Raw genomic sequence first — 230,686 nt, forward strand, 5'->3', positions numbered from 1 at the left:
AACAATACATCAAATGGATTGTATACCTTTTCCCCTAGAAAATTGTACCCATTGTACCACTTTTTCATCTCTTCTTTGTCTACCCCTTCTAATAACTCTTTAAATCCTTCTTCTAATTCTTTTTGCGTTATACCACATATGCTCGCATACCTTGGATCAAGTGTTATATCGTTGGATCAAGTGTTATATCGTTTAAATTGTTCAACCCAGAAAATATCGATGCTTTCGAAAATTTGGTTACCCCTGTTATAAATACAAATTTTATATATTCATCTGCATCTTTTATCACTGAATAAAAGTTCTTAAGGCTTTCTCTCATCTCTTTTGCTATCTCTTTCTCTTCTATGTTGTCTAATATCGGCTTGTCATATTCATCTACTAATATCACTACTTTTTCTTTCTCTTTTTTGTATACCTTTTCTATTAATTCTATAAATCTATTCTTTATACTTTTCTCCTCTAGTTTTATATCGTATCCTTCTGCGTGTTTCCTTAATATCATATCCTGTGTTTCTCTTAGTTCTTCCTCTGTTTTATGTACCCCTGCTCCAAAGGATATATAGATAACAGGATATTTTTTACTCCAATCCCAATTCTTCTCAAGGTATAACCCTTTAAATAGTTCCTTTTTTCCCAAAAATGCTTGCCTTAATGTGTCTAAAAATAAGCTCTTTCCAAACCTTCTTGGCCGTGAGAGAAAAAAATATCCCGATGTCTCTTCACTTAACATCTTTATAAATCTCGTCTTATCTACATAATAAAAACCTTTATCCTCTCTCAGTTTTGCAAAACTTTGTATCCCTATCGGTAATCTCTTCATATCTTCCACCACCTATGAGGAATTAACCTTTATAAATATATTTTTGTACAATACTTTATCCTTTCCTCAACAGAAGGGTGGTTATAATACCAAACTTTGTACAAAGGCCAAGGATTTAAATTTATCAAATTTTCCTTCATAAGTCTTTTTAACGCAGATGTTAAATATTTTGATGTTTTTAACTTTTCAACGGAATACTCATCTGCCTCAAATTCGAATTTTCTTTGTATTTTATTTATAAATGGCATTACAAAAAACATTAAATGAGAAACAAATATAAAAGCATAGATAAAAGCTGTATACGGTTTATCAACGTAATTTAGCACATAAGTATAAACTACATTTGTTATATAAAAAATAAAAGTGTAAAATACAGAAGAAATGACCAGAAGTTTTGGAATGTGTCTTTTTTCGTAATGTCCAAGTTCATGTGCAACTATCGCAAGAATTTCCTCTTTTGGATATTCGAGAAGTGTATCGAAAAGTACTAATCTTTTCGATTTTCCAATACCCGTTAAAAATGCATTTTGCTTTTTTGTTCTTTTTGATGCATCCATTACATATACATCTTTTATCTTAGTTGAAAGTTTTCTAATCTTATCTTTCAATTCTTTATCTTCTAAAGGAGTTAACTTGTTAAAAAGGGGAATAATTACAAGAGGGTATAAAAACAAAACAAAGGATTGAAATGCAATAAAAATCAAAGAAACTTTCCACCACCAATTGTTATCTACACTTATTACGTAAATAATTAAAGATATAAGAGGAACAAAAAAGATAACACTTATCAATGCGTTTTTTAGCACATCCAAAAAAAATGTTCTATAGGTCATGGTATTAAATCCGTATTTTTTCTCTACAACAAAATTCAAATAAAAATTAATGGGTATACCCACAATTAAGGTTATTAGCCAATATATTCCAAAAAACAACATCCCTTGTAATATAAGAAAATTAGACACACTAGAAACTAATTTTTCTAAATATGGAAAACCATATAAAATAAATACCAACAAAACAAACAAATTAACAATATCTGAAGCAATCTTCACCTTTGCCTTATCCACTAAATAACTCAAAGATTGCCTTATATGCTCCTGGGAAATTTTATCCTTTAAAACATCTGGTATATCTGTGTGTTTTTTGGAATACAAAACATTGGAAATTTCAAGTATTATCTCCCACAACACTTGTAAAATTACAACAAGCAAAATAAATTTCATTCAATACCACCTCCGTACAAATTATATCACACAAATTATTGACAAATTTATACTAATGATATATAATCAATAATGAAAGAAGAACAACATTTGGAGGTGAAAGTATGAGAGGGTTTGGCAGAGGGTTTGGAAGAGGCTATGGTAGAGGATTTGGATATGGAAGAGGGTATGGTAGAGGTTTTGGATACGGCAGAGGGTATGGTTTTGGAAGAGGCTGGGAAGATGAAGAAATGTACATACGTGATGAAAGAGAAATGCTTTTAGATTACAGAGACTATTTAAAAAGTGAATTAGAATACGTTGAAAAAAGATTGCAAGAACTAGATTCAGGGAGGTGAAAGCATGCCTGGTTTTGATGGAACGGGCCCATTTGGAACAGGACCAATTGGTTGGAGAAGGGGAAATTGCACCTTAAGAGCTACAGCGAATGGATATATGTATGGTTATGGAAGAGGTTTTGGATATGGAAGAGGATATGGCTTTGGACGAGGAAGAGGGTATGGTTTTAGCAGAAGAAGCTTTGGATGGAAAAATAATTTCGGATATAGAAGAGGTTTTAACAGAATTTGGTAAATCCCCACACTTAAGTGTGGGGATATGTTATAATAAAACTGAGAAAAAACATTAAAGGAGGAAAAGTATGCTAATTGCCATACCAGTAATTGAAAATAAAGGAGAAGACTCCATAATTTCAGAACACTTTGGGCATGCACCTTATTTTGCCTTTATCAAAGTAAATGAAAACAAGATAGAAGAAATAAAGATCGAGAAAAATCCATATGAAGAACATGGTCCAGGCATGATCCCTGAATACATTCACAAAAACGGTGCAAAAGTTTTAATAGTTCGCGGTATAGGAGCACGTGCTATTAGTTTTTTTGAGCAATACGGTATCAAGGTTATTAGAGGTGCATCTGGTAGCATCAAAGAAATTGTCACTTCATTCATATCAGGTCATATTAAAGATATGGAATATAAGGTAAAAGAAAAATTCCACGAGCACTAGTGCACCTTATTTAGGTGCACTTTTTAAAATACACTCTATTTTTTCCCAGTCTCTTTGCCATGTAAAGATTTTCATCTGCCTCTGATATTATATTCTGATACTTTGTATTTTTTGGTAATTCTGAAACCGCTCCAATACTTACTGTAATTAACAGCGTATTTTCCTCATATAATATATGCGTATTTTCTAAATCCATCCTAAATTTTTCAAGCAAACTCAAAAAGTCTGTTTTTTCTTTTGAAATGTAGTAAACTACAAATTCCTCTCCACCATATCTAAAAAGTTTATCAGACTTACGATGAAAATGTTTTCTTAATACACTTGAAAACACTCTTAAACATTCATCACCCGCCTGATGACCATATGTATCGTTTATCTTCTTAAAATCATCCAAATCCATTATGGCAAAATTTAAATACATATTTTCCCTTAGTGCAAAATTATAATCTTCTGGAAAAACTTCATTAAAAAACCTTCTATTGTACAATCCTGTAAGTTCATCTCTTATGGAGAGTTCTCTGAGTTTACTATTCTTTTTCTTTATTTCCTTTGTTTTTTCTTCTATTATCCTTTCAGTGTTTTCTACATATCTTTCCAAATCTTCTGTAATCTGGTTGTATTTTTTTATAAACACCTTTATCTCATCTTCAAAATCATCATTAATGTCTATCTTTTTAAATTCTTTTCTTCTAAAATTCTCTAGATTTTCACTCACTTTTCTAATAGAATACGTTATTTTATCTGCCAAATACCTAGAAACAAAAGAGGAAATCAAAATAAAGATAAGTAAAAATCCAAACATCAAAACTATAGTTTTCCGTAATGGTTCATACAATTTTGATTTTGGTTTTACAACGTAAAAGACAAAATCGAATACTTTTTCTTCACTGGATTTTGCAAAGTCTTTCAAATCTTTTACCTTTTTAATATTACCATTGCTATACAAATAATATGTTCCATTGTAAAAAATGGCAAAACTTTGTCCTTCATATCTTTCTTTTTTTACAAAGCTTGAAAAAATACCCGTAAAATCCAAAAGTGAATAAAGATTTACACCCACACTTGAACTTTTATAGACTAAATATAACCTTCCATCATTTATAGAAATCCTTTCGTTAATATTAAAATGCCCTTTAAAATAAACAATTTCTCCTTCTTTCTCAATAGCTAGTGCTTTTACAAAGGGAAACTTTACCAATACACTATCAATGTACTCTCCCAATTTTGCGTAAACAAAACCTTGGAGCAACCTATTTTTTACAAAAATAAGATGCACATCATTTCCATCTAAAATAGGGGAAATTACAGTTTGATAATTTTTAATTGCCCCCATAAACCCACAATTTGCAAATCTTCTTGCAAAAAGATCTAAATTTTCCTTTTCAACGGACAATCCCCTCAGAAAAAAAGTAATAAAAAAGAAAGTAAATAAAGAAAATAAAAGTAAAATGTTAAAAATTAAAAAAGTTCTAAAAAACTTTGTCTTTAACTTCAATTTAATCACCTATCATCTCTAGATAATCTTCATAGTGGATTCCAAAATACTTAAAAAACAACGCGTTAAAGTCTGTACTTTCAAGGTATTTTTTAAATTCCCTTGCTAAAAGTTTATCCTTAAAACCAAAAGCAAGAAAACCTCTAGACGCTGAAAAAAGTGGCTTTACTTCATTTCTCAGAAACTGTGCCTTAAAATACTTTTGAACAAAAGATAAAGAGTCAAAAATGGATATATCCGCGTTATTCTCTAAAAGTTGAATAATTACAAAATACGGAGAATATCTATATCCCTTTGGAACAAGCAATATTTCAACTTTATCTTTATCCACGGGATTGTGCGTAATAAATTTAAGTTTATTATTTTCATATATTACCTTATTGATAACGTAATCTATATTATTTTCTTCAAGCAAATTCAAAAGAGTCTTGTAATATGCAAAATCCTCATATGTTATTACCCTTTTTCCTTTAAAATCCTTTAAAGAAGTTGCTTTTATATCCTCTCTTGAGATAAATATTTCGTTATTTTTAACGAAAGGGATCATAATCATTAGCTTTTTTCTTTCAGGAGTCACAGTTAATATATCTGCTATCATATCCACTTTTTCAAAAAAATCTGGAGAAAAATATTCACTAAATTTTTCCACAACATAAATTTTTGGAGAAATCCCCAGATATTTTGCAAACCCACTTGCAAGTTCATAGCAAAATCCAGGATACTTTTCATTTCCCGGAAAATATATAGTTTCACTTGGAATATTCCTCGTTGCAATTAAAATTTCCCTTGAATCTAAAATTTCCATAAAAGTTCTTGAAAATAACATAACGGAGAATAACAAAAAAACAAAGATAATCCTCTTCATTTTTTCACCTCTCAATATAGCTTATTATATTTGCTATATCTGCAGGTGTAACACCGGGAATTCTCATTGCCTGACCTATTGAACGTGGCAAAACTTTTTTCAACTTCTCACGTGCCTCTGTGGAAAGATTTGGAACCTTATCAAAATTTATATTTGATATATCAAAGGATTCATATTCTTCAAAAACCTTTACCTCTTCCAACATCTTTTCTATGTATCCTTCATACTTTATATAAATTTCTATCTGCTCCAAAAGTTCTTTGTTTTCTATTTTTTCATCGTCTAATTCCTTTATATCTACGTATCTAATTTCTGGTCTTTTTAATAGATTATAAAGCTTTGTCCCCTCTTTAAGTGGTGTTGTACCCAAATTTTTCAAAAGATCGTTCACCCTATCTGATTTTGGTACTTTTACATTTCTCAACCTTTCAATTTGTGCATTTAAACTTTTTTCCAGACTCAAAACTTTTTCGTAAAACCATTTTGGTATAAGTCCCACCCTATACCCATACTTTGCAAGTCTTAAATGCGCATTATCATGTCTTAAAAGAAGCCTATACTCTGCTCGTGAAGTAAGAAGTCTATACGGTTCATCTACCCCTTTGGTAGTTAAATCATCTATTAAAATCCCTATATAACTTTCAAAGCGTTTTAAAATAAGTGGTCTTTCACCTAAAATCTTCATTGCGGCATTTATTCCTGCAATTAATCCTTGACCAGCTGCCTCTTCGTATCCACTTGTACCGTTTATCTGCCCTGCAAAGTACAATCCTTCAACCAATTTTGACTCAAGTGTTTGATACAACTGCAATGGATCAATATAGTCATATTCTATTGCATACGCAGGTCTTACTATCACCACATTTTCAAGACCAGGTATTGTCCTTAGCATTTTTATCTGTGCAGCATACGGCAAGCTTGTAGATAAACCGTTTAAATAATACTCTTGGGCATCTTTTCCCTCTGGTTCGACAAACACCTGATGTGAATCTCTGTTAAACTTTACTACTTTATCCTCGATAGAAGGACAATACCTTGGCCCCACACTTTGTATAAGTTTTACATCCCCATACAATGGAGAGTACACAAGATAATCCCTTATTATCTTATGCGTTTTCTCGTTTGTATGTGTTAACCAGCAAGGATGTGTTTTGGAAAGTATTTTGGGCTCACTAAAGTACGAAAAAGCGCGCGGCTCATCGTCTGTATCTTGTCTTACCATCTTTGAAAAATCTATACTACTTTTTAAGACTCTCGCAGGGGTACCCGTTTTAAATCTTGAAAGGTTAAACCCCAAAGATTTTAAACTTTTACTAAGACCCTTTGCGGGTAAATCTCCCATTCTACCAGCTTCCATAGTGTCTCTTCCTATAAATATCTTTCCACGGAGGAAAGTACCTGTGGTAATAATCACAGCCTTTGCATAATAATCTATTCCAAATGAATCTACAACACCTTTTACCTTCCCATTTTCCACCAATATTTCTTCTACAACTCCAAATCTTAAAACCAAATTTTCTTGAGTTTGCAACTTATTTTTCATAGTTTGAGAGTAGGAATATTTATCTATTTGGGCTCGCAATGCCCTTACCGCGGGGCCTTTTCCCGTATTTAGCATCCTTACATTTATCATGGTCTCATCTGTGGTCTTTGCCATTTCTCCACCCAAAACATCTATTTCCCTTACCACAATTCCCTTAGCAGGCCCACCAATTGCGGGATTACAAGGAGCCCATCCCACACTATCAAGATTAGTTGTTAAAATAAGCGTTCTAAGACCAAGTCTTGCAGGTGCAAGCGCTGCCTCAATACCTGCGTGTCCTGCACCAACCACTATAACCTCAAATTCCCTATCATCTTTTGGCCTTTCAAAAAACATATCAAGCCTCCTTAATTTTTAATAAATTATACCACAAAAAAATTCTGGGGATATTCCCCAGAATTATATGTGAATCGACCATTTTCCTTCAAATGCACCTAGTAGTGTTTCTGTCAACGTGGGATGGGGATGTATGGCCTCTGCCACTTGATGTGCGGTCATTTTGTATCTTACCGCTAAAACTCCTTCCATTATCATATCCGTTGCACTAGGTGAAACAATTGTTACTCCCAATACCTTTCCCGTCTTTTTATCTTCGATAACCTTTGCAAATCCCACTTTTTCTTCCATAGTTCTTGCCCTTCCATTTGCAGAAACGGGAAATTTCCAAACATTTATACTTTCCTTATTCACATCCCCTTCCTTTATACCAACTGACGCAATCTCAGGATTTGAAAAGATAATAGAGGGTACTGCAGAGTAATCCATTTCCTTTTTCTCTCCCGCAATATTGTGTGCCGCAACTATTCCTTCGTACATGGCAACGTGAGCAAGCATTATCTGCCCCCTTATATCTCCAATTGCATAAATATTTTCAATATTAGTTTTCATATGGTTATCTGTAACTATTCCTTTATCTACATTTATTCCTAAATTGATCACATCTTCTGTAATATTTGGTCTTCTACCAACTGCAAGTAATACCTTTTCCACTTCAAATTCTTTATCTTTCAACTTCACCACATAGCCCTTTTCTCCCTTTATTACCTCTTCAACTTTTTCTCCTTCTATCACCTTAACTTTTTTCTTTTTCAACTCCTTCTTTATCTCCTCTGCTACATCAATATCTTCAAATGGTAAAATATGCTCTGCAAGTTCTACAATTGTCACATCTACATCAAATGTGGAAAAAAACGTTGCAAATTCAATTCCAATAACTCCTCCACCTATTATCAATATACTCTCTGGAAGTTTATCCATTTTAAATACATCATCACTAGTCCAAATTCCAGGTACACCATCAAATGGTGGAAAGATCACAGGAACAGAACCTTGAGCAAGGATTAAATGTCTTCCCTTAATTTCCTCCCCACTCTTTTTTAAAAGCACCGTCTCATTATCTTTTAACACACCTTCATCTTTAAATACATCTATTTTATTCTTTTTCATCAAAAACTCTATACCTTTCCTTGACATAGTTACAGACTTTTGCATATGTTTCATTATAGAAGAAAGTTCAAAACTTACACCTTCCACCTTTATACCAAACTTTTTGGCTTTTTCCCTTATGTCTCTATACAAATGCGCACTTGTAAGCATGGCCTTTGTGGGAATACATCCTTTGTTTGTACAAGTACCTCCCAATTCTTCCTTTTCTACAACCGCTACTTTCTTTCCAAGCTGTGAAAGCCTGATTGCCGCTACATATCCCCCTGGTCCCCCTCCTAAAATTACCACATCATACATACTCTCCCCTCCCTTAAAAGGTCTTCAACTAAATTATATATTTTTAAAAAAAAGAGTCAATCAAACTTTAAAGGAATTTCTTTTTTAAATATCACCCATCCATCCTTAAAGGAAAACAATAACGGAACTATTTCAACACCTGCTCTATGAGCCTCTTTTAACCTCTTTGAAAATACAGGATCAACTTTGTAGTTTGGTGAAAAATATTTTGCATCTGAAAAAACTAAAAAGTATATTTCCGCACAATATCCCATTTTCTTTAACATAATTAATTCTTCTATATGACGAATACCCCTTTTAGTAGGGGCATCTGGAAACATTGCCACGCCATCTTTTGACAGCGTACAACCTTTTACCTCTATAAATTTATTACCATCAACAAAAAAATCTATTCTGCTATTACCCACTTTTACCTCTGGCTTTACTATTTTATACTTTTTTCTTAAAATCTTCTCTGCTATATATCGATGATACTTGGAGTTTAAAAGTACAAATTCCTTCCCGCTCCACGCAGCAATTAAATCGTACTTTGTTTTCCTCCCCTTTTTATCTTCCCTCTTAATTAACACTTTATTTTTTTCGTATAATAATTCTTTCAATCTACCTGGATCATGGATATGTACATATTCTTCTTTCTGTAAGTGCACCACACCTACAAATTTATTTACCCTTTTCAAAAAAATCGCAGGTTCTGTTCCATTAATTTTATAAATTCTCACTTAATCCCCCTTTAAAAATTTTCTTACCTCATCTACTGTGGGCACTTTTCCAGAAACAACAATCTTTCCATCTACTGCAACAGCAGGCGTTGCAAAAATTCCTCTTGATACAATTTCATTTATATCTTGCACCTTTTCAACAACTGCGTCAAGCCCTTTTTCATTAACAACCATTTTTACAACCTTCTCCGTTTGTTTACATTTTGGACATCCACTTCCAAAAATTTCTATTTTCATATTATCCCTCCTTTAAATATGTCCGTAAATCATCCCAAACATAGTTGAAAAAACAATAACAAGCATAAAATACGTAAATGCCTTTTTCCTTCCAAATAGCTTTGTAATAACTATCATACTGGGTAAACTCAAGGAATTGCCCGCCATTAGCAATGCAAGTGTTGGACCTTTTGCCATACCTAGTTTTAATAAAGCCTGCACAATAGGTACTTCGGTAAGTGTTGCAAAGTACATAAACATACCTATAACCGATGCCAAAAGGTTTGAAAAAATGCCGTTACTTCCAAGAAGTTTTGTAACTACCTCTTGTGGAAGAAGTTTTGTCAATATCCCCGCAAGAAAGACACCAAAAAATAAATAAGGTAAAATTTTCTTTGCAAAATCCCATGTTTCCAGTAACCAAGCTTTTATTTCTTCTCTCTCAAACAAAAAGAGTACCATAAAAGTTATGGAAAGGAAAATTCCAAATAATACATAATACTTAAATCTTATCTTCAAACCACTAACAATTAGAAAAGAAAGTAAAAGTAGAAAAAAAGCTAGTTGCTTTCCCCCAAAATTTTTCCCTTCATCAACTACCAAACCTCCTTCTCCCTTTTCTTGATAAATAAATTCCATAATAAGTCCTATGAAAATTGCCGCGGTGATAGTAGAAACAAGCCTTGCAAATCCCAAATCCCAACCTAAAACCTTTGCAGTTAAAAATATAGCCGCAATATTTATCGCAGGTCCGCTAAATAAAAACGTTGTAGCAGGACCTATTCCCGCTCCTTTCTTGTAAATACCACCAAAAAGTGGAAGTATGGTACAAGAGCACACGGCTAAAATACCTCCAGATATAGCCGCAACAGGATATGAAACTATCTTTTTTGCCTTTGGTCCTAAAAGTTTTAATATTGCACCTTTGTTAAGCATAACAGAAATTGCACCTGCAATAAAAAACGCAGGAACAAGACATAAAAGTACATGCTCCCTTGCATATTCATGGAGCATAAAAAAACCATTCAACAAACTATCTTTCACTACATCCAAATTAAAAGGTACAAAATAGAAAATTAAAAATATTCCCAATATCACCAAAAATTCTTTCACAAAACCCACCTCCTTTGATGATAATTTCATAAATTAGTATATAAGAAAATTCTAATATAGTCAACAAAAAAATTAATCTACAAGCTGTATAACTTTTTTTACAAACTCATCTTTAAGGGAATAATAAACTGTATTTCCTTTTCTTTCGTCCTTTACAATCCCTAAATTTCTAAGGAGTGCTAAGTGTTGTGAAAGGTTGGGTTGATTAACTCCAAGTTTTGGAAGCAGCTCACATACACACATTTCTTTTTTGCTGAGTAAATATAATATTTTCAACCTTGTGGGATGTCCCATTGCCTTTAGGATATTTGCCTTTTTAACCAACTCTTCCATTTTTTCACCTCTTGTCTATTATAACCAACTCTTATTATTTTTGTCAATTTAATGTTAAAATTTTCTGCTAAAATGTTAGTAATCCTAACAAACAAAAGGAGGGAATATATGCACATATACAGAAAGCTCTTCAAAATTGCTATCCCCATTGCACTACAACAATTTTTATTCAGTAGTGTGAACTTTTTAGACACGTTGATGATAGGAAAACTTGGCGAAAACTCCATCGCTGCTGTTGGACTTGCAAATCAATTTTTCTTCTTTTACAATTTAGTGATTTTTGGACTTGTATCAGGTGGTGCCATATTTTTTGCGCAGTTCTGGGGAAAAGGGGATCTAGAAGGGCTATCTAAATCAACGGCACTTACCACCATATCTTCTCTTTTTATTTCCATTCCATTCTTTCTACTTACACTATTTTCCCCAAAATTTGTTATGACATTTTTTTCACCTGATCCACTGGTAATCGATTTAGGGATAAAATACTTAAAAATATTATCCATTTCATTTCCAATATTTGCCGTTTCAATGGTATTTTCTTTTATGCTTCGCAGCATACACAAAGCACATATTCCTATGTATACAACAATTGTAGAATTATCTACAAACGTACTTTTTAATTACATACTTATATTCGGTAATTTTGGTTTTCCAAGGCTTGGTGTAATAGGTGCATCTATCGCAACTGTTATATCAAGATTAGTAGGTTTGATAGTTCTAATTGCAATAATAAAAATAAAGAATCTTCCAGGTATGTTTTCTATAACTCACATAAAACTCTTGAACAAAAGCTTTATAAAAAAATTTTTTCACTACACACTTCCCACAGTTGCAAACGAATTTGCATGGTCTTTGGGATTCACCATGTATTCTGTTATATACGCACATATGAGCACTAAAGTAATTGCCGCACGAAATATAGTAGGTACAATTGAAGGATTTGCCTGGGCTTTTTCATTTTCCCTTGCAAATGCCGCTTCCGTTATTGTTGGAAATTACCTAGGTGCGAAAAAATACAATGACGCATACAAAATATCAAAAAAAATAATAACGCTCACGGAAATAGTAGCTATTATTTCGGCACTTGTTACGTACATATTAACCATATATGCGGTAAACTTATTCAACGTCTCTCAAGAAGTTAAAAGATTGGTAATAATAGCCATGGCTATATCTATGGGATTTGTCCCTGTGAAAATTTTCAATGGATTAAACGTCGTAGGATTCTTACGCGCAGGTGGAGATACCAGGTTTTCCTTTGCAGTAGAGGCCTCCACCCTTTGGTTTTTAGGTGTTCCCCTTGCTGCATTTGGAGGACTTGTATTAAAACTAAGTTTTCCAATTGTATTACTCCTTACAATGACAGATGAACTTGCAAAATTTCTAATACTTTTATTACGATACAAAAGTAAAAGGTGGATTAGAAATGTTGTTGAAAATATTTAATTTCTTCCTCGAGTGTTTCTATTTTTTCCAAAATTTTCATTATTTCATTTTCTAAACTCTCCTTCTTCTCCGTTAATTCCATAGCCTTTACATAGTCTGCACCTACCCCAGAAAGCTCTATTTCCACAAGTTCAAGCTTTTTTAAAAGCTTTTCCTCCATGCCTCTTAGTTTTTTTATTTCTTCTTTTGCCTTTTTTAATTGATTTTTTATCTTTTTCTTCTGTTCATATTCAAAGTTGGGTGATTTTTTCTCCACTTTTTTTTCTACACTAATTTCAAAATCAGATGAAACCTCAACAAGTCTTCTATTTTTTATCATATAATATCTACTACAAACATTTTTAATCAATTCCTCATCGTGAGACACAAGAATAAGACTTCCTTTATACTCCTTCAACGCCTTTTCAAGTGCCTCAACTGTTTCTAAATCCATATGATTTGTAGGTTCATCTAACACTAAAAGATTTGGTCTTTTTAATAGTACTTTTGCAAGTGCAAGAATTTGTCTTTCTCCTCCACTTAATTCAAATACATTCTTAAACACATCTTCACCTTTAAAACCAAATCTTCCCGCATAAGCCCTGATTATATAATCAGGTTGAAATGACATTTCATCGGAAAGCTCTTCAAAAACTGTGTTTTCCTCATCTAAGTTTTCCACAAACTGGTCTAAAAACTCCACCTTTACGTTATGACCAAATTCCACCACTCCTTCACCTTTTAACCTTCCAGCCAACAATTTTAAAATAGTGCTCTTTCCCGAGCCATTTGGCCCAAGAATTGCCACCTTTTCCCCCGTATATACTTTAAATGACACATCTTCTAAAATATCCAAAAATTTTAAATTATCTACACTTAAAACAACATATCCAGATGGTTCGGGGATTGGTATGGAAACTTCTTTTTCCACATCTTCTTCAAATGTTACCTCAGATTGTAATTCCCCTAACATCCTTTGAAGCATTTTTTCTTTACTTTTTGCCTGCTTTATAAACTTTTCCCTTCCCCATTTCCTGTACCTTTCAATTATCTTTTTTAACCTTTCTATTTCACGTTGTTTGTTTTTCATTGAGCGTTTTTGATTTAAAATTAAAGTTTCCCTTTCTCTCAAATAGTTGTCAAAATTCATCCTAAAGTCCCAAATTTTTGAATTGTTTATCTCCAAAAATCTTTCACAGGTATCTCTCAAAAAACTTCTATCATGGGATATAATTATGTATCCTCCACGAAAATTCTTTAAAAGATTTTTTAAAAAGTGTATACCTGGTATATCCAAAAAATTCGTAGGTTCATCCAAGAGGATAAAATCTGCATCTTCTAGAAAAATTCTTCCAATGTGAAGACGTGTTTTTTCCCCTCCACTAAATGTGTTAATATCCCTGTGCCAATCTTCTTCTGCAAACCCCAAACCTTTTAGAATACTCCTAACAAGTCGTTGCTTTTCGGGGGTATCTGCAACCTCCAGATAATACTCATATGGTGTCCTACTGTTAAATGTTCGGTATTGATCAAGGTATACCGCTTTACCTGTGGTATTTATCTGTCCTGCATAGTCTTTAAATTCACCAATTATTGCTTTTAAAAGGGTTGTTTTTCCACTTCCGTTTTTCCCAATTAACGCAACCCTTTCACCATCTGCAATATTTAACGTTACATTGTTTAAAAGCTCTTTTCCAGGAAAGTGTATTGAGACGTTATTTAACGCTATCAACCTTTTTACCTCCCATAACTACTTTAAAAGACTCAATTGAAACAAGTATGGAGAATATGTGCCACAATACAATACAAATCGATATTACAAATACATGAACACCTGTAAAACTTGTACTCCCTTGTGAAAGACCCGTGAACTTTGAATAAAGTTGTGCAAAAAGTATAGTTAGAAGTTCTATGCCTATAAATATTATTATCATCTTTCTTTGATGATTAAAGGCAAAAAACATAGTACCAATCCCACCAATCAAAGTAAATATCACTAATTCAACGGGCATTAAATAATCGTAAAGAAAATGTCCTACACTAAAAAACGCTACAAATGAAAATATTATAGGCGCAACAAAGGGGATTAGGGTGAGAAAAGAAAAAAAATACAAAAAAAATTTTTTCATATAAATCACCTCCCAAGTATCATTATACCATCAAACTCAACGATAAATTCAAGAATTATTCACATTTGAATAGTTCTACTGTGATATAATTAAAGTGGATAAATTTTGGAGGTGATATAATGCCAAATCCACAGTTTAATTTAAACAATGGCGATACAAAGATAAAAGAAAAAATGTCAAAGGTAAAACACAAAATAGCGGTCTTAAGTGGTAAAGGTGGAGTAGGAAAGACAACCGTTGCAGTGAATATTTCCACTGCACTAGCGGAAAGTGGTTACAAAGTAGGGCTTTTGGACCTTGATATACACGGTCCAAATATTGCAAGAATGCTTGGTAAAAAAAATCCATCTGTAGATGGAGAGGAAATTGTTCCCGCAGAGATTTTACCAAATTTAAAGGCACTTTCAATAGGAATGCTTGTTGAAAGTGGCAAAGCAGTTATTTGGAGAGGTCCACTTAAACATTCTGCAATTAAGCAATTTTTGGGTGACACAAAATGGGGAGAGTTGGACTTTTTAATCTTTGACCTTCCACCTGGTACTGGAGACGAAGCATTAAGTTTGTTTCAAACACTCCCGGATTTAGATGGTGTAGTAATGGTAACTACTCCACAAAAAGTGGCATTAGATGATGTACGTCGTGCAATTGATTTCGTACATTCTATGAACAAAAAACTCATAGGTATAGTTGAAAATATGTCTTATGTAAAATGTCCAAAATGCGGTGAAAAAATAGAAATATTTGGTAGTGGCGGTGGGAACATAATTGCAAAAGAATACAACGTTGAACTCTTGGGACAAATACCACTTGATCCAAAAGCCGCTCAACTTGCAGACGAAGGAAAACCTATAACCCTGTATATGAGGGAAACAGAAGTCGAAGAAGCGTTTAGAAAAATAGTGGAAAAAATTGCACAGATAGTAGAATAACCCCCAAATCTGGGGGTTTTTCTTTCCATAATTCAATGTTTTATGATATAATCATACGAAGAACCTTTTTCTTAACTGGAAAGTCGAAAATTAGAGGTGAGTAACTTTGAGGATAGAACCTACAGGCGACCCGAAAATAAAAAATGAAAAAATAAAAAAGAAAAAAGGTTCAAAAGGTAAAAAAGTGAATTTCACAAACGAAACTCCCGGCTTTTTCGATGTATTAATGGATGTAGAAGAAGAAAAGATAAACGTAGAACTTGAAAAGATTGTAAATGAAATATTGGATGCGGGAAATGATTTTATTAGATCCCCTACACCTGATACTTTGAAAAAGTACAAGGAAAAAATTAAAAAATTTCTAAAACTCATTGAAAAGAAAATGTACAAATTATCCGGTAAGATGGATTATTCAACTAATTCACCGAGATTACACGTAATTGTAGAGGATATAGATGAAAAACTAAAAAACCTTGCTGAAAAGCTTATAACTTCAGAAGGTGGAACCATCAACTTTGCCGCCAAAGTTGATGAAATAAACGGTTTAATATTAGACTTGTATAAATGAGGAGGAAAAACATGAACATCTTGGTAACAAATGACGATGGGGTAACGGCAAATGGCATATTGTGTCTTGCAAGACATTTAAGCAAAAAACACAAAGTAACCGTAGTTGCGCCTGAAACGGAACAAAGCGCTGTAGGACATGCAATAACGTTGAGGCTTCCTTTGTGGCTTAGAAAAATAGATATAAACGAAGATTTTGAAATTTACGCAGTTTCTGGTACTCCTGCAGATTGTGTAAAGATAGGTATAGATGTCGTATTAAAGGAAAAACCAGATTTACTAATCAGTGGAATAAACAGGGGAAACAACTTGGGAACGGATGTGGTGTATTCTGGAACGGTAAGTGGCGCGCTAGAAGGTGCTATAGCGGGAATTCCAGCCATAGCCGTATCAAGTTTTAGTTTTGAAAATCCCATATATGAAACAGCGGCAAAGTTTATACTAGATTTTCTAGAAGAATTTGATATTAATTCCATACCGCAATTTACCGCATTAAACATAAACGTACCTTCCATCCCTTACGAAAAACTTAAAGGTTGGAAACTAACAAAACAAAGCAAGAGAATGTATGAAGACTACTTTGAAGAACGAAAAGACCCATCCGGTGGAAATTATTACTGGATGATGGGAAACATAATAGAAAATGACCCAGATCCAAAAGCAGATTACAAAGTACTAACCCAAAATTTCGTATCGGTAACTCCAATTAGTGTATTTTTGACAAACGAAGAATATCTAAAGCGATTGGAGGAAAGGTATGAAGATAAGGCTATACGGTGATCCAATTCTTAGGAAAAAGGCAAAAAAAGTTGAAGATTTTGAATACTTACAAAGTATAAAAGATGATATGTTAAAAACTATGTACATAGAAGATGGTGTGGGACTTGCCGCGCCGCAAGTGGGTATTTCTTTAAGATTTTTTGTTATGGATGATGGAAATGGACCACTTTTTGTTGTAAACCCCGAAATACTGGAACATTCAACTGAAAAAGAAATTGGAGAAGAGGGATGTCTAAGTCTTCCGGGTATTTTTGCCGATGTTGAAAGGTATAAATGGGTTAAATTGAAATTTCAAGACGAATATGGAAAAGTTCAGACGAAGTTGTTTGAAGGATACAGTGCAAGAATAGTACAACACGAAAGAGATCACCTTGATGGTATATTATTTATCGATCACCTTCCAACCACTGTAAAAAGACGACTTTCTCCTGAGCTTTCCAAAATAATGAGGATGAGATTGGAGGAAACAAAGTGAACTTTGAAGATTTTAACTTAAGTGAAAAGACGCTTCGCGCAATTTACGAGAAAGGATTTGAAACACCAACACCTGTGCAAGAAAAGGTAATACCTATACTGCTAAAAAAGGAAAAGAATTTAATTGTACAGGCAAAGACAGGCACGGGAAAGACTGCGGCATTTGGAATACCACTCATAGAACTTTTGGAAAACAAGGGGTATGTCCAAGCGATTATACTCACCCCTACACGTGAACTGGCACTGCAAGTTTCAGAGGAGATAAACTCTTTAAAAAGGAAGAGGCTCAAGATACTTCCCATATACGGAGGACAGTCTATAAAGAGGCAAATAGACCATCTAAAAAGAGGTGTTGATATAGTAGTTGGTACACCGGGAAGGATCCTTGACCATCTAGAAAGAAAGACGATAGACCTTTCAAAAGTAGAGTACTTTATCTTAGATGAAGCAGATGAAATGCTTGATATGGGCTTTATAGACGACGTGGAAAAAATACTGAAAAATACAAATGGTGAAAAATTCTTTTTGATGTTTTCTGCAACGATCCCAAAGAGAATCATAGACCTTGCAAAAAAATACATCAAAAACTACGAAGTTATAAAGATACTTGATAAACAACTCACCACAAACCTTACAGAACAAATATACATAGAATTAAACGAAAGCGATAAATTTGAAGCACTTTGTAGAATAATAGATGTGGAAGATGATTTCTACGGTATGGTATTCTGTAGAACAAAAGTAGAAGTAGATACTGTATCTTCAAAACTCATTGAAAGGGGATACGACGCAGAAGCACTACATGGAGATTTTTCACAATACCAACGTGAGAGGGTATTGAAAAAATTTAAAGAAAAGAAGATAAATATACTTGTCGCAACTGATGTTGCAGCACGTGGAATAGATATTACCGGTTTATCTCACGTAATAAATTACTCCATTCCACTTAACCCTGAACACTACGTGCACAGAATAGGTAGAACGGGAAGGGCTGGAAAAGAAGGTATCGCCATAACGTTTGTTACCCCAAAAGAATACAGACAACTCTTTAGAATAAAGAAATTTTCAAAGGCAAAGATCAAAGAAGGTAAAATCCCTTCAGTGGAACAAATAATAAAGGCAAGATCGGAAAAAATAAAAAAAGATATTTTAAATCATAATAAAAATATACAGAAAGTATACTACAACCTTGCTGATGAACTCCTTGAACACGCAGAACCAAGAGAAGTTGTAGCAAAGCTTTTAAGTACTGCTTTTAAATCTTTAAATCCGGAAAATTACAAAAAAGTATCACCTACTTCAAAAGCAAAAGAAGTTGTAAGGTTGTTTATAGCGAAAGGAAAACAAGCTGGTCTTACCAAAAAAGATCTAGTTAAATTTATCGTTGAAAAAACCAACATAAATCCAAAAGTAATAAGTGATGTACTTGTTTTGGACAAATTTTCATTTATAACCGTTCCATACAAAGAAGCGGAAATAATACTATCAATCTTTAAAAAACGAGGAAGAAGATCCTTAATATCCAAAGCAAAAGAAAGAAACTAGGAGGGAAAAGTATGAAAAAAGTGGGTTTTCTAGTCGTATCTATAGCTATTTTACTCTCATTTGTACTACTCTTTGCAGGGGGAGACACAAACCAAAGTCCAAAAATTGCATACATTGATTCAAACAAAGTACTACAATCGTACGATAAATTTATAACACTCCAATCCAAGTATCAAGAAGATGCACAATTTTATCAGAAAAAACTCAACGAACTTGCAGCAGAAATAAATCAAATGAAAAAAGATGGTGCAAGCGAACAAGAGTTAAATAAAAAGTTAGCAGAATACACACAAAAACAACAACAATATTCACAACTTTTAAATAACGAATATCAACCAAAATTTTCACAGCTTGAACAGGAGATACTCCAAAAAATAGCAGAATACGCAGAAATAATGGGATATGATTTTGTGTTTAACAGCAAATCAATGGCGTATGGCTCTCCAAAATACGATATAACGGATAAATTTATTGAATACTTGAAATCCGCGCAATGAAAATAGTATGTAAAGATATAAAAAAAAGATTTGGAAAAAAACAAGTTTTAAACGGTGTAGATTTAATCGTAAACACAAACGAAATAGTGGGCTTGCTGGGGCCAAACGGTTCCGGCAAGACTACTTTATTTAATATTATATTGGGTGTAGTAATTCCAAGCAGCGGTAAAGTTTTTTTAAATGAAAAAGATATTACAAAGGTACCAATACACAAAAGGGCAAGGTTGGGAATAACATATCTTCAACAGGAAACATCTGTCTTTAGACAACTTACTGTGGAAAAAAATTTAAAACTCGTTATAGAACATTACGACAAAGATTTTGGTAAGATAGACACGCTTCTCAAAAATTTTGGATTACTTGATTTGAAAAACCAAATGGCATTTAGTCTATCTGGTGGGGAGAAAAGAAGGCTTGAACTTGCACGTATGATGACACTCTCTCCAAAATTCTTACTCCTTGATGAACCATTTGTGGGTATAGATCCAAAGACGGTAAAGGAAATTCAAAAGATGGTGCTAGAATTGAAAAAAATGGGATTGGGGATAATTATAACAGACCACAGTGTAGATGCACTAAAAGATATTGTGGATAGGTTATACGTAATACACAAAGGTGGTATAATTGCAAGTGGGGAACCAAGCGTTGTCTTAAACGATGAAATTGTCAAAAAAGTGTATTTGGGGGGATAGCATGAAGGTTATCTTAACTTTTTTATTTTCAATTTGGGGGCTTTTCGCTCCAGAAAGTATTGTTGTAAAAAACGGTGATTACTTTATTTCTCAAATGGGAAAGCTATACGTTGAAGATGGTAGTGTACTTTATATGTCAAAGGAAAAAAACGAAATGCTTTTAAAAATGGTAGATCCACGGGGAATGTTCAAAGAAGGTAAATACCTCTGGATTGTAGATTTTGATAGGCTGGTAAGGCTTGATCTTTCAACGGGAAAGTACAAAAACTTTTTTGCATCTTCTCCTAAGTATTTAAACGATATAGTAAAATACAAAGAAAAATATTACGTTACAGATACATATGGAAACACAGTATACAAATTAAACGATGAAAAATTAGAAGTTACATACAATTTAAAAAGGCCAAATGGTATTACAACAGATGGAGAATATTTATACATTATATCCTTTACTTCTCCAGCTGTCGTCTACAAATGTGACGAAAACAAAGTCATTGAAACATATACCTTAAACGAGGTAAAAGGTGGAGATGGTATAGTGTATGCAGATAATATGTTTTTCATATCGGGTTATACTTCAAAAAACGTGGTAATTTACAATTCTTCTTGGAAAAAGATTGGTGAAAAGAATGGATTTTCATCTCCCGCTGATATATACTACTCAAATGGAAATCTTTACGTACCAGATATGAAAGAGGGAAAAATTTACGTATTTAAGGTGGAAAATGAATAAATATCTGATTAAATTTAAAAAACTTGGAATGTACAGATTCATTTCGGGGCTTGATACCATATCCATGATAGAGAGAACATTTAGAAGAACAAATCTTAAAATGCAATTTACAGAAGGGTTTCATCCAAAACCCAAGTTTACTTATGTTGATCCAGTTGCAACTGGGGTAATAGATTGGGCTTTTTATCTTACAATTGAACTTTTGGAAGATTATAACACATCCTTCGTAAAAGAAGAAATAAAAAATGTACAACCTCCGCATTTTGTAGTAGACAAAGTTTTAAAAAAAGATGTCAGTCTTTCAAAAATACGTGCATATGAATTTCAAATTATAGCAAGAAAAAACTTTAATCTTCCGGAAAAAATAGTAAAAAAGACAAAAAGGGGTTTTAGGGAAATCCCCATATCTTCTTTGGAAAATCTCAAAATTATTGAAAAAAAGGACTATATTGTGATAAACTATATAATTGAAAAGGAAAATACATTTAATCCGTATATCATTTCAGATGCCGTGTTCTTAGCTATAAGAAAGGAATGTTATCCTTCTTTTCTTTTTGAAGGGAGTGTATTAGATGAAAAAAATCCTCGTAGTGGATGATTCTGAAGTTTTGCGAAAAATCACGTCTTTTAACTTAAAAAAAGCGGGATACGAAGTGTACGAGGCCTTTGATGGGGTAGATGGCCTCGAAAAGATGAAAGACATAAAACCTGATCTCATAATATTAGATATAATGATGCCAAGACTCGACGGGTTTGGTGTTTTAAAAGAAAAGAAAAACATAGAGGAAATAAAAAACATCCCCGTAATTATACTCACCGCAAAGGGTGGAGCAGAAGACGAAAAAGTAGCCAAAAGCTTAGGAGCACAAATAGTCATGACCAAACCATTTAGCCCATCAAAATTAATCGAAGAGGTAAAGAGGCTGATTTCCGATGATTGAAAAATTGGAAAAACTATACCTAAAATTACTTGAAATTTCAAAAAACCCACAGAAACCATACTCATCTGAAGAGGAACTTTGGGCATTGGTAGAAGAAGAAATTAATATAATTACAAGTGAATTTCTATCTTACAAGCAGGAATTGGAATCATCTACAATACTTATTGAAAGTCAACTTGAAGAAATTTCAAGACTGTATGAAGAAATTTCAACACTTTTTGAAATAAGTAAAATTGTAGCATCCAACATAGAAACAAAGCAGATTCTAATGCCCGTGTTAATTACTTTGAAAAAGGCAATTAATTTTTCATGTGGAATAATTAGTATAAACTTTGATGGGAAATTTTCCGAAACTATTGGAGAATGTCCCAATAACATTGAAGAGGTATTAAAAGATAATTTAGACGAAAATGCAGACATTGTATTCAAAGAAACCTGTAAGAAATTAAATAATAGAAGTATAATATACAAATCTATATCCACCGCGTCAAATAAAAGAATGGGGTATATCCTTGTTGTTGGAAAGGAATCCGGCACTATATTTACAGCAGGTGATAAAAAGATTATAGAATCTGCAGCACAGCAGATTGCAAGTAGTATAGAACGCGAAATAGCTTTAAGAGAAGAAATAGAAAGGGAAAAGTTAAACCAACAAATTGAAATTGCAAGAAGTATTCAATTTAACTTTTTCCCGAAGGCATTCCCTCAAGATGAAAATTTTGATTCATTTGGCGAAAGCATCCCCGCTATACACGTTGGTGGAGATTACTTTGATGTGTTCTTGAAAAATAATAGTCTCTACGGTATAGTAGCCGATGTATCTGGAAAGGGGCTTCCCGCATCTTTGATTATGTCTTCTCTTAGAAGTGCTTTTAAATCGCTAATAGAAAGTACAAATGGCGATCTATTAAAAACAGTGACAAGTTTAAACAACATGCTCTCATACGACGTTGGAGATGACAAATTCGTAACCGCTGTATTTGTGAAATTAAATAGGGATGGAGCACTGGAAGTGATAAACGCGGGACATGATCCACTCTATATAGTAAAAGATAAAATTACAAAGATAAACTCCACAAGCATTCCTATAGGTATGTTTGAATTCATGGAATTTGAAATGCAACGTACACAACTTTCCGAAAATACACTTATTTTTGCATACACAGATGGTATCCCAGAGGCAAGAAATATAAACAACGAAGAATATGATTTTGAAAGATTGGAAAGATTACTAAGTAAGATTCACATTTTACCTGCAAAAGATATAGTCGATAGTGTTGAAAAAGATGTCTTTAGATTTTCACAAGGTGCACTACAGCACGATGATATGACAATTTTGGCGATAAAATACTTAGGATAGGAGGTAGTTAAATGATAGATGTAGGTGCATTAAGTAAAGGTATGTACATAAAGTACGACGGAGATATTTACAGAGTGGTAGACGTTAACAAGCACTTTAGAGCAAGGGGTTCTGGGTTAATTAGAACAAAACTAAAAAATCTTTCAACGGGATTAATGAGAGACGTTAATTTTAACAGTGGTGAAAAGGTGGAAGAAGCAGAGGTTAATTTTAGAAAGGCATCTTACATATACAACGACGGTGAAATGTATTACTTCATGGACAATGAAACATTTGAACAATACGGTATTCCAGAATCCGATATTGAAGATGAAAAAAATTACTTAGTGGAAAACACCGAAGTGGATTTAATAATGCATGATGGAAAACCACTAGGTATACAACTTCCAACAAGTGTTGTACTTGAAGTAGTGGAAACTGAACCAGGTTTTAAAGGTGATACGGTTTCAGGGGGAGGTAAACCAGCAATCCTGGAAACTGGTTTAAAAATTACAGTTCCTTTCTTTGTGGAGAAAGGTCAGAAAGTTAAAGTAGACACAAGGACAGGCGAATACATAGAAAGAGCCTAAAGGAGGGATAAATATGGATTTTGAGCAAGGAAGTATAAACATAAGCGATGATGTTTTAAAAGAAATAGCCTTTAGAAGTTTTATCGAAGTACTTGCACCAGATGAAAAAGATGTAAAAAAACTAAAGAAAAGTATCGAAATCGAAAGAACACCGGACGACAACGTAATAGTATATGTAAGGACTGTTGCACCATATGGACAAAGCCTTGTAGAATTCGGTAAAAAAATTATGAAAAACATATCGGAAAATATACAAAGAATGACAGAACTTCAAGTTTCCGCTGTTAATGTTACAATAACTGATGTTGTTGAAAAGATTGAAACAACGGAGGAGGAAGAGTAATTGATAAAGAGTCGGCACAAAATGAGAGAAGCTATTTTTAAAGCTCTCTTCCAGTGGGATTTCAACAAAGATGAAAATCTAGAAGACATATCCAAAGAACACATTAGCGTATTAGATGATTCTTTGCAAGAACTTGCGAAAAAATACGTGAGGGGGATAAGGGAAAATATATTAAAGATAGACGAAATTATATCCAAGTATCTAAAAAACTGGACGCTAGATAGGCTATCTGTTACCGATAGAAATATACTTAGGCTTGGAACTTTTGAGTTATTATACATAGATGATATACCCATAGAAGTTACACTAGATGAAATGATAGAACTGGGAAAAGCCTACGGTACGGAAAACAGTGGAAAGTTTGTAAATGGTGTATTGGATAAAATAGCAAAAGAGGAGGCACCAAAAGAAAAGTTTGAAATCTAAGGTGGGGGGAAAATTTCTTTTTCCGAGGTCATCATTTCTCTGCTTATTTCAATATACGTAATCTACGCGTGTTATCTTATTCTTGATTCAACCATTGAATGGTATATATTTTTGAAAACGGACTATATTAAATCTCTCGAAACGTTTTACGTGGTAAATTACATACGTCACGATTTTTACACGCGTGGTATATCTGGTGTAAATTTTGAAAATGAAAAATGCATATCCTTTACAGAAAAATTGAAAAATGGCGATGTAAAATTGGTAAAATACAAGGTTTTGGATACAAAAGACGGTATGTTTTTAAAAAGGGAAGTACAAGGTCTGGGAAACTACCTTGGTCCATTTAAAACGACTCTTTCATTTAAAAACGCCGCAACTATAGTATACATCCAAACTTACAGGGGAAGGTTTGTACTTCCCAAAGAGCCTCTTGAGTTTAAAATAAAAAAAATCTTAGTCTCCTTTTAAGCTGTACACATATGCTAGTACTTCTGCAACTGCTCTGTAGAATTTCTCTGGAATTTCGTCTCCCACTTCTACGTTAAAATACAACTCCCTTGCAAGTTTTGGATTTCTAAAGACAGGTATGTTATTTTCCCGTGCAATTTTTTTTATCTTTTCTGCTATATTATCCACACCTTTTGCAACAACAATTGGTATCTCCATTTCATCTACTTCATATTTTATAGCAACAGCATAGTGTGTAGGATTGGTGACCACCACAGTAGCCTCGGGAACTTCTTGCATCATTCTATGCATAGAATATTGCATCATAATCTCCCTTTGCTTTCTTTTTACTTCTGGATTTCCTTCAACTTCTTTGAATTCCTCTTTAACCTCTTGTTTTGTCATTCTTATATTCTTTTCATATTCGTACCTTGAATAAAAATAATCGGCTACTGATACAATAAAGAGTGCTATACCACACTTTATCAAAAGCTCAAACGTTATATTCCAAATAAGTAGCGCGCCCTCTAAAACACTCGTATCTGTTGCAAGCAACAACTTATTCCAATTGACTTTCACTACCAAAAATCCTACATATCCCACTATAACCAACTTTAAAATGGACTTTAAAAGTTCAAATAACGAACGCAATGAAAACATCCTCTTCAAACCACTGATGGGATTTATCTTTGAAAAATCAAGTTTTAAAGATTTGAACGTAAATAAAAACCTTGTTTGTAAACTTCCAACAAAAATTCCCGTTACCATTACTATTGCAACAAAGATTATCAAATCAACAATTAACCCTTTAAACGCATCAAATGTGTATATTCCCAAATCGTTGATAGTCAACGTATCATAGGAGGGTAATTGTGCAAAAAAGGATATAGCAGATTCTAATCCCAGTATAATTCCCCTGCCTAAAAATGCAAAACCAATCACCGCCGCCAAGAATGTAAAACCAGAGGTAAGTTCCCTTGAAACTGGAACTTGGCCTTCTTCTCTTGCCTTTTGTCGCCTTCTTGGAGTTGCCTTTTCCGTCTTATCTGGATCGGCAAATAGCTGTATATCTATCCTGAAAGAAAATGCTGCAGGGTTTTTTCTAAAAGAACTGCCAACTTTGCAGAAGTCTCCGCCCATAACGGCACCATCCCCAAAAATATTAAAAAAACCAATATGCTTTTTAGTGGTATTCCAACCATAAATACATTCATTTGCGGTACCAACCTTGAAAGAATCCCCAAAAGCACGTTTACTATAAACATATAGCCTATAACTGGGAGTCCTATCTTTAATGCCACAAAAAATAATTCTATAAATTTTGACGTTATAAACTTAACAAAACCAAAATCCAAAAAATCCAAGTTAAGTGGAAACACTTTAATAGAGTCCACAACCGCTTCGTATATTAACAAATGCCCATTTAAAGAGATAAACACAAAAATTGCAAGAAGAAATATAAGTTGCCCTATTATGGGACTTTCTTCCATAGTTGGATCCATAGAAGTAGCAAGCCCAAAACCAGACTCTATACCCAACAATTCCCCTGCAACGGCAAATGCTCCAAAAATCATATATGCCAGTAATCCAATCGCAAAACCCACAATGAAGTTATTTAAAAGGGAAAGTACTATATGAAGAACAGGAGTATCTAGTGCTATAACACTTTCCTGTGGAAGCAGTGAATATGAAAATGCAAGCACAAGAAAAGCCTTTACTGTGGAAGGAATAAACCTTCCTGACAGTAAAGGCGAAATTACAAAAATCCCAGTTATTCTACTTATTAGCATTCCCCAATTTAAAAATTGAGTCTCTACAAATTGATATAAATCCATTATCCTCCTATTTTAAACCAATTTGCTATACTTTTCAATTGTTCAGAGACCAAATCAATAGCTTTAACTGTTTCGTGTAATCTTTGGGAAAATTCCTCTAATTTTGACATATTCTCGTTAACCATCGCTAATTTATTCACCGCTTCTGAAACCGTATTTGTAGATCTTTCTGAGATATATACCATCTCGTTAAATACTTCTTTTGCTTGCTCTAAAACTTCCGATACCGTCTTTGTGGTTCCCGCAAGTTTTTGGATACGCTCAATTACAATTTGGAAACCTTGAGAAAATTCTTCTTTTGTCTTTGAAAGGGCTGAAAAATTATTCTTCGAATCTTCATATACCTTGTTTAAACCACTGAGATTTTGTGTGTATTCTTCCATATCCTTTACAAGTTTTTTTGAAATATCGTTTATCTCTATAGATAACTTCATAATCTCATCTGCAACTACCGCAAAACCCTTTCCCGCTTCTCCGGCCCTTGCCGCTTCTATTGCGGCATTAAGTGCAAGTAAATTTGTCTGATTTGCAACATTTTGTATCTTTGATATTTCACCAGTAACCCTGTTAAATTGCCCTATAGTTTGGTTAATATAACTGTTAAATTTTTCCATGGCATCTAGCGACCTTGTTATACTGTTATCCATTTCCTTTACAAGTTTTGTATTATCATCTAGCCTTTCCTCCGTATCTATTATATCATTAACCAACTCTTCTAATGTATTTTCTACATTTTCTATAGATTGTTTTGCACCTTCTGTTGTACTTTTTAGGTTATCAAACTCATCTAAAATATCAGTGGTATTTTTAGAGAAAACCTCTATAGTACTTGAAAACTCCCTGGAGGTCTTTTCTAATATATTGCTCAATTCTTCTAAGCCATCTACACGAGAAACAAGCCTATTTGAATTTGAAAGAAGATTTTGTGCAAAATCTTTAAACCTTTCAGAAAGATTTTTTAAAGAGTCCATCATAACTTTAAATTCTCCAGAAACCTTCACACCGTCAAAGCTTTCAAATCTTCCCTCGGATAATCTTTCAATAACCGTCTTTGAATGTTCAAGTGCTTTTGAAAGCTGATCTGTTATAACAAATATCAAAATCACACTTATAACAAGAACAAAAACAACCAATAAAATTGTCTTTTTCACAATAATAGAATTGTCAATCTTTAAATTAATCGAAACATTTGGTTTTTCAAGTTTTGGAACAACAAATGGTTTGGGTTTTGGCAATTCAACACTTGTATCAATAGCCTTAAATGGAATAGCAACTTCTATTTCACCTATCTTCTTTCCAAGGTATTTAAATTCACCTACTTTTGCAAAATAGGTATCTTTCAAAATTTCAATTATATTACCTTTTAACTTTCTTAAAGGCTCTCCTACAAGTCTTTTACCATCTTCCCCTACCTTTGTGGTTATAAGCGCTTTACCATTTACATACAACGTGATCTCTGCATTTGAAACGGATTTTATTTCATCTAAAAATTTATTGTCCATCTTATCAACAAATACAACAAAACCATTTACCGTGTTACCAAGTATGGGGTGCATTACGGGAACAATGACAATTGAATACAAAAAATTATCATACGGAAAAATCAAAGAACGATAAAAAACAGACTTTGCAGAAATTATACTTGAAAAATTTTCTTCAAGTTCCCTAATGTATGGCGGTTTTTTGTAAAAACTTACATTTGCACCTGATGAAACGGATTTTGCATATTCTACTATGTATTTTCCATTGTATTTTGTATACAATCTACTTTTAATCTTTGGCTTTTTTTCATCTATTGTCCAAAGTGCAGCATATTCAACAGAAAATTTTTCTATAAAGGGAAATAAAAGGGATTTTCTTTCAGTTAACGACAAATCTTTGTCATTTGCGGCATTTACAGTCTCCTTTAAAGATGCCGCAATTTGTGCACCTGTTAAAAGTTGTTCTGTCCTTTCCTTTATTAAATTTACAACCGTATCAAATGTGAAATTCACTTGATTTTCAAGCGCCTTTTCGTAAACTTCATTAAAAGATTTTTGTATCTTTTTTTCTTGTTCTCTCACCGTTTCACTTAATCTTTTCGTATATTCCTCTGATTGTTTCAAAAGTTCACCTTTGAAACTATCAATGTACGATTCATATTTTGAAATAACGTTTTTTTCAACGTATAAAGATATGTCTTTTTGCAAATTTTCGATCTGAGAATTTACCCCTCTGATATTGAAATACGTAACCAAGAATACTGGAACCGTTACCAAAATTATTGCAAACAAAACTACTTTTACCCTAAAAGACATATTTTCACTCCTTAAATTTCTTTAACAAGTTCAGAAATTATTCTTACAATCATTCCTCCTGTTTTATTTGCAACTTCTAATACTTCTTCTGCTGTAAGTGGTTTTAAATCATCATGTACCGCTTTATCTGTAATAGCGGATACACCAAGAACCTTTAAACCGCCGTGATTTGCAACAATAACTTCTGGAACAGTTGACATACCTACGGCATCTGCACCCATCCATCTTAACATCTTTAATTCAGCGGGAGTCTCAAAATTTGGTCCCGATACTGCAACATATACACCTTCATAGAATGGTATATTAAGTTTTTGTGCAATTTCAATAGCCCTTTTTCTCAAATCTTTATCGTATGCATTTGACATATCTGGAAATCTTGGCCCCCATTCTTCTACGTTAGGACCAATCAACGGATTATCTCCCATCATGTTTATGTGATCGGTAATAAACATAGGTCTTCCAATCTCAAATTCTGGATTCATTCCACCCGCCGCATTTGTTACTATCAATACTTCTACACCCAAAAGTTGCATAACCCTTATTGGGAAAGTTACGGTCTTCATATCGTATCCTTCATAATAATGGAATCTTCCATTCATTAACATAACATCTTTACCATTGAGTTTTCCAAATATAAGTTCACCCTTGTGTCCTGGCGCAGTTGATACTGGAAAACCTGGAATATCCTTGTACGAAAATTTCTTTGGATTTTCAATACTATCCGCTATCCCATGTAAACCAGAACCAAGGATTATGGCAATCTGTGGTATAGAATCAATGTGTTCCTTCAAAAAAGCTACCGCTTGATTTACTCTTTCAATGTATTCTTTCATCTTTTTGACCCTCCTTTTTATTTTATACATTGATAATTATATCATAAAAAAAGCGGCTATAAAGCCGCTTATTCCTCTATTATATAGACTAAATCTCCTGTTTTTAAAAGTGCCGCATTTGCTTCATCTGTATCCACGTGAAATTCCAAAGCGTATTTCTCACTAACCCTTATAAGCACATCATCAAAAATTAATCTTCTTCCTTCTTTTTCGACTAACACTTTTACAATATCTTTATCTTTTACACCGTATTTTTCAGCATCACTTGTGTGCATGTGTATGTGTCTTTTTGCAATTATTACCCCTTTTTCTTTTATAACACTACCTTTTGGTCCCACTATAACTATTCCTGGAGTTCCTTCTAAATCTCCCGAATCTCTTACAGGTGGTCTAACTCCTATTTTAAACGCATCTGTAAGGGAAATTTCAACTTGTGTTTCTTTTCTTTCGGGGCCAAGTACTCTTACCTTCTCAATTGCACCTTTTGGTCCTACAATAATTACCGTTTCTTGACATGCAAATTGGCCGGGTTGACCTAGGTCTTTAATAGGTGTAAGTTTGTAATCTTTACCAAAGAGTACTTCCACATCTTCCCTTGAAAGGTGCACATGTCTGTTACTAACACCTGCTACAATTCCAGGTTGTTTTAAATTCATTTTATCCCTCCTCTTTTCGGCTTAAGCAATCTATCCCTAACAACTACCTTAATTTTTTCTGGAATTGTAACTTTTATTGTAAATGGTCCTCTTTTAATGTTTAAAAAGCCCAAACCAGCTATTACTACCTCTTTCTCCTCATCTACTTCAAATATGTGTGTTACAAAATTTTCATCTATATCTTGCTTTTTACACGGCGGAATTAGAAGATCCCCTGCCCTCTTTTTCATTAACTCATCTGCCTTTTCTTTCTTTGTTTCATGAAAAGTTACCTTCTCAGGTGCGAAAATCTGGAAAATAGGCTTTTTTTCCGTTTTAAATTCCACCTCTATTTTACAAAATGCACTTACCAACACTGCTCTACTTTCGTCTATTTTAAAGGTTTTTCTTGTAAAAGACTTTGTATTTAAAATTTTTGCCTGACATTCTACAGAAAGTAAATCTGTTACTCTATCGTTTGTTAATATTCCAGGTGTGTCAAATAAATTTACATCAAAGACTTTTCTTTTTATTATCCCCAAAGTCGTACCCGGAAATGGGGAAATAGTTGGTTTTGCTTCTGTAAAATGCGAAAGTAACGATGACTTTCCAACATTTGTAACACCCAAAATTAAGATATCTTCCCTTAGACTTCTTAAAAATTTTTCAAACTTTCTCAACCCAAATTTATTTTTACTACTTAACAAAAATATACGCTCAGAAGAGCAACCAAACTTGTTTTTTAACCATTCTTGAGCTTCAATAGATGAAAGTGATTTTGGCAAAAGGTCAAACTTTGTAACGGCAAAATATACTTCTTTTCTGTTTAATTTTTTCATTATTTCCTTTCGAAAAGTACCTTCAAAATCCGTTATATCAACAACGTATATTACCTTTTTAAAATCCTTTAAAATTTCATCTAATTTATCCAAAAATATCTCCTCTTCAACCGGTACACTCAACTTTCCATAATGGATCATTTTATAACAGCGCTGGCAGAGCGGTTCTTTTTCTTCCAACAGCACATGTTCTGGTATATATCCAGGTTTTTTTGGATCTTTAAATTGCAATTCAACTCCACAACCTCTACACTTCATCGTTAACCTCCTATATAAAGCTTTACCATAACAAATGCAAATCCAACTAAACTAGTCAAAAGATAAGGTTTAAACGCCCACTTTATATATTCACCAAATGAAAATTCTCTACCTATTTGTTTTGAAAGTAAATTAACCCCCACAATATTCTGAACGGCACCAAGTGGCGTAAGGTTAGTGGCAAGATTTGCGCTTACCGCATATATCCACCAAAAAGAAGGTGAAAAACCAGCATTCACCAAAATCTTTATAACAGGTGCGATAATCAAAGTTCCTGGAACAGCACTAAGCCAAGGAATTGCAATTGAAGTAAAGGCAAATATTGCAAGAAGCGAGTAAAATAGATGTCCAGAAAGTGGTAAAAACATATTTGCAAGTAGGCGTGTAATACCTACTTCTTCAAGTGCATATGACAAAATGTAAAGCCCTGCATAGAAAAATAAAGTATCCCAATCTATCTCATTACTTATATCATTAAAATTCTTCTTGTGAAACAGTATCACAGCTACCGCTCCAAGTAATGCAACAAATGAAAGATCAACCTCTACTACTTGATGAAGACCAAAAAGGGAAAGTACTATAAGAAAAACTAATAGTGTAAATCTCAAAGACTTTTTATCCGTAATAGCCATTGTTTCATCAATATCTGAAAGCTTTTCAAGTTTTTCTTCAACATCTTTATCAACTACTGTATATTTTTTAAACAAAAGCATAGTAATAGCAAATGAGATTATGGTAATCAATCCCATGTTTTTAATAAAATCATTAAAACCTAAACCGCTTACTGAACCAAGCACAAGGTTTAAAGGGCTACCAATCAATGTAGACATTCCACCAATATTGTCTATAAAGATGGTTAGCATTAAAAACGGAATGGGATTTAAGCCAAGTGAATCTGTAATAAGAAAGATCATAGGGGCTATAAGGATTATCGTAACAAGGTTATCCAAAAAAGCAGAAGATACGGCTACTAAAATCATCAACCCAGTTATGGTCAAAAAAAACCTCTTGCCACCTATTTTTACCACACGTATAGCCAAAAACTGAAAAAGACCCGTTTTTTTCAAAAACTCCACTATAACAGTCATTCCCGCAAGAAGACCTAATGTGTTAAAATCTACTACTCTACTAATATTCTCCGGTTCTAATCCCTCAATAAGCTTAAGTGCGGAAACTAAAATTGCCAACCCAAAAACTATAGGCGCCTTATACTTTTTACCGAAAATAATATACCCATATGCAATTATTACAATAGATAATGCAAATACCTTTTCCACAAGTCCACCTCCCTATCACATTTTTTATTATAACTCTAATTTTCACATTTTCTTGTTAAAAATTATATAAATTTATATTTTAACTTCTTTTCTTTTTTTCCTTTTCTATTAACATTTGTGAAAAAAATCAATATATTAAATATTCCAAATCTTATCACCTAAAATGGAAAATATTACGGTTTGCAAAATCATTACTTATATTAGAAAATAAAAATGAAGAAACTAAAAAGGGGTGATAAAATGGCAAAAGTTTCTAATATGGTCTTGTTGAACAAACCCGGTGAAAAGATACTCCTTTTAGGTAACCATGCAATAGCAAGAGGAGCACTTGAAGCAGGCATAGCGCTCTTTGCTGCATACCCTGGAACTCCTAGTTCCGAACTAACGGATACAATGGCAGCGGTAGCAAAAGATGCAGGCGTTTATATGGAATACTCTACAAACGAAAAAGTGGCATTCGAAACGGCTTTATCTGCTGCATGGAGTGGTCTTCGCGCGATGACTGCTATGAAACATGTGGGGTTAAACGTTGCTGCAGATTCATTTATGAGTGCCGTAGGAATGGGAGTAGAAGGTGGATTTGTTATAATGGTCGCAGATGATCCAAGCATGTGGTCCTCACAAAATGAGCAAGATACAAGGGTTTTTGGGAAATTTGCAAATGTTCCCGTATTAGAACCATGTAGTGTTCAAGAAGCAAAAGACCTTACAAAATACGGTTTTGAAATTAGCGAAAAGTACAAACACATGGTAATTCTCAGAACAACAACTAGGTCTTCACACATGAGGGGAGATGTGGTATTAGATAAACTACCAGATGAAATAGTAAACAAAATAAGAAGAGTTGGAAAATTTGAGAAAGATCCAAAAAGGTTTGTCGATATACCCGCACATTCTAGAACTTTTCATCCAAAAATTCTTGAAAACATAGAAAAAATTAGAGAAGAATTTAACAACTGTCCATTCAACAGAATAGAAGGTGATGGAAAGGTAGGAATCATTACCTCAGGTCTTTCATATGCATATGTAAAAGAAGCTATCTCCTGGCTGGGAATAAACAACGTAAAAGTCCTTAAACTTTCAACTCCATATCCCGTTCCATTTGGACTTGTCGAAAAGTTCTTAGAAGGACTTGAAAAAGTATTAATAGTTGAAGAGCTTGAACCAGTTGTTGAAGAACAGATAAAATTGTGGGCATATGATAAGGGTTACACCATTCCTATATATGGCAAAAACATTGTACCAAGAACATACGAAATGGATACAAAACGTGCAGTAAAAGCTATTTCGAAATTTTTAAACATCGACACGCCCATTGATTTTAACGCACTAGAAGAAAAATACAAAGAAATAAGCTCAATGCTTCCACCAAGACCACCTTCATTGTGTCCCGCATGTCCACACAGAAATTCGTTTTTTGCAATTAACAAAGCTACAAGAAAAAATGCAATTTTTCCAAGTGATATAGGATGTTATACCTTAGGTGTATTGCCACCTCTTAGTGCCGTTGACACAACAGTTGCAATGGGTGGATCAATTGGGATAGCACATGGACTTAGCGTATCACTAAATGGTGCAACAAATGAAGAAATATACAATAAAAAAGAAGTAATTGTTGCAACAATAGGAGATTCTACCTTTTATCATACGGGACTTCCCGCAATAGCAAATGCCATATACAATAGATCAAACATACTGGTGGTAATTGTAGACAACGAAATTACAGCTATGACTGGTGATCAACCAAATCCAGGTACTGGAGATACCCCACATGGACCTGGAAAAAGAATCCCCATTGAAGATGTGGTAAAGGCTATGGGGGCAGATTTCGTCGAAGTAGTAAATCCGTACAACATAAAGAAAACAACCGAAGTAATCAAAAAAGCATTGGATGTAGACGGTGTTAGTGTTGTTGTATCAAGACAAGTGTGTGCTTTACATAGGGTAAGTCAAGCAAGAAAGAAAAAACAAAAATTACCCACATTTAGGGTTAATCCAGATAAATGTACAGGTTGTAAAGTATGTGTCACCACATTTGGATGCCCTGCAATATTCTGGGATAGTGAAAATAACAAGGCAAAAATTGATCCTACCATGTGTTGGGGTTGTGGAAGCTGTGCACAAATATGTCCATTTGGAGCCTTTGAACTTGTAAAGGAGGCGAAATAATGGTTAAAGAATACAATATAGTTATTACAGGTGTAGGAGGACAGGGAATACTAACAGCTGCAAACCTACTTGGATGGGCCGCACTAAAAGAAGGCTACAAAGTTAGAGTAGGAGAAGTACACGGAATGAGCCAAAGATTCGGTAGCGTTATATCTTATGTAAGGTTTGGCGAAAATGTCTACGGTGCGATGGTACCAGAAGGAAAGGCAGATGTGATAATATCATTTGAACCAGTAGAAGCATTAAGATATATCAATTACTTAAAAGAAGGTGGTCTTGTATTTACAAATTCCAGACCCATTCAACCTGTACAAGTATCAATGGGACTTGCAAAATACCCTTCACATGAAGAAATTAAAGATATCGTAGAAAAAAATTTTAACGCAAAATATTTAAGTTTTGATGCAGAAAGCCTTGCAAAAGAGGCGGGAAATATAATTACAACAAATGTGGTATTAATTGGCGCTTTAACATCAACACCAGACTTTCCACTCTCTTCCCAAACAATAAAGGAAGTAATTAAAGTTAGTGTTCCACCAAAAGCTGTAGATTTAAATATAAAGGCATTTGAATTGGGGTTAAGCAAAGCAAAAGAAATGTTATAAAATAACAAAAAATGAGTGTAAAACCCCTTGCAAATTTTGCAAGGGGTTGTTTTTTTTTGCTTTCTAAGTTAAAATATAAAGCAAAATGTAAAATGAAAGGAGAGAATAAATGTATTTACTTTCTTCTATAATCTTTGGTATACTACTGGGTTCAAATGATTCTGCAAATATCTTTGGCCCTTCTGTAGAAATGGGAATATTAAAATACAGAAAAGTCACAATAATTGCGGCTATTTTTACCTTTTTAGGTGCAATAATCGGTGGAGAAAATGGAATAAGAACTATAAGCACCTTTTCAAATATTGATATTTACAGTGCAACAATTTCCGTTATTTCAGCCGCAATTACCATGTTTATACTCTCAAAAATTGGCATTCCTTCGTCTTCTTCACAATCTATTGTTGGAGCAATAATTGGTATAAACTTATTAACCAATAATCTAAATACAAAACTTCTTTTAAAACTCTTTCTTGCCTGGATTTTTACACCCATTGGTGGGATAATCTTTACATACTTATTATATAAAACTTTATCTCCACTGTTTAATAAGATAAAATCGATACAAACAAGGGAGAAAATTATAATACTTTCAACATTAATCATAGGTTCATACGGTGCATATTCCCTTGGAGCAAATAACGTTGCAAACATTACCGGAGTTTTTGCAAACAATATTGGAATTAAAAATGCAACATTTATAGGCGGCATAAGTATGGCAATTGGGGCGCTACTTTCAAATAAAAAGGTTATGTACACTATAAGTAAAAAAATAATGGAATTAGATTATTTTTCCTCTGCTGTATCTTCACTTGGTCAAGCTATAACTGTGTGGATATACTCACTTGTCGGAATACCCGTATCCGTCTCCCAGGCCATTGTTGGCGCAGTCATAGGTGCAGGATACGCAAAGGGATCAAAGATAACAAACAAAAAAGTAATTATCCAAATATTCCTCACTTGGATTCTTACACCCACTTTTTCGGCGTTTATCTCAATTATTCTAAATTACCTTCTTAAAATTTCCATTTTTTAAATTTTCATCAAAAAATAAAATATGTTACTATATAGTAATTGTTAAAATAAATAAGAAATTGGGAGGTGGTGTAAATATTTATATACCTACTTCCAGCTGTTTTTTTTGGCTGGTCTCTTGGAGCAAATGATGCGGCGAATATATTTGGAACCGCAGTGTCAAATAGAATTATTAAATATCGAACTGCAACAGTAATTTCTGCAATATTTATAATAATCGGTGCAATTATTGGTGGAGAAAAAGGTATTTTAACTATTAGCAGTATTTCCGCAAGCGACTTAAAACTTGCTGCAATATCCGTACTTTCGTCTGCTATTACAATGACCACCATGACTTATATAGGTGCTCCTGTTTCTTCTTCCCAGGCAATAGTAGGTTCAATAATTGCAACTTCTTTAATAGAAGGTACAGTAAAATGGGGCATACTCTCAAAACTTTTTCTTGCGTGGTTTTTTACACCAATTGGTGGTATCTTTTTTAGTTATATATCGTATAAAATCTTTGCAAGGCCATTTAATAAAATAAAATCTATTTATGTAAAGGAAAAAGTTATATTTTTTGCAACATTAATAATAGGGGCATATGGTGCATACTCACTTGGTGCAAATAACGTTGCAAATATCACAGGGGTATTTGCAAATGCCATTGGAATTAAAAATGCCGCATTGTTAGGTGGAATAAGTATAGCATTGGGTGTTTTAACGTATAGTTACAAGGTAATGTACACAGTGGGTACACAAATAATAGAGCTTGATTATTATTCCTCTGCAATTGCGGTATTAGGCGAATCTATTACCGTATGGATCTACGCGCTGCTTGGTATACCCGTCTCAACATCGCAAGCAATAGTAGGGGCAGTTATAGGTGCAGGATATGCAAAGGGCTCGAGAATTTCAAGTAAAAAAATTATTTTCAAAATAGTTAGTGCTTGGATTAATACCCCTGTAATTGCAGGGGCTATAACTTTTCTGATATACTATTTAATGAGACTGGTATAAAAGGAGGAAAATAATATGAGTCTATTTTTTGGTAAAAAAGAGCAACTAGTAATTGAGTTATTTGAAAGTCATTTGGATTCCGTAGAAGATACCATAAAAAAATTGGTAGAACTTGTAAAGGAAAATGATATAGAAAAAAGAAAGGAGCTTGCCGAGGAAGTTAGAAAAATAGAATCACAGACAGATCAAATTAGAAGAAAATCAGAACTTGAAATGTACTCCGGTGCATTTCTTCCAAACTTTAGGGGAGACCTTTTGGGTACCATTGAAGCACTAGATAGAATTGCAAACAAAGCAGAATCAGTAGCCGATGAGATAGATCTACAAAATCTAGTAATCCCACAAGAAATTAGAGAAAATATTATAGATCTCGTTGAAACATCTCTTGAAACCTATAAAGCCTTAAAAAAAGCCGCAAAAAAGATGTTTAAAGATTTTGATAAAGCAAGTGAGATGATAATAGAAACGGAAAAGTTCGAACATAAAACAGATGATATAGAAAGGGAAACAATAAGAAAGATATTTAATCTTGATATATCACTTGCGGAAAAAATACAATTAAAAAAGCTAGTACACAGAATAGCTGACATATCCGATACTTCAGAAGATGTCTCAGATAGAATCCAAATAATACTTTACAAAAGAAAAGTATGAGACATTTGAGGAGTAAAATTGATTAGTAAAAAAAACATTACAAAAGAAATTTTATCTTTAAAAGAAAATATCAAAGAACATTGTAAAATTTTCCATATAGAAAAAAATGAAGTATTACACTCACCACATGAAAAATTGGAACAAATAAGTGTTGTTTTAAAGGGAAGACTAAAAGTTGTAAAATTTACATCAGAAGGAAATGAACAAGTTGTAAAATATATAAGTGAAATGGAAAGCTTTGGTGAAGGGCTAATATTTGCTGGTGAATTTTATCCATCCTTTATAATCTCCGAAAAGAAATCAGAAATAATGGAAATCTCTAAGGAAGGAATTTTATTTTTGTTAAAAAATAACGAAGAATTCCTTATTACTTATTTGAATGAAATATCAAGAAAAATGGTAAATTTATCAAATGTAATAGATATACTCATTATTAAATCTGTAAAAGAACGGATAATAAAGTACTTCTCACTACTACATAAAACTCAAAACAGTGATGTAATATTTTTTAAGTCAAAACAAAAAATAGCAAATGATATCGGTAGCGTAAGAGAAGTTGTTTCAAAAAAGATTAAAGAACTAGAAAAAGAGGGGATAATAAAGATAATAGATAAAAATCACATTAAAATCATAAATAAAAGGCTTTTTGAATAAAACCGTGATTGAAATCACGGTTTTATTTTTTTGTGTAAAATATAATGAAATTAGAAAAATTTATAAAAGGAGTGATTTAATGAACACTATAATTTTAATCGTCATAGCAATACTATTTTTAACTTGGTCAATATTTAAAAGTAAAGAAAAAACAAAAGAAAGCCTTATCTTATCAAAAAATCTCCTTATAAAGACATTTATCGAAATAATAGGAGTTATGGCATTAGTTGGTCTAGTTTTGGCAATATTACCACCAGAACTCATAAAGCAACTACTTGGAAATTCAAATGAATTTTTAAGCACGCTTTATGGAGCAATTATAGGGGCCTTAACTATAATACCCGCTTTTATAGCCTTTCCACTATCCAAATCACTTTATCAAAGTGGTGCTAACTTAACTGCAATTGCTGCATTCATAACCACACTAACAATGGTAGGTTTTGCAACTATGCCAATAGAAACAAAGTATTTTGGAAAAAAATTTACACTACATAGGTTATGGTTAAGTTTTGTTGCTGCAATATTAATAGCCTCAGGTATGGCGGTGATATTGTGATTAAATTAATAAAAAACAATAAATTAATATTTATTAGTATATTTCTCTATACTATAGCATTTTTTGTAAAACCATCGATATTTTACAAAGGTTTGGAAATGACAAAAGGATTTCTTATAGAAATGCTAGAAGTTATGCCACCCATTCTTATAATATCTTCACTAATAACAGTATGGGTACCTTCAGAAATTATAATGAAACACTTTGGAAAAAAATCTGGGATAAAGGGTAAACTCTTATCAATATTTACAGGTGCAATATCGGCAGGTCCAATATACGCGGCTTTTCCCATTGCACAAGCTCTATTTTTCAAAGGGGCAAGTATTGCAAATTTAGTGATAATTATTAGTTCATGGGCAGTAGTTAAAATCGTAATGTTTATGGTCGAATCAAGCTTTCTTGGACTATCTTTTGCATTAACAAGATATATACTAACAATACCGGCTATTTTACTGATGGGATACATTATGGAAAAATTAGTTAAAAGAGAAGACATTTTAAATGAAATCTCAAACAACAATTACACGTACAAAAATATAAAGGAAGTATTACACGATTTACCAAACATGGATTGCGGTGCCTGCGGATATGCAAATTGCAAAGCTTTTGCAAAAGGAGTTTTAAATAAAGAAGTTACAATTGATGATTGTGTTATCAGAAAAAACGCAAAAAAAATAGCATAAGTCCAGTTCCAAGTGGAACTGGACTTTTAATAATTATTCACCTACTGTAAATTTAACAAATCTTGAAACTTTGATATTTTCTCCTATCTTTGCAATTGCTTCTTTTATCATATCCTCAACTGTCTTTTCTTCATCAAATGCAAATTTTTGTTCGTAAAGACAATTTTCCTCAAAGAATTTGTTTAATTTTCCTTCAATTATTCTTTCAATAACATTTTCTGGTTTTCCAGAATCTTTGAGTTGTTCTCTGTAGATATCCTTTTCTTTTTCGATAACCTCTTGTGGTACTTCTTCTCTTTTTACCCATCTTGGTGACATTGCAGCAATGTGCATTGCTATTTTGTTTCCAAGTTCTTGGAATTCTTCTGTTCTTGCAACAAAGTCTGTTTCACAATTTAATTCCACCAAAACTCCTATTCTTTTGTTAAAATGTACATAAGATGCAATTATACCTTCTCCTGTTTCCCTTGATGCCTTTTTTGCAGCCTTTGCAATACCCCTTTTTCTTAAGACCTCTATGGCCTTTTCTATATCTCCGTTTGCCTCTTCTAGTGCCTTTTTACATTCCATCATTCCAGCACCCGTTCTATCTCTAAGCTCCTTAACAAGTTTTGCACTAATCATACTTTCTCCTCCTTTATATATTTTTAGAAGATATTTTCCACCCATTCTCATATACCATCAAATACTTTATACCTACCTCTTCTAAAATTTCATACACCTTTTCTATTCCCCTTCCAACATGTTCTACTTTATGGGCATCGGAACCTATTGTAACATATTTTCCACCAAGTTTCTTAAAGAGTTTTAAAATATCAATTGAAGGATTTGGCTCACCATATCTAAAAATACCAGCAGTATTAACTTCGATTGTTTTTCCCTTTTCAAGTACAAGTCTTAACACATCTTCAATAATTGGATAAAGCTTTTTAGAAAAAGGTTCAAAACCATCAGAAAACCTCCTTGGAAAATCAAGATGCCCTAGTACGTGAAAATCATCTATTTTCTTTACAAATGTGTATAAATCCAAAAGATACTTCTCATATACCTTTTGTCTATCTTTTTCATCATATCTCTTATGATTTGAAAGAATAACAAAATCAAATTCCTTTAAATCTATATCAATCTTTCCTTTTCCGTCCCATCCAAATTCCACACCTATTGGTAGATTCCTTTTTCTCATCTCTCTTTTATACACTTCCACATCAAATTTAAAACTTTCCTCACCATCCACTGCTTCATAGTGATCCGTTATTATTATACTCAAATTTCCAGCCATACTTAGTATATCATCTATAGAAGATGTGGAATCTGCGGAAAAGTTACTGTGTAAATGGTAATCTATCATTTCTTTCCACCTGCAATATTTACTAACCACTTAAAAATTGGATGAGGTGTTCCAACCTTTGATTTGTATTCTGGATGGTACTGTACTCCCAAGAAAAATGGATGATCTTCCAATTCCACAGCCTCAACAAAATCTGATTTTGCAGAAATCGTTAATTTATAACCCTCATTACCAGGTAATTTAAATATATCTGAAAATGATTCGGCATCAACTTCGTATCTGTGTCTATGTCTTTCGTATATTACTAATTGGTTGCCGTATATTTTGCTCAAAAGTGTGTTTTCTAAAACATTTGTCTTTTGAGCTCCAAGCCTCATAGTACCACCTAGTTTTAAAATTTCTTTTTGAGATTCCATCATATTAACCACGGGATACGGTGTATTTGGATCAAATTCTGTGGAATTTGCCCATTCGTATCCTCCGACGTTTCTTGCAAATTCAATTGCCATAAGTTGCATACCAAGGCATATTCCAAGAATGGGTTTTTTATTCTCACGCGCATACTTTATCGCCTTTATTTTACCTTCTATTCCCCTTCTTCCAAACCCTCCTGGTATAATTAACGCATCAAAACCATCAAGGTAATCTTTTACCTGTTCATCTGTCATATCTTCAAGTTCTTGTGCATCTACAATCACGGGTTTTTGAGCACCAGAAAGGTATACAGATTCAATTATACTTTTGTATGCATCATCTGTACCAAGGTATTTTCCTACAATTCCTATTTTTAAAAGCTCAAATGATTTTGGATAATTCCAAGAAAAATTATCTTTAATATCCAAGTCCAATTTTTCAGAAATAAGATTATGTAAATTTAACGAGTGAAGTACCACTGGTACCTCGTATACATTTGATACATCTGGGAGATTTATCACCCTATTTTTTGGTACACCACTAAATAACGCTACCTTAAACAAACTATTAGCATCGATAGGCATTTCCGTTCTAACTATTATAGTGTCAGGGTGAATACCTATTTTCCTTAAAAGCTGAACAGATTGCTGAGTGGGTTTGGTCTTAAACTCATTTGTGGTTCTAAGATACGGAACATATGTTACATGCACAAAGTGGAAATTTTCCCTTCCCACTTCAAAGGCAAGTTCTCTTACCGCTTCTAAAAACACTTCACCCTCTATATCTCCAACTGTTCCCCCTATTTCTATTACCAAGAGTTCTCCATCCATTGACTTAATTCTATCTTTAATTTCAGATGTGACATGAGGTACTATTTGAACGGTGGAACCCAAATACCTTCCATCCCTTTCACGTTGGATAACGGAAAAGTATATCTGCCCCGCCGTAATATTATTTTTTCTTGAAACGTTTATTCCCAAAAATCTTTCATAATGTCCCAAATCAAGGTCTGCCTCATAACCATCGTCTGTAACAAATACTTCACCGTGCTGATTTGGATTCATAGTCCCCGCATCTACATTTAAGTAAGGATCTATCTTTAATATATTAACATCTATACCACTATCTTTTAAAATCCTGGCAAGAGATGCGGAAAAAATTCCCTTTCCTATTCCACTTAATACACCACCAGTAACCACAATAAATTTTTGAGGCATATTATCCCTCCTTTTAGTAAAATTTTACTATTTTTTGTTATATTTCGTGTTTCTTTAAAGTTACAGCTTTTCTTTTTTTGTGGTATCATATATTTGGAAACGTTCCAAACACGAAAAGAGGTGAATTCATATGAAAAAATCCATAATTTTGGCAATAGGAAATGAACTAGTCGAGGGAATAATACTAGATACAAACTCAAAATATATATCAAGAAAGTTATTAGATTTTGGATACAAAACTATAGCTATAAAAACACTTCCAGATGACATGAAAATATTGGTAGAAGAAATTAAAAGTTCCTTAAAAAAAGCAGATTTATTAATAACAACTGGAGGTTTAGGTCCTACAGAAGATGATCTAACAAGAGAGTCGGTTTCCAAAGCCATTGGAAAAAAACTCGTATTTTCAGATAAAATATACAAAAGCATATTAGAAAAGATAAAAAAATTTCACAGAGAAGTGCCAGAAAATGTAAAAAAACAAGCATGGGTAATAGAAAGTGCAAAGGTAATAGAAAATCCCGTTGGAACAGCACCTGGACAGATAATTGATAATATAATTATTCTTCCAGGTCCTCCTGTTGAAATGAAACCTATTTTTGATAAAGCGTTAAACTACATAGAAAAAGGTGAAAAAATATATCAAAGAAGGGTTAAATTTTTGGGTATTCCAGAGGCCGTATTGGTAGAAAAATACAAAGATATAATATACAAACACGATATCAACGTTGCAACAATGGCAAGTCATATCACAGGTGTGGAATTAAGGTTTACCGGTGAAAGAAAAAAAGTAGATGAAATAGTAAATTTACTTAAGGAAAAATTATCCGATTATATTTACGCATTTGACGACAAAACAATAGAAGAAGTGGTCTTTGAAAAATTGGGAGATAAAACTGTCTCCTTTGCAGAATCTTGTACAGGTGGATTGATTTCCTCAAAATTTGTTAGTCTCCCTGGTGTTTCAAAAGTATTTAAAGGCGCAATTGTAGCATATTCAAATGAAGTAAAGGAAAATGTTTTAAATGTAAGTAAAAATACCATTAAAACTTTTGGAGCTGTAAGTAAAGAATGCGTAACTGAAATGGCAAAAGGGGTATGTAAGATTCTAAATAGCGATTATTCCGTCTCGGTATCTGGTATAGCAGGACCCACAGGTGGTACCAAGGAAAAACCCGTAGGGACTGTTTGGATTTGTGCCTACGATAGACAAAAAGATGTTTATCTTGCAAAAAATTTTCTCTTTAGGGGAAATAGACAAATAATAAGGGAAAAATCTTCACTCTATGCATTAAATCTACTAAGGAGGATTATAGAATGAAAAAGAAAAATATTACCATAAAAGATGTGGCAAAAAAAGCAGGTGTTGGTGTGGGAACTGTTTCGCGGGTTATAAATAACAGTCCGCACGTTAACCCAAGAACTAAAGAACATGTATTAAAAATTATACAGGAAATGGGTTACATGCCAAATCCTCATGCAAGAAGGCTTTCAAGTGGACACACAAAGATAATAACCACTATCTTTCCACAGATGGTTGGTGAATTTCACCAACTTTTGCTTTCTGGAATAGATGAAGTATTTGAAAAAGAAGGATATACTTCCTTTGTATATCCACTTTACAGTGAAAATAGATATAAATTTGTAAGGGAAAGCTCTGATTTTGTGCTTGGTACCGACGGAGTAATAATTGATGCGCTAAATGTTGACAAGCTCTTAAAACAGTATATCCCAAAAAATGTACCCGTTGTTTCGGTGGAATTTGATTCGCAAAAGTACGATTCTGTAATATTGGATAATTTCTACGGTGGAATGATAGCAGGAGACTATCTATCTAATTTTGAAGGTGATTTATTTATAGTAACACACGATAGAAAAACAAAATTAGAAAGTACCGTCTTTGAAGAAAGGGTAAGTGGATTTATCGAATCAATAGAAAGAAAAGGAAGAAAAGTAGCAAAAATATTTAAAATAGATCTCGATTGGCTTGAAGCAATTAAAGTTGCAAAAGCTGTTTTTTCCATTTCAAAAAAACCCCTTATATTTGCAACAACAGATTACTTTGCATTCCCGGTAATAGAATTTGCAAGGATAAAAGGACTTGAACCTAAAGAAGACTTTTTTCTCTGTGGATTTGATAATCTTACTTTATCCAGCATATTAAATATTACCACCATAAAACAACCTATAAAGAAAATGGGAAAAACTGCAGGTGAAATGTTATTAAGAAAAATAAAGGGATATAGCAGAAAAAGACAAACAGTTGCCTTTAAACCTGAATTAATAGAAAGAAATACATAAGGAGGAATATTATGAAAAAAGGTGATTTTATTTGGATATTTACATTTCTTCTAATAATTTTTCTTTTAATCTTTCTCCATGACTATTATATAGCTTTAAATAGATCCCATCCATACTTTATGGGATTTTTAAAGGTATCCATACTTGCAACTATGGGAGAAGTACTATCTTTGAGATTACAAAGAAAAAGATATACAAAACCATACGGATTAATATACAGATTTATTATATGGGGATTTCTAGGTATGTGTTTTGTACTTGTATTTGAATTATTTTCAAGTGGCACGTATATTGTTATGGAAAAAGGACTTCTTCCAGGAAAAAATAAATTCCTTCACGCATTTTTTACCAGCACACTGATGAACCTTATATTTGCTCCAACTTTTATGGCATTTCATAGAATAACCGATACCTACATAGACTTGGGAAAAGGAAGAATAAAAGAAATATTTTCCGTAAAATTTAGTGATGTTATAAATACAATTGACTGGAATAAATTTTTTGGTTTTGTTGTTCTAAAAACTATACCGTTTTTTTGGATTCCAGCCCATACTATTACATTCTTACTACCAGCAGAATACAGGGTATTAACAGCTGCAATGCTCTCTATTGCACTGGGAGTGTTGTTATCCATACGAAAGGGGTAATACTGTGCTTAAATTGAAACCCATGCATTTTACAGATTTTATAGATGCACCTGTTGAAAAGGTATACAAAACGTTTGTAAATGAAAACGGATGGGATCCATGGTTTACAGATGGCATGAAAATGGAATTAAAAGACGGTGGAAAGATATTCTTTAGATGGGAAAGATTAACAGGTGAAGAGGTTATTGATAGGGGATACACTATTGAAATAATTCCAAACAAGTTATGGGAATTCTGGTGGTATGAATACGAAGACGGATTTAGATCAAAAGTTACTATAAAGTTTCAAAAGAACTTAGACGGTGGAACTTGGATAAGTATAACGGATAATACCATTGTTAAAAGCATGGAAGAAATAGACATTAGATACGGTTGTGCATTTGGATGGGGACAGATGCTCATACTCGCAAAGGCATATATAGAACAAAATATAATACTACTTCGGTAAGTATTTTGGAAAGTTTATATACTACATATAGTTCTTTGGAAAGATTTATACACTATATATTGATTTCTAACCACATGGTAAGAAATTTACTTTCCAATTTGTAGAATTTCTTACCACTAAAAAATCACGAACAATCGTCTTTTATCGTATATAATAAGAAAAACAAAAACTTACCACCAAAAACCTTATTTTATAAGTATTTATCTTCTTCTTACCAAAGACTGGTAACTTACCATTTAGAAAATTGGAAAGTTACAAATTAAGAAATAGCAACAATTTACAAGCCTTTTTTCAAAATAACTTTCCAATTTTCACCCTCTATATTATTATTATTAATAAGAAAATATAAAGAAAGGATGAAAAAATGTTTGAAAAAGAACTTGATGAAGAACAATATGAAGCGGTAACAAAATCACAAGGGAAAACATTAGTAATAGCAGGACCTGGCAGTGGTAAAACAAGGGTAATTACATACAAAATAGCATACCTTATAAACTCCGGTGTAAAACCACAGGAGATAATGCTTGTTACATTTACAAAAGCAGCTGCAAAAGAAATGCTACAAAGGGCTAAAATAGTTTCAAAATCAAATCTAGAAGGTATTACGGCAGGTACGTTCCATCATGTATGTAACCTATTTCTTAGAAGATATGGAAGTACAATTGGACTAAAACCAAACTTTACCATCCTAGATAGTGAGGATGCAAAAGATTTAATGGAAAGCATTAGAAGTCAATTAATACCAAAGTCTGAAAGAAAAACAGTACCAACTGCAAAGCAACTGCTCTCAATATATTCATATATGAACAATACACTTTCATCGCTAAAAGAAGCAATAACAAGATACAATCCAAGATTTCTAGAACAAGAACATACAATAGAACAAATATTAATAAAATACCAACAAGAAAAACAAGCTCAAAATTCTGTAGATTATGATGACCTTTTAATCCATACACTCCACATACTTTCAACAAGCAAAAGCATCAGATTAAGAGAATCGGAAAGATACAAGTGGATACTCGTTGATGAATTTCAAGACACCAATATAGTACAATTTAAAATAGTAGAACTACTATCAACTGTACATAAGAACCTAATAGTTGTTGGAGACGATGCACAAAGCATTTATTCATTTAGAGGTGCAAGGTTTGAAAATGTACTCGATTTTCAAAAAGAAGCAGAAACATTCAAAATCCAAACAAATTACAGAAGTTCACAAGAAATAGTCAATTTTATAAACGAAATGCTCCCAAAAAAATCTATAAAGAAAACATTATGCGCAAAAAGAAGTACAGGTATAAAACCATTTTTAGTACAAGTATTTGACCATTACGATGAAGCAGATTTTGTAGCAAATGAAATTGTAAACTTTCAACATAACGGAATATCCTTAAATGACATTGCAGTGCTATACAGAGCACACGCACATTCCCTTGAACTTCAACTTGAACTTTCAAAACATAACATTCCTTTTAAGTTATACTCTGGTTTACGATTTACCGAAACAGCACATGTAAAAGATTGCATGGCATTTCTAAAGACCACGGTAAATCCTGAAGAAAAGATTTCATGGATACGGCTCCTAAAACTTGTAAATGGCATAGGAAATATAAAGGCAAACAACTATGCAGAAGAAATTTCAAAAATAGGATATAGCGCATTAGACAAAATAAAGGAAAAAAGTTCCGATTTTAAAAAACTAAGGGAAACTATTAAAAATACACTAACTGTGGAAAATCCAGGTGAAAGAATAAAGATATTTTACATAGACTTTTATCACAAAAAAATGGAGGAAAAATTTGAAGATTACAAAGATAGAAGAGAGGATATAGAGCGCCTTATAGAAATGGCATCATTTTACAAAAACACCGAAAACTTTATCGGTGATATATTAATAAGTGAAAGCTATGAAATGAGAAATGAAGACAACGAAAAAGAAAAGGTAACACTTACTACTATCCACCAGGCAAAAGGGCTTGAATGGAAAGTAGTTTTTATTTTAAGTGTTAACCCCGGTGATTTTCCACATATAATGAGTCTACGCGAAAATAACATAGATGAAGAAGAAAGGTTATTTTATGTTGCAATAACACGTGCAAAAGATTATCTATACATAATCCACAGTATAGGTGGTTCATCTAGAATATTCTACGGAAATGATTATCTAATAAGACGTGGAAAGAGCTTTATAGACGAGATACCCTTTCACCTTGTTGAACACCTTGAATATGGAGTTGAAAAATGATATACATAGGAACAAGTGGTTTTCAATTTGATGATTGGATAGGTACAGTATATCCAAAAGACATTAAAAAGGCACAGATGTTAAATTATTACGTTGGAAAGTACACATTTAATACAGTTGAATTAAACTACACGTATTATAGAATGCCAAAATACAAAGGTATTGTATCTCTTTTAAGAAAAACTCCAAGAAATTTTGTATTTTCAATAAAACTACACGGTGGAATAACACACGAAAAAAGTTTAGAACTTGTGGATAAATTCTTGCAAGAAACATGTGAAATGGAAAACGAAAATAGATTGATAGGTTATCTTGCACAATTTCCGTTTTCATTTAAAAAAACTCCAGAAAGTGAAAGATATTTGTATAAACTTTCAAAAAAGATAAAAAATTTGTTTGTTGAGTTTAGACATATATCTTGGTTAGATTTTAAAACAAAAGACTTTGAAATAATAACAATTGATCAACCACAGTTAAAGGATTTCTATCCATTTAAGATAAATGCAAATGAGAAATTATACGTTAGACTCCATGGAAGAAATAAAAAGTGGTTTGAAGGAGATGTTAAAACAAGGTATAATTACAATTACAAAAGAAAAGAACTTTTGGAAATTTATGAAAAAATAAAGGATTTTGAAGGGGAAAAGTATATTTACTTTAATAACTGCTATCGTGGATACGCACTTTTAAATGCAGTGGAATTTAGGGAAATAATTGGTGGTGGAAAACTTGAAATTTTTTGAACACAAAGAAAAAGACAATAGTCAAATTAGTTGGGAAGGTGAAAAAAAGTTTATAGATGCCCTAAAAAGGGGAGAAGAATGGGCATATAGAAGGTTGTACAGAGAATATGCGCCAAAGATCGGTTCATTTGCCAAAACGTATTTTGGAACAGATGATGTAGATGACATAGTACAGGAAGTTATGTTAAGGATATTTAAAGGAATAAAGAAATTTAAGGGAAACTCTTCACTTTCTACTTGGATATATAAAATAACGTTAAATGTGTGCAACACGTATTACGAAAAATTCAAAAAGAAAAGTGAGAAAGTTTTTAGTGTGGAAAACGATGAAGAAGATATAGAAACAGATATTCCGGATAAAGAAAAAGATGTGCAAAAAGAAGTGGAATCGGAATTATTATACGAAAAAATCAATAAAGTGCTAGAAAAGCTCCCGGAAAATGAGAGAATATTAATAAAACTTAGGGATATAGATGAAATGTCTTACCTTGAAATAGCGGATATCCTAAGCATACCTGAAGGCACTGTAAAGAGCAGACTTCACAATGCCAGGAAAAAATTTAAAAATCTTCTTAAGGAGGAAGGTATAGTATGACCGAGGAAAGATACGGAAAAGTTATAGAACTATTAAAACAAACCACTTGCTATAGACCGGGAGATATTTTGGAAGAAAAGGTAATTAATAATATCAAAAAAAAGAAGAGATTTTCTACGTTGTACAAATCGATAATTTTGATAGCGGGAATTAGTATAATCTCGTTAATTTACGTGGGAATTGACAAACCCAAAAATGAGGTTTTTACGCAAAAAAACACCGCACCTGTTATGGAGGAATTTGAACCAATTTATGATATAACATTGGTAAGCGATGGATTTTGAGAGGTGAAATAGTGAAAAGATTTTTTCTTTTTTTCTCGATATTTATTTCTGTATACATTTTCCCACAATCTTATCATGCATTTAGATTGATATTTGAATACTACAAAGATCAACTTCAAATGGTAAGGTATGAGGAAGTTTTCTGCAAAGATGGTAACAAAATAGTTTTTGTAAAAGTTCCAAAAAAGATAACGTGGGTAAAGTTAAATGGAAAATTTTACATTGGAACTGAAAAGTTAAAACTTTCACCACCTATAAATGACTTGGAGGATGTGTTTTATAAGTATCTTGATACACATAAACTTTCAAGGGATTTTAATGGAGAAATTACAATTGCAGAAAAATTGTTTACAATAAAAGCAGTAAAAACAAATGGAATGCTTACGAAAATTGTTAGAAAATTTAGTAATATTTTAACTGAGATGCACTTTATTTATCTTCCAACTACAAAGACATTTGAGGATATTTTATCTTCTTTAAAATTATCTGATGAAAGTGATTTACCTTATAAAATATACAGTATTTTAAATAAATTTTTGTGGTTTACACCAAAGATTTCAAAAGATAACCTTGAGATTTACGCAATAGATAAAAATGGTGAAGAAGTTATCCTTGAAATCTCGAAGAAATACGGGGAATTTAAGATAGATTCATTTTATTTAACTATAAAAAAATCAAGTAAAGAGACAAGAGAGGAAATAAAAAATGAAATCAGCCGTGTTAATTGATGGATATGTGGATGAACCTGCTGTTTTAGGAGTTCCACCATATATAAGCACATACGCCCGCTATATAGCGGGCACTTTGTTGCTAAAAGGCTTTGAAGTAACATATACTACTATAGACCAAATAAGAGAAAAAGATAATTGGCAAATTTTCAACGATTACGATGTTATGGTTATTTTATCCTCCGTTACAGTTCCTGGAAAGTACATCGGTGGAACACCAATAACGATAGATGAAATCGAAAAGCTATTTGAGCTAAACAAAAAGCCTTTTAGAATTTTAACAGGTGCAATTGTGAAATTTTTAAAAAGTACAAAAGCAGATGATGTAGCTGAAGATTTTTTAAAGTATGCATTTGAAAATGTAAGCTACGAAATAATTAGGAAAGTTTCTATAGAAGGTGCACAGATTGTAAAACAACATCCGAGATATCCAGACGTTATCTGTGAAATTGAAGTTTCATTGGGATGTGAAAGAAAAACGTATTGTACTTTTTGCAGTGAGCCAATTTTACACCCAATTTTTTCATCAAGACCTGTAAAAGATATAGTAGATGAAGTCGAAGCCCTTTATAAGTGCGGAGTAAGGGCTTTTAGACTAGGAAGAAGTGCAAATATACTTGCATACGGATTTGACAAAAATTCATCAAAAATTAATATTTCATTAATAAATGAGTTGTACAATGGAATTAGAGATGTAGCGCCTGAGTTGGAAGTATTGCATACAGACAATGCAAACCCGGGATTTATAGCAAAATATTATCCAGAAAGTGCCAGGGCAATAGAAATAATCGTAAATTACAACACACCAGGTGATATTTTTTCGTTTGGAATTGAAAGTTTTGACGAAAATGTAAGAAAGAAGAATAATATCCAAGGAAGTGTAGATGATATAGATTTTGCAATAAGACTTGTAAACGAGGTTGGTGGAAAAAGGGTGGAAGGCGTACCAAAGCTTTTGCCAGGATTAAATTTTATATTTGGTTTATACGGTGAAACAAAAAAGTCCTATGAGATATTGTACAAAAAATTAAAAGAATACTTAAATGATAATGTATTGATAAGAAGGATAAATTTAAGGCAGCTTTATTTGGTACCAAATACGCCTATGTGGTATTTGAGCAAGAGAAAACATCTTAAGGTAAATAAAAAGTTATTTAACCACTATAAATATCTAATTAGAAGAGAAATAGATGCCCCTATGCTAAGAAAAGTATTTCCAAAAGGAACTATCATTCGAAATGTAATTTCTGAATTTAGAGAGGGAAATATAACGTTTGCAAGACCTCTTGGCACTTACCCTATTCTAATAGGTGTTATAGGAATTTTCGAAGGAAAATCAGATGTTTATGTGGTGGATCATGGAAGAAGGTCCATTACGGCAATTGAAATGGAAAGAAAAGTAGGCGATTACTCAATTAATGAGCTTACAAAAATTCCGGGTATAGGAAAATCAACTGCACAAATGTTAAAAGAAAAATTTTTCAACCAGCCTTTATGGAAAGTATTGGAGGGACAAGTTGATTAAATCGTATTTTGACCTTTTGACATCTAAAATTTTACTGGAAACAACTGTGGAAGTTTTAAAAGATGAAAGTGTAGATAAGTTTTTCCATAAGTTAGCGGATAAATCATTACCCATTTTAAAATTTGACGCATGGTCTGTTTTGGAAGTGGAGGATAAAGAAAGGGTAAAGTTTGTTGCTGTATCTGATTTTTACCAAAGGTTTGATGTTGAAAAAATTGAAAAAAAACTTTCTTTTCAAGATTTTGCATTGTATAATGTAGTTTTAAATACCAAGAGGTGGAAATATATAAAAGACGTTTCAAAGACAAGGGCTTGGGTACCAAATAATAGAATTTCTTCTTGGATAGGGATTCCATTGCTTTTTGATTCTAAAGTATATGGTGTTTTAAGTTTAGATTATTTTAAGATAAAAAGACTTGGACTAAAAGAAAAGCTATTTTTGGATAATTTTCAAAGAAATTTTTCCCAAATTGCATCTGATTTTAGACAGCTTAAGGAACTATTCTATCAAAAGTATATTGATCAACTTACAAGTTTAAAAAACAGGCATTTTATAGAAGAATTTTTCGAAAGTAATAAAGAAAGGGTTGGATTAATTTTTTGTGATTTAAATAAATTTAAATCTATAAACGATACATATGGACATAGATTTGGCGATGAAGTTATAAAGGTCGTGGCAAAGAGATTAAAAAATGTATTAAAATCCACTGATCAAGTGGTAAGATACGGAGGAGATGAATTTATAATCATAACAAAAAATGTGGATAAAATACATGTAATAATAAATAGGATTAAGAATATAATTAAAAAATATGATATAATTATCGATGGGAAGAAAGTGAATTTGGGAATTTCTTGTGGATATGCAATCTTTCCAGATGATGGAACGGATCTTTGGGAAATACTACATATTGCTGATCTTAGAATGTATGAAGAAAAAAAAAAGGAGTAAAAGATGAAGATTCTTTTTAATACGATAAATCTAGTTCCAAATTTTGGTGTACATTCTCTTCAAGTAGCCTTTCTATCATCTGAGATTTCAAAATTGCTTTCCCTTGATTATAAAAAGGCATTTATAACAGGATATATACATGATATTGGAGTTTTAATTCCCCATGAAGGTTTTGTTTTGGATGATATCAACTCATCATATCTTTTACTCCATGATGTATCAAGTCTTAATGAGCTTACAAGAATGCATACTATAATAGGAAGTTTTATAATAAGCCAGATAAATTCACTAAAAGAATATTCGGATATCATCCTAAAGCACCATGCTGTTCCAAAGTTTTTGGATGAAAAATTTAAAGATGATATCTATGCGAATGTTATTTCAATATCTGAAGAAATATCAAAGTACCATTTTATTAACGATGATGTGGATTACGACGATCTCTTTTTTCCAATTTTATCCATAAAAAATAGATTTTTTAAAGAAGTTTTTGATGCAGCTTTAGAATGCATAAAAAAAGAGTACGTGATGTGGATATTGGATGATATAAAACGTAATATATTAAAGGAAAAGCTAATCCAAGAATTTATAGATATAAGAAAAGACCAAGATTTCTTAGTTGAGTTGGGGATTTTAATTTCATTTATAGTAGATGTAAAGAGCAAATTTACAAAAGATCACTCATGGAGAGTTGCAACGGTAGCACGTGAAATGGCAAGTGTAGCTTCATTGGATAAAGACTCCATGTTTTTAGCGGGATTGTACCATGATATTGGAAAGATAACAACGCCTATAAGTATTTTAGAAAAAAAAGGAAAGTTAACGGAAAGCGAGATAAAGATAATGAAAAAACACGTGTATTATTCTATGATTATCCTACACGATTATTTGAATGAAAGTTGGTATTTACCCGCTGTAAGACATCAGGAGAGGTGTGATGGAACGGGATATCCGCTTAGATTAATTTCTGATAATATGGAATTTGAAGATAAAATACTTCAGGTAGCAGATTATTTTTCTGCATTGCTTGAAGATAGGCCATATAGGGAAGGTTTTAGTGCTGAAAAGGCTTTTGAAATAACCTATGAGACGGCAAAAAAAGGTACATTGTCTGTTGAAGCTGTGGATGTTTTAAACGAAGTGTTGAAAAAAGATATGGATTTTAAAAATATTCCATATATTTCAGATGTGCAAAAAAACATTGATCAGTTTATAAATGGTATAACCATTTAAGGGGGGAGTGTGTGAAGTTTTTGGTAATTTCCGATTTACATATTCCCACTAGAAATAGGGAAATACACCCAAAGATTGTTGAGCTTTCTAGAAGCTGTGATGGTATTTTTGCATTGGGTGATTTTGTTGATTTAAATACAGTTTTGTATTTGCAATCTTTAAATAGAAATTTTTACGCAGTGTTTGGCAACATGGATGATTATGACGTAAAAGATTATCTTCCCGCACAAAGAGTGGTAAAGATAGGAAGATATGTTATTGGGCTTACACATGGAAGCGGTTCACATATAAGGATTCCAGAAAGAATAGTAAATTGGTTTGATGACGATGTGGATGTAATATTATTTGGACACAGCCATGTACCTGAAGATAGAATTTTTCGTGGAAAGCGTTTCATAAATCCCGGGACAGCAATGGAAACATACGGTATAATGGAGATTAATGAGAAGTTAAAATTTGAAGTATTTAAGGAGGATTAAGGATGATTGGTTATGAAATTTATATCCGCTCTTTTTACGATTACAACAGCGATGGTATTGGAGATTTCAAAGGACTTTCACAAAAGATATCTTATTTAAAGGATTTAGGTGTAGACCTTGTTTGGATAATGCCGCATTTTAGAGCACCAAGTTATCATGGATATGATATAATTAATTTTTTTGATACAAATATTTCGTATGGAACACTAGAAGAATTCAAAAAAATGGTAGATGTTTTACATGAAAATGGTATAAGAGTTGTCATTGATTTACCTTTAAATCACGTTTCTTCAAGGCATCCTTGGTTTAAAGCAGCACTTGAAGATGATCCAAAATACAAAAATTATTTTCTTTGGGCAGATGAAGATGTAGATTTAAACGAAAAAAGGCCTTGGGATAATGAGGTGATTTGGCATCCATATAAAGGAAAGTGGTATTATGGAGTATTTGGGGGAGCATCACCCGATTTAAACTATGAAAATGAAGAAGTTGTAGAAGAGGCGCTAAAAATTGTGGAGTTTTGGTTGAAAGTGGGGGTAGATGGTTTTAGATTTGATGCGGCAAAGCATATTTACGATTATGATACTGTAAACAAGAGATTTCACTACAATCATGAAAAAAATATTGCTTTTTGGAAGAAAATAATGGATAAAGCAAGGGGAATAAAAAGTGATGTATTTGCCGTAACTGAAGTATGGGATTCTCCGGAAATAGTTATGGAATATGCAAAGACAATAGGATGTTCATTTAATTTTTACTTTACAGAGGCCCTAAAGGAATCTATGACAAATGGAAATACACATAAAATATGGGATTGTTTTTCAAGGACTTTAATGGATAATAGAGGGTTGTATATCCCTTCAAATTTTTCCGGAAATCACGATATGACACGACTTGCATCTGTTGTAAAATCAGAAGAACAAAGAAAGGTTTTCTTTGCAATGCTTTTAACGACACCTGGTATACCATTTATTTACTATGGTGATGAATTGGGAATGAAAGGCGTTTTTGATCCATACTTTACCGAAAACGTAATAGAACCTATGCCTTGGTATGCTTCACTTTCAGGTGAAGGACAAACTTTATGGAAATCTATAGGTTTTAATTATGCATTTACAGGTGTTTCCGTTGAGGAGCAATCAAAGAGAGAAGATAGTTTACTTAACACCGTAAAACAATGGATAAGGTTTAGAAAAGAAAACACTTGGATGGTAAATTCGTGGATAGTGGATTTAAAAACAAGTGAGTTTGTTGTAGCGTATACCATTACAAATGGAGAAAAGTCCTTTAGAATATATCACAATATAGCAGGGCACGAAGAGCATTTTGAGGGAATTCACCTAAAACCATTTGAATCGAAGGTGCTTTAATGGCAAAGATAAAGAAACTTGACAAAAATGTAATTTCAAAAATAGCAGCGGGAGAAGTTGTGGCAGGACCCTTTTCAGTTGTAAAAGAACTCGTGGAAAATGCATTAGATGCCGATGCAAAAAAAATAGAAGTAGAACTCCAAAACGGTGGAAAAAGTTATATAAAAGTAAAAGACAATGGAGAAGGTATGTCAAAAGATGACCTTCTCCTTTCTGTTGAAGAACACACAACTAGCAAAATAAAAGATTTTGAAGATATATACACTTTGTATTCATTTGGATTCAGAGGTGAGGCGCTATCTTCTATATCAAAGGTAAGTAGAGTTGTAATTACTTCAAATAATGGAAAGGAATCTCATAGACTTGAAGTTATAGGAGGGAAAATAAAGAAGATAGAGGAATTTCCCACTATTGAGCGAGGAACAACTGTTGAGGTTCTTGATTTGTTTTTTAATGTACCTGCAAGGAGAAAATTTTTAAAATCCGCAGCTGTTGAAAAAAGGCGTGTTATAGAATTTGTGGAAAAGTTTTTGCTGAGCAATCCTGAAGTTTCCTTTACTCTAAAGTCCGATGGTGATGTTTTGTACAATGCAGAATCTTCCAGTTTGGAAGAAAGATTTAAGTTGATATTTCCAGAGGTAAGAGAATTTACAAATATTAACGGGAAATTTGTAAATGGTATTATCTCATCTCCCAACTATTACAGAAAAAATCGTACAGGACAAATCTTTTTTGTACAAAAAAGATATGTAGTAGATAAAATGCTTTATTATGTATTTGAAAATGGATATGGAGAATCCTTGGTAAATCACCCATATGGTGTGTTGTTTATAGATTTACCACCAAAGTATGTAGATGTAAACGTACACCCACAAAAACTTGAGGTAAAGTTTTCAGATCCCAACGCGATTTATTCGGATATAATAAGAACTGTTAGGAATGCACTGAAAAAATTTATATCAAAGAAAATATTTGTAAGTGATAAAAAATTTGAAGTTAAAGAAAGGCATCTTAACTACATTAATAGGCAAAAGGTAGAAAATGAAATTCCAAAAAATCAAATTTTTCAGACTTTGTTTGATATAGAGAGAAGGAATTTGGAAGTAAAAAGAGATGTTATTATTTTAAGGAAAAGATATGTCTTGTTTGAATCTGAAGATGGTATCTATATAATGGATTTTCACGCAGCGCATGAGAGAATATTGTATGAAGATATATTAAAAAAGTTAAATGAAAAAGTAGATGTGTTGGATTTAATGATACCTATTGAAGTAAAATTTGGAAAGAGTTTTTTAAGTATTGCAAGCGAGAGGAAAAATGATTTTGAAAAGTTTGGATTTGATATAAAAATAGAAGATGATAGTATAAAGATCCTTTCTGTTCCGTCGTTTATTAAACCTTCAAATGTTGAAGAAGTATTAAGGGAAATATTGGATGAATTTAGATTACCTGGGGATAGTCCCAAAAATATGAAACACATTATTGCAGACAAAGCGTGTAAGAGTGCGGTAAAAACAGGATATGATATTACTGAAAGTGAGGCAAAAAAACTAGTTGAGGAAGTTTTAAAAAGGGGACTGACTACTTGTCCCCATGGAAGACCTCTTTTTTTAAAATTAACTTTTCACGAACTTGATAGTTATTTTGAGAGGATTTAGCTTCTCCCATATCAAAAGTTTTACCAAGTGCAAGTACTACTCCTAATTCAATGGGAAGTCCTTTTTTGACTATTTTTTCAACCACTGTTTTTATGTTGTACTCTACAAACTTAAATTTGTAACTTACCACTCCATTTTCTATTTCCAAAATTAAGTACGTAGCACCTGGTTTTCCATCCTTTGTTCTTCCCACACTTCCCGGGTTTAAAATAATTTTTCCACAAAGATATTTTGCCATTGTAATATGTGTATGACCTGTGATTATTATATCCTCATTTGTAGATTGTGTAATTAGCTTTAGCCTTTCTTGGGAAATATCTGGTTTTACGTATTCTAAAAGATAATTTAGCGGACTTCCGTGTACTAGCAAAATTTTTACATTTTCTACTTCTAAAGAAAGCTTCTGTGGAAGGTTTTTCAAAAATTCTTTATTTTTGTCACTGGTATTCCTTATTGTCCATGAAAGAGATATATCACCTATTTCTGTCTCTCTGCCAGGATTATATGAACAACCACAACTGTTTTTTTCATTTCCCACTGCATCGTCGTAATTTCCCATAACAGAGATAATACCTTTTTCCTTAATTAGTTCAACTACCTCGTTTGGATTTGGACCGTATCCTACTAAATCTCCTAAACAATATATTTGATCAACTTTTTCATTTTCGATATCAAATAGTACACTTTTAAGTGCTTCAAGATTTGAATGGATATCTGATATGAATGCAATTTTTTTCAAAAACTCACTCCTTTTTTTGGGATATTAATTATATTGTATCATTTGTTTTTATTCTTTTATCCATTTTTCCACTTTTTCCGTATCTATGGTTGCAAGTGCTATGTAATTATCTGCTCCTCCGTAATAAATGTAATATTTATCTTTGTATCTTACCATTGCATCTGAAAAGACAACGTTTGGAACTCCTCCAAAAATCTCCCATTCTTCTTTGGGTTCTAAAATAGGTTCTTGTGATCTTTTAATTATTTTAGTTGGATCATTTAAGTCAAGAAGCATAAATCCCAATCTGTATATATTTCGTGGAGCTTTTTGTACGCCGTGGTACAAAAGAAGCCAGCCATATTCGGTCTTAATTGGAGGTGCACCTGCACCAATCTTAAGGTTATCCCAGTAATTTTTTCTTGGAGATGCTATTTTCACGTAATTTTCCCAATGAATTAAGTCATCTGAAAATGCAAGATAAATATCGGGTTCGATCCTGTGAATAAGTACATATTTTCCGTTTATTTTTTCTGGAAAAAGGGTGGCATCTTTGTTGGGACTTTCAGGGAGTATTGTTCCAAATCTTTCATACGTTATGAAATTTTTTGTTCTTGCCATTGCAACTTTAATACCCGTTGGAGAATATGCAGTGTAATTTATATAGTAGTATCCTTCTAAGAAAGTAATCCTTGGATCTTCAACTCCGTATAATTCTTCTTGTGTTGATGGACCAAATACGTATTTTTCAAGTCTATTCCAGTGTATACCGTCTGTGCTAACGGCATAACCTAATCTTGATACCATATCTTCTCCTTGTGCTCTATAGAGCATATGGAATAATTCTCCATCGAACACTACTGCGGGATTAAAAACAAATCTACTTTCCCATATATGATTTGGATTGGGACCAAATAAAGGATTTTTTGGATGTCTTTCAAGTTTTAATTTCACATATTTCGCCCCTTTCTATATAGAACTTTTTCTCTTGATAAATTTAGTAAATAAAGATATCATAACAGGATGAGTATCATGACCAATAAGAAGTTCATACATTCTCTTTGCGGTTAAAGATCCCATCTCATCTTTGAAAACCTTTAAAGTAGTTAAAGGTGGTTCAAACTCTTTTGCACTGAGTATATCGTCAAAACCTATTATTGATACATCTTCTGGTATTTTAAAATTCCTTTTTTTTAATTCTCTAATCACTCTCATTGCGGTGATATCATTTGAAGCAAAAATAGCTTCTGGAATACCGTCTTTTTTTATCATAAATTCTATTACATCTTCCATGTTATCTTTCACATCATCGTATTCATAATACTTTGGAAGTAGATTTGCTTGATGCATAGCCGTGGTATATCCTTCGAATCTTCCCTTAAAACCGTATGAATTCAATGGGCCGTGTATGTGAAATATTCTTCTAAATCCTTTCTTTATTAAATAATTAGTTGCATAATATGCCCCATCGTATCCATTTGTGACAATACAGTTAACCTTTTCTCCTGGAATGTAATGGTCCAGAAGCAAAAAAGGCTTTTTGATATCTTTGTAGTATTTTACCGTTTCTTTCGTAGTATCACCACCTACAAGTATATATCCATCACACTCTATAGGAGTAAGTAATTTTGTTTTGCAAAATTCAATGCCATATTCTTCCCCTATTTTTTCTAAAAATGTTAAAATAACAGAATAAAATTCTGGAGATATATTTTCCTTTTCCATTTTTATCAATCTGTCACTTTCACAAATTCCCACTTTAAACTTTTTTTTATGCCTTGCAAGTGCAGAAGCAAGAATCTTTGGTTTGTAATTTAATTCTTCAATTGCTTTCCAAACTTTCATTTTGGTTTTTTCTGAGACATTTTCTAAATTATTTAACACACGTGATACGGTTGCAATAGAAACCCCAGCTTTTCTTGCAACATCGTCTATTGTTATCACGAAAAATCCTCCTTTTTTGTAAGCGGTTTTCTATAGTGTATTAAATAGCTTAACACTTTAAGAGATATTTTCAAAATTTAAATATGCATTTTATTTGAAAATTATGCGTAAAAATATAAATTTTTTTTCAAATTATCTAGTTTTTTCTTTAAGTATCTATATGTAACCGTTTACATTACAAAAAAATAAAAAAGGCCACCTGGAGGTGGCCTTTTTACACGTATGCTGCTAAATCAAATAATCCGTGACCTGAAAGTGTAAATACAATTGTTTTTTCTATTTTTTCTTCTTTTGCTTTCAGTGCTTCTTTTATAGCTCCTGCTATTGCGTGAGCAGATTCAGGTGCTGGTATTATTCCTTCAACTTTAGCAAAAAATTTTGCAGCTTGAAAGGTTTCGTTTTGATCAAACGCTTCTGCCTCGATTAATTTATTTTTCAAAAGAGCTGAAACGATAGGAGCAGCTCCATGGTATCTTAATCCACCTGCGTGTATTTTAGGTGGAACAAAGTCTTTTCCAAGTGTGAACATCTTTAAAAGTGGAGTAAATCCGACACTGTCTCCAAAATCGTATTTATATTCTCCTTTTGTTAAAGTTGGACAACTTTTTGGCTCGCAAGCCAAAAATTTTATGTTTTTTCCGGAGAGTTTTTCCGGGATAAACGGTAATATTGTACCTCCAAAATTTGAACCTCCACCATGACAACCTATTAAAACATTGGGAATTAAACCTAATTTTTCAAGTTGTTTTTTTATTTCAAGTCCAATTATCGTTTGATGCAAAAGCACATGATTTAATACACTGCCCAGCGCATACTTTGAGTTTTTTTGTTCCAAAACTTTTTCCATTGCCTCACTAATTGCAATTCCAAGTGTTCCAGGATGATCTTCTCCGTATTTTTTTCCAGATGCCGTTAGATTACTTGGGGATGGAACAACTTCTCCATTAAAGAGATTCATTAGTTGTTTTCTGGCAGGTTTTTGCATATAGCTTACTCTTACCATGAATACTTTTACTTTCAATCCAAATTTTAATCCCGCATATGAAAGTGCACTTCCCCATTGACCGGCACCTGTTTCTGTATAAAGGGTTTTAGTGCCAGAAATCTTGTTGTAATATGCTTGTGCAAGTGCGGTATTTGTCTTGTGACTACCTGTAGGACTTACTCCTTCGTATTTGTAGTAAATCTTTGCAGGAGTCTCTAAATATCTTTCGAGAAAAGTTGCTCTGATTAATGGAGTTGGTCTAAAAACATAGTATTCATTTAATACTTCTTCTGGGATTTCAATAAATCTCTTATCTGAAACTTCTTGTTCCAATAACGGTTGTGGGAATGTTTTTAATAGTTTTTCTGGAGTCATTGGTTTGTTTGTCTCTGGATCAAGAGGTGGATCAAGCTTAAACGGTAAATCTGCAAGTACGTTGTACCAACTTTTTGGAACTTCCTGAAGATGTACATATTTTCTCATTTCTATCCCTCCTTAATATAATAAAAAATGCCGGGCAGATAATGCCCGGCAATTGTCCTCTCAAGTATATTTTTACCACAACAAAGGTGGTGGACAATCGCCACTGTTCCACCACCAAACAAAGTTTTCACTTTTAAAATAGGTAAAATATTCTTTTGTCGATAATTTTTTCATAATATCACCAACTGTTAATTTTTTCTTTCTATTATTTTAATATAAAGAAGCGATATTGTCAATTAATTTCAGATTCTGTTCAAAAAACAAAGAGATATAAAACAAATAGGCATATAGAGCTATGAACTAAATATATTCGAATAACAAAGTATCTTGCACAAAATTAAATAAAAAATTATTTGGAATAACTCTATCAAGTTGTACAATATAATTCTTACATATACACGCAGTTTTGGTGTTTTAAATAAAAAAGTTCTATCTCCGAATATGTTTTTCACTATTCCTATTATCTGTTCTATTCTGTACTTGATTTTTTAATAATTTTCTTTGATTTTTGTACACACACACACAATGAAGTTTCCATTCCTCATAGGTATGTTCTAAACGAAAAATGGCTTGCAGAAGAAAATGTCAAAGCTATAAATATTGCGTTTCCATTCCTCATAGGTATGTTCTAAACAAAAAAAATCTCGCTCCCAGATGGGAGCGAAGAAATTTTAAGTTTCCATTCCTCATAGGTATGTTCTAAACCACAAAAAAACAGATAATGAAATTATAGAAATGTTAGCTGGGTTTCCATTCCTCATAGGTATGTTCTAAACAAAATACAATAGACGATGAAATATATCGAACAATAAAAGTTTCCATTCCTCATAGGTATGTTCTAAACGAAATAGAAGAATTACTATATATTCTTCTGTTTCCAGTTTCCATTCCTCATAGGTATGTTCTAAACCCAATTAAAAATCTCATAAATTATTATAAACCACATTATTTTCGTTTTGATTAACTGGAAGTTACTCGAAAGTAAACACGTTATTTTAAGCCATATACAAGCTTTTTTGTTAACGGAAAAGGTCATCGAATATTCCTTATATTTTTCGTCTTAACCCAAACGTTACAATTAGTTACAATTGATATTTTATTAAACAAGGTATTTTTGATGAGTTTGTGTAAATGGAAAACCTATTAGTTAATTTATTTTTATTTGTTTATAATTAACAAATTATATTAAATATTATTTTATTTTATATTACATAATTTTATGTTTTATTCATAACGAATGATATTTTCTATTTAATAAAAGAAAATACAGTGTTTAATATAAAATAATATAATTATAATATTATAATAATTTAACTATATATTCTTCACGTAAATAAAATACATGATTAATCATAGAAAATTAAACTTAATATAATTAAAAATAATGAAAAAATTATTGTTGAAAGACAAAAATGAAAGGTAGGAAATTTATAACATACAAATACGATGTTATATGGTTAGATAAATACACATGATCAAAAGGAATGAAGGAAGTGATAAAGAGGAAAAAATGATAAAAAAAGATCCAAGTTAGATAGAGTTTATTTTTGTTTTGAGATGGATTTTTTCGCGTTTTATCTATTTATTTTGTTTTATCATAAATTTGAGATTTTTGAAATGGACTGATTAAATTTTGGAGGATCAAAAAGCGAAAATAATTTGTTTTACTAACTAATTTGATGTTATAATATGTTTAAAAAGGTGAAATGGTAATATATTCTTTGACTGTACCTTACATGGAAAAGCTTGCTGTTGTTTTTGTTAAGTAACTTTGTAAAAAAGTATTGATATGTATGTAGTTGGATAATCTGTGAAAATACATGATATAGAAGTATTGGAATTTGTGGGATTTAATTCTTTTCTTGTAGTAGTAGATGAAAATGCTAAAACTACAATGTAAAAAATGGTATATCTAATACACTTGCAATTGTTGGTGAAAATCGAGAAATTCCAATTAATAATAATTTGTATGTGAGAGTTAGGAGGGAAAGGTTGTGAAAGTACTAATCACAGGATTTGAACCATTCAACAAAGAAAAGATAAATCCTTCATATGAGGCGTTAAAGAAATTACCCGGAGAAATAGAAGGTATAAAGGTTGTAAAGGCACAAGTTCCAACGGTTTTTAGAAAGAGTATAGAAGAAATTGAGCGATTAATTATTAGAGAAAAGCCAGATATTGTAATTTGTGTTGGGCAGGCGGGTGGAAGAAGCAAAATTACAATAGAACGTGTTGCGATCAACATTGATGATGCAAATATTCCAGACAATATGGGAAATAAACCAGAAGATGAAAAAATTTTTGAAGATGGAGAAAACGCCTATTTTTCAAATTTACCTATTAAGCACATGATAGAGAGTATAAAAAAATGTAATATTCCCGCAGATATAAGTAATTCCGCTGGAACTTATGTATGCAACCACATTTTATATGGATTATTGTACCTTATAAATAAAAAATATCCACATATAAAAGGTGGATTTATACATGTACCATATGCACACGAACAAGTAATAGAAAAGAAAAACGTGCCAAGTATGTCCATTGATGATATTGCAAAGGCCTTGTACTGTGCTATTAAAAGTCTAAAAGTTGTCCTTTAAAGATTATCTTGGCTGTTCCACCAACTTTAATTTTTCCATCGAAAGTTACAAATATTTCTGATTTTCTGTTTAAAGATTCACCTTGGATTATTTTATACACCTTATCTTTCTTAACTATATTGTGTTTATAAAGGTAATAAAAAAGGGCGCCATTTGCAGTGCCTGTGGCGGCCTCTTCATTTATTCCATAAAGTGGAGCAAAATTCCTCGTATTGCAAAGTCCATTACTTTCATCTAATGTAAAGACGTGAAAGCTTGCAACATCATTAAATCGTTTCATATATTCCAAATCTGGGTTAATATTTAACAAAATTTTCTTTGATTTTACAGGTACTATAAGATCCCAAAGACCTGTAAATGCTTTTTGTACTGGAAGCGTATCAAAATCATCAACAGATATGTTTAAAACTTTGGAAATCTTTTCTTTTTCAATAGTTTCTCCTAATTTTGGCTGAGCTTGTTCCATGAATATTTTTTCCTCAGAAATGTAGATATTTAATTTTCCTGCCTTTGTATGCAGTAAAACTTTCTTTGATTCTAAAAGTTTTAAGTGATGTAAAACGTAAAAAGTTGCAATTGTGGCATGTCCACAGAGATCAATTTCACTTACAGGTGTAAAATATTCAATAAAAAATTCTTTTCTTTTTTTCAAAACAAACGAAGTTTCAGAAAAACCTATTTCTTTTGCTATATTTTGTTTGAGTTTTTTTGGAATTTCTTTATCTAGTAGAACCACACCTGCGGGATTACCCTTAAAAGGTTCATTTGTAAATGCATCAACTATGAAAAAATTCAAAGTATCACCTCGTCAATATCTTTTCGATTTCCTCGTATGGAGGTTCTTTTCCGGGATCATCAGAAACCCAATCGTAAATAATTTTACCACTTTCGTCGATGATATATACAGCTCTTTTAGAAACTGTGTAATTTTCGATATCTATAAAGTTTTTGTGTACGCCTCCATATTTTTCAGATACTTTTCCACCAAAATCTGAAAGAAGTGTGAAGTTTAACCTATTTTTTTCCGCAAATGCCTTGTTTGAAAATGGGGTATCTACACTTATTCCAAATACTTTTGCATTTAAATTATTAAACTTTGCTATTATGTCTCTAAATGAGCAAAGCTCTTTTTCACACACACTTGTGAAAGCACCTGGATAAAATACAAGCACTATTTTTTCTCCTATTTCATTTGAAAGCTTTACCTTGTTTAAATTTGTATCTACAAGTTCAAAGTCAACGTATGTATCACCTTTTTTTAACATAAAAATCACCCCTTGAATTAGTTTAGACTTAGTACATAATCATTATACTACAAATTTAATTAAAAAGCAAAAGTGGTATAATATATCCAGGAGGGGTAGATATGGTAGATTTAAACAAGGTGAAAAAAATAGCTCTAGTTGGTGCGACTACAAATAAAGAAAAATTTGGTTATATTATTTTGAAAGATCTAATAAATAAAGGATTTGAAGTTATACCTGTAACACCAAAATATGAAGAAATAGAAGGAATAAAAGTTGCAAAAACAATTAAAGAATTGGAAGAAGATGTGGATTTAATAGTTTTTGTTGTGCCCCCTAAGGTAGGAGCTGTTGTCACTAAAGAGGTTTTAGAACGTGGGTTTAAAAATCTTTGGTACCAACCGGGAGCGTATTCTAGTGAAATTGAAGAAATTTTAAAGCAAAGTGGTGTAGAGGTAGTACGTGGAAGATGTATAATGGTTGAGACTAGGAGGTGAGATTGTGCATTACATGGAAGAATACAAAAGGTGGCTTGAAAGTCCGTATATTGATGAGGAAACAAAAAAAGAACTTTATGAGATAAAAGACAACGAGGAGGAGATAAAAGAGAGGTTTTTCAAGGATTTAGAATTTGGAACAGCAGGTTTAAGGGGAAAAATAGGATCAGGAACTAATAGAATGAATAAATACGTTATTGCAAGAGCCACACAAGGTCTTGCAGACTTTATAAACTCTAAAGGCGAAGATAGGGCAAAAAGGGGAGTTGTCATTGCCTACGATGTAAGACATTATTCGAAAGAATTTGCAAGGGAAGCAGCAAGTGTACTTGCTGGAAACGGAATTAAAGTGTACATTTTTGATGATATAAGACCTACACCAGAACTTTCTTTTGCAGTTAGATATTTAAATGCAACTGCGGGTATAGTTATCACCGCAAGTCACAATCCTCCAGAATATAATGGTTACAAAGTGTATTGGGATAAAGGTTCACAAATTTTAGATGATGTTGCAATACCAGTTCAAAACAATATAAAGGCATTAAAAAATTTTGGAATGATAAAGAGAATACCTTTTGAAGAAGGATTAAACAAATTGATCCATATAATCGGAAAAGAAGTGGATGAAGAATACTACAAAAAAGTGTTATCACTTGCTCTAAACGAAGATATAGATAAAGATATAAAAATAGTTTACACACCACTAAACGGTACAGGTAATATACCGGTGCGTCATGTATTAAAAGAAAGAGGTTTCAAAAATGTTTTTGTGGTGAAAGAACAAGAATTGCCTGATCCAGATTTTACGACAGTTGGGTATCCAAATCCAGAAGATATAAAGGCGTTTGAGTTGGCACTTAAGCTTGCAAGGGAAAAGGATGCAGATTTAATAATTGCAACTGATCCAGATTGTGATAGACTTGCCGTTATGGTAAAGTACAATGATCAATACGTGGCATTAAATGGAAACCAAACGGGTGCTATTTTGATTCAATATCTTTTATCTCAAAGAAAAGAAAAGCAACTTCTTTCGGATAAAAGCGTTATAATAAAATCCATTGTTACCGGTAATTTGGGAAAGTTAATTGCAAAAGAGTACAACGTAGAAACATTTGAAACACTTACAGGATTTAAAAATATATGTGGACTTGAAAATGAATTGGAAAAAGAGGGGTATCAATTTGAATTTGGGTATGAAGAAAGTATAGGTTTTGTCACGGGAAATTTTGTAAGGGATAAAGATGGTGTAATATCTGCAATGATGCTTTCAGAAGCAGCGGGATATTACAAAAAATTTGGAAGAACATTGGTAGATGTCTTAAACGAGTTATACGAAAAGTACGGTTATTACCTGGAGAATAATTTTTCGCTTATATACGAAGGTATAGAAGGTATGGAAAAAATTTCAAAAATTATGGAATTTTACAGAAAGAGTTTTCCAAAAGAAATTGGAAATTTAAAAGTCAAAAGTTATATAGATTATTTAGATGGGAATATTTACGATATAGATGGAAATGTAATTGGAAAGGTAGAGAGAATACCATCTTCAAATGTGTTGAGATTTTTCTTTGATGATGGTAGTTGGTATGCAATTAGGCCTTCTGGTACGGAGCCCAAACTTAAAGTGTATATTTACTCATTTGCAAGGACACGTGATGAATCTGAAAAAAAGTTAGAATTGATTGAATCTGAATTTAGGAAAATAATTGAAAAAATATGAAGCCTGGGGTATTCCCAGGCTTTTATTTTCGAGGTGATAGGTATGCATCCGCTAATTGAAACGTTTTCAAAGATAGAAGTGTTTAAAAAATTAAAAATATCACAGATAGAAAGATTAGTAAAAAATAGGGAGATCATTTTTAGAAGATATGAAAGAGGTGAATTAATAAAGGGAAGAGGAGAAAAAATAAATGAAGTAATGGTTTTAATGAGTGGTAAGGTACGTGGTGAGATGAACGATTTTAACGGGAAAAATCTCGTGGTTGAAGAAATAAAAGCCCCCAATTTTTTGGCTGTTAATATTTCTTTTTCCAGAGAAGCAATATTACCTGTGGATATAGTTTCCGAGGAAAGGTGTGAAGTTGCGTATTTGAAAAAGGAAAAAATATTTGAGCTTGCAAGTGAAAATATAGATTTTTTAAAAGCTTTGGTGGAATTTTTGGGATCAAAGTTTTATTTTATATCTCAAAAACTTTGGTTTATAACTTTAAATAGTCTAAAGGAAAAAATATTGATATATCTTGCATCAAAGTACAGTGGTGGTGAGGTTGTGGTTTTGGATAAGTCAATAGAACAGCTTTCACAGCTTTTTGGTTCAACAAGACCTGCACTTTCTAGGGCATTTTCGTTGCTTGAAAGTGAAGGAATAATTAGAAAAGAGGGAAATAAAATATACATATTGGATAAAGATGTAATAGATTTTTACGTGTAACATATGTTACAGACAAAATGGTATAGGATTTGTATAATCAAGTTGAGAGGAGTTGAAAATATGAGTGAGTTATTCAATAAAAAGGAGTATTTAAAAAATTTAATTTTGAGAGTATCTCAAAGAGATGATGAAAAATTAAAAAGAGAACTAAAAGAAACTATAAAGGAATTATCCGCAGAAGAGATTGCAAAAGTTGAACAAGAATTAATGGAAGAAGAAAGATTGTCAATTGAGAAGATTCAATCAGTCTGCGATGTACACCTGGAACTTTTTAAAGAGTACATTGATTCTGAAAAGATAGATGTGGAAGAGTGGCATCCCATTTATATATTAATGAAAGAACATGAATATATAATCAAAAGTCTAGAAGGGCTAAAGGAATTATCTGATAAATTACTTAAAAAGAGTGATGTTCCATCTGCTTTGCCAATACTTTTAAATCTTCAAAGGTATATAGATGATTTAAACGAAGCGGAAAAATATTTTCAAAAGGAAGAAAACGTTTTATTCCCGTATATAGAAAAACATGGTATTACAAAACCCCCTGCGGTGATGTGGAAAGAGCATGATCAAGTAAGACTTTTAAGAAAAGAACTTATAGGTATTAAAGAAAAAAGGGATTTGGAGTTAGCAAAGAATAAATTGTATGAAATTTCAATGGGATTACTTGAATTATTTTTAAACCATGTGCACAAAGAACATTCTGTTTTGTTTCCAACTGCATTGAAGTTGATAAGTGATGAGGAGTGGTTAGATATAAGGGAACAATTTGATGAAATAGGATATATAGGGATAACACCTGTGAGTGTGGAAAAAAGGGTAAAGATTGAGGAAAGAGTTTACGATGAAAATATAAAACTTCCAAGTGGAGAGTTTACATTAGAGGAATTAAAATATGTTTTAAATACATTACCGGTAGATATAACATTTGTTGATAAAAATGATGAAGTTAAATATTTTAGCGAGACGAAAGATAGGGTATTTGTAAGAAGTAGGGCAATTATTGGAAGAAAAGTACAAAACTGTCATCCGGAAAAGAGTATAGATATTGTTAATAAAATATTGGAAGATTTTAAGTCTGGAAAAAGAGATCATGCAGATTTTTGGCTAAAGCTTGGAGAAAGGTATGTATACATTAGATATTTTGCTGTGCGCAATGAAAAAGGAGAATATTTAGGAACCCTTGAGGTTACACAGGATATAAAGCCTATTCAGGAGATTTCGGGAGAAAAGAGAATTTACGATGATAAATGAGGAGGTGTTGGAATGTTTTGTTATCAATGTTCAGAGGCATCAAAAGGTGTAGGTTGTACAACCGTTGGGGTGTGTGGTAAAACGCCAGAAGTAGCACATCTTCAAGATTTAATTATTTGGCTTGTAAAGGGAATATCTTATTGGTCTTTAAAAGCAAAAGAGTACGGTGTAAAGGATGAAGAAGTTAATTTGTTTGTTGCGGAAATGTTGTTTGCAACTATTACAAATGTGAATTTTTCGGTTGAAAGAATGGTTGAATTTATTGAGAGGGCATTTGAATTAAGGGATAGAATAAAGCATAAATTTTTAGACGTATATGCACAAAAAGAGGGAAAACCATTTGACGAAAAGGTTCCAGAAGCTGCAGAATGGTATAAAAAAGGCGGGGCTGATCTATACGAATTAAAGGGAATGGAAGTAGGAGTGCTTTCGGATAAAGATGAGGATATTAGATCTCTAAAACAACTGTTGATTTACGGGTTAAAGGGTATAGCTGCATATACAGATCATGCGTATATTTTGAAGCACACAAATGATGATATTTTATACTTTATTCAAAGAGGACTTGTTGAAACATTGAGAGATGATATAACAGCAGATGAATTAGTATCCTTGGTACTAGAAGCTGGAAAATTTGCGGTAGATGCAATGGCATTACTTGATAAGGCAAATACCACAGAATTTGGAAATCCAGAGATTACAGAAGTGTATACGGGGACTTACAATACACCTGCGATATTGGTTAGTGGTCACGACTTGTTGGATCTTGAAGAATTGTTAAAACAGACAGAAGGAACGGGAATAATGGTTTATACGCACGGAGAAATGCTTCCGGCACATGCCTATCCAAAGTTAAAAAAATACAAACACCTTGCGGGAAACTTTGGAAGTGCATGGTGGAAACAAACACAGGAATTTGAAGAATTTGGTGGAGCAATATTGATGACTACAAATTGTTTAGTCCCACCAAAAGGTTCTTACAAAGACAGGGTCTTTACAACTGGACTTGTAGGATTTGATAAGCTAACACATATTCCAAATAGAACAGATGGAAAACCAAAGGATTTTTCACCTGTGATTAAGAAGGCTCTCGAGTTAGGACCAATTCCTGAGAGAAAAGGTAAAAAGCTTGTGATTGGTTTTGCACATAACCAGGTCTTAAAACTTGCAGATAAAGTAATTGACGCGGTAAAATCAGGAGCAATTAAAAAGTTTGTAGTTATGGGTGGTTGTGACGGAAGACATCCTGGAAGGGAATATTACACGGAGTTTGCAAAAAAACTTCCAAAAGATACGGTTATTTTAACTGCAGGTTGTGCAAAGTATAGGTATAACCACCTTGATTTGGGTGATATAGACGGTATTCCAAGAATTTTGGATGCAGGTCAATGTAACGATTCTTATTCGCTTGCCGTGATTGCTTTAAAATTAAAAGAAGCCCTAGGGTTAAACGATATAAACGAATTACCAATTGCGTATAATATAGCGTGGTACGAACAAAAAGCAGTTGCAGTGTTATTGGCGCTATTGTACTTGGGAATAAAAGGAATAAGATTGGGGCCAGTTTTACCGGCATTTGTTTCTGAAAATGTGTTAAAAGTGTTAGTTGAGAAATTCAATATTGCCCCTATCACAACAGTTGAAGAAGATTTAAAAACATTACTCGCATAAATAAAATCCCCATCCAATCGGATGGGGATTTTTTCCTTTCTTAAAAATTCTTCATATTTACTTAAAAATGTAAATATAAAATAAAAAGTGTAAAAAATGGCTATATACATGTATTTGATGTATATATATTTGAATATTTTGCATTTTTTTTATATTTCGCCCTTTTTTATCTTAATTATTTTTTTTTATAATAAATTAAACCAAAAAACAGGAGGTGGAGAGCTATGAAAAAAGTGTTAATTTTTGCTCTTGTTATTTTAAGTGTTTTAAGTTTTTCAAAGGTTACTATAGAATTTTGGCATGCTATGAGTGGATGGAGAATAGAACTATTAGAAAACATGGCAAAGGAATTTATGGCGACTCATCCAAACATAGAAATTAGGGTTCAGTATACGGGATCATATAGAGATACATTTAACAAAACGATAGCGGCTGTAAAGGCTGGAAATCCTCCACATGTTGTTCAGATTTACGATATAGGTACAAGGGCTATGATAGATGGAAATATTGCCGTTCCAATAGGAAATTTAATTGAAGAGGATCCTACAATTGATTTGGGAGCATTTTTGCCACAAGTTTTAAATTACTATACAGTGGATGGAAAGTTATATTCTATGCCATTTAACTCTTCAAATGCCATTTTATTTTACAATAAAACTGCATTTAAAGAAGCAGGTCTTGACCCAAAAAGACCACCAAGGACATTTGATGAATTAATAGAATACAGTAGAAAATTAGTAAAGAAAGATGAAAAGGGAAATATAATAAGGTATGGACTTACTTGGCCTACACACTCTTGGTTCTTTGAACAATTAATGGCTGTTCAAGATGCACCACTTGTTAATAACGACAATGGTAGGGGGAGTAAAAGACCAGATGAAGCAGTTTTTAACAGCGAAGCTGGAAAGAGAATTTTTGAACTTCTTGCACAAATGACAAAAGAAGGATTGTTAATAAATACAAAGAGAGAAGATTGGAGTGGAGCAAGGCAAATCTTTTTATCTGGAAAAGCTGCAATGTTACTGTATTCTACGTCTGATGTAAAGTTTATAACGGAAACTGCAAAGAAAAATGGTTGGGAAGTAGGAACAGCATTCCTTCCAAAGCCATCTCTTTCTATACAAGGTGGAGTTGTAATTGGTGGAGGCTCTCTCTGGATCTTGAAGAATCATCCAAAGAAAGAGATAGATGCAGCATGGGAATTTGTAAAATGGATGACAGAACCAAAACAACAGATAAGATGGCACAATGAAACAGGTTATTTCCCAGTAAGAAAAGATGCCGTAGAACAACTGTTAATGGAAGGATTCTATGCAGAAAAACCGAATTATTTGACCGCTATTTTCCAATTGTTGTTGTCAAAACAAACACCAAATACAAATGGTGCAATAATAGGTGTATTCCCGGAAACAAGGGAAATTATTGAAACAGCATATGAAAAAGTGATAAATGGTCAAATGACTGTAGAACAAGCACTTAATTGGGCTGCTGGAGAAGTAACAAAGGCACTGAAAAAATATAACAGGTTGTACAAGTAAAATTGTGCCCCGTTTGGGGCACTTTCTTGGGAGGTGTAATATTGAGAAAATTAACGCCTTATTTTCTTTTAATTCCCACTTTTGTTATTATAATACTATTTATATATACGCCTGCTTTTAACTCATTTAAAATGAGTTTTTTTCAAGAAACTTATTTTGGAGATAAAAAAGTATTTGTGGGGTTTGACAACTACATAGATTTGTTTAGTGACAATGAGTATTATAACGTTTTGAAAAATACTTTTATTTATTCATTTGTAAGTGTAGGACTTACTATATTTTTATCTTTTTTGATTTCACAGCTACTAATATTGGATTTACCAGGTACAAAAGTTGTTAGAACTTTGATTTTTTCACCATATGCAGTTTCGCCTGCTATTTCTGCAACTTTGTGGGCTATGTTGTTTACACCAACTGCAGGGTTGTTTAGTTATTTATTTCAGATTACATTCAACTTAGATGTTAAGTGGTTAACAACCAAGCCATATTCAATGATTGCAATTATAGCTGCAACGGTTTGGAAGATGTTGCCGTTTGATTTAATTTTCTACATAGCAGCTCTTCAAAATATACCAGATTCCATTTTGGAATCTTCTTTAATGGATGGAGCAAATGGGTGGATTAGAATGTGGAGGATAAAATTCCCACTAGTTACACCTATAACGTTTTATTTGTTTATTATGAATTTTACAACTACGATGTTTTCATCATTTGGAATTATCGATATTATGACTCGCGGAGGACCTTTAAATAGTACAACTAACATGATATACAGACTTTATTTAGATGGTTTTGCGTTTCAGGATAACGGGCTTGCATCAGCTCAATCGGTGGTCATGTTTGGTATAATGTCGATAATTACTTATCTTTACTTTAAATTTGTCGAAGGAAAAGTTCACTATCAGTGAGGTGAAAATATGAAGATAAAGAATAGATGGACCTTTATTATCTTTGAAATCCTTTTAATATTTGTGGGATTGGTAATGTTTGCACCTATTTTGCTTGCCTTTTTCATGAGTTTTATGAAACCTTCAGAAGTTTTTAGGTTTCCACCGAAGGTTATTCCAAGTAGTTTTTATTGGCAAAATTATAAAGAGGCATTAAAATTGGTTCCTTTGGGAAGAATGTTGGTTAATTCTTTAATTGTTTCGGTATTTATAACTGTCGGAAAGTTGATAACGGGTGTTTTAGCGGGGTATGCATTTTCCAATTTTAATTTCAAAGGTAAAAAAATAGCCTTTTCTACGTTATTTGTAACGTTATTTTTACCAGCTGAAACTGTAATGATAGTTCCAATGTTTTTGCTAATGAAATCTCTTGGTTGGGTAAATACATACTATGCGCTGATAATTCCGTTTACCGCAAGTGCAACAAATACATTCCTTATGAGGCAACATTTTAGAACTATACCTTTGGAATTAAGTGATGCTGCAAGAATAGATGGAGCAACTCCCATGCAATATCTTTTGAAGGTATTATTACCGCTGTCAAAGTCTATGATTGGAGGTGCAGCACTTATAAACTTTGTATATGCCTGGAATATGTATCTTTGGCCACTTGTTATAACAATGGATGATAAAATGAAAACAGTACAAATAGGTGTTAAAATGCTTATTGATGCGGAAGCGGCAAACAATTGGGGAACTATTATGGCAGGTACTATGATAGCACTTGCTCCTACATTGTTGATTTTCTTTTTAATACAAAACTTATTTGTTAAGAGTTTGGTAAGTAGTGGACTAAAGGGATGAATTTTGTATATAATATAGTTGAATAACAACATGGGAGCTGTTTATATGGAGTTGTTGATAGAAAAAGAAGAAATAAAAAACGGAGAAATAATTACGGGAAAAGTTAAAGGAAAATTGGGAAAAGTTAAGATATATGAAGCTAGACTTCAAGGGGATATTGTTTTAAAGGGATGGGATGATAACAAAAAAATTGATTATTTTTTTGCAACGGAAAAAAGTTTTTTTGGTTATTTATCTTCGAAAATTGGGCATCCATTTTTCGTGGTAAAAGATGATATAGTGGAATGCTATATAGATTATTACGACACGGAATTTGACGATTATGTAGAAATAGAACCATTGGTTATTTTGCATGGAAACGTGGATATGTTGGTGAACGTATATTCTGATATGGTTAAAAAAAATTTAGAAACTTCATTTTCCAATTGGAATCCAGTGGGGTGGTCATGTAAATGGAATTGTCTTACTAATTTCAAAGAGAGCTTAGACTATGCAAAAAAATATCCATTTGAAGTTTTTCAAATAGATTTTTGGTATAAAAATATAGGAGATTGGGAACCTAAGTTTTCATCGTTTGAAGAAATAGCAGAAGAAATCAAAAGTTATGGGATGAAACCTGGGATCTGGATAGCCCCTTTTGTAGTTTTGGAAGGATCAGATATTTTTAAAGAAAAAAAGAATTGGTTTGTAAAAGATGAAAAAGGGAATCCAAAGAAGATATACAATATAAATGGAAAAGGATTATACGCGCTCGATTTAACAAATAATGAAGTGGAAGAGCATATAAGGAATATTTTTTTAAGAATTAAAAATGCGGGATTTGAATACTTTAAGTTAGATTTTCTTTTTGCTGGTATTGTCAAAGGAAAGAGAAAGGAAAGTGTAACACCAATACAATCATACAGAAAAGGGTTAAAATTAATTAGAGACTTACTTGGTGAATTTATAGTTGGAGTAAGGGCTCCTCTTTTACCTTCTATAGGCTATGTGGATGGAATGAAGATAACGAATATGTCAGAAAAAGGTCTATATGGTGCACTAAGGGATGTTATAACAAGATATTTTATGAACGGTAGATGGTGGTGGAATGCGCCAGATTTTTCCCTTGGAAATAATATAAGTACCACCCAAAAAAAGTTGTTTTTCATGACTGTAGGAATTTTAAATAATATGTTATTTTTGTCAGATAGTCTAAAAGGAAATTTGGAGAATTACCTTTTTAAAGCAGCGTTGAAATTACGTGGAGGCAAGGTTTTTGTAAAGAATATAGGAGCAAAAGGATATGAAATAAAAGCAATTGGTACAAATATAGGGGATGTACGCTTTAGATTATGTATAGAAACGGAAAAATCGGAATTTTATATAGAGTAACGATAACTGTTTATAGTAAAGTTAATTTATCAATTTTGAAAACTCGCTTAAAGATTGTGGTTTGCCAAAATAATATCCTTGAAAAAGTTTAAACCCTATCATAGAAAGAATTTCAAGTTGTCGAGCGTTTTCCACACCTTCAGGAATTGCTATTAGATTAAAAGTTTCGCAAATACTGTAGATTGCTTTTAGAAGGTTGATGTTTTTTTCATCATCAATGTTTTTAACAAATTCTCTGTCAATTTTTAGTATGTCGAAAGGTAAATTTCTAAGGTAACTTAGAGAGGAATACCCTGTTCCAAAATCATCAAGACACAGTTTTATACCTTCTGCTTTTAATCTAGAAATATTTTCTTTTACTGTGTTATCGTAGCTTAAGAATAAGTTTTCTGTTATTTCAAAGACGATTTTTTGGGATGGAATATTGTATTTTTCCATTATCTTTAAGTAATTAATTGGAAAGTCTGGTTCTTTAATTTGAACGGGACTTATATTTATATCTATAAACTTGAGTTTTGGATTTTTTTTCAAAAAATCCATAACTTTTTCAAAAATCTGTAGAGAAACATCTGTTATCTTTCTGGATTTTTCCAGAAAATTAAGAAATTCACTAGGTGGAATGATTTTTCCATCTTTTTTCCATCTTATTAATACTTCGGCACCAATTATCTTTCTATCTTCGGTGGATATAGGTTGCAGGAAAGGAATAAATTCTTGGTTTCTAATTGCTATTTTTATGAGATTTTCCTTTTTTATTTCTTTTTGGATTTGGTCTTCAATTTCTTTAGAATATATGACTTCTTTATTACTTTCTTTTGCTTTTGAAAGTGAAAGGGTTGCTTTTCTGATTATTTCTTCTAGATCTTCGGAATTTTTAAATACGTAAGATCCTATAAAGAAATTTTGTTCTAGTGTTGAAAGGTCTTTTTTTAGCTTTGCGATAATTTCTTTGGTTTTCTCAAGCGCATTTATGGGATCTATATCCAAATCCTTTATTAAAAACCAAAATTCGTCATTTTGTGCTCTTGAGATTATCACATCAAGACCTTCTTTTTTTGTGAATTCTTTTAACGTGTTTGAAACTTCTCTTAGAAGTTGATCACCAAACTTATGTCCTTTTATGGAATTTATCCATTTAAAGCCCTTTATATCTATTAATATTAGCGAATGATAGAGAAGAGAGGATAAATTTCCCATTTGTTTTACAATGTATGTTTTGTTAAATGTGTCCGTTAAAGGGTCTTTTTCCAGTAGATTTGAAAGTTTTGATGAAAGCATCTTTTCTTTGGAAATATCAGTATATATCGTATAAAGAAATACTTTATCGTCAATTTCAAATTTTACCGCACGAATTTTTACGAAAACGCTTTTTCCATCTTTTGCCTTTCTTATAGTTTCATATGTTGCATATCCATTTTTTAAGACTTCAAGTATAATGAGTTTTGATTCTGATTTTAAATATGATGGTACGATACTTTCTATATTTTCAAGTCTTTTAAGTTTGAAAAGGTTGGTAAATTGTCTGTTGCATTCTATTATCTTTCCTTTTGGAGTGATTATTGCAACAGCATCAGGTATGTTTTTAAAGAGCGTAGAAAAAAGTTTGTCCGCTATAGTGTGTTTCTTTGAGTATTCCATTTCTTTGGTAATATTTCTAAATAGGTATACAATTCCATTTTTAAAAGATAGTTTTTTAACGATATAGTATGTGTTGTTTTTGAATATTACTTCATCGTTGTTAAAACTTTCTTCTAGTTTTTTATTTATTATATTGTTGAAATTAAGATTTAAAATCTTGCTTGCTGTTTTATTTAAGTCTAAGACGTATCCTTGGTTGTCTAGTACTATTATTCCATCGGAAAAGGACATTAAGAGTTCGTCTTTTAATTCATCTAAGATATTAAGCCAAGATCTTCTTATCAATATAAACATAGTAATGAAAAAAGATAAAGAGACAGAAAACAAGATTCTTAGCGTATTTTTAGAAAAAAACAATATTTCAAGGGAGATATAAAATAACAGTGTTGAAGATATGAGAATAATACTATGTTTTATACTTTTCTTTATATTTGCTTTTAAAATATTTGAAAAAGAGAGAAAAAGAATAATTGCGCCGTAGATTACTAATAACATAGAAAATATTCTATTTTCAAGTAAAATATCTGATTTACCGAATAAAAATAAATTTGGAATGTTTAGCAAGAAGATTGGAATAGAGATAAGGATTCTTTCTTTTATATTTGTTTTTTCTCCGTTTATATCTTTTGAAAAGACATAAAAAGCGGGAATTAGCGTGAGACCTATGATATTTTCTAAATATTGTATGTAAAGGTTATTTGTTTTGAATTTCAAAGCTTCTAAAAATGTTAGAATGAATAATATAGAAACTACGTGAATAAAAACTTTGGATAGTCTGTATAGTCTCCTTTCAAGTAGATATATAACAAAAACAATGTTTATTGTTAACACAGCTAAGATCATTTAATCCCTCCACAAAGTTTCGTTGTATTAAAATTATACATCTAATTAAGGAAAATAAAAGCCCCTTAAGGGGCTTTGTAACTTAAAATTTAAATTTATTAACTTCGTTGTCCAAATTTATGGAAAGTGATGACAGAGTCTCACTTTCATTTTTTATGATTTTAATTAATTCAAATTGCTCTTTTGTTATTTTACTTGTGTTATCCAATGTATTTGAAACATCGGTTATTTCCTGTGTTGCTGCCTCAATTGCACTGCTAATTTCCTGTGTCGATGCACTTTGCTCTTGTGCACTTGATGCAAGAGATTCTATCATTTGTGATATGTTTTCAATTTGACCTAGTATATCTATTATTGCATCTTTTGCATATAATGCCTTTTCTTTGGTGTTTAATATTTCATTGACAGTTTCTTTTGTAGCATTTGAAGCGTCTTCTGAAGCATTTTTAATGGATACAAGTATTTCGTTGATTTTTTGTGTTGCATTTTTACTTTCTTCTGCAAGTTTTCTTATCTCATCTGCAACTACTGCAAAACCTTTACCTGCTTCACCTGCACGTGCAGCCTCGATCGCAGCATTTAGTGCAAGTAGATTCGTTTGTTCTGCAATAGAATTTATTGTTTTAACTATTTCCCCTATATTTTGTGCGTTTTGTGATAGAGTTTCGACTATTTCATTGGTAGAAGTTGCCTTTTCTTTTGTTTTTTCGATAACATCTACAATTGTATTAATGGAAATTTCCCCTTCTTTTGCATTGTTGTTAACCTTTTGTGCGCTTTCTGAAAGATTTTGTGCGGCATTTGATACATTTTGTGCAGCTGATGCTATTTCTTCTATACTGCTTGTAATTTCTTCCATGGTGGCGGAAATGTTTTGTGCAGAAGAATTAAGGTGTGATATACTTTCAAATACATTATTTCCTATCTTCTCTAAATCAATAGATTTGTTGAAAAATGTTTTTGAAGAGTTAGCAAGTGTATCTGCAGTATTTTTGATTTTAAATAAAACATCTTTTAGGTTTTGTGCCATTTTATTTAGTGTATTTCCAATTTGCGCTATTTCATCGTTCCCTTTTACTTCGAAACTTACTTTCAAATTTCCTCCTCCAAAATCTAAGGCTTTTTCCGATAGTTTTTGGACACTTTTTGAAATGTATTTGGATACTATAATGATTGGAATGATTGATATTAAAATTATGATGAAAAACGAAATAAGTATGGTATTGGAAATGAAGAACACACCTGAGAGAATTTCTTTTTTTGGTACTATAACTGCAAGTGACCACCCAGGAGTTCCTTTAAATGGTGAGTAAAAGATATATTTTTCTTCATTATTTGGATCAATAATTTTTGAAAATCCTGTTTCACCTTTTATCATTTTTTCACCAGCTTCTTTTAGACCTTTAAATCCTTCTGCTTTGAGAATGTTGAGTTTCAAAATATAATCTTTATTTGGATGTGCAATGGTAAGTCCTGAAGAATTTATTAAGGTTGCATATCCTGTTTTCCCAATTTTTATAGTCTTTATTTTCTTAGTAAGGATATCAACGTATATTGCAGCTCCCAAAAGTCCTATTGTTTTTCCATCTTTTTTTATAGCACTTGCTATTACAAAAACAGGTTTTCCAGAAGCTTTGGAAAAAACCACATCGCTGATTGATATATCTTTTCCTTTTATTATTTCGTTAAAATATGTTCTATCTTTTATATTACCCTTGGCACCACTTGTTGCGTGAAAATTTCCTTTTATATCCGCAACGAAAAAATCATCAACTTCTGGAAAATCTTTTATTTGCTTTTTTAAAAAAATTATAGCATTTTCATCTAAGGACTTGATTTTATCCATTTTTGATGTGTATTTTACAAAATCTACAAATCTGTTGAAATATTCAACAAAAGCGTTATTTGTTTCTTTGAGAATGCTTTGTGAAAAATCAAATGAAATTTTAGTGATTTCGTTAGTAGAAATTTTTAATATTATTATTCCTGCTATGAGAAGCAATATAGCTATGGGCAAGGATATAAATACAACCATTTTTGTTTTTATGCTCTTCATACTTTACACCTCCTATGTTAAAAATATGGTTATTTTATTTTAGGCCATAAGTAATTATATAATATTTATGTTAATTAATGATAATGTTATTGTTAACTTTTATAATCCGACTTCAAATTATATTTTTATGCAAATTGTACTCTTATATATATGTAGTTTGCATTTTAAGTTATAATTATTTGAGTTAATTATATTAATAATATAAATGTCTGTTTTGTAGAGTTAATCAAAATTATAATCAAAATTATGAGCTGAAAATATATTATTTTTATATACATATTTTATTGATGGTGTTTGTTTTTTTGATTTTTTGAAAATGAAAACTTTGATGATATAATATGAAATATGAAAATAGAACGTGAAAAAAAGTATCTTTTGGATGAATATTTGTTTAAAAAACTTATTCGAAAGGCAAAATATAAAGTGGGTGTTATCCAGTGGTATCTGGAAAGGTGTGTTTTTGTAAAGACACAAAGATGTAGATTGAGGTATACAGTTGATAGTGATTTTAGCGAAAAATGGGTTGTTGCGTTTAAGTCAAAGGTTTTTGGAGACTTTCAAAGGTTGGAAGATGAGTACGATGTAGATTTAAAGAGTATAGATTTTTTAAAGAAATACCCAGTAATTGCAAAAATTAGGTATTTTCTGATGTTTTCTCCTGCAGAAGTTTCGATTGATGAATTTATTTTCCTTGATTTTCCACTAAAAATAAAGTATCTTGCAGAAATAGAAACAAATGAGGATTTTGAAAAATACGAAGAAATGTTTGGTTTAAAACACTCTGTAGAAGATTTTGAAGAATATACGAATTTTAATATGGCAAAGGTGAGTAAAATTGCCCCAGAAAGGATAATAGAAAAAGTAAAAGCTATGATATAATCTGATTTGAGGAGGGATAAAATGAAAGCGATTATACTTTGTGCTGGAAAGGGTACAAGACTAAGACCTTTAACTTTTACAATAGCCAAACATCTTATTCCCATTGCAAATAAACCGGTTATTTACTATAGCTTGGAAAAAATAAAGAGTATTGGGATTGATCAAGTTGGTCTTATTGTAAACAATGAAAACATAAACGATTTTAAAAATTTTTTGGGAGATGGAGAAAAATTTGGGTTAAGTATAGAATACATATTGCAAAATGAACCAAAAGGTCTAGCGCATGCCGTCTCTATTGCAAGGGATTTTATTGGAAATGACGATTTTTTAATGTATTTGGGTGATAACCTTATATTAGATGATATCTCAAAATTTGTAAATGAATTTAGAAAAGAAGAGGAACTGAAAGCTTCTATATTACTTTCTCCTGTAAAAGATCCTTCAAGGTTTGGTGTTGCAGTTGTAAAAGGAGAAAAGATAGTAAAGGTCGTGGAAAAACCAAAAGACCCTATTTCAAATCTTGCAATTATTGGAATGTATTTGTTTAGGAGTACAATATTTGAAGGAATAGATAACATAAAACCTTCATGGAGAGGAGAACTTGAAATTACAGATGCAATAGGATATTTGATAGAGAAGGGATACAATGTAAAAGGACATGTTGTCTATGGTTGGTGGAAAGATACGGGAAAACCCGAAGATTTGATAGAAGCAAATAGAAAGATATTGGATGATAACCATTTCAAGTTGGAAAACAAAGGAATTATGGATACTTTATCGGATATACAAGGTAGGGTGTATATTGGGGAAAATAGTGAAATAATTAATTCTACTATAAGGGGACCTGTTGTTATAGGGGCAAATTGTGTTATTAAGGATTCCTATATTGGTCCTTATACCTCTATTGGGGATAACGTTTTAGTTGAAAATTGTGAACTTGAAAATAGTATTTTAATGGATCATGTAAAATTGCTCAACTTGCCATATCCCATAGATTCTTCTTTAATAGGTAAAAACGTACAAATTGTTAACAATGAAAGAAAACCAAAGGCAATGAAGTTTGTAATTGGAGACATGGGAAAAGTGGAAATAGTGAGGTGATATTTTTGATTAAGCTTATCTTAACGGATTTAGATGGAACACTTTTAAATGATGAAAAACACGTACCAGAGCGGAATATAATTGCGTTAAAAAGGGCTATGGAGAAGGGAATTCACATTAGTATTGCAACTGGAAGAAATTATTATTCTGCAAAAAGATATGTGGAAGAGTTGGGATTGGATGTGCCAGTTGTATTTCAAAATGGGGCGTTCATTTATATGCCATTTGAAAATAAAGTATTGTATGAATATCCCTTGCCATCTAAAATTGCAAAAGAATTAATAGATTATGCCAGAAAAGAGAAAGTAGATTACATTCTCTTTTCAGATTTTCTAGATGAAAAAGATATGTATATGGACAAAGAACATAAAGGTGGATATGTAAAATATTTAGAACAAAATAGTTGGCGGATTAAAAAAGTTGATGATGTAATTAAATTTATAACAAAAGACAAAGTTGCAGAAGTAGTACTTATGGGAAATGAAGCAAAAATTAGAAGGATAATAGAATTTGTTGGTAAAAAATATACAGGTCAATTTAGTGCTATAAAGAATAACGTGGTGGATGGTTGGGCGTTTTTTGAATTTTTCGGCAAAGGGGCATCTAAAGAGAATGCGTTAAGATTTTTGCTTAATTATTTTAAAGTCTCGGAAAATGAAACAATGTTCTTAGGTGATAATTATAACGATATTGGTATTATGAAATTAGTGGGTTTTCCAGTTGCAATGGAAAATGCAGTTGAAGAAGTTAAGAAGGTAGCAAAGTTTATTACGCTTTCTAATAACGATGGAGGAGTAGGTTTTGCGGTGGAAAAGTTTGTTCTTTAGTGTTTTTTTTCTTGTGAATGTTTTTTCGTATACTATATATGATTTACAGCTTGCAGTTGGAAAGCGAGAACAACAAGAGGTTTTAAAGATTTTAAATTCAATAGATTATGATGCTCTCCAAATTGATTTTAAGTGTGAGGTAATACTAGCATACACCGACTTGTATTTTTGGGGACATGGAGATGTAAAAAGATACCAAGATTTAGCAAAAAAATACGTAGATGCACTTTTAGAGACAAACTACTGGAAAGTATACTATGCAGCGGCTTTAGTATATGGACACTACGTTCAAAAAAATTATTTTTTAGCGTTGATTTACTATAAAAAAGTGTTTGATTTTGCAAAAAAAGCCGTGGAATACGGGCAAGATCAATATCTTGCCCATCTTTTATATGGAATACTTCACCTTGAAACACCATTTGGTGATTTAAATGTTGCAAAGGATCACCTCTTAAAAGCGCTGCAACTGAATAAAAATCATATATATACGTATGTTGAATTGGGAAAATATTACGAAAAGGTACATGATTGTAAACGCGCAAAAGAGATGTATGAGAAAGCATTGAAGTTAAATGGGCTTGAAATTTGGAGTTATATAAATGAAGAGGCAAAAAGAGAGGCAAGTGAAAGGTTGTTGGAGGTGGAAAGAAAGTGTACAAGCGGGTAAAAGGAACAGATGATATTTATGGAGAGGATATGAAATATTGGTACTTTGTAGAAGACGTTGCAAGGGAAACGGCAAGGTTGTATGGATATTCCGAAATTAGAACACCTATATTTGAGAGGACGGAACTTTTTGTAAGGGGTGTAGGGGAAGATACAGATATTGTACAAAAGGAGATGTACACATTTGAAGATAAGGGAAATAGGAGTATTACCCTTAGACCGGAAGGAACAGCACCTACTATAAGGGCATTTGTTGAAAATTCGATGTTGGCAACAGGTCTTCCAAAAAGGTTATTCTACATTGGTCCTATGTTTAGATACGAAAGGCCACAATCTGGAAGACAGAGGCAATTTCATCAATTTGGGGTAGAACTTATAGGTTCTCCTTCATCCCTTGCAGATGCAGAAGCTATTGTGCTTGCAGACCGATTTCTAAAAAATTTGGGATTAGTAGATTATACTATAAAGATAAATTCAATTGGTTGTGAGAAATGTAGGGGTGAATATAAAAAAGCGCTTAAGAAATATTATGAGAATAAGTTGGATAAAGTTTGTGATGATTGCAAAAGACGGTATGAAACAAATGTATTAAGGCTTCTTGATTGTAAAGTAGACGTTGAATATGTAAAAGGGGCACCAAAGATAACGGATTATTTATGTGATGATTGTAAAAGTCACTATCTTGAAACTAAAGAGATTTTAGATGATTTGGAAATAAAATATGAAGAAGATCCATTACTTGTAAGAGGTCTTGATTACTACAATAGAGTGGTATTTGAAATACATCACGGAAAACTTGGAGCTCAAAGTGCAGTAGGTGGTGGGGGTAGATACGATAATCTGATAAAGGAATTAGGTGGTCCAAAAACCCCATCTTTGGGATTTGCAATGGGGATTGAAAGATTAATAATAGCGATAAAGGAAGAAAATATACCAGTAGATGATGTAAAAAATAACGAAGTGTATGTAGCTCACCTTGGGGAAAGAGCAAGAGTTGAAGCAATAAAGATATCTGAGGAACTAAGAGATAGTGATATTTCGGTTGTATTTAACACCATGGAAAGGGGATTGAGCGCGCAATTAAAACATGCTGCAAGATTAAAGTGTAAACTTTGTATAATTGTTGGTGAGAATGAATTGGAGAGAAATATTGTTATTTTAAGGAATATGGAAACAGGTGAGCAAATAGAGATAGAAAGAGACTACATAGTTGGAACCACAAAAGAGTGGATTGAAAAGTAGTGAGTTATATCGAAGCAGTTATAGCTATAGTTGTTACACTTATAGCTGTAACTGCTATTTTTTTTACCATAGAAAGCCAAAGGGCGATGTACAATAAAATCTTACAAATAGAACTTTCCAAACTTCATGCCGAGGATTTATTTCTAATTTCCCTACCTAATCTACATCCTCAATTATCTTATGTTTATGTATCAGAAAATGGAGTGAAAATTGAAAATGAAATCAAATTTGTCGAATTTGATATGGAAAATAACATAAAAGTGAAGGTATTTTATTTTGAAAATCTTGACTTTTAATTTCATATGATTTATAATTTCAATAGAAATGAAAAAAGGTGAGAAAATGAATGAACTTTTAAAAATTTTGTCTTCACCACAGCTTTTTGAAGTTTTAAATTTTTTGAAAGATCATTCCAACAAAAACCCAAGTTCTATTGCAAAGGAATTGGGATTCCATACGTTTACGGTTCAAAGATATTTAGAGATATTGGAAAAATTTGGAATCGTATCCTCAAAAGTTGAAAGAAAAATAGGAAGACCTTCAAAAAAATATAGATATTGTGGCGGTAAGGTAACAATAGATTTTGACGAGATTTTAAAAGTCTTTGAATTAAAATCAAAAAAGATACGTGAAAGAGAAAGTAAGGCAAGGTATAACTATGACTTAAAGAAAGAGACTATAAACGGTGTTGTTAAAAATGGGAAAATTATAAAGCTTTCTGATGTAGAAGGAAGGGTGTTATTTTTAGTACCTCCAATAGATAGTACGGGAATTTTAATTTCTAAAATTGTTGAAAAGTTAAACTTTCCAGAATTTGATATTTTATTTGCAATTAATAACCTTGTTTTAATGGATATTGTAGAGGTGGTAAAGTGAATATAATATTGTTTTTTGTGATTTTTTATTTTATTTTAAGGTATGTGCTGTTCAAATATTTTGATGGAGAGAAAAGCAAATTATTAAGATATGATTATTGGAATTTTTTTATTTTAATTTTAATCCTTTTTTTAAGTGTTAATTTTCCTTCTTATGTTTTTTACTTTGTAATTGTATTTGGATTAGTATTTAACATATTTTACTTTTTTACGTATAGAATAACATTTGTTAGTTTTATTCTAAATTTGGCAATTATTATCTGTTTTCTGTTTCCTAAATACATTTGGGTTTCATCCTTTTTTGTTTTAATTCAATTTATTCGTATGAAGTTAATACCAATGTACAATTGGATTTACGTTTCAAGTGAGGCTGAAAATATAGCAAATAGATGTAAAAAAGGTGGTTATTCTAGAAAGCCCGTGGTGATTTTTGGTGATTTTGGGAAAAGAGTAATAATAAATGGAAGGGGAATAATAGTTAATGTTTTGAATGATAAAATGGTGTTTAGAATAACGAGAAATACTCATAGAGCGTTAGGTGAGCCAAATCTATACGAATTTTGTGAAAAAATGTCGAAAGTCATTAGGGGGTGGTTGGATGATAAAAGCGGAAAAGTTAACTAGAAAATTTGGGAATTTTGTTGCGGTAAATGGTATTGATTTGTATATTGAAAAGGGAAAAATTTTTGGATTTTTGGGTCCAAATGGTGCGGGAAAAACAACAACAATTCGCATGTTAACTGGGTCTTTAAGACCTACAAGTGGTAAAGTGGAAATTTTGGGGCTTGATATGAAAACACATGAATTAGAGATAAAAAGAAGAATAGGAGTTGTACCAGATGAACCTAGAATTTACGATCATTTGAGGGGATATGAATATCTAGAGTTTATAATGGACATTTACAGGCAAAATACTAAGGAAGTTAAAAAGAGGATAGAAGAACTATCCGAGGCATTTGGGGTTGATTATCTTGACAAGCAAATTTCCGATATGTCGCATGGTATGAAACAAAAATTAATGGTGATAAGTGTTTTAATGAGAAAACCAGAGGTTATATTTTTAGATGAACCAACTGTGGGATTAGATGCAAAGAGTGCAAAGATTTTAAAAGAGCTTTTGAGAAAATATGCAAATCAAGGAGTTACAATTTTTCTAACAACTCATATATTAGAGATAGCAGAGAAGATGTGTGATGAAATAGCTATTATAAATAAAGGAGAGATAATAGCACAGGGGGATATTGAAACTTTAAAACAAGGAGAAAACAAATCGCTTGAAGACCTCTTTTTGGAGTTAACTGCACAAGAAGAAGATATAAAAAATATTGTGGATTCACTTTAAGGGGGTGGTTATGTGAGAGAATTTGTTATATTACTCAAATATCTGAGTAATCCCCATTTATACGGGAAGAAAAAATCATCGGTTAAAGGTAATTTTCTCAGGCAATTGTTGGCATATATGATGGGTGCTATTCCATTAGGAGTAATGGTATTTTTCTTTTCAAAAAAAATCTTTGTGGAATTGTACAAAGTAGATCAAATGGCTGCAAAGTATATGTTTTTAATGTGGAATTCCATACTTTCTTTGTTTTTTGTGGTGGGATTTATCGGGCTTGCCATGTATTCACTTTCAAGAAACGATGAAATGGAATTATTACTAACTATGCCTATTTCAAGGACTGTGTTAACTGCTTTTCAAATATTTTCTGCAACATTGTCGCAGTTATATACTCTTTCATTTTTTGTGTTTGTTTCCCTATCTTACATTATATCCGTAAAGCAGAATATATTATTGGGAATTTTGCAGATAATTTTACATATTTTCTTTTTGATTGTTTTTTCTTCTGTAGTTGCTGTATTGATAGGTGGAAAAACTTCAAAATCTTTCACAAGAAGGTTTTACATGATAGTGTTACTTTTATCTATGTTTTTCTACTTTTTTGTAATTGCAATGATGGATGTAGATGTTTCAAAACTTCAAAATATGGCAAAATTGTTTATTTTTTCCTCAAAAGAATACAATTTCCTTGCGTGGAGTTTTATTTCTGAAAAAACATTTTTTTATTCACTTGTTTCTACCGTTTTGCTTACATTTTCATTTGTTGGTATATCTAGGAAAGTTGGGTTTGAACCTGTTCAGTCAAAGAGAAAGAGGGGGTATAAAATATCTAGTGCAGGTTCTCCAATAAAAGCGGTTTTCAAAAAAGATATGAAGGCTGCTTTAAGATATGAACAGTTTTTGTATTTTATACTTTATCCATTGGGTTTTGGGATATTTATGATGTTTATAAACAGAAGCGATTTTTTACATTCAATATTTTATACTATTCCAATTTTTACATTTTATATTGCGCTTGAAACAGGCATATTAACGTTTTCTGAGGTATCAAAAATAGAGGTTAGTTCAATGTATCCCATACGTTTTTCAACACTTATGATGCCAAAAATTGTACTTCCTTTAGGATTAAATTTTCTCATACTTTTATTGGTGTTTTTTATTTCTTTATTTTTTGCACCTTTTAGTGTTTTTATCTTTTTAATACTTATATTTTCTTTAATTTTATTCTTTATGAGCGGAGTTTTGGGAGCATATTATGCTATAAAATCACCTAACGTTAAGTCAAATAATATGAATAGGATATTTACAGTTTCCGCAACTTTTATAATAGAAACAATAACTATGGGTCTGGCTTTTGGAATTATTATGCCATATTTTGTTATAATTAGAAGTGAAAATGCACCGTGGTGGTTATATTTGATATTTATATCTTCAATTGTGTTTAGTGTATTACTTTCATTTGTGTATATTAAAAGATTAAAAAAGCTTATCTATCAAAAATTGTGAGGTGATAGATATGAAGTATTTTAAATTTGACATAGGTGACATCTTAGATGTAGAGTTTACAAATCTTGAAGGTAAGAAAGTAAAACTTCCAAAGGGAAAATGGGTTGTTTTGTATTTTTATCCAAAGGATAATACCAAAGGTTGCACAACAGAAGCATTGGAATTTTCAGAGCTTATAGACGAATTCAAAAAATTAAATGCAGAAGTAATAGGTGTAAGTCCAGATAAAGTTGAAAGTCACAAAAAATTCATAGCAAAACATAACTTAAAAGTAAAGCTTTTAAGTGATGAAAATAAAGCTGTACTGGAAAAGTTGGGAGTTTGGCAGTTGAAAAAGATGTACGGAAGAGAGTATTACGGGGTTGTAAGAACTACTGTATTAGTTGATCCAGATGGAAAAATAGCATATGTGTGGGAGAAAGTAAAGGCAAAAGGACATGCAAAAGAGGTACTTGAAAAGTTAAGAGAATTAATTGAAAGATAAAAAAAGTGCGCATTTGCGCACTTTTTTAATTGTCAATGGTTGAGTATGAAGATGTAAACTTGTCTTGGATTAATTGTATATTCAACGTCTGCGTCAATGTATGTCTTTTGTGTATCCCATGTAAAATTATTTAAATCGGCGTATAGTATGCGGGTATATCCCTTTGGAATTGTAAATTTGTTTTGATAAATGGGATCGGGGTTGATAAGTACTAAGGCTTCTTGGTTGAAATACGACTTTTTCAGTACAATAAGGTTTTTCCAATTTTTTTCGATATTTACATTTCCATGCGAAAGTGCATAGTAGTCTTTTTTTAGATTGAATATAGTTTTGAAATAATTTAGTAAGGATTTTTCATTTTCTTCTTCTTCCACCGAAACGCCATCGTATGGATCATCGTATATAGCTCCATCTAAATTTGCATTTCCAAATGTTATGTTTTTTAATTGATATATTTTTTTAGTCCAATTTGTTTGTCCTTCGCCAGATTGTGAAGCATACCACTGCATGGGTTCTCTAACAGGTTCATCATACACAGGTCCATTCCATTTAAAACCTTTAAGTCCTATTTCATTACCGTAATATATAGTTGGAAGACCTTCTAAAAATACCAATAAAGTATTTAAAACTGCATATTGTGAAGTTCCATATGAATTATTATGATATTTTTCATCGCATAGAACTGAGATAAATCTATTAAGGTCATGGTTATCTAAAAACGGAAAATAATTTGGAAAGATCCCTTCGTAGTCTACGTCTTTGTACCAGGTGGAAATTAAGTTGTCTTTGCCTTCGTAATTTTCCCTTGTGTTAAACATAAAATTAAAATCAAAGACGGGCATAGGTGCAAATTTTTTTAAGATATCTATATTTCCATCGTATGCTTCACCTACAACAATTATATCTTCTTTTATCGATTTTACATACCTTGCAAGTTCTTTGGAGTACTCGGTGGATTTTTCTATCCCATCATCCCAATCATTTCCATAGAAATGTTTTACGGCGTCAAATCTAAACCCATCTACACCTTGTAAAATCCAGTAATTTAAAATATCCCTGTGTAATTCTTTGACTTCTGGATTATCAAGGTTAAAATCTGGCATGGACGGCCCAAAGATTCCAAAGTAATAAATTTTTTTACCCTTTGAATTTACTTTGTAATGCCAGTGGGGAAGATTCTTTTCTTCAAGACTCATAATATAATAGTTCCAATACTTTGAGTTTGTCGTATTTTCTATGGCATCTAAAAACCATGGGTTTTTGTCTGAAGAGTGATTTAGTGGAATATCAAGTATTATTTTTATATTATTTTCATGTGCTTTCTTTAAAAGTTCGATAAAATCATTAATATTACCATATTCTGGGTTTATTTTGTAGTAATCTACCACATCATATCCGTGGTATGATGTAGATTTAAATATAGGCATAAGCCATATGGTGCTTATTCCAAGTTTTTTTAGGTAATCTATTTTTCGTGTTATTCCCTGTAGGTCACCTATTCCATCGTTATTTCCATCAAAGAATGATCTTACAAACAAAAGGTACATAATATTTGAAGAGAATATTTCATTAAGTAATTCTTTTGCGTCTATTTTTGTTAGACCACTTTCCTTTCCATCATAGATGGCATTTATGTAATAGATGTATTTTTCTTTTGTTGGATTTGTATCGACAAATTCTGTGTTTGTTGTTTTCCCAAGAAAGTCTATGTCAAGTTCATTTGAACCTTTGTATATGTAAAAGGTTGCTGGAATGGTGTATTTCCAAGAAAGTTTAATGCCGTTATTTGTTATTTCTGCTGTTGCATCTTTTATTTCTTCAAGGTATGGAAGAATAGGTTCTAGAACTATATTTTCTTCTTTTATTTCAAAATTTAATGTGGTTTTTGATGCGGGAAATACTTGAGCTATGGTGTTAATTTTTACGTTTTTTTCTTGAGTTGTAGTTGCATTAATACTTATTTCCCAGACCCCCGGATAAACCTCTTTTTCAAAAGATATGTTGTTTTCTATAAAGTTATGTACAGGCGATGCAGTTAATGTACCTTTAATTGTCGATTCTTTGATTTCTGTACCTTTTGCCTTTAAAGTAATAACCAAAGTGCCGTTTGTGAAAATGGTTTGTATAGTTATTTTGTTTTCACCGTATGAAAGGGTGGTTTCTTTTTCACCGTAAGCTACAAGGGTTTTGTTGTATCCCTCTATCCTTATTTTGTATTTACCCGGGGTAAGTCCTTCTAGGTTTGTAAAAAGAGAGTCCTTTAGATCCCTTTTTAACACTAATTTTGAGCCTTGGAATATCTTTAGTGTGTATTTTTCTATTTTTACGTCTTTTTCAAAACTTTGCGCGGAGATCTTCGGAGCACTTTCTATTGCCCCTTTTAATGATATACTCAAAGACATTTTTAAGGGAGTGGTACACGAAAAAAGAAGAAGTAGTACTATCAAAACAGAAAAGATAACTTTTTTCATATAAACCCTCCTTTGTGGTATCGGTTCCAAATAATTATAACAAAACTCCCCTTCGAATTGAAGGGGAGTTTGGAATTTGTTACTGTAGCTTTAATATTGCATCTATTTTCAAAGCGTTATTTAACCCTTTGATTGTTATTTGTATATTTTCGCCGTCGAAAGTTGTAAATGTTGTATTATTTAATAGTGAATTTAGTAATATATATAAAGATTCTTCTGTTCCCCAGTAGTTCCATATTTTTTGTTCCAAAAGACTGTCAAAGAAGCTTTTTTTGATTCCAAGGTTGTTATCCCTTAAATCAATTGGATCAGGTAGATTTTTGAAATCTATTGTAAGTGTTGCAGAAAATGTGGTTTGACTTGCTTCTATTACAAGTTTTGAATCTAGCGAATGATTTAGTTCTTTTAATATGTCAATATATGCCTTATTATTAATCTGTGTTCCATTTATTTTTATGTCTGTGTTTTCCGTATCTATTTTTTCATCTAGTTCTTTTCCAATGCGTATATCAGAGTCTTCCGTTGCGCCAAATTTTAATGCAAAAAGTTCAAAAAAACTGTACCAATTGGTCCAACCCTTTTCGTTGGTCTTTGCTTTTTCAAAATTGTATAGCTCAATAGCACTGTCTAATATAGTTTTAACAATTTTTATTTCCTCTTTTATCCCTGGAACTTTAAACGGTGTTTCTGTAAATAAATCTTTCATATCAAGGATGTCTTTATCTTCTGATATTTCGGAAAGTTGATATCCCAAATCTTTTAGCGTTGTCCAAAATTCCTGTGTGTTTGGTTCTGCAAATGAAGTATTTAAGATAAGGTTACTTGCTTGGGATGTCAAAAATGTATCAATTTTTCCCGTTTTTGCATTTTTAACACTTTTTACATAATTTCTTATCCTTTCTCTTTTTTCATATGTTTTTACAATGTATGTTGTAAAGGTGTGTAGTATAACGACATCTCTGTAATCCATAGCTATTTCTTTGTCTGTTTCAATGTTAAATGCATTCAAAATCTTTTCCCTTGCCTCTTTTTTAAACACGACTTTGAAATCTAATCTGTCCTCTTTTTCTCTAATTTTATTTGTTGTTTCTAATATCTTCTTAAATTTTTCGATCAAATTCGGATGTTCTTCAATAAGTTCTAATATGTTCTCTATTATGTCTTCCATTTGCTCTTCTTCAGTTGAAAAGGTATGCATTTCTGTTGTTGATTTTGGGGCAATGATTTCTGAAAGCTCTGCAATAAAGTTTTGGGTTTCATCGTCAATGACCACGGAAGCAATGTAGGATGTTTCATCACTCGATAAATTTGAAATTTCTGAATTTGTTGGAATTTCGTTGAAGTTAACACATCCAAATAATATGAATAATAAAGATATTATAACTAGAAATTTTTTCATATGTACCACCTCCTTTGACTTTAGACACCTTCTAAATTATAACATTTTTATATTAAACTTTCATCTTTTTGATTTAAATTTTGATTTTGTATAAATTGTTTAAAAGGATATTAACGTAAATATGAGTTGAAATGATATAAATTAGATGTTTATAATAATTTACAGAATTTGTTTGAATGTCTTAAAATTTAAAGGAGGGATTTTTATTAGAAGTATATCATCCAAGATGTTTTTCATTGTGGGCGTTGTTTTTGCTGGTATGGTTATATTTGGATTTATATTTTGGTTTAACGTGGATAAGATTTACATGAGAGAAAAAGTTACCTTTACTGTTAATAGTCAAATAGTTGAGCTTGGAATTTACGAAAATGATTTTCTTGTAGCGGTGCAAACTAAAGATTTTAACTTATTAAAAGATACTATAGAACATTTTGAAAGAAAATTAGAAGAAATGGAAAAAGTGAGAGAAAATTTTAATAATAGGCAAAGAGAGCTTTTTGAAAGTAGTATTATATCATTAAAAAAATTGATAGAAAGTGTTAAAAATATAGATATCCAAAATATTGATCAAGAAACTTTTCAAAACTTTGTGCACATTCAGTTTCAAGTTCGAAAATTACTACTTGAGCTAGTGGATTTACTAAAAGAGAATACATCAAATGCGATGAAGAATTTAATTCTAAGTACAATTTTTGTTTTAGTGGTTGTAGGTAGTATAGTTATAATAATTGTTTTGTTAATAACAAGGGGTTTGATAACTCCTTTAAAAAAAGCATCTGTGCTTGTTGAAAATTTAAGTAATGGTGTTTTAAATGTTGAAATAGAAAAAATAAAGAGTAAAGATGAAATAGGACGTATGGCTCAATCTGTTGAAAAGCTAAGGGAAAAGTTATTTGATGTTATAGAGGGAATAAATAATTCATCTAGTGAGTTGAGTGCAAATAGTGAAGAGTTATCAGCTGTGTCAGAAGAAATATCTACGAACTTAAATAGTGTTTCTGAGGGTATTGATAAGTTAAGTAAGGAAGCTCAAGATAATTCTGCAGCTCTTCAGGAAATAACTGCAAGTATTGAGGAATTTGCAGCATCTGCAGATGTCAACGCAAAAGCAGCACAGGATATGCTTGAAAAAACAAATGAATTGCATAATTTATCAGATAAAAGTACAAAAAAAGTAAGCGAAATTGTAGATAAAATAAAAAATACAAAGGAGCTTAGCGATATAACAAAAAGAAGTTTAGAAAAACTACTACAAATGGCGGGCAATATAAATACTATAGTAAACACAATAAATGCTATATCAGAGCAGACAAATTTACTTGCATTAAATGCTGCAATAGAGGCTGCACGTGCCGGTGAAGCGGGTAAAGGCTTTGCAATAGTTGCAGATGAGATAAGAAAACTTGCGGAAGAGAGCAAAAATGCAACACAACAGATTGTTCAGATATTAGAGAGTATAAGTACGGGAATAGTAAATTCTTCTGATTTTGTTGAAAAAACAACACATTCTATAAATGATGTTGCCGTATCTTCAGAAAAAATAATGCATATATTTGAAAGTATAAAAGAGATGTTGAAAGAAGTACGTGAAAAAGTTGAAATTGTTGCATCTAATACACAAGAACAAAGTACAGGTATAGAAGAGATGTCAGCTGCAGTTACTAGATTAAATACACTGTTAAGTACTACCGCAGAAGTAACTGAAGATGCAAATGCCGCGTTGCAAGAATCAAATGGTGCAGTAGAAGAAATGAGTGCGTCGATACAGTCATTAGCATCGATTGCGCAACATCTTCAAAGAAAAATTGAATACTTCAAATTGTAATACAGGGAAGGTTTTACCTTCCCTGTTTTTTGGGTGGTAGAATAGTTTTAAATAAGGGGGATGGTAGCCATTTTGAATAGAAATAGTTTTTTAGAACTTTTGAATCAAAGAGTTTTATTTCTTGATGGAGCATATGGCACGGAATTTTTTAAAAAGGGCTTTAAAGGGCCTGTGGAAATTTTGAATATAGTTTCTCAAGAAAAGATATATGACCTTCAAAAGTCATATGTAGAAGCAGGTGTTGATTTTCTTCTTACAAATACATTTAGTGCAAATAGGTTTAAATTAAAATCTTTAGGTGTCAGATATGATTTAAGAGATATAAATCACAGTGCAGTGAAAATAGCAAAAAAAGCTGCGGGAGACAATGTATATGTCTTAGGTGATATTTCATCTACTGGGGTGTTAATAGAGCCTTTTGGAAAAACAACCTTTGATGAAGTCTACAGTGTTTTTAAAGAGCAGGGAGAAATACTTTTAAACTCCGGTGTAGATGGATTTATAATTGAAACTATGACCGATTTAAAGGAATTGAAAGCAGCTGTGTTTGCCCTAAGAGACCTTTCTAATGATGTGCCAATAATTGCACAGATGAGTTTTGAGGAAAATGGTGTTTCAATTACGGGGACGAGTGTTGAGATATTTGCAACACTTTTAAACGATTTAGATGTAGATGTGATTGGAGTAAATTGTACATTAGATCCGGTAAAATTGCTTTTTGTTTTTAAAAAACTTGCAAGTTTTTCGCAGAAACCTTTAAGTGTTGAGCCAAATGCAGGAAAGCCAAGATTAAAAAATAAAGAGTTGATTTACCAAGTGACCCCTGAAGAATTTGCACGTTATATGGTGGAATTTGTTGAGTTTGGTGCAAATATTGTAGGTGGGTGTTGTGGAACATCGCCTGAGCATATAAGGTACATGATAAATTTTGTTGGAAGGAAAAGTCCAAAGAAAAGAAAAATGGTGTTGTCACAGTATGTTTCAAATAGAACAAGGTTGAGGAAAGTATCCCCCTTTTTAGTTATAGGTGAAAAAATTAATGCTTTTGGAAGGAAAAAATTTCAAGAAAATATAAAAGTGAAAAATTTTGAAAGGGTTGTAAAACTTGCTAGACTTCAAGAGCAAGATGGTGCACATGTTTTAGATGTTAACTTTGGAATTGAAAAACTCTTAAGTAGAGACCACTTTAAAAAGGTGGTACTTATTCTTGATAAAATAGGGGCTCTACCGTTGTCTTTGGATATACAAGAATTTGAGTTTATGAAAGTTGCACTAAAAGAATATGTGGGAAGACCTATTGTAAATTCGGCTAAAGCAGATTTAAAAAGTTTAGATAAGGCAATATATCTTTTAAAAAGATATGGTGGGATGTTAATTCTTCTTGCAATGAAAGATAAAATTCCGCAAAGTGCAGAAGAAAGGTTTAATATTTCTTTGGAAGCTATATCTTATTTGGAAAAAAATGGTATTCCAAAAGAAAGAATTTTTGTAGATCCGTTAGTGTTGCCACTAAGTACAGGAAACAACCCAAATATTACATTAAAGACAATAAAACTTTTATCTAAAAAGGGAATAATGACAAGTATAGGACTTTCTAATTTAAGTTTTGGTATTTTTAAGAGAGAAGCGGTTAATTCTGCTTTTCTTTCACTTGCAATGGAAAGAGGCTTAAATGCGGCAATATTAAACACATCTGAATCATGTACTATGAACGTGGTATATGGCAATCTTTTTTTAAGAGGAATAAAACTTGAAAAATTAGAAATAAAAGAGGATCCCATAGTAGAGATGATTTTAAAAAATGATGAAGAAGGTTTAAGGAAAGAAATAGATAAACTTCTTAAAACATATACACCTTTTCAAATAATGCAAGATATATTATCAAAAGCAATAACGCGTATAGGTGATTTATATTCAAATGGAAAAATTTTTTTACCGCAATTTATGATATCTATGGAAACGATTGTTCCTATTTTTGATTATTTAAATAGTTTGATTCCAAATGAGGAGAAAGGAAAGACGGTATTACTTGCAACTGTTGAGGGAGATGTACATGATATGGGAAAAAAGATAGTTAAAGTTGTTTTAAAGAGTGTGGGGTTTCATGTAATAGATTTAGGCGAAAATGTACCGTCAGATGTTATTTTGAAAAAGGTTAAAGAATACACACCTGATATATTGGGGCTTTCCACTATGATGACTACTACAATTGAAAAGATAAAAGAAGTAAAAGAATTACTTGAAAAAGAGAAAATTAATATCCCAATAATTGCAGGAGGAGCTTCTATGAACGAGGAGATAGCAAAAGAGTTTGGAGTTATTTATGGAAAAAATGCAATAGATGCCTTAAATAAAATAAAGGATATAATAAATGAAAAACTTTAAAAAGCATTGTACCAACAAGTTGTTTTTGTCAATTGTACTTGACAAAATGTAAAATATATTTTACAATAATTATTGGAGGTAAAGTGTAATGAAAAATAAGATAAAGTTTTTTAGGGCTTTAAATAATATAACCCAAGAAGAACTTGCAAAAAAAGTAGGAGTTTCAAGGCAAACTATAAATTATATAGAAAGAGGAAAATATGTGCCATCGGTATTACTTGCGTTGAAAATAGCTAGAGTGTTTAATTGTCAAGTTGAAGAGGTATTTATTTTAGAAGAAGGTGATTAAAATTAGAAAAATTTTGTCTTTTTTTGAAATAGTATTGCTCTTTATAATCACATTTATGATTTCAATTAACAGATGGTTTTCTATTTTTTATCTTTTACCTATATTTTTTGAGTTATATAAAGATATGTTTTCTAAAGAGGTTGATGAATTTGAAAGGTTGGTAAGGTATAAAACGTCTAATATTGTGTTATATATTGTTATTTGTATGTCTGTGACATTTTTGTTGTTGGGATTATTTCCAACAAGGGATATTTATTATTTTTACATATTGTTTCCTTTACTTTTGAGAAGCCTATTGTATATAGGATATTTTTATAGAAGAAAAAGAGTGATAAAAGTTACCGGATATACACTGTTTATAATGTTATCAATTTTTATACTGTTATCTCATGGTTTTACAAAAGAGAGTTTGTTTGAGTGTGTTGTGCCTTTGTTAATATTAATTTCTACATGGGTTTCAATATACTACAGATTGGTTGGCGGTGTAATGTTCTTTGGATATTTTTTAGTATTTAGTTTTTATATCTTTAGAGGTACTTTAAATGTAGGGAAAGTACTTGTATATTCTTTACTTGGAACTGTTTTGTTATTTTTGAGTGTTCAGTCTGTGAGAAAGGAGGAGAAAATATGAAAAGATATATATTATTGCTGTTGTTTTTTAGTGGAGTGATTTTGGCAAATGGATTTAGTTATATACTCGGAGTTGTGATTACTGGTACTGTTTTTCCTTATTTTGAAGTAAAGTATAATTTGGAAGAAATATCTATTGGTTGTTCGATAGGAATGACGTTTGTAGAAGATAAAAAGAATGAATTTTACGATTTTTTATTATCACCGAAAGTTAGTATATCATACTTTCCTTTTAAACAATTTTTTATAAAAGCTAATTTTCGAACGATAGTTGTGTTTCCGTATCAACAAAAGCAGTTATATCTCTTTGGTGCTGGGATAGGCTATGGGATACCTTTTAATAATGGAAAAATTAATTTTTTGTTATCTGAAAATATTTCATTGCCAATAAGTGCGGCAAATAAGGTTAGTAGGCCTATACCTATATTAGAATGCGAATATGAGTTTTGAAAAAAATAAAAATGAGGGGGAATTCCCCTCATTTTTGATTTTAAACTTTAAAACCTTCCACACTTTTTTTAAGTTTTTGTACAATTTCTGAAATATCATTGGCTTTATCTTTTGCAGAAATAATTTCTTCACCTTGTTCGTTGATTGTTTGATTAATTTCTATCATATTTTGTGTTATTTCATCTATTAGTTTTGATATCTCTTTAATATTACTTGCCATTTCTTCAGCAGATGCACTTTGTTCTTGAGATACCGCGGCGAGATCTTCGGACTTTCTTGAAGTATTTTCTACGTTTTTTCTTATAACGATAAATTTTTCGTTCATCTTTTTCATCTTTTCAATTATTTCATTTATAGATGCTACCATTTTGCGGCTTGAATCAGCTGTTTCTTTTGATTCTTCCTTAATATTTCCAAGTTTTATGGAAATTTCCTGTGTGGATTTTTTAGCTTCTTCGGCAAGATTTCTAATTTCATCGGCAACTACTGCAAATCCCTTTCCAGCTTCACCTGCTCTTGCCGCTTCAATTGCCGCATTAAGTGCTAAAAGGTTTGTTTGTTCTGCTATTCCGCTTATAACTCCCAATATATCACTTACCGCATTTGCAGATTTTTCGAGAATTTCAGATTTTTCTAGCATTTCATTTGATTCAAAGCTAACTACTTCTATATCTTTGTTTATTTCGTCAATGATTTCCATTCCATTTTTTGCTTCATCTAGGATTTCGTTCATGTTGTAGGATAATTCTGTTGCAGTTTCAGCAACAGATACAGCGGAATTTGCAACTTCCTGAACATCAGAGTCTATTTGACCTACACTTTCTTCAATTTCTTGAAGGTTGTTTGTGAATATATCTGTTACTTTCATGATATTTTCTGATTTAACTCCTACATTATTGAGAAATTCTTTTAGATTATTTACGGAAGAGGATACTTCTTTTGTATTTTTAATAATTGATGTTGCTATGTTCTTAACAATTTCAATAAAAGCATTGAAGCTTTTGGCAATTTTTCCCAATTCATCATTTGTAACAACTGGTATCTGTTTTGTAAGATCAGCTTCTCCTGATTCAAGTTGTTTAAGTGTTTTAAGGAGATGTTTTAGAGGTTTGTAAATGGTGTTTAAATAGATGAAAATGAAGAGTGCAACAATGGAAAAGCCTAATATAGTTAACCAAATTTGTATCTGTTTCATCCAAGAAACTTTTCGTTCGGCAAATTTTTGAAACAGAGAAACTGCGGTGTTCATTTCAGAAAGAAGTTTTTCGTTGTTGTCTATTATGTATTTAATTGCATCTTTATCTTTTCCGTTACTGTTTATAACTTTTTGAATTGCGTTTTTGAATGGTAAGAAAAGTTTTTCTACAACAATTAATTGGTTTTTGATTTCGTTGGTTCCTGCAGGTGGGATTTCTACGGGATTTTTCATGGCAAGATCTGTATATGTTTTTCCTCCATCTTTTAATGCGTATAAAGTTGTTTCGAAAAGTTTCATAGTCTTTGAGAGTTTTTCTTTGTAACTCATGTCACCGTGCGAGATTATTAAAGATTCTTTGGATATTTTTTGTGTTAACATTCTTTGCCTTCCTGCCAAATTAACAATTAAAGAGTCAAATTTTTGAGAATTTGTTATTACATGAGTACTTATAAAGATTGTAAGGATTAGAAATGCCAAAATAATCATTGGAACTATTAGCTTTAGTATTATATGTTGCCTCATATAATCCCTCCTTTTAATTATTCTGAATATATTTTAACATATTTTTTGCGTGAATTTAACGTATGATTCAAACAAATTTGACGTGAATTTATACACGTAAACATGTTTTATTATTTTTTATTTAAAAATCACTTTTAAAGGTTTTCCAAAAATAGGATTTTTATTCCATATATTGGAAAGAACTCTATGAGAAACTTTATTTATGTTAATTCCGTCAACAATGTCTGTAGCATCCCAAATCCATACTTTTCCGTTTTTGTCAATTTTATCAAGTATTGCAACGTGATCCATGATGCTATCACCATTTACATCGAAAAAGATTAAATCTCCCTGTTTGGCGCTGCTTGCATCTTCTAATATGACGTTGTATTTAAACAAGGCATCTGCGCTAACGTCATATACAAGTTTTCCCTGATAGACAAAGTGTTTGACACCAAGTTGATTATAAAGATAAACAATTAATCCAGAACAATCAAATCCATTTTTAGGATTTTGCCCACCCCAATGATATGGTATTCCTTCTAATGAAGGTAAAGTTTTAAACCATTTTTCTTTGTCGGCATTTGTAATTGGAACTTGATGGAAATTTTGTGGTATGTGATTTGCTAGAAATATTCCAAAAATTAAGCCTAACACTAATCCAAGCACAAAGTAATTTTCCATTATTTTTCACTATCTCCTTATTGTTATTTGATTTTTTCTTCTATTGGAAGGCTACCATTTTTATTTTACCATTTACACATATGTGGTGGAGAAACTAAAATTGAAAAAACTAAACATCAAAAAAATCGAATTCCTATAGATAGGATACAAACATAACGTTGTAAGTGCTTTTTTGATAAGAAAATACACTTTTAATTAAGTAAACGTTTATTTCATTATCGGAAGTTTTCTAAAGAAATATAAATTTGCTATTTTTTGCTCTTTAATTTATAGATTTTCATCTAAAATAGTTAAAGTGTTTGAATTTTAAGGGAATTAGAAGTATAACATGTATATAACATATAACGAATAACAAAAAACCTGGGCGTATGTTATATTACCCAGGTTATTTCTTACGTTATGCACTTAAAATTTACTTAATGAAAACTTTATGGGTGTAGGATTTGCTAAGTTGTCTGAAACAGGGCATCTTTGCTCGACTTTTTTTAACCATTCATTTAATGTTTCTTCTGAAGCGTTTGTTTCAAGGGAAAGAGAAACATTAATTTGGGTAAATCCCGTTCTATCTTCTGAAGGTTTTCCTAAAAATTTATTTGGATTTAAATCTCCTTCGATATCTATTTTTATTTTTTTTAATTCAAAGCCCATTTCTTTTGCAACCAAATGACCTACAACATTTAAACAGCCTGCAAAAGCTGCTAGAAGATACTCAACGGGATTTGGACCTTCATCTTTTCCCCCAAGGTTTTCAGGTTCATCAATTGTCATTTTAAAATTCCTTGCAGTTACTAGTGTTTTGGTAAAATTTTCACTTTCTGCTGAAACTCCAAATTTTACAAATGCCATATTATCACCTCCTGTATTGATTATAATACTTATCTATAGTGAAGAAATGAATGAATAGTAATTTTTTTGTTGCAGTTAATAAATATATATATTGAATTGTTGTTAAAAAAATCACAAGCAGTAGTAACAATATAATTTTTATCCAGATTAATCGAAAAACTTTTTAGTTATACTAAAAATATTTTTTAAATTATCCCCAAAAATATCTTCCAAGACATCTATGTAAGAAATTTTTTGCAAACTTTCATCGGATTCAGCAAGGTTTTTAAGGTTATAGAAGATTTTGTTATCAAGTTTACCATTATCAACTTCCTTTTTTAAAATCAAAAGTGCTTTTTTGTATGGTAAAGCCTCTCTATATGGTCTAGGTTCAACCAATGCAGAATAATAATCTGCTATAGCTATTATCCGGTTGTAGACATTTAAATATTCATCGGTTAATCCAAAAGGATAGCCTGAGCCGTCCAATCTTTCATGGTGAGCCCCACATAATATGGCTAAATTTTCAAAATTGGAATTATTTAGCATATCAATGGTATCAATGATGTGTTTTTTCATGATTAGTTGTTCTATTTCTGACAAAGGACCAGGCTTGTGCAAGATTTTAAGGGGGGTTTTTAATTTACCAAGATCATGTAAATAACCACCCATTTTTAAAATCATACCGTCTGCTTTTCCCAAAATGTATTCACCTAATTTTTGAGAAACTTTTGAAACAAAGAAGACATGATCTTTTGTTGTTGGACTTCTTATTTCTTGGAGTAATGCTATTATTTTGGTAAAATTTATGCTTTCTCTTAACGATAGATTTACTGAAAAATCTTTAAATGTTTCAAAATGCAGTTTATTATCTACTAATTTGTCAATTATCTTGTAATTTTTAAGTATATTTAGGGAAACTTTCTTGATGTTTTCAGGCATTTTTATCTTTTCAATTTTTTGCCATAGACTAGGAATAACTTCAGCGTAATCTTCAAAGTTTTTAATTTTGAAAAAGTACCAAGAAATAATATCAGATAATTTAATAATACTACCTATAAATCTTTCTTTAGTTTTATCAGAAAATTCGCTGTGATGATATTTTACTGCTTCAACTGCGTCTTTTTCAAGAAATGTAATGTTTTTAATTAGGTAATATGAAATTTTTGGATGTGTATCTATGTTTTCTAAATGTTCTATTTTTGTGAGATCTCCATAATTTAACGAGTTTATTAATTTTAATAATTCGTTTAGTGTGATAAATCCTATGTCATGAAAAAGACCAACGATGAAAACATCATCATAATTTGGTATTCCAAGTTCCTTTGCAAGAAGATAAGAAAACTTTGCAACATGTATTGAGTGTAATACAAAATCTCTATATTCGTTATAACCTATTTCTTTAAAAAGAAGAATAAAGTTTTTTAACGTAAATCTCATTTGCCATCCTCCTAAACAATATTATAACATGTAATGAGAATCGTTTCTAATGTAATTAAAAGACTTTCCCATTGTATTTTTTTAATGTATAATTGACAAAAGGGGGGGATTACATGAAGAGGATAATTTTTGGTGTGGTTGCATTAATCTTTGGGTATTTTGTTTTTGTTTTTTTGGTAAGTGGATATGCTAAATGGTTTTTTAGTGGAATGTATAAAATAGAATTTGCAAATATAGAGCAAAAAATGGATAAAGATGGGGTATTTCACGTACATGAAATAATAACCTTTGAGATGAAAGAACCATTTAGGGGAGTGTATAGAGAAGTACCTCAGAGTAGGGCGGTAAATATAGAAAATGTAAAGCTTTGGATTGAAAATTTTGAAGGTGAATGGGTAGAATTTTTAGAAAAAAATTCAAAGGGATTTAAAGCAAGGGTTTGGATTTCAAAAGCACCTATTTCACCTGAGAAAATGAAACGTGTAGTTTTGCATGTCAAATACGATGCAAAATATGTGTACGAAAAAGGAAAAGATGTTTCTCAAGTATTTAGGAAATTTTGGGGAGAAGATTGGAATTCACCTGTAGAAAATTTAGTAGCACGATTTATCTTTCCGAAAAATGTAAGACTCTTAAAAGTTTATTCACATCCCAAATTAAATGTACAAAAAAAAGGAAATGAATATATATTTAGTGCCAAAAATATCCCTCCTAATACGTTTTTAGAAGCCCGATTTTTGATGGAGAAAATTCCCGTTAAATACCAGTATGAAAATCCTATGTTAACTTTAAAGTCGGCGGAAGAAATTGAAAATGATTTTACAAAAAAATATGTATTTTCGATATTTTTACCGCCTATAACTTTTGCAGTGGTGGTTGTTTTGTTATTTTTGGTATTTAATTTTTTTGGAAAAGAAAAGAAAGTGTCGTATCAAGGTGTATATGAAAGGGAAATACCGTATCCAGATACACCCGATATAGTAAATGCAATAGTTATCAATCAACTAGGAAAAATAGATGAAAATGGAATTAACGCAGTTATCATGGATTTATACAGAAAAGGATTTTTAAATCTTGATAAGAAAGGATATATTGAAGTTTTGGAAAAAGAAGGTAATTTAAACTCAACAGAGGGGTATTTTTATCAATTTTTGAAAAAATATTCCAGAGATGGAATATTTTCATTTTCTGATTTAAAAAAAGCTCTATCAAGAGACAAAAAACTTGCAAAAGAATTTTTGGACGATTTTAAGGTATATAAAACACTTGTTTTGGATGAAGCAAGGTCGAGAAATTACCTTTCGGTGAAGGGAACATATATTTCATACGTAATAGGGATCACTTCCGTTATAGCTTCTTTTCTTTACTTTCTTGTGTTTTTTAAGCAAAACTTTCTCTATCAATTTATTTTTTCAGGGTTGTTGTTTTTAGCAGGTGGTATTACCTTTATATTGCCTAGAGATGTTTTTGGAAGTTGGTCTAAAGAAGGTAGGGAATATTATCTAAAGTGGATCAATTTTATGAAATTTTTGGAAGATTATTCAGCACTTTCCATGTATCCGCCAGAATCAGTTATTTTGTGGGAAGATTATTTAGTTTATGCAACAGCACTTGGTATAGCAGACAAAGTAGAAAAACATTTGAAAAAAGTGGCACCAAAGGAATTTGAAGAAAGTCGGTTATACTATTATCCGTATATGGGCTTTGGTAGACAATTTGTGGTTATGTCTACAGTTGCAACGAGTGCCGTTTCAGCATCTTCGTCTAATACGTTTAGTGGTGGAGCAGGAGGTGTAGGTGGTGGCTCCGGTGGCGGAGGCGGCGGAGCATTTTAAAAAATGGAGGTGGAGATTTTGATTTGGGTAATTTTGATTGTTGCATTTATTGTTGTGTTATACAACGATTTAGTTAAATTGAAAAAGTTAGTGGAAAATGCCTGGAGTCAAATCGATGTACAATTAAAAAGGAGACACGATTTGATACCAAATCTTGTCAATTCTGTAAAGGGGTATATGAAATTTGAACAGGAGACGTTGGAAAAAGTTATGAAAGCTAGAGCCGCTGCTATTTCTAGCGAAGATATGAATGAAAAGATAAAAAGTGAGAATGAAATTACAGGTCTTCTATCAAGACTTTTTGCACTTGTGGAAAATTATCCCGAGTTAAAGGCAAATGAAAATGTAAAGCAATTAATGGAGGAACTAAAAAAAACAGAGGATAAAATAGCATATGCAAGGCAATTTTACAACGATATAGTTATGAAATACAACACAAGAATCTCAGTCTTTCCAACAAATATAGTTGCAAAGATGTTTAATTTTAAAGAAGCATCATTTTTTAAAATTGAAGAAGTGGAAAGGGAAGTTCCAAATGTAGATATTTAAAAAAAGAGTGTGGGGGGTGTCCTTTTGAAAACGGTAGTTGTTTTAGATTATGGTTCACAGTACACACAACTTATTGTCAGAAGAATCAGGGAAAAAGGTTATTATGCAGAACTTTTGCCTTGGGATGCAACAGAAGAAGAAATAAAATCTTTGAATCCTTCTTCTGTTATACTTTCCGGTGGACCATCGAGTGTATATGAAAAAGATGCACCTTATGTTCCAGATTTTATTTTAAATTTGAAAGTGCCCATATTGGGGATTTGTTATGGCCTTCAGGCATTAGTTTACAAGTTTGGAGGAAAGGTGGAAAAATCAGAAAAAAGGGAATTTGGGCATGCATTTTTAAAGGTGAAAAAAGATCCTTTATTTGAAGAATTACCCGAAAAGTTTGATGTTTGGATGAGTCACTCAGATAGAGTTGAAAAACTTCCAGAAGGTTTCTACGTCATTGGTGAAAGTGAAAATTCACCTTTTGCCGCTGTGAGAAACAAAGAGGGAACTATTTATGGGGTGCAATTTCACCCGGAAGTGACACATACGCAATTTGGAAGTAAAATTTTGGAAAATTTTGTCTCAAAAATAGCAAAGATGCCTAAAAATTGGCAGATGAGTGACTTTGTAAAAGATAAGATAAGAGAAATAAGACAAATTGTGGGAAATGATAAAGTTATACTTGGTTTGTCTGGTGGAGTAGATTCATCTGTAGTTGCAATGCTTTTGCATAAAGCAATTGGGAAAAATTCCATTCCAATTTTTGTTGATACGGGACTTTTGAGGTTAAATGAAAGAGAAGAGGTGGAAGAAAAATTTAGAAATTTAGGAATAGAGATATTCGTTGTAGATGCAAAAGAAAGGTTTTTGAGTGCTTTGGAAGGAGTGGAAGATCCTGAAGAAAAAAGAAAGATAATTGGTCATACTTTCATAGATATTTTTTATGAAACTTCTATGAATCTACTTAAAGAGCATGGAAATATTAAATATTTGGCACAAGGGACGTTATACCCCGATATTATTGAAAGTAAAGTAAGCGAAAGAAAATCTGCGGCAAAGATAAAGACACATCACAATGTAGGGGGGCTCCCTGAGAAATTACCTTTTAAAATAATAGAACCTTTGAGGTATCTTTTCAAAGACGAAGTAAGAAAATTGGGAAAGATATTGGGTTTACCAGATGATATGATTAATAGACATCCATTCCCTGGACCAGGACTTGCCGTAAGAATAGTAGGAAAAATCACAAAAAGATCTGTTGAAATACTACAACAAGCAGATTACATATTTATAGAAGAATTGAAGAAAAATGGTTTGTATGAGAAAGTTTGGCAGGCATTTGCCGTATTTCTTCCCATAAAATCTGTAGGGGTTATGGGAGATTATAGAACGTATGAAAATGTAATAGCATTAAGGGCGGTAAATAGTTTTGATGGTATGACTGCAGATTGGTCAAAACTACCACATGAATTTTTAAATAAAGTTGCAAAAAGAATAATAAATGAGGTTGAAGGAGTAAATAGAGTAGTTTACGATATTACCTCAAAACCACCTGCAACTATAGAATGGGAGTAGTATAACACCCCGCTGGGGTGTTATACTATTTCAAGTATGAATTTACCAGATTTTTCGATAGTGGACTTTACTTTAAATTTAATTGGAAATTTAAAGATAGGTCCATCATATACAAAGGTGTGGTATTCTCCATTTTCACCACATACATCTATTCCCATTTTTTCAAATTCTTCTATTAAATCTAATGACAAGTCTCTACCTAGAAAATTTTTGAGTTCTTTTTTGATGGATATTATTTTTGCTTTGAATCCAAGCAAGAGAAACTCTTTAACTATGTCTTTTCTTTTACGTTGCCAAAGGGGTTCAAATACTTTTACGTTTTTCTTTGAACATACGTTTTTTACCCAATCTAAGTGTGCTTGTAAATCAATATCTCCAAATATTCCAATACCACTGTATGCGTATTCTTCTAGGAATTTAAGAAAGTTTTTTTCATAGTTTTCCCAGCTACTACTTTTAGTTATAAGTGGTAACCCCAAGCTTTTTGCTTGTTGTTCCAATATGTGTTTTGGTAGGCCGTGGGCCCTTGAATGAATCTTATCTTCTGATAACATTGTAAATAGATAATCAATCGTTGTAAATTTTTTAAGACCGTAGTACAAGGCAAGTGTGGAATCTTTTCCTCCACTCCATGAACAAAATACTTTTCCCATTTTATTGATCGCTTCCTTTTGAAACATTTGCAGATTCGAATGTAGCCATTTCCCTTATCATTTTTATCGCAGCTTCGATCAGGTACATAGAAAGTACCGCACCTGTACCTTCTCCAAGACGCATATCTAAATCTAAAATAGGTCTTTCGTTTATTGAATCTAGTATTACTTTATGTCCTTTTACTTTGGACTTATGACCAAAGAGGACGTAATCTTTTACCTTTTTATCTATATGATATGCTATGAGAAATCCCGCTGTAGTGGGAAAACCATCTATAACTACTGGTATTTTTTCTTCAACTGCTTGGAGTATAAATCCTGCCATTTCTCCTATGCAATAGCTCCCCACTTTTGAAAGGACGTCTATGGAATCTGATGGATTGGGATTGTTTACTTTTATCGCCTTTTCCACAACTTGTTTTTTTCTTTTTAGTTTTTCGTTGTCTATAGGAGTACCTATATCTAGTATTTCATCTAGATTAAATCCAAAAGCAGCTGCAATTGCAGTTGCAGTGGTAGTGTTTCCTATTCCCATATCACCTATAGCCAGTAAGTCTGCACCTTCATTAATTGCATCTTTTGCAATTTTTTGTCCATACTCTACGGATTTTAACGCATCATCTTTTGACATAGCAGGACCTTTTGTGAAATTTTTTGTACCATATCCCACTTTCTTTACTATTAAAGATGGATGTTGATCAAAATCATAGTCAACTCCTGCATCAACAACATAGACTTTTGCCCCCACGTGTTTTGAAAAAACGTTAATTGCCGCTCCTTGGTTTAAGAAGTTAAAGACCATTTGAAAGGTTACTTCTTTTGGATATGCCGAAACTTTCTCTTCTACCACTCCATGATCTCCTGCAAATACGTAAACCCTTTTGTCGTTAAAAAGTTCTGGAAGTTCTTTTTCTTGGATAAGAGAAATTTTTAATGCTATTTCTTCTAAGTATCCAAGACTTCCTACAGGCTTTGTAAGGTTGTTTAGTCTGTTGATAACTTTCTCTCTAAGTGTCATTTTATCCCCTCCTATAAACAAAAACTTCCACAAAAAGCCCTGAGCTTTTGTGGAATTTATACATCCAAGATAGGTTTCCCGGCTCCCGGATCATCCTACTTTCTGCACCTTCCCAGGTTTCCCCCAGTGGTATTTGCAGATTTCGTCCCCGGTTACGGTTGCTGGGCAGCCCCGGATTTTCACCGGTGTTCCCTTTTCTTGGATGTTTTTAGTATAAATTTTCTCTAAAATTATACCACAGTATCTATAATATTTAGGTCTTGATTTAGTAACACAAACTTAGCATCATATCCTATTTTGATCCGTCCTGTGTCTATTTTTAAATTTTTAAGTGCGTTAAAAGAAGATACCCATGAGAGTTCTTTTAGAGAGCAATTGGTGGCCTTTTTGAAATTTTTGAGCCCATCTATGAATTTTAGTGTGCTTCCTGCAAGGGTTCCATCTTCAAGCCTTGCTATATTATCTTTTACCTTTACAAGAAGATTTCCCAGTGTGTAAATACCATCGCCAAGTCCTGTGGCTGATATACTATCTGTAATAAGGATAATTTTTTTTGCACCTAGTGTTTGGTATACTAATTTTAAAAATTCAGGAGATGAATGTACAAAATCTGCAATTATCTCAACGTACGGTTTGTGTAAAAAAACACCACCTACAATGCCAACTTCTCTGTGATGTAACGTAGATAGGGCATTGGGAAAGTGTGTAATTCTTTTAACATCAAGGTCAAAGAACTCTTTAAAAATCTTGTAATTTGCATTTGAATGTCCAATTGAAGGAACAATATTGTTTTTTCTTAATTTTTCCAGTAGATCCTTTGAATTGGGAAGTTCTGGTGCAAAACTTAAAATTTTTACATTTTTAAGTTGTGGAAGTGCATCGTTAAATGATTGTATATATGCTTTGTTTTGAGCTCCCGCTTTCTTTTTATTTAAAAAAGGGCCTTCAAAGTGCAATCCCATAAGGGAAGAGTGCGTGGCATTTGAAAAATTTTGTGTTACATTATTTAGTACTTCAAAAGAATGAGAAACGGTAGTGGGAAAAAGATATGTAACACCGTTAGATAGAACCTTATTCCCCCAAATGTTAAAATCTTTATCTGTTGCAGTCATACAATCTATTCCCATATATCCGTGGGTGTGTGTATCCACAAATCCTGGCATTAATAAAAGTTTGGGAGTACAGTCGTATTTTTTTACATTTATTATCTTTTTATCAAATTCTATATCTCCTGTAAATTCTCCTTCAATTGGATCAACTATGAGTGCTTTTTCTATTATCATATAATACCTCCTATATTTTCACACTTTTCGATAAATTTTCAGGTCTATCTGGATTTAACCCCTCTGATATAGCCTTTTTGTAGGCTAGTATTTGTAAGAAAATAACCCTCAACGGAGTTTCAAATCCGCTATTGTATTTAATATCTATATCTCCATCTTTTCCCAAATATATAACTTTGGTGTATTTTTCCAAATCTTTCTTTAATGTGTGTTCGTATTTTGTGTCTTTTGAATTAATGATCACTAATGTTTTGTCGGTTAATTTGGAAATAGGTCCATGTCTATATTCTAAGGGTTCGTGAAATTCTACAAATTGTTTTGCCATCTCTTGTATTTTTAATGCCCCCTCTTTTGATATACCATATTCTTCGTCAAAGCCTAGAAATACAAAATGATTGTATTTTTTTAAATCTATTTTTTCAAGATAATCGTTACTTTTCTCGATTATTTTCTTTGCCATGTTTGAGATTTCTCCATTTTTTATCAAAAAATATAAAATAGCCGTAAATGATCCAGTCATTACTATACTTTCCTCGTGAAGAAAATCAAAAGTAAAAGTTTGATCACATACTTTTTCAAGTGAGGAATTTTTTTCGCAAGTTATACCTATTGTAAGTATGCCGTTTTTCTTAAACTTTTCTGCAGAAAGTACTGTTTCTGTTGACTCTCCTGTTCGAGAGATAAATATTCCAATATCGCATTTTGGTGTGTAATCCAACGCGAGAATTTTACCACCAGTTAGAGTTTCCGAATTAACTTTGAGTATTTTTGAGGCGGTAAAGGCAAGATTATACGACGAACCACAGCCTACAAATACGTATTTTTTGTTGCTTGAAAATTCGATAGAATAATTTTCTATTTTTTTCAAAAGTTCAGGTGTGCGCATTATTTCATTATATGTGTAATTCATCCCTTTAGAGCCCCCTTTGTGATACCAGAGATTATATGTTTTTGAAAAGCTAAAAAGATGATTATAACTGGTATTCCGATTATGGAAGAAGCAGCCATAAGTCTTGGCCAATCTATTTGGTTTAGTTTTTGATACAGCGCAAGACCTACTTGAACGGTTCTCATTTCGCGAGAGTTTGTCATAACTAGTGGATAGAAAAGTGCGTTCCAACTTGAAATAAATGTGTTAATAGCCATTACTGCAATTGCAGGTTTTGATAGGGGAAATACTATTTTGAAAAGTATTTGAAATGTATTTGCTCCATCTACGTATGCAGCTTGTTCAAGTTCAATTGGTAGTTGTTCTATGTATTGTTTTAATAAAAACACGCTAAATGGTGTAACAAGCATAGGTACAGTGAGTGCAAAATATGTATCTATCCATCCGATATTTTTCATGAGTATGAATATGGGGATTATTGTAATTTGTGGTGGTATCATCATTGTCATTAAAATTATTGAAAAAAGTAAATTTTTTCCAAAAAAGTTTCTCCTTGCAAAAGCGTATGCAACCATTGTTGAAAATATAATATTTCCTATTACTACAACTGTTGAGACAATAAGACTATTTAATATGTATCTTGTAAACATATCTTCTTTTAATACATTTACAAAATTCAGTAATGTTGGAAATTTGTAAATGAGTTTTACATCATCAAGGTAATGTTTGTCCGAAAAATGAAAAACTATTTTAGATACGTATTTTAAGTTAATTTCACCAAAGTTAGTTAAAATATACTTTTTCCAATCTTTACTTCCGGAAAATTCTTTTCTTATACTTTTTCCAAAAGCATCGAATATTTCTATGGAAAAATTTTCCCTTCCTTTTGCCCAGAATTCTAGTTGTTTTGCAACGCGCATGTCGAGTTTATTTGTTAATAGAACTATTGTTCCATTTGTTAATATTGATTTTGTACTTTGAGGTGAGTCATTAACTAATGTGAATTGACCGTTTAATTTTCTCCTTAAATAACTTTTGTATTTTATCTCAAAATCGTTTATATACCTTTCTTTTATTATCTTTGTAAGGTTGCCACTAGGTATAACTGCAGTGTAGAACATTGATAGCATGGGAAATAAAGAAATAAACAAAAGTACAAACATTGTTGTAAGAAGTATAACTTTTTTCATATGTTTTCACTCCTGAGTAATCTACCTTGTATTAGAGTAATAGTAAGTATTATAAGCACTAAGATATATGCTATTGCAGATGCATACCCCATTTCAAAGTTTCTAAATCCCACTATGTAGAGATAATGTACTATTGTTTGTGTGGCATTCATCGGGCCTCCCCCAGTCATTGTGAATATTTCCGAGAAGATTTGAAAGGAACGTATAGTATTTAACGCTATGACAAAGTATAAAGTGGGCTTTAAAAGTGGGAGCGTTATTTTAAAAAACATTTTGCTTTTACTTGCACCGTCTATTTCTGCTGCTTCGTATAACTGCTCGGGAATACTTTGAAGACCTGCAAGAAATAGTATGGTATAATATCCAATAGCCGCCCAAATATCCATGATCATTATAGATAAAAGTGCTGTTTTGGTGTGTGCAAGCCAGCTTGTGGGAATGGGAGAACTTCCAAATAATTCAAGCATTTTATTGAAAAAGCCATCAGCACTATAAAGGTACATCCATATAGTTGATATAACTACCATGGAAATTACAGATGGAAGGAAAAATCCTGCTTTAAATAAATCTTTTAAAGGTAGAAATTTACTGTTTATTAAAACTGCAAGTAATAACGAGAATGTTGTTGTAAATGGAATTGTACCAACTACAAATATAACGGTATTCTTAAGGGCTTTTAAGAATATTTCATCGTGAAAAGCGCGAATGTAATTTTTTAGACCAACAAAATCAAAATCCGAACTTAAAGCGGAATAATTTGTAAAACTCATGAAGAAAGAGTGTAATATGGGAAATAACCCAAATATTGCAAATAATATTAAAAAAGGAGATAATAAAAAGAACGTTTCAATTTTGTATTTTGCTTTTTTCTTCAAACCAACCACCCCAGAATCCCCTGCCATTGAGGCAGGGGAATTTTTTATTCACCATCTAATATTTTTTGAATCTTTAGGTTATACTCAAAGAGTGTAGAATCAATATCTGTATTTTCTAGTATCATTTTTTCAATTGCCTCTGTTAATACTGCTTGAACTTTTGGCCATGCTGGAATAGAAGGTACAGGTTTTGCGTATGTGTTTTGCTCGTAGAAAACCTTATGCATAGGATGATCGTTAAACCATGGATCTTTTCCCGCTTCAACATGTGATGGGAATATTGCTGGCCAAATCATGGCAACTTCCATGGCAATATCAGGTCTAATTAAAAATTTTACCAATTTTTGTGCGGCTTCTTTATTCTTTGAGTGTTTCATTATTGCAAGAACTTCTGCTCCTGCAAAGGATGCATGTGTACCGTACCATGAGGCGGGCTTTGGTATAAATACAACGTTAAAAGGTGTTTCAGGATAATTTGTTTCAAGGTAGTCAATATCCCATGCGCCACTTACGTACATACCAATCTTTCCTTCTCCGAATGCTTTGGCAAGATCTGCTTGTTTTGTCTTAAGAGAATATTTGGAAAGTGCTTTGTAAAATTGTGCTGTTTCTTTTACTTTACACGAGGTTAAAAGCGCCCTTTTTCCATCTTCGGAGATTATATCTCCTCCAGTTCCCCATACTGCAGGTAAGAACCATTGTTGCCATGGACTGTAGCTTTCGCCTGCAGGCATACCAAATCCGTATATTTCATCGCCTAGTGCATCAATTTTTTCGGCTGCTCTGTATAGGTCTTCCCAAGTTTCAGGTGGAATATCTGGATTTAAACCTGCTTTTTCAAAAAGTTCCATGTTGTAAAAGAGTGCCCTTGTTCCAAGGAGCCAAGGAACTGCCCAGTATTTTCCGTGGTATTTTACCGTATCCCAACCTACGTAGTTTTTTCCATATTGATTGAAGAATAAATCCATGTTTTCAAGTGCATTTCTTTCTGCAAAGTTTGCAACCCAAGTGTTTCCCAATTCTACTACATCTAGTGATTCTCCTCCTGCAATTGCTGTAACTATTTTGTCAAAACCATTTGCCCAAGAAAGTTGTACGTATTCTACTTCAATATCTGGGTTTTCCTCCATGAATTTGTTCAAAATCATCTTTGCATGTTCATCGTTCATCATAAATCCCCAAAATGTAAGCTTGGTTTTTGCAAAACTAAATACAACGATCAAAGCAAAAAAGATGACAAAAAGCTTTTTCATAATAATCCCTCCCCTTTTAAAAGTTTAAGAGCATGGTATATAGAGATTAATTTTGAAGAGTTTAAAGAGATGTATTCATTGATGTTTTTTATTTTATTTCTCAAAAATACGTATATTACCCTTTTTGCGTTTAGCCTTTCTACTTTATCCAATACAAAGTACACTACTGTATCTTCTGATGAAATATTGTTACTTTCTTTGTATATTTTTGCATTTGGAAATTCATCTAAAATTAGCTTTCTTAAATGCTTTAAATCGTTTTTGGATGTGTCTGCAAGACTCAAGTTTTTTGGAAATGGTATTAAGAATACGGGATTTTCTATAGGGAGCTTTACGTTAAAAGTTATTGCTTCTTTTGCAGCATGTGATAGAAATTTGGTGGGATAGGTTTTTTCAACGTATTTTTCCTTTATCTTTTCGATCTTTTTGATTTTTTCGTTTAAAAGTTCTTTGTCTAATTCTTCTGTTTTAACCATTGAAATGAATGTATCGTAAAAGTATGAATAATTTTCAAAATCTCCTATTAAAATAACATCTCCTCCTGCTTCAAAGAATTTTTTTATTACTTCTTTTGGTGTATGATTCTTGTACAATGCTTTCATTTCAAATGCGTCTGAAATTACCAATCCTTTGTACTCAAATTCTTTTTTTAAGATATCGGTGATTAATTTTTTTGAAAGAGTTGCTATATTTTCATTGTCTATTTTTGGATAAAGTACGTGCGCAGTCATTATAAAATCTACATTTGGAGAAAGGTTTTTAAAGAGCATCATATCTTTGTCGTATTTTTCAAAGTTTTCTACTATAGGAAGGGTGTAATGTGAATCTGATCTTGCTTTACCATGGCCAGGGAAGTGTTTTAAGGTAGGTGCTATGTTGTTTTCAAGAAGACCTTTGATAAATTCTTTTGCCGATTTTTCCACAATTTCGTGTTTATCTGAAAACGTCCTAAAACCTGTCACGTGACTTGATACATTATATTTTACATCTATAACTGGTGCGAATACCATGTTAAATCCATGCAACTTCAACATATTTCCCAGGTATTTTCCATAATTGTATGAGTGATTTGTCTTTCCAAGTGCCATATTTCCTGGAGAAGGAAATATGTTTGGTACAGTTTCAAGCTGTCCACCTTCGTGATCAGAAGAGATAAAAAAACTATACCCTTTTTCAAATAGTGAATAAATTCTTTCTATATTTATTTGAAGTGTATAAATATCTTTCATATTTTCGGGGTATAAGATTACTCCACATGGATTTATTTTTTCAATAATGTTTTGGTTAAAATTATTTTGAAAACCAATAAAAAATAAATTGCCAAATTTATCCATTAGGTCACCTTCTTTAAAAAATATTTTATTCCATCATCTGTTGAAAAGATGTTTTTTAGAGTTTTTATTGCAACACCTTCTGCATTTACAAATTTCTTTCCTTTTTCAATTAATACATCGAGCTGTCTTTTGTTTTCAAGGTATATTTCCTCTTTAATAAAATTTTTAAGTATTTTTATTTGAGGATGTAAGGTTATGTTCCCGCCAATAACGACTAGCTCTGGATCAAAAATACTTGTTAAAAATGCTATTTTTTTTGAAATAAATTTTAAAGAATCCTTAATGTCGATTATGGTAAACTTTGAGAAAGAAAGCCTTTGATCAGTAAGTGTTTTATTTATCTTGTATTCACCTGATAGATGATTTGTTCCATACACAGGTAATCCATTAAGAATAATACCTACACCAAACCCAACAGGTTCGTTTATAAAATATGGAACTGATAGTTGAAAATATAGTATAGAGCTTTTTAACAAGGAATATTTTAAAGCACCGCATATGGCGTCTTTTTCCACAAAGATAGGAATTGAAAAGTGATTGTTGAAATTTAAGTTTTTAATATTTAATGCTTCAGAATATACTACAGTGTTATTTTTAACAATACCTGGTATTGAAATTCCAATAGCGATTATCTCTTCATTTTTTAAGATGATTTTATTTATCTCATCTATTATATTTTCAGAGGATATTTTTTTTGATATTTTCTTTTTAAATATTATTTCTGAAAAAAGATTTGTTTTAATGTACTCAATCCCATCTTGCTCAATGGATATGCCAAGTATATATGATAAGTCTTTATTAAAGGAATATACTACGGTCTTTCGCCCACCTTGTGAGGATGCGGGTAATTCCTTTGTCTTTACTAAAATGTTTAAGTCTCTTAATTTTGAAATATTTCTCGAAACAGTTGATTTTTCAAGGTTTAACTTTTCAGAAAGTATTTTTGCGGTAACAACTTTTTCCTTCCAAGAAAATTCAATAATTTTTTTCAGCGATTTTGTAACCATACTTCCCTCCTATTAGTTGGTTGTTTCAATCAACTAACTAAATTATATAAAAAATAAAAAATAATTCAAAAGATAAAATGGGCAAAATATATTCAATTAAAAAGGAAAAATGAAAAAAATCTTTTAAAAACAAAGATTTGTAAAAAAATTCCCCTCAAAAGAGGGGAATTTCTTATTACCACCATTTTTGAAGCTCGAATTTTAACTTTAGATCATCAGAAACTTCTGGTAAATTCTTTTGAACTTTAGCAGCCTCTACATCTCCGCCGGTATATTCGATCGTAAAATTATAAACTCCATTGGTTCCGCTATTTGGAGCAGTTAAACTAAAACTACCCGGAACATTGCTTAAATAACCTGCGTCTTTTAGTTTTTCTAAAGTTAACCCTGAAATATCGGTATCATTAGGTGTTTCTGTGTTAAACCAATTTTCAACAGCAGATTTGATAGCTTTGAAATTTTGAGCTACTTGACTTGCTTTTGCTGATTTTACAGCGTTGAGTGCAAGTGGTGTTGCAACGGATAGTAATGCAGCTATAACTGCCAGAACTATTAAAAGTTCTACAAGTGTAAATCCTTTTTTCATCTTCATACCTATCCCTCCTAAATTTGGTTTTGCTATTTTATTATACCAAACAATTATCATTTCTTCAAGTTTTATTTTGTGTTAATAACGAGTTTTTGTGTTTTTAAAATTTATAATAAAATAAGTGTTTATCAATTATTTTATACGCTTTTTGTGCATAAGTGTAATAATATTATTTTGAAAAAATAGTATATTTGTTTAGAATTTTGATTGATTTTTATATTAATTTTAAATGCTAACAAAAATGGAAAAAGGATAAGTTTTGAGGTGGAAATTGTTTTAAATTGGGAATAAATGTGATTTTTGAGGTTTTTATTAAGCTATATAGATGTTAGAATATAACTGGAGTAAAAAGAGTGGGAGGGATGCTTGTGTGGGAAAATGTAAAGAAAGTGGATCCAGAAATATATGATGTTATTTTAAATGAATGGGAGAGACAAGAGTATGGTCTTGAACTTATTGCTTCTGAGAATTTTACATCACTTGCAGTTATTGAAGCAATGGGTAGTGTGTTAACGAATAAATATGCAGAGGGATATCCAGGTAGAAGGTATTATGGTGGTTGTGAGTGGGTGGATGTTGCGGAAAAGCTAGCAAGGGATAGGGCAAAAGAACTTTTTAATGTAAAATATGCAAATGTCCAACCGCATTCTGGATCACAAGCTAATATGGGTGCTTACTTTGCAGTTTCAGAACCTAAAGATACGATTATGGGAATGTCTCTAAGTCATGGAGGACACCTTACCCACGGTGCATCCGTTAATTTTTCAGGTAGAATATACAACGTTGTTCCGTACGGTGTTGATCCAGAAACGGAAGTTATAAATTACGATATGGTAAGAGATTTGGCAATTAAGCATAAGCCAAAAATCATTATAGCAGGTGGGAGTGCGTATTCAAGGATAATAGATTTTAAGAAATTTAGGGAAATTGCAGATGAAATCGGGGCATATTTAATTGTTGATATGGCACACTTTGCAGGGTTGGTTGCAGCGGGACTATACCCAAATCCAGCAGAATATGCACATATAGTTACAAGTACTACTCACAAAACTTTGAGAGGTCCAAGAGGTGGAATGATTTTAACAAATGATAAAGAAATTTATAAAGCGATAAATAAATCTATATTCCCTGGAATTCAAGGCGGACCTTTAATGCACGTTATTGCTGCAAAAGCTGTTTGTTTCAAAGAAGCACTAACAGAAGAGTTTAAAGAGTATCAGAAACAAGTTGTAAAAAATGCAAAAAAATTAGCAGAAGAATTGGAAAAGAGAGGACTTAGAATTGTTTCAGGAGGAACCGATACCCACTTAATGTTAGTGGATTTAAACCCACTTAACGTTACGGGAAAAGCTGCGGAAATTGCACTTGGAAAATGTCATATAACCGTGAATAAAAACACTATTCCAAATGAAACAAGATCCCCATTTGTAGCAAGTGGTATAAGACTTGGAACACCTGCTTTAACTACCAGGGGAATGAAGGAAGCGGAAATGGAGGAAATAGCAGAACTAATAGTTACCGTTTTGAAAAATGTAAAAGATGAAGAAGGAAATGTATCTGATGATATTGTTGAAAAAGTACAAAATAATGTAAAAGATTTGTGTAAAAGGTTCCCATTGTACGAAGGTAAGATAAAATTATAAGGCCCCATCCAAAGGATGGGGTTTTTTAAAGTTCTTTAACTTCTGATATGGGATAATCAATTTCTGAAAGTTTTTCTTTAACCTTTTCAAGGTTATTTGTTTCAATTTCCACGATTTTTTCTTCTAAGTTAATTTTAAAATTTTCTTCACTAATTTCTTCTAAAGCCTTTGAAATCCTCATTACGCAGTGTTCACAAGACATATTTGGTACATTTAAAATGTATTTTCCCATAAAAACACCTCCTTTATTTACAACAAATCAATTCTTAGTTAATGATTTTGAGTATCTTTTTTCGTTGATTTTTGAGGAATTTAATATAACAGTTATAGAACTAAATGCCATTGCAGCTTCTGCTATGGCGGGATGGAGTAACCCCATCATTGCCATTGGTATTGCTATTATATTATAGAAAAACGCCCAGAATAAGTTTTGTTTTATTACACTGAATGTTAACTGTGAAATTTTTATTGCGTCCACTATCTTTGAAATTCCTTCTTTTGTAATTATTATATCTGCGTTATCAATTGCAAGATCCGTACCTGTACCTATTGCTATTCCTACATCTGCACCTTTTAGTGCCGCGGCATCATTCATGCCATCTCCAACCATTAAAACTTTTCCACCTTTTGCTTGGTATTTTCTGATTATATCCAATTTTTCTTGTGGTTTAACTTGTGCATAAATTTTATCAATACCCACCTGTTTTGCGACAATCTCAGCTGTTTTTTCGTTATCTCCTGTGACCATGATAGGTGTAATTCCCATGTTTTTCAACATCTTAACTGCGTTAAGAGAATCAGGCCTTATTGGATCAACAATTGCCAGAAATCCATGTGTTTTGGTGTTGACTTTTACTTCGACAACTGTATATCCTTTTTCCAATATTTTTGAATAATTTGAATAATCTTGTGGTTTTCCCACAAAATATTCTGTGTTATTTACAAAGGCTTTGATACCTTTACCGGGTATTTCTTCAATTTTTTCTATTTTGATGTAGTTATTGGTGAGCTCAGATATTGCTTTTGCAAGGGGATGATTTGAGTTTTTTTCAATGGATGCTATTACTTTCAAGGTTTCCTTATCCAAGTTGTGTTCTATAACTTTTGGATGACCTTCAGTTATTGTTCCAGTCTTATCCATTAATACAAATTTTACGTCTTTCATCGTTTGAATAGCTTCTGCATTTCTAATTAAAAGTCCCCTTTTTGCTGAAAGTCCCGTTCCAGTTATCAATGCCATAGGGGTTGCAAGTCCTAATGCACATGGACATGCAATTACCACTGTTGCAACAAATACAAATATTGCAAAAGAAACAGGGTTGTTGGTGTTTAAAATCCATGGAAGATAATTACTTGCTTTTTCGATAAATGGGTGAAATGTTTCAAAACCAAAATACCAGAATATACCACTAAATATGGCAAGGGAGATAATTACCGGTACAAACCAATTTGTTATTCTATCTGCAAGGGCTTGGATGGGAACTTTTGCACCTTGCGCTTCTTTAATGAGATTTATCATTTGAGAAAGAAATGAATCTTCTCCTACTTTTGTAGCTTTTATCTTTATGGGACTTGTAAGGTTTAAAGAACCACCTATGACTTCATCGTTTTCTCCTTTTTTAGCCGGCATAGATTCTCCAGATATCATAGATTCGTCAATACCAGATTTTCCCGAAATTATTACACCGTCAACAGGAATTCTCTCACCTGGTTTTACTAGGATAATCATTTTTTCTTTAACTGCTTCTATTGGAAGCATGAGTTCTTTGCCTTCAATAATTACTCTTGCCTCTTTTGCTTGAAGTTTTATAAGACTTTTTATTTCTTTTGTGGCTTTATCCCTTAAATAGGATTCTATAAATCTTCCAAGTAAGTGAAAGGATATGATCATACTTCCAATGGCTCCAAAAGAACCTATTTCAAGTCCAAAAAGTGAAAGTATAGATGTTAACCATGCAGTGGTAGCACCAAAAAAGATCAAAGTGTCCATGTTGGTATGTTTATGCGTAAGCGCAATCCACGCGCCTTTTATAGTATCTCTGCCAGCATAAAATGTTACTATACCTCCAAAGATAACTTCTATTAACGTGAAATACGGAATTTCCCTGAAAAACATATTTGTTATCATCAATATGGATAGGGGGATAGTGAGTAAAAGTGATATAAATAGGTTTTTCTTTATTTTTTTGTATCTTTTTTCTTCAACTTCTTCTGGTGATTTATCCGTTATTCCATATCCAACACTTTCAACTATTTTTTTAATCTTTTCTATATCTAAATTTTCTCCCACAACAAATGCCGTGTTTGTTGCAAGGTTTACCGCCGCAAATTTTACATCTTCTGATTTTAGAAGTGCCTTTTCAATTGTACGTGCACAATTTGCACAAGTCATACCCGTTATTGTAAAGGATTTTTTCTCTTCATTTTTCATAGTCTCGCCTCCCACACCCCACCGTAGGGGGTATACTTATATTATACACTTATTTTTTTTTTTGGTCAAATAAAAAGGTGCGTAATACAATTGATAATGGATGGAGTTTGTATCCTAAATAAAATAATAGTGTATTTATTTTGTTAACATATTTGGAGTTTTTAAGATTTACTCGAGTTTGACAAAAAAGTGTGACATACTTTTAATAAGAATGGAAATGAAAGTAAGATTTGTAATAAGTATATTGTAAATGATATAATTTTATACAGGAATAATTTATTTTTGAGGTGATATAATGTCAAAGAAAAGTTCTATTGTTGCAAAGGGAGTAACCTTAATAGGTATTGGTGTGGGGTTTATATTGCTTAAATACTCACCATATTATTTTGTTGCATCAATTATGATTGGAATTGGAGCGGGCTTTCTTATAGGTGCTATTTTAGATAGGGATAATTAATTTTTTTAATAAAAAAATTTTTTTATGTGTATAAATAGTGTAATTTTTCGCAAATAATAATATACACAAGTGTAGTTTGTGTTTTTTGACAAGTGTGTATATAGTACTTTTAGTGAAAAAAGCGGGGTTGGTATAATAAAGTTTGGAGGAAAAACATGTATTTTGTAAGTTCATATGATGTAAATCCAAATGTGATTAAAAAAGAGAAAGGTAAGGTTCTATTACAGTCAAATTATCCATGTGAACATAAAGAATCTTCAAGATTACCTTTATACTTGTACGAATCGAAAAATAAAATAAAGGGTGTGCTTTTATTTATCCATGGGCTTGGAACAAATAATTTAAAGTATTTAAAGTGGTTTCCAAGGAATTTTTCAGAGTTTGGATATAATTCCGCATTAATGGTTTTACCTTATCATTTTGAGAGAACACCTAAAGGTTATAAAAGTGGGCAGTTATTTCTTTCAACAACGGACAATCCAACTCTTAGATCACGTTTTGAACATGCAGTTGTAGATGTATTAACATCTCTAAATTATCTAAAGAAAGTATATGGTAGAGATATATACCTCATGGGATTTAGTTTTGGTGGAATGGTTTCTACAATAGCCGCAAGTTTTGATAGGGACATTAAGGGACTTTCGCTATGTGTAACAGGTGGAAATTTTTATTATATAACTTGGAAAAGTTTCGTAACAAAGGTTTTAAGAGTTCAATACGAGCAAAACAAAGAATGCAATCCGCAAAAATGTGCAGATTATCACGGCAAAGAATTTCTAGAATATATCTCAAATTTAAAAACTCCTGCTATTGAAATAGACTCAGCTCCCATTGCATGTTATGAATATGATCCAATTGTATTTGCGAAATTTGTTACAGCACCGGTTATAATGTTTAAGGCGCTCTTTGATGTGTTTATTCCTAAAAAATCTACTGTTGAACTTTTTAATAGTTTTGGCAGTTTAAAAAAAGAAATACATAGCTTACCAAGTGGACATCTTTCGTCGTATATATTTAGAAAACGCATATTAAAACTTACAATGCGTTTTTTTGAAAATTAAAAAGCCTCTTGATATTCTTTTAAAAGTGATTCTATTAATTCTTTTACAGATGTTATTTTTTCTATTCTATAGGCATTAGCACCGGCAAATGCAAAACCTTCACTTAATATTCCTTTTTTTGCGTTTGTTAAAGCATGTGCAATGCAATACGGTGCTTTTCTAAAGTCGCAGGTTTTAAGACATTTCCACAAGCATTTTATTGGTTTTTTGAATCCATTTGATACTTTTTCAAGAAACTCACTTTTTATAGCTCTACCTGGGAGTCCAACAGGACTATCGATTATTATTAGATCTTCTTTTTTACATTTTATGTAAGCTTCTTTGAATTTTATATCGGCGTCACATTCGTGTGTTGCGACAAATCTTGTAGCCATTTGTACTCCACTTGCTCCCATTTTTATGAATTTATAAATATCTTTTCCCGTGTAAATTCCCCCAGCTGCAATTACCGGTATTTGTTTTCTAAATTTTTGTTCGAAAGGTTTTATTGTAGATATAACTTCTGGAAGAATTTTTTCCAGAGAGTATTTTGGATCATTTATTTGTTCTTTTTTAAAACCAAGATGTCCTCCGGCAAGTGGTCCTTCCACCACTAGTGCGTCTGGTATGTGGTTGTAATGTTTGGACCAGTAGTTGAAAATTGTTTTGGCTGCTCTTGCGGAAGAAACTATAGGTGCAAATTTTGTTTTAATTTTCTCCAAGGATAATTTTGGTAAGTTTAAAGGTAATCCTGCTCCCATGAATACAATATCTATTCCTTCTTGTATAGCGGTTATCAATAATTCATTGAAATCTGAAAGTGCAACCATTATATTTACACCAATTATCCCCTTTGTCATTTTTCTTGCTTTTCTTATTTCCTTTTTTAGTGCTCTTTTATTTGCTTCCTTTTCGTTTGTGTCAAAATCTTCTTCGAACATACCTATCCCGGCAGCTCCAATGACACCAATACCACCTTCGTTTGCCACAGCTGATGCTAGTCCTGATAAGGAAATTCCTACACTCATCCCCCCTTGTATAATTGGGATTTTTGCTTCAAGTTCCCCTATTTTTAGTGTTGGAATTTTATTCATATATATTCCCCCCTTTTTTTAAAGTCAGAATGTTAGAATACTATAACAAAGTTAAAGTAATTAAACTTTACTTTATTCTATCATATTTTTTGGGATACGTAAATGCATATGAAAAAATATGATGGTATAATTTTTAGTGGAGGGATTCTTATGAGAAGATTGTTAAAAAAGATGTTTATAGTATTTTCCAAAATTGTATTGCCGATGTTTTTTGATAAAAAATATTTAAGAGGAAGATGGTTTGAAAATTCAGTTAAGGGATGGAGTTGGGCTTGGAGAAGTGTTTGGTTTCAGAAAATATTGGGATTTAATAGAAATGTTCCATGGCCAGTTTCTCATCAAATAGTTGTAAATAGATCCGAGGATATAGTTTTTGATGTTAACGATTTGAATAATTTCCAGAGATTTGGAAATTATTTTCAAGCTGGTTATGGAAAAATAATAATAGGAAAAGGTACATTAATTGCTCCAAATGTAGGTATAATTACGGGAAATCATAATCCATGTAATTTAGAAAAACATTTACCTGGAAAAGATGTGATAATTGGTGAGAAATGTTGGATAGGAATGAATAAAGACTAAAATATGCGTAACAAAGACTTATATGAAATAGGGTTATTTGTTATTTTCTATATTGTTGCATATTAAATGAGCTTATATAGATAGTGTATTGATAAAGGAAGGGATATAAAGTGAAACGAAACAAAATGCTTGATTTTGTTATAACGAACCTGGAAAAATTAAATGAAAATGAACCAGTATTGGGAAAGGACGAGTATTTTAAGTCAGAAAAGTTAGAATATCCAGAAGTATATGCAATGATCGTATTGAGTTATTATTATCTTTTTAAGAAAGAAAAAGATAATAAGTGGAAGAAAAAAGCTGAAAAATTTATAGATAGATTAATTTCATTGTCTATAAAAGAAGATAATACAATTTGTTGGGGATTACCATATGATTGGGGAGTGACTGAAAAAAATGATGGATTTTTAATTACGACGGTATTTTCTTTACGGGCTTTAGCAAAGTGGAATAGTGAGTTTTCGTATAAATATTCAGATGTTATAGAGAAAGCGATAAATTGGATTTTTGGATTACTTTATTACGATGAAAATATCAAAGAAAATGCCTTTTATTATTCTCCAAAGTTAAAAGAAAATATTTATAACGCTACTTCCCTTGCCTGTGGTATATTGTTAGAATCTGGGCAATATCTTTGGAAAAGGCAAAAAGAAAATTTAATCAGTGTTGTAATGGGATTAATAAAGGTACAAAATAAAAAAGGATTTTGGAAGTATTCAATAAATAATCCTACAGTTGATTTATTACACCAATCATATACATGCGAAGGATTGCTTTTATCGGCATCGCGGTTGAAAAGAGATTTGAAAGAAAAAGTTTTGAAATCAGCGATTAAAGGCGTGGAATTTATGGATAAATACATGTTTAATTCTTATATTGAAACATATTTTTTCAGGTTATTCGATAATGTAGAATTTAATGTAAAATTAAAACATCTTTTGTTTAGAATTTTTTTCAAGAAAAAATTTAGATTATCAAGGGCTTGGAGTTTTGGTGCATTCCTTCGAGTTCATACTTTACTTGAGGCTTTTGGTATCACTCTTCCGATAAAGTTAGAAGAAATATTGAAAACAATTGAGAGTCAACTGTTTCAAAATGGGGACTTTAGATATAATAAACTGGATGATAGTGTATATATTAGGCAGCAAGCACATGTTTGGTATTCACTGGTTAATTATTTATATTTTAGAGATATGGAGGAGAATATGTGTCTGTAAAAAAATCTAGTTCTATTTTGTTTATTTCGAAAGTTATAAAAACTGTATTTGATATAGCTTCAATAATGCTTTTATCTCGATTGTTGTTTGTGTCAGATTACGGTATATACAAGCAACTTATGCTTTCTAGTCAACTAGTTATTAGTATTATGATTTTGGGAGTTCCAAATTCAGCTTTGTATTATTTGTCTAACAAAAGAAAGAAAGAATATTTGGTAAATTTATATTTTACGTTATTTTTTCTTTCGATTTTGGTAATAATAGTTTCTCCGTTTTTGGCAATGTTGTTTGACATGAATTTTAAAGTGGACTTCTTTAGGAAAAATATTTTCATTGTAGCTTTGATTTATTCGTTGGGAATTTTTTCTTCTGCATCTGAAAATATATTGGTTGCTTTAAACAAAATAAAAAGTTTGGTAATTTACACCATTGCGCCTACTGTTTATTGGTTTATTGGGTTGTTATTTTTATTGTTTTACGGCAAGTATACAATATACATGATTTTTGTGCTTTTTATTTTTAGGTATGTTTTAAATATTGTTTTATTGATACTCCCAACTTGGGGAGAAATAAAGTTTGAATATACAAATTTAAAAAGAATTAAAGATATTCTGATTTTTGGTATTCCTATAGGTTTTTCAACAATTTTAGGGATGTTAAATAAGAATGTTGATAAGTTGGTGGTTGGTTATTTTGTCGATAACGTAAATTTCGCTATTTTTTCAAATGGAGCATACGAGATTCCTTTTTCATCCCTTTTAACTTCCTCACTTTTTACTGTTTTGATACCTGAATTAAAGAGATTAAATGACTTAAAAAATATTTCAAGCATAAAAACATTGTGGAATCGTGCGGGAAACGTAATGATTCCAATAATGGTTTCTCTTGCTAGCTCATTAATATTTTTTGCTAAACCTTTTGTGTTGTTTATTTTTTCGGAAAAGTATTTAGCATCTGTTCCATATTTTAGAATTTATCAAACTATACTATATTTTAGAATATACGTATATGGATCCATTTTTGTTGCAACTAAAAATAGTAGGATATTTTTATTTAATGCCATTTATTCGTTGATTTTTAACATTGCAATGGACATATTTTTAATTATGAAAATTGGCCCAATTGGTGCTGTTATTGCAACTGTTTTAACAACGGTATTTTTAGTTATTTTACAGTTAATTAATATAAAAAATATATTAAAAATAAAGTTTTCAGAAACGTTTCCTTGGTTTAATTGGATTAAGTCGATAATTGTATCTTTGATGATAAGCGGTAGTTTATATGTACTTTATGATATTACTTCTAGTGGGGTTTTTGTAGGATTATTATTTATGTTTTTTTCGTTTGTACTTTCGTTTTTTATTTTGTCGTATATGGTAAATAATGAAGTTTTGAATTACATAGTATATGTTTTAAAAAAACTGACAAGTAAATAAGAGGTGAAAATAGTGAAGATTTTTATTATAGGATATACTCATGTAAAAGATGATAAAAGAGTTTTTAAAACAGTTGAATTATTATCAAGAAAACACGAAGTTATTTATCAGTATCTTTCAACTAATAAAGAGGAAAGTTATAGAAAGAACAATATAACTTATATTCCTTTGAAAATTTCAAATACACTTGGGCGAAGAACAAGGTTTGAAAATATCAAGAATTTAGTTAAATTTGATAAAAAAATAATAAACCTTATAAAAAATGTAGAGTATGATATATTATATCTTCACTATTTTTTAGTTATGTTTCCTTTAAAGGCTTTTAAAATAGCAAAAAGGAAGGGTAAGACAGTAGTATATGATGTACATGAATATCATCCAGAAAATCACCTTAAAAATTTCAAAGGGATAAAAAAAACTTTAAAAGAGAATTTTATGTGGTATATTTTGAGAAAACAATTTTTTTTGTCTGATAAATTGATTTTTGTATCTAAAGAAATGCAATTGGACATGTTTAAAAAAACAGATGTTAAAAAACCCTATTTGATAGTACCAAACTATGCTAATATTTTGTTAAAATCAAAAAAAGCAAAAGAGATAGCATTTGTTGGTAAAACACCAAGAAACATTAGATTTGAAAAAGAGATAATAAAGAAACTATTTTCGTTCGGTTTTAGTTTTAAAATTATAGGTATGGATTCAGAATATTTTAAAGATATTCCACATGAGTATACGTCGTTTTTACCTTATGAAAAGATGATGAAAGAATTATCAATGGCTTCATTTTCTTTAATTTCATACAAATCGTTTGGGAGTGAAACAAAGAATTATCAGTATTCTTTTCCTCACAAATTTTTTGACTCTATAGCGGCGAATACACCAGTTATCGTAAATGAGAGGTTTATATCAATGTCTAAGGAAGTAGAAAAACATGGTTTAGGAGTAATAATAAATCCGGAAAATGTGGAAAAGTCCGTGGATAAAATAGTTAATGCATATGAAAATTATGAGGTTATTTTGAAAAATATAGAAAAGTATAAAAAGTTATATGTTTGGGATAAAGAAAAAGAAGAAAATTTTGTTAATTTTGTTACTAAATAAAATGGAGGGTTGATATGGAGTTAATATTTATAGCTCTTGACATTAGAGATGATGCTTCAGCAATTGGACCTTCTATGAAGATAAGGCAACAATGTGAAGCTTTCGAAAATAATGGTTTTAATGTTCATGAGTTAATAGTGAAAAATAATTCTTTGTATATCAGAAATAAGGGAGAGATGAAAAAAATATATGAATTTAGTTATAGAGATATTTTGAAAAGGGAAGAAAATATTATCTTAAGAAAATTAAAGTTTGTTCGTAGGTTGAACCGTATTTTTAATGTTTTGATAAAATATGTAGAAAGTGAAAAAATTGAATTTGCATACGTTAGAAATCTTCTTCCTTGGAATTATCTTTCGATAAAGTTTATAAAGCAATTAAAAAAATTAACAAAATTTGTTATTTTAGATGTCCCTACATATCCTTACAAAAAAGAACTTTCAAAGATTAATTTGGTAATTGATAATATATTTAATAGATTTGTTGGAAAAAATATAAATTTAGTTGTAACTACAGCCGATATTGAGAAAATATATGGAGTGAGAACAATTAAAATAACAAATGGAATAGATGTCAAAAAATATAAACTGAAGAAGAACATAAAAAAAGATGGCGAGTTTCATTTAATAGGTGTAGCAAATGTTTCATTATGGCATGGATATGATAGGGTAATAAACGGTCTTTATGAATATTACAAAAATGATCCGAGAATAAAAGTTATCTTTCATGTTGTAGGAGAAGGAAAAGAACTTAATAATTTAAAAAAATTAACAGAAGAAAAAAAGTTAAATTCATACGTTATATTTCATGGATTTAAAACAGGGGATGAATTAGATAATTTGTATGATATTAGTGATGTAGCAGTAGGTTCGTTGGGATTACATAGAATAGGACTTTTAAAATCCAGTGTTTTGAAGGTAAGAGAGTATTGTGCAAGGGGGATACCTTTTATCATTTCGTCATATGATGAAGACTTTGATAAAGAATTTGAATTTATGTTAAAATTTCCATCCGACGAAACCCCAATAGAGATAGAAGAAATATTAAAGTTTTATGAAAGGATTAAAAGTAAAAACTATAGCCTGTTTATGAGAAAATATGCTGAAGAACATTTAAGTTGGAATAATAAAATGGGAAAATTATTAAAAGAAATAAAATAGTTAAACAAACTCTTGAAGAAATTTATATTTTTCTTCAAGATTTTTTTCAAGAATATAATGTTTTAAGTATAGTTCTTTTGATTTTTTCTTCATTTTGTTAATTTTATTTTGGTTTAAATTTAAGAATGTTTCAATAGCAATACTTAAAGATTCTGGTGTTAAATTCTTAACTAAGATGGCGTTGTAGTTATCTACAGCTATTTCACTTACCCCTCCAACATCTGTGGCTATTATAGGAAGAGATGCAGCACAAGCTTCCATTAGTGCAACCGGTAATCCTTCACTTCTGCTTGGAAGTATAAAACAATCAGCATTTAAAAGCTCTCGTGGTATTTTGTTCCTAGTTAACCATGGGTTTAACTCGACAAACTTTTCTAGTTTGTATTTTTTTATAGATTTTAAATATTTTCTATAATATTTTCCTCTGCCAAATATTTTAAAACGCACATTTTTAATATTCTTTTTGTATACGAGGTTATATATTGCTTTGAGTAATATATCAATTCCCTTTACTGGTATGTAACCGGAAATGGACAAAAATTGTTTTGTATTTGAGTTTTTCTTTGTTTTTTTTTGATTTTCCAATTTATTATAAAAATTAATACTAACTCCTAATCTAAAAACTTTAACTTTTTCTGGAATTAGGGAGTATTTTTTTATCAGAAACTCCTTGTTTTTTTTTGAAACGGTAAGTATAAATTTTGCTTTTTCTAATATTTTTTTTTGTGGGGGATAGATGTAGATATCGGAACCATGTCCTTGGCAAATAAAGTTATTTCCATTTAGTATGTTGATATAGTATGCTATTATTGTGGCTCTAGAAAGCCAATATGAAAAAATTAATTCAGATTTTTCTAATTTGACATTTCTCAATATACTTAATGCCATAAAGTAGGAATATAGATTTCTTAGAAATTCTTTTGGATTCTTATCAAAAACATATTTTAAGCTTTTAATATATTTTTTTCGAGATTTATTTTTGGGAAATAAAAATTCCAAAATTCCTTGGAAAATGTTAAGATAAATTACATTTTGGATATGGTTTTTAGTTTTTGAAAAACTCAAAATTTTTATATTGTCGAAGTTTTTTAGTGCAAATTCCATTTCCTGAGAATTGAATGTTTCGTATTTTTCTGGATATGAATTGGTTAATATGTATATTTTTTTCATATTATCCTCCCGTTAAAAACTTTTCAAATCTATTTGCCAATACGTCCCAGTCTCTGTATTTTTTTATATATTCAATGTTTTGTTTACCAAAAGCTTTTAAGTTGTAGTTTTCAAAGTTTTTTAATGCGCTCTTGAATGATTCGCAATTGTCAAAAAATATTGCTCCTCCTGATTGCTTTAAAAATAAATTCTCTTGGTTAACACTCAAAATTGGTTTTCCACTTGCCATATAGTCCAGTAATTTGTTAGAACTATACGCAGGGTATTTTATATTGTCAAACGATTTTAATGAAAAAAGTAAAATGTCGCTTTTGGTTTTTAATAGATAGGGGATACATTTTTTCGGAATAGGTTCAAAGAAATGAATATTTTTTTCTTTGCCAGCTAATTTTATCAGTTTTGATTTTTCTGAACCGCTACCGACAAAGATAAAGGAGAATTTTTTCTTTATATCTTTTTCGAGTTTTTTTATACATTTGATGACAAATTCAAGATTATTTGAAGGACCATGTGAACCAGTGTATACAATTTTTATGGTATTCTCCTTGATATTTGAAAATAACTTATCAACTTCTTTACACTTTTTAGGATTTTCAAATAAGTAAACCGAAGTCCCATTTGGGATTATTTCAATGGGTACTTTTTTATTTATTTTTAAATTTCTAATATGTTCGTCGATAAAGGGAACAAGCGAGATTATTCCATCTGCTTTTTTGTAATATTTTTTTGCCATATATCTAAACAAAATTGATATAGGATGTTTTTTGGAAATAAGTCCTGATGAGATAAGATCATCTGGCCAAACATCTCGGATTTCAACAAAGAATTTTGCGTTAAATTTTTTTGATAAAACATATCCCAATTTCCAAGAAAAAGGGTGAGGAGATGATGCAATTATAACGTCATATTTTTCAGAAGATAGCCTTTTTAATCCGTTTTGGTAGTAATCATATGAAGATAAGAATCTTTCTACACCATTTCCTTTATATTTTCTAGTTTTAATAACCTTAAATGAAACACCTTCTTTGGAAAAATCACCACCTTTTAATGTGTACCAATCTTTCTTTAAAAGGTGTGAATAACTTCCAACAGCAATTGTTACATTGTGATTTTTTAAACGTTTTGCAAGTTCAAAATGTCTTGTTTCGGCGCCGCTAAATTCTGGTATACTCGCATAGTGGTTTAATATTAGAATATTCATTCTATCACATCCTCTTTAAAGATCAAAAGCTTCAACGTGGTAGTTTTCCTTGATAGTTACAACATAAAATCTAAATTCTTTTTCAAATGCGGCATTTACAAAAACAGTATGGTCATTTTCAAATTTTCCAAAGGATTCATGAATATGCCCAAAACAGTGAAGGATAGGTTTTTTCCACGAAACAAAATTTTTAATAGCAATACTTCCAAAGTTTTTCCCACGTGCATTATCTAGTATTCCATGAGGTGGAGCATGCGTTATAAAAATGAAAGGTTCTTCTGTATCAACCTCTCTTAAATCTTCCCATATGGTTTCTTCTGATACTTCTCTGTATGTTCCAAAACTTGTTGGAGGAACTTTGTCGTAAGCAAAAATATTTAATCCGTTTAATTTCATTTTTCCCCTTAGCATTCTTTCTCCATTGTAATCAAAAAGATCATCGTTTCCCAAAATAAAATATCCGTTGATTTCATCCATAAGGGGTAAAAATACATTTTCAAACCATTCTTTCTGGACTTTTTTTCTGTCTTCTCCGTAATTAATAATTTTGGGTGTTATGTCACCACAAACTATTGTTAAGTCAAAACATTTCCCGATTATCTTTAGTTTTTCCACGGCTATATATGAGCCGTGTATATCTGCTGTGAGAAGTATATTCATAATATCCCCTCTTTTGTAATATATATATCTCTTTAGATGTATTTTCATTAACTTTGATTATCAAAAAGAATTTTTAAAATGTCTTTTCTTGAATTTCCAGTACCATATATATCTTTGGGGTAAATTGTTTTTGTTTCTTCAAATGTTTTTTCATACAAGTTATTTTCGTTTGCAAGTTTGTTCCAGCCAAATTCTACTAACTCTCGCCATCCTGTATCAGGCATTAAGACTATTGCTTGCTTTTTTGCAAAATAAGCTTCTTTCTGCAATCCTCCACTGTCGGTTATTATTTTCCATGAATTTTTTACTAGACCCATTAAATTTAGATAATCTAACGGTTGGATAATTGTTATATTTTCTAAATAATTTTCAAGACCAAACTCGACAATTCTTTTTTTTGTCCGCGGATGTATAGGAAAGATTATTTGTCTTTCTTTTGCTATTTTGTTTAAACTTTCAAGTATTTTTTTTAGTTTTTCTCTGTTATCAACATTAAAATCTCTGTGAAGTGTTAAAACAATGAATTCGCTTTCTTTTAGTTTCAGTTCGTTAAGTATTTCGTCTTTAAATTTTGGTTCCATTATTTTGTACAAATCGTACATAATATCCCCAACAAAATGAACACCGTTTGTTATGTTTTCTTTTTTTAAGTTTTCAACTGCAAGCTTACTTGAACAAAATAAGTATTTCGATATTCTATCGGTCAATACTCTGTTGATTTCTTCAGGCATATCCTTTGGTTCTTGTCTTATACCTGCTTCAATATGTGCTATAGGTATTTTTAATTTTGCACCTACTATTGCTCCTGCAAGTGTAGTATTAGTATCTCCATAAACAAGGATAACGTCTGGTTTTTCATTGATAACCACTTTTTCAAATTCAATCATTATTTTTCCCGTCATTTCTCCATGATTTCCAGAACCTACATTTAAGTAATAATCTGGATTTTTAATATCTAATTCTTTAAAAAAAACATCTGACATATTAAAATTATAATGTTGTCCAGAGTGAACTAGTATTTCCTTTATTTTATACTTTTTCAATTCTTTGTGTATAATTGCTTCTTTTATAAACTGTGGTCTTGCTCCAACTAATGAGATTATTTTCATAGCAATTCTCCTTTCTACTGTGCTAGAAAAATTATATCATATCCTTATTTTTGGTTTAAAAAGAGGACTTTGAGAAAAGAAAGGATACCGGTAAATATGAGTAAAGAAGTATGCAAAATCTTAAAGAGATGCAAATAAAATATAAGTCTATGTACAGAGAAGATATGGAAAAGAAAAAGCATAAAATTTTTAAACAACAAACGAGAAATGAGCTATATTATTTTATAGTTTTATTTCTTCCTTGTTTTTTGGCTTTGTATAGCTTATTATCTGTTTCATTTAAAAGCTCTTTAATTGTGTTGTATTCGTTTATATTTCCCACACCTATACTTATTGTAAGTTTAATGTTTTCCGGAAATTCCGTGTTTTCCACTTTTTTTCTCAATTTTTCTGCTATATTATAAGCGCCTTGTAAGTCTGTTTCTGGAAGAATTATTAAAAATTCCTCTCCTCCCCATCTAGATGGTATATCGGTTTTTCTTAATGTATTTTTGAATATATTTGCAAGTTTTTCTAAAACTTTGTCTCCAACAAGGTGACCATATGTATCGTTGATATTCTTGAATTTATCTATATCTATCAGCAGAATAGAAAAAGTTTTTCCATATTTTTGGAAATTATAGTATACTCTATTTAATTCTTCGTCTGTTTTATGTCTGTTGTATAACCCTGTTAGTTTGTCTTTAATTGATAATTCTTTAAGTTTTTCGTTTAGCTGTGAAAGTTCTATATTTTTCTTGTAAAGTTCAGTTTGTGTTATCTTTTCAATTTCGTTTGCGATAATTCCTATTTCGTTATTTGGATAATCTGTTTTTTTTAGTTTTCTATTATTTGTTATATTAATAACGTTTTCTTTTAAAGAGATAAGTGGATTGATAATCTTTTTTCTTGCAATAGAACTTATCCACATTCCCATGAATATAGATGTTATTATTACAAAAGAAAATGCAAAAAGAATTTTTAAGAAAATTTTTAGAAGAATTTCTCTTTTATCAACAGCAGTAATAACAGTCCAACCTACGGTTGGGAGATTTGTGTAATAGGCTATTTTATTTTGGTTTTTGAATTTATATTCGAAATTTCCAAATGCATATGAGAATTTTATGTCCTTATTTGTTAAATCATTAAACTTTTTAAAAAGAAGAGATTTTTTTGGATGGAAAATAATTATTCCATCTTTAATTATATAGCTATACAGACTTTTGAATTTTTCATCTTTTTTATTTATAAGTTGATTTATTTGGTCTAAGTTGGTATCTATTGATATTACTCCAGAGATCTTTTTGTTGTGATATAATGCTTTACTAATGGATATCAACCATTCACCTGTTTTTATCTCTTTATATGGTATTCCTTTTGAAGTATTTGGAGCGTTGATAACAGCTTCCACATACCAAGGCCTTATTCTTGGATCAAATCCTATAGGTGGAGTATAACCATTTATGATTAGACTGCCATCTGAATAACCAGAATATATGTAATTTATATTTTTATCTTCTTCTTGTACTTTTTTGTATAAATATTGTACCTTTTTTTTAGATATATCGTCTTTTGGATATTTTATTTCATCGATTTCACTCAATGTATTTAATAAAATTAAAAATTTTTGAAAATAACCTTCGATGTAATTTGAAATTGCACTATTTTTTTGCATTATTATTCTCTTTGTATAGGAAAATTCCGAATCAAATAGAATGATGACAATGAATATTCCAAAAATTAATGTTATAATAACACTTAAAATAACGGAAAAAAAGAAAAAGTCCCTTTTTATACTTTTCGACATTTTTATCCCCTTTATATAAATTTTTTCTAATTATATCATTCTTTAACAGAGCCTGCAAGTAAACCACGGATAAAATATTTTCCTAGTAATACGTATATAATTATGGTAGGAAGTGCCGTGATTATTGCACCAGCCATTTGCACATTCCATTCTACTACTTGACTTCCAGCTAAGTTAACTAATGCTACGGTAATAGGTTGCTTTGCGGGATTGCTTGTGACTGTTACTGCAAAGAGAAATTCATTCCATATACTGGTAAATTGCCAGATTATTACTACAACAAATGCTGGAATTGAAATGGGAAAAAGTACTTTTGAATAAGTTTTAAAAAATCCTGCACCGTCCATGTATGCAGCTTCTACTAGTTCATTTGGAACTTCGCTGTAATAATTTCTAAATATTAATGTAGTAATGGGAATACCGTATACTATGTGGACTATTATAAGTCCTGTAATTGTTCCATAGAGATTGATTTTTTGCAAGAAACGAATTAGAGGAAATAACACGCTTTGATATGGAATAAACATTCCAAATAATATAAGTGCAAATACTATATTTGCCCCTTTAAATCTAACTTTTGAAAACACATAACCATTTATCGAACCGATAAACGCGGATATTATAGTTGCGGGTATAGTAAGATAAAAACTGTTTTTTAAATTAGGTAACAACTTTTGAAAAGCCTTTATTATTCCTCTTAATGACCAATGTTGCGGTAAATTCCACATATCAGAGACACCTATTTCATTAAGTGGTTTAAATGTAGTGGCAAGTAGAACGTAAAGTGGTGTTATTATGTAAATTGCGATAATTACTAGGAAAAAATATGAGAAGAACTTTTTCATCTTTTTTCACCTCGCAAGTTTGTAACAAGGTATGGAATAATAACAACTGCTACAAACAAAAGCATTATTATTGCTATTGCAGAGCCCAATGCGTATCGGTTACTTCTAAACGTAAGTTCAAACATATAAATTGCAGGAACGTCTGTGACAAAATTAGGGCCACTTCCCGTCATGGCAAACACTAGATCAAATATTTTAAGGGATATATGTCCAAGAATAATAAAAGCACTGAGTGTAATTGGTGTTAAAAGAGGCATTTTAACTTTCCAGAAGATTTTCCACTCTGATGCACCATCTACCTTTGCAGCTTCTATAATATCGTTTGGAATACCTCTTAATCCCGCAAGGTACATGGCCATTGTATATCCAGAAAGTTGCCACATTGCAGCTATTATCACTGGAATTAACGCAACGTTAAATTTACCTATAGTTTGAGTGCTTGTATACCATCCCCACATTAATTTATCAAGTCCCAATTTGTGTAAGAGAAGGTTTAGCCCTTGGGGATTTGATGGGATATTTCCAGGTGCAAAAATCCAACTCCAAACCGTTCCGGTAACAACAAATGAAATAGCCATTGGAAATAAAAATAGATTTTGGAACCATCTAGAACCTTTAAGCCCTTTATCTACCAGTATGGCCATGATTATACCAAGACTTATTGTACCAAAGAGAAAAAATATTGTAAAAAACAATGTATTCCATAAATCCGTTTGAAACCTGCTATCTTGAAATAGTCTTATGTAATTTCTAAGTCCTACAAATTTGTATTGACCTCTTAGTAGTGCGGAAAAACTATTCCAATTTGAAAAAGAAGTTCTAGCAGTCCAACTAATAAAGCCATATACGAAAATCGCTATAGCGATAATAGAAGGCAAAATAACAAAAATGCCAATTAGTAAGTTTTTCTTTTTCACGATTTTCACCTCAAAAAAGCGGGGCTTTATGCCCCGTTAATCTGTTACGTATCCATTATCTTCTGCTATCCACAAAATTTCTTTAAAGGTTTTTTCGACATTTTGCTTGGTTACAAAGATATTAATAGCATCCATTAATGCTGTTACGAAAGCCTCAGGAGCAGCAGAACCATGAATAATGGAAGGTGTAATTGCCTTTGTTGAAAAATCGTCCATAGACCATTTTAGATAAACATCGTATTTTGATTTATCTGCATCAATTCTTGCTGGGATAGAGCCTTTAATAGGATTGAAAGTATCTTGTGCTTCAACAGATGCTAGTAATTTTATCCATTTAATTGCATTTTCTCTGTGTGGTGCATTTTTTGGAAGGCCAAATGTGTCGGAGACGAGCATAAATGCATTTTGAGTGTCTGGAAGTGCAAACCATCCAAAATCCTCACCTGGTTTCCAATTCAATGTTTTAAGATAGCCTTCGGCCCAGTCTCCCATCATATTACAGAAAGCTTTTCCTTCAAAGAGCATTCTTGTGGCGTCTTGCCATGTTAACGCGGAGTGATCAGAGTTTACGTATTTTAGTACATCTTTAAATATTAACAGGGCTTGTCTTATATCTGGATCGTTGAATGATGCTTTTCCCTTCCACAAGTTATTGTACTTTTCAGGACCAAGTTGTGATAACATAATACTTTCAAATAAGTGAAGGGACGTCCATTTGTTCTTATCTCCCAATGAGATTCCAACGTATCCCATCTTTTGCGCTTTGTCAAGATATGACAAGAATTCAGGCCAGGTTGCAGGTGCTTTTTTCATACCGATTTTTTTGGCAATTTCTTTGTTGTAAAATACAACATTTGCTCTGTGGACATTTACTGGAACAGAATATATTTCTCCTTTGTAGCTTACAATGTCTATTAAATCTTTTGGGAATTTGTCGTATGCGCCTATCTCCTTTAAAATCCAAGTTATTGGTTCCATAAGGCCTGGGATTACATATGTATCTGTAAGCTCCATACCGGCGTGTACTTGGAAAGAATCAGGAGGGTTTTTACCGAGCATTCTTGTTTTAAGAACTGCTTTTGCATTTGTACCAGCGCCCCCTGCAACTGCAGCGTTTATTATTTTTATATCTGGGTAATATTTGTGGAAAAGGTTAAATAAAGCCTGTAACCCTTCAGCTTCTCCTCCGCCTGTCCACCAGCTAAATACTTCTAAGATATTTTCTTGTGAAAATACACTTAAAGATAATAAAATCGATAAAAATAATATAACAAATTTTTTCATACTTCCACCTCCTTTTTAGTGTCTTAAGTTTATTTTAACATTCAGTGTCAAAAAGTAATTCTGGTGTAAAAAGAAGAATTTGTTTAATTTTTGGTATTAATTGAATATAGTTAGTGGTATTTAGTAAAAATAATTTTATGGTAAAATAATGTAAAGGAGGGATATTGTGGCTTTCATATTTTTTAATATTTTTGTGGCGGCGCTAATTGCTACATCTATAGCTCCTTTGATGCCGATATTTCAGGAAAAATTCGGTATCTCCATTTTTTTGTCGTCGTTTATTCCAGTTTTAAATACAATTGGAAGTATTACTTTTTCGTTTGTTTCGTCTTTTTTAATAAATAAAATCGGTATAAAAAGGTTAAATATAATATCTTACGGTTTTGTTTTCTTTTCTTTGGTTTCGTTAGCTTTTTTTAAAAGTTTGGAAATGTCTTTATTTTCATTTTTTTTGCTTGGGGCGGGAAATTCTATTTTATTTACAACTTCTACTACTCTTTTAACACATTTGGAAAATCCAAAATTTGGTTTTCTACATGGTTTTTTCGGACTTGGTGGAATACTTTCGCCTATTATAATTTCAATGTTATTAAGATTTAATATTTCATATCGCTTCTTGTACATATTGTATTCTTTACTTGTTATTTTATTATTTATTTGGAATTTTCTTAAAGAAATCCCCTTTTTACAAAGGGAAACTACAGTAACTAAGACAATTTTTAAACCTATATTTTTGATTTCTATATTATCTTTTTTGGTTTATGCGGGGAGTGAGATAAGTACGGTAACATGGGCATCTAACTTGTTTTTAAGTTTTGGATATTCGAAAGAAAAAGCATCGTTATTTTTGGGTATATTTTGGTTTTTGTTTACGCTATCAAGATTTATGATGGAGTTTTTTCTGAAACTATTTAATGAGAGGAAATTGATTTCTTTGTTTTCCGTTTTTTCTGCGCTTTTTCTTTTATTTACATTGTTGTTTAAAATGTACTTTTTCTTTTTCTTGTTTGGATTTTCAATGGGATGTATTTTTCCTCTTATACAGAGAAGGGCAAATATGAGTTTACAAAAAGAAGAAGTAGGTTTTTTAAATGGTGTTACATATGCCACAACGGGTATAGGTTCACTTTTATTTGTTTCATTAATGGGATATATTTCAAACTATAGTATTAGTAGTATGTTTGTTTTACCTGTTTTTGGTCTTTTAGTTGTTGCTATAATACAGCTTAAGGGGTGATAAAAAGTGAAATTGGCCATAGTCTTTGGAACAAGACCTGAGGTTATAAAGGTAGCAACGGTTTACTTGAAGGCAAAAGAAATGGGAATAGATGTAAAGATGATTGCAACTGCGCAACATAGAGAAATGATGGATATGATGTTAGGTGTTTTTGGAATTTCCCCCGATTATGATATGAACATTATGAAAAAAAATCAATCTTTAAACCATATATCATCGGCTGTGTTTTTAAAGTTAGATGAAATAATACAAAAAGAAAGATTTGACTGGTTATTTGTTCAAGGAGATACCACCACCGCTATGACAAGTGCGCTTTGTGCATTTAATAGAGGGGTAAAAGTAGGTCATATTGAGGCTGGTTTAAGAAGTGGTAATTTAAAGGATCCGTTTCCAGAGGAAATGAATAGGCGTGTAATTGATCAAGTATCTGATTTAATGTTTGCACCTACAAAAATGTCGTGTGAAAATTTAAAAAAAGAGGGACATGAGGAGAAAAGAATTGTAATTACGGGTAATACGGTGGTAGATGCACTATTTTACATAAGGGATAAATTTGATCTAAAAGTTATTAGAGAAAGTATAGTAAAAGAAGAGGATTATATTCTTGTGACTCTACATAGAAGAGAAAATTGGGGAGAGAAAATGTCAAACATTTTGAAAGGGATAAAGAGATTTTCAAAGGAAACGGGTAAAAAAATAGTATTTCCCGTGCATTTAAATCCTAAAGTAAGAAAAGTAGTTTTTGAAGAATTGGAAGGTTTTGAAAATGCATTATTAATAGACCCTGTAAATTACGTTGAATTTTTAAGCCTCTTATCTAGTGCTGCAATTGTTGCATCTGACAGTGGTGGGGTACAAGAAGAGGCACCAAGTTTTGGAAAATTTGTGGTTGTTTGTAGAAATACAACTGAAAGGCCAGAGCTTATAAGAGAAGGTTATGGAATATTGGCAGGGACATCTGAAGAGGGAGTGTATAAAGCGTTGATCAAAGGAATTGAAGAAAAATTAGATGGGAAGAATCCGTTTGGTGACGGAAAGGCATCTGAAAGAATAATATCTTACATTTTGGAGTGAAATTATGAATTTAGAAAGATTTATTTTAAATGGAGAATTTAAAAAAGTTGTAGAATTTTTGGAAAAAGGTGCAAAAAGTGCGAAAGATTTCAATATTTTGGGGGTTGCGTATTATAACCTTGGAAAAAGAAATAAGGCCATTTCAAACTTTAAAAGGGCACTCTATTTGGACCAAAATAACATAGATGCGCTTTTTAATCTTTCTGAAATATACATTCAACTTGGAAAATATGTTAAAGCAAAAGATTACGTGTTAATGCTTTTAAAAATGTATCCTACGTGGGATGTTTACGATATGTTATCGAATATTTATACGTTTGAAGGTTTTTTTGAGAGTGCATATGAGAGTTTAAAGAAAGCAATAGCGATAGCACCTCAAGAAAAAGCACATCTATTGAGAGAAAAGCTTGACTTATTAACGGAAAGAATGGAGAAAGTAAAATTGCAAAAAAAGCTTGCAATAGTGTGTGCAAAGGGATTTGATAATTTTATAGATGATATAGTACATGAATTATCTGATCAATATTGGGTGCAGCGTAGGGTAGTTAAAACTGAAAAAGAAATAAAAGATGCGATTAATTGGGCAGATATTGTATGGCTTGAATGGGCAAATGAAGTTGCTGTTATAGCTACAAATTATCCTGAAATTAAGGGAAAGCGTGTTGTTTTAAGACTTCATGGATATGAGTCGTTGAGAAAAGATTTTCTTTTAAAGATAAATTGGAATAATGTTGATGATTTGATATTTGTTGCGAAAAATGTTATGAAAACGGCTGTGGAAAACCAGCCAATTATACAAACTATTCCGATTCACTTTGTTCCGAATGGGATAAACCTTGAAAAATACAAATACAAAGTACGTGAAAAAGGTTACAACATAGGTTTTCTTGGATTTTTCAACTACAAGAAAAATCCCATATTAGCTGTCCAGATTCTAAAGAAATTGGTGGATAAGGATAAAAAATATAAACTTTATTGGGCGGGTCAGATACAGGATGATAGGATGTGGAGGTATATAAATTACATATTGAAAAAGATGGGTATAATAGAAAATTTTGTCTTTGATGGATGGGTAGACGATACAGACGAATGGTTGGAAGATAAGGATGTGTTTCTTTCAACTAGCATACACGAAGGTTATGGTATAGCGATAATGGAGGCTATGGCCAAAGGTATAAAGCCTGTAATACACAATTTTTACATAGCAGAAGAGTTTTACCCAAAAAAATACTTGTTTAATACAGTAGATGAGGCAGTAGATATGATAACAAATGATGACTATACTTCAGATGAATATAGAAAGTTTATTAAGAAGTATTCACTTAAAAATCAAATTCAAAAGATAAAATCGATTATACAAGGAATTTAAGCTAAAATACTTTTGATTTTTGCAAATAGCATCATTTGTTGTGAAATTGTAATTATAATAATGATATAATTTATTCCAGGAGGTAAAGGTGTGGAGAAAATTATAATTGTTATTTCGATATTGTTAGTGTCAGTTATTTTGCTTTTTCCAAAAGAAAAAAATCTGGATTTTGACGGTGTTACACTAAGGGTTTTACCGTTTAATGCAATAATCGTGGAAAAAGATCTTTCAGTTGCAAAGAGAATTAAACAATTGTACGAAAAAGAAAAGCTTTTCGTATTTGAAGGAAGTGTTGTATCTTTTCAAAAAAAGGAAAATGAGGCATTTTCTCAAGCAACGAATAAGGCAAGACAAGAACTTTCTGCATTTTTGGGTGCAAAGGTAAGTTCCGATGTGAACTTAAGGGAGAAAGTATCTGGAATAAGGGGAACATTTGGATATTACCAAGATGCAAGTGTTGTAGTTGATAATTTTGTTTCAAGTTCAAAGGTAATTGCAAGATGGAAGATTCCTCAGGGAAAAGGTATGTTTGAGTATCACGTATTAGTGCTTTATGATCCTGAGGCATTTGATACATTTATAAAACAGAGGGAACATGAGATAAATTTGTACTACGTAAAGCTTAATATAGAAAAAAGAAAAGTTACTAAGTTTTTAAAAATAGAGAATTTTGAAAAATTCAGGCAGGAATTTGAAAAGATAAAAAAAATAGGGAGTGCAATAGTAATAGAGATTTTGAATGGTAAAATAATTTCAAGGGAAAAAGATCCTATTTTATTTTTGATAAAAGATATAGGTTTAGAAGATGGAAAATACAGAATAATTTACCTAAAAAAGGAAAGAGAACTTACGTTGTTTATTTTTAAGGAGGCAAAAATGTGAAGTATCTTTATCCTGCTTTAATAGGTTACTTTTTAGGAGCGATCCCTTTCAGTTTTTTTATTGCAAAAATAAAGGGAATAGATATAAGGAAAACGGGAAGTGGAAATGTAGGAGGTACAAATGTATTAAGGAATGCAGGAGCATTTTACGGTGCACTTGCTTTCTTTTTTGATATATTCAAGGCGTATTTAGCGGTTATTTTAGTTGGAGATTTAGGTTTAGATTCCATGCTAATTGCTGGGGTTATGGCCGTTTTCGGACATTGTTATTCTGTCTTTTTGAGATTTAAAGGTGGCAAAGGTGTGGCAAGCACATTTGGAGTGTTTTTGGCAATTTATCCGTGGAGTGGACTTGTATTTTTTGTTTTTTGGCTTTTGATTGTTTCTATAACAAAATACGTTTCTCTTGCGTCTATGGTTGGTTTAACATGTGGTGCGCTTTTTACTTGGATTATGGGAAAAGACTTTTGGCCTATTTTTTTAGCACTTTCTCTCTTTTCCATATTGAGACATAGGGGAAATATTGAAAGATTAATAAAGGGAAATGAAAGAAAAACCGATGTAGTTGGATATTTCTTTGGGAAGGTGAAGAAAAATTGAAGAAAATAATTGTTGTTTTTTTAATCTTAACAGTTTCTTGTTTTGCTATATTAACCGAAGAGCAAAGTAGGCAATTTTTAAGTGAAGCCATAAAGTTGTGGGGAAAAGGGGATTTTCAAGCTGCAAGCAAGAAAATGGATGATGCCATTACGGGAAGTATTTCCGCCCGTGAAATTCCATGGTTTTGGTATTTTAAGGCGAAAGTTGATATTTACAATGACCGTGTAGATATTGCTAAAGAAAATTTAGAAACTTTATTGACCTTTACCAATATAGAAGAAATAAGGGATTTGTACAATAAAATAAGCATATTTAACAACCCAGAAAGTGTAGAAATTAATGGGTATGACTTTAAATTTGTTGAAGAGTACATGGGAAAAGAAGGATTAACCGAGTATTTTTACTCACCTGTTGGACTTGCTGTGTACGGAGAGATAATATACTTAATAGATAAAGAAAATAAAAGATTAATTAAGATAAAAAATGGAAGTATAGTAGATATTAAAAAATTAAGTTTTACTCCAAAGAGTATAGCTACGGATAGTTTTGGAAATCTATACATATCGTCAAATGATGCTATTTACAAAAACGGTAAACTTTTGTATTCTAATTTAAAATCCCCTATTATTGCAGGTGTAGATAGAGCGGGAAGGATAATTGTTGTAGATACAACAAAGATTTATGCGTTTGGAGATAAAAAAACAGAAAAGATGTTACCTATTCCTACCATTACACTTGACTGTGAGATTAACTACGAAAATCTCTATATTTTAGATGCATATTCCGGCAAAATTTTGGTGTATGATCTGTATACATTTAAAAAGAAAGGTGAAATACCTTTAAAAGAAAAGATATGGAGTTTTGAAGTTACCCCAGCAGGAAGAATAATATATTTTATTGGCAACAAGATTTACGTAGACGGAAGACAATTTGAAGTTAACTCAACACCTATGTTTATAGAGTATTCTTATCCAAATCTCTTCGTTATTGATTGGAAAGAAGACGTTGTAAAGAGATATCTTTTAAAGGATGATTTACCGATTTTTGTGAAGGTGGAAGACTTTGAAACTAAAGATGCAACTTTAACTTTGAATGTTTCCGTTGAAGATTTTTTTGGGAATGATATATACCTTGCAAGTGAGTTTTTAAATTTATACGAAGAAGATGTAAGGGAATATATTGATATTAATGGAAAAACCATAACAAAGGATGCAACTAATATAGCATCAAAAAATCTTTTAACGGATAGATTCTTAGGAAAGACTTTATATGAAGATAAAAATTGGAAATATACAGGTGGTGCAAAAATAGCTTTTAAAAATAGGGGAAAATACGTGTGGCAATTAACGTATAATTACGCAAAAATCTTTCCTATTCCGCTTGTTAGAGTAGCAGTTAAATTTGAAATGTTCGATAAAAAGTACAGTGATATAGTTATATACACGGAGGATGTTATTAGTGGAGAAGCTTCTAAAGGCGATTGAACTTACAAAGATGGGAAGGTTAGATGAAGCAGAAAAGATTTATAAAGAACTTATTAAAGAAAATATACCAGAGGCGTACAATAATTTGGGGAATATATATAGAAAGAAAGGGTTAATTGCAAGGGCTATTGAATACTATCAAAAAGCAATTGAGATAAAACCTGATTTTGCCGAGTGTTATTTTAATCTGGGCTGTGCGTATATGGAGATAGATAACTACTCTATGGCTATATTTAGCATGGAAAAGGCGGAAAAATTGGGATTTAAACAGTTTGATTTGGATGTGCAACTTGCATTATGTTACTTGGCAGTTGGAAATAAGAAGCGGGCAAATCAAAGGATGAAAGATGAAAAGGTGAGGGAAGAAGTATTAAAGTATATCGAGGAGGGGTAAAATGGAGAATTTGCAATTTTATTTAAAACCCTTGTTTGAATATTGGTATTATTCGTTAATTTCCGGTGTGTTTTTACTCTTTGCTGCAAAATTTGTTGAAAAGATAGCCATAGCAGTGTTGGGCTTTTTGCTGGGGATAAATATGATTTTTCCTGTTGTTGTGGAAAAAGTTCCGCAATTAAATGAAGTACTTTCAAATTATTATCAAATTGCCATGATAGTTGTTGGGATTATAACCGCTGCAATTTTGTACGCGCTGTATAAGTCTATTACCTTTATATTTGGTTTTGGTATAGTGGGAATTTTGGGTTATTACCTTACAGATATTGTTTTAAAATATTTGAATTTAAATGCTAACAATCCAACATATATTGCAATTGGAACGGGTTTAGTTTTTGGGATATTAGGGGGTATAGTTACCTACAAAAAAAGTTCTGAAGTAATTGGTATTCTCTCTGTTTTGATAGGTGCAGGAACTTTGGCAGTTGTAGCAATGAAATTTATTTCCCATGGAGATTTAACTACTCCACTTTATTCTTCTGTTTTCTTGGTGATTTTTTTGTTGTTAGTGGTTATTGGTTTTGTTGTAAATTTCAGAAAGAAAAAAGAGTAAAATTGGAGGTGGACCGTTTTGAAACTTTCTTTTGAATGGTTAAAGGATTTTGTAAAAATAGATAAATCTCCAGAAGAAGTTGCTGAAAGGTTGAGTTTAACGGGTACTAATGTTGAAGAAGTGATAATTCCTTTTGATGTAAGTGGAAAAGTTGTTGTGGGGAAAGTTATCGATGTAGAAAATCACCCTAATGCAGATAGGTTGATTGTGTGTAAAGTTGATGTGGGAACAGAGGTGAAAACTATTGTTACTGGTGATTTAACAGTTTCAAAAGGAAGTATTGTTCCAGTTGCACTTGAGGGGGCAAAGCTTGGTGAAATTACAATAAAACCTAGGAAAATGCGTGGAATCATGTCTGAAGGCATGATGTGTTCCCTTCAAGAATTAGGTCTTGAAGAAAATTCAAGTGGAGTGTATAAGTTTAAAGATGAAGTACCTGTTGGTACCGATGTTATTGAATATTTTGGGCTTAACGATAGGGTACTTGATATAGAGATTACTCCAAATAGGCCAGATTGTCTTAGTGTAAAAGGAATTGCAAGGGAATTATCCGCCATATACGATGTGGATTTGAACCTAAATACAAAGGTTTTTGAAGGAGGAGAAGAATGTCCTGTTGAAATTTCCATTGAGAGTGAAGGGTGTTTTAGGTACACAGCTAGAGTAATAAGAGGTATAAAAGTAAAAGAGAGTCCTCTGTGGCTACAAAAAAGATTAATTGCATCCGGACTTAGACCAATAAATAATATTGTAGATATTACAAATTATGTAATGATTGAAACGGGACATCCAATTCACGCATTTGATTTGAGAAATACTTCTAAGATAGTGGTTAAAGATGCAAAGGGAGATGAAGAAATATTACTACTCGATGGAAAAAAGTACAAACTTAAAGGTGGAGAGGTACTTATAACAAATGGGGAAAGAATTTTGGCGCTTGGTGGAGTTATGGGCGGAGAAGAATCAGGAGTTAAAGATGATACAACGGATATTTTGCTTGAAGTTGCTATGTTTGATCCTGTAAGAGTGAGAAAAACCTCAAAAGCACATGCAATTATGACAGATTCTTCATATCGTTTCGAAAGGGGAGTTGATCCAAACGATGCAATAGATGTGATAAATAGGTTAACAGAGCTTATTTTAGAGTTATCAGGTGGAATACCTTCAAAGATAAAAGACGTGGTAAGGAGAAAAATTGAAAGAACGAATATCAATTTTGACTTTTCTATGGCCAAAAAAATAATAGGTGTAGATATACCAAAAGAAAGGCAAATAAAGATATTAAACAGATTGGGTTTTGAAGTCAAAGATAATACGGTGTTTGTACCTACGTTTAGGTATTTTGATGTTACACGCCCTATAGACCTTGTTGAGGAAATTTCCAGAATATATGGTATGGAAAATATCGAAGGTGAACCATTTAAGGTGACTGTAAATAGTGCCTCAAGGGATAAAATACAAGAACTCAGGTATATGTTAAAAGAAACGTTGAAGGCAGAAGGTTTTTTAGAAGCCATGAACCTTTCGTTTGTTTCTGATGATTGGAGTATAACGGGATACAAGGTGCAGATATCAAACCCAATTAACGAAGAGTTGAGTGTTATGCGACCTTCTTTGCTCAACGGACTTCTTGAATCACTTTCGTATAACTACAAAAGACAAAACAAAGATGTGAAGCTATTTGAAGTGGGTAGGGTATATATAGAGGAAAATGGGAGACCAAGGGACATAGAAAAGGTGGCTGCAGTTGTTACGGGAAGGCTCAATAAAAGAGATTACACAGACCAACGAAGAGTTGATTTCTATACGTTTAAAGGTATGCTTGAGAACGTGTTGGACGAATTTAATGTTTCTGCAAGCTTTGTACCGTGTGAAATTGAGGGATTTGTACCAACAAGGTGTGCAAGAGTTGTTGTAGATGATAAAGATGTTGGAATAATTGGAATGTTTGATCCAGATTTTGTAAATCAACGCTTTGACGTGAAAGACGAAGTGTATGCGTTTGAACTTTCAACTGATTTTATATACGAAAAGTACGTGGAGGTTCCTGCGTACAAAGAAAGTGTACAATTTCCTTCAGTGAGAAGAGATGTATCACTCTTGGTGCCGGATAGCTTTATGCTTGGGAATATATTGGACAGTTTCTTTAAGTACAAATACGTTGAAGAGGTTGGTATTTCGGATATTTATAAAGGAAAAGGTGTTGAAGAAGGATATAAAAGTGTTACGGTGTATTGTGTGTTTAGAGCAAAGGATAGAACTTTGAAGGAAGAAGAAGTGAACAAAATTTGGGATAAACTTAAAAGAGATTTGGTTTATAAATATCCTTTAAAATTGAGATTTGAGGAGGTATGAAATGAGATCGGGATTTGTTGCACTTGCTGGAAAGCCTAATGTAGGTAAATCTTCTATTGTAAACGCCGTTGTGGGTAAAAAAGTACTCATAGTTTCAGACAAGCCACAGACTACGAGAAATAGGATAAATGTGATCCATACAACAAGTGATTATCAAGTAATATTTGTGGATACACCTGGTATCCACAAACCTTTGTACAGATTGGGTGAATACATGGTTAAGGCTGCAGTAAGTGCACTTAAAGGTGTTGACCTTGTTTTAACCGTTGTTGATGCTAAACAGGGAATAAGAAAGCCAGAAGAATTTGTTTTTGATTATGTAAATCAGTCTAATACAAAGACTATTGGGGTTATAAATAAGATAGATCTTGTAGATGGTGAAAGGATAAAATCGTTGGAAAAAAAGATGGAAGATGGATTAAAAAATTGTATTTCTATTATAAAGACTTCCGCTGTCACAGGTGAGGGAATAAAAGAACTTTTAGATTTAATAGTGGATAATCTACCAGAAGGACCTCAATATTACCCAGAAGATATGGTAACGGATAGGCCCCTTTCATTTATGGCTTCCGAGATTGTTAGGGAAAAAATTTTTCATTTGACGTACGAAGAAGTACCACATTCCGTTGCGGTTATTGTCGAAGAAATTAAGGAAAGGGAAAATGGGGTTTTGTACATTAGGGCGAATATTTATGTTGATAGGAAAAGTCAGAAGGGAATTATCATAGGAAACAAGGGGAATATGATAAAGAAAATAGGTCAAAATGCACGGCAAGAGATAGAGTATTTAGTGGGTAATAAGGTATTTCTTGATTTGCATGTGAAGGTAAAAGAAAAATGGAGAGATAAAGATTTTATTATCTTAAACGAGATAGGAATGAAAGATGATTTAAGGGGGTGAGTGTATGAACAATTTTGTGTTTTATAATCCAACAAAACTTGTTTTTGGAAAAAATACTGTTGAAAAAATAGGTGAGTATTTAAAGAAAGATAAAATAAAAAAGGTGTTGTTTTTAGCAGGGGGAGGATCTATAAAGAAAAATGGAGTATATGAAAAAGTTGCAAGGGCTTTATTTGAAAGTTCTATCGAAAAAGTAGAAGTTTTGGGAGTTAGACCTAATCCTGTATTGTCCAAGGTAAAAGAAGCATTAGAGGTGGCAAGAAGGGAAAAGGTAGATGCCATTCTTGCAGTTGGTGGAGGTAGTGTGATTGATAGTGCAAAGGCAGTTGCAGCCGGTGTAAATTATGATGGAGATGTATGGGATTTTTACTCTGGAAAGACCAGGGTAAAAGAAGCAATACCGTTGTATACAATACTCACCCTTTCTGCTACAGGAACTGAAATGAACGGGAATAGTGTTGTAACTAACGAAGAAACACTTGAAAAATTTTCATTTAGTTCTATACATGTTTATCCAAAGGTATCAATAGTTGATCCAGAGGTACAATACACACTTCCACCTAATCAAACGGTAAATGGTGCAGTAGATGCTATAAGTCATGTTATGGAATACTACTTTGATGGTACGAGAAACACACAGTTGATAGATAGAGTAGATGAAGGGATTATAAAAACATTAGTTGAAACTACTGAAATTTTACTTGAAAATCCAAAAGACTATGAAGCGCGTGCTAATTTTGCACTTTCAACTACTTTAGCACTAAATGGTATATCTGGTATGGGACATAGTGGTGGAGATTGGTCATCACATGCTATAGAGCATGCTTTAAGTGCACTTAACCCAGAGGTTGCACATGGTGCAGGTCTTGCAGTGGTCTTTCCCGCATGGCTTACTTACGTTAAGGATTTGATTTCGGATAAACTGGTGAGGTTTGGAATGGAAATATTTGGAAGAGAAGACGGTATTAGCGCACTTAAGAGATGGTACAAAAAAATTGGTGCTCCCACTACCTTGAGAGAGTTAGGATTTGAAAGAGAAGATATAGATAAGTTGGTGAATATAGCATCAAAGATGACACCTATGGGAAGGTTAAAAAAATTGATGAAAGAAGATGTAAGGAAGATATTGGAAATTGCATTCTAGTTCCAGCACACGCTGGGACTTTTTTATATGATATAATTATGTTAGCAATTTTTAGAGGGGGTATACGATGAAGGTCTTATACGCACAATCAGGTGGGGTAACAAGTGTAATCAACGCGTCCGCATATGGGGTATTGGACGAGGCACAAAAAGCAGGGCTTGAAGTATATGTGGGAATACATGGTATATCAGGTGTTTTAAGAGAAAATCTATTAAAAATTAATGGAAAAGATATAGAAGGGTTAAAATACACACCTTCTGCGGCTTTTGGTTCATGTAGAAGAAAGTTAAAAACACAAAAAGATATAAATAAACTCTTTGAAATATTTGAAAAGTATGAAATAGAATATTTCTTTTATAACGGTGGTAATGATTCAATGGACACTGCATGGAAGTTGTATACGGAGGCAAAAAAGAGAAATATACCATTAAAGGTCATTGGTGTGCCAAAAACAGTAGACAATGATTTACCGCATACGGATCATTGTCCAGGATATGGTTCTGCGGCAAAGTATATAGCTACTGCCATTATGGAAGCTACACTTGATTTGAGGAGTATGTATGTGGATTCAACTAGGGTATTTGTAATGGAAATTATGGGTAGACACGCAGGGTGGCTTTCTGCTGCGGCAGGGCTTGGGTGGTTAAACGGTATAGGTGCAGATTTAATATTATTTCCTGAAGTGCCATTTAACAAGGAAAAGTTTTTGGAGAGGGTAGATGAGAGTATTAGAAGAAAAGGATATTGTTCAATAGCCGTTTCAGAGGGAATTAAGTATCCAGATGGTTTTTTTGTAGCGGATATGGGTTATACAGATAGTTTTGGTAATAGACAATTAGGTGGTGTGGGGTTTACAATTGCAGGGATGATAAGGTCAGAACTTTCACTTAAGACGCATGTTGCAATACCAGATTATCTACAAAGAAGTGGTAGACACATTGCAAGTAAAACCGATGTAGATGAAGCAGAAGCAGTTGGAAGACAAGCTGTAAAACTTGCACTTGATGGAGTATCCGGGGTTATGGTTACAATAAACAGGGTGAGTAATTCACCGTATAAAGTAGAATATGGTACAGTGGAATTAAATAAAGTTGCAGAGGTAACAAAATATCTTCCCGACGACTTTCACACGGATTTTGAAGTGACTGAAGAGTATATAGAATATGCAAAACCATTAATTGAAGGTGAATTGTTCCCAAAATTTAAGGATGGCCTGCCAGTTTATACCATTTTTAAGGAGGTAGAAGAGTAATCTTTTTTGTAGTTTTTTCGATTTTTCAGGTCATTTTTTCATTTTTTTTGTATTTATTGAAAAAGGCAAAATTTTTGCCTTTTTTGATACCTATTTCTTCTATTTCCCTACTTTTTGAAAGATTTGATATTGTACTTTCTGGGTACGGGGGAGTACATTTAATTTTTGATTCAAATTCATTTTATTTTTTGCTTACCAATATCTCTTGTAGTATTATTGTGTCTTATTTTCTCTACCAAAATGGCAATGAGCATGTGTATTTTTTCTTTTCGCTCTTGCATACAATTTTAAATTTACTCTTTATCTCAAATGACCTGTTTAACATATACGTTATACTTGAAACTTCAACTTTGTTAATTACATTACTTATTCTTTCAAGTGAAAAATTTGAGCAGAAGATAACGGCTATTAAATACATCTTTGCAAGTTCACTTGCGATGAGTTTTTATTTAATAGGAATAGGGATGCACTATTATTCAACTGGAAGTTTTGATATTTCAAATGTAGATGGACTTTCCGGGTACTTGATGAAATTTTCACTTCTTGCAAAGGGTGGTTTTTTTCTATTTGGGCTTTGGCTTCCAGAAGTACATTCAAATTCAGAGCCTGAAATTTCCGCAATGCTTTCAAGCGTGTATACACAATCGGTATTATTTCCACTTTTGAGAATAGGCTTAGATGACCTTTTTTTATTTGGAATAATGGCTTTTTTTTACGGAGTGTTTTTTGCCATTATTTCAAAAGATTTTAAAAAAGTTCTTGCTTACAGTTCAATGTCTCAGCTGGGAATAATGATTCTAAATCCTCTTTTTACACCTGTTTATGTGCTTTATCATGGTATATCAAAGAGTATTTTGTTTTTGAGTACAAGGTATGTTAAAAGAGATTTATCCGAAAAAAGGGAAGTTCCCGTTTTCTTGTTTTTGGCTTTATTAATTTCTTTATTATCTATCTCTGGTTTTTCATTTACCGCTTTAGGATATGTTAAATCAAAACTTTTTGTGGAAAATTTTAAATATTTTAAATATATTGTAAGTTTTCTTAGCGCTGTTTATGCGGGGAAAGTTTTAAAGCTAAGGGTTGTATTCTCAAAAAGGCATATACTTTTGTTTTTATTTTCGATTTTTTTGATTTATCCATATTTTAACGTTATTTCATCTCTATTTGTAGTTTTAGGGTTGATATTTGGGTATTTTTTAAAGATTTATTTTGATTTTTCCATTACCACTGAATCCATTTTAACGTTTATGGTATTTTCAATTTCATTTTTTACTTTGCTTGGAGGAAGGTTATGGTAGATTTTATAGCACCATTTTTGATCATATTTTTATCAATTTATGGTCTTTTGTTCAAAAAGCATATAATTTCAAAAATAATAGCGCTTGATGTGTTAAATACGGGAATTGTTTTCTTGTTTGTAGTTATTGCGTCAAAAATTGGAAATGCGCCTCCTTTAAAGGGAAGTGGAAATTACGTAGATCCATTTCCACAAGCGGTTATAATAACATCTATAGTTATTGGGTTTGCCACAATTTCACTGCTTCTTTCAATTACCATGATTGTTGTGGAGAAGAAAAGAAAAAAGGATTTAAATGAAATTGAAAAAGAGTAATGTGGATAACACGTTACTTTTTGTGTATAATTTAAAGTGGAATTATTTCCAAAGGAGGTAGGATTTATGAAAAAATTTATATGTATTCTTTTGATTTTTTCCGTTTTGAATTTTTCAGCAGTTTTAGTTAAAGATGATAAGGTTGTATTTACTTTTAAAGAGGCGGTAGATGCAAAAGTTGTATACCTTGCAGGAACTTTTAATAATTGGTCTTCAAGTTCCATTGCAATGGAAAAAGAGGAGGGTGTATGGAAGATTTCTTTAAAATTAGAGCCCGGTACGTATCAGTATAAATATGTAATTGATGGAAAGAATTGGAAGGAAGACCCAGAAGCACCGGGATATGTAGATGATGGATTTGGAGGGAAAAATGGTATTTTTACTTTAGTTGAAAAAGATGGGAAATTAGTGGTTTTAAAAGGCGAGGAAAAGAAAGAGAATAAAAAAGAGGTAAACAAGAATTTTGATCCAAAAAAGATGTTTGTAGATGATGAAGGATATGTTGTGATACGTTTTGAGCATAAAGGTGCAGATTATGTAACGATAGCGGGTAATTTTAATAAGTGGAATGCAGAAGAGACCGAATGTTATGAAGTTGACGATGGTGTTTGGGAAGCCGTTTTAGAATTAAGTGAGGGAGATTATCAGTATAAATTTGTGGTAAATGGTACAAATTGGGTTACTGATCCCAATGCACCTGCCTTTGTAGATGACGGATTTGGTGGGAAAAATGGATTTTTCCAGGTTTATAAAAAAGATGGAAAATTAACAGTTGGATTAAAATGAAAAAAGCCTCTCTATTGAGAGGCTTTTTTTTCACTTTTCATTTTATACATGAGATCATCTGCGGTTCTTATTGATTGTTTAAGGGAACCTTCAATATTTGTTATTCCCCACGAAAAAGTTGGAGAAAGCTCCGAGGATTTGTTAAATTCATTGTGAATTTTTTTGATGAGTTTTTCTGCTTCTTTTTTTGTGGAATTTTTTAAGATAATTAAAAATTCATCTCCCCCCATACGTACAAATATATCCGAAGATTTTAAGTTGCTTTTAATTATACTTGAAAGTTTTTTTAGTATTTCATCCCCTTTGTCATGCCCATATGTATCATTTATATATTTAAATTTGTTGAGATCTATAAATATCAATATATCGTTTTTTTCTAGTTTTATATTTCCTAAAAAACCCCTATTACATGCTCCTGTTAGGGGATCAATCAGACTTCTTGCATATATTACATTTAATTCGTGAATCTTTTCTTTGTATTCTAGTATAATACTTGAGGCAAAGCTTAAAAATAACGATATAATTCCAAATGGTGAAAGCATTCTGAACGGAAGATTAAAGAAAAGTACTATACTATCAAATATAATTGTTATTGCAAAAAGGCTTGCGAACGTTACGTTTTGCGAGACATATGACTTTACGATTTTGTACAAGATAAATATACCATTGAGTATTAATATAGGGGATATGAAAATCGTAAGAGTTTTTAATTGTTGAGGTGTGACTGTAAAGAGTGGTAATATACTTGCCAGAATATTTAAGTACGAGAATCTTTTTGTATTTTTTTGTATTGTTGAAAAATTATATAAATCGATCCCGCGTATTAAAAACGTAAATGAGAGATAAGCACAGGAAATAAATAATTTCCTAAGTGGATAGAAAAAGTGTTCGAAGCTAATAACATCCAATAACCATATAATTGCCAAAAAACTAGAAAACGCAAAATATTTATACGCTTTTTGTCTAGTTATTCCGGTGTTTTTCGAAAGTAAATACAAAAGAAAACCCAATGTTGAAATAAGACCAATTGAAATATTTAAAAAGTTGTCGGTTAGGAACTTCAAAATAGAATATTTCCATATTTCTGATTCGTTTATAAAAAAGAACTTTCCAAGACCTATTGAATAAACTCCTGAAATTTCCAAAGTAAGAACATCTACACCCTTTGGTATAGGTATCAAAAATGGAGTATACCACGTACGTCCAGATTTTCCAAGACCAAATGTAAATATTGGAAAATTGTTGTTTTTAATGGAAAAAGAAGAACCTTCTATGAATGGAAAAAATACGTATTTTGAATTTTTAGGTACGGGTATTTGAAAGGATATAGTTTTAAAGGCCTTTAGTATAATAACTTTTGGTAAAGTTGTATTATTTATTCTAGAAATTTCAATGCCTTTTGGATTGCCAAGAGAATAAAATATATAAAACAAGATTAAAAAGATAAAAAGAGTATATAGAAAGTACTTTAAATAAAATTTAATCATTTAAATCCCTCCAAAAGTATTTTAGCATAATTTGACACATTTTTTTAGATGTAATATAATATAAGGTAGAATAACGGGGTGTAGCGCAGTTGGCTAGCGCGCTTGCATGGGGCGCAAGAGGTCGCTGGTTCAAGTCCAGTCACCCCGACCAGTTGGCCGGTTTTACCGGCCATTTTTTAAATATTCAATACTGCAGGTTAAGGGAATTCGGTGAAAATCCGAAGCTGCCCAGCAACCGTAACCGGGAACGAAATCTGCAAATGCCACTGGGTAAAACCTGGGAAGGTGCAGAGAGTAGGATGATCCGGGAGCCGGGAGACCTACCTGTAGTAAATGATATTTCCCAATTGCTAGGGCAATGTGGGAAAAGTTTGTTTTATTTTGGGGGGATAAAGGGTGGTTATTTTAGTAACTGGTGGGGTTAAATCTGGAAAAAGTAGTTTTGCGCTTGAACTCTCAAGACGTTACAAGAAAAAAGCATTTATTGCAACAGGAGTTCCTTTTGATGAAGAAATGAGAAATAGGATAAACCGTCATAAAAGCGAAAGAAAAGGCTTTGACACCTTTGAAGAACCTGTTGAAGTAGATAAAGTAATTGAAAGTTTAAATGGAAAATATGAATTTGCTATTTTGGATTGTATTACCACGTATCTTGGAAATCTTTACTATTACAAGAAAGATATAGAAAATTATTTAGAAAAATTTTTAAAAAGTATTAAAAAAGTTGATTATACATTGGTTTGTGTTACGAATGAAGTGGGGTGGGGAATAATTCCAGAAAACAAACAAGTAAGAGAATATGTAGAAAGACTAGGACTTTTAAATAAAGATATTGTAAAGATAGCACAAAAAGTCTATTTGATGGTATCGGGGATAGGGGTGGAATTAAAGTGAAGTTAGGAACTACTTCTTGGCTTTTTCCAGGCACTTATCTTGAAAATGTAAAAGTTATAGCAGATAAGGTGGATTTTGTGGAATTTTTGGTGTTTAGCTGGGATACAAATACAAAGAATATTTTTTTGAACGAAATAGAAGATTTAAAGGAAATAGCAGAAGAATTTAATCTTGAGTATAACGTTCACTTACCAACAGATTGTATTTTTAACGTTGAAAAAGCCTTTTGTTTTTTTGAAAATAGTAGATTGGAAATTTCAAATTACATCGTACATCCGTTAGATGGTATAGAGGTGTTTTTAAAAAAATCTGAGAAGATATTAGTTGAAAATTTGAAAGAAGATATTTTTTTACACGATAGGACAGTTTTTGACATAGGACATCATTTGCTTGGGACAAAGGTTACGGAGAATTTTTTAAAAAATTCAATAGAATACCATGTCATGGGTGTTTCAAATGGGAAAGACCATCTTAAATTGGACAAAGATACTTTGGAAGTAGTAAAGAAAAAGTTGAAATATTCACCAAATTTAGAGTATGTGTGTTTTGAAGTATTTGACTTAAGAGATTTTTTGCATTCACTAACTCTTTGGAGGGATAGTTTTGATTTATGATTTTTTACTTTCGTTGGCGTTTATATCTAGGATTCCAATTAAAGTTAGATATTCTGAAAGAAGGATGAAAAACATTCCCGGGTATTTCCCACTTGTGGGATATATTCCCGGGATTATTTTTTTCTTAGGGGGTTATTTTGAAAATTTTTTTGTTAAAATAATTTTCTTAATTTTGGGATATTATTTTTTTGATCTCTTTCATTTTGATGGATTTTTGGATACAATAGATGGCTTTTTGAATCAATCAAATAAGGAGAAACGACTTGAAATAATGTCTAAAGGAGACGTTGGGGCTTTTGCCGTGTTTTTTGGGGCATTGTATATTGTTATATTTTGGAATCTGTATTTTACACTTTCACCAACTTTCTTTTTTTACTCTTCGGTGTTTGGAAGGTATGCTATGGTTTCGTTGATGGCTTTTTCAAAACCTGCCAAAGAAAAAGGACTTGGTGCTATATTTTATCCATTTGAAAGGAAAAATTTAATTTATTCAACCGTGTTTTTAATGCCTTTATTGTTTATCATAAAATACTTTGTCGTGTCGTTTTTTATTACTTTTTTATTTTCCTATTTTATGAGCATTATATCTAAAAAAAAGATAGGTGGTATTACAGGGGATGTTTTGGGGGCAACTTGTATTATAACAAGTGAGTTACTCTTAGTGATTTTGGGGGTGATATAGTGGTATTAATGATCCAGGGGACTGCTTCAAACGTTGGAAAGTCTATTATTTCCACAGCTTTATGTAGATATTTTACAAAAAAAGGTTTAGATGTAGTGCCGTTTAAGGCGCAAAATATATCCTTAAACAGTGTGGTAAGTAAAGAAGAAGGAGAGATGGCAGTTGCTCAATATGTCCAAGCAGTTGCTTGTAATAAAAAGCCTAGTGTATTAATGAATCCCATACTTTTAAAGCCAGATGTAGATGGTGTTCAATTAGTAGTAAATGGAAAGCCAATAAAAAATGTGGAAAGTAAAAAGTATATGTATTCAGATAAAGAATGGATTTTAGATCAAGCATTAAAAGCATTGTACAAGTTGTTGGAAAAACATGAGTTGGTAATAATTGAAGGTTCTGGAAGTGCAGCTGAAATAAATATAAAGGATATTTCAAATATGGCGATTGCAAAGGCGGTAAATGCACCGGTGATTTTGATATCTAATATTGAAATGGGTGGGGCGTTTGCACAGATAGCAGGTGCTATGGTGTTATTTGGTAAGTTTGAAAAAAGCATTGTTAAGGGCTTTATTTTTAACAAGTTTAGAGGGGATAAATCTGTTCTTGGGGACTCTCCCAAAAAATTTGGTGAAAGGTTTAATTTAAAATATTTTGGAACAGTGGAATACTTTAAACACTATCTTCCTGAAGAAGACCTGTTTTTTGAAAAAGAGGGAATTGGTGATTTAAAAGTGGATATTTTAAAACTTCCTCATATTTCAAATTCTTTTGAATTTGAACCTTTATTTTTAAATACAAATGCAAAATTTGTTGAAAACATTCGTGAAGATGTGGATTTAGTTATAATTCCCGGAACAAAGTCAACTATCTTTGATTTAGAATGGATAAAACAAAGGAAAGATCAAATAAATGGAGCACTTTTAAATGGAGCCTTTTTACTTGGAATATGTGGTGGATATCAGATGTTGGGAAAAAAGATTGTATACAATGGTAAATGCTATGAGGGATTGGGATACTTAAACTTAAAAACAATTTTCTTAGAGACAAAAATTTTGAGGAATATAGTTGCAAAGGAAATGCTTTTTAATACGGATATAGAGGGTTTTGAAATTCACCATGGAAGAACAATATCGCATGAGAGTCCTTTTTTGTTATACGATAACGGAAAATTAGATGGAGCTATTAAGGGAAGGATATTTGGAGGCTATACACATAATTTGTTTAAAAATAAAGAATTTTTGAAAAAGTTTTTAAATTACATTAGAAAAAATAGAGGGTATAATACAAAAGATTTGTCATTGTTTACGCTTGAAGAAGAAATAGATAGGGTAAGTGATTACATAATAGGGCAGATAGATATAAAGGAGATAGAAAATGTTATTGGTCTTTAGTTTGTTGGTGGATTTAGTTTTGGGTGAGTTTCCAAGTATTATTCATCCAGTTATTTACATGGGGTTTTTAGGAAAAAGAGTAGAAAAGATGAAAAATTTTAGATTTTTTTGGGGAATGTTTTCTTTATTATTAGAGCTATTTTTTTGGTTTTTTGTTTGTAGATTAACTATGAAAGTTAGTGAATTTTTTGGTATATATTTTCTTTCGTCGACTTTTTCTATAAAGGCTTTGTATAGACATGTGGAACGGTGTAAAACAGACGATGAGAAGGTTTTAAAAAGACACGTATCTTTTATTGTCAGTAGAGATGTTTCAATGCTTAACAAAAATCAGCTGTACTCTGCTGCACTTGAAAGTCTTTCTGAAAATATTTCAGATAGTATAGTAGCACCGTTATTTTATTATTTGCTCTTTGGTGTTTGTGGTGCACTGATTTATAGGGTAGTTAATACGTATGATGCACTTTTTGGATATAGAACAAAAAGATACGAATGGTTTGGAAAATTTGCTGCAAGATGCGATGATATCTTGAACTTTATACCAGCAAGATTAACAGCCCTTCTTATTGTTCCATTTAATTTTAAATCTATTTTATATCTAAAAAAATACAGAAAAATAAAAATAAATGCAATGTATCCCATGGCGGCTTTTGCTGGTGTGTTAAATTTGGGATTTGAAAAGGTGGGAGTTTACAAACTTGAAGGAAAAAAAGTGGAGAGAGAAGATATAGATAGAGGATTAAAGTTGTATAAAAAGGTGGTATTTGTATGGATAATTTTAATAATGGTCATGGAGGTATTAAAGAAAAAGATATATTAGATTTTTCAATTTCTGTTAATCCTTTGAGGTTAAGTTGGATAGAAAAACTTCCGTTTGAAAACCTTTTTAGATATACATATATACAATGGATTGAAGAAAAGTTTTATAAACATTTTAATGGAGTTGTTGTGGCTGGTGCAACTGAAGCATTTCACATAGTTGGATATCATATTTTGAATGATGCGTATGTAATAATACCACGTCCAAACTATCTAGATTATTTTAAAGTTGCAAAATTTTCATCAAAATATATAGATAGTCCTTGGTATTTTGTAAAAAAGAAGTTTGATTTAAATATTTTGGAGGAAAGTATAAAATGTGGAAAAAGAAAAAACAAAAAAGTTGCGGTGTTTTTAGGGAACCCAAACAATCCTACAGGTATTTATCAAGATCTGCATGAATTGATTAAATTAAATGAAGATGTGATTTTTATTATCGATGAAGCATTTATTGATTTTGTTGGAAAATGCGTGGATATAGATTATGAAAATGTTGTAAGAATAAGGACTTTTACAAAGTTTTTTGGAATACCAGGTATTAGGGTAGGATATGTGATTTCTAAAAAATTCGAGAACATTTTCAAAAGGTATAGGATGGAGTGGGGAGTAGGTGGAATGGGATATACCTTTTTGGAAAAATTGTTGGATAATTTAAAAGGTTTGAAGGATTTTACTTTAAAAACACATGAGTTTATAGTTGCTCAAAAAAAACTTTTTGAAGATTTTATATACGTTAAATCAGATGCAAATTATTTTTTGATTGATGTGAAAAATGTAGGGAAATTTTTAAATTTTTCACTTGAAAATAAAGTTTATGTTAGAGATGCAAGAAACTTTGGATTAAATTTGGTACGTGTTGGAATAAAAAATAAGGAAGATAATAAAGTGCTTTTAAATACTTTAAAGAAATGGAGGGATATTTGTGATTCACGTTTATACAGGAAATGGTAAGGGAAAGACAACAGCTGCTTTTGGCCTTGCACTTAGAGCGGCATGTGCTGGAAAAAAGGTTTTTGTAGGTCAATTTGTAAAGGGAATGGAATATAGTGAATTAAAGGTACCAGAGTATATTCCAAACATAACGGTGGAACAATTTGGAAGAAATTGTTTTATTTTTAATAAGCCAACAAAAGAAGATATAGATGCAGCACAAAATGGATTTAAAAGGATAAAAGAAATAGTAAATGAATATGACGTGGTAATATTAGATGAAATAAATATTGCCATTTATTACAATTTAATTAGTGTAGATGAGGTTTTAAAATTTTTAAAAGAAATAAAAGATGTAGAAATAGTGTTAACTGGTAGGTATGCACCAAAGGAGTTTATTGATATAGCAGACCTTGTAACGGAAATGCGCGAGATAAAACATTATTACAAAAAAGGTATAAAAGCAAGAAAAGGAATAGAATTTTAATTGGAAATATTTCCATTAAAATGCAAGAAAATAGCGAGTATATGTTGTTTTATAAAATAATTTACATTTTTTATTATTCAAATTTTTATGATATTATTTTACACGTCAACTTTTTAAAAGGGGGGATTTTTAGATGAAAAAAGTTTTATGGGTATTGTTAGCTTTGGTTGGATTTTTATTTTTTGGTTGTATGAATTCTGTGGGGAAAAGTATACCTGATCCATTTAGTTATTTGCAGGGAAAGAGATTGGAAGATATTAGCAAGGTATCAGCAAAAGCTACAGGATATGCAACTGTTTACGGTACTGTAAAGCTTCCAGATGGTACCTATGCACCTAATTTTTTGGTTAGTGACAAACTTTTAAAATCAAAAGGTGTGGAGTATGTTGAAGGAGAGTATGTGGTTTATACAGAAGGTAGCCTGAGTATTTTATCCAAAATGGGGATTTCTGTAGAAAGAACTTATGATGTTAGAGAAAATGGAAAACAAGGTCATATTTTGGTGATAAAAGCAGATAAAATGCAGGCAGAAGCGTTAAAGAAAATTTCCGGTGTAAAATATGTAGAGCCCAATTATATTTATAGAGCATACGCCGTTCCAAATGATACGTATTACAGTTATCAGTGGCATTATGATGCGATTAACCTTCCAAAGACTTGGGATGTTATAAAGAGCGCAAATGTGATTGTTGCAGTTGTGGATACAGGTGTAAGTTTTACACATCCAGATTTGCAAGGTATATTTGTACAAGGGTATGATTTTGTGGATAATGACTCTGATCCAACGGATCCTGCACAAGATGTAAGTCATGGTACACATGTTACTGGTACAATTGCCGCTTTGAGTAATAATGGAAAAGGTGTAGCAGGCGTCAATTGGGGAGGATATGGAATTAAGATAATGCCCATAAGGGTATTGGGGGCAGATGGTTCTGGAACTCTTGATGCAGTTGCACAAGGTGTAAGATATGCAGCAGATCACGGTGCAAAGATAATCAATATGAGCCTTGGTGGAGGAGGAGATTCTCAAATTTTGAAAGATGCAATTCAGTATGCGTACAATAAAGGAGTTACAATTATTTGTGCGGCGGGTAATGAAAATGGCCCAGTATCGTATCCGGCAAGATACCCAGAGACAATAGCGGTAAGTGCAGTTAGATATGATCTTCAAAGGGCACCATATTCAAATTACGGTCCAGAAGTTGATGTTGCAGCACCGGGTGGAGATACAAGTGTAGATCAAAACGGTGATGGATATGCAGACGGAGTGTTAAGTACAACTTGGACACCAAACAACGGGGATACGTATATGTTCTTGCAGGGAACATCAATGGCTGCCCCACATGTTGCAGGTGTTGCAGCATTGTTATACGCTTCAGGAAAGACCACACCAGAGGAAATAAGATCAGCATTAAAAAATACGGCAAAGGATTTAGGACCAACTGGTGAGGATGATTACTATGGTGCAGGTTTGGTAGATGCATATGCTGCAATAAATTACAATGGAGGGGAAAGTGCGCCAAATCCGAATCCTCAACCATCTAATATTGAAACAAAAGTTTTTGTGTTGAGGTATGATTTTTGGTCTGGACGATATTATGTGGTAAGTGAAATGGGAAGTATTTCAAATGGTCAATATACATTAAATTCTGTAACACCAGGATATTATTCATATGTATGTGCATGGAGAGATTACAACAACAACGGAACAATAGATACAGGAGATTACTTTGGATATAAAGGTACATATACATTCTACAGTAATAGATCGTACAGGATAGATCTACAAATGTCCGTAGAACAATAAAAGATGAAACCCCCGGTATATCCGGGGGATTTTTGATTTAATGATAATTATTTTGGTTTTTTACCGTTTATAAATCTTACTTCGCCTTCACTTTTTAGAGGAATTGTTTTGTATTTCAAATTGTGGTGAGAAATTATCTTTCTCAATGTCTTTGTTTTAGAGCGCATTACTATTGATTCTGTTATTGCTACATTTTTTGAATATTTAACACCTCTTAAAAGATCGCCATCTGTTACGCCTGTTGCCGCAAATATTACATTATCACTTTTTATTAAATCATCTGTTTTATACACTTTGTCAAGGTCATAGCCTTTTTCTGTTAATTCATTTCTTTCTTTTTCGTCTATTGGCCAAAGTTTTATTTGAATTTCTCCACCCAAGGACTTTAATGCAGCCGCCGCTAGAATGGCTTCAGGTGATCCTCCTATTCCAATATATATATCCACATAACTTTCTGGTAGTGCAGTTGCAATAGCCGCTGCGATATCTCCGTCGCTTATTAGTTTTATTCTAGCGCCTACTTTTCTTACTTCTTCAATTATTTCTCTATGTCTATCTCTGTTTAATATTACAACTGTAAGTTCGGAAATATCTATGTTTAAAATAGCCGCAGCAACCCTTAAATTTTCACGTATAGATGCGTTTATATCTAACTTTCCTGCAAGTTCTGGCCCAACGGCAAGTTTGTAAGAGTAAAACGTTGGCAGGTATTCAATTGCTCCCCTATCTGTTGCAGCCATAACACTTATTGCGTTTGGAAGTCCGTATGCAACTAACCTTGTTCCATCGACAGGATCAACAGCTATATCGAGCTCTGGTGTATTCTCTTCCCAATTTCCCACTTGCTCTCCTATGTATAACATGGGTGCCTTGTCTTTTTCTCCTTCGCCAATAACCACGACACCTTGCATATCTATGTAATCTAACATTCCTCTCATTGCATCACTAGCCATTTTGTCCACCATTTCTTTATTTCCTCTACCTAAGTATCTGCTAGACATTAGTGCGGCTGCTTCTGTTACCCTTACCAACTCCAGTGTTATTTCCTTGGAAAGTCCCGACATTTTTACACCCCCACGTGTTTTATTTACAGGATAATTATAGCATTGCGTAAATGAAAAGTAAAATATTGTATACATATGGTTAATTATGTTTTTTTCAAATTTTTTTTTATAACCATTATTCAAGAGCTTTCATAGCCGTTTTGTAATCTATTTCGATCCAATCACCTTTTTTTAAGTTAAAATCATATAGATTTAGATTTCCTATTCTTATTCGTTCTATTTTTTTGTAAAAAAGACCTAAAGATTTTAGTAGTAATTTTACTTCATGATATTTACCCTCTGTAATTATTATAGATATTAAATTGTTATCTATCTCTTTAATTATTGCAGGTTTAAAAGATCTGCCGTTTTTCAAGGTGATACCTTTTTTTGCCTTTTTAATCATTTCAACTGTGAGCATACCATTGATTTCCACAAGGTATTCTTTTTCTACGTTATATTTTGGTGAAATTACTTTGTGTGTAAATTCACCATCATTTGTTATTAATAGTAATCCTTCTACATCTTTATCAAGTCTTCCTGCAATATGAAGATTTTCAACGTAAGGATGTGTGATAAATTCGAATATGTTTCTCTCGTATTCGGATTTACTTGAAGTATATCCAGATGGCTTGTTAAATATTATATAAACTTTGTGGTATGGAGTTATTGTTTGGTCATTTACTTTTATTATATCGTTGTAATTTACCTTAAATTCTGGATTTTTGATTATTATTCCATTTACGGAAACTATTCCTGCTTTAATAATTTTTTTTACGTCTTTTCTAGAACCAACTTTTGCATTTGCCAAAAACTTATCTAGACGCATTTTTAATCGCCTCAATTACTTTTAGTACTCTATAATTTTCTTTTACATCGTGAACCCTTATTATCTCAACACCTTTTAGTGCACAATATGCCGTGATTGCAAGAGTACCTTCTAAGCGTTCTTCAACTGGAAGATCAAGAATCATTCCTATCATGGATTTTCTACTTGCACCGATTAATAAAGGAAAGCCAAGTTTTTTAAATTCATCTAGATGTTTTAAAATTAGAAGATTGTCTATAAGTCTTTTGCCAAAGCCAATACCTGGATCAATTATAATTTTTTGTATACCACGGTTTTGGGCGAATTTTATTCTTTCTTCAAAAAAAGAGTAAATTTCTTTTATGGTATCTTTGTAATATGGATTTTTCTGCATATTTTTGGGAGTACCTTTCATGTGCATTAGTATTACTGGACAGTTATATTTTTTTACAACACTAGCCATGTTTTCGTCAAATCTAAGTGCACTTATATCGTTTACTATGTCGGCACCAACCTTAAGACTCTCTTCTGCAACTTTTGATTTGTAGGTGTCAACTGAAACAACTATATCAAAATTTCTCTTTATAAGTTCGATAGCTGGAACAACTCTATTTAGTTCTTCTTCTTCAGATACTTCTTCTGCACCGGGTCTTGTGCTTTCACCACCTACATCGATTATTTTTGCCCCATTTTTGATCATATTATCCACTGTTTCTAGTAGTTTATCCTTGTTTATCCGACTTTTTGGGTAAAAAGAATCTGGTGTTACATTGATTATTCCCATGATTTTGGTATCATTAAAATTCATTTTATCCCCTCCTTTTCTAATTTAATTATATAGAAAAATATTAATTGGTAAAGGATTATTTTGGGTTATAATATGATAAAGAAGGAGGGGGTTATATGAGTTTATTTGATCTTGGTGATATTAAAACAGTTAAAATTTCACAACCGATATTTTTGAAAGGGAACAACGAAAAAGGTATTTTGTTAATACATGGATTTACAGGAAGCCCACATGATATGACGTATCTTGCAAAGAGTTTGAATGAGGAAGGTTATACTGTTATGGTACCACGTCTTCCTGGACATGGGACATCTTCTTTAGACTTTTTAGAAAGTAATTGGAGAGATTGGCTTAGAAGGTCTTTAGACAGTTACTTTGATTTAGCTGGTTTGTGTAAAGATGTGTATGTAGCAGGACTTTCCATGGGAGGAGTGTTAACTTTAGTTTTAGCAAGTATAGTTAATCCAAGAAAAGTTATTTCTATTGCAGGTGCTATTTTTACCACGGAAAAAAGAATAGCTTTAACACCTATAATTTCACTCTTTACAAAAAAAGTTAAGAAAGAAGGGTACGGTGAAAAGTATGATAACGAGGATTTGAAATATTTATCTAAGGAGTACTGGTCGTATAATTGGCCACTTCAAGCAAAACACTTGTATAAATTGATGAAAATAGCAAGGAAAAGATTGAAATTTATAAAATCGGATATACTTATACTGGCATCGGAAAAAGATAAAGTAGTACCTTTGAAGGCAGCTCATTATATCTACAAAAACGTTTCATCAGAACGGAGAAAATTAGAAGTATTTAAAGAATCAGGACATGTGATGACGAATGATATTGAAAAGGAAAAGGTTGCCGAAACGATAATAAACTGGTTAAAAGAGTAGTGTTACCACCATCTGTTTATACGTTTCTTTTCTATTTTTAATTTTTTTAGCATAAATGCACTTTCTATCTTTGCATTTTCGTATATTCTTTGAGTAGGTCTTCTTGCTATTATGTTGAGTACGTTAAACATAAATATAGTAGGTGAAACATATTTTCGTGTTCTTATAGTTGCAAATATAAATATAGCTATCATTCTTAGTATTCCTTCTATGACAAAGTATATCTGAATACCAAATATGTGATAATTATTTATGTAAAAATTGTATTGGTTAAATATTGATGCAAAGTATCCGCCAAGTATAGAACCAATAAGTCCACCAAGTCCCCCAAAAAAACCAAAAACGGCAAAATACATGGGGGACATTCTTTTTGCCGTTTCCATTGGCAAAATTAACAGTGATATATTTATAGCTGCCCATCCAACACCTGATATTATTGCATCAAGGGTCATTGCAAAAGGCCAATGTTGTTCGTTCATTAATATCCAGATAATAGGAGTAACAGAGACAAACGAAAGCCCTAAAATCATAACGGTTTTATTCCCGTATTTATCACTTATCTTTCCCCAAACAAAGTAAAAAATCATGGAAATTAGAGTCATTGCAATGGTTGCATAACTTATGTAAGTCATGGATATTTTTAGATTTTTTAGTTGGTGGTATGAGAAAAAGGGAGCGGTTAGTAAAAGGATAAAATTCCAGTACATGTTTGCAAAAGAAAGTTTCATAAAGTTTTTTTCTTTAAAAACTTCTTTTATTTCACTTAAAGTTCCCAAACTTTTTACAGGGGGGTCATCTACGGGAATTAAGGATAAAAGTGCAAGTAGATTTCCTATTAGAGTAATTAAAATAACGTATACAAAATTAAAAGGAGCAGATACGTTGTCTATTATGTATGAAAAAACGTAAAATATTATAAGTGTGGAAAAAGATATTAAAACACTTCTAATACCAAAATATTTTCCCCTTTTATTTGATGGGATTATATCTGAAACAAGCGAAGACCACGTGTTTCCCGCAAGGGATGTAAAAGCTTGAGAAATTGCAAAAATTGTTATTAATATTAAAGGGTATTTGTTATTTGTTAATACTGAAATTAGTACAACAATCCATAAAAATTTAAAGGAGTTGAAGACTGCAAGTAATTTTTTTCTGTATTTAAATTTTTCTATTATGTATGGCGTTACTATTTGTAGTAGTTGGAAGACCATGGGAAAAGCAGCTGTAATCCCAAGTAGAATTTCGTTAAATTTGAAATACAAAGCAAGTGCTGTAAATACAACACCTTGGGTAAGTAAAAAATAAAAGTTTGAAAATATACCTTCTAAAATTAAAAATTTTTCGTTTTTATTCAACCTTTTATAACCCCCAAAGGTACTAATTTGGCTACTTTTTTGGAAAGTCTTAATTTGTCCACTATTTCCACTACTTTATCTATATCTTTGTAAGCATTTGGTGCTTCTTCTATTATAGTTTTTTTGGATTTACTTTTTAATATTATACCCTTTCTTTCAAGATTTGAAAGTATATCGTTTAGTTTTAATTTTTTTAAGGCTTGCCTTCTGCCAAGAATTCTTCCTGCTCCATGTGCAGTAGAAGAAAATGCAAAGTTTTCGTTTGTTCCTACTAAGATATACGAGGAGGTTCCCATATCACCAGGGATTATAACTGGTTGACCTATGTCTTTGTATTTTTCAGGTAGTTCTTTTTGACCAGGGCCAAGAGCCCTAGTTGCTCCCTTTCTATGGACTATAACTTTTTGACCATCGTGAATTTCAACTTTTGCTATATTGTGTACTACATCATATACCAGATATAGTTTTGAAATATCAGAAAAAGCCTTTCGAACAAGATGTGTGATTATTTGTCTGTTTGAGAATGCAAAATTTGCGGCACAGTTCATTGCAGAATAATACTTTTGACCAATTTCACTTTTAAATTGAGCATAGACAAGTTGTTTATCTGGAAGATCGATATTTAAATTTCTCATTAGTTTAATGTAATCCGTTGCAACTTGATGACCAAATCCCCTACTTCCCGTATGGATCATTACAGTGATTTGTCCTTCAAAAAGTCCTAATACATTTGCTATTTTTTTATCGTATATTTCTTCTACTTTTTGAATTTCGATAAAATGATTTCCAGCGCCTAAAGTACCTAACTCTTCTTTGCCTCTTTTGTAGGCAGTGTCTGATACGTCTAACATATTTGCGGGTAATAATGTGCCGTTGTTTTCTATAAAATTTAAGTCTTCTTCATAACCAAAACCTAGTTCGATAACTGCTTTTGTGCCATTTTCTATTATTTTTTTAAAGAGTTTTTTTTCAAATTTTTTTGAAGTTGAACCAAGTCCTACGGGTACTAATTTGTATATCTTTTCTAAAACTTTTTGTATGTGTTTTGAAATTTCCTTGTATGTAACTTCACTTTTTAATAGTCTAACGCCACAATTTATATCAAACCCCACACCTCCTGGGCTTATAATTTCTGAAAATGCCGCAACACCACCAATTGGAAATCCATATCCCCAATGTATGTCGGGCATTGCATATGCAGCTTTCACTATACTTGGTAAAGATGCAACATTTTTGAGTTGTTCAATAGCTTCAGATATGTCATTTAAACTATCTGTAAGCACAAAGGCATCGACTTTCATCTTTCCGCTCTTTTTTATCCTATACATATTTATCACCCCAAAGTTTTATTACTTCTTTTTCCAAAAAAAATTCATTAATTTCGTTTGTAATGAATTCTTTTATTATCTTTGCCGGTCTGTTTGATAAGATTAAAATTCTATCTGAAAGTGAAATAGCCTCTTTTATGTCGTGGGTTACAAGTATAGTGGTTATCTTTCTATTTTTTATTTGTGCGTTAATATCATTTATTAACTTCCACTTTATATGTATATCAAGCGAAGAAAAAGGTTCATCCAAGAGTAGAATTTCTGGTTTTACAATTAGTGCGCGTGCAAGATTTATTCTTTGATTCATTCCACCACTTAACTTTGCCGGGTAGTAATCTTTGAATTGAAATAAATCAAGTGAAATTAGAACTTCCTTTATCTTTTGGTCATCTTTTCCCACAAATTTAAGATTTTCATATACCGTTTTCCAGGGAATTAACCTCGGTTCTTGAAATATGTATCCTACTTTTTTAAAGCTTTTTTTTACTTTTCCGCTGTATTTTTCAAGACCTGCTATAATCCTTAGTAGTGTGGTTTTACCACATCCCGAAGGACCTAAAAAGGTGATTTTTTCTCCTCTTTTAATTTTAAATTCGATGTTTTCTAAAACTTTTAGACTTCCAAAACTTTTATTTAGGTTTTCAATCTTTAATATCATATAATATCACCTTTTTAGTTAGGAATTTAATAGCTCTTTCGGTTGATATTCCAAGTATCACGGCTATTATAGTCAGAGCATAAACTTTTGGAATGTTTACATATTGTCTTGCCCATGATATTTGTACACCTATTCCTTCTTTTCCAGCAAGGTATTCTGAAACTATTATAACCTTCCATAAGTTACCAGAAACTACTTCAAGTGCGCTTAATAAGAATGGAATAACGGAGCCAAAGTATATATCTTTTATAATTTTTTTCTTTGAAACATTATATATTTGAGCCATTTCCAATAATTTTTTATCTGTGTTTCTCACACCGTGTGCAACTGAAAAAGTAACGTTAGGTATGAGGGATAACACGGTGATGATTATTGGTCCTGTAATACCAATTCCCCATATAAATATTACAAGCACTAACCAAGATATTATTGGTACAGATTGAGATATTGTAAATATAGGTCTTAGTAACTCAAAGCATTTTTCACATATCCCCATTACAAAACCGAATATAAAACCCAATAATAATGTAAAAAAAAGTGCAATAAATCCTTTTAATAGTGTAGAATATATGGAATTCCAAATGCTTTTAGAAAATATAAGTGTAATAAAAATCCTCCCTACTTCCAGTGGAGTAGGGAGTATTAAAGATGAGTTTATAACCAAGGCTAAAAAATACCAAATAATCAAGAACAAAACAAGTCCATATGCAAATTTCATTTTAGATAAAATCCTTCGTCTGGAATTTTCGGTATCCCCTCTTTATAAAGGTTATGCATCGTTTCGAGAAATTTTGAGACTTCATCTTTGCAATCAGACACGTATTTAAATTGTGTTCTTTCAAGTGATTTTTTGAGAATGGGTTTTGGAATTGGTAAATACTTGCTTGTAATTTCAAGACTTTCATCTACATGAGTATTTGCGTATGAAACACTTTCTTTGAATATTTTTTCCACTTCAAGTATGGTATTTTTGTACTTTGAAATATCACCTATTACGAAAAGTCCTGCAATTGGAATACCAAGTTTTGAATTCGATATTTTATTCCATTCTTCTTGAAAATCTAAAACAATCTTTCCTTTTGACAGACACATTGTGACAAAAGGTTCAGGAAGAGCAGCAAAGCTTATTTTTCCAGAGTTAAATAGTGCAACGATTTCTTGTGGTGGAGCATATGCAAATTTTACATCTTTGTCGGGAATAAGTCCTTCTTTTGTTAAGAGATACCTCAAAAGCACATCTACAGTTTGTCCTCTTCCGTGAGCAGAGTACACTGTTTTTCCTTTTAGAGATTTTAGACCTTTAAAATCTGTGTTTGATACAAGGTAAAATACCTTCCATTCGTGTACCCCAACTAGCTTTATGTCTATACCTTTGGTATAAAGGTTTGCCGCAGTGGTAATGGGTAATACGACAAATTTTGCGTACTTTGTGGCAACCTTTGCAATAACGTCATCTAGATTTTTCCAAAATTCAACCGTTAAGTCTACATTCCCAGTTACGTTTTTATTTAATATTGGTGCAACTGGAAATATAGTTGGACCAAACGGATTTAACAGTGTAAGTGGAAATTGGAGAACTGCAAGTAATAATAGAAAAACAATTAATTTTTTCATATTTATCACCTCCAATATAAATTATACCACAACAAAAAGGGACCTCCTACGAGGTCCCTCTCTGGAGCAGGCGGTGGGACTCGAACCCACACCCTCCTCCTTACCAAGGAGGCGCTCCACCTCTTGAAGCTACGCCTGCAACCAGGAATATTTTAACAAATTAGGTTTTAGTTGTCAATATTTTCGTCTTCATCAAGGATTTCAAAGTCTCCTAAATCTTCCCACATCTTTGCAACTTCGTTAAATTCGTTTTCATCTTCGATTGTATCAAGAAAAATATTTCCTTCTTCATCCGTAGATTTTTTGAATATGTATAGTTCTCCAAAATCTGTTATTTCTTCCCCTTCAACGAATATTTCTTCACATACCCAATATTGATTATTTTCCCTTTCAAGTTCTCCTAACAATACAAAGTTGTGTTCTTTTCCTTCTTCGTCAAATAACGTAAAAGCCTCGAGGTGTTCATGTTCATGTTCATGTTCATGTTCATGATTATGATCGTGCATAACTTTCAACTCTCCCTTTATAAGATTAACTAAGACAAGTATACCATATTTGCCATTTTTGTATAGTACTTAAATTCCAAAGCCAAAGTTTACACTTATTCCAAAAGATGCATCGTCAAATGGAGAAAAAGTGTGTGAAATGGATTTTACATTTATATTTGTGTAAAATACGCGTAGATCTGTTTTGAAACCAAAGTTGTGAACGAATAATCCGTTTGAATTTAAATAATCTAGAGAATAGTATGGTGTGAAAAATAGAAGATTTGTATATCCAAAAACTCCTATGTCCCAACTATCTTTTTTGCCTATTGTATATTTTCCTCTTGCACCTAATTTTAAGAAGAAAATAGAAGTTTTGTAATATGCGGTTATTTCAGGTGTTTTTGAAACTTCCATATAATCTTCTTGGAAATTTGTAAGTGTTGCATCAGGACCGCTTACATCTGCTGTAATGTCTGTTCCTTGCGCGCTATATGAAAAATCAAATCCCAAATCAAGTGTAGATTTGTACGTTGCAACAGATGGTTTAATTTGGATGTTGTTTATTGCAATTCCAAAACTATCTGTTGAAATTCCAAAAGAGAAAGCCATTCCAAGATTTTCTCCTTTTATTTCATAAGAATCGTTATCTAATGGGAAAGAAGAGTAAATATCTGCTTTTTCCGATAAATGTAGATTAGCCATTGCAGGTGATGCAGAAGAAGTATAGGTAAATTCCAAATATTGGTTTTCACCAGAGTATAAAATTGGCAGGAATACATAAGGGGCAATGAAAAATTTACCCAAATTTAATACAACACCTGCATCGAAAAATACATTTGCATCTATAAATTTTTCTGATATGTTATACTCAGTATCTATTGTAATTGGATCTATTAAAAAGTCCTTTATTTGATCTGATATTTTTAAATCAATATTTCCATTAAGATAAATATATGTACTTATTGCAAAATTCCCCAATTTTAAGGTTCCAAAACCAGAGGCATTCAATATCGTATTTAAAGATAATTTGTTTATGTTATTTAAATTAATCGTACCAGTTTCAAGGAAAACATTTAGATCCTCTGCAGAAAATATGTCCTGGTTTAAGAGAAAATTTCCTGAAAAATTAACGCCTAAGAGGAAAAATCCTTCATTTAATACTAACCCTTGGTTTGTGTAAAGTCCAAAGGGAGTTAATGGATTTGAAAATGAAATTAAACTTAATAAAAGTATAAATAAGACTATTTTCCTCATTATTATTCCCTCCCTTCAAAAGATACTTTAGTAGCAACAGTTAAATCAATGATTATATATGGGGATATATCGATAATTCCGTTTTTGTTTATTTGTATGTACTCATCTTTTGGAAGTAGTATGGAAATCGTAGATGGTTCCAGTAAATTAACGAAATCTTCGTGGGTAAAGGAGATAACAGGTGTACTTTCTCCTATTGTAATTTCTTTATTGAGTATTTTTAACTTTGCAGTCAATCCCGTTGTATTTTTCCATTGGTTAAATGTAAGTGTTGCTGTATCTAGAATATCAACTAAATCTCTAAGATCGGATATATCAAAATTTTCCTCTAATATTGGTGTGTCTACTAATGGAGTACCAGATAATGGTAAATTCATTATTGCATCAAATCCAAAAACGGAGTTTTGATTTAAAATACCGTTATCTGTAGTAAGCGATGCAGATATAGTAATTGGTGAAGCATTTTTGATTAAATTACTTAAAATAGGACCTATATCAACTCCTTCGCCAAGTTGCAATTTTACTAAATTTCCAGAGACTAGCAATGATACGGTAGCATCAATAGTTGTGTCAGTTGCTTTAAATTCAATGGGCATTGATATGTCTGATTCAAGGTTTTTAATAAGTTCTAATTCTTTATTTGTCGAGAAGTCTAAAAGAGTTGTTTTGGGAAGTACTTCTATTTCTTGATTTTTAATACTGAAATTATCCAGTTCAAATTTTGGTATACTTACGGAAATATCTATACCATAACTTTCATTTTTCTTTATGTTTGTGATTATGGGATTACCTGTTGCATCCACCGTTATAGAAATATTGTTAAGCGTTGAGAAATCAATTGTTTGGGTGGTATTGGAAATAGTTGTAGTACCGCTGTTTGAGATGTATATATCTTTATTTTCAAAGAAGTTAGATTGTATTTTTAGCATTAAGTCTGATACATTAGTTGCATTGTAATCAAATTGGATTAAAATCGTGGCATCAACGGTATTTAGATAATCTCTAAGCTGTTGTGGGATTTCATATGATATTTCTTTGTAAGCAGAAGTTAAAAGTGAATTTGAAATCTTTGCTTTTCTTATTTCAAAATCATCTGAGAGCGAAGTCTTAATGTTAATAACGTTGTTATCAACATTTCCTGAGATGTAATTTAAATTGAATGTTGCCGGCAAGCAAATATTTGAAAGGTCAATAGCAAGGGAATTATTAATACTTGTTATATTGTGGGTGCTAGTACCATCGGTTATCAAACCTGTTGCATCAACTGATGAAAGCCCCAAGAATTCTATATAAAGTGTTCCCGTGCCAATTTCACTTTCCAATATTTCGGATGGCAAGGAGATATATTGTTCAAGATTGACAGGGTAGTTGTATATACTATCTATTGCGATGTTTGGAATCACGTTGTAGCTAATAGGTTGTGTTAAGTCAATATCTACGTTATTTCCATATAGTGTAAGTGTTGCATCAATGTTTAATGGAGTTTTTGCATCAATTATTTTTGTGTTATCAAATGTGAGAGGATTTCCTTGAGCAACTATGGTGGAACCAGATTTTACTACTATTTCTTTGTCTATATTTAAGTTGGTTGCGTCAAATGAAAAAGATGTATCTAAAGTTCCAGAAAGTTTTAACATCCACGAATTTTGATCATCAATGATGATTGGAGAGAGACTTGGATTAATATTTACGTTTTCAATATTTAATCCAGTACCTTTGTTTATTTTTACTGATAATAGTTTAGTGTTAATATTTACATTTCCAGAATTTGTGCCTGTGTATGTTGCAACTAGTGTTATTTTATCTCCGTTTCTAACTGTTAGATTTGATATAATGTCGTTATTTGTGTACTTTGTGCCATTTATTATAATTTCCAATTCTACTTTTGACGGATCTACTTCAGATGATGTTTTATTAATAGAAAGGATACTTTCATATATGTTTATAGAGCTAAATTTATCCGTAGAAAAAGAAATTTCTACTGTGGCGTTTGGATAAGCAGGGTCCACGTAGATTGATGTAGAAAACAGAGTAATGTCCCCTATATTTATTGAAGTGAGATTAAAATTGTCTGAAGAATCTTGTATTGTGGGAAGTTGAATTTCTTGTTGAGTATTTAGTGCTGCTATATTATCTATGGAAAAGGAAAAGCTAAGAGAAGTTGCAACATCGGATAAAGATTTTGTTATATTTTGACTTATTTCATCAATCATCTTTCCGGGAGAAAATTCGATAGATGTTGCATAAGTGAGTGTTATTGGGTTTTCCTTTGATATATAAAATCCTGTTTCATTAAGCTTGTCAAGTAGTGGATCTATTAATTTTGGAATAGAGAAGTTCATTGTGGTTATTGGAAATTCCACATGTTTTGTTAATTTAATAGATAGGGTGTTTGGTAATTTTTTTGGAACTATTCCGCACGACCAAAAAACAAATAATAAGGCTATAATGGCTATAAAAATTATCTTTTTCATGTATTTCACCTCCAAAAGGTTAAGTTTCAAATTTGGGTTTTACAAATTCATCCCAGTAAGCAACTATGAATATCAAAAGTGGTACTGCAAAAAATGTGCCTACTAATCCAAATATCTGGTTTACTATTATTATTGATATGATCATAAGTACAGGGTTTAGGTTTAAATGCATTTTCATAACGTTTACAAATATTACGAATAATCCCAAGTGTATAGCGATAACGAAGATATTTACTATGATAAATCCTTTTAATCCTAATGTTAAAGAAAATAGAAAAACGGGAATGTATTCAAAGAAAACTCCAACGATGGGTATCAAATTTGTTATTCCCGCCCAAAAAGAGAGAATAACTGCAGTGTCTTTGAAATAAAAACTTGATAATAGATAAAAAGCAACTGCTGTAATAACTGCGTTTATTATTACAACATCCACAAAACTAGACAAAGCACTGTAGACTTTTTCAAAGAACTTTTCAATTTGTGGTCTTATTTTTTTGGGGAATAAATTTGGCAGTGATTTTTTTAGCCAAGAAGAATACAAAAGTGTGTAAATTGTTAAGAGAATAGAATAGAATATGGTTACAAAAAACGAAGGAGTTCCTTTTGCAATGTTGTCAAGCATATAATTTGTGAGATCGTTTAATTTAGGTTGTAACCACTTCATCAAATTATTTACACCAGATAGTAATTCTGGATTTTTTTCAAGATAAGTTTTCCATGACTGATTTTCAAAGACATAATTGATAGTTGAGACGAAACTTCCAAATTGTTCAGTGGCAGCTGGGATTATTAATATTATACCATAAATTATCAAAAAAAAGTAAATAACAAGTCCTACAATTATAGCGGATTTTGTTTTTAACTTTAAAATCTTCAATAATTTTGTTATTAAATTTACAATTAAAACGGAAATTAACGTGAAAACAAAAACATTTAAAACTGTGTTGAATATTATACATGTGATTAGAAAAAGTAGTGCATATGCACTTACATAAATTGCAGCTAAATTTCTTTTATCCTTCATATAGGATTGGCCTCCTTGATATATTTGGTTCAAAATAACGTCTAATTTCATCTAGTTTTCTTGTTTTTCCCATTACTACCATTAATTTTATTTTTGCTTTTTGACCTATTGGATGTTCACTCATTATCGCACCTTTTTTTCTAAGATCAGCACCTCCTCCGTGGTATGCGTATACTGGATATATTCTTCCTTTAAAACACCTAGAAGTAATAACCACTGGGATTCCTTCTTCTACAATATCCTCCACAACATTTGCAACAGAGGGGGGAACATTTCCCCTTCCAAAGCCTTCTAGTACTATTCCTTTGTACCCTATTTCCTTTGCGTATTTCAGTAATTTTCCATCATCTCCTGTAAATGTTTTTATTAATGCGACTCTTTCTTCTATTTTATCGACTAATATCTTTTCTCTTGTGAGTGATTTTCTGAAAAAAATAACATTATCTTCATCAACAATTCCAAGTGGACCATATCCAGGTGAATCAAAAGTTGCAACATTACTTGTATACGTTTTTGTTACTTCTCTTGCTGCGTGTATTTCATCGTTTAAACAAACCATTACGCCCATTTCAGATGCCTGTGGAGATAGAACAGTTAATACTGATGAATAGACATTTCTTGGTCCATCAGTGCCCAGTTCTCCTATGTTTCGCATAGCAGCTGTACAAACAACAGGTTTTTCACTTTTTAATGTAAGATCTAGTAAATATGAGGTTTCTTCTAGGGTGTCTGTGCCATGCGTTACAACTACACCAATAACGTTGTCATCTTTAAGTATTTCGTCTATTTTTTGTGATAAAGACCACATATCTGAGGGTTTCATATGAGGACTTGGAATATTTGAAAATTCTATTAAATCTATTTTTATTCCAACTTTTTTAAGTAATGGTATCTCACTTATTAATAAATTCCCCTTTTCGTATGGAATTACCCCTTGATCTCCTTTTACCATAGCAATAGTACCACCAGTGGTAATTATTACGATTCTTTTCATAGATAATACCTCCTTTTTACTCTATTTCCAATAATCATTCCAAAGATAAATCCCCCCGCATGTGCCCAATACGCTACTCCTGATCCAGTTATATTGGATATTGTTCCGTTTAGTATTTGTAATACGAACCATATGAAGAGGTATATTACAGCTGGAATTTCAACTAAAAATGGTATGAACCAGATAATTAATGTTACAATTCTTGAATACCAAAATTGTACAAAATAAGCCCCCATTACAGCAGAAATTGCACCAGAGGCACCTACTAATGGGTATGGTGAGAAAAAGTTAAACATCCAATGAAAGAACAAAGCAAAAAGACCACCAAATATGTAGAAAAAAAGAAAATTAAAATGTCCAATTTTATCTTCTACGTTATCACCAAAGATCCACAAAAACCACATATTCCCCAATATGTGAGACCAACCACCATGAATAAACATATGTGAAAGAAAGGGAACAAACGGATTGGAGTAAATAACAGGAAATATCTCTTTCCAAATCATGGAATATTTGTAATTGAACTTCCAGGTGTATCTGAGTGGAACTATACCGTAGTTGAAAAAAAATTCCTGGAGCTGAAAGTTATTTAGTGTTAATTCGTATATAAATATCAAAACGTTGATGAAAATAATGGAATAAGTTATTACTGGCTTTTTTTTACTTGGTATAGTATCGTAAAGTGGAAACATACTCTCCCTCCTTATGGAATGCCATTTAACCTTATGTATAGAAGTTGCCAAATTTTTGCAAGGATAAAACTACAAAAAAGAAAAACTAAAAGCACAATTAAAGCTAAATTTCCCCTTTTCAAATTATCCCCCCTTAAGTATGCCAAAAAACTCGTGTGTAATTTGCGAAAAGGTATAAAGTGCTTGAGGGGATGGAAGATAATCTAAGAAATTATTTCTAAAATCTATTGGATAGTCGCATACAACTGGGATTATATTTTTTTTTGTGTATTTTTCAAACAACATTTTGGCCCTTTTCATATGAATATACGATGTTACAAGTATTATATTTTCTTCTTTTACAATTTTAGCCACATTTTTGGCATTTTCTTTTGTTGTTCTTGATTTGTTTTCAACTAAGATATCATTTTCTGGGACCCCCAATGTAATTAGAAATTTTTTCATAAGGTCTGCTTCTGTTGTTCCTTTACCTATAACCCCGCCTGTTAGTATTATTTTTTGGTGTAAATTTTTGTAAACTTCAAACCCCTTAAATAATCTTTTTTGTGTATGCGACCCCAATTCTACGTGGTTTGAGTAATTTGTTATTCCACCTCCTAAGATTACAATGGTTCCAGTTTTTGGAATGGGAACTTCTTTAACGTAGAAGAGTTTAGAAACAACATAATTAAAGGCTGAAGTTGAAATGATATAGAGAAATATTGAAAGAATAATAAAAAATCGCCACATTTGGCGTCTTTTAAAAAGAAAATATAAAGAAAAGAGCACAAAAAATAATATTAAAATTCCTGGAAATTGTACAAAACTGCCGATCATTTTATACAAATAAATCATCTTTTTCCTCCGAAAAAGAATTTTCTTTCTGCTATTTCATCCATATTTTTGTTTTCCTTTCGTTGCTGCTCCAATTTGTTTTTTAATTCAAATCTTTCTTTTAATTTTTCAAATGACATTTTTTCCTTCCTTTTTTCAAGGTATTCCATAAGGATTTTTTCTTCAATGCCTTTTAATTGTTCCAATTTTTGGTACAATGCTTTTAAATGTCTTTCTCCATTTTTTTTGATCTCTAGGATCATTTGAAGGTAGGTACCTTGAATTTTTTTTCCTAAAATTTCGTCATTTAATTGTGAAATATATTTTTTATTTTTCTCTATTTCTTCTTTTAAATTGTCAATATCTTTTCTTATCTTAAATAACTGTTGTTTTTTTAATTCCTCTTCTTTTTTTGCAATATCGAGGAGTTTTTGTAGTCTAAATTTCATAGTCTTCTAAGAAATTTGTAAGGATTTTTACGTATAACTCCAGTATTTTTCTGCTTTCGTCTGAAAAGTTTATTCCGGAAAAATTATCGATGGATATACTGCCAACAACTTTTCCCCCTATCTTAAAGACACCTAACAATGGTCTAAATTTTTCATCAAACATGCCATACTTTTTAAACGTTTCTGCTAGTGGGCTTGTTTTTACAAGGCTTTTTGCGTCATCTATTTCAAATACGGTATAGCCTTTTTCTATATTTTCTTCTATCTTTTGTCCATAAGCGGTTTTTTCAGGTGGAAATTCAAGCATTTCTGCATTTTCATATCCAACTTCCGCAACGCATTTGTACTTGTTGTCTTTGATCAGCCAAATTGTTCCTTTTTCCGCCTCTGGAATGATTTCTACTATATCTTTTAATACTTTTTTAAGAAATGAATTAATTTCGATTTTTTTCCATGAAACTACTGCATCGACCATCTTTTCAAGTGTAAAATAATATCTTTTCTTCTTTGATTCATTTTCGATTTTTTCCAGCACATTTTCGATTTTTGGTAAAACAAGAGGAATAATGTAGTTTACAAATTTAAAGTAATTTGGCAAGCTTCTAATTACTAACTTGTATTCAAATAAAGGAATGACTATGTATTTTTCACCACTTACGCTGAATTCTTTTATACCTTCTTTTTGCATAGCTTTAAGACAAACTTTTTCTGGAAGATAAGTTTTTAGTATTTCATTTCCTTTTAATAGGGCATAATCACCTATTTTAATTTTTTCGTATAGTTTTTCCGAAAATAATTCAATAAAAAAGTCTTTACTATCTAAATTTGATAGTAATAATTCCCTTATTATTTCCGATATTTTTAAGTTTGTAGCAAGTATTAAATCGTTAAAATATTTCTGTGTTTCATCAAATTCAATGCCTGCGACACCATAAGTACCATCGCCTAATCTAATGGGTATTACAGTTACCTTGAAGTATTTACCGTTGTATTCTTTTTCGTACTCCTGTTTTTTCTTGGTTTTCATAACAGATTCTTCAATTTTTAGAGTTAGTGAATCATTAAAGATTTTTTCGTCGGTTTTTCCAACCACTTTCCTATCGTCCAAACCATATGTTTTTTTCCATTCTCTGTTTATCCAAATATATTTGTGTTTGTTGTCTTTTATAAAAGCTGGGGATGGTAATCTTTCGAAAAATTGTTGTAGGTAAAATAGATGTCTCATACTACCTCCTCCATTCTCACAGGTACTACTGTTGAGATATCATCTGCTTTTGTAATTCCCACCATTATATCAGCCGCCTCCATAACAATTTTTTTATGAGTTATTATTATTATCTGTGCATTAGAATTTTTAAGCAGTAACTTAAATCTTTCTGCGTTAAATTCGTCAAGTGGTGCATCTGGCTCATCAAGGACGTAGAAAGCACTTGGTTGGGCTTGTAGTAATGACATAAGTAGCGCAAGACCTACAAGAGCTTTTTCCCCTCCAGACAAAAGTTGTAATTTTTGAGCGCGGCCATCTCCCTTTGAAATAACAATTTCTATACCGCTTTCCAGAACATTATCTTTATCAAGGAGTCTTATATCACCTTTTCCGCTAAAGAATAGTTCTTTAATGTAATTTTTAAAAGTTTTCTTTATGGTGTTGAAGGTATTCATAAATATTTGCGTTGCCTCTTTATCTGTTGTTTCTATTAATTCTATTATTTTTTTTCTTGCATCTTCCAAATCTTTTTTCTGTTTTTCAAGAGATTCAAGTTTTTTTGAAACTTCAATGTATTCTTCTTCTGCCTCAAAGTCTACAGGTCCGATGTATTTTAGTTTAGTCTCAATATCTTCCATTTCATTTTTTAAGGTTTCTAATTCTTCTTTTGAAATTTTCACACTTTTTTTGTACTTTTCATCTATGTTTTCTATTTTCATCTTTATCTTTTGAATTTCAAGTTCTGTTGAATGGATTGTTTCCCTTAGTTTTTCTATTTCGTTTCTTTCTTTTTCCATTGTGTCTTCCAAATTTTCAAGTTCTTTTAATTTGTCTTTTTTTCCACTTTTGTCTTTGCTCATGTTTTTAAAGAGTGTTTCCGTTTCTTCTTTTAATGTTTTTAATTCTTCATCTATTTCTTTAATTGATAGTTTTAGTTTTTCCATTTTTTCTTTAAAGGAATGTGTTTCGTTTAATATTGATGAAGTCTCTATTTCAATTTCATCTTTTCTTTTTAAAAGTCTTTTAAGTTCACCATCGTATTGTATTTTTCTCTCTCTTAGACCCATTAAATCAGATTGTAGTTCCATATACTTTTCATTGATTTCTTCGATTTTTTCTTTATCACTGTACATTTCTTTATTTGAGTTATCTATATCTACTTTTAATTGTTTAGTTACGTCTTTTGAATTTTCCATTTCTATACTTATTATTTTTAATCTTTCATTAATTCCAGTTAATCTTAAAGTGGAATCTTTAAGTAATTTTTCCAGATTTGTTATCTCTTTATTCAATTCATTTTGAGATTTTACCAGTTCTTGTAGCATTCGTTTTGCAGAAGAACTTTTGCTGTTTATTTCTAGAAACTCCGAATTAATCACTTCATTGTACTTGTTTAGTTCATTTATTTCTTCTTTTAAGTGGGAAATTTGTTTGCTTGTCTTTTCTTCTATTTTCAATATGTTGTCTAATTCTTCTTTTAAATCTTCAAGTAATTTTTTTCGTAGAAGTGGTGAAATATGTTCTGATTTCCCGCCGGTCATAGTTCCGGAATTGCTTATTAATTCACCATCTAAGGTTGCAATTCTGAAATCAAATTTTTTCTTTATTTCTACAGCCGTGTCTATGTTGTTAACGATTATATCGTTACCAAATAGAAAATTTAAGAGTTTTTCCTCTTTGTTGATTTTAAGTTTTACAATATTTTTTGCAAAATTTATAGCTTTTTTCGGCAGAGTAGTAGTTTTTGTATATACTTTTATAAGGTCAAGTGGAATTATTGTAATTCTACCTATTTTTTCTTTTTTAGCAAATTGAAGAATTTTTTTTGCGACCTCGGAATCTTTGACCACTATGTGTTGTAATCTTCCCCCTAATAGTGCTTCGATTGCTTCAACGTATTTTTTGTCGACTTCTATAATGTTTGCAACGACATCGATAATTCCGGGAAATTGCTTTTTATTTTCAAATATTCGTTTTATAGCATGTGAATATCCTTGGTACTCTGAAAGTTGTCTTTTTATAATTAAAATTTCCGATTGTAATTCTTTTTTTCTTCTTATTAGTTTTTCTAGATTTTCCTTTAAAAGTTCCCTTTCTTGGGAAATGGATGTTCTTTTTTTTCTAATTTCATTTATTTCTTCTAGGAGTTGTTGAGTTTTTGAATCATATTTTTCGGCATTTTCAGTTAATTCTTGTATTTCAGCATCCAAATCTTTTTTTCTTTCGTATTTTATTTCAAGTTGCTCTTTTATCATGGAAATTCTCTCTTTTAATTCTTTTGAAGATGAAAGGAGTGATTTTTGTTCATTTTCCAATTTGTTGATATGTTTTTCCATCTCGTCGTATTCATTCTTTTTTTTCAGATATTCCATCTCTTTTGCCGAATATTTTGAAAGGAGTGAATTTCTTTCTTCTTCTATTTTTGAAAGTTTTTTCTCTTTTTCAGATATTTCACCTTTTAGAGAATCAAAAATAAGCGTAATTTCTTGCTCTCTGTCTTTAATTCTTTGTAATTCTTCCTTTAGTGAATCTATTTTTGACATTTTTTCCACATACGAGCTTTTTAAATCGTTTAGTCTATTTGTATAAGCATTTTTCAATTCAAGTAACTGATTTTGGCGGGTTTTTTGAGTTTCAAGCAATGATGTAAAATCTTCCATTTTTTTGTTTAAGTCATTGAATTCTTCTCTTAAAATATTCCATTTACTTTCAATTTCTGCGAGGTTTTTAATTTTTTCTTTTAACAAATCTTTGTATTTCGCGTGCTGACTTGTTAAAGAATTTAGTTTGAGTTTTTCAAAGTAATAAATTCCACCAAAATACCTTTCTTTCAACTGTTCTAATTTTTGTGAGTATTCTCTGTATTTTTCCGCTTTTTTTACTTTTATATATAGTCCTTTTTTGTTTTTTTCTATTTCATATATGACGTCTTTTAGCCTTTCGATGTTTGCCTCAGTACCGGCAAGTTTGGAGAGCGCTTCTTTCTTTTTTTCTATGTATATGGTTGTTCCAGCGGCATCTTCAAATAATTTTTTAAGCTCATCAGGACTGGACATGGCTATTTTATCTATTTTGCCCTGACCTATTATGGATACCATGCCGTTTGCCCCAAACAAATTTGTAATGTCTTTAAGTCTTGCTTTCTCGCCGTTTATAAAATATGTATTTTCGCCTGATGTGTTTAGTTCTCTTGCTATCTTATATTCCACGTTGTTAAAATCAAAGGTTAGTTCAACGTATGCGCTTTTGGATGCAGAATATTTTTTACTACCTTTAAATATAACATCAAATTTTTCTGAAGCACGTAAGTTTTTCAAAGAATGTTCTCCTAAAACCCATTGGATAGCCTCAACAATATTTGATTTTCCGGAACCATTTGGTCCAACTATGGCTGTAATATTTGGAGATATGGGAATTTTTGTAGGTTTCCCAAAGGATTTGAAACCTTTTAGAAAAATCTCCTTCAAAACAATGCTCAAACTTTGAGCCCTCCTATTTTTTTTCTGAATTTTTGAGAAACTTTAATAATATCACCAGCACCGGCAAAGATATACACGTTGTTTGGTTCAATTTCAATATTTAATATATCTTCTTTATTTTGTACAAAGGTTGCACCAATTTCCTCTGCAATAACCTCTGCGCTTATTTTTTCACTGTGTTCAAATGCACTGTATACTTCTGTTATGTATGTTCTATCCGCTATAGAAAGTGCTTTTGCAAATTCTTTCCATTCTCTTTTTAAGCGCGAAAATCTATGTGGTTGAAAAATTATGTTAATTTTTTTCCCTTTAAATACTTCTTTTGCCGTCAATATTAGACTTTTTATTTCAATAGGTGTATGTGAATAGTCATCCACGACAGTTATCTTTTCGTTGTTAAATGAAATTTGAAACCTTCTTCCAGGTAATACGAAATCTTTGAATGCGTCTAATACCGCATCTTTTTCATATCCCATTTCAAAACACAAAGCAATTACAGATAATGCGTTTAGCGCGTTGTGCAGACCTGGAACGTTTAAAACGAATTTTTTAGTTTTGTGTGGAGTTGAGATCTCGATTTTTTGCCTAAACCCCATTTTTTCTATGGACAAAATTTTGTAATCTGCATTCTCAAGACCAAATGTTTTTGCATTTCTAATTAAATTATTTTCAGAGTTTGATATACATATTTTAGCATTTTTACATGATTTTTCAAAACAGTTGTTATAATGTTGCAAATTTCTAAAATTTTCTATGTGATCATATCTTATATTGGTTATAATCAAGAAGTCCGGGCTATAATTTTCAAATCCAGGTTGACTTTCGTCCATCTCAAATACGGAAATATTTCCACCTTTCCTATAGTTTTTATATTCAAGCATAGGATGGGTAGAACCTAAAAATACTGTAGGGTTTTTTCCTAGTTTTAGAAGAACATGTGCCATCATTGAGGTAGTTGTGGTTTTTCCGTCTGTACCTGTTATACCTATCTTTTCATAGGGTTTTAATATTTTGATGTGGTGTTCTAACCTTGAAAGTATGGGAATATTTTTTTCCCTTGCTTTATTAATTTCTGGATTTGTGTCTGGGACTGCAGGAGTTCTAACTATTAAGTCGGCATTATCTATATTTTCGGGAAGGTGTTTTTTAAAAACTCTTATTCCTACATTTTCCAGATATTTGGTTCTTTCCGTGGAATAGGGATCTGTTCCAGAAACATCATTTCCCAAAAGGTGTTCGTGTATTGCTTGGGCGCTCATACCAATTCCACCGATACCTAAAAAGTGAATTTTCATTTTAACACCTCTTTTACTATTTCTTTTGCAATAATTTTTGCAGGATTTTCAAGCTTTTTGAAGTTTCTTGTTTTGTTTGAAAGTACAATTAGTTTATTTATTACATCTTCTAAATCCAAATTTTTTTCCCTTATTACAAATCCCAAGTTATTTTTTTCAATTTCTTTTGCATTTTCTAATTGATGAGATTCAGTGGCACCTTCCCACGGAATAACAATTGATGGAACTTGAAAATACAAAAGTTCACTAATTGTTGTGGCACCCGCCCTTGTAATTGCACAATTTACCGCTTTGTAGTAATCTGCCATATTTTCTATATATTTTTTAATTTCTATGTTTTCCTCACTACAGTAAAGTTCTTTTCCTCCGGAAGATAGTATAAAGTGAAAATCTTTCATTTTTTTTGAAAGATCGCATGTGAGTTTATTTAAAAATTCACTTCCACCACTTCCGCCAACAACTAATATGGTTTTTTTATCGAGTCTGATCTTTTTATTTTCATTTATAAATATGGGGTTTCCACTTACGATGACTTTTCTTTTAAAATACTTTTTGGAACTTTTAAATGACACAAATACTTTATCTGCAACTTTTGAAAGTCTTAAATTTGTAAGTCCTGGTATTACGTTTTGCTCGTGTATGAATAATGGAATTCTCAATTTTTTTGCGATAATTCCAACGGGATAACTAATGTATCCACCTGTAACAAAAACTATGTCTGGTTTGAAATCTTTTAGAGTTTTTTTTACTGTTTTTTGTGCATTTATTATTTTTAATATTCTTGATATATTTGCAAAAGAATAAATTGGTCTTACAAGGCCTTTTACATCCAACGATACAGTTTTATAAGTGTATTTTTTTAGTACTTTTTCCTCCAACTTCCCTTTAACGGTGAAGTACAATACGTCAATGGTTGTAATTTTTTGAAGTTCAGAGAGTACAGCAAGAGCTGGATAAAGGTGTCCTCCTGTTACCCCACCTGCTACTGCTATTTTAATCATTTTTCCACACCAAATTCTTTGGTATTCTTCCCTCAAGTGCATCTATTACATTTTCTGCAACCATTATAGCCATTTTTTCCCTTGTCTGGAATGTGGCAGAACCAATATGTGGTAAAAGTACAACGTTGTTGAGTTTTTCAAGCCCTTTTGTGATTTTTGGTTCGTTTTCATAAACATCGAAACCTGCACCTGCTATTTTCCCATCTTTTAATAGGTCATATAACACTTTTTCATCTACAATAGGGCCTCGTGCCGTATTAACTATTATTGCTGTAGGCTTTAGGAGTGAAAGTTTTTCACTATCAAGGAGATGATATGTTTCTTTGGTTAAAGGAGCATTTATAGATATAAAATCACTTTCTTTTAAAAGTGTTTCAAGATCCACGTATTTTGCGTTGTATTTATAATCATCTTCTACCTTTTTTCTGTTATGGTAAATCACATTCATTCCAAAGCCCAAAGCTCTTCTGGCAACGGCTTTTCCTATTCTTCCCATTCCTATTATTCCAAGTGTTTTTCCATATATTTCATATCCCAAGAAAAGATGTGGTTTCCAACCTTCAAATTTTCCTTCTCTTACAAATTTATCAGCTGGTATTATTTTTCTTGCGACTGCTAGTATTAAAGCCCATGCTATATCAGCTGTTGCCTCTGTCAATACATCAGGGGTATTTGTAACAAAGATACCTTTTTCTTTTGCGTATTCCACATCAATATTGTTGTATCCAACTGCGTAATTTGCTATAATTTTTAGTTTTTTTCCTGCGTCTATAAATTCTCTATCTATTGGATCTCTTAGTTGTGTAATTACGGCGTCGGCATCTTTTACCCTTTCTAGCATTTCACCTTTTGTCAAAAAGTTTTTACCTTCGTAAACATCTACATGAAATTTTTCTTTTAATAGTTTAATTCCCTTTTCTGGAATTTTATAAGTTATGAAAACCTTCATTTTACGCACCTCCTGGTAAATTATATCATTATTTTCAAATTTTTGAATTTACAATTTCTGCTCTGTGATTTTAAATATTTATTTGATATAATACAATAAAGATTAAAATGATTGGAGGAAAATTGAAAATATGAAGAATAGGGAGTTTTTAAAGTCAAATTGGATGGCGATTAAAGATACGGATAGAGAGAAAGGAATTGAAAAGCCAGATGTGGAAAGAGATTGTGGAAATCTGATAGCACTTCCAAGCTTTAATATGGGGAGAAAACCTTTCTATCAGGTAGTCAAAGAAAGGCTAAGTATAAGAAAATATTCTAAAGAACCGTTAACTTTAGAGGAACTTTCTTTTTTACTTTGGGCAACTCAGGGAGTAAGAAAGTATATAGAGAAAAAGAAGGTAATTTTTAGAACAGTCCCATCGGCGGGTTCTACACATCCATTTGATACCTATCTTATTGTTTTTAACATCGATAAAGTTGAAAAAGGGATTTACAGATATTCCGGTTTAAATCATGGTTTGTGTGAGATAAAAAAAGATAGCTTTGAGACTGATGTTATTGAAGCTACTTTGGGACAAAGATTTGTTGGAGAAAGTGCTGTGGTATTTGTTTGGGTGGCAGTACCATATAGAACAGAGTGGAAGTATAAAGAAGAATCGTATAAAACTATTGCCATTGATGCAGGGCATGTCTGTCAAAATCTTTACCTTGCCGCAACTGCTATAGATTGTGGGACCTGTGCAGTTGCTGCGTATGACCAAGATAAAATGGATAAATTGGTGGGTGTAGATGGAGAAGACGAGTTTGTAATTTATCTTGCGCCAGTTGGAAAAATATGAAGGGGGAATCGGAATGAAAAAGTTTGTGTTTGTTTTTTTGATAATTTCTTTACAGTTTTTTTCTCAAAGTTTGTATTTTGAACATGCAACAATTTATTATCCTGCAGGATATGACGAACTTGCTAAAAGAGTTGGTATAGAATTTGAAAATATTAGAAAATATGTGATAAATTTATTTAAAAATGATCCAGGCAGGGTAAATATATTTATTAAAACAAAGACTACAATCACAAATGGGTATGCTAACCCTGTCCAGAAAAATACAATTGTTATATATACTTGGCATCCAACGGGATATCTATACAATTATTTGCCATTTGATGATTGGTATAGGTATCTTTTGATTCACGAGTTCACGCATATAGTTACTTTAAAGTCTGATGAGGGTTATTTAAAAATTCTTTCCCAGTTGTCAATACCGTATTATCCAGATTTGGGGGTCTTTTCGGTTGAAGCTCCTACTGTTTTTTCTGAGTCTCAATTTTCAGAAAATTCTGGTAGATTGAGAAATCCTTTGGTGTCAGAAGCACTCTTTGATACTTTTAATGGTGAATTACCAGAAGATAAGATACCCAACGATTTTAGAGTTGGTCAGGTATTTTACAACGCAAATGGTGGTTTTTTTGAATATTTAAAGGAAAAATACGGCATGGATAAGGTTAACGCGTATTTAAAAGATGCACTGAAAAGATCGTACACTTATCCTGAATTAATGCTTGGTTTTTCCATTCCATATGTTTTTCTTTTTAGGGTGCCAACCTTTTTGGAAGATTTGTTTAAAAAGCATTTTGGTAGTACATATGATGAGGAAGTTTCAAATTGGTTGTCAAATTATGTTTTAAGAAAAGGAAGTAAACAAATTTATATTGGCGAAAATGAAAGAATTTACAAGGTGGAAAGGGAAAAAGATAAACTTTATATTTTGAAAAGTAGTTTTGGAAGTGTCTCTGGATATCTGGGATATCCTTTGAATAAACTAATAGTTCTTGTAGGCAAAAAAAAGGTAGAGGAATATAACGTATCTGCAGTGGATTTTAGGGTGGACAATGGGAAAATATACGCGCTTGTAAATAGTGATAAGATGGAAATTTGGAATGTAACAGATAATAAAAAGTTATTTGAAGGGTTTATTTCCGCTTTTGATGTGGAAAATGGAAATGTAATATACGCTGTTTATGATGATAAATACGATTCATCAAAAATTTTTGGTTTAGAAAAAGTTTTTGAGGTAAAAGGATTTGTAAGGAACTTAGTATATAACGGGAAAAATCTTTATTATCTTGTGGGAAATAAACTTTGGAAAGATGATAAGTTGCTAGATGATTATTATCTAAAAGGGGCATTTTTAAAAAAACAAGGAGAAAAAGTCTATGTGATTATGAAACAAAAAGGCTATATGGATTTAGTCGATATAGATGAGAAAAAAAGGGTAACAAAAGGTTTATTTGCATTTGATGCTTTAGTGGAAGATGATGGAATAGTTTACGTAGGTTATTCCCAAGCGGGAATGAATATTTACAAAGAAGAAAAAAATTTTTTGAGAAGTGATGTGGTATTTAAAAAAGTAAGAAAAGAAAGTATATTTGAAGCAAAGTACAAAAAATCGAGTTTTTGGGAGGATAAACTCTATAGTATTACACCATCAGTTTTTGCACCTTTTACGTTTACAACTTATTTTGTTCCCAATGATACGTTGGAAGGTTGGGGAGTTGGTGCCATTTTTGATTTTAAACCATCGGTAGATTCCGATTTGATTTTTGTGCCATTTTATACGGATTTAAAATATACTTTGGAACTACAAAGATATGAATGGATATTTAAGGAATATGGTCTGGGGTTTGCATATAGTTTTGAAAATGATAGGGTGAATTTTGCTAATTTTGGAGTTATAAAGGAAAAAGAGCCAAATGTCCTTGGGTATTCGTCTTTTAACTGGATTCCATTTGTAAGAAAGGTTTCGTATGATAAAACTTTTTATATACAAGCTTCAGTAGAGGCATATTATGATATTAATGGGGTATTTGTAAATCTGACTCCTAATATAGGGATAAATGCTGTCGATAAGAATTATGGAGGTTATTTTACCTTAAGTGCAACGAAAAATATTTCTTATTTTTTGATAGGTGGATACTTTTTGGATATTTTTAACCAAAAAACGTATAGTTATATAGATGTGAATTACGATTTAAATAACATAAGGTATAGTGTGATTTTAATTTCAAATATTTTTCCTTTTTACAAACAGTCCGGTATTGGTGTTGGGGCAATTGGAAAGAATGATATTCCAAGTTTTCTAGGTTATATTTATTTGGGAATACCCGATAACAATATGCTGTATTTGCAAGGAGGTTTAAAATTTTCTGAAGGAAAATGGGGATTATTTATAGGATTTGGAATAAAACCACACATGATTACTTTTGCAAAAGATATTTTATAGGAGGTAAAAATATGAAAAAGTTTGTTTTAATTATGTTATTAATATCATTTGTTTCTTTTGCAGAAACATATACAGCAACTTTTCCTATTTCTAATTGGAGTCAGCAATATCCTGAAAAAGCTTGGGGTGCAATTTATGTAAAAAATATATCTACAAGGGTTGTTGAAGATAAAATAGTGGCAGTAAATGTCTACAAGATAAATGATATTTCTGCTGTGCCTGGATATGGTCCATTTACTCAGGTTTCACAAACATTTTCCGTTGATTTTAATAACGACGGATATGCGGATATAATTTCATTAACGTATGATGGATGGGTAGTTATTAAGAAAAATAAGATGAAGGAGACTGGTGAATTAAGTTTTGAAGATGAAAGATATTTTAGACTTTTGGTAAAAAATGGTGATGGAACGATGATTGTAGATGATTTTGATAATGATGGAAAGTTAGATTTATTTTCCTTCAACAGTTGGCAATATGCACAATATGTGGATGATGTTTTAAATAAAAATGAATCTACTTACAAGAAAATTTCAAAAGATAAGAATTTTGTAACAGAGTGGACGGTTTCTGCTATGGCGAGTTATGATTACAACGGAGATGGGTACAAGGACATATTTTACGTGGATTATAAGGGAAGATTTTGGGTATGGATAAATGATAATTCTAAAGGTAGAGAGAGGTTTTTTAACAAAAATAATATTATTGAACTTTTTCGTGATAAGGATTTGTCTTCAAATGGTGGTGGTGCCGTTTTAGATATAGGAGATTTGAACAACGATGGAATAATAGATTTAATAGCGGGACATACCGATAAAAAAGATATATACGTGTATTTTGGAAAAATTGTGAATAATCAATTAGAGTTTGATGTGGAAAATAAGTTTGTGATAACAAGAGATGGAAAATTGGGAGAACACGTAAAAGTTGATCCAAGGTATTCAAATTCAAAATCACCGGAAGATTTACCGAGTTTTGGGCCTACAATAATTAAGATAACTGATGTGGATAGAGATGGATACAAAGATATCTTTGTGGGAACAGATGCGTGGAGACAAAATAAAGATTTTGGGGGAAGTGTGTACTTGTTTAAAGGGTTTAACATTACTTCAGATAATAAACCGGAATTTGTGAGTTTGGAATTGGTACACGGTAGTTATAGTTGGGAGGATAATCCACCGTATGATTTTGATGCGGGTACAGTTGCAGATTTGGATAATGATGGTGTACCAGATTTTGTGGCGGCAGATGGTAATCATTCCGGTAATTTTTACAAGATAATCACACAGACGCAAAAAGAGTATGAAACAGATGAAGCTGGTTATATAATAAGTGATTATCTACCAAATCTTGTTGGAATTTTACCAAAAGATTTACCAAATAACTTTGTAAAGAGGATAAAAGTAACTATTAAGTTCGATTTGTCACTTGGAGATGGTACATTTGAAATTAGATATGTAAAAAGTGGAATAAAAGACCCACAGCTTATCGATCCAGAGAGTTATCCTTTAATGCCAGGGGCAAGCGGTAAAATAGTTGGAAGTTTTACAACAGAGATAGAATTTGACAAACCTGTACCTGATCCACAGATAATAATAATCACAAGACCTGCTGGACCATTTTCCGCACCTCATATTACTTATTTGGAATACGAAATTGAAACGCAACCATCACAGGTTATAATTAAGGGATTTAATTGGATAAAAGGGGATAAATAGTATGAAAAAAGGCTCTTTGCTAGTTGAAACACTTGTAACGTTAATCATTATAACTTTTGCCTTTGGAATAGCATTTTTACCTTCGTGGAACCTTTTAAAGAAAACAAAGGAAAATTCAGAGCTTATAAAAATGTCTGAAATTTTATTGAACAAATGCGAAGAGTATACTTACTTTAGTGTTTCGAATATAGTAGCTGGCACATTCACCGAAGAGTATAATGGAGAAGTATATAAAATAACGATTTTAAAGAAGCATTTAGAAAGCAATTTCAACGTTTATTCAAATTATAGTGAAATTATTTATCCTATAATAACTGTTGTTACTATACGTGTAGAAAAAGATGGAAAGTATATTGAAGCACAGGTGGTGCCTCAACAATGGTGAGAAAAGGATTTAGTTTAATAGAAGTTTTGATTGTTATTACCATCATTTCAGTTTTGATGGGAATTGGATATGTGGGATTTGAGGTTGTATACAAAAATACGACGACAAATTCTAAGCTTTCTGGTATTACGCAAAATTTATTCTATTTGCTTGTAGATGCAAGAAGAGGTGCTGTTATTAAGAATAGAATTCATTGTATAAAGTTTGAAAATGGAAAATTTTCAAGCTTTGTTGATGAAGATTTGGATGGAATATCAGATGATGGTAAAAAATCTGAATTTTCTCTTGAAGATTCTATGGAAGTTTATCTAAATGGTAACAAAGTGGATAACTTCTTGATTTACACATACGATGGATTTTTTTTGAAAAATATAGGTGGATATTTAAATACAGATTATTCAAATTTGGAAATTGAGATAAAATTGGAAAGATCAAAGAAGATAATAATTGAGAATTCTTTACCAAAAATGGCGGAGTGATAATATGAGAAAAGGTTTTACCTTTGTTGAATTACTTGTGTCGCTAATTATACTCACATTAACTTTTCAAATAGTATTTTCGGTAGTTTTTAACATAATGGAATCGTACAAGATTTCAAAAGTAAATATGCAGAATTTATACGCTGAAAGTTATGTCTCACTTTTGTACGATATTTTGGAAAATGAACTAAAATATGCAGGAAGCGGTGGAGAACTTTTAAAAAATTTGTATAAACCTAGTTATGTTTTAGGGAATGTTTCTAGTTATATTCAAAAAGGAGAAAAATATTCAGAAATAACGGATCACATATGGCTTGCAAACTCTATAGATGTAAAAGAAGATACAAATAAACTGGAATTTTACGTAACTTATGTTGTAACATACAAGAATTTTTTCGTAAGAAATGCAGACGGTACGTATTCTCCGTTGTTTAAGGGGTATGTTGGGGATTTTAGATGGGCGATAATAAAAAATAAATTATCGCCCTCTACAGAAGGTTATTTTACAAGATTTGTAAAGCTAGATGTTGAAAAAATATCGGGTCCAGATGAATTTCCTGGAATTGTGGGTCCTGAGGATACGTTTAAAATTGAAGAGATAAATCTTGCTGATCAAACGGAAAAGGTTATGCTAGGTGACGAGGATAAGTATATCTATCCGTTGTCTAGAAATACACTTACTTCTGTAGAATTTTCAAAGAATCTTTTTAGGCAAATTAAAGTTGTGTTTGAAAAAAACACTGGAAAAATCTATATAGAAAAATTTTTCCCTATACTTGATTTAACAAAAAAAGTTTACAGACAGGATATACTGGAAAATGTAAAGAGTTTTGAAGTGTATGCCTTGTATTATCCTAACGGAGAAAAAAGACTTTCCGAGATAAAAAACCAAAGTTTTGATTTGAGTTCTATATACGCATTAAAGTTTTTAGTGACGTGGTCTTCTCCGTGGAAATTTGGCAGCAAAAATTTTGAAATTACAAAAACAAGAGTGATTTTACTTATTCCAAATTTGTGAGGGGAAAATATGAAAAAGGGATTTCTAAATATTTCGGTAGGTATAATTTTGATATTTTTTTCAGCAGTTTCAGCACTTTTGTTATCTTACTTATCGAGAGATGCAATACATGTACAAGAAAAAGTACTTGAAAGTATTGATAATACGTACACAAAGATAATGTATGTTTCTGGGGCAAATATTTGGAAAAAGTTTTTAACGGAGAATGCGGCATTTTGGGATTATATTCAAAAAGAATCTGATCCTTACAAAAACACAAGTCTTGTTTTTAATACTAATTTTAAGTATAATTTAAATTCAACTAGAGAGGTTGTTTATACGCTTGTTTCTACCACTACAACGTATGTGTACGTAGATAAATATATTAATGTAATTTTTGCGTTGAAAAAAGATGGAAAAATAATAGATCAAGGTATATCTTTTGACTTTGGCTGGCCTGGCATTTAAAGGTATTTTTTTATTTCACTTTTTAATAGTTTTGGTTCTTTTAAATGGATAACTTTAAAACCTAATCTTTTTCCCGTATTTATGTTTTCCAGCTTATCATCTATATACAAACATTTTGAAGGGTTTAGGTTGTACGTTTTGATTAGTATTTGGTAGATTTTTTCCTCTGGTTTAATAGATTTTACATGACTTGAAATTACAAGTCCATCAAAAAGTTTGAAAAAATCATATTTTTCGTATATGTATTTAAATGCGTTTTGACTGAAATTTGAAAGTATGTAAAGTCTGTAATTTTCTTTCAATTTATAAAGAATTTCTACGTTTTCAGTTATTGGGGTAAGTAATTCAAATACTTTATTTTTCATATGTAATATCTCATTTTTGTATTTTGGAAACATTTTTAATTTCTTTTCCCAAAGTGCGTTTTCATCTATTATCCCTTTGTCCATTAGGTTCCAATCTTCCGTATTAAAGACATTTTCCAATAAAAACTTTGTTGTTTGCACATCAAACACTTTTTCCATATATTTTTTAGGTTCCCAGTTTATTAATACTCTACCTAAATCAAAGATGATGCTTTCAACCATTTTATCCCTCCATCATTTTCTTTAATAAATTCTATTAACCTTTTATACGTTGGATTAATTTCAAGAGTACTTGAATTTCCAATTAATATAAGTTTTCTCTTTGCCCTTGTAAGTGCTACGTTTAATCTTCTAAGATCACTTAAAAATCCTATTTCTTTTCTTTTGTTTGATCGCACAAAAGAAATTATTATGACTTCTTTTTCGCGTCCTTGAAAACCATCAACTGTGTTGATATCGATATCTAAGTTGTAACTTCTAATTAATTCTACTTGGTCATCGTAAGGAGAAATAATACCAATCCAATTTTTATCTGCCCCTTCTTTTAGAAATTTTTCTACAATATGTTTAACAATTTGTGCTTCAAATTCGTTGAAGTATGAAGAAGAATCTTTTTTTTGTTTTTCAAAATGTTCAACATTTGAAGTGTCTATGAATATTAAAATGCTACTAGGATTTGTTATTATATCTTTTCCGCTAAAAGCAAGATCTTTTAGTGTTATATTTTTTACATGTGAAATTAAAATGTTGTTGTAAAACTCTCTGTTTGGAAATTCCATTAATTTTTCGTTCATTCTGTATTGGATTTTTAGTACCTCACTTCTTTTAGGATATTTTTCAATCAATTTCTCAAAGAGTGTTATAGAAAGTTCTTTTGCCTTATTTGAGAGAATAGTTGGTGGAAGTTGTTTGTGGTCTCCAGCAAGTATAAATTTTTCACCTTTGGATAGGGGAATCAATATACTTGGAATTGTAGATTGTGTAGCTTCATCAACTACAACCACATTAAAATTGTATTTGTCCAATATGTAAGAAGAGGAGTTTGTGGAAAAAACAACTTGAGAGTTTTCGATTATTTCATTTGCTATTTCCTCCTCTACTTTTGAAATTTTTTCTTTGATTTCTTCTATTTTGTTGTTTAGCTTTATCCATTCCGCCATGTCTTTAATTACTTTTAGAGGTATTCCCCGCTGTGTTTTGTTGTTTTTTGCAAGTTTTAATATTTGATTATCATTTAGTCCCCTTTTCCATTTTGGTATGGGTTTTTGAAATGTTTCTCTTTTTTCAAGTAGCTTTTCAAATTCATATTTTAATTTTTCTATATTTTTATATCTTTCGTGTGTTTGAATTTGAAAGATTAGAGATGATTTCTTTAAATTTTTGGAAATTCTTGAAGGGTGTCCCAGTCTTACATGTGAAACCTTATTTTCCAATCTTTCTATTAAATTATCCACTGCCAGATTACTATCCGCAGTTACCAATACTTTTTTTCCTCTTTTTACTTCTTGTATGATATATTCAACTAAGGTTCTTGTTTTTCCTGTGCCAAAAGGTCCATGGATTAAGAAAAAATCCTTGCTTCTTAAAGCTTTTGAAATTGTAAGTTTTTGAAATTTGTTTAATTTTTTATCTACTTCTTTGAATTTTTCTATGCCATTATCGGAAAGTATTCTAGTTTCTAGTATGTATGTCAATACTTTTTTTCCGTTCTTGTTTAAATTTTCCAAATTTTCGATTTGTCTTTTGTATGTTATGTCACTTGCGTATAAATCAAGTCTTACCTTTTTAAAACTTTTTGGAAGCAAGTTATTTGTTGATATAGTTATAAACCTTGTGCCTTTTTCCACGACTATACCCTTTATGTCACTTTTTGTTGGATCATTTTTACTTATTATTACCTCGTCTCCAACGGATATTTCTGTGTTTATGACTTTTTTTCTACCGAATTTTATAAGGTACATACCTAATTCTTCTCCAATTATTTTTGGGGTGAGGTCTAAAACGGCACGCCCTTTTTTTTCTCTTTGTGGTCCAGTTAGATTTTTCATTTCCCATTCCATTATTTTTACTTCTTCATTTCTTTCGAATTCAACAAGTTGTATTAATCTTTTGATGTATTTATCCAATTTAGATCACCTCAAATAGATTATATCATTGTTTTTTAGTGATATAATATACTAATAATATGTGAAGGAGGTATTTAAGCAATGAGATCGAAGATTATTACTTTTTTATTAATATTTTCCGCTATGGTATTTTCATTTGTTAATTTTAAGGGAATGACGCCATTTGTGGAAAATGAGAAATTTGTATTATCGAATGAAAATGTGGTGGCATCTATTGGAAATGATGGGCTTCTTGAAAATTTGGCATTAAAGGAAACAATGTTTGATGCAATATACAACATGTATTTTACACTCGATAAATCTAAAGTATCTTTTAAGAAAATAGAAGTGGTAAGTAATGAAAAGATAGCGGCATATGGAACAAACGGTACAAAAGATGTACGTGTTGAGTATGTGTTAACTCAAAATGGATTACACGTTAGTGTCTTTTCAGAAGAAGCAAAAGAGTTAAGAATGTTTTTCAAAGAAAGTGACTTGGATCCTATCTTTTTTAAGGAAAAAAATTATACTTTTATTCAGTGTAGGCATGTAGCATATGGTGTGATTTTTCCAAATGCGTTATCTATGTACAGAATAGGTGCTTTGATGTTTATGTCAAGAAAACCAGTGTTTGTAGGTAATTATTCAAAATTTGAATTTGATATTGTTGTTGATTGGGATGTACATAGTTTAAGGGAAAAATTTGGATTATTAGAATATCAAGATAAGTATGTGGTTTTGGATACGGAAAATAAACCTGTTGGAAATGTAACGGTGGTATTGTTAAAGGGGGATAAACCAGTAGATGTTTCAACCAGTAATTTTAAAGGGGAAATTTATTTTTCCGGTGTTGGAGATAATTTTAAATTGTTAAACGAGGATTTAAAAATAAAGAATTTTTCAAATGGTAAGATAGTACTCAATTTGCCAAAAAAGATTAGATTTTTATGGCAACCGTATCTTACTGGACTTTCAACGGATAATGTGTATGTGACATTCAAAGTTAATAGACCTAGCACGGCGGTATTGTTTATAAACGGTAAAAAAATAGAAGACAATCTTTATGATACATTTCATATGGTTAAGATAGATGATTTAAGTTTATCAACTAATTATGAAGGTGAAGTTGTTGTAGGTCGTTTAAAGGAGAAAATATCCTTTAAGACTGCAGGAGACAAAAAATACAAATTTTTAGTTTATGGCGATACTAGGACAAATACAGATTGGCATGAGATTATTTGCAATGAGATGTCGAAAGAAAATGCCCTTTTTGTGCTTCATACAGGAGATCTTGTAGAAAGTGGTCCTCAATTATTCGAGTGGGGATTGTTTTTTAATACGGGACATCCTCTTTTTTCAACAACCCCTATTATGCCTGTAATAGGAAATCACGAGCATAATGCCGTATACTATTATCAGGCTTTTATGCCACCAAAAATGGGAGGAGGAGATTTTCTTAAACAGTGGTATTCTTTTGACATGGGGGATGTGCACTATATTGTGCTTGATAGTGATGTTCAAGAGAATACTACTTTGGGTTTTTATCAAACTCAATGGTTAGAGAAAGATTTAAAAAAGACGAAAAAAGCTTATGTAATTGTATTATTTCACCATCCTTTCTTTTCAAATGTAAAAGGAAGGGGTCAAGAGTTTAGAGAGAAATGGCATGAACTTTTTGTGAAGTATAAAGTTTCTGCGGTTTTTAACGGACATATCCACCATTATGAGCGTTTTTTCAAAGATGGTGTAATGTATGTAACAACTGGCGGAGGTGGAGCTCCTTTTGGATATGGATTATATTCCAGTGATGTCTCTTATTTACCATTTTCCAAAGCCGCTGCAGCAGGTTATTTACATTATGTTGTAGGTAGTGTAAAAGATGGTAGTATCCATTTTGTTGTAAAAGCGGTTGGAAGGGAAGAAAATCACAAACTTTCAAAAGTATATGAAATTCTCGATGAGTTTGATATTTATCCCAGAGATTTAGAAAATTGATTAGGTCCCCGTACGGGGACCTATTTTTTTGAGCATTGCTATATAAAAATGTGTATAATGTTATTTTTTACGCTTTATTATTTTTACGTAAAATTAATTGAATTTATACAAGATAGAAAAAAAATAAAACACATGATAACATTAGAATGAAAAGTCTTAAAAAAAGGAGGTTCTAGTATGAGAATAGTTTGTTGGGGATTAGGTGCTATGGGAAGTGGAGTAGCAAAAAACATAGTTGAAAGTGATTTTATGAACTTGGTAGGAGCAATAGATTTTAACCATGCGGGAAAAGATGTTGGAGAAGTCTTAAATATGGAAAAGTTAGGTGTTGAGATTTCAAAAGAGAAAGAGATTATAGAAAGGACAAATCCTGATTTAGTTGTTATTGCCACATCTTCTTTTGTCAAAGATGTACTTCCGCAAATAGAATATGCAGTGAAAAACCACTGTAATGTTATTACAATAGCAGAGGAGATGGCTTTTCCATTTGATTCACACCCGGAGGAATCGTTATACATGGATAGTCTTGCAAAAAGATATGGGGTTTCCATCTTAGGTACAGGGGTAAATCCCGGTTTTGTACTTGATACTTTGATACTTTCCTTAACAGGTGTTTGTAATAGGGTGGATAAAATTATTGCAAGAAGAATAAATGATCTTTCTCCTTTTGGAAAAACAGTTATGGAAACACAAGGTGTTGGAACTACGCCAGAGGAATTTGAAGAAGGATTAAAGACGGGAAAAATAGTTGGACACATTGGATTTCCACAAAGTATTATGATGATAGCAAGGGCGTTGGGATGGAATATAACAAAGATCGAAGAAGAGAGAAAGCCGATAATTTCAAATGTTCATAGAGAAACTCCTGTCGTAAAGGTGGAACCTGGTATGGTGGCAGGTTGTAATCATTCTGCAAAGGCTTATATAGGTGATAGGGTAGTTATTGAAATGCAACACCCTCAACAGATACATCCACATCTTGAAGGGGTGGAAACAGGAGATTATATAGAAATATACGGAGATCCAGATATAAAACTTGCTATAAAGCCGGAAATACCAGGTGGTAAGGCTACAATAGCAATAGCAACGAATATGATTCCTATAGTAATTGATGCAACACCTGGGTTAAAGACTATGGCGGATTTACCTGTACCAAGATCTATCCTTTCAACAAAATGAGGTGATTTTTATGCATGCAAAAAAAGGTGATTGGGTTCAAATTCAACAGATACTTTTAAAACCAGAGGAAAGAACCGCACCACTGCCAGAAGATACCCAAAAGGTTCCCTTAATGATGAGGATAAAAGGGTTTTTGATTAATGAAACTGCAGAAATTGGACAGGAAGTTGAGATAAAGACATTAACGGGAAGACTTGTAAAGGGGAAACTAGTTGCAATTAATCCAAAATATGAACATGATTTTGGAGAACCTGTTCCAGAACTTATCACAGTAGGATTGGAACTTAGAAAGATTTTAGAAGGTGATAATAATGTCTGATTTATCGTACAATGCAGTTATGTCTAGAAAAAATGAGATTATGAAAAGAGCGGTAGGTATAGATTACGAAAAATTTATAATATCAGATATTGTTTTTGACTATGAAAAAATGATGCAGGAGGTAGGATATAGTTTAGAAAAGGTCAGGGAGATTCAACAAGAAACAGGGGTTGGGAACACACCATTAGTAGAGTTAAAACAAATTAATAGACTTATAAAAAAGATTGCTCCAAAGGGTAAAGGTGCACGGATTTTTATAAAAGATGAAGCTACAAATCCTTCTGGAAGTTACAAGGATAGAAGGGCGTCTGTGAGTGTATATCATGCACAAAAACATGGATATAAAGGAGTAATTGCCGCAACTAGTGGAAATTATGGAGCGGCAGTTGCATCACAAGCAGCAAAAAGGGGTTTAAAATGTATAATTGTACAAGAATGTTATGACAGTAAATGGATTGGACAACCAGAAATTTTAGAAAAAGCCAGGGCATGTGAAGCATATGGAGCAGAAGTAGTCCAATTAACAGTAGGTCCAGAACTTTTTTATTATACATTAGTTTTACTTGAAAAAACGGGATTTTTTAACGCTTCTTTGTACACACCATATGCAATAGCAGGAGTTGAAACCTTAGGCTATGAGATAGCCAAGCAAACAAAAGAGCTTGTAGGAAAATATCCGGATGCCGTGGTGATTACCCATGCAGGTGGAGGAATTTTAACTGGAACTGCAAGAGGATTGAAAAAAGCAGGAGCTGTAGAAACACAAGTGGTTGCAGCGAGTGTTAATTTGAAAGGACTTCACATGGCAAGTGATAACGATTTTAATAAAAAGTATTTTACTACGGGTCATACGGGTTTTGGATTACCTTTTGCTACCTTCCCCGATAGATCAGATGTACCAAAAAATGCAGCACGTGCTTTAAGATATATGGATAAATACTTACTTGTTTCCCAAGGAGAGGTTTTTTATATAACAGAAATGCTTGCGCAACTTGAAGGTATGCAAAGAGGACCTGCTGGTAACACTTCGCTTGCTGCGGCATTTGCACTTGCACTTGAAATGGATGAGGATAAAGTAATTGTGGTTAATGAAACGGAATATACGGGTGCTGGAAAACTTCCATCTGCTCAGCTTACTTTTGCAAAAAAGATGGGAATGGAAATAAAAAGAGGAGATCCAATTAATGAGGACTTGCCTGGGAAAAGAATAGTTATTCCAGAGCATCCTTCGCAGATAGGATATATCGAGCTTAACATGGATAATGTAAGAAAAAGTTATGTAAAAGAAGTGATGAAAAGGTATAACAAAAGAAAGTTTAGTGATGAGGAAATCAAATTTATGGCTGAGGATACAAAGACTACAGAAGAAAAAATAATGCAAATTGTTAAAGATTTACTTGGAGGTGAATAAGTTGAAGCCTAGAAAAGACGATTTTAAAGAAAGAAGTAAACATTTACAAAAGATGACCGAAGAAGAACTTAATCAGTACTTTTGGCATCTTGTTGAAAAAGTTGTTGATCCTCTAATAGAGCTTGCAGAAACACATACTTCTCCTTCTGTGGAAAGATCAGTACTTCTTAGAATGGGATTTAATAGTTTGGAAGCTTCAAAAATTGTAGATTTAGTTTTTCAGAGAAATTTGTTGGGAAAGGGCGCAGGTCACATTGTTTGGAGAATAGCTAAAGAGAAAAATATGGATATTTTGGATGCAGGAAGGGCACTTATAGAAGGGAAGTATTGGGAAGATGTGGATAGGATATTTAAAGGGGTGAATAATGATGCTTGATCCAAAAAAACCTATAGATATAGATGAAATATTGAAAGATTTGGATAAATATAGGCCAAAGAGAAAAGGGTGGGTGTGGAGAAAAAGACTTCCTGAAGGTACGAAAATAGGAGATTACAAGTACTACCAAGTTAGCGAAGACTTGAAAAATTCTATTCCTCTTCCCGCTGCACACTATTTTGGAAGTATAGATCCACAACCTGAGGTTGTAATTACTTCGGAAATTGCCTCCGGAAGGTTTGAAGATGATATCAGAAGAATGAGAATGGCCGCTTGGCATGGAGCAGACCATATTATGGTTATAAGGACTTTGGGACAATCGCATTACGATGGACTTATTGAAGGTACACCAGAAGGTATAGGTGGTATTCCCATTACAAGAAAACAACTTAGAGCTACAAGAAAAGCCTTAGATTTGATAGAAGAAGAGGTAGGAAGACCTATAAACTTTCACAGTTATGTGTCGGGGGTTGCTGGACCTGAAATTGCCGTTTTGTTTGCAGAAGAAGGGGTAAATGGAGCGCACCAGGATCCTCAATATAATGTTTTGTATAGGGGAATTAACCCTATTCGTTCATTTGTAGATGCTGCCGTTGCAAAGAAAATTATGGCTTCTGTTAACATGTTACAGATTGACGGCGCACACAATGCCAATGCCTCTGCAAAGCTTGCATGGACAGTTATGCCTGAACTTTTAGTACAGCATGGAATTAATTGTATGTATTCTTTAAAAGCAGGAATGAAGAAAGAATATATTGCACTTTCTACGGTGCCACCTGTTGTAGCACCAATGCCCGAGTTTAGGTATAACCTTCCTTATGCAGTGGCTTTAAGAGAATTATTTGATGGATTTAAATTTAGAGCTCAAATGAATACAAGATATATAGAATCCGATTTATTTGATGCGACAAGGATACATGTGCTTAATACATTGATTTCAAGACTAACCTCTGCTGATCTACAATCAACTATTACTCCAGATGAAGGTAGAAATGTGCCGTGGCATGTAAACTCAATACGTGGAGTAGAAACGGCAAAGCACACCTTAGTAGCATTAGATGGAATGAAGCAGTATGTGAAAATAGACGAAAAGAAAATTAGGGAAAGGGTCAGAGAACTTAAAATGCGTGCAATTTTAATGCTTGAAGAAATATTGGATATGGGAGGATATTTCGAAGCGTTAGAAGCAGGGATGTTTGTTGATAATGGATATTATCCAGAGAGAATAGGAGATGGAATTGCAAGGAAGAAAGATGGCGAGATAGCTGCAGGTACAGTAGTACCAAGAGATGCAGATTACATGGCGCCAGTTTGCGAGCATTTTGGTTACAACAATTTACCAAAAGATATAGAAAAGCCATGTGATTTAATTGGTGGATGTACTTTACATAATCCAGATAAAATACAATTTATAGACGAATTAGATGAAAGTGATAATGTTAATGTTAGACTTGAGAAGATAAGGGATATGAGGAAAAGAAAGGTTATTAAACCTGAGGTTGAGTGGTTTTCAGATGGTTGGATCCAAATGGATATGACATTTGCACTACCTAAAGAACTTGCAGAAGCTGCTGCTATAGCGTTGTGTGAAAAATTAGGGCTTGAGGAACCAACGATTATTCATAAGACAATATTACATCCATCTGAAGGAACATATATTGAAGTGAAAGCAAAGGTGCCATTTGAAATTGAAATTGATAAATTGGAACTTCCAAAAAAACCTGAAACTTTGCCTGAAGAAGAGATATTCGAATATGTAAAGAACAATCCTATACACGTAGTTGCCGGTACAGTGGGGAATGATGAGCATTCTGTTGGATTAAGGGAAATATTGGATATTAAACATGGAGGAATTGAAAAGTATGGTATAAAATATACGTATCTTGGGACAAGTGTTCCACCTGAAAAGCTCATAGATGCAGCTATTGAGACTGGAGCAAAGGCAATACTTGCATCTATGATTATAACTCACAATGATGTGCACGTACAAAATATGAAGAAAATCCACGAATTAGCTATTGAAAAAGGTATAAGGGATAAGGTTATAATTATTGCAGGTGGGACACAAATTAACAATGATTTGGCAATTGAAAATGGTATGGATGCAGGATTTGGTCGGGGAACAAAAGGAATACATGTTGCTTCATTTATAGTAAAAAAATTAAAGGAGAAAGAATCTAAATAAAAGTCCCGGTTTTCCGGGACTTTTTTCTTTTGAAAGTGGTATAATATTTTTGAGGTGATAATATATGAGATTTGTAGATACGCATGCGCATTTACATATGAAACACTTTGATAAAGATAGAAAAGAAATAATAGAAAAGTTAAATGATTTTCCGTTTTTGGTTAATGTTGCCACTAATATTGAAGATAGCTATTTATCTTTATCTCTTGCAAAAAACTATGAAAAAATTTACGCTACAGTAGGTGTTCATCCACATGATAGTAAAGATGTGAGTAAAGATTATCTTGGGGTTTTGGAAAAGTTAGCAAAAGACGAAAAGGTAGTAGCCATCGGAGAAATAGGATTGGATTATTATAGAAATATTTCACCTTTTGAGATTCAACAAAAAGTTTTTACTGAGCAACTTATTTTGGCAAAGGAGTTAAATTTACCAGTTGTTGTGCATATTAGGGATGCATATGAGGATGCGTATAATATAATTGAAATGATAGGACATTTTAATGGGGTAATACATGCATTTAGTGGTGATAAGGAATATGCGTTGAAGTTTGTAAAATTGGGATTTTTTTTGGGAATAGGGGGACCTGTAACGTATAAAAAGAACGAAAATTTAAGAGATGTGATCAGATTTGTGGGAGAAGAAAATATTGTTCCAGAAACTGATTGTCCATACCTTCCACCACAGCCGTTTAGGGGAAAGAGAAATGAACCGGGGTATGTAAGATTTGTTGTGGAGGAAATTAACAGGGTTTTGGGTGAAGATGTTTCAGAAACTCTTGTGAAAAATGCGGCAGAATTATTTGAGGTGAAATTGTGATACATGCAATATTCGGGGTTTTAGAAAAGATAGAAAACGGAAAGATTTATTTAAATGTAAACGATTTAGTCTACGAAGTTATTGTAGGGGATCCTGGAGTCTTTGAAGAATATTTAAGTCAAAAAATTAAAGTTTTTACCAAGATGATAGTAAATGATGATGGAATAAATTTATATGGATTTTTAGATGTTTTGAAATTGAAATTGTTTGAAAAGCTATTGTTAGTTAATAAGCTTGGACCTAAGACGGCGTTAAAGATAATAACTTCTAATGATGTATCATACATTGTAAGTGCAATTGTCAATGAAGATGTAAAAGCATTGTCCATGCTTCCAGGGATAGGGCCAAAGACTGCAGAAAGAATTATTTTGGAATTGAAGGATTCAATGAAGGAATTTGATTTAACAATGAGTAAAAAAGATAAAAAGGTGCTTGAGGCGATAGAAGCGTTGGTTACCTTGGGATTTAGTAGAATTCAATCTAAAAAGGCTGTTAATAGAGTTTTAGAAAAGGATGATACTTTAGATGATGTAATAAAAAAAGCGCTTAAATTTTTAAGCAGGTGAAAAAATGAAAGTTTCGGCGATCTCAAACCCTATGTTGGGTTACAAACTTGACTTAGGAGAACCAGGACTTTCACATGGTGCGCCCGCAAGTAGAAGTGTATTAAGGGTTTTAAATCAGGAGCTGAGTAATTATTTTGCTTTTAAGAGAAAAGCCGAAAAAGAAGGCGGGTACATAATTTCTGGAGGAATTTATCTTGACATTAGAAAACGTGGTTCTTTTTTAGCTGCAGTTGCGGGAAAGACAAAGGTTTGGATGTACATTCCAGGTCGTAAAAGTGAAGAGAAAAGTACACCAGTTGATACAAGACACATAAGTGATAAAATAAGGCAAATTGAGATGAAATTGAAACTTGAGCAAGACCCTGTAAAAAGAGAGGAATTAAAAAGACAAATTTTGTTATTGGAAATTGCCAAAAATGCTTTGGCATTTGGGATGTCTGTTCCAAAGTATTTGTTAGGGATTTTGTTTGATCAAACTGCTTAAAGGGGGCTTTTTATGAGACTTTCCGAAATAATTGAGAAAATAGGTGCTAGAGAGGTTTTTTTGAGAGATGATTGTGAAATCATTCACGCATATACGGGGGACTTACTAAGCATGGTCATGAAAAATGCAGAGAGTAGTTCTATATGGATTACCGTTCAAAATCATTTGAATATAATTGCTGTAGCGGCTATGACCGGGATCAAAGCGATATTGCTTTGTGAGAATTTAGATTTTTCAGATGAAGTCATAGAAAAAGCAAAAGAAGAAAATATATGTCTTTTAAAGATTCCTGATAATGCATTTGTTGTTTCGGGAAAGGTATATGCATTGGGGATAAGATGAAGTGTGATTTACACATTCATACGTGTTTGTCTCCTTGCGCGGATATTACAATGGTTCCAGGTGAGGTATTAAAAAGGGCACCAGATGTTGTGGCTATTTGTGATCATAACATAGGAGGAAATGTGAAAAGTTTCCGAGATGTTTTTCAAAGATGTGGTAAGTTAGTTGTACCTGGAATTGAGGTCCAGACGATAGAGGATGTACACATTTTAGGTTATTTTTTTGACATTCTTTCTTTAGAAACCTTTTCTTTGATAGTAAAAAAACATCTGCCAAAAGTTAATTATGATCCGGAACGCTTTGGATATCAGTTATATGTCAATGAAAAAGATGAGTTTACAGGTGTTGAAGAAACACCATTGGGTTTTCCTACCGATTTGTCTTTAGAAAAAGTAATTTCCCTTATTTTAAAGTTTGAAGGAATACCCGTATATGCGCATATAGGAAGAAAATTTGGAATTCTGTACCAATTGGGTGTATTTCCACGTTTATCGGTGAATATTTGTGAAGTTACAAATAAAGAAGAGCTGGATATAGCACGTAAGAATGGGTTTGTAGCCATATCTTCTTCTGATGCCCATTTTTTAGAGCAGATTGGTGAAAGATATAGTATAATAGATTGTGAAATAAAAACGGTAAAATCTGTATTACTTTCTATTGTTGAAGGCAAGGTGAAAACAATATGGGACTTTTGACTATAGCAGATCATGTTTTAGATATAGCCGAAAATTCTGTGAAAGCAGGTTCAAAAAATATAGTGTTAGGAATATTTGAAACGGATAGGGAATTTACCTTTGAGGTAAGAGACGATGGACCTGGTATTAAAGATTTAGATAGAGTTTTTGATCCTTTTTACACATCGAGGGATAAAAAAATAAGAAGGTTTGGTCTGGGACTTCCATTTTTAAAACAAGCGGTTGAGATGACAGGGGGGACTTTAGATATACAGACAAAAATAGGTGTAGGTACAAAAGTAAGGGCTACTTTTATAAAGACACATATAGACTGTCAACCTGTAGGAGATTTAATTTCTGTATTTTTATCACTTTTAATGAACAAAAATGTAAATTTCCAAATCAAAAGATGCAGAAATGAAGAATGCTATGAAATAAGTTCAGAAGTTGTAAAAAAATACTTAGGAGAGCTAGATTCTCCAAGTAAAATAAATATTTTAAAGGAAATGATTAAAGAATTAGAATACAAGGAGGAATAAGCATGCGAAAGTTTTTTGTCCTTTTCTTTTTGGGAATCTTTCTGTTTTCATTTGCAACGGTACTTGAGAAGGTAACTATTAATGGTTTGAAACTACTTGATGAGAAAGATTTAGAGTTTGCATATTCTCAATATTTGGGAAAAGATATTAACGATTATGCAATTTTAGATATTGTAAAATCCTTAAAATCCACGGGTTATTTTTCAAGTGTGGAATGGTCGAAAATTGAAGGAAAAGGTTTAGAGTTAGTTATAGATGTGGTAGAAAATAAAAAGGTGGAAAAAGTGAACTTAGTGGTAGAAGGAGTTGGATTAATTTCGAAGGAAACTTTAGATGCATCTATTACTTTAAAGGAAGATAAGCCATTTAGTTTTGTGAAATTCAGGGAAAGTATTTTAAATATCTCAAAAAAGTACGAAGATGAAGGTTATATTGTTTCGAATGTTTTTTCAAAAAATAAAGAGCAGGCTTTTATTTATGTTTCGGGAAGTGTTAACGCAACAAGTGTAACTTTTAGAGTAACTGAATATGCATTGTATGAAGTGGAATTTTCCGGTGAAACGGAAAATATAGAGGATATTTTGACCAAAATAAAGGAAAACTCAAAATTAAAAGAATATAAAAGTTATTTATCAAAAAATTGGTTTTTACGTTTATTTGACGATGAAAAATCTTATTATCCAAAGATGTCTGATTTGCAAAGGATATTTCAAGAGTTCGGAAAGTATGTGTATTTTTCACCATACTCAAAAATACAAATTTTGAGTGTGGAAAGTGAAAAACCATCGAAAAAGTTGAAAATTATCGTTGTGCAGAATAGACTTATAAAAAATCCGTTATTTTTTGAGAGTGTGGAAGTAGAAGGAAATACCTTATATGATTTTCCAGAGATAACTGCGTCTGGCACACTGACGAATAGTGATTTGTTAGATATTTTACAAAAGGTAAAAGATTGGTATGAGAAAAATGAATACATAGTAAATGTTCAACCAAAAATAAAGGATAATAAATTTATTGTTAGTGTAACTGAATACAAATTTGGGGATGTGAAGATTGAAGGTCTAACGAGAACAAAGAAATACACTTTTGATGATTTAATTTTTATTGTACCTGGAGATTTTGCAAATAAAAGTGAACTTAGAAAAACATATGTTGAGATTTATAAAACACAATTTTTCGATAATATAGATTTTGATATTACGCCTGTTTCAACTAACGTTTTAGATGTAAAGTTGAAATTGGAAGAGAAAACAAAAAGATTTAACTTTATAGGAGGAGGGGCATGGGGACCTCCTGGTGATGGAAAACCGTGGTATGAAGGATTTGCAGCGCAAGTTCAATTAAAGACTGTTAATCCGTTTGGATTTGGACAGAATATTGGTTTAAATCTTTCTTTGGGATTGGAAAATAAAATAGTGGGGCTTGAGTATTCAATAAGAAAGCCGTTTGGAAGACCGTTAATTTTTGGTACGAAATTAAATTATTCTTATTCAACTGATGATGCAACTATAACTAATAACGTGGGATTTAGTATATCTCTTAGTACTTTAAAGATAAACAACAATTCATATATCTTTGGGGCTGGTGTAGATTACAAGACTACTGTTTCTACTCAAGTTAGTGAAGAATATTTGGGAGGAAACGTATTAGGTGGATATATATTTGAAACACTCGATGATTTAATAATTCCAACAGAAGGAATTTATCTAAACTTTACAGGGCAAAGATACTTTAAAGTTATGGGAAATGCACCTGTTGCGTATAAATTTCAAGAGGAAGCATCTATTCATATACCGGTTGGAAAGTTTTCGATAGCCTCTCGTTTATATGCATCTCAACTTTTACAGGAAGAAGGCAACAAAATATACAATTATTTGTCTGGATTAAACAGCCTTAGAGGAGCAACACTTGAAGGGAATATGGCATTTCTCTTAAACAATGATTTAAGATATGTAGATAAAAAGAGTAATTATCCATTTTACTTTTCGTTATTTGGTGATATGGCGTATGTAGGTGATACTTACACATTTGATAGGATAGATTGGTCTGTAGGAGTAGAACTTGGTTTAAATGTTCCAATGTTGGGGTTAATAAGAGTAGGTGAAGCGTATTATAACGATAAGTGGAATTTCTTCTTTTTAATGGGAAAAACATTTTAAAGGAGAGGATCTAATTGGAAATTGTTGTTGAAAGTATTGTAAAGGATGGAGAAAAAATATACGCTGTTTCTTCAAATAGCCCATTTTATGTGGATTTTAAGGGAGGACAACTTGGGGATAGAGGATACATAGGTGATGCCAAGGTTTTAGGTGTGTTTGAAAAAGATGGAAAAATATATCATAGAATAGATAGAAAGATAAAACAAGGAATCTTGGGGGTTTTTATAGATGAAAAACATAGGGAATTTGTAAGGGCACACCATACGGCACAACATATTTTATCTGCTTCACTCCATGAAGTTGCAGATATAAATACGGTTGGATTTAGAATGGGATTTGAGTATACCACTATAGATTTAGATGTACCCTTTATTGAAGATAATGTATTACAAGAAGCAGAAATACTGTCAAATGAAATCGTGAGAAAATGTTATAATGTAGAGGAAATTTGGGTTAAAAGATTTGAACTTGATAAATTTAATCTTAGAAAGGCTGTTAGTGATAAAGTGAAAGGTGATATAAGGATAATAAAGATTGAAGATTTTGATTATTCACCGTGTGGTGGTTTTCATGTGAAGAATACAGGAGAGATTGGAATAATAAAGATATTGAGAAAAGAAAAAGTTAAGGGAAACCTTACAAGGGTTTATTTTGTTGCTTCTAGTTTAGCTTTAAGTTACTTTCAAAAGTATAATAGGATTTTAGGTGGGATTTCAAAGAGTTTAACTAGTTCTGTATTTGAACTTGAGGAAAAAGTGTCAAAAACGTTGGAAGATTTAAAAATGTATGTATCTAAAGTTGAAAGACTTTCTCAAGAATTGGCAAAGTATAAGATAAGAGAAATTAAAAGTGTTGGTGATGTGTACTATTTAGAAGGTGAAAAAGAAATATTAAGATATATTCCAAAGTTTTTTGACAAGAAAGATGCTCTTTTAATTCTATTTGATGGTAAAAGTTATAGTTTTACATCAACTGGAAAGTACAACGTTGGTGAAATTATAATGAAATTAAAAGAAATATATGGTGGTACAGGAGGCGGGGGAAGAAGTAAAGGGAATTATATTAGCAATATAGGTTTTAATAGATTGTTGGAGGTGATAGAATGAAAAAAATTTTGGTTTTGGTGGGAGTATTGTTTGTATTTTTAGCTTTTTCGAATATTTTCCAATTTTTACCTGAAAAATTTGATTCGTTGTTTTATGTACCAGATTTAACACAATTTTACGATGCTTTAAAAAAGACAAATACTGGAGATGTATTTATAAATCAAATAGGTCTTGAACAGATGGTTTTGGGTATTTTGGAACAGCAGCTAATGATGCAAAATTACACCTTAGATGATTTGGATTTATTCAAGGAATTGTTAGTTGCCTCAACTGTCGATGGGAGTGCAGTTATAGCTATTGGACCTTCTAAAGACCCACAAAAAATAAAGGAAATTTTTGAAGCGTTTTCAGGAATGCAATTTCCGTCTGAGGTCTTGGTTAAGGATGGTTATTTTGTATTTTCAAATTTACCGTTTGGTGGAAAGCTACCTAACAAGGTTAAAGAAAATATAGAAAAAGGCTATTTGGCAGTAAGTTATGTAAATACTAATGAGGATTTAAAAGTAGAAGGGTATGGTTATGCAAGACTAGAGGGAAATACATTTAGACTTTACAATGAAATTGTTCCCAAAGACCAAGAAACTAAAGATTTTATTTTAGATTTGGAAAAACAACAAGGAAAGGATATTTTAAGTGATAATAAAATAGGAGGAGATTTGTTTATATTTTTGAACAAAAAAATTCCAAAATCTTTGTTGAAGCTTTTAACAAACGTTACAGAAGAGATGAATGTTGATTTAAACAAATTTTTGGAAGATTTTAGTGGTACGGCTTACATATCTGCTAACATATCCGATTTTATATTAAACGCTCTTTCTGGTATGCAGCAATCAACTGTACCTTTCTATGGTGTGGTATATTATAGTGGATTGAATTGGGATGATTTAGAAGGAATAAGCAAATTTGAAGTAATAAATGGTAAAAAATATGGGGTTGAAGTTACCGAAGAGGGTACACCTGTTGTGTATGTGAATTTGGAAAGTGACAAGATGACATTATATGGGATAAGCCCTGAACAATATACACCAGGTGATAGGACATTTATTGAACAAAATTACAGTGATGATTATTTCTTTGGAGTGTTATTGAATTTAAATCCTACTATATTTAATTTTATAGGTGTAGACACAGAGGCCTATTTGAAGATACAAGTTTACGCAAAAGATGGAAAAATATTTGCAAAATCCGTTTTAAAGTGAAAAAAGATTAATTGAAATCCAGGTAATCACTGTTACCTGGATTTTTTTTATGTGATATAATATATAGTTGAATTAAATTGAAGTGATGAGGTGATCCTGTTGAATAAATTCAAGAAACTAACTATAAAAGATGTACTTAAAGGAGAAGAAGATTATGTAGGAGAATCTTTAAAGGTTATAAGAAAAGAAGATGGAGATATTAACGCATTTATTACAGTTGTAGAACAATCAAGTGGTAAGATTCCCATTGCTGTTAAAGACAATATTGTAACAGAGGGTATAAGGACCACTTGTGCCTCTAAGATTTTAGAAGATTTTATTCCGCCATTTGATGCAACAGTTGTAGAAAAGTTAAAAAAGAATAATTTTGCAATAGTTGGTAAGACAAATTTAGATGAATTTGCCATGGGGACGGGAACAGAGTATTCTGCGTTTTTTGTTACAAAAAATCCTTGGGATAAAGAGAGAGTTGCAGGGGGGAGTAGTGGGGGATCTGCGGCAGCTGTCGCTAGTGGAGAGGTGGTTGCTGCTCTTGGAAGTGATACAGGTGGCTCGATACGGCAGCCTGCCGCATTTTGTGGTGTTATAGGTTTTAAGCCTACATATGGTTTGGTTTCAAGATATGGACTTGTGGCGTTTGCGTCTTCTTTAGATCAGATTGGTCCTATAACTAAAACTACAAAAGATGCCGCTTATTTGATGAATGTAATTTACGGAAAAGACGAAAGAGATGCAACAACGGTTGATAAAAAAATTGATTTTGAAGTATTATTAGAAAAGGATTTTTCAAAAGCTGTTGTAGCATATCCAGAGGAAGTCTTTGGTGAAGGTGTTGAAGAAGGAGTAAAAAAACAATTTGAAGAATTTATAAAATTTTTGGAAAAGAAAGGTGTAAAGGTTGAAAAGATTTCTTTTCCCGAGTTAAAGTACTCTGTGGCAACGTATTACATAATAGCACCTGCTGAGGTAAGTTCTAATTTATCCAGATTTGATGGAATTAGGTTTGGAACTAGAGTGGAGGAAAAAGGTCTGCTTGAAACTTATTTAAAAAGTAGAAAGCAACTTGGAGTAGAGGTTATAAGAAGGATAATGTTGGGAACTTTTACTTTAAGCGCTGCGTATTATGATGCGTATTTTGAAAAAGCGCAAAAGGTCAGAAGGTTGATTTCAAATAGATTAAACAATTTTTTGGAAAAGTACGATTTTATAATCACACCTACTTCTCCAATTACCGCTTTTAAAATAGGGGAAGTAAGAGATCCTTTGGTCTATTATATGATGGATATCTTTACCATTCCAGCTAATCTTGCAGGATTACCTGCCATAAGTATTCCATTTGGTTTTTCAGGCAATTTGCCAGTGGGAATGCAAATAATGGGTAAAAGGTTTGATGATCCAAAAGTATTGGGATTTGCAAATTTCATTGAAAGAGATGTTCCTGTTGTTTTTCCATGGGAGGCGAAAAAATGAGATTTAAGCCAGTAATTGGTCTTGAAATACACGTCCAGTTGAATACTGAGACAAAGGCGTTTTGTTCTTGTAGTGCGGATGTATTTGAATTAGAACCAAATACTGCAATTTGTCCAGTGTGTACAGGGCAACCAGGAGCGTTGCCTGTGCCATCTAAGCAGATGTATGAATTTGGTATATTATTAGCCGCTGCGTTGAATTGTAAAATACATGAATATACAAAATTTGACAGAAAAAATTATTTTTATCCGGATCTTCCAAAGGGATATCAAATAACACAATATTTTTATCCACTTGCCACTGAAGGTTTTTTGGAATTAGATGGTAAAAAGATAAGAATAAACAGAATTCATTTGGAAGAAGATGCGGGAAAATTAATTCACTCTTCTGAGACTATTACCCAGGCTGAAAGTTCTTTTGTTGATATGAATAGGTGTGGTGTACCTCTTGCAGAAATAGTAACTGAACCTGATATAGAATCACCAGAAGAAGCAAAGAAATTTTTAGAAAAATTGAGGCAGATATTAAGATATTTAGGTGTAAGTACAGGTGATATGGAAAAAGGTGCGCTGAGATGTGATGCCAATATTTCCGTAATTGACTTGGAAAACAATGTCCAGAGCAATAAAGTAGAAGTAAAAAATATGAATTCTTTTAAATTTGTGGAAAAGGCATTAGAATATGAATTTGAAAGGATAAAGTCACAACTTAAAAGAGGTGAGAACGTTTTAAAGGAAACACGAGGTTGGGATTTATCAACAAAAACAACTATTTCTATGAGGAGCAAAGAAGAAGCAAATGATTACAGATATTTTCCAGAACCAGATATACCTCCTGTTGTAATTTCAAGGGAAGAAATCAAGAAAATTGTGGAAAAGATGCCTGAACTTCCAGATGAAAAATTAAATAGATTTAAGAAAAAATATACGTTGACAGATTATGAAGCAAAAATTTTAACTTCTTCCGTTAAACTTGCGGATTTCTTTGAAAGATGTGTATTTGAAACAAAGAATCCAAAAGAGACATCAAATTGGTTTTTAACAGAGCTTCTAAAATACACATCGTCTGAAGATGATTTTGATACTTTGAAAATAAAACCTCATCATTTTAAAGAGTTGTTTGAGTTGATTGTTGATGGAAAGATTACAAGAAATATTGCAAAGGAAATCTTTAAAGAAGTTTTTGAAACGGGGAAAAGTCCAAGTAAAATAGTGGAAGAAAAGGGAATAGAGGTAATAGGTGATGAAACGTTAATTGAAGAGATGTTGAAAAAGATTATGGATGAAAACAAAGATAAGGTAGAGGCATACAAGAATGGTAAAAAAGGATTGATGGGATTTTTTGTGGGGCAGGTAATGAAACAAACAAAAGGAAAAGCAGATGCAAGGAAGGTAAATGAAATAGCAAAGAAACTGTTGGGAGATTGATAAAATGAAAAAATTTGTGTTGCTTTTTTTAGTGTTTTCAATAGCCATATTTTCAGGAGAATTTTTGATTTTTGATAATTCAATTATATTAAACTCTCCGCCTTTTTTTATGCAACTGGGCGATAGTTTTGGAGTGGGATTTTCCTATTCTACTGAAACAAGATATTATACGGTAAAGGATGTAGGGTTTTTGAAAGTCAAAATTCCACAAAGTAAAGAGGCATTTTCAGGTGCTTTTTTTGTGGGGAGTAATTTTGGAATTTACCTTTATGTTGAAAATGAAGTTTTGCAAATTCCCAATAGTTTTCAAAATTTGGAATTTTTTGTTTCAAAAGATTACGCATTTTATTCTTCTCTTTCAAAGTCTTTTTACGCAATAGGTCCTATTTCTTTAAACACGAGGAGTTTGTTTTTAAAAAAGGGATTTGATTTTGGTTATTCTATGAATAGGTATTTTTTCAAATATAAGGATTATTCCGGTTATTTTTTAAATTTAGCTGGAAAATATTTTTTGGGTTATTTATATCCTTTGGATAATTCTTTAGAACAAGGAATATTAGGGGGACTTGGTAGTAATTTTAAAGAGATTTATTTGGATGTAGGAATTAGAAAATTTTTTGATCTTGGTAAGATAAGGGGATTTGGATATGCGTACGTTTATTCTCCTACAAATGATATATTTAATTTTAACTATTTTACGGGATTTTACGTAATACAACCTTTGAAAGGAGAATTTGTTGTTTGGGATGGAAAAATCTCTATCAGATTTAATTGGTGATTTAGATAAAGTATCACTTTATATTCACATACCTTTTTGTAAAAAGAAATGTTATTATTGTGATTTTGTTAGTTATACAGAAGGTAGTGTGGAAAATTATATAGAAGCGTTGATAAAAGAAATAAGTTTGTATGAAAGTTTTTTGAAAAAAGGGATAAAGACCCTATATATTGGTGGTGGAACCCCGAGTTATATAAATGAGCATTATATTGAGAAGATTTTGTTCCACATAGATAGATATTTATTTTTAGAAGAATTTACTATAGAAATTAATCCTGATTCTTTTGATAGGCAAAAGGCGCTTTTTTACAAATCTTTAGGTGTGAATAGGATTAGTTTGGGAATCCAGTCTTTTGACGATGAGGTATTAAAAAAGGCAGGAAGATCTCACGATAGTTATCAGGCATATAAGGCGTATAAAATTGCCAGCGAAATTTTTGACAATGTAAGCGTAGATTTTATAGTAGGTTTACCAGGGGAGAATTGGAGAAGCGTTGAAAAAATAGTGGAATTTGTAAGACTTGAGTATCCCGTTCATTTATCTTTGTACTTGTTAGAAATTCACGAAGGAACTTTTATTTCAAAGATTATAAAGAGAATATCTGAAGAGTCTTTTGAAAGATACGATGCCTTGTTGGATTTTTTTAAAAAAGAAGGATATGAGAGATACGAGATATCAAACTTTGCGTTAAATGAAAAGTATGGAAAACACAATTTAGTTTATTGGGCTAACGGTGATTACATAGGTTTAGGATTAGCTGCAGGTGGTCATTTAAAAAAATTTAGGTATAACAATGTTTCTGACTTTAAAAGTTATTTTTCAAAATTGCGTTTAGGAGAATATCCATATGGATACAATTCCGAGAATAATAATATCAGAGAAGTATTGGAAACTATATTTATGATGCTTAGGACAAAATGGGGAATTGATAGGAAGTTGGTACATTTGGATTTAAATATGGAAGCAATTTTAAATATTCTAAAAAGGAAATTTTCTTTTTTTGACGGTGTGAGATTGAGTGAAAAAGGTATGGATTTTTCGTCTATGTTCCTGTCCGAGCTGTTAATGCTTTGGGAGGAATTTTATGAGATATAGTATTTTGATCTTGATAACGGCGCTTTTTGCGTTGTTTATAGTCGCTTCAGTAGCTTTGTATACAATAGATTTTGCAAGGGATTTTTATGATTTTGGAATGAATTTTTTCTTTAAAAAATATGTGTTTTATATATTATTTGGTATACTAGTTTCTACATTTCTGACATTTTATTTGAAGAAAGATTTTTTTGAAAATAAAGCATTAATGTGGATTTTTTATTTAATAGTTGTTGGATTTCTTTTGTTACCTCTTTTTGGACCATTTTCATACAAAGTAAATGGAGCAAACAGATGGATAAAAATTCCAGGTTTTTCTGTGACATTTCAGCCTTCAGAACTTGCCAAGATATTTGTGATCTATTTCTTGGCGATATATATAAAAGATAACAAAGAAAAGATAAAGCACATTTGGTTTGGACTGTTAAAACCCTTGTTATTGATAAGCCCATTGTTGTTTTTAATTTTTATAGAGCCAGACTTGAGTACCACTCTTTTAATTTTGTTGGTTGCAATTACTTTGCTTTATTTTTCAGGTGCAAGATTAGTTCAAGTAATTTTTCTAATTTTAGTTTTAGTGTTAATTGCGTTTGTTTTAAAAGAAATAGGATTTATACACGATTATCAATTGGATAGGCTGAAGGCTTTTTTGTCAAATGAAATGCAATGGCAAGTGAAAAAAGCATACGATGCAATTGGAAATGGAGGATTTTTTGGTACAGGGCTTGCGCTGGGAAAGTATTATTTTTTTGTTCCACAATCTGAATCAGATTTTATTATAGCAACAATAGGGGAAAATTTTGGATATTTTGGAATTTTATTAATAGTAATCAGTTATTTGTTTATCGTAAGTAACTTGATAAAGATAGCCGATGAAGTGAAAGATGATGTTGTCAGATACTTTATATGGGGATATGCTGTTTTGATGTTGTTTCAGGTGGTTATTAATATGGGTGTGGTAAGCCGTATTTTTCCCGTTACGGGCATTCCACTACCATTTGTAAGCTATGGTGGAAGCTCTATTTTATCTTTTTCCATAGGGCTTGGTATTATTTTTGCGGGGATCTATAACCAAGAGTGAGTTTTTCCGATAAGTAATATAGGGAGGTGATAATTTGAGAATAGCCGGAGTAGGAAATATAACATATACACCACATATGAGTAAAGCAGTTGAGACTTCAGTTCAGAAGAATACGGTTATGTCTAAGGAGCAGATGGCACAACTATTAAGTTTTATGACTTATCAACAAAATAACATGAATTTGAAGTTGGTACGTATTGCAAGTGCACTATACAGTGGGAAAAGGATTGATCAACTAGTTTGAGAAAGCAGCCTTAGGCTGCTTTCTTTAATTTAATTAGGGAAAAACTATTTCAAATATAAATTTAATAAAAAGTTCATTTTTATTTTTTGAAATGGTTAATATTTTGTTAACCAATCCTTATTTTTCATTCTGGAAAATTATCAAAATTTTGATAAAAAATGTTAAAATAAGAAGTACAAGGGGGGATTGTTATAAAGAAAAATTTATATTTGGTGATTTTTTCCCTATTTATTGGTATTTTCCTTTTAGTTTTGACGGATAAATTTGTATTTTCTACTTCTTGGTTTTTTGTAGTGAGTTTTGCCTTATCTGTATTTATTTCAAGGTTTTTGGATCTTAATGTTTCAAAGTACAAATTTTCACTTGAACTTTTGATAGCACTTCCGTATTTATTGTTTATTACTCCTGAAACTGTTACCGTTATTTTGCCGATTATTTGGTTTTTGACATCCAAGAGAAATAGGTTGTTAAGAGCTTTATTATCTTTTTTGATGTGTTCTGCTGGTACTTATTTATATTACTTGGCAGGTGAAGAATTTTTAAGGATACCACTTTTTATATTAGGTGCACTACTTGCAAATTTTATTTGGATGTCTATTTATTCTCTAGAGTTAATAAAAGAATTAATAAATCCTCTTTTAAATAGTTATTTATTGATATTTTTTGGGTCTTTTATAATTTCCGTTGTTTATCTATTTTCTGAAGTAAAAATTTTTCCGTTTTTGTTTTTGGCCTTTATGTATGTAGTATATCTTTTTGTTGTAGTTTTTTATATTAAATCATATAATATTATGCTTGTTGAGAAAATAGAAAGAAAAAAATTGGAACAAGAAAATGAAAATCTGATGAATTTAATAGAGCTTATTTACGACGAAAATATTGAAAATTTTGAAGAAAGATTGGATAATATATTAGAAATGATATGTAAAACATCAAGTTATGAAGCCGCTTTGTTAAGTTTATTTGATAGGAAAGATAAAAAGATTTTAAGGATTGCAAAAGCTGGTATAACCGATGATGTGTTTTTTAAATTAAGGAGTTCGGTTATATCAATAGATTCAACTATGAAATATTTTTCAAAACGATTTGAAAGAGAAGGTTGTTATTTTGTTCCAGAAGATGCCGTGTCTTTGGAGGAAGAAGTTTCTTATGTCTTTGAAAATTACATGTCTTTTGAATATGAAAATAGTTGGAAACCAAAAGATTTACTACTTGTTCCAATTTTAGATGATCAATCTAATATGATAGGATATATAAGTTTTGATAAACCAGTTACCGGTATGAGACCATCGGTTAACGATTTGAAGCTTTTAAAAACGTTATCATGGTTTGTATATCAGTTTTTAAAGAGAACGCCATATGCAAGATATTGGATTTCAAAAGATTTAAAGTATTTATCTTATCCGGAATTTGTGAGGTTTTGTGAATCTGTAATAGGTAATAGCGAAGAAGTTGTATTGGGAGTTTTAGATATTGATAATTTTGATAGTATTAATTTTGAAAAAGGGCCGGAATATGCGGAAATGATTTCCGAATATATAGATGATTATTTTGAGGAAAGAAAAGATGTTTATTTTTATAAGTTGAGTGGAGAAAATTTTGTGTTTTTGTTTCCAAATAGTACAAAATTAAAGTCTTTAATGTATTTTGGAAAGTTTAACGAGAAACTTTTAGAAAAATTCAATGTTACGGTTAGTATAGGTTTAGTACATGATGAAGGTGAGAATTCTTATTTTGATTTGTTAAGCAAAGCAAGAGAAGCTTTAAAAGTTGCAAAAAAATCTGGTGGTGGGAGGATCATGGCTTTATGAAGCGTTTTGCAATAGAATTTTCATACGATGGAACAAATTTTTTCGGATATCAAGGGCAACCAAATGTTAGAACTGTTCAAGGTGAGTTGGAAAATGCACTGGAAAGGATATTTAAAGAGCGGATATATACTCAGGGAGCGGGAAGAACCGATGCAGGTGTTCATGCAAATGGTCAAGTTGCAGCTTTTAATTGTCCGATTGATAGATTAACTGATAAAGATATAAAAAATGCTTTGAATGCTAATCTTCCAGAGGATATATATGTAAAAAAAGCTTGGGAAGTTGACAAAAAATTTAATCCAAGATTTGCCGCAAAAAAAAGGATATATCACTATTTTATTAGCATGAGAGAAAAAGATGTTTTTAAGAGAAATTACGTATGGCATTTTAGATACAAATTGAATGTTGATGCAATGAGGAAAGCTAGCAGTTTTTTGGAGGGAGAACATGATTTCTCATCTTTTAAAAAGGGAAATGATAAGAAAAATCCCGTTAGAACAATATATAAAATAAGGGTTTTGGAGATAACAAACGGTTTGATATTAATTAGGGTAGAAGGTAGATCTTTTTTAAGAAGTATGGTGAGAAATATAGTTGGAAGTTTGGTAAGGGTGGGATTAGGTCAATGGACACCGGAAAAAATAGAAGAAATTTTGCAGGCACGTTCCAGACAAGAGGCCGCTGGTACAGCACCACCACATGGATTGTACTTGTACAAAGTATTATTTTGATAGGTGTTACATTTGAAGCAAGTGGTGTGATATTTTTTATGGGAGATGAAATTACCAATCAGGCAAGTCAAATTATACAAGAATGGTTAAAACAACCTGTTATAACTCTTTTGTACGAAGGACCTGATGATTTAAAGTTTTACGTTGAAAATTATTTTTACAAAAGGGGATATTTGATAGGTATAGGAGAGCCTGTGTATATTTTTTTAAAAAGAAAAGATGACGCAATAGCCTGGAAATTTAGGTACAAAGATATAGAAAAAGATAACTTTTTATCTTTATCGTACTCTCTGGATGATTTATTTCAAAGTTTGGATAAAGTCTTTGAAAAAAAGAATATACCAAAAAAATCAATAGCTTTTGATCCCATCAAAGAGAATTTTTATATAGTAGAAAATGTCTTTAAGCCATTTGTTATTAAGCATATGGAGAATATGTACAAAGTTAAAGTGGGTAGCGAAATAAGATACATCAAGGAAGGTTTTTATGATTTTTATGGAAATGTGGTATACATAGGAAAGGATACAAAGATAGAAAATGTACAAAGTTTTGTAAGTGGGATATATTTGTTCGGAAGTTTTGTTTATGATGGTAGAAAGTTAATTTTGGGAAAAAAGAGCATTGATTTTCCAGAACTACCTATTTTTGCGAGTGAAAAAAGAATAATTTCCCAGCACTATTGGTATGAGAAAATATTAGAAAAAAATAAAGTATCTGTTTTGGATGTATTTAATAATTTTGCGCTTTATTCTGATGGTAGTTTAAGTGATTTGGAAAGAACATGGAAATATAAGTTTTCAGATGTCCCATTTGATTGGTTTGTAAGCGGTAATCTACTTGCTTTGGCTTTTGTAAATGGTGATGTTGTTGTATTTGATTTGAGTAAAAGGAGAGTTCTATATAAGGAAAAATTTAAAAAACTTTACGGTGTGGGTTACGGCAAGTATTTGTATGTAAATGCAGATAAAAAACTTTTTAGAATAGATATCTGGTCAAAAAAGAAAGAGGATATATCTGAAATAAGTGATGATTTTTTAATCGAGGATGGGAAGGTAAAATTTGTTAGAGGTATAGTTATACGTCCGAGGTATAAAATGGTGTGGTTTGATGGGGATTTTTTCCACTTTAAAGATGTTAAATTTAAAAACTACTTAAATTTGTTGTACGATGAAAAAGAGTATTTTATAATAACTTTGGATGGGACATGGAGGATAAAAAGATGAAGGAAAGATTAGATGTACTTCTTGTAAAAAAAGGTTTAGTTGAAAGTAGGGAAAAGGCCAAAAGACTTATAATGGCGGGAAATGTAATTGTTAATAATGAGCGTGTTGATAAAGCAGGGAAAATGGTTGATATCAACTCAAATATAAGGATAAAACAAAAGGAAAAGTATGTAAGTCGTGGTGGTTATAAATTAGAAGGTGCTTTTAACTCTTTTTCATTTGAGATAAAGGATAAAGTTGCATGTGATATAGGTGCTTCTACAGGTGGATTTACAGATTTTTTGCTTCAAAATGGTGTGAAAAGGGTGTATTGTGTAGATGTGGGATATGGACAATTACATTGGAAGATTAGAAGTGATGAAAGAACAATAGTTTTAGAAAAAACAAATGCAAGAAATTTACAATTACCTGAAAAAGTGGATCTTGTAGTTTGCGATGTTTCTTTTATTTCAATAACAAAGATCTTTCCTATTATAAAGAAAATATTAAAAGAATCGGGGAAAGCTGTTGTTTTGGTAAAACCACAATTTGAAGCGGGTAAAGGTAAAGTAGGAAAAGGTGGAATTGTTAGGGAACCAATAGTTCATAAAGAAGTGCTGGAAAAAGTTATTAGAGTTGCTTTAGATGAAGGTTTAAAGCCTGTAGGAATTGATTTTTCAAAGATTAAAGGTACAGATGGTAATATTGAATACTTTTTGTATTTGAAAATAGAAGGGAAAGAAAAAGAAATAGATATTGAAAGCATTGTAAAAAGAGCCTGGGAGGAGTTGAGATGAAAAAAATTTTGATATCTGTTTTTTTACTTATCGTTGTTTTTGCCTTTTCAAATATCCTAAACTTTGTTCCTTTGGATTATAGTTTATTTATCCAATTTCAGAATACTGGAAAGATCTATAGCGATTTAAAAAAAGTGCCATTTGTAAACTTTGTCTTGTCTGATGAAGGGCTTTCTTTTGAAAATTACTTCATAAACTACATTGAAAACATGGGCTATAAAGAGGGAATAGACAAAGAGAAATTCCTTAGAATTTTCTCGAAAAATGTTTTGTTTTTATCCAAGGGTGGAGAAGTGGTATTAGATGATACCTTATCATTTGATATAAATTATTATTTTGATATATTGAGGAATCTTTCAAAAGATTCTGCTTTGATATTTGAAACGGACAATGCAACGGAAATTTCAAGTTATTTTGGTAAACTTCTTGATGAAAAAGTGAAAATAGATGATGGTGTGTTTTTTATTGGTGATTTTTTGTATGCTAAGCAATTCAAAGATTATTATATTATTTCCGGTAGTAAAACAACTTTAGAGTATTTAATTTCCGTATATAAAAATCCAGAGCTACAATTTTCAAATGTGGAGAAATCTATTTCTAGTATTTTAGAGGAAGATACTTGGATTTGTGGATATTCAAAAGGAAGTGCTTTAAAGATTAATTTACCTTTTACCGTGGAAGGCGGAAATGTAAAGACTGAATACTTATTTTTCAAGGGAAAAGTTGAAGATGGAGTCTTAAGAATACAAATTCATCAAAAAACGAATAATTATTACAAAAGAAATGCCTTGGTTGATGATTTAATGGAAAATATACCCGTTTTGGGAAATTATTTTGCCGGTATAACAGTTGAAGATTCAAAAGAAGCTTTGAAGATCATTGAACCATGGGTTTTTACCATTGAAAGCACGGATTTAACAAAGTTTTATAACCTTGCAGAGAATTTAATAGAAAATTCCACTTCAACTTTTTACGTTGTAGGTGATGTGGATGATTCAACAAGTGTTTCTGTGGCGTTTTTGTTTAAATTATCCGATGGTTATGAAAATATTAAAAAAATTTTTGAAAAATATTTGGCAAAATATGATAAAATAAAAGATGAGTGGGTAATAAATATATCAAAGAAATTTAAATTGTATTTTTACGAATATGAACAATTTTTTGTAGTAAGTAATATTGAGAAAAGTTATTATGCAAAAAAAGCCAGGGTAAAGAAGTTAATGGATATAGCCGCTTATAACTTTTTGGATAGAAAAAGAAGTTATGATGTAAAAGTGTTTTTAGATATAGGAGATTTGGTATACAAATTTCTTGGAATTAGGATAAATTCAAAAGTGATTTTTTGGCAGGAAAAATCGGGATATTTTATAAATTATTTTTTGGATATAATGTAGGAGGTGACATATATGTCATTTGAAGAATATCTAAGTGTGTTTATTGATGAGGGAAGAGAGTATATTCAGCAATTAAATGATGCACTCTTAGATTTGGAAAAAAATCCAGAAGATATGGAGTATATAAATATTGCATTTAGAGCTTTACATACTTTAAAGGGTATGGCTGGAACAATGGGATTTGAAAATATGGCAAAACTTTGTCATAGAATGGAAAATTTTCTCGATGCAGTTAGATCTGGAAAGGTTGGGATTGATTCTGATAAATTAGATTATTTGTTTAATGGTTTAGATTTAATTGATAAAATGTTAGATAAAATTGCAAAAGAAGGAACAGAGGAAATAGACGAAGATGTAAGTGGATTGGTTGAAGTATTTGAAAAACTAGCAGAAGGACAAGTTGTTAATGCTAATGCAAAAAAAGAAGAATCCAAAAGCAATGTACAAAAAGAAGAAGTTAAAGAAGAGGAAGTTGAAGAAACTTCCGAAGATTCTTCGGAGGAATATATATATGAAACTGATGAGGCACTAATTCATGTGGTAGACGAGGCTAAGAAAAAAGGATATAATCTTATTTATACAAAGGTTATCTTAGCAGAAAATGTTCAATTAAAATCTGCAAGAATGTACATGGTTTTCCATGGAATTGAAGAATTGGGTGGTGAAGTTATAAAGAGTATACCAAGTGTGGAAGATATAGAAAATGAAAAATTTGATAGAGAAGTTGAGTTATATGTGCTTGTAAAGGTAGAACCTTTGAAATTGCAAGAAAAATTATCTTCTGTATCCGAAGTTGAGAAAGTTATAGTTAAAAAGGTTGAAATTAAGCAAAAAAAAGAAGAAGTAAAAAGAGAAAAAACTAAAAAAGAAAGTGAAAAAGATGATAAAGAAACTAAAAAGAAAAAGGTTAAAATAACTCAAACGGTAAGGGTTGATATAGAAAAATTGGATACATTAATGAATTTAATGGGTGAATTGGTTATAGCAAGAAGTAGGATAATTGAGATTTTGAAGAAATATAATATAAAAGAAGTAGATGAATCTTTGGCACAACTTAGTAGAATCACACTTGATTTGCAAAATATAGTTATGAAGGTAAGAATGGTGCCTATTTCTTATGTGTTTAACAGATTTCCAAGAATGGTTAGGGATATTTCAAAGAATTTGGGAAAAGAGATAAATTTTGTAATGAAAGGTGAGGATACGGAATTAGATAGAACTTTTGTTGAGGAAATAGGAGATCCCCTCGTTCATTTGATAAGAAATGCAATCGATCATGGTATAGAGACAAAAGAAGAAAGAATTGCAAAGGGAAAATCCCCTGTTGGTACTTTGATTTTATCTGCAAGACATGAAGGTAATAATGTTGTTATAGAAGTTGAAGACGATGGAAGGGGCTTGGATAGAGAGAAGATTTTGAAAAAAGCTATTGAAAAGGGGTTGGTTGATGAATTAAAAGCATCTACTTTACCAGATGAAAAAATATATGAATTCTTGTTTATGCCTGGATTTTCAACAAAGGATCAAGTAAGTGAACTTTCTGGTAGAGGTGTAGGAATGGATGTGGTAAAGAATACAGTAGAATCTTTAAATGGGACCGTGCAGATAGAATCTCAAAAAGGTGTAGGTACAAAGGTTATTATAAAATTGCCATTAACACTTGCAATTATTCAAGCATTGCTTGTAAAAGTAAAGAATTATATCTATGCAATTCCTATTTCCGTAATAGACAGTACTTTAATTGTAGTTCCAGAAGAAATACAGATGGTTCAAAATAAAGAAGTAATTGTTAAGAGAGGAGAAGTTATTCCAATAATCAAGCTTTGGGATATACTTGGGATAGAACATGGTAAAGAGTTCGAAGAATTGAATGTTGTTGTTGTTAAAGTCGCAAATAGAAAATACGGTATAGCTGTGGATAGTTTGATTGGGCAAGAGGATATTGTTATTAAATCTTTGGGAAAATTGTTCTCAGATGTAAAAGAATTTAGTGGTGGTGCAACACTTGGTGACGGAAGTATTGCTTTGATAATTGACACCTTAAATTTGGTGGAGTGAGGTGGATAGAATGAGTGTAGAAACGGAATTTGAAGTTTTGAGTTTTAATGTTTGTAATCAAGAAATGAGTTTTGATGTAGATTATGTGGAAATAGTTATTGATAAGGATGAAGTTACCCCTGTGCCTAAATCAAAAGAGGTAATAGATGGTGTGATTAATTTAAGAGGTAGGATTATACCAGTTGTTAATTTGAAAAAAATTCTCGGTGGAATATGCCACAACATAGAAAACGAAGAGTTTAAAAAGATAATTATTACGAAAATAAGAGATATTGAAGTAGGTTTTTTGGTAGAAAATGTTAAGGGAGTTTTAAGAACATCTCAAGAAGAAATTGATAAAGCGTTTAGAGATGTGGATACTTATGGTAAGAAAGCAAAGGGATTAATAAAAAAAGGTGAAAGACTTGTGGTATACTTAGATATTGAGGAGATATTGGATGAAATAATTGGTGTGGAGGAGGTATAAGAGAATGGGGAAGAAAATTTTGATTGTGGATGATGCTGCATTTATGAGGATGATGTTGAAAGATATTATTACCAAAGCAGGTCATGAAGTAGTGGGAGAAGCGGCAAATGGTAAAGAAGCTGTGGAAAAATACAAAGAATTAAAACCAGATATCGTGACTATGGATATTACAATGCCGGAAATGAATGGTATAGAGGCTATTAAAGAGATTAAAAAGATAGATCCAAATGCAACAGTTATTGTATGTAGTGCTATGGGACAACAGGCAATGGTTATAGAAGCAATTCAAGCGGGAGCAAAAGATTTTATAGTTAAACCTTTCCAAGCAGCAAGGGTAATTGAGGCAATTCAGAAAGTATCAGGTTAGGGGGAGAGTGTTATTTCTACATTAGTTGGATTTGTAGTTTCTATTCTTATTTTTTCCATAGTCATGTTTGTTACCTATTTTTTAATCAGGAATAAAGTCCCCCGGAGTGTAGGGGGACGTTTTATTGTGGTAATTGAAAGGAAGTTTATTACGAGAAATTCTTACATAGCAATTGTTAGGATTTTAGATGAATATTATGCTTTGTTGATTACCGAAAACGGTGGAAGAGTTATAAAAAAATTTGATTCAATAGAATCTGGTGAGCTTGAAAAGAGTGATTTTAAGTTTGAATTTTTCAAAAACGTTGTAAAAAAAGGTGGAAAAAAGTGAAAAAAAGAGTAGTAATTTTGTTACTATTGCTTTCGTTTTTTGTTTTTGCACAGAATGAAATACCACTTCCTGGAATTTCTTTGCAGATAACCCCAACTCAACAGCCAAGGGAGCTTGTGAATACTCTTGAAATTTTACTTTTATTGACAATCCTTTCATTGGCACCGAGTATTTTAATTTTGTTTACTTCTTTTACGCGTATTATAATTGTATTTTCTTTTGTAAGGAATGCCTTAGGTACAAGGCAAACTCCTCCAAATCAAGTTTTGATAGGGCTTGCTTTGTTTTTGACATTTTTTATAATGCAGCCTGTGTGGAATGATGTATATAACAACGCCATTACGCCATATTTGAACTCTGAGATAGGTTACGAAGAGATGTTTTCAAGAACTATGGATAGGTTTAGAACGTTTATGCTGACTGAAATAAAGGTGCACCACAACGAAGATAATATCTTTATGTTGGCGGAAAACGTTGGGCAAAATATCAGTGATATAGAAAAAACTCCAAATTCTATATTAATTCCCGCATTTATAATTGGAGAACTTGAGATTGGTTTTAAAATGGGAATTTTATTATACATTCCTTTTATAGTTATGGATATGGTGGTTGCCAGTATTTTATTATCCTTGGGAATGATAATGATACCACCTGTATTGGTGTCACTACCCTTTAAGATTTTGCTCTTTGTCTTAGTGAATGGTTGGGATATGTTAATAGGAAGCTTAATAAAAAGTTTCGGGGGTGGATAATTTTGACAATAGAGGTTTTTTTAGATGTATTTGGCTTAGGGATAAAGACACTTTTAACTGTTATATTACCACCTCTTTTGATTAGTCTTCTGGTTGGACTTATAATAAGCATTTTTCAAGCTGCTACACAAATAAATAAGCAAACTTTAACGTTTGCCCCCAGGATTATTGTGTTGTTTTTGACTTTGTTGTTTTTAGGTGGGTGGATGATGCAATCTTTGATTGATTTGGCAAGAAATATACTTGAAAAGTATATATCAATGATCTAAATAAGAATCGACTATATTTTTTATTTGAAGAAATACCCCTTCTACGTCTTGATTTCCATCAATTACGTAAAAGTTATCCTTTTTCATCGAGATTTTAAGGTATGTGTCTCTTACCTTTTCTAAGAAGTTTTTTCCTTCTTTTTCAATTCTATCTTTTTTTAAAATCCTCGTGATTGCAATATTTACTGGGATATCTATGAAAAAAACTATATTGGGTAAAATATTGTCTGTTGCAAATGAATTCAAATTTTC

The 230,686-nt window shown here is 31.7% G+C and carries 224 protein-coding genes, 2 tRNA genes and 2 riboswitches (1 of these 228 cut by a window edge); of the genes, 143 read left to right on the forward strand and 83 right to left on the reverse strand.

The features are described from left to right. Nucleotides 1–163 precede the first annotated feature (163 nt). Together XJ44_RS04305 and XJ44_RS04310 are read right to left on the reverse strand one after the other, a co-directional pair. Nucleotides 164–820 (reverse strand): AAA family ATPase, encoded by a 657-nt coding sequence (locus tag XJ44_RS04305; protein WP_077198185.1) that lies wholly within the window; start codon nucleotides 818–820, stop codon nucleotides 164–166. Between the two features lie 29 nt (nucleotides 821–849). Then, complete coding sequence (locus XJ44_RS04310) at nucleotides 850–2,043, reverse strand: M48 family metallopeptidase (protein WP_077198186.1); 1,194 nt, start codon at nucleotides 2,041–2,043, stop codon at nucleotides 850–852. Nucleotides 2,044–2,147: 104 nt separating this feature from the next. Between XJ44_RS04310 and XJ44_RS04315 the strand changes: the two genes are divergently transcribed. The 3 genes from XJ44_RS04315 to XJ44_RS04325 all read left to right on the forward strand — a co-directional run bounded on the left by XJ44_RS04315 (nucleotide 2,148) and on the right by XJ44_RS04325 (nucleotide 3,049). Next, the gene (locus XJ44_RS04315) at nucleotides 2,148–2,381 is read left to right on the forward strand and encodes a DUF5320 domain-containing protein (protein WP_077198187.1); all 234 of its coding nucleotides are present in this window, start codon (nucleotides 2,148–2,150) and stop codon (nucleotides 2,379–2,381) included. A 4-nt stretch (nucleotides 2,382–2,385) separates the two neighbouring features. Continuing rightward, nucleotides 2,386–2,616 (forward strand): DUF5320 family protein, encoded by a 231-nt coding sequence (locus XJ44_RS04320; protein WP_075665785.1) that lies wholly within the window; start codon nucleotides 2,386–2,388, stop codon nucleotides 2,614–2,616. Nucleotides 2,617–2,683: 67 nt separating this feature from the next. Beyond that, the gene (locus tag XJ44_RS04325) at nucleotides 2,684–3,049 is read left to right on the forward strand and encodes a NifB/NifX family molybdenum-iron cluster-binding protein (protein ID WP_075665786.1); all 366 of its coding nucleotides are present in this window, start codon (nucleotides 2,684–2,686) and stop codon (nucleotides 3,047–3,049) included. A 10-nt stretch (nucleotides 3,050–3,059) separates the two neighbouring features. Here the strand turns inward: XJ44_RS04325 and XJ44_RS09200 are convergent, their stop codons facing one another. The 8 genes from XJ44_RS09200 to XJ44_RS04365 form a co-directional block, all read right to left on the reverse strand. After that, nucleotides 3,060–4,442 (reverse strand): GGDEF domain-containing protein, encoded by a 1,383-nt coding sequence (locus tag XJ44_RS09200; protein ID WP_143608992.1) that lies wholly within the window; start codon nucleotides 4,440–4,442, stop codon nucleotides 3,060–3,062. 103 nt (nucleotides 4,443–4,545) lie between these two features. Next, entirely contained in the window at nucleotides 4,546–5,409 is an 864-nt protein-coding gene (locus XJ44_RS04335; protein WP_077198189.1) for a transporter substrate-binding domain-containing protein, read from the reverse strand. Nucleotides 5,410–5,413: 4 nt separating this feature from the next. Further along, complete coding sequence (gene mnmG, locus XJ44_RS04340; protein WP_077198190.1) at nucleotides 5,414–7,288, reverse strand: tRNA uridine-5-carboxymethylaminomethyl(34) synthesis enzyme MnmG; 1,875 nt, start codon at nucleotides 7,286–7,288, stop codon at nucleotides 5,414–5,416. A gap of 63 nt (nucleotides 7,289–7,351) precedes the next feature. Beyond that, entirely contained in the window at nucleotides 7,352–8,695 is a 1,344-nt protein-coding gene (gene lpdA, locus XJ44_RS04345) for a dihydrolipoyl dehydrogenase (RefSeq protein ID WP_077198191.1), read from the reverse strand. 56 nt (nucleotides 8,696–8,751) lie between these two features. Beyond that, nucleotides 8,752–9,414 carry a DNA/RNA nuclease SfsA gene (gene sfsA, locus XJ44_RS04350; protein ID WP_077198192.1) on the reverse strand — a complete coding sequence of 221 codons (663 nt, stop codon included), beginning with the start codon at nucleotides 9,412–9,414 and terminating at the stop codon, nucleotides 8,752–8,754. Next, a complete protein-coding gene (locus tag XJ44_RS04355; protein ID WP_077198193.1) occupies nucleotides 9,415–9,651 on the reverse strand; it encodes a thioredoxin family protein in 237 nt (78 codons plus the stop codon). Nucleotides 9,652–9,663: 12 nt separating this feature from the next. After that, on the reverse strand, nucleotides 9,664–10,773 hold the full coding sequence (locus tag XJ44_RS04360) for a permease (RefSeq protein WP_077198194.1): 1,110 nt from the start codon (nucleotides 10,771–10,773) through the stop codon (nucleotides 9,664–9,666). 42 nt (nucleotides 10,774–10,815) lie between these two features. Further along, the gene (locus XJ44_RS04365; RefSeq protein ID WP_075665794.1) at nucleotides 10,816–11,076 is read right to left on the reverse strand and encodes an ArsR/SmtB family transcription factor; all 261 of its coding nucleotides are present in this window, start codon (nucleotides 11,074–11,076) and stop codon (nucleotides 10,816–10,818) included. A gap of 108 nt (nucleotides 11,077–11,184) precedes the next feature. On the opposite strand from XJ44_RS04365, the gene XJ44_RS04370 reads away from it, so the two are divergent. Then, nucleotides 11,185–12,522 carry an MATE family efflux transporter gene (locus XJ44_RS04370; RefSeq protein WP_077198195.1) on the forward strand — a complete coding sequence of 446 codons (1,338 nt, stop codon included), beginning with the start codon at nucleotides 11,185–11,187 and terminating at the stop codon, nucleotides 12,520–12,522. Here XJ44_RS04370 and abc-f read toward each other — a convergent pair. Together abc-f and XJ44_RS04380 are read right to left on the reverse strand one after the other, a co-directional pair. After that, nucleotides 12,497–14,233: a ribosomal protection-like ABC-F family protein gene (gene abc-f, locus XJ44_RS04375; protein WP_077198196.1), complete on the reverse strand. Its 1,737-nt coding sequence runs from the start codon at nucleotides 14,231–14,233 to the stop codon at nucleotides 12,497–12,499. The genes XJ44_RS04370 and abc-f overlap by 26 nt on opposite strands. Continuing rightward, nucleotides 14,217–14,630, reverse strand: coding sequence for a hypothetical protein (locus XJ44_RS04380; protein WP_075665797.1), 414 nt, complete (start codon nucleotides 14,628–14,630; stop codon nucleotides 14,217–14,219). The genes abc-f and XJ44_RS04380 overlap by 17 nt, the downstream gene beginning before the upstream one ends. 119 nt (nucleotides 14,631–14,749) lie before the next feature. Between XJ44_RS04380 and XJ44_RS04385 the strand changes: the two genes are divergently transcribed. The 15 genes from XJ44_RS04385 to XJ44_RS04455 all read left to right on the forward strand — a co-directional run bounded on the left by XJ44_RS04385 (nucleotide 14,750) and on the right by XJ44_RS04455 (nucleotide 24,957). Next, a complete protein-coding gene (locus XJ44_RS04385; RefSeq protein WP_084758766.1) occupies nucleotides 14,750–15,559 on the forward strand; it encodes an Mrp/NBP35 family ATP-binding protein in 810 nt (269 codons plus the stop codon). 106 nt (nucleotides 15,560–15,665) lie between these two features. Further along, a complete protein-coding gene (locus tag XJ44_RS04390) occupies nucleotides 15,666–16,127 on the forward strand; it encodes a YaaR family protein (RefSeq protein ID WP_075665798.1) in 462 nt (153 codons plus the stop codon). Between the two features lie 11 nt (nucleotides 16,128–16,138). Beyond that, nucleotides 16,139–16,906, forward strand: coding sequence for a 5'/3'-nucleotidase SurE (gene surE / locus XJ44_RS04395; protein WP_075665799.1), 768 nt, complete (start codon nucleotides 16,139–16,141; stop codon nucleotides 16,904–16,906). Further along, nucleotides 16,884–17,381 (forward strand): peptide deformylase, encoded by a 498-nt coding sequence (gene def, locus XJ44_RS04400; RefSeq protein WP_075665800.1) that lies wholly within the window; start codon nucleotides 16,884–16,886, stop codon nucleotides 17,379–17,381. The genes surE and def overlap by 23 nt, the downstream gene beginning before the upstream one ends. After that, nucleotides 17,378–18,925 (forward strand): DEAD/DEAH box helicase, encoded by a 1,548-nt coding sequence (locus XJ44_RS04405; RefSeq protein ID WP_077198197.1) that lies wholly within the window; start codon nucleotides 17,378–17,380, stop codon nucleotides 18,923–18,925. Before def ends, XJ44_RS04405 begins: the two co-directional genes overlap by 4 nt. An 11-nt stretch (nucleotides 18,926–18,936) precedes the next feature. Next, the gene (locus tag XJ44_RS04410) at nucleotides 18,937–19,422 is read left to right on the forward strand and encodes an OmpH family outer membrane protein (RefSeq protein WP_075665802.1); all 486 of its coding nucleotides are present in this window, start codon (nucleotides 18,937–18,939) and stop codon (nucleotides 19,420–19,422) included. Continuing rightward, complete coding sequence (gene lptB, locus XJ44_RS04415; protein WP_077198198.1) at nucleotides 19,419–20,114, forward strand: LPS export ABC transporter ATP-binding protein; 696 nt, start codon at nucleotides 19,419–19,421, stop codon at nucleotides 20,112–20,114. The genes XJ44_RS04410 and lptB overlap by 4 nt, the downstream gene beginning before the upstream one ends. A gap of 1 nt (nucleotide 20,115) precedes the next feature. Next, complete coding sequence (locus XJ44_RS04420; RefSeq protein WP_075665804.1) at nucleotides 20,116–20,847, forward strand: NHL repeat-containing protein; 732 nt, start codon at nucleotides 20,116–20,118, stop codon at nucleotides 20,845–20,847. Then, entirely contained in the window at nucleotides 20,840–21,445 is a 606-nt protein-coding gene (locus XJ44_RS04425) for a TIGR03936 family radical SAM-associated protein (RefSeq protein WP_077198199.1), read from the forward strand. Before XJ44_RS04420 ends, XJ44_RS04425 begins: the two co-directional genes overlap by 8 nt. Then, nucleotides 21,420–21,788, forward strand: coding sequence for a response regulator (locus XJ44_RS04430; RefSeq protein WP_075665806.1), 369 nt, complete (start codon nucleotides 21,420–21,422; stop codon nucleotides 21,786–21,788). Before XJ44_RS04425 ends, XJ44_RS04430 begins: the two co-directional genes overlap by 26 nt. Continuing rightward, a complete protein-coding gene (locus tag XJ44_RS04435; RefSeq protein ID WP_077198200.1) occupies nucleotides 21,781–23,148 on the forward strand; it encodes a PP2C family protein-serine/threonine phosphatase in 1,368 nt (455 codons plus the stop codon). The genes XJ44_RS04430 and XJ44_RS04435 overlap by 8 nt, the downstream gene beginning before the upstream one ends. Nucleotides 23,149–23,159: 11 nt before the next feature. Further along, nucleotides 23,160–23,717: an elongation factor P gene (efp, locus tag XJ44_RS04440; RefSeq protein WP_075665808.1), complete on the forward strand. Its 558-nt coding sequence runs from the start codon at nucleotides 23,160–23,162 to the stop codon at nucleotides 23,715–23,717. Nucleotides 23,718–23,730: 13 nt separating this feature from the next. Then, a complete protein-coding gene (locus tag XJ44_RS04445; RefSeq protein ID WP_075665809.1) occupies nucleotides 23,731–24,060 on the forward strand; it encodes an Asp23/Gls24 family envelope stress response protein in 330 nt (109 codons plus the stop codon). Beyond that, nucleotides 24,061–24,486, forward strand: coding sequence for a transcription antitermination factor NusB (gene nusB, locus XJ44_RS04450; RefSeq protein WP_075665810.1), 426 nt, complete (start codon nucleotides 24,061–24,063; stop codon nucleotides 24,484–24,486). It begins immediately after the preceding gene. A 111-nt stretch (nucleotides 24,487–24,597) separates the two neighbouring features. Further along, entirely contained in the window at nucleotides 24,598–24,957 is a 360-nt protein-coding gene (locus XJ44_RS04455) for a hypothetical protein (RefSeq protein WP_084758767.1), read from the forward strand. On the opposite strand, the gene flhB is transcribed toward XJ44_RS04455, so the two are convergent. From flhB to XJ44_RS04490, 7 genes are all read right to left on the reverse strand, one after another. Further along, nucleotides 24,943–26,076 carry a flagellar biosynthesis protein FlhB gene (flhB, locus tag XJ44_RS04460; protein WP_077198202.1) on the reverse strand — a complete coding sequence of 378 codons (1,134 nt, stop codon included), beginning with the start codon at nucleotides 26,074–26,076 and terminating at the stop codon, nucleotides 24,943–24,945. The two genes, XJ44_RS04455 and flhB, sit on opposite strands and share 15 nt — an antisense overlap. Then, a complete protein-coding gene (gene fliR, locus XJ44_RS04465) occupies nucleotides 26,007–26,771 on the reverse strand; it encodes a flagellar biosynthetic protein FliR (RefSeq protein ID WP_077198203.1) in 765 nt (254 codons plus the stop codon). Before fliR ends, flhB begins: the two co-directional genes overlap by 70 nt. Continuing rightward, nucleotides 26,771–29,068 (reverse strand): methyl-accepting chemotaxis protein, encoded by a 2,298-nt coding sequence (locus XJ44_RS04470; protein ID WP_077198204.1) that lies wholly within the window; start codon nucleotides 29,066–29,068, stop codon nucleotides 26,771–26,773. Before XJ44_RS04470 ends, fliR begins: the two co-directional genes overlap by 1 nt. A gap of 11 nt (nucleotides 29,069–29,079) precedes the next feature. Further along, nucleotides 29,080–29,901 carry a purine-nucleoside phosphorylase gene (locus XJ44_RS04475; protein WP_077198205.1) on the reverse strand — a complete coding sequence of 274 codons (822 nt, stop codon included), beginning with the start codon at nucleotides 29,899–29,901 and terminating at the stop codon, nucleotides 29,080–29,082. Between the two features lie 68 nt (nucleotides 29,902–29,969). Beyond that, nucleotides 29,970–30,557: a phosphate propanoyltransferase gene (gene pduL, locus XJ44_RS04480; RefSeq protein WP_077198206.1), complete on the reverse strand. Its 588-nt coding sequence runs from the start codon at nucleotides 30,555–30,557 to the stop codon at nucleotides 29,970–29,972. Then, the gene (gene yqeH / locus XJ44_RS04485) at nucleotides 30,554–31,633 is read right to left on the reverse strand and encodes a ribosome biogenesis GTPase YqeH (protein WP_077198207.1); all 1,080 of its coding nucleotides are present in this window, start codon (nucleotides 31,631–31,633) and stop codon (nucleotides 30,554–30,556) included. Before yqeH ends, pduL begins: the two co-directional genes overlap by 4 nt. Nucleotides 31,634–31,635: 2 nt before the next feature. After that, a complete protein-coding gene (locus tag XJ44_RS04490) occupies nucleotides 31,636–32,910 on the reverse strand; it encodes an ArsB/NhaD family transporter (RefSeq protein ID WP_077198208.1) in 1,275 nt (424 codons plus the stop codon). Between the two features lie 240 nt (nucleotides 32,911–33,150). On the opposite strand from XJ44_RS04490, the gene iorA reads away from it, so the two are divergent. From iorA to XJ44_RS04530, 8 genes are all read left to right on the forward strand, one after another. Next, nucleotides 33,151–35,079 (forward strand): indolepyruvate ferredoxin oxidoreductase subunit alpha, encoded by a 1,929-nt coding sequence (iorA, locus tag XJ44_RS04495; RefSeq protein WP_077198209.1) that lies wholly within the window; start codon nucleotides 33,151–33,153, stop codon nucleotides 35,077–35,079. Beyond that, nucleotides 35,079–35,684: an indolepyruvate oxidoreductase subunit beta gene (locus tag XJ44_RS04500; protein WP_075665820.1), complete on the forward strand. Its 606-nt coding sequence runs from the start codon at nucleotides 35,079–35,081 to the stop codon at nucleotides 35,682–35,684. Before iorA ends, XJ44_RS04500 begins: the two co-directional genes overlap by 1 nt. Nucleotides 35,685–35,793: 109 nt before the next feature. Further along, entirely contained in the window at nucleotides 35,794–36,717 is a 924-nt protein-coding gene (locus tag XJ44_RS04505) for an inorganic phosphate transporter (RefSeq protein WP_075665821.1), read from the forward strand. A gap of 80 nt (nucleotides 36,718–36,797) precedes the next feature. After that, complete coding sequence (locus XJ44_RS04510; RefSeq protein ID WP_084758768.1) at nucleotides 36,798–37,715, forward strand: inorganic phosphate transporter; 918 nt, start codon at nucleotides 36,798–36,800, stop codon at nucleotides 37,713–37,715. A gap of 15 nt (nucleotides 37,716–37,730) precedes the next feature. Continuing rightward, the gene (locus tag XJ44_RS04515; protein WP_077198211.1) at nucleotides 37,731–38,369 is read left to right on the forward strand and encodes a TIGR00153 family protein; all 639 of its coding nucleotides are present in this window, start codon (nucleotides 37,731–37,733) and stop codon (nucleotides 38,367–38,369) included. Nucleotides 38,370–38,387: 18 nt separating this feature from the next. Continuing rightward, nucleotides 38,388–39,023, forward strand: a complete 636-nt coding sequence (locus XJ44_RS04520) for a Crp/Fnr family transcriptional regulator (protein ID WP_198022704.1) — start codon at nucleotides 38,388–38,390, stop codon at nucleotides 39,021–39,023. Nucleotides 39,024–39,102: 79 nt separating this feature from the next. Beyond that, nucleotides 39,103–39,579 (forward strand): permease, encoded by a 477-nt coding sequence (locus XJ44_RS04525; RefSeq protein ID WP_075665824.1) that lies wholly within the window; start codon nucleotides 39,103–39,105, stop codon nucleotides 39,577–39,579. Further along, nucleotides 39,576–40,262 (forward strand): permease, encoded by a 687-nt coding sequence (locus XJ44_RS04530; protein ID WP_198022705.1) that lies wholly within the window; start codon nucleotides 39,576–39,578, stop codon nucleotides 40,260–40,262. Before XJ44_RS04525 ends, XJ44_RS04530 begins: the two co-directional genes overlap by 4 nt. Before the next feature lie 33 nt (nucleotides 40,263–40,295). Here XJ44_RS04530 and tsf read toward each other — a convergent pair whose 3' ends face one another. From tsf to XJ44_RS04545, 3 genes are read right to left on the reverse strand one after another with little or no spacing between them, the layout of a single operon-like run. Further along, the gene (gene tsf / locus XJ44_RS04535; RefSeq protein WP_077198397.1) at nucleotides 40,296–40,886 is read right to left on the reverse strand and encodes a translation elongation factor Ts; all 591 of its coding nucleotides are present in this window, start codon (nucleotides 40,884–40,886) and stop codon (nucleotides 40,296–40,298) included. A gap of 13 nt (nucleotides 40,887–40,899) precedes the next feature. Then, the gene (locus tag XJ44_RS04540) at nucleotides 40,900–41,610 is read right to left on the reverse strand and encodes a PHP domain-containing protein (RefSeq protein WP_075665826.1); all 711 of its coding nucleotides are present in this window, start codon (nucleotides 41,608–41,610) and stop codon (nucleotides 40,900–40,902) included. Beyond that, nucleotides 41,607–43,181, reverse strand: a complete 1,575-nt coding sequence (locus tag XJ44_RS04545; protein WP_077198212.1) for a CTP synthase — start codon at nucleotides 43,179–43,181, stop codon at nucleotides 41,607–41,609. The genes XJ44_RS04540 and XJ44_RS04545 overlap by 4 nt, the downstream gene beginning before the upstream one ends. 130 nt (nucleotides 43,182–43,311) lie before the next feature. Here XJ44_RS04545 and XJ44_RS04550 point away from each other — a divergent pair, with 130 nt between their 5' ends. The 15 genes from XJ44_RS04550 to mutL all read left to right on the forward strand — a co-directional run bounded on the left by XJ44_RS04550 (nucleotide 43,312) and on the right by mutL (nucleotide 58,392). Beyond that, on the forward strand, nucleotides 43,312–44,502 hold the full coding sequence (locus XJ44_RS04550; protein ID WP_077198213.1) for a competence/damage-inducible protein A: 1,191 nt from the start codon (nucleotides 43,312–43,314) through the stop codon (nucleotides 44,500–44,502). Further along, entirely contained in the window at nucleotides 44,499–45,482 is a 984-nt protein-coding gene (locus tag XJ44_RS04555) for a LacI family DNA-binding transcriptional regulator (protein ID WP_075665829.1), read from the forward strand. Before XJ44_RS04550 ends, XJ44_RS04555 begins: the two co-directional genes overlap by 4 nt. Before the next feature lie 11 nt (nucleotides 45,483–45,493). After that, the gene (locus XJ44_RS04560; RefSeq protein WP_075665830.1) at nucleotides 45,494–46,129 is read left to right on the forward strand and encodes a hypothetical protein; all 636 of its coding nucleotides are present in this window, start codon (nucleotides 45,494–45,496) and stop codon (nucleotides 46,127–46,129) included. Nucleotides 46,130–46,133: 4 nt separating this feature from the next. Further along, complete coding sequence (locus XJ44_RS04565) at nucleotides 46,134–46,577, forward strand: SRPBCC family protein (protein ID WP_075665831.1); 444 nt, start codon at nucleotides 46,134–46,136, stop codon at nucleotides 46,575–46,577. 364 nt (nucleotides 46,578–46,941) lie between these two features. Beyond that, complete coding sequence (locus XJ44_RS04570; RefSeq protein ID WP_075665832.1) at nucleotides 46,942–48,825, forward strand: ATP-dependent helicase; 1,884 nt, start codon at nucleotides 46,942–46,944, stop codon at nucleotides 48,823–48,825. After that, complete coding sequence (locus XJ44_RS04575) at nucleotides 48,822–49,568, forward strand: DUF72 domain-containing protein (RefSeq protein WP_077198214.1); 747 nt, start codon at nucleotides 48,822–48,824, stop codon at nucleotides 49,566–49,568. Before XJ44_RS04570 ends, XJ44_RS04575 begins: the two co-directional genes overlap by 4 nt. Beyond that, nucleotides 49,555–50,163 (forward strand): RNA polymerase sigma factor, encoded by a 609-nt coding sequence (locus tag XJ44_RS04580; RefSeq protein ID WP_075665834.1) that lies wholly within the window; start codon nucleotides 49,555–49,557, stop codon nucleotides 50,161–50,163. The genes XJ44_RS04575 and XJ44_RS04580 overlap by 14 nt, the downstream gene beginning before the upstream one ends. Continuing rightward, entirely contained in the window at nucleotides 50,160–50,447 is a 288-nt protein-coding gene (locus tag XJ44_RS04585) for a hypothetical protein (protein ID WP_075665835.1), read from the forward strand. The genes XJ44_RS04580 and XJ44_RS04585 overlap by 4 nt, the downstream gene beginning before the upstream one ends. An 11-nt stretch (nucleotides 50,448–50,458) precedes the next feature. Next, nucleotides 50,459–51,175, forward strand: a complete 717-nt coding sequence (locus XJ44_RS04590; protein WP_077198215.1) for a hypothetical protein — start codon at nucleotides 50,459–50,461, stop codon at nucleotides 51,173–51,175. Next, on the forward strand, nucleotides 51,153–52,700 hold the full coding sequence (locus tag XJ44_RS04595) for a radical SAM protein (RefSeq protein WP_077198216.1): 1,548 nt from the start codon (nucleotides 51,153–51,155) through the stop codon (nucleotides 52,698–52,700). Before XJ44_RS04590 ends, XJ44_RS04595 begins: the two co-directional genes overlap by 23 nt. Next, entirely contained in the window at nucleotides 52,693–53,652 is a 960-nt protein-coding gene (locus tag XJ44_RS04600; RefSeq protein WP_233119514.1) for a sensor domain-containing diguanylate cyclase, read from the forward strand. Before XJ44_RS04595 ends, XJ44_RS04600 begins: the two co-directional genes overlap by 8 nt. A 3-nt stretch (nucleotides 53,653–53,655) precedes the next feature. Next, nucleotides 53,656–54,885, forward strand: coding sequence for an HD-GYP domain-containing protein (locus XJ44_RS04605; RefSeq protein WP_077198217.1), 1,230 nt, complete (start codon nucleotides 53,656–53,658; stop codon nucleotides 54,883–54,885). An 11-nt stretch (nucleotides 54,886–54,896) separates the two neighbouring features. Next, on the forward strand, nucleotides 54,897–55,364 hold the full coding sequence (locus XJ44_RS04610; RefSeq protein ID WP_077198218.1) for a metallophosphoesterase family protein: 468 nt from the start codon (nucleotides 54,897–54,899) through the stop codon (nucleotides 55,362–55,364). A 2-nt stretch (nucleotides 55,365–55,366) separates the two neighbouring features. After that, complete coding sequence (locus XJ44_RS04615; protein WP_077198219.1) at nucleotides 55,367–56,734, forward strand: alpha-amylase family glycosyl hydrolase; 1,368 nt, start codon at nucleotides 55,367–55,369, stop codon at nucleotides 56,732–56,734. Then, nucleotides 56,734–58,392, forward strand: a complete 1,659-nt coding sequence (mutL, locus tag XJ44_RS04620) for a DNA mismatch repair endonuclease MutL (protein WP_077198220.1) — start codon at nucleotides 56,734–56,736, stop codon at nucleotides 58,390–58,392. The genes XJ44_RS04615 and mutL overlap by 1 nt, the downstream gene beginning before the upstream one ends. On the opposite strand, the gene XJ44_RS04625 is transcribed toward mutL, so the two are convergent. From XJ44_RS04625 to XJ44_RS04640, 4 genes are all read right to left on the reverse strand, one after another. Continuing rightward, nucleotides 58,316–59,131 (reverse strand): metallophosphoesterase family protein, encoded by an 816-nt coding sequence (locus tag XJ44_RS04625; RefSeq protein ID WP_077198221.1) that lies wholly within the window; start codon nucleotides 59,129–59,131, stop codon nucleotides 58,316–58,318. The two genes, mutL and XJ44_RS04625, sit on opposite strands and share 77 nt — an antisense overlap. Before the next feature lie 48 nt (nucleotides 59,132–59,179). Beyond that, on the reverse strand, nucleotides 59,180–60,064 hold the full coding sequence (locus XJ44_RS04630) for a glycoside hydrolase family 130 protein (protein ID WP_077198222.1): 885 nt from the start codon (nucleotides 60,062–60,064) through the stop codon (nucleotides 59,180–59,182). A 15-nt stretch (nucleotides 60,065–60,079) separates the two neighbouring features. Beyond that, complete coding sequence (locus XJ44_RS04635) at nucleotides 60,080–61,054, reverse strand: LacI family DNA-binding transcriptional regulator (protein WP_077198223.1); 975 nt, start codon at nucleotides 61,052–61,054, stop codon at nucleotides 60,080–60,082. Between the two features lie 214 nt (nucleotides 61,055–61,268). Continuing rightward, on the reverse strand, nucleotides 61,269–62,522 hold the full coding sequence (locus XJ44_RS04640) for a TrpB-like pyridoxal phosphate-dependent enzyme (protein WP_077198224.1): 1,254 nt from the start codon (nucleotides 62,520–62,522) through the stop codon (nucleotides 61,269–61,271). A gap of 1,994 nt (nucleotides 62,523–64,516) precedes the next feature. Here XJ44_RS04640 and pcp point away from each other — a divergent pair. Next, entirely contained in the window at nucleotides 64,517–65,125 is a 609-nt protein-coding gene (gene pcp / locus XJ44_RS04645) for a pyroglutamyl-peptidase I (protein ID WP_077198225.1), read from the forward strand. On the opposite strand, the gene XJ44_RS04650 is transcribed toward pcp, so the two are convergent. Next, nucleotides 65,100–65,921: a PhzF family phenazine biosynthesis protein gene (locus XJ44_RS04650; protein WP_077198226.1), complete on the reverse strand. Its 822-nt coding sequence runs from the start codon at nucleotides 65,919–65,921 to the stop codon at nucleotides 65,100–65,102. The genes pcp and XJ44_RS04650 overlap by 26 nt on opposite strands. A 4-nt stretch (nucleotides 65,922–65,925) precedes the next feature. Next, nucleotides 65,926–66,390, reverse strand: coding sequence for a peroxiredoxin (locus tag XJ44_RS04655; RefSeq protein ID WP_077198227.1), 465 nt, complete (start codon nucleotides 66,388–66,390; stop codon nucleotides 65,926–65,928). 101 nt (nucleotides 66,391–66,491) lie between these two features. Between XJ44_RS04655 and XJ44_RS04660 the strand changes: the two genes are divergently transcribed. The 9 genes from XJ44_RS04660 (at nucleotide 66,492) to XJ44_RS04700 (ending at nucleotide 76,882) form a co-directional block, all read left to right on the forward strand. Continuing rightward, nucleotides 66,492–66,866: a CoA-binding protein gene (locus XJ44_RS04660; protein ID WP_077198228.1), complete on the forward strand. Its 375-nt coding sequence runs from the start codon at nucleotides 66,492–66,494 to the stop codon at nucleotides 66,864–66,866. Nucleotides 66,867–66,879: 13 nt separating this feature from the next. After that, a complete protein-coding gene (locus XJ44_RS04665; protein WP_233119528.1) occupies nucleotides 66,880–68,586 on the forward strand; it encodes a phospho-sugar mutase in 1,707 nt (568 codons plus the stop codon). Between the two features lie 42 nt (nucleotides 68,587–68,628). Beyond that, nucleotides 68,629–69,297 (forward strand): Crp/Fnr family transcriptional regulator, encoded by a 669-nt coding sequence (locus XJ44_RS04670; RefSeq protein ID WP_077198230.1) that lies wholly within the window; start codon nucleotides 68,629–68,631, stop codon nucleotides 69,295–69,297. 60 nt (nucleotides 69,298–69,357) lie between these two features. Further along, nucleotides 69,358–70,551 (forward strand): DUF438 domain-containing protein, encoded by a 1,194-nt coding sequence (locus tag XJ44_RS04675; protein WP_077198231.1) that lies wholly within the window; start codon nucleotides 69,358–69,360, stop codon nucleotides 70,549–70,551. A 12-nt stretch (nucleotides 70,552–70,563) separates the two neighbouring features. Further along, a complete protein-coding gene (hcp, locus tag XJ44_RS04680; RefSeq protein WP_075665853.1) occupies nucleotides 70,564–72,222 on the forward strand; it encodes a hydroxylamine reductase in 1,659 nt (552 codons plus the stop codon). A gap of 224 nt (nucleotides 72,223–72,446) precedes the next feature. Then, nucleotides 72,447–73,760, forward strand: coding sequence for an ABC transporter substrate-binding protein (locus XJ44_RS04685; RefSeq protein ID WP_077198232.1), 1,314 nt, complete (start codon nucleotides 72,447–72,449; stop codon nucleotides 73,758–73,760). Nucleotides 73,761–73,801: 41 nt separating this feature from the next. Further along, on the forward strand, nucleotides 73,802–74,668 hold the full coding sequence (locus tag XJ44_RS04690) for a carbohydrate ABC transporter permease (RefSeq protein WP_077198233.1): 867 nt from the start codon (nucleotides 73,802–73,804) through the stop codon (nucleotides 74,666–74,668). Nucleotides 74,669–74,677: 9 nt separating this feature from the next. Continuing rightward, nucleotides 74,678–75,511 carry a carbohydrate ABC transporter permease gene (locus XJ44_RS04695; protein WP_075665856.1) on the forward strand — a complete coding sequence of 278 codons (834 nt, stop codon included), beginning with the start codon at nucleotides 74,678–74,680 and terminating at the stop codon, nucleotides 75,509–75,511. Nucleotides 75,512–75,556: 45 nt separating this feature from the next. Next, nucleotides 75,557–76,882, forward strand: coding sequence for a glycoside hydrolase family 36 protein (locus XJ44_RS04700; RefSeq protein WP_077198234.1), 1,326 nt, complete (start codon nucleotides 75,557–75,559; stop codon nucleotides 76,880–76,882). Between the two features lie 21 nt (nucleotides 76,883–76,903). Here the strand turns inward: XJ44_RS04700 and XJ44_RS04705 are convergent, their stop codons facing one another. Together XJ44_RS04705 and XJ44_RS04710 are read right to left on the reverse strand one after the other, a co-directional pair. Next, the gene (locus tag XJ44_RS04705; RefSeq protein ID WP_077198235.1) at nucleotides 76,904–79,363 is read right to left on the reverse strand and encodes a bifunctional diguanylate cyclase/phosphodiesterase; all 2,460 of its coding nucleotides are present in this window, start codon (nucleotides 79,361–79,363) and stop codon (nucleotides 76,904–76,906) included. A gap of 82 nt (nucleotides 79,364–79,445) precedes the next feature. After that, a complete protein-coding gene (locus XJ44_RS04710; RefSeq protein WP_077198236.1) occupies nucleotides 79,446–81,419 on the reverse strand; it encodes a methyl-accepting chemotaxis protein in 1,974 nt (657 codons plus the stop codon). A 345-nt stretch (nucleotides 81,420–81,764) separates the two neighbouring features. On the opposite strand from XJ44_RS04710, the gene XJ44_RS04715 reads away from it, so the two are divergent. From XJ44_RS04715 to XJ44_RS04765, 11 genes are all read left to right on the forward strand, one after another. Beyond that, entirely contained in the window at nucleotides 81,765–82,298 is a 534-nt protein-coding gene (locus XJ44_RS04715; RefSeq protein ID WP_077198237.1) for a hypothetical protein, read from the forward strand. Nucleotides 82,299–82,319: 21 nt separating this feature from the next. Next, nucleotides 82,320–83,399 (forward strand): glucose-1-phosphate thymidylyltransferase, encoded by a 1,080-nt coding sequence (locus XJ44_RS04720; RefSeq protein ID WP_077198238.1) that lies wholly within the window; start codon nucleotides 82,320–82,322, stop codon nucleotides 83,397–83,399. Next, nucleotides 83,396–84,226, forward strand: coding sequence for an HAD family hydrolase (locus XJ44_RS04725; protein ID WP_233119515.1), 831 nt, complete (start codon nucleotides 83,396–83,398; stop codon nucleotides 84,224–84,226). The genes XJ44_RS04720 and XJ44_RS04725 overlap by 4 nt, the downstream gene beginning before the upstream one ends. Then, nucleotides 84,216–84,893, forward strand: coding sequence for a tetratricopeptide repeat protein (locus XJ44_RS04730; RefSeq protein ID WP_233119516.1), 678 nt, complete (start codon nucleotides 84,216–84,218; stop codon nucleotides 84,891–84,893). Before XJ44_RS04725 ends, XJ44_RS04730 begins: the two co-directional genes overlap by 11 nt. Next, nucleotides 84,878–86,134, forward strand: coding sequence for a histidine--tRNA ligase (gene hisS / locus XJ44_RS04735; protein WP_075665864.1), 1,257 nt, complete (start codon nucleotides 84,878–84,880; stop codon nucleotides 86,132–86,134). The genes XJ44_RS04730 and hisS overlap by 16 nt, the downstream gene beginning before the upstream one ends. Then, nucleotides 86,134–86,430: a hypothetical protein gene (locus XJ44_RS04740; protein ID WP_077198241.1), complete on the forward strand. Its 297-nt coding sequence runs from the start codon at nucleotides 86,134–86,136 to the stop codon at nucleotides 86,428–86,430. The genes hisS and XJ44_RS04740 overlap by 1 nt, the downstream gene beginning before the upstream one ends. A gap of 28 nt (nucleotides 86,431–86,458) precedes the next feature. Beyond that, nucleotides 86,459–87,010 (forward strand): ArsR/SmtB family transcription factor, encoded by a 552-nt coding sequence (locus XJ44_RS04745; protein ID WP_233119517.1) that lies wholly within the window; start codon nucleotides 86,459–86,461, stop codon nucleotides 87,008–87,010. A gap of 323 nt (nucleotides 87,011–87,333) precedes the next feature. After that, nucleotides 87,334–87,633, forward strand: a complete 300-nt coding sequence (locus XJ44_RS09205; RefSeq protein WP_158071829.1) for a hypothetical protein — start codon at nucleotides 87,334–87,336, stop codon at nucleotides 87,631–87,633. Continuing rightward, on the forward strand, nucleotides 87,608–88,351 hold the full coding sequence (locus tag XJ44_RS04755; protein WP_077198243.1) for an ABC transporter ATP-binding protein: 744 nt from the start codon (nucleotides 87,608–87,610) through the stop codon (nucleotides 88,349–88,351). The genes XJ44_RS09205 and XJ44_RS04755 overlap by 26 nt, the downstream gene beginning before the upstream one ends. Before the next feature lie 12 nt (nucleotides 88,352–88,363). Continuing rightward, the gene (locus tag XJ44_RS04760; protein WP_077198244.1) at nucleotides 88,364–89,854 is read left to right on the forward strand and encodes a hypothetical protein; all 1,491 of its coding nucleotides are present in this window, start codon (nucleotides 88,364–88,366) and stop codon (nucleotides 89,852–89,854) included. A 10-nt stretch (nucleotides 89,855–89,864) separates the two neighbouring features. After that, nucleotides 89,865–90,338 (forward strand): peroxiredoxin, encoded by a 474-nt coding sequence (locus XJ44_RS04765; RefSeq protein ID WP_077198245.1) that lies wholly within the window; start codon nucleotides 89,865–89,867, stop codon nucleotides 90,336–90,338. Between the two features lie 32 nt (nucleotides 90,339–90,370). On the opposite strand, the gene XJ44_RS04770 is transcribed toward XJ44_RS04765, so the two are convergent. Together XJ44_RS04770 and XJ44_RS04775 are read right to left on the reverse strand one after the other, a co-directional pair. Then, on the reverse strand, nucleotides 90,371–92,809 hold the full coding sequence (locus XJ44_RS04770; protein ID WP_077198246.1) for an alpha-amylase family glycosyl hydrolase: 2,439 nt from the start codon (nucleotides 92,807–92,809) through the stop codon (nucleotides 90,371–90,373). A gap of 79 nt (nucleotides 92,810–92,888) precedes the next feature. Further along, entirely contained in the window at nucleotides 92,889–94,208 is a 1,320-nt protein-coding gene (locus tag XJ44_RS04775; protein ID WP_077198247.1) for a hypothetical protein, read from the reverse strand. Between the two features lie 226 nt (nucleotides 94,209–94,434). Between XJ44_RS04775 and XJ44_RS04780 the strand changes: the two genes are divergently transcribed. From XJ44_RS04780 to XJ44_RS04800, 5 genes are all read left to right on the forward strand, one after another. Next, on the forward strand, nucleotides 94,435–96,033 hold the full coding sequence (locus tag XJ44_RS04780) for a methyl-accepting chemotaxis protein (protein WP_233119518.1): 1,599 nt from the start codon (nucleotides 94,435–94,437) through the stop codon (nucleotides 96,031–96,033). 72 nt (nucleotides 96,034–96,105) lie between these two features. After that, entirely contained in the window at nucleotides 96,106–98,418 is a 2,313-nt protein-coding gene (locus XJ44_RS04785; RefSeq protein WP_077198248.1) for a homocysteine S-methyltransferase family protein, read from the forward strand. Between the two features lie 88 nt (nucleotides 98,419–98,506). Then, nucleotides 98,507–98,707 (forward strand): helix-turn-helix transcriptional regulator, encoded by a 201-nt coding sequence (locus tag XJ44_RS04790; protein ID WP_075665874.1) that lies wholly within the window; start codon nucleotides 98,507–98,509, stop codon nucleotides 98,705–98,707. Between the two features lie 55 nt (nucleotides 98,708–98,762). Beyond that, nucleotides 98,763–99,338, forward strand: a complete 576-nt coding sequence (locus XJ44_RS04795; RefSeq protein WP_158071830.1) for a hypothetical protein — start codon at nucleotides 98,763–98,765, stop codon at nucleotides 99,336–99,338. Then, nucleotides 99,335–99,787 carry a hypothetical protein gene (locus XJ44_RS04800; RefSeq protein ID WP_077198250.1) on the forward strand — a complete coding sequence of 151 codons (453 nt, stop codon included), beginning with the start codon at nucleotides 99,335–99,337 and terminating at the stop codon, nucleotides 99,785–99,787. Before XJ44_RS04795 ends, XJ44_RS04800 begins: the two co-directional genes overlap by 4 nt. Before the next feature lie 40 nt (nucleotides 99,788–99,827). On the opposite strand, the gene XJ44_RS04805 is transcribed toward XJ44_RS04800, so the two are convergent. The 4 genes from XJ44_RS04805 to XJ44_RS04820 form a co-directional block, all read right to left on the reverse strand. Further along, nucleotides 99,828–101,507 (reverse strand): methyl-accepting chemotaxis protein, encoded by a 1,680-nt coding sequence (locus tag XJ44_RS04805; protein ID WP_077198251.1) that lies wholly within the window; start codon nucleotides 101,505–101,507, stop codon nucleotides 99,828–99,830. Between the two features lie 117 nt (nucleotides 101,508–101,624). After that, nucleotides 101,625–102,170: a C40 family peptidase gene (locus XJ44_RS04810; RefSeq protein ID WP_075665878.1), complete on the reverse strand. Its 546-nt coding sequence runs from the start codon at nucleotides 102,168–102,170 to the stop codon at nucleotides 101,625–101,627. 405 nt (nucleotides 102,171–102,575) lie between these two features. Then, nucleotides 102,576–103,016 carry an OsmC family protein gene (locus XJ44_RS04815; protein ID WP_075665879.1) on the reverse strand — a complete coding sequence of 147 codons (441 nt, stop codon included), beginning with the start codon at nucleotides 103,014–103,016 and terminating at the stop codon, nucleotides 102,576–102,578. 147 nt (nucleotides 103,017–103,163) lie between these two features. Continuing rightward, nucleotides 103,164–104,435, reverse strand: coding sequence for an HD domain-containing phosphohydrolase (locus XJ44_RS04820; protein WP_077198252.1), 1,272 nt, complete (start codon nucleotides 104,433–104,435; stop codon nucleotides 103,164–103,166). 113 nt (nucleotides 104,436–104,548) lie between these two features. Here XJ44_RS04820 and XJ44_RS04825 point away from each other — a divergent pair, with 113 nt between their 5' ends. The 3 genes from XJ44_RS04825 to guaA are packed head-to-tail and all read left to right on the forward strand — an operon-like array spanning nucleotide 104,549 to nucleotide 108,385. After that, the gene (locus XJ44_RS04825) at nucleotides 104,549–106,270 is read left to right on the forward strand and encodes a DUF2207 domain-containing protein (protein WP_077198253.1); all 1,722 of its coding nucleotides are present in this window, start codon (nucleotides 104,549–104,551) and stop codon (nucleotides 106,268–106,270) included. Nucleotides 106,271–106,279: 9 nt separating this feature from the next. Further along, nucleotides 106,280–106,819: a LemA family protein gene (locus tag XJ44_RS04830; RefSeq protein ID WP_233119519.1), complete on the forward strand. Its 540-nt coding sequence runs from the start codon at nucleotides 106,280–106,282 to the stop codon at nucleotides 106,817–106,819. 24 nt (nucleotides 106,820–106,843) lie between these two features. After that, on the forward strand, nucleotides 106,844–108,385 hold the full coding sequence (guaA, locus tag XJ44_RS04835; RefSeq protein ID WP_077198255.1) for a glutamine-hydrolyzing GMP synthase: 1,542 nt from the start codon (nucleotides 106,844–106,846) through the stop codon (nucleotides 108,383–108,385). 20 nt (nucleotides 108,386–108,405) lie between these two features. Here the strand turns inward: guaA and XJ44_RS04840 are convergent, their stop codons facing one another. From XJ44_RS04840 to XJ44_RS04885, 10 genes are all read right to left on the reverse strand, one after another. Further along, nucleotides 108,406–109,038: a Dph6-related ATP pyrophosphatase gene (locus XJ44_RS04840; protein WP_075665884.1), complete on the reverse strand. Its 633-nt coding sequence runs from the start codon at nucleotides 109,036–109,038 to the stop codon at nucleotides 108,406–108,408. 1 nt (nucleotide 109,039) lies between these two features. After that, complete coding sequence (gene cobT, locus XJ44_RS04845; RefSeq protein ID WP_077198400.1) at nucleotides 109,040–110,056, reverse strand: nicotinate-nucleotide--dimethylbenzimidazole phosphoribosyltransferase; 1,017 nt, start codon at nucleotides 110,054–110,056, stop codon at nucleotides 109,040–109,042. Between the two features lie 51 nt (nucleotides 110,057–110,107). Continuing rightward, a riboswitch (cobalamin riboswitch) is annotated at nucleotides 110,108–110,308 on the reverse strand. Continuing rightward, nucleotides 110,287–111,339, reverse strand: coding sequence for an N-acetylglucosamine-6-phosphate deacetylase (gene nagA, locus XJ44_RS04850; RefSeq protein WP_077198256.1), 1,053 nt, complete (start codon nucleotides 111,337–111,339; stop codon nucleotides 110,287–110,289). It overlaps the preceding riboswitch by 22 nt. Nucleotides 111,340–111,349: 10 nt before the next feature. Continuing rightward, nucleotides 111,350–112,249 carry an SIS domain-containing protein gene (locus XJ44_RS04855; protein WP_077198257.1) on the reverse strand — a complete coding sequence of 300 codons (900 nt, stop codon included), beginning with the start codon at nucleotides 112,247–112,249 and terminating at the stop codon, nucleotides 111,350–111,352. Further along, nucleotides 112,246–113,418 carry a carbohydrate ABC transporter permease gene (locus XJ44_RS04860; RefSeq protein ID WP_077198258.1) on the reverse strand — a complete coding sequence of 391 codons (1,173 nt, stop codon included), beginning with the start codon at nucleotides 113,416–113,418 and terminating at the stop codon, nucleotides 112,246–112,248. Before XJ44_RS04860 ends, XJ44_RS04855 begins: the two co-directional genes overlap by 4 nt. Beyond that, the gene (locus XJ44_RS04865) at nucleotides 113,415–114,302 is read right to left on the reverse strand and encodes a carbohydrate ABC transporter permease (protein WP_084758769.1); all 888 of its coding nucleotides are present in this window, start codon (nucleotides 114,300–114,302) and stop codon (nucleotides 113,415–113,417) included. The genes XJ44_RS04860 and XJ44_RS04865 overlap by 4 nt, the downstream gene beginning before the upstream one ends. Nucleotides 114,303–114,337: 35 nt before the next feature. Further along, entirely contained in the window at nucleotides 114,338–115,546 is a 1,209-nt protein-coding gene (locus XJ44_RS04870; protein ID WP_077198259.1) for an extracellular solute-binding protein, read from the reverse strand. Beyond that, nucleotides 115,543–116,880 (reverse strand): glycoside hydrolase family 3 N-terminal domain-containing protein, encoded by a 1,338-nt coding sequence (locus XJ44_RS04875; RefSeq protein WP_077198260.1) that lies wholly within the window; start codon nucleotides 116,878–116,880, stop codon nucleotides 115,543–115,545. The genes XJ44_RS04870 and XJ44_RS04875 overlap by 4 nt, the downstream gene beginning before the upstream one ends. Beyond that, on the reverse strand, nucleotides 116,880–117,887 hold the full coding sequence (locus XJ44_RS04880; RefSeq protein ID WP_077198261.1) for an ROK family transcriptional regulator: 1,008 nt from the start codon (nucleotides 117,885–117,887) through the stop codon (nucleotides 116,880–116,882). The genes XJ44_RS04875 and XJ44_RS04880 overlap by 1 nt, the downstream gene beginning before the upstream one ends. A 175-nt stretch (nucleotides 117,888–118,062) precedes the next feature. Continuing rightward, entirely contained in the window at nucleotides 118,063–118,473 is a 411-nt protein-coding gene (locus XJ44_RS04885; protein WP_077198402.1) for a type II secretion system protein, read from the reverse strand. Between the two features lie 371 nt (nucleotides 118,474–118,844). Here XJ44_RS04885 and glyA point away from each other — a divergent pair, with 371 nt between their 5' ends. After that, nucleotides 118,845–120,119: a serine hydroxymethyltransferase gene (glyA, locus tag XJ44_RS04890; RefSeq protein ID WP_077198262.1), complete on the forward strand. Its 1,275-nt coding sequence runs from the start codon at nucleotides 118,845–118,847 to the stop codon at nucleotides 120,117–120,119. A gap of 25 nt (nucleotides 120,120–120,144) precedes the next feature. On the opposite strand, the gene XJ44_RS04895 is transcribed toward glyA, so the two are convergent. Together XJ44_RS04895 and XJ44_RS04900 are read right to left on the reverse strand one after the other, a co-directional pair. Continuing rightward, nucleotides 120,145–120,351 carry a heavy-metal-associated domain-containing protein gene (locus XJ44_RS04895; protein ID WP_077198263.1) on the reverse strand — a complete coding sequence of 69 codons (207 nt, stop codon included), beginning with the start codon at nucleotides 120,349–120,351 and terminating at the stop codon, nucleotides 120,145–120,147. 27 nt (nucleotides 120,352–120,378) lie between these two features. Continuing rightward, a complete protein-coding gene (locus XJ44_RS04900; RefSeq protein ID WP_077198264.1) occupies nucleotides 120,379–122,550 on the reverse strand; it encodes a heavy metal translocating P-type ATPase in 2,172 nt (723 codons plus the stop codon). Nucleotides 122,551–122,845: 295 nt separating this feature from the next. Here XJ44_RS04900 and XJ44_RS04905 point away from each other — a divergent pair, with 295 nt between their 5' ends. Next, the gene (locus XJ44_RS04905) at nucleotides 122,846–123,007 is read left to right on the forward strand and encodes a multidrug transporter (protein WP_075665894.1); all 162 of its coding nucleotides are present in this window, start codon (nucleotides 122,846–122,848) and stop codon (nucleotides 123,005–123,007) included. Between the two features lie 155 nt (nucleotides 123,008–123,162). Then, entirely contained in the window at nucleotides 123,163–124,068 is a 906-nt protein-coding gene (locus XJ44_RS04910; RefSeq protein WP_075665895.1) for an alpha/beta hydrolase, read from the forward strand. On the opposite strand, the gene XJ44_RS04915 is transcribed toward XJ44_RS04910, so the two are convergent. Beyond that, nucleotides 124,065–125,141: an NAD(P)H-dependent flavin oxidoreductase gene (locus XJ44_RS04915; RefSeq protein ID WP_077198265.1), complete on the reverse strand. Its 1,077-nt coding sequence runs from the start codon at nucleotides 125,139–125,141 to the stop codon at nucleotides 124,065–124,067. The two genes, XJ44_RS04910 and XJ44_RS04915, sit on opposite strands and share 4 nt — an antisense overlap. Nucleotides 125,142–125,291: 150 nt before the next feature. Between XJ44_RS04915 and XJ44_RS04920 the strand changes: the two genes are divergently transcribed. From XJ44_RS04920 to XJ44_RS04940, 5 genes are all read left to right on the forward strand, one after another. Next, nucleotides 125,292–125,723 carry an LbetaH domain-containing protein gene (locus XJ44_RS04920; RefSeq protein ID WP_077198266.1) on the forward strand — a complete coding sequence of 144 codons (432 nt, stop codon included), beginning with the start codon at nucleotides 125,292–125,294 and terminating at the stop codon, nucleotides 125,721–125,723. A gap of 110 nt (nucleotides 125,724–125,833) precedes the next feature. Further along, complete coding sequence (locus XJ44_RS04925; protein WP_077198267.1) at nucleotides 125,834–126,940, forward strand: hypothetical protein; 1,107 nt, start codon at nucleotides 125,834–125,836, stop codon at nucleotides 126,938–126,940. Continuing rightward, nucleotides 126,931–128,376: an oligosaccharide flippase family protein gene (locus XJ44_RS04930; RefSeq protein ID WP_077198268.1), complete on the forward strand. Its 1,446-nt coding sequence runs from the start codon at nucleotides 126,931–126,933 to the stop codon at nucleotides 128,374–128,376. Before XJ44_RS04925 ends, XJ44_RS04930 begins: the two co-directional genes overlap by 10 nt. Nucleotides 128,377–128,388: 12 nt before the next feature. Then, nucleotides 128,389–129,477 carry a glycosyltransferase gene (locus XJ44_RS04935; RefSeq protein ID WP_077198269.1) on the forward strand — a complete coding sequence of 363 codons (1,089 nt, stop codon included), beginning with the start codon at nucleotides 128,389–128,391 and terminating at the stop codon, nucleotides 129,475–129,477. Nucleotides 129,478–129,491: 14 nt separating this feature from the next. Beyond that, nucleotides 129,492–130,637 carry a glycosyltransferase gene (locus XJ44_RS04940; protein WP_084758770.1) on the forward strand — a complete coding sequence of 382 codons (1,146 nt, stop codon included), beginning with the start codon at nucleotides 129,492–129,494 and terminating at the stop codon, nucleotides 130,635–130,637. Here XJ44_RS04940 and XJ44_RS04945 read toward each other — a convergent pair whose 3' ends face one another. From XJ44_RS04945 to XJ44_RS04980, 8 genes are all read right to left on the reverse strand, one after another. Next, entirely contained in the window at nucleotides 130,638–131,807 is a 1,170-nt protein-coding gene (locus tag XJ44_RS04945) for a glycosyltransferase family 4 protein (protein WP_077198270.1), read from the reverse strand. A 1-nt stretch (nucleotide 131,808) separates the two neighbouring features. After that, complete coding sequence (locus XJ44_RS04950) at nucleotides 131,809–133,008, reverse strand: glycosyltransferase family 4 protein (protein ID WP_077198271.1); 1,200 nt, start codon at nucleotides 133,006–133,008, stop codon at nucleotides 131,809–131,811. Nucleotides 133,009–133,023: 15 nt separating this feature from the next. Continuing rightward, the gene (locus XJ44_RS04955; protein WP_077198272.1) at nucleotides 133,024–133,668 is read right to left on the reverse strand and encodes a metallophosphoesterase family protein; all 645 of its coding nucleotides are present in this window, start codon (nucleotides 133,666–133,668) and stop codon (nucleotides 133,024–133,026) included. A gap of 47 nt (nucleotides 133,669–133,715) precedes the next feature. Next, complete coding sequence (gene wecB, locus XJ44_RS04960; protein ID WP_077198273.1) at nucleotides 133,716–134,777, reverse strand: non-hydrolyzing UDP-N-acetylglucosamine 2-epimerase; 1,062 nt, start codon at nucleotides 134,775–134,777, stop codon at nucleotides 133,716–133,718. A 217-nt stretch (nucleotides 134,778–134,994) separates the two neighbouring features. Next, nucleotides 134,995–136,563 (reverse strand): sensor domain-containing diguanylate cyclase, encoded by a 1,569-nt coding sequence (locus XJ44_RS04965; RefSeq protein WP_077198274.1) that lies wholly within the window; start codon nucleotides 136,561–136,563, stop codon nucleotides 134,995–134,997. 35 nt (nucleotides 136,564–136,598) lie between these two features. Beyond that, nucleotides 136,599–137,408, reverse strand: a complete 810-nt coding sequence (locus XJ44_RS04970; RefSeq protein ID WP_077198275.1) for a carbohydrate ABC transporter permease — start codon at nucleotides 137,406–137,408, stop codon at nucleotides 136,599–136,601. Then, a complete protein-coding gene (locus tag XJ44_RS04975) occupies nucleotides 137,405–138,325 on the reverse strand; it encodes a carbohydrate ABC transporter permease (protein WP_075665907.1) in 921 nt (306 codons plus the stop codon). The genes XJ44_RS04970 and XJ44_RS04975 overlap by 4 nt, the downstream gene beginning before the upstream one ends. 36 nt (nucleotides 138,326–138,361) lie before the next feature. Further along, a complete protein-coding gene (locus XJ44_RS04980) occupies nucleotides 138,362–139,609 on the reverse strand; it encodes an ABC transporter substrate-binding protein (RefSeq protein WP_077198276.1) in 1,248 nt (415 codons plus the stop codon). A 166-nt stretch (nucleotides 139,610–139,775) separates the two neighbouring features. Between XJ44_RS04980 and XJ44_RS04985 the strand changes: the two genes are divergently transcribed. The 15 genes from XJ44_RS04985 to XJ44_RS05055 all read left to right on the forward strand — a co-directional run bounded on the left by XJ44_RS04985 (nucleotide 139,776) and on the right by XJ44_RS05055 (nucleotide 155,311). After that, nucleotides 139,776–140,846, forward strand: coding sequence for an MFS transporter (locus XJ44_RS04985; protein WP_075665909.1), 1,071 nt, complete (start codon nucleotides 139,776–139,778; stop codon nucleotides 140,844–140,846). Between the two features lie 6 nt (nucleotides 140,847–140,852). Next, nucleotides 140,853–141,920, forward strand: a complete 1,068-nt coding sequence (gene wecB, locus XJ44_RS04990) for a non-hydrolyzing UDP-N-acetylglucosamine 2-epimerase (protein ID WP_075665910.1) — start codon at nucleotides 140,853–140,855, stop codon at nucleotides 141,918–141,920. A 4-nt stretch (nucleotides 141,921–141,924) separates the two neighbouring features. Beyond that, nucleotides 141,925–143,289 carry a glycosyltransferase family 4 protein gene (locus XJ44_RS04995; protein ID WP_077198277.1) on the forward strand — a complete coding sequence of 455 codons (1,365 nt, stop codon included), beginning with the start codon at nucleotides 141,925–141,927 and terminating at the stop codon, nucleotides 143,287–143,289. A 90-nt stretch (nucleotides 143,290–143,379) separates the two neighbouring features. After that, a complete protein-coding gene (locus tag XJ44_RS05000) occupies nucleotides 143,380–144,171 on the forward strand; it encodes a hypothetical protein (protein ID WP_077198278.1) in 792 nt (263 codons plus the stop codon). Next, nucleotides 144,168–144,770, forward strand: a complete 603-nt coding sequence (plsY, locus tag XJ44_RS05005) for a glycerol-3-phosphate 1-O-acyltransferase PlsY (RefSeq protein WP_075665913.1) — start codon at nucleotides 144,168–144,170, stop codon at nucleotides 144,768–144,770. Before XJ44_RS05000 ends, plsY begins: the two co-directional genes overlap by 4 nt. Next, nucleotides 144,767–146,254: an NHL repeat-containing protein gene (locus XJ44_RS05010; RefSeq protein ID WP_075665914.1), complete on the forward strand. Its 1,488-nt coding sequence runs from the start codon at nucleotides 144,767–144,769 to the stop codon at nucleotides 146,252–146,254. Before plsY ends, XJ44_RS05010 begins: the two co-directional genes overlap by 4 nt. Further along, nucleotides 146,220–146,648 (forward strand): tetratricopeptide repeat protein, encoded by a 429-nt coding sequence (locus XJ44_RS05015; protein WP_075665915.1) that lies wholly within the window; start codon nucleotides 146,220–146,222, stop codon nucleotides 146,646–146,648. Before XJ44_RS05010 ends, XJ44_RS05015 begins: the two co-directional genes overlap by 35 nt. A 1-nt stretch (nucleotide 146,649) precedes the next feature. Continuing rightward, nucleotides 146,650–147,261: a hypothetical protein gene (locus XJ44_RS05020; protein WP_077198279.1), complete on the forward strand. Its 612-nt coding sequence runs from the start codon at nucleotides 146,650–146,652 to the stop codon at nucleotides 147,259–147,261. A gap of 18 nt (nucleotides 147,262–147,279) precedes the next feature. Then, nucleotides 147,280–149,616 (forward strand): phenylalanine--tRNA ligase subunit beta, encoded by a 2,337-nt coding sequence (gene pheT, locus XJ44_RS05025; RefSeq protein ID WP_077198280.1) that lies wholly within the window; start codon nucleotides 147,280–147,282, stop codon nucleotides 149,614–149,616. A 1-nt stretch (nucleotide 149,617) separates the two neighbouring features. After that, nucleotides 149,618–150,517 (forward strand): GTPase Era, encoded by a 900-nt coding sequence (gene era / locus XJ44_RS05030; RefSeq protein ID WP_077198281.1) that lies wholly within the window; start codon nucleotides 149,618–149,620, stop codon nucleotides 150,515–150,517. A 4-nt stretch (nucleotides 150,518–150,521) separates the two neighbouring features. Continuing rightward, nucleotides 150,522–151,661 carry an iron-containing alcohol dehydrogenase gene (locus XJ44_RS05035; protein ID WP_077198282.1) on the forward strand — a complete coding sequence of 380 codons (1,140 nt, stop codon included), beginning with the start codon at nucleotides 150,522–150,524 and terminating at the stop codon, nucleotides 151,659–151,661. Nucleotides 151,662–151,728: 67 nt separating this feature from the next. Next, nucleotides 151,729–152,913 (forward strand): 6-phosphofructokinase, encoded by a 1,185-nt coding sequence (locus tag XJ44_RS05040; RefSeq protein WP_077198283.1) that lies wholly within the window; start codon nucleotides 151,729–151,731, stop codon nucleotides 152,911–152,913. Between the two features lie 74 nt (nucleotides 152,914–152,987). Continuing rightward, nucleotides 152,988–154,211, forward strand: coding sequence for a proton-conducting transporter transmembrane domain-containing protein (locus XJ44_RS05045; protein WP_233119520.1), 1,224 nt, complete (start codon nucleotides 152,988–152,990; stop codon nucleotides 154,209–154,211). Then, the gene (locus XJ44_RS05050; RefSeq protein WP_075665921.1) at nucleotides 154,205–154,525 is read left to right on the forward strand and encodes a sodium:proton antiporter; all 321 of its coding nucleotides are present in this window, start codon (nucleotides 154,205–154,207) and stop codon (nucleotides 154,523–154,525) included. The genes XJ44_RS05045 and XJ44_RS05050 overlap by 7 nt, the downstream gene beginning before the upstream one ends. A 66-nt stretch (nucleotides 154,526–154,591) precedes the next feature. Next, nucleotides 154,592–155,311, forward strand: a complete 720-nt coding sequence (locus XJ44_RS05055) for an isoamylase (RefSeq protein WP_077198284.1) — start codon at nucleotides 154,592–154,594, stop codon at nucleotides 155,309–155,311. A gap of 11 nt (nucleotides 155,312–155,322) precedes the next feature. On the opposite strand, the gene XJ44_RS05060 is transcribed toward XJ44_RS05055, so the two are convergent. Then, nucleotides 155,323–156,798 (reverse strand): GGDEF domain-containing protein, encoded by a 1,476-nt coding sequence (locus XJ44_RS05060; protein WP_075665923.1) that lies wholly within the window; start codon nucleotides 156,796–156,798, stop codon nucleotides 155,323–155,325. Between the two features lie 74 nt (nucleotides 156,799–156,872). Between XJ44_RS05060 and XJ44_RS05065 the strand changes: the two genes are divergently transcribed. From XJ44_RS05065 to XJ44_RS05105, 9 genes are all read left to right on the forward strand, one after another. Next, nucleotides 156,873–156,949, forward strand: a tRNA-Pro gene (locus tag XJ44_RS05065). Nucleotides 156,950–156,975: 26 nt separating this feature from the next. After that, nucleotides 156,976–157,140, forward strand: a riboswitch (cobalamin riboswitch). A 54-nt stretch (nucleotides 157,141–157,194) separates the two neighbouring features. Next, a complete protein-coding gene (locus XJ44_RS05070; protein ID WP_075665924.1) occupies nucleotides 157,195–157,692 on the forward strand; it encodes a bifunctional adenosylcobinamide kinase/adenosylcobinamide-phosphate guanylyltransferase in 498 nt (165 codons plus the stop codon). Next, entirely contained in the window at nucleotides 157,689–158,306 is a 618-nt protein-coding gene (cbiR, locus tag XJ44_RS05075; protein ID WP_077198285.1) for a cobamide remodeling phosphodiesterase CbiR, read from the forward strand. Before XJ44_RS05070 ends, cbiR begins: the two co-directional genes overlap by 4 nt. Next, nucleotides 158,296–158,988, forward strand: a complete 693-nt coding sequence (locus XJ44_RS05080; RefSeq protein ID WP_077198286.1) for an adenosylcobinamide-GDP ribazoletransferase — start codon at nucleotides 158,296–158,298, stop codon at nucleotides 158,986–158,988. Before cbiR ends, XJ44_RS05080 begins: the two co-directional genes overlap by 11 nt. Before the next feature lie 8 nt (nucleotides 158,989–158,996). Then, entirely contained in the window at nucleotides 158,997–160,376 is a 1,380-nt protein-coding gene (locus XJ44_RS05085) for a cobyric acid synthase (protein WP_233119529.1), read from the forward strand. Then, nucleotides 160,360–161,196, forward strand: coding sequence for an adenosylcobinamide-phosphate synthase CbiB (gene cbiB, locus XJ44_RS05090; RefSeq protein WP_077198288.1), 837 nt, complete (start codon nucleotides 160,360–160,362; stop codon nucleotides 161,194–161,196). Before XJ44_RS05085 ends, cbiB begins: the two co-directional genes overlap by 17 nt. After that, complete coding sequence (locus XJ44_RS05095; RefSeq protein WP_077198289.1) at nucleotides 161,145–162,146, forward strand: aminotransferase class I/II-fold pyridoxal phosphate-dependent enzyme; 1,002 nt, start codon at nucleotides 161,145–161,147, stop codon at nucleotides 162,144–162,146. Before cbiB ends, XJ44_RS05095 begins: the two co-directional genes overlap by 52 nt. Further along, nucleotides 162,112–162,612 carry a cob(I)yrinic acid a,c-diamide adenosyltransferase gene (locus XJ44_RS05100; RefSeq protein WP_075665930.1) on the forward strand — a complete coding sequence of 167 codons (501 nt, stop codon included), beginning with the start codon at nucleotides 162,112–162,114 and terminating at the stop codon, nucleotides 162,610–162,612. The genes XJ44_RS05095 and XJ44_RS05100 overlap by 35 nt, the downstream gene beginning before the upstream one ends. A gap of 133 nt (nucleotides 162,613–162,745) precedes the next feature. Next, nucleotides 162,746–164,419, forward strand: a complete 1,674-nt coding sequence (locus XJ44_RS05105) for a S8 family peptidase (RefSeq protein ID WP_077198290.1) — start codon at nucleotides 162,746–162,748, stop codon at nucleotides 164,417–164,419. A 47-nt stretch (nucleotides 164,420–164,466) separates the two neighbouring features. Here the strand turns inward: XJ44_RS05105 and glpX are convergent, their stop codons facing one another. The 3 genes from glpX to folP form a co-directional block, all read right to left on the reverse strand. Further along, nucleotides 164,467–165,483, reverse strand: a complete 1,017-nt coding sequence (gene glpX / locus XJ44_RS05110; protein WP_075665932.1) for a class II fructose-bisphosphatase — start codon at nucleotides 165,481–165,483, stop codon at nucleotides 164,467–164,469. A gap of 115 nt (nucleotides 165,484–165,598) precedes the next feature. Next, nucleotides 165,599–166,291: a pseudouridine synthase gene (locus tag XJ44_RS05115; protein WP_077198291.1), complete on the reverse strand. Its 693-nt coding sequence runs from the start codon at nucleotides 166,289–166,291 to the stop codon at nucleotides 165,599–165,601. Further along, nucleotides 166,278–167,078, reverse strand: a complete 801-nt coding sequence (folP, locus tag XJ44_RS05120) for a dihydropteroate synthase (protein ID WP_077198292.1) — start codon at nucleotides 167,076–167,078, stop codon at nucleotides 166,278–166,280. Before folP ends, XJ44_RS05115 begins: the two co-directional genes overlap by 14 nt. A 95-nt stretch (nucleotides 167,079–167,173) precedes the next feature. Between folP and XJ44_RS05125 the strand changes: the two genes are divergently transcribed. Continuing rightward, the gene (locus tag XJ44_RS05125) at nucleotides 167,174–167,947 is read left to right on the forward strand and encodes an alpha/beta hydrolase (RefSeq protein ID WP_077198293.1); all 774 of its coding nucleotides are present in this window, start codon (nucleotides 167,174–167,176) and stop codon (nucleotides 167,945–167,947) included. A gap of 2 nt (nucleotides 167,948–167,949) precedes the next feature. On the opposite strand, the gene XJ44_RS05130 is transcribed toward XJ44_RS05125, so the two are convergent. The 19 genes from XJ44_RS05130 to XJ44_RS05220 all read right to left on the reverse strand — a co-directional run bounded on the left by XJ44_RS05130 (nucleotide 167,950) and on the right by XJ44_RS05220 (nucleotide 189,021). Beyond that, the gene (locus tag XJ44_RS05130; RefSeq protein ID WP_077198294.1) at nucleotides 167,950–169,302 is read right to left on the reverse strand and encodes an MFS transporter; all 1,353 of its coding nucleotides are present in this window, start codon (nucleotides 169,300–169,302) and stop codon (nucleotides 167,950–167,952) included. Beyond that, a complete protein-coding gene (locus XJ44_RS05135; protein ID WP_077198295.1) occupies nucleotides 169,299–170,630 on the reverse strand; it encodes an RtcB family protein in 1,332 nt (443 codons plus the stop codon). The genes XJ44_RS05130 and XJ44_RS05135 overlap by 4 nt, the downstream gene beginning before the upstream one ends. Further along, nucleotides 170,623–171,288 carry an ABC transporter ATP-binding protein gene (locus XJ44_RS05140; RefSeq protein ID WP_077198296.1) on the reverse strand — a complete coding sequence of 222 codons (666 nt, stop codon included), beginning with the start codon at nucleotides 171,286–171,288 and terminating at the stop codon, nucleotides 170,623–170,625. The genes XJ44_RS05135 and XJ44_RS05140 overlap by 8 nt, the downstream gene beginning before the upstream one ends. Next, complete coding sequence (locus XJ44_RS05145) at nucleotides 171,272–172,006, reverse strand: ABC transporter permease (protein ID WP_075665939.1); 735 nt, start codon at nucleotides 172,004–172,006, stop codon at nucleotides 171,272–171,274. Before XJ44_RS05145 ends, XJ44_RS05140 begins: the two co-directional genes overlap by 17 nt. Then, the gene (locus XJ44_RS05150; RefSeq protein ID WP_075665940.1) at nucleotides 172,003–172,902 is read right to left on the reverse strand and encodes an ABC transporter substrate-binding protein; all 900 of its coding nucleotides are present in this window, start codon (nucleotides 172,900–172,902) and stop codon (nucleotides 172,003–172,005) included. Before XJ44_RS05150 ends, XJ44_RS05145 begins: the two co-directional genes overlap by 4 nt. A 62-nt stretch (nucleotides 172,903–172,964) precedes the next feature. Next, nucleotides 172,965–173,041, reverse strand: a tRNA-Thr gene (locus XJ44_RS05155). A 28-nt stretch (nucleotides 173,042–173,069) separates the two neighbouring features. Further along, the gene (locus XJ44_RS05160; RefSeq protein ID WP_077198297.1) at nucleotides 173,070–173,408 is read right to left on the reverse strand and encodes a DUF1292 domain-containing protein; all 339 of its coding nucleotides are present in this window, start codon (nucleotides 173,406–173,408) and stop codon (nucleotides 173,070–173,072) included. A 69-nt stretch (nucleotides 173,409–173,477) separates the two neighbouring features. Then, nucleotides 173,478–174,644 (reverse strand): hypothetical protein, encoded by a 1,167-nt coding sequence (locus XJ44_RS05165; RefSeq protein ID WP_077198298.1) that lies wholly within the window; start codon nucleotides 174,642–174,644, stop codon nucleotides 173,478–173,480. Between the two features lie 2 nt (nucleotides 174,645–174,646). Then, entirely contained in the window at nucleotides 174,647–177,118 is a 2,472-nt protein-coding gene (locus XJ44_RS05170) for a hypothetical protein (protein WP_077198299.1), read from the reverse strand. 19 nt (nucleotides 177,119–177,137) lie between these two features. Further along, complete coding sequence (locus XJ44_RS05175; protein ID WP_077198300.1) at nucleotides 177,138–178,142, reverse strand: AI-2E family transporter; 1,005 nt, start codon at nucleotides 178,140–178,142, stop codon at nucleotides 177,138–177,140. Further along, entirely contained in the window at nucleotides 178,132–179,136 is a 1,005-nt protein-coding gene (locus XJ44_RS05180) for an asparaginase (protein WP_075665945.1), read from the reverse strand. The genes XJ44_RS05175 and XJ44_RS05180 overlap by 11 nt, the downstream gene beginning before the upstream one ends. After that, nucleotides 179,133–179,828: a rhomboid family intramembrane serine protease gene (locus XJ44_RS05185; RefSeq protein WP_077198301.1), complete on the reverse strand. Its 696-nt coding sequence runs from the start codon at nucleotides 179,826–179,828 to the stop codon at nucleotides 179,133–179,135. The genes XJ44_RS05180 and XJ44_RS05185 overlap by 4 nt, the downstream gene beginning before the upstream one ends. Nucleotides 179,829–179,951: 123 nt before the next feature. Continuing rightward, on the reverse strand, nucleotides 179,952–180,557 hold the full coding sequence (locus tag XJ44_RS05190; RefSeq protein WP_233119521.1) for a YdcF family protein: 606 nt from the start codon (nucleotides 180,555–180,557) through the stop codon (nucleotides 179,952–179,954). A gap of 101 nt (nucleotides 180,558–180,658) precedes the next feature. Next, the gene (gene fliJ / locus XJ44_RS05195; protein WP_075665948.1) at nucleotides 180,659–181,090 is read right to left on the reverse strand and encodes a flagellar export protein FliJ; all 432 of its coding nucleotides are present in this window, start codon (nucleotides 181,088–181,090) and stop codon (nucleotides 180,659–180,661) included. Further along, nucleotides 181,080–182,315, reverse strand: coding sequence for a PAS domain-containing protein (locus tag XJ44_RS05200; protein WP_077198303.1), 1,236 nt, complete (start codon nucleotides 182,313–182,315; stop codon nucleotides 181,080–181,082). The genes fliJ and XJ44_RS05200 overlap by 11 nt, the downstream gene beginning before the upstream one ends. Beyond that, nucleotides 182,312–185,776, reverse strand: coding sequence for a chromosome segregation protein SMC (gene smc, locus XJ44_RS05205; protein ID WP_084758772.1), 3,465 nt, complete (start codon nucleotides 185,774–185,776; stop codon nucleotides 182,312–182,314). Before smc ends, XJ44_RS05200 begins: the two co-directional genes overlap by 4 nt. Beyond that, nucleotides 185,773–187,071 carry a UDP-N-acetylmuramate--L-alanine ligase gene (gene murC, locus XJ44_RS05210; RefSeq protein ID WP_075665950.1) on the reverse strand — a complete coding sequence of 433 codons (1,299 nt, stop codon included), beginning with the start codon at nucleotides 187,069–187,071 and terminating at the stop codon, nucleotides 185,773–185,775. The genes smc and murC overlap by 4 nt, the downstream gene beginning before the upstream one ends. After that, nucleotides 187,068–188,072 (reverse strand): undecaprenyldiphospho-muramoylpentapeptide beta-N-acetylglucosaminyltransferase, encoded by a 1,005-nt coding sequence (gene murG / locus XJ44_RS05215; protein ID WP_075665951.1) that lies wholly within the window; start codon nucleotides 188,070–188,072, stop codon nucleotides 187,068–187,070. The genes murC and murG overlap by 4 nt, the downstream gene beginning before the upstream one ends. Then, entirely contained in the window at nucleotides 188,065–189,021 is a 957-nt protein-coding gene (locus XJ44_RS05220) for a 2-hydroxyacid dehydrogenase (RefSeq protein ID WP_075665952.1), read from the reverse strand. The genes murG and XJ44_RS05220 overlap by 8 nt, the downstream gene beginning before the upstream one ends. A 130-nt stretch (nucleotides 189,022–189,151) precedes the next feature. Between XJ44_RS05220 and XJ44_RS05225 the strand changes: the two genes are divergently transcribed. The 7 genes from XJ44_RS05225 to XJ44_RS05255 are packed head-to-tail and all read left to right on the forward strand — an operon-like array spanning nucleotide 189,152 to nucleotide 196,343. Continuing rightward, on the forward strand, nucleotides 189,152–189,859 hold the full coding sequence (locus XJ44_RS05225; RefSeq protein ID WP_077198304.1) for a SagB/ThcOx family dehydrogenase: 708 nt from the start codon (nucleotides 189,152–189,154) through the stop codon (nucleotides 189,857–189,859). Nucleotides 189,860–189,872: 13 nt separating this feature from the next. Next, nucleotides 189,873–192,296, forward strand: coding sequence for a hypothetical protein (locus tag XJ44_RS05230; protein WP_077198305.1), 2,424 nt, complete (start codon nucleotides 189,873–189,875; stop codon nucleotides 192,294–192,296). An 11-nt stretch (nucleotides 192,297–192,307) separates the two neighbouring features. Beyond that, complete coding sequence (locus XJ44_RS05235; protein ID WP_077198406.1) at nucleotides 192,308–194,014, forward strand: FG-GAP repeat domain-containing protein; 1,707 nt, start codon at nucleotides 192,308–192,310, stop codon at nucleotides 194,012–194,014. Nucleotide 194,015: 1 nt separating this feature from the next. Beyond that, nucleotides 194,016–194,399 carry a hypothetical protein gene (locus XJ44_RS05240; protein WP_077198306.1) on the forward strand — a complete coding sequence of 128 codons (384 nt, stop codon included), beginning with the start codon at nucleotides 194,016–194,018 and terminating at the stop codon, nucleotides 194,397–194,399. Then, nucleotides 194,393–194,878, forward strand: a complete 486-nt coding sequence (locus XJ44_RS05245; protein ID WP_077198307.1) for a prepilin-type N-terminal cleavage/methylation domain-containing protein — start codon at nucleotides 194,393–194,395, stop codon at nucleotides 194,876–194,878. Before XJ44_RS05240 ends, XJ44_RS05245 begins: the two co-directional genes overlap by 7 nt. Nucleotides 194,879–194,882: 4 nt before the next feature. After that, nucleotides 194,883–195,896, forward strand: a complete 1,014-nt coding sequence (locus tag XJ44_RS05250) for a type II secretion system protein (RefSeq protein ID WP_077198308.1) — start codon at nucleotides 194,883–194,885, stop codon at nucleotides 195,894–195,896. 9 nt (nucleotides 195,897–195,905) lie between these two features. Beyond that, nucleotides 195,906–196,343: a hypothetical protein gene (locus XJ44_RS05255; RefSeq protein WP_075665958.1), complete on the forward strand. Its 438-nt coding sequence runs from the start codon at nucleotides 195,906–195,908 to the stop codon at nucleotides 196,341–196,343. Here the strand turns inward: XJ44_RS05255 and XJ44_RS05260 are convergent. Next, on the reverse strand, nucleotides 196,340–196,930 hold the full coding sequence (locus tag XJ44_RS05260) for an HAD family hydrolase (protein ID WP_077198309.1): 591 nt from the start codon (nucleotides 196,928–196,930) through the stop codon (nucleotides 196,340–196,342). The two genes, XJ44_RS05255 and XJ44_RS05260, sit on opposite strands and share 4 nt — an antisense overlap. Further along, nucleotides 196,903–198,834, reverse strand: coding sequence for an IGHMBP2 family helicase (locus XJ44_RS05265; RefSeq protein WP_077198310.1), 1,932 nt, complete (start codon nucleotides 198,832–198,834; stop codon nucleotides 196,903–196,905). Before XJ44_RS05265 ends, XJ44_RS05260 begins: the two co-directional genes overlap by 28 nt. An 81-nt stretch (nucleotides 198,835–198,915) precedes the next feature. Between XJ44_RS05265 and XJ44_RS05270 the strand changes: the two genes are divergently transcribed. The 32 genes from XJ44_RS05270 to fliQ all read left to right on the forward strand — a co-directional run bounded on the left by XJ44_RS05270 (nucleotide 198,916) and on the right by fliQ (nucleotide 230,434). Next, the gene (locus XJ44_RS05270) at nucleotides 198,916–200,808 is read left to right on the forward strand and encodes a metallophosphoesterase family protein (protein WP_077198311.1); all 1,893 of its coding nucleotides are present in this window, start codon (nucleotides 198,916–198,918) and stop codon (nucleotides 200,806–200,808) included. A 177-nt stretch (nucleotides 200,809–200,985) separates the two neighbouring features. Continuing rightward, on the forward strand, nucleotides 200,986–201,987 hold the full coding sequence (gene ord, locus XJ44_RS05275) for a 2,4-diaminopentanoate dehydrogenase (protein ID WP_075665962.1): 1,002 nt from the start codon (nucleotides 200,986–200,988) through the stop codon (nucleotides 201,985–201,987). A gap of 10 nt (nucleotides 201,988–201,997) precedes the next feature. Further along, nucleotides 201,998–202,306 (forward strand): 2-amino-4-oxopentanoate thiolase subunit OrtA, encoded by a 309-nt coding sequence (ortA, locus tag XJ44_RS05280; protein WP_075665963.1) that lies wholly within the window; start codon nucleotides 201,998–202,000, stop codon nucleotides 202,304–202,306. Continuing rightward, nucleotides 202,299–203,717: a 2-amino-4-oxopentanoate thiolase subunit OrtB gene (gene ortB / locus XJ44_RS05285; RefSeq protein WP_075665964.1), complete on the forward strand. Its 1,419-nt coding sequence runs from the start codon at nucleotides 202,299–202,301 to the stop codon at nucleotides 203,715–203,717. Before ortA ends, ortB begins: the two co-directional genes overlap by 8 nt. Further along, on the forward strand, nucleotides 203,710–204,093 hold the full coding sequence (locus tag XJ44_RS05290) for an ornithine aminomutase subunit alpha (RefSeq protein ID WP_231450338.1): 384 nt from the start codon (nucleotides 203,710–203,712) through the stop codon (nucleotides 204,091–204,093). The genes ortB and XJ44_RS05290 overlap by 8 nt, the downstream gene beginning before the upstream one ends. Continuing rightward, nucleotides 204,086–206,278, forward strand: coding sequence for a D-ornithine 4,5-aminomutase subunit OraE (gene oraE, locus XJ44_RS05295; protein WP_077198312.1), 2,193 nt, complete (start codon nucleotides 204,086–204,088; stop codon nucleotides 206,276–206,278). The genes XJ44_RS05290 and oraE overlap by 8 nt, the downstream gene beginning before the upstream one ends. Nucleotides 206,279–206,342: 64 nt before the next feature. Beyond that, the gene (locus XJ44_RS05300) at nucleotides 206,343–207,095 is read left to right on the forward strand and encodes a TatD family hydrolase (RefSeq protein ID WP_077198313.1); all 753 of its coding nucleotides are present in this window, start codon (nucleotides 206,343–206,345) and stop codon (nucleotides 207,093–207,095) included. Further along, nucleotides 207,092–207,661, forward strand: a complete 570-nt coding sequence (gene ruvA, locus XJ44_RS05305) for a Holliday junction branch migration protein RuvA (RefSeq protein WP_077198314.1) — start codon at nucleotides 207,092–207,094, stop codon at nucleotides 207,659–207,661. Before XJ44_RS05300 ends, ruvA begins: the two co-directional genes overlap by 4 nt. Before the next feature lie 4 nt (nucleotides 207,662–207,665). Continuing rightward, nucleotides 207,666–208,145 (forward strand): hypothetical protein, encoded by a 480-nt coding sequence (locus tag XJ44_RS05310; RefSeq protein WP_077198315.1) that lies wholly within the window; start codon nucleotides 207,666–207,668, stop codon nucleotides 208,143–208,145. 12 nt (nucleotides 208,146–208,157) lie between these two features. Then, nucleotides 208,158–208,487, forward strand: a complete 330-nt coding sequence (locus XJ44_RS05315; protein ID WP_077198316.1) for a DRTGG domain-containing protein — start codon at nucleotides 208,158–208,160, stop codon at nucleotides 208,485–208,487. After that, nucleotides 208,484–209,182, forward strand: coding sequence for a PHP-associated domain-containing protein (locus tag XJ44_RS05320; RefSeq protein WP_143608997.1), 699 nt, complete (start codon nucleotides 208,484–208,486; stop codon nucleotides 209,180–209,182). Before XJ44_RS05315 ends, XJ44_RS05320 begins: the two co-directional genes overlap by 4 nt. After that, nucleotides 209,170–209,700: an ATP-binding protein gene (locus XJ44_RS05325; RefSeq protein ID WP_077198317.1), complete on the forward strand. Its 531-nt coding sequence runs from the start codon at nucleotides 209,170–209,172 to the stop codon at nucleotides 209,698–209,700. The genes XJ44_RS05320 and XJ44_RS05325 overlap by 13 nt, the downstream gene beginning before the upstream one ends. Nucleotides 209,701–209,702: 2 nt before the next feature. Continuing rightward, the gene (locus XJ44_RS05330; protein WP_077198318.1) at nucleotides 209,703–211,859 is read left to right on the forward strand and encodes a BamA/OMP85 family outer membrane protein; all 2,157 of its coding nucleotides are present in this window, start codon (nucleotides 209,703–209,705) and stop codon (nucleotides 211,857–211,859) included. 14 nt (nucleotides 211,860–211,873) lie between these two features. Beyond that, complete coding sequence (locus XJ44_RS05335) at nucleotides 211,874–212,965, forward strand: alanyl-tRNA editing protein (protein ID WP_077198319.1); 1,092 nt, start codon at nucleotides 211,874–211,876, stop codon at nucleotides 212,963–212,965. Further along, complete coding sequence (locus tag XJ44_RS05340; protein ID WP_077198320.1) at nucleotides 212,962–214,164, forward strand: hypothetical protein; 1,203 nt, start codon at nucleotides 212,962–212,964, stop codon at nucleotides 214,162–214,164. Before XJ44_RS05335 ends, XJ44_RS05340 begins: the two co-directional genes overlap by 4 nt. A gap of 99 nt (nucleotides 214,165–214,263) precedes the next feature. Next, nucleotides 214,264–215,634 carry an Asp-tRNA(Asn)/Glu-tRNA(Gln) amidotransferase subunit GatA gene (gatA, locus tag XJ44_RS05345; protein ID WP_077198321.1) on the forward strand — a complete coding sequence of 457 codons (1,371 nt, stop codon included), beginning with the start codon at nucleotides 214,264–214,266 and terminating at the stop codon, nucleotides 215,632–215,634. Then, complete coding sequence (gene gatB, locus XJ44_RS05350) at nucleotides 215,631–217,061, forward strand: Asp-tRNA(Asn)/Glu-tRNA(Gln) amidotransferase subunit GatB (protein WP_077198322.1); 1,431 nt, start codon at nucleotides 215,631–215,633, stop codon at nucleotides 217,059–217,061. The genes gatA and gatB overlap by 4 nt, the downstream gene beginning before the upstream one ends. 4 nt (nucleotides 217,062–217,065) lie before the next feature. Continuing rightward, a complete protein-coding gene (locus XJ44_RS05355; protein ID WP_077198323.1) occupies nucleotides 217,066–217,839 on the forward strand; it encodes a hypothetical protein in 774 nt (257 codons plus the stop codon). Then, complete coding sequence (hemW, locus tag XJ44_RS05360) at nucleotides 217,808–218,935, forward strand: radical SAM family heme chaperone HemW (RefSeq protein WP_077198408.1); 1,128 nt, start codon at nucleotides 217,808–217,810, stop codon at nucleotides 218,933–218,935. The genes XJ44_RS05355 and hemW overlap by 32 nt, the downstream gene beginning before the upstream one ends. Beyond that, on the forward strand, nucleotides 218,925–220,013 hold the full coding sequence (locus XJ44_RS05365; protein ID WP_077198324.1) for an FtsW/RodA/SpoVE family cell cycle protein: 1,089 nt from the start codon (nucleotides 218,925–218,927) through the stop codon (nucleotides 220,011–220,013). The genes hemW and XJ44_RS05365 overlap by 11 nt, the downstream gene beginning before the upstream one ends. 34 nt (nucleotides 220,014–220,047) lie before the next feature. Continuing rightward, nucleotides 220,048–220,257 carry a hypothetical protein gene (locus tag XJ44_RS05370; RefSeq protein WP_077198325.1) on the forward strand — a complete coding sequence of 70 codons (210 nt, stop codon included), beginning with the start codon at nucleotides 220,048–220,050 and terminating at the stop codon, nucleotides 220,255–220,257. Between the two features lie 212 nt (nucleotides 220,258–220,469). Further along, a complete protein-coding gene (locus XJ44_RS05375) occupies nucleotides 220,470–222,068 on the forward strand; it encodes a nucleotidyl cyclase domain-containing protein (RefSeq protein ID WP_233119522.1) in 1,599 nt (532 codons plus the stop codon). Further along, the gene (gene truA, locus XJ44_RS05380; protein WP_077198327.1) at nucleotides 222,065–222,799 is read left to right on the forward strand and encodes a tRNA pseudouridine(38-40) synthase TruA; all 735 of its coding nucleotides are present in this window, start codon (nucleotides 222,065–222,067) and stop codon (nucleotides 222,797–222,799) included. Before XJ44_RS05375 ends, truA begins: the two co-directional genes overlap by 4 nt. Continuing rightward, on the forward strand, nucleotides 222,694–224,022 hold the full coding sequence (locus XJ44_RS05385; RefSeq protein WP_143608999.1) for a hypothetical protein: 1,329 nt from the start codon (nucleotides 222,694–222,696) through the stop codon (nucleotides 224,020–224,022). The genes truA and XJ44_RS05385 overlap by 106 nt, the downstream gene beginning before the upstream one ends. Next, on the forward strand, nucleotides 224,019–224,798 hold the full coding sequence (locus tag XJ44_RS05390; RefSeq protein ID WP_143609001.1) for a TlyA family RNA methyltransferase: 780 nt from the start codon (nucleotides 224,019–224,021) through the stop codon (nucleotides 224,796–224,798). The genes XJ44_RS05385 and XJ44_RS05390 overlap by 4 nt, the downstream gene beginning before the upstream one ends. Then, on the forward strand, nucleotides 224,795–226,192 hold the full coding sequence (locus XJ44_RS05395; protein ID WP_077198329.1) for a hypothetical protein: 1,398 nt from the start codon (nucleotides 224,795–224,797) through the stop codon (nucleotides 226,190–226,192). The genes XJ44_RS05390 and XJ44_RS05395 overlap by 4 nt, the downstream gene beginning before the upstream one ends. 12 nt (nucleotides 226,193–226,204) lie before the next feature. Then, nucleotides 226,205–228,250 (forward strand): chemotaxis protein CheA, encoded by a 2,046-nt coding sequence (locus XJ44_RS05400; RefSeq protein WP_077198330.1) that lies wholly within the window; start codon nucleotides 226,205–226,207, stop codon nucleotides 228,248–228,250. A gap of 10 nt (nucleotides 228,251–228,260) precedes the next feature. After that, nucleotides 228,261–228,716, forward strand: a complete 456-nt coding sequence (locus XJ44_RS05405; RefSeq protein WP_075666719.1) for a chemotaxis protein CheW — start codon at nucleotides 228,261–228,263, stop codon at nucleotides 228,714–228,716. Nucleotides 228,717–228,720: 4 nt separating this feature from the next. After that, a complete protein-coding gene (cheY, locus tag XJ44_RS05410; protein ID WP_077198331.1) occupies nucleotides 228,721–229,083 on the forward strand; it encodes a chemotaxis protein CheY in 363 nt (120 codons plus the stop codon). A 126-nt stretch (nucleotides 229,084–229,209) separates the two neighbouring features. Next, complete coding sequence (locus XJ44_RS05415) at nucleotides 229,210–229,413, forward strand: flagellar biosynthetic protein FliO (RefSeq protein WP_231450344.1); 204 nt, start codon at nucleotides 229,210–229,212, stop codon at nucleotides 229,411–229,413. After that, complete coding sequence (fliP, locus tag XJ44_RS05420; protein WP_077198333.1) at nucleotides 229,410–230,165, forward strand: flagellar type III secretion system pore protein FliP; 756 nt, start codon at nucleotides 229,410–229,412, stop codon at nucleotides 230,163–230,165. Before XJ44_RS05415 ends, fliP begins: the two co-directional genes overlap by 4 nt. 2 nt (nucleotides 230,166–230,167) lie before the next feature. Next, nucleotides 230,168–230,434 carry a flagellar biosynthesis protein FliQ gene (gene fliQ / locus XJ44_RS05425; RefSeq protein WP_077198334.1) on the forward strand — a complete coding sequence of 89 codons (267 nt, stop codon included), beginning with the start codon at nucleotides 230,168–230,170 and terminating at the stop codon, nucleotides 230,432–230,434. Here the strand turns inward: fliQ and tmk are convergent. Further along, on the reverse strand, nucleotides 230,423–230,686 hold the end of the coding sequence (tmk, locus tag XJ44_RS05430; RefSeq protein ID WP_077198335.1) for a dTMP kinase. Its footprint extends 330 nt past the window's final position; the window shows 264 of its 594 coding nt (coding positions 331–594); its start codon lies beyond the right edge, outside the window; it ends in the stop codon at nucleotides 230,423–230,425. The genes fliQ and tmk overlap by 12 nt on opposite strands.

The organism is Thermosipho affectus, assembly GCF_001990485.1.
Lineage (GTDB): Bacteria > Thermotogota > Thermotogae > Thermotogales > Fervidobacteriaceae > Thermosipho > Thermosipho affectus.

Coding starts and splice junctions, on each gene's coding strand:
- XJ44_RS04305 (WP_077198185.1), bottom strand. CDS start 820: ATGAAGAGATTACCGATAGGGATACAAAGTTTTGCAAAACTGAGAGAG.
- XJ44_RS04310 (WP_077198186.1), bottom strand. CDS start 2,043: ATGAAATTTATTTTGCTTGTTGTAATTTTACAAGTGTTGTGGGAGATA.
- XJ44_RS04315 (WP_077198187.1), top strand. CDS start 2,148: ATGAGAGGGTTTGGCAGAGGGTTTGGAAGAGGCTATGGTAGAGGATTT.
- XJ44_RS04320 (WP_075665785.1), top strand. CDS start 2,386: ATGCCTGGTTTTGATGGAACGGGCCCATTTGGAACAGGACCAATTGGT.
- XJ44_RS04325 (WP_075665786.1), top strand. CDS start 2,684: ATGCTAATTGCCATACCAGTAATTGAAAATAAAGGAGAAGACTCCATA.
- XJ44_RS04335 (WP_077198189.1), bottom strand. CDS start 5,409: ATGAAGAGGATTATCTTTGTTTTTTTGTTATTCTCCGTTATGTTATTT.
- mnmG (WP_077198190.1), bottom strand. CDS start 7,288: ATGTTTTTTGAAAGGCCAAAAGATGATAGGGAATTTGAGGTTATAGTG.
- lpdA (WP_077198191.1), bottom strand. CDS start 8,695: ATGTATGATGTGGTAATTTTAGGAGGGGGACCAGGGGGATATGTAGCG.
- XJ44_RS04355 (WP_077198193.1), bottom strand. CDS start 9,651: ATGAAAATAGAAATTTTTGGAAGTGGATGTCCAAAATGTAAACAAACG.
- XJ44_RS04360 (WP_077198194.1), bottom strand. CDS start 10,773: ATGAAATTATCATCAAAGGAGGTGGGTTTTGTGAAAGAATTTTTGGTG.
- XJ44_RS04365 (WP_075665794.1), bottom strand. CDS start 11,076: ATGGAAGAGTTGGTTAAAAAGGCAAATATCCTAAAGGCAATGGGACAT.
- XJ44_RS04370 (WP_077198195.1), top strand. CDS start 11,185: ATGCACATATACAGAAAGCTCTTCAAAATTGCTATCCCCATTGCACTA.
- XJ44_RS04380 (WP_075665797.1), bottom strand. CDS start 14,630: ATGAAAAAATTTTTTTTGTATTTTTTTTCTTTTCTCACCCTAATCCCC.
- XJ44_RS04385 (WP_084758766.1), top strand. CDS start 14,750: ATGCCAAATCCACAGTTTAATTTAAACAATGGCGATACAAAGATAAAA.
- surE (WP_075665799.1), top strand. CDS start 16,139: ATGAACATCTTGGTAACAAATGACGATGGGGTAACGGCAAATGGCATA.
- def (WP_075665800.1), top strand. CDS start 16,884: ATGAAGATAAGGCTATACGGTGATCCAATTCTTAGGAAAAAGGCAAAA.
- XJ44_RS04410 (WP_075665802.1), top strand. CDS start 18,937: ATGAAAAAAGTGGGTTTTCTAGTCGTATCTATAGCTATTTTACTCTCA.
- lptB (WP_077198198.1), top strand. CDS start 19,419: ATGAAAATAGTATGTAAAGATATAAAAAAAAGATTTGGAAAAAAACAA.
- XJ44_RS04420 (WP_075665804.1), top strand. CDS start 20,116: ATGAAGGTTATCTTAACTTTTTTATTTTCAATTTGGGGGCTTTTCGCT.
- XJ44_RS04425 (WP_077198199.1), top strand. CDS start 20,840: ATGAATAAATATCTGATTAAATTTAAAAAACTTGGAATGTACAGATTC.
- XJ44_RS04430 (WP_075665806.1), top strand. CDS start 21,420: ATGAAAAAAATCCTCGTAGTGGATGATTCTGAAGTTTTGCGAAAAATC.
- XJ44_RS04435 (WP_077198200.1), top strand. CDS start 21,781: ATGATTGAAAAATTGGAAAAACTATACCTAAAATTACTTGAAATTTCA.
- efp (WP_075665808.1), top strand. CDS start 23,160: ATGATAGATGTAGGTGCATTAAGTAAAGGTATGTACATAAAGTACGAC.
- XJ44_RS04445 (WP_075665809.1), top strand. CDS start 23,731: ATGGATTTTGAGCAAGGAAGTATAAACATAAGCGATGATGTTTTAAAA.
- flhB (WP_077198202.1), bottom strand. CDS start 26,076: ATGGGCGGAGACTTCTGCAAAGTTGGCAGTTCTTTTAGAAAAAACCCT.
- fliR (WP_077198203.1), bottom strand. CDS start 26,771: ATGGATTTATATCAATTTGTAGAGACTCAATTTTTAAATTGGGGAATG.
- XJ44_RS04470 (WP_077198204.1), bottom strand. CDS start 29,068: ATGTCTTTTAGGGTAAAAGTAGTTTTGTTTGCAATAATTTTGGTAACG.
- XJ44_RS04475 (WP_077198205.1), bottom strand. CDS start 29,901: ATGAAAGAATACATTGAAAGAGTAAATCAAGCGGTAGCTTTTTTGAAG.
- pduL (WP_077198206.1), bottom strand. CDS start 30,557: ATGAATTTAAAACAACCTGGAATTGTAGCAGGTGTTAGTAACAGACAT.
- yqeH (WP_077198207.1), bottom strand. CDS start 31,633: ATGAAGTGTAGAGGTTGTGGAGTTGAATTGCAATTTAAAGATCCAAAA.
- iorA (WP_077198209.1), top strand. CDS start 33,151: ATGGCAAAAGTTTCTAATATGGTCTTGTTGAACAAACCCGGTGAAAAG.
- XJ44_RS04500 (WP_075665820.1), top strand. CDS start 35,079: ATGGTTAAAGAATACAATATAGTTATTACAGGTGTAGGAGGACAGGGA.
- XJ44_RS04505 (WP_075665821.1), top strand. CDS start 35,794: ATGTATTTACTTTCTTCTATAATCTTTGGTATACTACTGGGTTCAAAT.
- XJ44_RS04515 (WP_077198211.1), top strand. CDS start 37,731: ATGAGTCTATTTTTTGGTAAAAAAGAGCAACTAGTAATTGAGTTATTT.
- XJ44_RS04525 (WP_075665824.1), top strand. CDS start 39,103: ATGAACACTATAATTTTAATCGTCATAGCAATACTATTTTTAACTTGG.
- tsf (WP_077198397.1), bottom strand. CDS start 40,886: ATGATTAGTGCAAAACTTGTTAAGGAGCTTAGAGATAGAACGGGTGCT.
- XJ44_RS04540 (WP_075665826.1), bottom strand. CDS start 41,610: ATGATAGATTACCATTTACACAGTAACTTTTCCGCAGATTCCACATCT.
- XJ44_RS04545 (WP_077198212.1), bottom strand. CDS start 43,181: ATGCCTCAAAAATTTATTGTGGTTACTGGTGGTGTATTAAGTGGAATA.
- XJ44_RS04550 (WP_077198213.1), top strand. CDS start 43,312: ATGAAAAAATCCATAATTTTGGCAATAGGAAATGAACTAGTCGAGGGA.
- XJ44_RS04555 (WP_075665829.1), top strand. CDS start 44,499: ATGAAAAAGAAAAATATTACCATAAAAGATGTGGCAAAAAAAGCAGGT.
- XJ44_RS04560 (WP_075665830.1), top strand. CDS start 45,494: ATGAAAAAAGGTGATTTTATTTGGATATTTACATTTCTTCTAATAATT.
- XJ44_RS04570 (WP_075665832.1), top strand. CDS start 46,942: ATGTTTGAAAAAGAACTTGATGAAGAACAATATGAAGCGGTAACAAAA.
- XJ44_RS04575 (WP_077198214.1), top strand. CDS start 48,822: ATGATATACATAGGAACAAGTGGTTTTCAATTTGATGATTGGATAGGT.
- XJ44_RS04585 (WP_075665835.1), top strand. CDS start 50,160: ATGACCGAGGAAAGATACGGAAAAGTTATAGAACTATTAAAACAAACC.
- XJ44_RS04595 (WP_077198216.1), top strand. CDS start 51,153: ATGAAATCAGCCGTGTTAATTGATGGATATGTGGATGAACCTGCTGTT.
- XJ44_RS04605 (WP_077198217.1), top strand. CDS start 53,656: ATGAAGATTCTTTTTAATACGATAAATCTAGTTCCAAATTTTGGTGTA.
- XJ44_RS04615 (WP_077198219.1), top strand. CDS start 55,367: ATGATTGGTTATGAAATTTATATCCGCTCTTTTTACGATTACAACAGC.
- mutL (WP_077198220.1), top strand. CDS start 56,734: ATGGCAAAGATAAAGAAACTTGACAAAAATGTAATTTCAAAAATAGCA.
- XJ44_RS04640 (WP_077198224.1), bottom strand. CDS start 62,522: ATGAGAAAATATGTACATCTTCAGGAAGTTCCAAAAAGTTGGTACAAC.
- XJ44_RS04655 (WP_077198227.1), bottom strand. CDS start 66,390: ATGTTAAAAAAAGGTGATACATACGTTGACTTTGAACTTGTAGATACA.
- XJ44_RS04660 (WP_077198228.1), top strand. CDS start 66,492: ATGGTAGATTTAAACAAGGTGAAAAAAATAGCTCTAGTTGGTGCGACT.
- XJ44_RS04665 (WP_233119528.1), top strand. CDS start 66,880: ATGGAAGAATACAAAAGGTGGCTTGAAAGTCCGTATATTGATGAGGAA.
- XJ44_RS04670 (WP_077198230.1), top strand. CDS start 68,629: ATGCATCCGCTAATTGAAACGTTTTCAAAGATAGAAGTGTTTAAAAAA.
- XJ44_RS04675 (WP_077198231.1), top strand. CDS start 69,358: ATGAGTGAGTTATTCAATAAAAAGGAGTATTTAAAAAATTTAATTTTG.
- hcp (WP_075665853.1), top strand. CDS start 70,564: ATGTTTTGTTATCAATGTTCAGAGGCATCAAAAGGTGTAGGTTGTACA.
- XJ44_RS04685 (WP_077198232.1), top strand. CDS start 72,447: ATGAAAAAAGTGTTAATTTTTGCTCTTGTTATTTTAAGTGTTTTAAGT.
- XJ44_RS04695 (WP_075665856.1), top strand. CDS start 74,678: ATGAAGATAAAGAATAGATGGACCTTTATTATCTTTGAAATCCTTTTA.
- XJ44_RS04700 (WP_077198234.1), top strand. CDS start 75,557: ATGGAGTTGTTGATAGAAAAAGAAGAAATAAAAAACGGAGAAATAATT.
- XJ44_RS04705 (WP_077198235.1), bottom strand. CDS start 79,363: ATGATCTTAGCTGTGTTAACAATAAACATTGTTTTTGTTATATATCTA.
- XJ44_RS04710 (WP_077198236.1), bottom strand. CDS start 81,419: ATGAAGAGCATAAAAACAAAAATGGTTGTATTTATATCCTTGCCCATA.
- XJ44_RS04715 (WP_077198237.1), top strand. CDS start 81,765: ATGAAAATAGAACGTGAAAAAAAGTATCTTTTGGATGAATATTTGTTT.
- XJ44_RS04720 (WP_077198238.1), top strand. CDS start 82,320: ATGAAAGCGATTATACTTTGTGCTGGAAAGGGTACAAGACTAAGACCT.
- XJ44_RS04745 (WP_233119517.1), top strand. CDS start 86,459: ATGAAAAAAGGTGAGAAAATGAATGAACTTTTAAAAATTTTGTCTTCA.
- XJ44_RS09205 (WP_158071829.1), top strand. CDS start 87,334: ATGAAGTTAATACCAATGTACAATTGGATTTACGTTTCAAGTGAGGCT.
- XJ44_RS04755 (WP_077198243.1), top strand. CDS start 87,608: ATGATAAAAGCGGAAAAGTTAACTAGAAAATTTGGGAATTTTGTTGCG.
- XJ44_RS04765 (WP_077198245.1), top strand. CDS start 89,865: ATGAAGTATTTTAAATTTGACATAGGTGACATCTTAGATGTAGAGTTT.
- XJ44_RS04770 (WP_077198246.1), bottom strand. CDS start 92,809: ATGAAAAAAGTTATCTTTTCTGTTTTGATAGTACTACTTCTTCTTTTT.
- XJ44_RS04775 (WP_077198247.1), bottom strand. CDS start 94,208: ATGAAAAAATTTCTAGTTATAATATCTTTATTATTCATATTATTTGGA.
- XJ44_RS04780 (WP_233119518.1), top strand. CDS start 94,435: ATGTTTTTCATTGTGGGCGTTGTTTTTGCTGGTATGGTTATATTTGGA.
- XJ44_RS04790 (WP_075665874.1), top strand. CDS start 98,507: ATGAAAAATAAGATAAAGTTTTTTAGGGCTTTAAATAATATAACCCAA.
- XJ44_RS04795 (WP_158071830.1), top strand. CDS start 98,763: ATGATTTCAATTAACAGATGGTTTTCTATTTTTTATCTTTTACCTATA.
- XJ44_RS04800 (WP_077198250.1), top strand. CDS start 99,335: ATGAAAAGATATATATTATTGCTGTTGTTTTTTAGTGGAGTGATTTTG.
- XJ44_RS04805 (WP_077198251.1), bottom strand. CDS start 101,507: ATGAGGCAACATATAATACTAAAGCTAATAGTTCCAATGATTATTTTG.
- XJ44_RS04810 (WP_075665878.1), bottom strand. CDS start 102,170: ATGGAAAATTACTTTGTGCTTGGATTAGTGTTAGGCTTAATTTTTGGA.
- XJ44_RS04815 (WP_075665879.1), bottom strand. CDS start 103,016: ATGGCATTTGTAAAATTTGGAGTTTCAGCAGAAAGTGAAAATTTTACC.
- XJ44_RS04820 (WP_077198252.1), bottom strand. CDS start 104,435: ATGAGATTTACGTTAAAAAACTTTATTCTTCTTTTTAAAGAAATAGGT.
- XJ44_RS04825 (WP_077198253.1), top strand. CDS start 104,549: ATGAAGAGGATAATTTTTGGTGTGGTTGCATTAATCTTTGGGTATTTT.
- XJ44_RS04840 (WP_075665884.1), bottom strand. CDS start 109,038: ATGGGAAAAGTATTTTGTTCATGGAGTGGAGGAAAAGATTCCACACTT.
- cobT (WP_077198400.1), bottom strand. CDS start 110,056: ATGACACTTAGAGAGAAAGTTATCAACAGACTAAACAACCTTACAAAG.
- nagA (WP_077198256.1), bottom strand. CDS start 111,339: ATGATAATAGAAAAAGCACTCATAGTTGATCCAATTGAAGGAGAATTT.
- XJ44_RS04855 (WP_077198257.1), bottom strand. CDS start 112,249: ATGAATTACACATATAATGAAATAATGCGCACACCTGAACTTTTGAAA.
- XJ44_RS04860 (WP_077198258.1), bottom strand. CDS start 113,418: ATGAAAAAAGTTATACTTCTTACAACAATGTTTGTACTTTTGTTTATT.
- XJ44_RS04870 (WP_077198259.1), bottom strand. CDS start 115,546: ATGAAAAAGCTTTTTGTCATCTTTTTTGCTTTGATCGTTGTATTTAGT.
- XJ44_RS04875 (WP_077198260.1), bottom strand. CDS start 116,880: ATGGATAAATTTGGCAATTTATTTTTTATTGGTTTTCAAAATAATTTT.
- XJ44_RS04880 (WP_077198261.1), bottom strand. CDS start 117,887: ATGGTTACAAAATCGCTGAAAAAAATTATTGAATTTTCTTGGAAGGAA.
- XJ44_RS04885 (WP_077198402.1), bottom strand. CDS start 118,473: ATGAAAAAAGGATTTACACTTGTAGAACTTTTAATAGTTCTGGCAGTT.
- XJ44_RS04895 (WP_077198263.1), bottom strand. CDS start 120,351: ATGGGAAAATACATTTTAAATGTACCAAATATGTCTTGTGAACACTGC.
- XJ44_RS04900 (WP_077198264.1), bottom strand. CDS start 122,550: ATGAAAAATGAAGAGAAAAAATCCTTTACAATAACGGGTATGACTTGT.
- XJ44_RS04905 (WP_075665894.1), top strand. CDS start 122,846: ATGTCAAAGAAAAGTTCTATTGTTGCAAAGGGAGTAACCTTAATAGGT.
- XJ44_RS04910 (WP_075665895.1), top strand. CDS start 123,163: ATGTATTTTGTAAGTTCATATGATGTAAATCCAAATGTGATTAAAAAA.
- XJ44_RS04915 (WP_077198265.1), bottom strand. CDS start 125,141: ATGAATAAAATTCCAACACTAAAAATAGGGGAACTTGAAGCAAAAATC.
- XJ44_RS04920 (WP_077198266.1), top strand. CDS start 125,292: ATGAGAAGATTGTTAAAAAAGATGTTTATAGTATTTTCCAAAATTGTA.
- XJ44_RS04940 (WP_084758770.1), top strand. CDS start 129,492: ATGGAGTTAATATTTATAGCTCTTGACATTAGAGATGATGCTTCAGCA.
- XJ44_RS04945 (WP_077198270.1), bottom strand. CDS start 131,807: ATGAAAAAAATATACATATTAACCAATTCATATCCAGAAAAATACGAA.
- XJ44_RS04950 (WP_077198271.1), bottom strand. CDS start 133,008: ATGAATATTCTAATATTAAACCACTATGCGAGTATACCAGAATTTAGC.
- XJ44_RS04955 (WP_077198272.1), bottom strand. CDS start 133,668: ATGAATATACTTCTCACAGCAGATATACACGGCTCATATATAGCCGTG.
- wecB (WP_077198273.1), bottom strand. CDS start 134,777: ATGAAAATAATCTCATTAGTTGGAGCAAGACCACAGTTTATAAAAGAA.
- XJ44_RS04965 (WP_077198274.1), bottom strand. CDS start 136,563: ATGTCGAAAAGTATAAAAAGGGACTTTTTCTTTTTTTCCGTTATTTTA.
- XJ44_RS04970 (WP_077198275.1), bottom strand. CDS start 137,408: ATGAAAAAGTTCTTCTCATATTTTTTCCTAGTAATTATCGCAATTTAC.
- XJ44_RS04980 (WP_077198276.1), bottom strand. CDS start 139,609: ATGAAAAAATTTGTTATATTATTTTTATCGATTTTATTATCTTTAAGT.
- XJ44_RS04995 (WP_077198277.1), top strand. CDS start 141,925: ATGAATTTAGAAAGATTTATTTTAAATGGAGAATTTAAAAAAGTTGTA.
- XJ44_RS05015 (WP_075665915.1), top strand. CDS start 146,220: ATGTTATTAGTGGAGAAGCTTCTAAAGGCGATTGAACTTACAAAGATG.
- XJ44_RS05020 (WP_077198279.1), top strand. CDS start 146,650: ATGGAGAATTTGCAATTTTATTTAAAACCCTTGTTTGAATATTGGTAT.
- era (WP_077198281.1), top strand. CDS start 149,618: ATGAGATCGGGATTTGTTGCACTTGCTGGAAAGCCTAATGTAGGTAAA.
- XJ44_RS05035 (WP_077198282.1), top strand. CDS start 150,522: ATGAACAATTTTGTGTTTTATAATCCAACAAAACTTGTTTTTGGAAAA.
- XJ44_RS05040 (WP_077198283.1), top strand. CDS start 151,729: ATGAAGGTCTTATACGCACAATCAGGTGGGGTAACAAGTGTAATCAAC.
- XJ44_RS05050 (WP_075665921.1), top strand. CDS start 154,205: ATGGTAGATTTTATAGCACCATTTTTGATCATATTTTTATCAATTTAT.
- XJ44_RS05055 (WP_077198284.1), top strand. CDS start 154,592: ATGAAAAAATTTATATGTATTCTTTTGATTTTTTCCGTTTTGAATTTT.
- XJ44_RS05060 (WP_075665923.1), bottom strand. CDS start 156,798: ATGATTAAATTTTATTTAAAGTACTTTCTATATACTCTTTTTATCTTT.
- XJ44_RS05085 (WP_233119529.1), top strand. CDS start 158,997: ATGATCCAGGGGACTGCTTCAAACGTTGGAAAGTCTATTATTTCCACA.
- cbiB (WP_077198288.1), top strand. CDS start 160,360: ATGTTATTGGTCTTTAGTTTGTTGGTGGATTTAGTTTTGGGTGAGTTT.
- XJ44_RS05095 (WP_077198289.1), top strand. CDS start 161,145: ATGGATAATTTTAATAATGGTCATGGAGGTATTAAAGAAAAAGATATA.
- XJ44_RS05105 (WP_077198290.1), top strand. CDS start 162,746: ATGAAAAAAGTTTTATGGGTATTGTTAGCTTTGGTTGGATTTTTATTT.
- glpX (WP_075665932.1), bottom strand. CDS start 165,483: ATGTCGGGACTTTCCAAGGAAATAACACTGGAGTTGGTAAGGGTAACA.
- XJ44_RS05115 (WP_077198291.1), bottom strand. CDS start 166,291: ATGCGTCTAGATAAGTTTTTGGCAAATGCAAAAGTTGGTTCTAGAAAA.
- folP (WP_077198292.1), bottom strand. CDS start 167,078: ATGAATTTTAATGATACCAAAATCATGGGAATAATCAATGTAACACCA.
- XJ44_RS05125 (WP_077198293.1), top strand. CDS start 167,174: ATGAGTTTATTTGATCTTGGTGATATTAAAACAGTTAAAATTTCACAA.
- XJ44_RS05135 (WP_077198295.1), bottom strand. CDS start 170,630: ATGTATAGGATAAAAAAGAGCGGAAAGATGAAAGTCGATGCCTTTGTG.
- XJ44_RS05140 (WP_077198296.1), bottom strand. CDS start 171,288: ATGATATTAAAGATTGAAAACCTAAATAAAAGTTTTGGAAGTCTAAAA.
- XJ44_RS05145 (WP_075665939.1), bottom strand. CDS start 172,006: ATGAAATTTGCATATGGACTTGTTTTGTTCTTGATTATTTGGTATTTT.
- XJ44_RS05150 (WP_075665940.1), bottom strand. CDS start 172,902: ATGAAAAAATTAATTGTTTTTCTATTATTACTTGCAGTTCTCCAATTT.
- XJ44_RS05160 (WP_077198297.1), bottom strand. CDS start 173,408: ATGCACGATCATAATCATGAACATGAACATGAACATGAACATGAACAC.
- XJ44_RS05165 (WP_077198298.1), bottom strand. CDS start 174,644: ATGAGGAAAATAGTCTTATTTATACTTTTATTAAGTTTAATTTCATTT.
- XJ44_RS05170 (WP_077198299.1), bottom strand. CDS start 177,118: ATGAAAAAGATAATTTTTATAGCCATTATAGCCTTATTATTTGTTTTT.
- XJ44_RS05175 (WP_077198300.1), bottom strand. CDS start 178,142: ATGAAGGATAAAAGAAATTTAGCTGCAATTTATGTAAGTGCATATGCA.
- XJ44_RS05180 (WP_075665945.1), bottom strand. CDS start 179,136: ATGAAAAGAATCGTAATAATTACCACTGGTGGTACTATTGCTATGGTA.
- XJ44_RS05185 (WP_077198301.1), bottom strand. CDS start 179,828: ATGTTTCCACTTTACGATACTATACCAAGTAAAAAAAAGCCAGTAATA.
- XJ44_RS05190 (WP_233119521.1), bottom strand. CDS start 180,557: ATGTGGCGATTTTTTATTATTCTTTCAATATTTCTCTATATCATTTCA.
- fliJ (WP_075665948.1), bottom strand. CDS start 181,090: ATGAAATTTAGACTACAAAAACTCCTCGATATTGCAAAAAAAGAAGAG.
- XJ44_RS05200 (WP_077198303.1), bottom strand. CDS start 182,315: ATGAGACATCTATTTTACCTACAACAATTTTTCGAAAGATTACCATCC.
- murC (WP_075665950.1), bottom strand. CDS start 187,071: ATGAAAATTCACTTTTTAGGTATCGGTGGAATTGGTATGAGCGCCCAA.
- murG (WP_075665951.1), bottom strand. CDS start 188,072: ATGATTAAAATAGCAGTAGCAGGTGGGGTAACAGGAGGACACCTTTAT.
- XJ44_RS05220 (WP_075665952.1), bottom strand. CDS start 189,021: ATGAAGGTTTTCATAACTTATAAAATTCCAGAAAAGGGAATTAAACTA.
- XJ44_RS05225 (WP_077198304.1), top strand. CDS start 189,152: ATGAAGAATAGGGAGTTTTTAAAGTCAAATTGGATGGCGATTAAAGAT.
- XJ44_RS05230 (WP_077198305.1), top strand. CDS start 189,873: ATGAAAAAGTTTGTGTTTGTTTTTTTGATAATTTCTTTACAGTTTTTT.
- XJ44_RS05235 (WP_077198406.1), top strand. CDS start 192,308: ATGAAAAAGTTTGTTTTAATTATGTTATTAATATCATTTGTTTCTTTT.
- XJ44_RS05240 (WP_077198306.1), top strand. CDS start 194,016: ATGAAAAAAGGCTCTTTGCTAGTTGAAACACTTGTAACGTTAATCATT.
- XJ44_RS05245 (WP_077198307.1), top strand. CDS start 194,393: ATGGTGAGAAAAGGATTTAGTTTAATAGAAGTTTTGATTGTTATTACC.
- XJ44_RS05250 (WP_077198308.1), top strand. CDS start 194,883: ATGAGAAAAGGTTTTACCTTTGTTGAATTACTTGTGTCGCTAATTATA.
- XJ44_RS05255 (WP_075665958.1), top strand. CDS start 195,906: ATGAAAAAGGGATTTCTAAATATTTCGGTAGGTATAATTTTGATATTT.
- XJ44_RS05260 (WP_077198309.1), bottom strand. CDS start 196,930: ATGGTTGAAAGCATCATCTTTGATTTAGGTAGAGTATTAATAAACTGG.
- XJ44_RS05270 (WP_077198311.1), top strand. CDS start 198,916: ATGAGATCGAAGATTATTACTTTTTTATTAATATTTTCCGCTATGGTA.
- ord (WP_075665962.1), top strand. CDS start 200,986: ATGAGAATAGTTTGTTGGGGATTAGGTGCTATGGGAAGTGGAGTAGCA.
- ortA (WP_075665963.1), top strand. CDS start 201,998: ATGCATGCAAAAAAAGGTGATTGGGTTCAAATTCAACAGATACTTTTA.
- ortB (WP_075665964.1), top strand. CDS start 202,299: ATGTCTGATTTATCGTACAATGCAGTTATGTCTAGAAAAAATGAGATT.
- oraE (WP_077198312.1), top strand. CDS start 204,086: ATGCTTGATCCAAAAAAACCTATAGATATAGATGAAATATTGAAAGAT.
- XJ44_RS05300 (WP_077198313.1), top strand. CDS start 206,343: ATGAGATTTGTAGATACGCATGCGCATTTACATATGAAACACTTTGAT.
- XJ44_RS05310 (WP_077198315.1), top strand. CDS start 207,666: ATGAAAGTTTCGGCGATCTCAAACCCTATGTTGGGTTACAAACTTGAC.
- XJ44_RS05315 (WP_077198316.1), top strand. CDS start 208,158: ATGAGACTTTCCGAAATAATTGAGAAAATAGGTGCTAGAGAGGTTTTT.
- XJ44_RS05320 (WP_143608997.1), top strand. CDS start 208,484: ATGAAGTGTGATTTACACATTCATACGTGTTTGTCTCCTTGCGCGGAT.
- XJ44_RS05325 (WP_077198317.1), top strand. CDS start 209,170: ATGGGACTTTTGACTATAGCAGATCATGTTTTAGATATAGCCGAAAAT.
- XJ44_RS05330 (WP_077198318.1), top strand. CDS start 209,703: ATGCGAAAGTTTTTTGTCCTTTTCTTTTTGGGAATCTTTCTGTTTTCA.
- XJ44_RS05340 (WP_077198320.1), top strand. CDS start 212,962: ATGAAAAAAATTTTGGTTTTGGTGGGAGTATTGTTTGTATTTTTAGCT.
- gatB (WP_077198322.1), top strand. CDS start 215,631: ATGAGATTTAAGCCAGTAATTGGTCTTGAAATACACGTCCAGTTGAAT.
- XJ44_RS05355 (WP_077198323.1), top strand. CDS start 217,066: ATGAAAAAATTTGTGTTGCTTTTTTTAGTGTTTTCAATAGCCATATTT.
- hemW (WP_077198408.1), top strand. CDS start 217,808: ATGGAAAAATCTCTATCAGATTTAATTGGTGATTTAGATAAAGTATCA.
- XJ44_RS05365 (WP_077198324.1), top strand. CDS start 218,925: ATGAGATATAGTATTTTGATCTTGATAACGGCGCTTTTTGCGTTGTTT.
- truA (WP_077198327.1), top strand. CDS start 222,065: ATGAAGCGTTTTGCAATAGAATTTTCATACGATGGAACAAATTTTTTC.
- XJ44_RS05385 (WP_143608999.1), top strand. CDS start 222,694: ATGGACACCGGAAAAAATAGAAGAAATTTTGCAGGCACGTTCCAGACA.
- XJ44_RS05390 (WP_143609001.1), top strand. CDS start 224,019: ATGAAGGAAAGATTAGATGTACTTCTTGTAAAAAAAGGTTTAGTTGAA.
- XJ44_RS05395 (WP_077198329.1), top strand. CDS start 224,795: ATGAAAAAAATTTTGATATCTGTTTTTTTACTTATCGTTGTTTTTGCC.
- XJ44_RS05400 (WP_077198330.1), top strand. CDS start 226,205: ATGTCATTTGAAGAATATCTAAGTGTGTTTATTGATGAGGGAAGAGAG.
- XJ44_RS05405 (WP_075666719.1), top strand. CDS start 228,261: ATGAGTGTAGAAACGGAATTTGAAGTTTTGAGTTTTAATGTTTGTAAT.
- cheY (WP_077198331.1), top strand. CDS start 228,721: ATGGGGAAGAAAATTTTGATTGTGGATGATGCTGCATTTATGAGGATG.